We start from the raw sequence: 227877 nt of genomic DNA, 5'->3' as shown, positions 1-227877 counted from the left end.
CGACAACAATGTCTATGCCCAGATCGGCATCGTCGTGCTGATCGCGCTCGCCGCCAAAAATGCGATTCTCATCGTCGAATTCGCCATGGAGCAGCGCCGCAAGGGCGTCGGCATCGCCGACGCCGCGATCGAAGGCGCCAATTTGCGCTTCCGCGCCGTGATGATGACGTCCTTCGCCTTCATCTTGGGGCTGGTGCCGCTGGTGATCGCCTCGGGCGCGGGGGCGGCGACCCAGCGCGCCGTCGGCACCGCCGTCTTCGGCGGCATGCTGGCCGCGAGCCTGCTCGGCATCTTCGTCATTCCGGGGCTTTACGTCCTCGCCCAGAGCGGGCGCGAATTCACCCATCGCCTCGTCGGGCGCGGGGCCAAAACCCCCGTGGCACCCGCGGCCGAGGAGGCTCCGCCAGCCCCCAAACCTGAGGCATGACGGCGAAAACCGCCGTCTTGCGGCGACCGGACCGATCCTGTAGGGGCTCGGTTTCCCGCCCATTTTTCCCATAGGAAATCATGACCAAGCCGACTTTCGATGTCCTGACCATTGGCAATGCCATTGTCGATGTCTTCTCGCGTGTGGAGGAGAATTTCCTCAGCCGCCACAATGTCACCAAGGGCATGATGCGGCTCGTCAACGAGACGGAATCCTCCGAGCTTTTCGAGGACATGGGGCCCTCGACCCGGATCTCCGGCGGCTCGGGCGCCAATACGGCGGTCGGCGTCGCTTCTTTCGGAGGCTCGGTGGCTTTCATCGGCAAGGTCAAGGCCGACGAGCTGGGCCGGGTCTTCACCCATGACACCCGCTCGGCCGGCGTCCATTTCGATACCGTGCATGCCACCGCAGGTCCAGGGACGGCGAGCTCGCTCATCCTCATCACGCCCGATGGCGAGCGCACCATGAACACCTTCCTCGGCGCCTGCGTGCATCTGTCGCCCGGCGACATCGACGAGGCCGTCGTCGCCGCCGCCAAGGTCACCTATCTCGAAGGCTATCTGTGGGACCCGCCGCTCGCCAAGCAGGCCTTCAAGAAAGCGGCGCAGATCGCCCGCGCGGCGGGGCGCCTCGTCTCCATCACGCTTTCCGATTCCTTCTGCGTCGACCGTCATCGCGACAGCTTCCTCGAGCTGATCCGCAACGACATCGACATCGTCTTCGCCAATGAGAAGGAAATCACCTCGCTCTATCAGGTCGAGCATTTCGACGAGGCGTTGCAGCGCGTGCGCAAGGATTGCGCCATCGCCGCTCTGACGCGTTCGGAAGCCGGCTGCGTCATCGTCAAGGGTGATGAGGTCCATGTCGTCGAGGCGCATCCGGTCGACAAGGTCGTCGATGCGACGGGTGCCGGCGATCTCTTTGCCTCGGGTTTTCTCTATGGCTTCACCCGCGACCTGTCTCTGGTCCAATGCGCCAGGCTCGGCGCGCTGGCGGCAGCCGAAGTGATCTCGCATGTGGGTGCCCGCCCGGAGATCGCGCTCAACGCGCATGCCAAGGCGAATGGACTCTTATAGGGTTTAGAGCATCGGACCGAAAAGTGCGAAGCGGTTTTCGGCTAATCCGATGCGCATAAAATTGAGATAGAGCGCCGGAGCGCTTCTATGCCCGGTGCTCTAGTCCGCGCCGCAGGGCCAGTTGGTCGGCATCGTGAGCCCGGCCGGCAATTTCGTCTGCGCATCGCCGCAGGACATGTTGAGCTGCGTCTGGGTCAGGTCGACGGCCTGGCTGAGATCGGCGCCTTCGAAACGCGTCCAATAGAGATAGGTGCGCTTGAAGGAGGCGCCGGCGAGCGTGGCGTCCTTGAAATTGCCCCGCTGCAGCATGGCGCCGGAGAGATTGGCGCCGGAGAGATTGGCCTTGACGAAACTGTTGCGCGAGAATTCGCCGTCGGACAGGTCGGCGCCGGTGAGATCGGCGCCGTCGAAACTCACCCGCAGGAATTCGGCCTTCACCAGGCGCGCGCCCTTGAGCGTGGCGCCTTGGAAGTCGGCGCGGCTCGACAGGCTCTTTTCGAGATTGGCGCCGGTGAGGTCGGCTTGCTTCAGCGAGGTGCGGACCAGTTCGCTGCGTTGCATATTGGCCTTGGCGAGACGCACCGAGGTGAGACCGGTCCCCGACAGGAAGGCACCCTCGAGATTGGCACCGGTCAGATCGCTGCCGTCGAGCTGCAAAAGCTGCTTGTTGCAATTCGACCAGTCGACCGCCGGCGCCGGTCCTTCCTTGCAGCCAGCATCCGCCGCCTGAACGAAGAGGCCGAGGAACACAAGCGACAGTCCCGTCCTGCCCAGATATCCACGCAACACCCGATCCTCCGCACCATTTGCTCCCGGCCGAATCGACCTCGAGCGATCATGACCTTCAGACATGATTATACGCATGGAGCCTGCAAAGCTCCATGCGTTTCAATCACTACAGAGTCGGTCGCTGGAGGTCAGCGGCCGGCATATTTCAGGTGGAGGCCGGCGATGCCCGCCGCGACATTGAGGCCCTTCTGGCCCTGGATGCTGACCGGCTGCAGCGCGATGGTCTTCTTGAAGCCGCCGACCAGCACATTGGCGCCGAGGCCGACGCCGACGGTCGCTTCGGCCGAGGCGCCGCCATAGGAGCCCGCCAGCGCGCCACGCTTGGTGTTGCCGCCGGCAAAAACCGCCCAGGTGATATAGCTCTTCTTGGTGAAGCCGATATCGATGCCGATCTTGGTGATCGAGCCGGTATAACGCTCGACCTTGCGACCGGTCACCGAGACGAACTTGCACTTCATCTTCTTGGACGAGCCCAGGATGAGGCCGACGCCGCCCGAAACGGTGCAGTTCAGCGAGCCGATCTTGATGCCGCTCTTCGCCGAAGCAGGGCTGGCGGCGAGGAGTGCCATGGCCACGGCGGCGGCGCCCGCGGAAATCATCCATTTTTTCATGAGGTAGTCCCTTATTTTGAGTTTATTCCATCTACCAGAACGGTCTGGCGGCCCGCCGGTTCCCGGCCGGGGTTGAAAAGCCTCCAACACCTTGGCGGAATTGTGGAGGCCCGGATGCCACATTTGTGACGATTTCTATTCAATTTCCGGGGCTTGCCCGGCGCGGCGTTTCGCCGGTCGCACATGAAAATTTCGTCATGTGCAAAAGCTCAGCCGGAGCAAAAAAATATCCGCGTTTGCGGATCAGGCCGTCTTGCCTTCGCGCGCCACCTCCTGTAGGCCGCCACCTATCTTGAGAGGGCGCGTCTTAAGAGGAGCGGAATGCGCGGTGGCCTCCAGCTTATATGCCGGGGCTGGCGTGATCCGAGGATCACATGGCGGGCTTCATCAGGTCTCTCAAGCGGGCCGTTCTGGGCGAGCTTCTGCAAAAGACGGCGGTACCGATCGATGACGGCAATGTCCGCCTGACGATGCGCCTCAAGCGCGACAGGCTCACGCACGAAAGATATGTGGTGCTGGGACTGGTTGCCGCCACGAACTACAAGCACGCCGAATTGAGCCCGGACGAGTTTCAGGATTTCCTCGAAGCGGTCAAGGCGATGCAGAAGGCCTTGCATATTCCCGACGTGCCGCCGCCACTGAAGAGCTGAGCCGCTTCAGGTCTGCAACAATACGACACTTTCCTGTTCATTGGGGTCGGTGCGCGCGATGAGCGCGCGAGCGATCTGCTCGGTCGGATTATAGGGCTGATGCGGAACGCCGGCCGGAATATAGATGAAGTCGCCGGCTTCGACGCGGTCGACAAATTCGAGCTGCTGCCCGTGGCGGAATTCAGCCGCGCCTTCGAGCATGTAGATCGCCGTCTCGTGCGACTCATGGTAATGCGGTTTGGCCTCCGCACCTGGCGGCATGGCGAGAAGATGCAGGCAGATGGCCTTGGCGCCGGCCGTCTCGGCCGAGACGCCGGAGAAATAATCGAGGCCTTGCTTGCCGTGGAAGCCTTCGCTGCGATTGCGGCGGATGATCTTGCATGTGCTCATGCGCGCCATCTTAGCGATGAAAACCATTCGCCTCAATCGTGCCGGCGGCGGTCCTTGCGAAAAAATCCCCTCATCTCGGGCGGAATGGAAATGCCGCACGAACGTATTTTGTTTCTCGACCTCTAGCCTATCGCCGTGTGAGCCGCACGCCGCGCCTGATCGCCAGCGCCATCAGTTGGAAGGTGGTGAGCCGGTTGCCGTTCACCCAATAGAGAGAGGTGCTGGTCGCGTCGCCGAGCACGATATAGCCCCGCTTGCGCAGGCCCGCATAAGCGATGGCGACGGCGGGCCTCTTTCCGAGATGCAGGTCCCTTACGATTCGATCCATGATCCGCATGCTGAGTTTCGCATGCCGTTCCATAAAGCGCCGCTTTGCCAGAAGCTGTCAGGAACCGGGCGGGGACGCACGCAGTCGGTGTTGCCTAAAAGTTCTCATTCAATGAGGTCGATGAAGCACTCTGCGGGTCGGCTTGGCGGAAGATTCCCAACTCCTCGCGCAGGAAGCTGGCGAGATGCCGTGTCTTGTCGGGAACCTTTTCGGATCGCGCATAGAGAAGCCGCAGATTGAAGCCGGGGACGTCGTAGTCCGGGAGAACGCGCTTCAGATGTCCGGCGGCCAGCGCCTCGGCACAGCTCGGCATTTGCAGGACCCCGATCCCGGCACCCGCCAACAGCAGGGAATGCAGCGGCCGCCAATTGCTGACCGTCCATGTCGTGTTTATCGCGACGCGGATCATGTCGTCGCGACGCTGCAGCGGAAGAACATTGTCGTTGAATATGCCGGCGACCCGCAGGAACGGATGCGCTTTGAGATCGTTCGGGGTCTCCAGCGTCCGGCATGTCGTCAGATATTCCGGCGAAGCGACAAGCATGCGCTGCACAAGGCCGATCCGCTCGGAAACGCACCCGCCGGCGGGAGCATCGCCCAGCCGCACGGAGAGGTCGGCGCCTTCGGTGACCGGGTCGGCGATCCGATCGTTCAGGAACAGATCGATATTGAGATGGGGATGTTTCTTCCGGAACCGCATCAGGATCGGCGGCAGGACCATTTCGCCCAGGCCATGCGGCGCCGCCACGCGCAAGGTCCCGCGCAGCGACGGGGCGTCGGTATCGCCGACACTTTCAGCATAGGCGGCGGCATCGAGGGCCTTCCTGCTCCGCTCATAAAAGGTAGCGCCGATATCCGTCGGTACGATCGAGCGGGTGTTGCGATGAAGGAGACGTTGTCCGAGATGGGCTTCGAGGCGCGTGATGCGCTCGCTGACCGCCGGCTGACCCATGCCCAGGTCCCGCGCGGCGGCCGACAGGCTCCTCCGCTCCACGACCCTGACGAACACGCGCATCGCGGCGAACATATCCATGGACAAGCGATGGAACTCCTGATGGCTGAGAGCGCCGGCCCGGCGCGGCGCGGACGCTATATCGAATCTGCCGGTCGGCAGCAACTCGGCATCCGACGATTTCAGATATCGGAGCATCCGATGAATGACGATCGGCATGATTCGGTGCGGATCTGGCGGTACGAGATCTCCAGTCACATGCGCCGTGCATTAGTGCGTGGGCTGATCAATGACTGTGATCGGCATGCACGATGAGTAGATGATAATTCGATGATCTTACCATGCGATATTGTTGCTTATATGATACATAGTCGAGAAAATCGACGTGATGCGCGTGAGAGTGTTTGACTGTCGGGGATGTGGCGCGGTTATTTCGGCTGTCAATTCTTTGGAGTCCGGGGAATGTTGAAGAGAGTTCTTTTGGTGATGGTTGCCGCGATCGCTTTCGGTGGCGCGGTGAAAGCGGCGGATCTGGCCGAGCCCATGGCGTTTGACTGGGCGGGGGCCTCAATCGGGCTTCAGGGCGGTTATGCCTGGGATGGCGGTGACGATACCGAGACGACGTGCAGCACCGGCGGCAGTAGCGGCGGCCTGTTGTCGGTTCCGAGCGACTTCTGCGGCGGTGGCGGCTCAGGCGGATTGCTCCTGGCCGGCAGAAGCGCCGATGTGACGCTGAATTCCGGAAAGGGCTCGATCGGCCTTGAGGGTTTTGTCGGCGGCTTGAATGCCGGCTATGCGTGGCAGATGGACAATGTCGTTCTCGGCATTGAGGGCGACATTGAATTCGCCGGTCTGAAAGGCGACACCGATCTTGTCGACGATACGGGCGCAAAGATCGGCAAGATCGATAAGGAGATCGACTGGCTGGGCTCGCTGAGATTGCGGGCGGGGTATGCCTTCGATCGTGTGTTGCCCTATGTCACCGGCGGTTTGGCCGTCGGCGGGGCGGATCTTTCGCTCCATGATCTGAACGGCAAGGTCGCGGAGAATAACGACACCAGATGGGGGTGGACCATCGGCGCGGGACTCGACTACGCGCTGACCGACAATCTCACGGCGCGCGTCGAATATCGTTACACCTATCTTGGAAGTATCGCGGCCGGTGACGAAGCGACGAGCGGCGAGGTCGAATCCGATCTGTCGTTCCATGCCGTGCGCGCCGGCCTCGGCTGGCACTTCTAGATCTCTCGACAGCGACCACACAGTCTCGCTCCGCCGGGGGGCGGCGGGATGGCGTGTCGCCGGGGAGCCCGGTTGCCGGAACAGGCCGCCGGGCTTTTCCCGTTTTTTGCTCGCTTTGACTCCCGAACAGAGGCCGGTCAATGCGGCCGCGGCTGCTCCAGGGTCAACCGTTTGAGATCTTCGCGATAGGACGCCAGCTGGTCGCGAAACCGCTGCAGCGTCGTTTCCGCGTGTTTCGGCTGATAGCCGATCGCCCGGGCGACGCGCACGAAATCGGTCAGATTCGCCTCGAGCTTCCGGGTCAGCTTGATCTTGTTCACGGTGACGAGAATATCGGTTCGTCTTGTCATGGGAAGATAACGACAGCGTGCCGCCAATGTTCCGGCCCGCATCTCGCTCCGATCGTGTGATCCCTGTGGCGACGACCATATCTTGATTGAGCACTCAAGGAGGTGGCGATAATTCAGTCGCCGCTACGCCTCTCAAGCTCCTCGGCGAAGGCCGTCATGTCGCGCCCGCTCCCGAAGGCGCGCGTGGGGAGGATCAAGACACGGCCACTGACGCAAATGAATACGTGTGTTGGTGTCTTGATGATTGCGTTGATTGTCTCGGGTGCAACGAAAAATGGAACTCCATTCTCACGCCATTCGAGATGGTCGACGTGATCCAGCACCTCCACGGCAATGGGATGCGGCAGGCGCCGCGCCGCTCGCCAATGTGCATAAAGATGCATGACGACCATTGCCAGGCCATATTGGGCGAATCCGCTTGCGGCTATGAAGGCCCAGAACCGCCAGCCGCCTTCCTCCCCGACCCAGCCCTCAGGAAGCATCGCCACGGCCAAGCCCCCAAGACCGACCCAGACGAACAGCAGGATGAGGCGCCAGCCTCCGATCTCCCGCGGGAGTGTCTCGTAAGCTAAGGCGTCGGCGCGTGTCAGCATGAAAGAAAGATGTCGAAACGGCTGCGGACCGTTGGATGTCGCCTCGCTGGCGGTCGTCATTGCGCCGGGCCCGACGGTGGCATGACAGGCTGACTCATCCGGGCGCTGAAATTAGGACGCGAACGGGAGGAAATCCATTTTCCATTACAAATCAATCAAATAGCTTATGAATTTTGGCGGAAGAGGAGGGATTCGAACCCTCGATACGCTTTCACGTATACACACTTTCCAGGCGTGCGCCTTAAGCCACTCGGCCACCCTTCCGCAAACGGCAGGTCATATCCATGTCCTGCCGGACGGGCGTGCCGCCCGAATTCGGGGCGCACTATAGCCAGAGCGCGCCGCGGTTCAAGCCTCTGTTACAGCCCTCACGCCGACGATCGCATCCTGGACCAGGTCTGCAGCGGTTTTATTTTGTCCATGAGCCCTGGCCGCAAGGTCCGGCAAAGAATTGGCCGGACTATCCGAGAACTTTGCGTTGCGGCAAACAGTCCTCTTCACCGGATCGACTGGTGACTGATCTTCCTGGTTACGAGCTTCATTTCAGCGAATATTGAAGTAACTGAAGTATATATTCAGGAAATTGAGAGAGAACAGAATATTTACCAAGTAAATACTAGAATAAATTGAAGAGCTGAAATAGATATTCATATAAATGAATGGTGTATCAAGTAGATTATTCAAATTTTAGATATTCCGGAAACCAGGGGCTAACCATTTATCTTAGAACCTGCACTTGGAAGGCCGCAAAGCCGCCCGATTTACTACCCGTTAAAGGGTGGAGCCTAGGGTTGTCCTCGGTTCACGAAAACAGCCGTGCAAAACGCATCCTGACGTGAGCCGGTGCTGTTTACAGAGAAGCTAACTGGAGAATCAGATGAACACTCTTATGCGTTTTGTGAAAGACGAATCCGGCGCGACCGCCATCGAATACGGCCTCATCGCCGCCGCCATCGGCCTCATGCTCGTCGCCGTGCTGCCGGGCCTTCGTACCGCTCTCAGCGGCGTCTATACCGGCATCACGACCGGCGTGGGCACTGTTTCGCCGTAATCGAGCTCGCTGGCCACACCAGCGGAATCTTACGACTTGAGGCCATTGGCATTGTCCGATGGCCTCAAGTGCTCACGAAGACAGCTGCGGATAACGCAGGCGAGAGTGAGACAGGTAGACGGACAACTAAGCCAAAATGGAGAATCGGGTGAATAAGTTTGTGCGCTTTTTGAAAGACGAATCCGGTGCGACCGCCATTGAATATGGCCTGATCGCCGCCGCCATCGGCCTCATGCTCGTCGCCGTGCTGCCGGGCCTGCGTGACGCCCTCAGCGGCGTCTATACCGGCATCACGACCGGCGTGGGCACCGTTTCGCCGTAACCGGCTTCGCGACCACAGTTGATAAGAGCCGCTTTACAGGGAGGCTCGGAAAACCGCCGGCGACCGCCGGCGGTTTTTTCTTTGTGTTGCAGGCCTGTGCGGTAACGCCGTTTTTACGCCGGCCATGAAACTGTGGGCGAAACCAGAGTTTGACTTCCCCAGCACACAGACACGGGGCAAGGCCGAAAGGACGCAGAGCATGATGAGTTTTCTGGGCCAGATACTTCTTCCTTTCCTGGTGGTGGCCGCGGGCGTCAGCGATCTCCTGACGATGCGCATCCCCAACTGGTTGAATATCCTGATCGCATTGGCCTTCTTCCCTATGGCGCTGGCGACCGGCATGCCGATGGAGGCGCTGTTATGGCACTGTCTCGCGGCCGTTGCCGTCCTAGGGGTCGGGTTCGGTCTCTTCTCAGCTGGTTTCATCGGGGGCGGCGATGCCAAGCTCTTCGCCTCGGCAGCGCTCTGGCTCGGCTGGGCGCAACTTCCACAGTTTCTCATTTACACGGCGATCGCCGGTGGTGTCCTGGCCGTCATCGTGCAGAGCTGGCATTTGTTCCGGGTCGAGGGGGAAGTGCACGAGATCGGATGGGCCAAACGCCTGTTCGGCCGCAAGATCGACCTGCCCTATGGCATCGCGATCGCCGCGGGAACCATTCTTGCCTTTCCCGGCAGCTGGTGGATGCCGCTCGCGTCATAAGTTTCAAAAGACAGCAAAAGCTTAACGGTAATTTGACCATTCACGGCGATTGTCAGGGATAAAGCGCGCCATCGTGATCGATGAGCGGGTGAGTGAGGTGTAAAATGAACAGGACGCGTCTTCTTGTCTTGGCCGTGGCGATCGGTTCCGCCGGCCTGGCCATCTATATGGCGAAAGGCCTCGTCGGCACGAAGACCGAAGTCCAGACCGTCGAAGTCACCAAGGTCGAAACCGTCGACGTCCTGGTCGCCACCAAGAATGTGCAAATGGGCGAGAAGCTGATCGCCGGCTCGATCGGCTGGCAGTCCTGGCCGAAGTCGAGCGTCGCGGCGACCATGATCACCAACGAGGCGCAGCCCGACGCCCAGACAAAATACGAGACGGCGCGTGCCCGCGCCGCGATCTATGAGGGCGAACCGATCAACGATAAGAAGCTCGTGATGCCGACCGAAAACGGTTTCATGTCGGCCATCCTGCCCAAGGGCATGCGGGCGATCTCGGTCCCGGTCTCCGCTGAAACCGGCGCCGGCGGCTTCATTCTTCCCAATGATCGCGTCGACGTGCTGGTGACCCGCAAGATCGACGATGGCACGAATCAGAAATCCGCGATCAGCGAAACCGTGCTCACCAATGTGCGCGTCCTGGCCATCGACCAGACCTTCCGGCCGAAGGGCGACGACGACAAGGAATTTGTCGTCGCCGACAAGACGGCGACGCTCGAGCTCGATCCGCGCCAGACCGAAGTGATCTCTATGGCGCAGGATGTCGGACAGCTTTCCCTGACCCTTCGCTCGATCCGCGAGAATGACGGCGTTCCGCTCGCCGATATCGTTCCCAAGCTTAGCGACAAATACGCGAATGGAACGGAAAGCAACGAGATGACCATCATCAGATATGGCATTCCGCGGCGTGTGACATTGAATTGAATGGTTGGGACATGGCAGGGATGAGGAAGTATCTATCGAATACGAGCTGGCCCGGGGTGGCCATGCTCGCGCGCAGACTGGTCGGTGGCCTTGTCCTGGCGGCTGTTCTCTTGCTCGCACCGTCTTTGGCGACCGTCACACCGGCTAGCGCCGGCGATTATGGCGCATCGGCTGCCGGTGGCGACGGCGGACGCCTGGTGCGCATCGGTCTCAACAAATCCATCGTCATCAAGCTGCCGGGCCAGGCGCGCGACGTGCTGGTAGGCAATCCCGACATCGTCGATGCGGTGGTGCGCACCAAGAACACCGCCTATCTCTTTGCCCGCGCCGTCGGCCAGACCAACATCTTCTTCTTCGACGCCAGTGGACAGCAGATCCTGGCGCTCGATCTCGAAGTCGCGCAGGACATGACGGCGTTGCAGAAGCTGGTGCGCCGCACCATCCCGGGCTCGCGCATCGTGGTCGACACGATCGGCGAAAACGTCGTCTTGAGCGGCTCGGCTAAGAGTCCGGCAGAGGCCAAACTCGCTCTTGATCTTGCGGTCAGATATACCGGCGACGAGAAGAAAGTGATCTCCAGCATCAATGTGCGTGGCAGCGAGCAGGTCATGCTGAAGGTGCGTATTGCGGAAGTTCAGCGCAATGTGCTGAAGCAGTTCGGGATCGATACGACGGCGGTGTTCTCGATCGGCAAATTTGCTTTCAATCTCGCCAATGTCAATCCGTTCCCGACCCTGCCCATCAGTCCGCTTGGTGTCTATCAGGGCGGGTTCTCGAGCGGCGGCGACTCTATCGATGCCTTCGTCCGTGCCATGGAACGTGATGGTCTCTTGCGCACCTTGGCTGAGCCCACATTGACGGCGGTGTCGGGCGAGGCGGCGAATTTCCTCGCCGGCGGCGAGTTCCCGATTCCTGTCGGGCAGGAAGACAATAAGATCACGATCGAGTTCAAGAAATTCGGCGTCGGCCTGGGCTTCACGCCACTCGTCCTGTCGGAGGGGAGGATATCGCTCAAGATCAGCACCGAGGTCAGCGAAATCTCGAAGGACGTTTCGATTGTCTTGCAAGATATCACCATTCCGGGCCTGAGCGTGCGCCGCGCCGAGACAACCGTCGAACTGCCGAGCGGCGGGTCGATCGCGATGGCCGGCCTGATCAAGGATAGCGCGCGCGCCGATATCACCGGCACACCGGGACTCAAGGATCTTCCCATTCTGGGTGTCCTGTTCCGCAGCCGTGACTTCCAGCAGAATCAGACCGAGCTCGTCGTCATCGTGACGCCTTACATCGTCAATCCGGTGAATGAGCAGCAGCTCGCCATGCCGACCGACGGCCTATCCAACGCCACCGACACGCAAGGCATATTCTTCGGCCGTCTCAACCGGGTCTATGGCGCGGCAGGCAAGAAGCCTGACGGCGTCTATCACGGCAATGTCGGATACATCGTCGAGTGACGCAAAGTAGAGAGCTATGAACATGAACATGCTGATCTCGGTTGATGGATTTGTGAAAGCGCTGGCGCTCTCCGGGGTGGCACTGCTGGCCGTCGGATGCAAGAAGGACGGCCCGACCCTCGATGACCTCTATGCGCCGCAGGAGGCATATTACCAGCGCCACCCGATCGTCGTGACGAAGTCGGGCGCTCATGCCAGGGAATGTGGCAATTGGCCGAAGGACCTGACCCGCGACGCGCAAAACAATGAATATCAGAATTTCGGCTGCGCGCAGCAGAACAATATCGCCGCAATGGTCGCTAATCCGGAAGATCTGATCAGGCCGAGGATACCGACTCCGTCGGATCCGATGCGGCGCTCGAAGGTCATCGATAACTATAGGACCGGAGAAGCGACGTCGGCCGCAACTGAACAACAACAAGAGAAATCAAAGATCGCCGACGTCGCCAAGTGACGGGCAAGGATGCATACGATATGAACCAGGCTGTATTGAACACCGAGTATGACCCTCATCTCGCCTCGCCGGTCGTGGCATTGGTGCCCCATATCAATATCCGCGCCTTCTGCGAGGACCAGCGCACGATCCAGGCCGTCCAGGCCGCCGCCGCCGACCGGCGCATGGCACGTGCCCATGTCCAGATGCATATGGGCGGTGTCGGTGCTGCCGTTCAGACTTTCCAGAGCGAGCTGACCCCGAATGTCCTGATCGTCGAGACCGCCGGCAACCGCGACACGGTCCTGGCGGAGCTGGGGCACCTGGCGCAGGTCTGTGGGCCGGAAACCAAGGTCGTCGTCATCGGCCACTTGAACGACGTGCTGCTCTACCGCGAGCTGATGCGCCAAGGGGTGAGCGAATATATGGTGGCGCCGGTTCATCAGCTTCAGCTGATCGAAACGATCGCCGCGCTGTTCCACGACCCCCATGCGAAGCCGCTCGGCCGCATATTCGCCTTCGTCGGCTCGAAAGGGGGGGTGGGATCGAGCACGCTCGCGCACAATGTCGGCTGGTATCTGTCGCGCCATCTCGATACCGACACGGTCATTACCGATTTCGATCTGGCCTTCGGCACTGCCGGGCTCAATTTCAATCAGGAAACCTCTCAGGGCATTGCCGAGGCGCTGGGCCAGCCGGATCGCGTCGACCAGACACTGCTCGACCGTCTTCTGACCAAATGCGGCGACAAGCTGAGCCTGCTCGCCTCGCCCGGCGCTATCGATCGCGACGTTCATATCGACGCCTCCTCCGTCGAGGTTATTCTCAACACGGTCCGCCACAGCGTGCCCTGCGTGATCGTCGACGTGCCGAACATGTGGGCGCCGTGGATCAAATATACGCTGCTGGCGGCCGACGAGGTGGTCATCACCGCGACGCCGGAGCTGGCCAGCCTGCGCAACACTAAGAACATGGTCGACCTGCTCAAGCAGGCGCGCCCGAACGACCGCCCGCCGCGTCTGGTGATGAACCAGGTCGGGATCCCCAAGCGGCCGGAGATACCCGTCGCCGACTTTGCCAAGGCGATCGGCCTGGAGCCGACCTTGATCATTGCCCATGACGCGCAGACTTTCGGCACCGCGGCCAGCAACGGCCAGATGCTGGCCGAGGTCTCGGCCAAGGCCAAGGCCTCGGATGCCGTCGCGAGCCTGGCGCAGACACTCATCGGCCAGGAGAAACCGGTCAAGCCGACGAAGTTCTCGTTGCCCTTTGCCGGCATGCTGTCGAGGAAGAAGTAATGTTCGGCAAACGCGGCGATCAACCCCAAGTCCCGCAAGGCGGGATAAGGCCGCCTCATCCGGCGAACGGGCAGTTCACCCAAGCGGGCGCATCCTATCCGCCCATGCCGGATCTGAAAGTCCAGCCCGGCGCTGTGCCGCAGGCGCCACGCGCCGCGCCAACGCTGTCCCAGGCTCCTCGCGCCGGCCTGCCGCAGACCATCGCGCCGGCGGCACCGAAGCCGCTTGCCGGAGCTCCACCGCGCCGCTCGGACAATTATTACGACATCAAGTCGACGATCTTCAACGCGCTCATCGACGCCATCGATCTGACCCAGCTCAGCCAGCTCGATCGCGAAGGGGCACGCGACGAAATCCGCGACATCGTCAACGAGATCATCACGCTCAAGGACGTGGCGATGTCGATCGCCGAGCAGGAGGACCTGCTCGAGGACATCTGCAACGACGTGCTGGGCTACGGCCCCCTGGAGCCTCTCCTGGCACGTGACGACATCGCCGACGTCATGGTCAACGGCGCCAATACCTGCTTCATCGAAGTCGGCGGCAAAATGGAGAAGACCGGCGTCCGCTTCCGCGACAACGCCCAGTTGCTCAATATCTGCCAGCGCATCGTGAGCCAGGTCGGCCGCCGCGTCGACGAGGCTTCACCGATCTGCGACGCGCGCCTCGCCGACGGTTCGCGCGTCAATGTGATCGTGCCGCCTCTCGCCATCGATGGTCCGACCCTCACCATCCGCAAGTTCAAGAAGGACCGGCTCAAGCTTCCCGACCTGGTGAAATTCGGCACCATCACGCCGGAAGGCGCGACAATCCTGGAGATCATCGGACGGGTGCGCTGCAATATCCTGATCTCTGGTGGCACCGGCTCCGGCAAAACGACATTGCTCAATTGTCTCACCGGTTATATCGACCTGGATGAGCGCGTCATCACCTGCGAAGACGCCGCGGAGCTCCAGCTCCAGCAGCCGCATGTCGTCCGCCTCGAAACCCGGCCGCCCAATCTCGAGGGCGAGGGCGAGGTGACGATGCGCGATCTCGTCAAGAACTGCCTGCGTATGCGGCCCGAGCGGATCATCGTCGGCGAGGTCCGCGGACCCGAGGCCTTCGATCTTCTGCAGGCCATGAACACCGGCCATGACGGCTCGATGGGAACGCTGCACTCCAATAGCCCGCGCGAGGCCATTTCACGTCTCGAATCGATGATCACCATGGGCGGCTACGCTTTGCCGTCCAAGACGATCAAGGAGATGATCGTCGGCTCGATCGACGTCATCATCCAGGCCTCGCGCCTGCGCGACGGCTCGCGCCGCATCACCCACATCACCGAGGTTATCGGCATGGAGGGCGAGGTGATCATCACCCAGGATCTCTTCGTCTATGAGATCGTCGGTGAGGATGCGAACGGGCGCATCATGGGCCGGCATCGTTCGACCGGCATCGCCCGGCCGCATTTCTGGGATCGTGCCCGCTACTACAATGAAGAGAAACGCCTGGCAGACGCGCTTGAGCGCGCCGAGTCGCGCAATGATGGTCAAATCTAGGTTAGGGGCCGGCGTTAGGGAGTGCGTTGATGGAGTTGCCTGACGGTCTGCAGCAAATGGGCTTCCTCGCTCTGGTGGCGCTCGCCGTCGGCGGTCTTCTGCTGGCTGTCCTGTTTCCATATTTCTCCGGCGCCAAGCAGACGGAGAAGCGCGTCAAGTCGATAACGACCGATGCCAAGGCCCCGGCGCGCCAGGGCCTGCGCGCCCGTCTGATGACGGAGGATCCGAAGGATACCCGCCGCAAGCAGCTTCAGGAATCCCTGCAACAGCTCGAAATGCGCGAGCGCCAGCGCCGTCAGAAGCGGACCTTGCGCGTCATGCTCTCGCAGGCGGGAATAGAGAGCTCGCCCCGCGTCTTCTACGTGCTTTCTCTGATCGTTGGCGCACTGATCGGATTCGGCACGCTCGTCGCCGGCGTGCCGTGGTATGTGGCGCTCGTCGCCGGCATCGCCGGCGCCCTTGGGCTTCCGCGCTGGGTATTGAAGTTCCTGGTCAAACGCCGCCAGCAGATCTTCCTCAATGACTTCGCCGACGCCATCGACATCATGGTGCGCGGTCTCAAATCCGGCCTGCCGATCAACGATGCCATGAAGGTCATCGCCGGCGAAACGGCGCCGCCGGTCGGTCCTGAGTTCCTCGAGATCGTCGAGGGCCAGCGGGTCGGCATTGCCATCGATCAGGGCATCGAGCGCATGTATGAACGCATGCCGCTGGCGGAGGTGAACTTCCTCGGCATCGTCATGAACATCCAGTCGAAGACCGGCGGCAACCTTGCCGAAGCCTTGAACAACCTGTCGAAGGTCCTGCGCGACCGTAAGAAGATGAAGGGCAAGATCAAGGCGATGAGCCAGGAGGCCAAGGCCTCGGCGGCGATTATCGGCTCATTGCCGTTTTTCATCATGGGCGCGCTGACGGTGCTCAACCCGGCCTATCTGAATCCGCTCTGGGAAACGACCCTCGGCAATGTCCTGGTCATCGGTTCTGGATTCTGGATGCTGATGGGTGTGCTGATCATGCGCAAAATGATTAATTTCGATTTCTGACGAAGGGCTGTTGTCATGGATCTTGAATATTTCATGAAGCCCGAGGGACTGATCACTCTTCTCGTCGGTCTCTCCGCCTTCGCGACGATATTGACCATCGCCGCGCCCCTGCTGCAGGGCGACCAGATGAAGGCGCGCATGAAAGGCATTGCCACGGAGCGCGAACGGTTGCGTGCCGCGCATCGCGCCACCCTCTCCGAAGGTGCGCGTTTGCGCGATCGCGCCAAGCCAGGACTGATTTCGCAGCTCGTCGAGGGGCTCAACCTCAGGAAGGTCTTCGAGGCCGAGACGTCGCGCGAAAGCTTGCGTCAGGCCGGCTATCGCAGCGACAATCATCTGGTCTATTTCCTCGCCGCGCGGGCCGTCATGCCGATCGCTCTGGCGACGATCTTCTTCGTCTATTCGGTGCAGGTCTTCGGCGACAGCATTCCCTCGAATATGCGTTTCGCCGCGATGGCCATCGGCCTGGTCGCCGGTTTTTATCTGCCGAGCGTCTTTATCAGGAACAAGATCGGCCGGCGTCAGCTGTCGATCAAGCGGGCCTGGTCGGATGCGCTCGATCTGCTGCTGATCTGCGTCGAATCGGGGATGTCCATCGAGGCGGCCCTGCAGCGCGTGTCGCGCGAGATCGGCAGCCAGTCGGTGCCGCTGGCCGAAGAGCTGACTTTGACCTGTGCCGAGCTCTCCTATTTGCCCGATCGCCGCAAGGCCTTCGAAAATCTGGGCAAGCGCACCGGGCTGCCGATCGTCAAGTCGGTCGTGACCAGCCTCATCCAGTCGGAGCGCTATGGCACGCCGTTGGGCCAGGCCCTGCGTGTTCTGGCCCAGGAGAACCGCGACATGCGCATGGCAGAGGCCGAGAAGAAAGCCGCTGGCCTGCCGCCGAAGCTCACCGTGCCGATGATCCTGTTCTTCCTGCCGGTGATCTTTGTCGTGATTCTCGGGCCGTCGATGATCCTGGTGCTCGCGGCCAATAAATAGGTCGCGCGGTCAGCCCGCCGGCTTGTCGGTGAGCTGCTGCCAGGTATTGGGCTGCGCCAGCATCTTCTGCAGATAGGCCATGTTCTCCTCGACCTGATCGGCGGGAAGATCGGCGCTGGCGATCTGGCGCGCCTCCTCGAAGCGTCCCTGCAGTCCGACGACGAGCGCCAGATTTTGCCTAAGACGTGGTTCCTTCTGACCCGCCGGCGAGGCGGAAGCGTCCTTCAGGACCGTCTCGGCCTGTTTGAGATTACCCTCGAGAGCGTAGGACATTCCGAGATTGTTGAGCACCGCGGCATTGCCGGGCGAAAGCTTGAGAGCACGCTGATAATAATCGCGCGCTGGCACATATTTGCCCTGCTGGTCGAGGGTCGATCCCATGGCCGAATAGGCCTTCCAATCGCTGCTGCCGGCCTCAATCGCCTTGCTGAGGACCGTCTGCGCCTGGTCCGCTTGCCCGGCCTGGACGAGCTCGCGGCCATACACCGTCAGCAGTTTCTGATCATTGGGATGATATTGCGTGAGGGTTCCCAGCACCTGCAATTGCTGATCATTCTGGCCGAGCTTCTTCAGCTGATCGGCATAGGCAAGACCAAGCTGCAGATTCTTGGGGTCGGATTGCCAGCGCCCGCCGAGCTTGGCGGTTTCCTTGAGGGAGCCTGGCGATGTGCTGCCCGTGGTCAAGGGATCGACGCCATCGAGCCCGTCCTTCTTCTGGCAGGCGCCGAGCGCCAAAGCGGAGGTGACGAGAAGGGCGGCGAGACTGATGCGCCGCATGTGAGAGGATCGTGAGGGACCCGGCATTCGCCATACTCCGATATTTTATTGCGGCGATCGGGGAAGGTCCGGTATCCGCGCTTACACGCGCATTGTCGGAAACAGACATCAATAAACCATTAACCATGAGCGGGCTTTGCTTTAGCAGAACCCCGCCACACAGCTCGCCAAGGACATTCCATGCCAGAGACCTCGCTTCCGCTTCTGCCCGCCAATCGTGCCCAGGGCGCCATCCCCATTCTTCCGGTGACGCTCAAATCCTGGCCCGGCATCGAGCGCTCGCTCGACAAGGCCGCGCGGACATGGCTCAAGGCGTCGGGCTTCGTCGGCCAGCCAGGCCGGCATGCGCTGGTACCGGACAAGGCCGGCAATCTCCATCAGGTGTTCTACGGCATCGCCGAGACCGCGAAACCGGGCGAGGCCTTCGATTTCGCGCGGCTGGTGCGTGTCCTGCCGGATGCGGCCTATCGCATCGACGGCGAGCTGCCTGATCTGCGCGGCGCCGTCATGGGCTGGCTGCTCGAGACCTATCGTTTCGAGCGCTACCGCAAACCCTCCACACCGGCGCCGCGTCTGGTCTGCCCGTCGGAGCTCGACCGCGCCGCGTTGCTCACTGCCGCGGAAGCGCATTTCATGGTGCGCGATCTCGTCAACACGCCGTCCGCCGATATGGGCCCCGACGAGCTGGAGAAGGCAGCGCGTCAGGTGGCGTCGCGCCACCGCGCCAAGCTCCGCGTCATCGCGGGTGAGAAGCTGCGCCGTGACTTCCCGATGGTGCACACGGTCGGTCAGGCGAGTCCGCGCCGGCCGCGGCTCATCGATTTCACCTGGGGCCCGGCGCGCGCGCCGAAAGTGACGCTGGTCGGCAAGGGAGTGTGTTTCGATACCGGCGGCCTCGACATCAAGCCCGCTTCCGGCATGCTGACCATGAAGAAGGACATGGGGGGCGCCGCGAATGTGCTGGGCCTCGCCCAGATGATCATGGCGGCGCGGTTGAAGCTGCGCTTGCGCGTGCTCATTCCGGCGGTCGAGAACTCGATCGCGGGCAATGCCTTCCGGCCGGGCGATGTACTGACGAGCCGCAAGGGCATCAGGGTCGAGATCGGCAATACCGATGCGGAGGGCCGCCTGGTCCTGGGCGATGCGCTGGCGCTCGCCGATGAGGAAAGCCCCGATCTCCTGATCGACATGGCGACCTTGACCGGCGCCGCCCGCGTGGCGCTCGGACCCGACCTGCCGCCTTTCTACACCGACGACGAGGGACTGGCCGCCGATCTCGCCCGCCATGCCATGGCGGTGAACGATCCCATCTGGCGCATGCCGTTCTGGGCGCCTTATTACGCGCTGATCGAATCGAACATCGCCGAGCTCAACAATGCCGGGGAATCGGGCTTCGCCGGATCGGTCACCGCAGCTCTTTTCCTCAAACGTTTTGTCGAGCGGGCGCGCTCTTATGTCCATTTCGACATCTTCGCCTGGACGCCGGCCGCCAAGCCCGGCCGGCCCAAGGGGGGCGAGGCGCAGGCGATCCATGCGCTTTTCGGGGCGATCGCCGAGCGTTACGGGAAATAGGCCGGCGCCAAACAGGAGCTTGCAGCCTGTGCCGCACTGAGGCAGAATGAAACGGCTCCGTAACGATCCTCGGGCGGAGCAGTAGGTCGGTTTCATGAGCGTCACTCTATCGGCGGCGCAGGCTCTGCAGCTCTGGCATGACGTGCATCTGCATCTGGTTCGCGACGACGAGTCGGATCTTTCGATGCGGCAGATCACCTTGCTGCTCACCGTTTATCTGGAAGCGCCCCCGCATACGGTGCGCGACCTGGCGAAGAAGCTCGGCGTCTCCAAACCGGTGATCACCCGGGCGCTCGATTCGCTGGGCAAGCTCGAACTCCTGCAGCGCCGCCGCGACGAGGCCGACCGCCGCAATGTCCTCGTGCAGCGGACCGTGAAAGGTGTGCTCTATCTCGAGCGCCTGGCCGAAACGGTTGGCAAGCTCGCCAAGCAGGTCTAGATCGTCTTTTTATGAACAAGCTCGATCCGCGTCTCAATGCCATCCGCTCCGATCTCGCCGATGCCCGCCTGGGCGCCGCGGCGGGCTCTGCACGCCTCATCAATGGCGAGGCGCGCGTGGTGGCCGCACCGGTGCTGTCGCTGCACCGCGAGCCGCGCTTCGACGCGCGCATCGACACCCAGGCCTTGCTCGGTGAACGGGTGCGCGTCTTCGAGACGCGTGAAGGCTGGGCGTGGCTGCAGCTCGAGAAGGATGGTTATGTCGGTTATGCGGCGCTGGACGATCTGGCGCAGCCCACGGCGCCACCGACGCATCGGGTCGCCGTGCCGTCGACCTTCATGTTTCCCGCTCCCGACATCAAGGCGCAGCCGGTGGTGACGGTGACGCTCAATGCCGAAGTCGCGGTGCTGCGCGAGGATGAGCGCTTTGCCCATCTCGCCAATGGCCGCTTCATCATCGCCCGCCACCTGAAGCCGCTCGGCGATCACGAAGCGGATTTCGTCGCGGTGGCGGAGGCCTTTCGCCATGTGCCTTATCTGTGGGGCGGCAAGTCGGTGCTGGGCCTCGATTGCTCAGGCCTGGTCCAGCTCTCGCTCCAGGCGGCGGGCCGGATCGCGCCGCGCGATTCCGACATGCAGGAGAACGGGCTCGGTGACGCCTTGCCGATCGATGATTTCGACGGCCTGCGGCGTGGCGATCTCATCTTCTGGGACGGCCATGTCGGGATCATGGCCGATGGGCGCCATCTGCTGCATGCCAATGGCCATTTCATGCAAGTGACGCTCGAGCCTCTGGCCGATGCGGTCGAGCGCATCGCCAAGCGTTACGGCAAGATCACCGCGATCAAACGGCTTTAGGAGGCGGACGCATCGGCTTGTCTGAGAACCGCACGCACTTCTCGGGCCGATGCTCTAATACCCACGCTTGCGATCGACGATGTTTTCGACCGACAGGCCCTGCTGATGCCGGCGGATCTGGCGCAGCACATAGGCGGTGATCATCTCCGGATCTGAATCGGCTGCCGCATGCGGCGTCACCGTCACCTTGGGGTGGAGCCAGAACGGGCTCGACTCCGGAAGGGGCTCGGTGGCGAAGACGTCGAGCGAGGCGGCATGGAGCGCGCCCGAATCGAGCGCCGCCAGGATATCGCCTTCGACCTGCTGCTTGCCGCGCCCGGCATTGATGATGACGGGCGCGCCGAGCGGACCTTTGCGCGACAGCTTGGCGATGAGGTCGCGGTTGATGATCCCCGTCGTCTCCGGCGTATGCGGCAGAAGACACACGAGAATATCAGTTCGTTCCAGGAACGAATCGAATTCTTGCGGGCCGGCGAAACAGTCGATGCCCGGAATGGATTTGCGGCTGCGGCTCCAGCCGGCCACCTTGAAGCCGAGGAGCTTGAGCTTTTGCGCCGCATCGGTGCCCAGCACGCCGAGCCCCATCACGCCCACCGACACCGCCGAGGCGGAGCGTTCCGGGAAGGGCTCCCAGCGCCTGTGGCGCTGGTTCTCGTCATGCCGGCGCTGCTGGCGATGATGCAGCAGCACCTGCAACACGACATATTCGCTCATCCGCATGGTGAGGTCGGGCTCGGCGATGCGCGCCAGCGGCACGTCGTCGGGCAGTGTCGGGTCCTTCAATATGGCATCGACCCCGGCGCCCAGCGAGAAGATCAGTTTGAGATTGGGAAGGCTCTTCAGCACATTGGCGGGCGGCAGCCAGGCCATCGCATAGGTGATGTCCTCGAGCCTCCCGGCATCCGGCCATGTCCTGATGTCGAGATCGGGCGCCTGCCGGCGCATCGCGGTCGTCCATTCCTCGACCGGCCAGGAATTGATGAGATAGATGAGAGCCATGGTTATTGCTTGACGATCCCTGAGGGGGCCGTGCGCAGATGCAGCGCGGCGGCGATGAGGGCCTTGGTATAGTCGGTCTGCGGCTGATCGAAAATCTGCGCCGTCGGCCCATGCTCGACGGCCAGCCCGTTGCGCATCACGATCACTTCATTGGCAAGCGCGCGCACCACTTTGAGGTCGTGGCTGATGAACAGGTAAGCGAGATTATGCGTCTCCTGGATCTGGCGCAGGAGGTCGACGATCTGCGCCTGCACCGACATGTCGAGGGCGCTGGTCGGCTCGTCGAGGACGACGAATCTGGGCTGCAGCGCCAAGGCCCGCGCAATGGCGACGCGCTGGCGCTGGCCGCCTGAAAATTCATGCGGATAGCGCTCCATCGTGGAGGGATCTAGGCCGACCTCGCTGAGCGCCTGGGCGACGCGGTCGCGCCGTTCATCCGCGCTGAACGCCTTACCCTGTACGATGAGGCCCTCTTCGACGATCTGACGGATCGAGAGCCGGGGCGACAGCGACCCGTATGGGTCCTGGAACACGACCTGCATCTCCTTGCGCAGCGGCCGCATGCTGCGCGCATTGAAGCCGTCGATGCGCTGTCCGGCATAGGTGATCGGCCCTTCCGAGGCGATGAGGCGCAGGATCGCCAGGCCGAGCGTGGTTTTGCCGGAGCCCGATTCGCCGACGACGCCGAGCGTCTGGCCGGCTCTCACCGTCACGTCGACACCGTCGACCGCCTTGATATGGCCGACCACCTTGCGGAAGAAGCCGCGTTTGATCGGGAACCAGATTTTGAGCTTGTCGGCGGACACGACGACCGGCGCCGTCGTATCGCTTGTGGGCGGCTTGCCCTTGGGCTCGGCGGCGAGCAGCATCTTTGTGTAGGCATGCTGCGGATCGGTGAAGATCTTCTCCGTCTCGCCCGCTTCGACGATCTTGCCGCGCTGCATCACGCAGACCTTGTTCGCCATATGCCGGACGATGCCGAGATCATGGGTGATCAGAAGAAGCGCCATTTGGGTTTCGGCCTGGAGCTCCTTCAGGAGCTTCAGGATCTGCGCCTGCACCGTGACGTCGAGCGCCGTGGTCGGCTCGTCGGCGATGAGGAGGTCGGGATTGTTGGCGAGCGCCATGGCGATCATCACGCGCTGGCGCTGGCCGCCGGAGAGTTGATGCGGGAAATCCTGGAGCCGCGTCTCGGGATCGCGGATGCCGACCTTGGTGAGCAGGTCGATGATCCGGTTGCGCCGCGCCGCGCCGCCGAGATTCTGGTGCACTTCCAATATCTCACCGATCTGGCGCTCGACCGAGTGGAGCGGGTTGAGCGACGTCATCGGCTCCTGGAAGATCATCGAGATGTCGTTGCCGCGCACCTTGCGCAAGGTGTTCTCGTCGGCATGGAGCAGTTCCTGCCCCTTGAAGCGGATCTCGCCCGACGGATGCGACGCCGGCGGATAGGGCAGGAGCTTGGTCACCGACAGCGCCGAGACCGATTTGCCCGAGCCCGATTCACCGACCAGCGCCAGCGTCTCGCCTTTGTCGACACTGAAAGAGACATGGTCGACCGCGAGCGTCGTCCTGCCGCCCTGGGTGAAGGCGACCGAGAGATCTTTGACCTCGAGAAGGGGCGCGCTCATTGGAAGGTCTTTCTGGGGTCGAGCGCGTCGCGCACCGCCTCGCCGATGAAGACAAGGAGCGATAGCATGATGGCGAGCACCAGGAAGCCGGTGATGCCGAGCCACGGCGCCTGCAGATTCTGCTTGCCCTGGTTGAGAAGCTCGCCCAGCGACGGCGAGCCCGGCGGCAGGCCGAAGCCCAGATAATCGAGCGCCGTCAATGTCGTCACCGAGGAAGCGACGATGAACGGCATGAAGGTGACCGTCGAGACGAGCGCGTTGGGCAAAAGATGCTTGAACATGATCTTGGTGTTCGAGAGGCCGAGAGCGCGTGCCGCCCGCACATATTCGAGATTGCGTCCCCTGAGGAATTCCGCCCTGACGAGGCCCTCGAGCGCCGTCCAGGAGAACAGCACCAGGATGAACAGCAGGATCCAGAAGGTCGGTGCGATGAAGGCGGACAGGATGATGAGCAGGTAGAGGCTGGGGATCGCCGTCCAGATGTCGATGAAGCGCTGGAACAGAAGATCGGTCCAGCCGCCGAAATAGCCCTGCACCGCGCCGGCGGCGATGCCGATGATGGAAGAGATGCCGGCAAGGATCAGACCGAAGAACACCGATATGCGGAAGCCGTAGATGAGCCGGGCGATGACGTCGCGGCCCTGGTCGTCGGTGCCGAGCCAGTTGAGATTGCCGGCGACGCAGTTGGGATCCTGGGCCGCTAGCGGATATTTGGCGCACGCCTCCTCGCGGCTCATCTGGAAGGCGGGCTTCGACGGGGCGGGTGTCGGCAGCTCGTTATTGACCGAGTCATAGGTATAGCGCAGCGGCGGCCAGATCATCCAGCCATTGGCCTTGACCTCGTCCTGGATGAAGGGGTCGCGGAAGTCGGTGCGCGCCAGGAAGCCGCCGAACTTCTCCTCCGGATATTCGGTGAAGGTCGGGAACAGGAGTTCGCCCTTGTAGGAGGCGAGGATCGGGCGGTCATTGGCGAGGAGGGGCGCGAAGACGCTGATCACGAACAGCACGAGGAATATCCAGAACGACCAGTAGCCACGCTTGTTCACCCGAAACAGGTGCAGGCGCCGCTCGTTCAGTCCGGAGAGCTTGATCAATGGCATTGATTAGAGACTTCGGGAGTCGAAATCGATTCGGGGATCGACGAAGGTGTAGGTGAGATCGCTGATGAGCGCTATCAAAAGACCGACCACCGCCACGATGTAGACATTGGCGAAGAACACCGGATAGTCGCGATTGAGCGCGGCGGTATAGGTGAGAAGGCCGATGCCGTCGAGCGAGAAGATCTGCTCGATGAGGAGCGAGCCGGTGAAGAAGGCGCCGAGGAACGCGCCGGGAAAGCCGGCGATGACCAGCAGCATCGCATTGCGGAAGACATGGCCGTACAGCACGCGCCGTTCGGTGAGCCCCTTGGCCCTGGCGGTGACGACATATTGCTTGCGGATCTCGTCGAGGAAGGAGTTCTTGGTGAGCAGCGTCGTGGTGGCGAAGCCGCCGATGCCCATGGCGATGAGCGGCAGCACCAGATGCCAGGCATAGTCGGCGATCTTGCCGAAGAACGACAGGCTGGCGAAGTTGTCCGAGGTCAGGCCGCGCAAGGGGAACCAGGAGAAATAGCTGCCGCCGGCGAAGACGACGATCAGAAGGACGGCGAGAATGAAGCCCGGAATGGCGTAGCCGATGACGATCACGGCCGAAGTCCAGATGTCGAAATTGGTGCCGTCCTTCACCGCCTTGCGGATGCCCAAGGGTATGGACACGAAATTGGTGATGAGGAGCAGCCAGATGCCGAGCGAGATCGACACCGGCATCTTCTCGAGCATGAGATCGACCACCGGCCGGTCGCGGAAGTAGCTGTCGCCGAAATTGAAGGTGAGGTAGTTCTTCATCATCAGCACGAAGCGCTCGATCGGCGGCTTGTCGAAACCGAACTGGACTTCGAGCTTCTTGATGAATTCGGGATCGAGGCCCTGGGCGCCGCGATATTTGACGGCCATCCCGGCATCGCCGAAGGAGCCGGGCTCGGCGCTCCGGACCCCGCTGTCGCCGCCCTGGCCGCCGCCGAAGCGCGCCGTCGCATCGACGGCGGTGCCCTGGATCTGCGCGATGATGCGCTCGATCGGCCCGCCCGGCACGAATTGCACGATGGCGAAGGTCATCACCATGATCCCGAACAAGGTCGGGATCATGAGAAGCAAGCGTTTGATGATATAAGCGCCCATTCCTGCCGTCCTACGGCATCGGCCCGAAAGCCGCGCGCGGCGTTGCGGAGTTCCGATGCATGAAACTAGTTACCACGCCTCAATGTCTTCGCCTTCTCGGCATTGACCCACCAAGTATCGGTGATCCCTCTGTCATATTCGGGTTTGATTTGGGGCTTTTCGAAGATATCCCAGTGCACGATCCAGTGACTGGCCTTGCCCCAGTTCGGCACCCATACATGCTCAGCCCTGAGCACCCGGTCGAGGGCGCGTCCGGCATACATCAGCTCCTCGCGCGATTTCGCGGCAACCATCTTGTCGATGAGCCCGTCGACGGCGGGGAGTGCAATGCCGGAAAGATTGTAGCTGCCGATGGTCTTGGCGGCGTCCGAGCTGAACTGGGCCTTGAGCTCGTCGCCGGGCGTCTGGCCGCCGACCAGGCGCACGATATCGACATCGAAATCGAAATCCTTCATCCGCTGTTCCTGCTGGGCGGGATCGATGCCGCGCAACGTCGTATCGATGCCGAGCAGCCGCAGGTTCTTGGCATAGGGGGCGAGAATCCGCTCGCTGGTCGGGCCATCGATGAGGAATTCGACGGTGAACTTCTCACCCTTGGCATTCACGAGCAAGGTGCCTTCGCGCTTCCAGCCCGCTTCGGCGAGAAGTTGTGAAGCCTGCCTGAGGAGCTTGCGGTCCTGTCCCGAGCCGTCCGAGATGGGTGGGAGATAGGCGTCTTCGAAGACCTCCGGCCGGAGCTCCTTGCGGAACGGCTCCAGGATCTGGAGCTCTTCCGGTGAAGGTTTGCCTTTGGCCATCAGGGCCGAGTTCTCGAAGAAGCTCGTGGTGCGCTTATAAGAGCCGTAGAAGAGATTGGTGTTCATCCATTCAAAGTCGAAGGCAAGATCGAACGCCTTGCGCACGCGCACATCCTGGAATTTCTCGCGCCGCATGTTGAAATAGAGACCTTGCGCGCCGGATGGCGTATTGTCGGGCAGGACCTCCTTGATGAGGCGGCCTTCCTCTACCGATTTCGTGTTGTAGGCGGTGGCCCAGTCGCGCGAGGTGAATTCCTCGTGGAGATCGAGGACGCCGGCCTTCAGCGCTTCGACGACGGCGGTGCGGTCCTTGAAATATTCGTTGCGCACCTCGTCGAAATTGTAGCGGCCCTTGTTGACCGGCAGGTCGGCGCCCCAATAATCCGGACGCCGCACATAGGAAACATACTGACCGGTCTTGAAGCTGCCGATCTTGTAAGGCCCCGAGCCTAGCGGCGGATCGAGCGAGGTCTTGGTGAAGTCATGCGTCGCGTAATAGGCCTTGGAGAGGATCGGCAAGGCGGCGACGCTGAGCGGCAGGTCGCGCGTATTGTCGCCCTTGAACGAATAGCGGACCTCGTAGGGCGCCAGCACATCGCATTTCTCGATGTCGCGAATGGCGATGCGGATGCGTTCGTCGCCATAGTCCTTGATCAGCCGGAAGCTGTCGCACACGTCGTCGCCGGTGAGCTTCGATCCGTCGGAGAACCGGGCCTCTTCGCGCAATTGGAAGGTGACGCTCTTCTTGTCGGGGGCGAGATCGGCGGTCTTGGCGACGAGCCCATACATGGCATCGGGCTCGTCGGTGGCGCGCGCCATCAGCGTGTCGAACAGGAGCCCGATATTCTCGGGCCAGGTGCCCTTGAGGATGAAGCCGTTGAACGAATCGAACGTGTCGCGCGCCAGGATGCCCCGGCTGGCCAGCCTGCCGCCTTTCGGCGCGTCCGGATTCACATAGTCGAAATGCTTGAAATCAGGCGGATATTTGAGGTCGCCGAAGGCCGAAAGCCCGTGCCGGGGCTCGGCCTGCGCAGTGATGGAGAGAAGGCCGAGCGCCACGCAGGCGGTGAGCGCGATTCTCATTTATTGGCCGCCGTCTGCTTGGCTTTCTCTTCATCCCACCACCACAGCGATGGGAAGCCGACACTGTAGGGCGGGGTGGGATCGGGATAGCCGAAGCGGTTCCAATGCGGAAGCCACTGCTCGGCCCGGTAGAAGTCGGGCACCATGTAATAGTTCCACAACAGAACGCGGTCGAGCGCTTTGGTTGCGGCGATGAGCTCGGCGCGGTTATTGGCGAAGATGATGAGATCGATGATCTTGTCGACCACCGGATTCTTGATGCCGATCACATTGCGGCTGCCCTTCTGGTCGGCTGCCGCCGTTCCCCAGAATTCCCGCTGCTCGTTGCCGGGCGAAAGTGACTGGGCGAAGACCGAGGTGATCACGTCGAAATCGAATTCGCGGATCCGGTTCTGATATTGCGCCGAATCGACGGTGCGGATCGTGACCTGGATGCCGAGACGTTCGAGGCCCGGCTTGTAAGCGAGGTTCATGTCCTCGAAGGATGGATCGTCGAGCAGGAACTCCATCGTCATCCGCTCGCCGGTCGTGTCATTGGTGAGCGCGTTGCCCTTGATCGACCAGCCCGCCTCTTTCAGCAGCCCAACCGCCTTGCGCAGATTGTCGCGGATATTCTGCGGCGTGCCGTTGACGGGATTTTTGTACTCCGTCGTGAAGACTTCTTCCGGAATCTGGCCCTTGAATTGAGTGAGGATCTCCAGCTCGCGGCCCTGCGGCAGGCCGGTGGCGGAGAGCTCGGAATTCTGGAAGAAGCTCTGGGTGCGCTTGTTGTAGTCGCCGAAGGACAGCACCCGCATGCGGCCTTCGAAATCATAAGCGAGATTGAAGGCGTGGCGCACTCTGGGGTCGGCGAATTTGGCCCGCCTGGTATTGAAGACGAAGCCTTGCATCTGCTCGGCGTCCTTGGTGAAGAATGTCGCCTTGATGACATTGCCCTTCTTCACCGCCGGGAAATCATACTGGGTTTCCCATTCCTTAGTGCCGGCGCCGGTCCTGACATCGAGCTGGTCGCCCTTGAAGGCCTCGAAGATGACGCCGCGATCGCGGAAATAGATGATTTCGATCTCGTCGAAATTATCCTGGCCGACATTGACCGGCAGATTGACGCCCCAATAATCCTTGACCCGCTCGAACAGGATGGATTGCCCGGCCTTGAAGCTCTTGACGCGATAGGGACCGGAGCCGAGCGGCGGCTCGAGCGTCGTGTTATTGATGTCGCGCTGCTTGCCGGACGCGTCCTTGCCTTCCCAGTAATGCTTCGGCAGGGCATAGGTCTGGCCCATGATGCCGGGCAATTCGCGGTTGCCCTTGCTGTCGAAGACGAAGGTGACCTCGTTGGGCCCGGTCTGCTCGGCCTTCTGAACATTCTTGTAATAAGCCTGATAGAAGGGATGGGCGCCCTTGAGGAAGTCGAAGGCGAAGATGACGTCGGCGACGGTGAGAGGTTGGCCGTCCTGCCAGCGCGCCTCGGGACGCAGCCGGAAGATCACATAGGAATGATCCTCAGGCTGGTACATGCTTTCGGCTATCAGGCCATAGGCCGAGGTCACCTCGTCGAGGGCGGATGAGGTGAGCGTCTCGAAGACGGTGCCGGCATAGGCGGCGGGATCGCCCTTGATGATGAAAACGTTGAAATTATCGAAAGAGCCGGTGGTGCCGAGCCGGAGCCTGCCGCCTTTCGGCGCGTTGGGATTCACATAGTCGAAATGCTTGAAGTCGGCTGGATATTTGAGCTCGCCATAGATATTGTTGCCGTGGCTGAAAACCTTCTCCTGAGCCCTTGCCGGCTCGACCGAGAGTATCTTCAATCCGGAGACAGACCCCAATCCCAAGAGGGATGCCGTTTTAATAAGGCCACGCCGGGTTAGGATCATTGCTGACGGCACTCCGCTGATTTGGTTTCCCCGAAGATACGCATTCCTGGCCGGAAAGCAAAACCTCAGCACCCCGCGATAGCGGTTAAATCTTTGTGAGATTTGCGTTATTTCCGCGGCAAAACGAAAAGGCCGGCGTTTCCGTCGGCCTCTTGGGCAATAAGATCAATAAATTCAGCCGTTTACGGCGCCGGGAACGGCTTCGGGCTGTCCGAGAGCGTGCGCAGATAAGCGAGCAGGTCGGCGCGCGCCTGATCGCGCTTGATGCCGCCGAAAGTCATCTTGGTCTTCGGCGCAAAGCCCTTCGGGTTGGTGATGAACTTGTTCAGGTTCTCGAAGGTCCACTTGTCGCTGGCATGCTCTTTCATCGAATCCGAATAGGCGAAGCCCTCATGCGCGGCGATCGGGCGGTCGACCAGGTCCCAGAGATCCGGACCGGTCTTGTTCGGGCCGCCCTTTTCGAAGACATGGCAGGCGAGGCAGGCCTTGGCCTGCGCCTGGCCCTTCACGGGATCGGCCTTGGCGAGGAGGGTGCCCAGCGATTCGGTCGGCGTGGTTTCACCACCGCCGGTCCCGCCGCCAGTTTCGGCGACCTCGATGGCATAGCCCTGCTTTTCCGGCTTTTCCGCGTGATAGATCATGCTCTTGGCCTGGTTGAGGCCGAACACCACGAGCGCCGTGGCGAGGACCGCGCCGGCAATCTTATTGAATTCAAAACTGTTCATATTGGTAGGCCGGCTCCCCGGTTCCCTCTATTTCGCTATTCGCCGCGGAAACTAATTGGTTCTCGAATGGCTCGCAATACGTTAAAGCTCGCCTGACCAATTTGCCGCGCCCCGCCTTAAGCCCATGATCGAACACCAGAATACTATTGTCATTATCCCCGCCCGGATGGCCTCGACCAGGCTGCCCGGCAAACCTTTGGCCGATATCCATGGCGTCCCCATGATCGTCCATGTGTGGAAACGCGCCATCGAGGCCAATGTCGGCCAGGTCCTGGTGGCCTGCGCCGAGATGGAGATCGCGCGCGCCATCAAGGCGCATGGCGGCGACGCCATCGTGACCGAGCCGAGCCTCGCCTCGGGCTCGGACCGCATCTTGGCGGCGCTCGCCTTGCGCGACCCCGAGCGCCGTTACCGCTTCATCGTCAATCTGCAGGGCGATCTGCCCACCGTCACGCCCCTCGATGTGCAGCGCTGCCTGGGCGGCCTGGTCAACGAGACGATCGATATCTCGACCATCGCCGCCCCCATCACCGAGGAGGCCGATGTCGCCAATCCGAATATCGTCAAGGCGATCGCGCCGCTGACCGATGAGCGCGAGGTCGCCTTCGCGCGCGACTTCCAGCGCCTGCCGGGGCCTGAGTTCGGGCCCCGTTACTGGCATCACATCGGCATCTATGCCTATCGCCGCGAATCGCTCGAGCGTTTCGTCAAGCTGCCGCAGAGCGCGCGCGAGATCGAGCGTCGCCTCGAGCAGATGCGCGCCCTCGATAACGGCATGAGCATCGCGGTGGTGCGCGTGGACTCGGTACCGCTCGGCGTCGATACGCCGGCCGATCTCGAAGCGGCGCGCCAGATGCTGAAGGCAGGCCGTTTTTGAATTTTTAGGGACTGAATCAAGATGACATCCAAGATCGCCTATCAGGGCGAGCCCGGCGCCAATTCGCATATTGCCTGCCGTGAAGCCTATCCCGATCACGAGCCGGTGGCCTGCGGCACTTTCGAAGACGCCTTCGCCGCGGTGAAGGAAGGTGAAGTCGATCTCGCAATGATCCCGATCGACAATTCGGTGGCGGGCCGCGTCGCCGACATCCACCATCTTCTTCCCGCCTCCAATCTCTACATCGTCGGCGAGCACTTCCTGCGCGTCCATCACCAGTTGCTCCTGGTGCCGGGCGCCGATCCGCAAGGATTGACCTCCGTTCACAGCCATGTCCATGCGCTGGGCCAATGCCGCAAGGTGATCCGCGCGATGAAGCTGAAACCCGTTGTCGCCGCCGACACGGCGGGTGCGGCGCGCGAGCTCGCCGAGGCCAAGGACAAGAGCCGCGCGGCCATCGCCACCAAGCTTGCCGCCGAAATCTACGGTCTCGAAATCCTGAAGGAAAATGTCGAGGACGAGGAGCACAATACCACCCGTTTCATCGTGCTGTCGGCCACCCCGCATGACGCCGAGCCCGAAGACGCACCGGTGGTCACGAGCTTCGTGTTTCGTGTGCGCAACGTTCCCGCCGCTCTCTATAAGGCGATGGGCGGCTTCGCCACCAATGGCGTCAACATGACGAAGCTGGAATCATACCAGCTCGAAGGCCAGTTCTCGGCGACGCAGTTCTATGCCGATGTCGAGGGCCATCCGTCCGAGCGCAATGTCAGGCTGGCGCTCGAGGAGCTCGAATTCTTCACCTCGCATCTGCGCGTTCTGGGTGTCTACAAAGCGAGCCCGTACCGCGCCGAAATCGCGCGTCGCATGGCGAATTTCGGGAAGTAGCATCGGCCCGAAAAGTGCGCAGCGGTTTTCGGATAAGCCGATGCGCAAGACAAAACATCGGCCCGAAAAGCATGTGGCCGGGCTTGACCCGGCCATCCACGAAATGCGCGGGTGTTAGCTACTTCAGTGCGTCGATGAGAATTTTGTGGGCGATCGCCATTGGGGGCGGCACGCTTAAGGCATCGGCGTGGCGTTCATCGAGCATCGCCTGCGCTTCTGAACGCGAGAACCAGCGCGCCACTTCGATTTCCTTTTCATCGATCACGATGTCGCGATTGAGCGCTTCGCCGATGAGGCCGATCATCAGGCTCGATGGATAAGGCCAGGGCTGGCTCGCCACATAGCGGATGGCGCCGACGCGGATGCCGGTTTCCTCGAACACTTCGCGCCGCGCCGCTTCCTCGATCGTCTCGCCGGGCTCCATGAAGCCGGCGAGCGCCGAGAAGCGTCCCTCAGGCCATGAGCTTTGCCGGCCGAGCAGGACATCGTCGCCCGAGCGCACGATGATGATCACCACCGGGTCGGTGCGCGGAAAATGGTCGCTGGTGCAATGGGAACAATGGCGGCGATAGCCGCCGTCCTTCATTTCGAGCTCATGCCCGCAATTGGAGCAGTAGCGGCGGCGCTGATGCCAATGCAGCAGCGAGCGCGCCTGGGCCAGCATCGCCAGATCGCTGGCCGGGAGCTTGGCCTCGATGGCGAGGTTTCTGAGATCCTGTGCATTGTCGAGCGGCTCGACCGCTTCACCGGCGAAAACGGCATTGCCATGGGAATCTATGCCGAGGAAAATGGCGTCCCCGTCGACCGTCGTCTCGTAATGAAGGGCCCCCGCTTCGATGCGCACCTTGTCGCCATTGAGGCGGATGAGCCTTGCCGTCGGCTCGGCGCGCTTCCTGGCGACCCAGTCCGGCTCGCCACGAAAAACGGCGGCTCGGTCTAACGAGCCGCCGCAGAATCCTAGAGAACGGGAGCCGGTAGGCGCCCCCGTATCATTCGCCATTGGCGGCGCGCCGCGGGGCGGTCGTCTCGGCGGCTTCGCGCTCCTTCAGCATCCCGTCGACCACCGTGATGGTCTTTTCGAGATCGCTGATGGCATCTTCGAGTTCGAGGCGCTGCTTGCGGAGCGCTTCGAGCCGTTCGCGGAACTTGGTCGAGGATACGCGCAGCTGGGTCAGCTGGCCGTCGCGCAGATTGTAGAGATCGAGCATCTCCTTGATCTCTTCCAGCGAGAAACCGACCTTCTTGCCGCGCAGGATAAGCTGCAGACGGGCACGGTCACGATAGCTGAAGAGGCGGGTCCAACCACGCCGATCGGGGTGCAGGAGGCCTTTTTGCTCGTAAAAGCGCAATGTACGCGGGGTTACGTCGAACTCTCTGCAGAGTTCCGTAATGGAATAGGTTCGATCCCGATTCGACCGGTCAGCAACCGTCGACTGAGCCATTTTTGCTCTCCGTTCGTTTTTAGTGCCCTAAGGGGCGATTGCCGTCGCGTCTGAGTATATAGGCAGCGCGACGCGATTCATAACCCCCAGCGCCTTAAATTATGGATAGACAGCACAAGGCTGCCATAGGGGAACCGCATGGCTAACCATGGGTTGTCCCCTGGGTAGAGATGAAAAAAGGCGAAGGCGTGGCAACAAGCTTAACGGAAATTTTACCTAAAACATTAACTTTTAGGAGGAGTTAGGGGACGCAATCCGCCATGGGGGTCGAGACGCGGACCAATAAGGTAAAAACGGGCATGAAGCCGGGTATTCCGTGGAGCGTGAAGGGCATCGACAGCGAGGCGCGCGAGGCGGCCAAGCATGCCGCGCGCCGCTCCGGCATGACTTTGGGTGAATGGCTGAACACCGTCATTCGCGAGCAGGCCGACGACAACGAGCCGCAGCCTCAGCCGCAACAGCAACCACAGCGCCAGCCCCGCTCGCGCAATGCGATGCAGGACATACAGGACAAGCTCGACCACCTGTCCGACCAGCTGACCCGCATGGTACACCGCGAGCAGGACACCACCGCCGGGCGTTATTACGAGCGCGCCCGCCCGGTCCAGGACAATTCACTCGCCGACATATTGGCGCGCGTCGAGGCGAGCGAGCGCCAGACGGCCGAGAGTTTTGCCGAAGTCGGCGAACGCCTCGAAACGCTGGGCGACAAGCTCGCCAAGGATGCCGGACGTTTCCCGCAGAATCCCGAGGACGTGCCGGGCTACCGCTCGCTCGAGACGGCGGTGCGCAATATCGTCGATCATATCGAGGTCAGCGAACGCAAGACGCGCGAGACGCTGAAGGCGGTGCAGGAGCGTCTGCACGAGGTCGCCTATGCCGCGACCGCGCCCATCGACAGCGACCGTCTCCTGGCCGATGCTCCGGTCATCACCAGGCTCGAAAGCCGCCTTGCCGATCTGACCAGCCGGGTCACCGGCCATCAGGAGGTGGCGGAAGAGGATCTCCGCAAGCTGGTCCAGGGCGAATTCGGCAAGCTCACCCAGCGTCTCGATTCCGTGAAGCAGGCCTCCGAGGCGGCAGCCCAGCGGGCCCAAAGCCAGGCCGTGCAGCAGGTGCAGAAGGAGCAGCGCGATTTCGAAGATCGCATGCTCGACTTCCTGAAGCAGCAGCAGGCGGAGACGCAGCGCCAGGATGGCGACGACATGAGCCGGCTGCGCGCCGAGATGGAGAGTCTCGGCCAGCGCGTCGACGATCTCAAGGCGGAAGCCGCCTCGGAGCATGATCTGCGCTCCTTGCGCGTGGTGATCGAGCAGCTCTCGGCCCGGGTCGCACAGGGGCCCGATCTCAGGCCGCTCGCCGATCTCGACCGGCGCCTCACCGAAATCTCCAAATGGCTGGAGCAGGGCCGCGGCGATCAGGTCGGCAATCAGATCGCCGATCTCGAGCAGCGCGTCTTCGATCTCGACAACCGCATCGCTCAGGCGATGCAGCAGGATCAGTCGGCGCAGGCCTGGGCCAATGTCGAGCGTGAATTCGCCGGCGTCTCCGACCGTCTCGCCCATACCGAGCAGCAGCTCCAGCACATCCAGACGCTCGAGCAGTCGATCAATCAGCTCTATCAGAGCATGGAGCAGAATCAGGGCTGGGCCCGCGACATGGCCGAGGACGCCGCCAATCGCATGGCGAGCCGCCTCATGCAGGAATGGCCGGCGCGCGCCGCTCAGGCCGAGCCGTCGCCCGAATTGCAGGCGCTCGAAAATGCCCTGGTCACGGTCAGGACCAATTACGAAACCGCCGACCAGCGCAACCAGGAAACACTGGGCGCCTTGCATGAAACGCTCGAGCAGATCGTCAACAAGCTGACCGAGCTCGAGGATCTGCGTGGCGAGCCTGCCCCGGTCGCGGCCGAGCAGGTTGCGGCCTTCGTGGCGCCCGAGCCTGAAATATCCGCCGAGCCCGCGCCATCGCAGGCCTGGCCCGAGATCAAGATCGAAGCGGCGCCCGAACTCTATCGGCCGCTCGACCCGCCGCCGGCTACCGGCCAGGCAGAGCCCACGCAAGCCTCCATCCAGGCCGACATGATCGCCGCCGCGCGCCGTGCCGCTCAGGCTGCCTCGTCGCAGCAGACGTCGGATCTCTCGGCCGGGGGTTTCCTCGGCCGTAAGAGAGCGGCCGAAACTTCTGCCGAGAAGAAGCCCTCGCGCTTCTCTTTGCGCTTCCGCCGGAAAGATAAACCGGCCCAGCCGAAAGGCGCGATGCCCGCTATGGCGGCATCGGCCAAGCTCGAGGCGACGCCGGCCGCCAAGCCTGCCGATACCGGCAAACGGCGGCGTCTGATCCTGATCGGCATTCTGCTCCTCGCCGCCGCCTCGGCCTTTGCCTACAACACGCTGAGCAAGCCGTCCGCCACGCCGCCCGCTGCCGAGCAGCCGAAGACCGGTGACGCGACCAACTTCGAGCATCTGAACAAGACGCTCGCCAAGTCTGACGCCATGTTCGGCACCGGCATCTTCGCGAGCTCGTTGCCGGGAACCGCGAAGACGGCGGCTGCCGAGATCGCCATCACCGACGCCGATGCCTTGCCGGCCGGTATCGGCACCGAGGCGCTGCGTCAGGCCGCGCTCGACGGCGATGCGCGCGCCGCTTTCATCGTCGCCACCCGTTTCGCCGACGGCAAGAATGTGCCGCAGGACCGGGCCGCCGCGGCGCGCTGGTTTGCCGTGGCTGCGGCCAAGGGCCTCGCCCCGGCGCAATATCGGATGGGCGCCATTCTCGAACGCGGCACCGGTGTTCCGATCGACATCGAGAAAGCGCGCCAATGGTATGAGCGCGCCGCCGCCGCCGGTAATGTCCGCGCCATGCACAATGCCGCCGTGCTCCTCGCCAATGTGCGCAGCCCCAAGGACAGTTATGAGAAGGCGGCCCGTCTGTTCGTCGAAGCCGCCAGCCACAATCTGAAGGACAGCCAATTCAATATCGCGCTCCTTTATGAGCGGGGCCTCGGCGTCGGCCAGGATCTAGGCGAGGCCCTGTTCTGGTACACGCTGGCGGCCCGTCAGGATGATGCCGATGCGGCCGCCAAGGCCAAGACGCTCGAGAACACCTTGCCGAAGCAGGTGACCCAGCAGGTCAAGGCGCGCCTCGCCGCCTTCGTGCCGAAGCGGGATATCGATGCGGCCAATGTCGTGGCGGTGTCCAACCCCGATTGGCAGGACCGTCCGGTCGCGGCGCCGGCGAAATACGACCTGCCGATCGTGGGCGCGGCGGTTGCCGCCGAGACGAGCGGGGACAATCAGATTCTCGAGGCGCAGCAGCTTCTCAACCGTCTCGGCTTCGATGCCGGCGATGAGAACGGCGCCATGAACACCCGCACCAAGAACTCGATCCGCCTGTTCGAACTGCAATCGGGCATGCGGCTCAGCGGTGAAGTGACGCCGGATCTGCTGGTCAAGCTCAGAGCCAAGCTCGGGTGACGGCCGCGTACCGGGCATTCATGCCCGGTTTCCGCCGGAATGCGGGCTAGAATGTCCCTATGCCGGTGGGTCCTCCCATACCGGGGCCGATGCGCGTGATCGCCGTCCTCGCCCTGTTGCCGTTTCCAGCGCTTCTGGTCCTGGCTTGGCTGTCGCCGGCGGGACTGGCGCCGGCGCTCCTGTCTTACGCCGCCCTTATCGCCGCCATGCTCGGCGGCGCTCATTGGCTGGTGGCGACGGGACCTTATGGAAGGGCGCGGATTGCCGCCGAAGGTCTTTCAGGACTCGCCGTACTGGCGGTCGCCTGGCTGGCGCTGATTGCGCCGGCCTATCTCGGCTTTCTGCTCCTGATCGCCGCTTTTTTCGTCCTGATCCTGCGCGATGCGCTCGCCGAGGAGGCTGCGGCTTGCCCAAGCTGGTTCACGCGCTGGCGCGCTTATATCGCCGCGGGTGCCGCCGCGACCTGCGTCCTGGGTGTGTTCCCGGTCCTCATCTGATCCGGCCGGCCGGGAAGCGGTGGATCGCCTTGCCGCCGATCATCCACACATCGAAACGCCCGTCGGGAAAGATCGCCTGGAAGGGCTCGGCCGAGACGCTCAAGCCCCCGGTAAAGCTGCCATAGGCCGGCATGACGATCCGCCGCTCATGACCGATGAAACATTTACGCCGGAGCGCCCGGCCGCGCTGGGCGAGCGAGGCGGCGGGATGCAGATGGCCGGCGATCTCGAATTCCTCTTCCGCCAGCGCCGCGGGAATATGCCGGAGCGTGATGGGGCCGAGCGCGATCTCCTCGGCAAAATGCCCGCCCAGCGCTTGAGGCGGCGAGGGATCGTGATTGCCGGCGAGCCAGATGACGTCGATGCCGCGGGTCAGGCGGGCGAACTCCGCGATGTCACTCGGGTCGATGCGCAGATGCGCTTCGTCGTCATGGAAGGAGTCGCCGAGCAGGATTAGCCGCTTGGGCCGCGCCGCCGCGAGCGAGAAGGAGAGATGCTCGAGTGTGGCACGCGTGTCGTAAGGCGGCAGATGCACGCCGCGCCGCGCCAGCGAGGAGGCTTTTTCGAGATGGAGATCGGCGACGAGCAGCGCCTCGAAGTCCGGAACATAAAGGGCGCCGGCGAGATCCGGGAGGAGCTCGAGCCCGCTCAAGCTTATGCAGGCCGCTCTAGACAAGGCGCATGGCCTCATCGATGAGTTCATCTTCGGCTTCGGCAAGAAGAGCGTCATCGGCCTCGCCGTAAACGGATTCTTTCCCGATCTCAAGCATGACCGGCACGGCAAGCGGCGACACCGTGTCGAGCGCGCGATGCACGATCTGGCCCCGGATGCGCTTGAGAAGGGCACCCAGCCGGTGCACGTCGATGAGTCCGTCCGCCGCGTCATCCCAGGCGGCACGCAGCAGCAGATGCTGCGGCTCGTGACGCAGGAGCACGTCATAGATGAGATCGGAATTCACCGTCATCTGCCGCGCCGTCTTCTCTTTGCCCGGCCATCGCCTTTCGATCAGCCCGGCGATGATGGCGGCGTTGCGGAAGGTGCGCTTCATCAGATTGGATTCGGCGAGCCAGGCATCGAGATCATCGCCCAGCATATCCTCACCGAACAGATGAGCGAGATCGAGCCGGCCGGTCGAGATCAGCAAGGACAGATCGCGCAGGCACCAGACGACGAGCGCATATTCCGACGCGACGAAGCCCATGGGCTGCGCGCCCATGCGCTCGAGCCGGCGCGTCAGGAGCATACCGAGCGTCTGATGCGCGAGACGGCCCTCGAAGGGATAGCACACCATGTAATGGCGCTGCGCCCGGGGAAAGGTCTCGATCAGCATCTGGCGCGGCGACGGGATGATCGATTTCCAGCGCTGCACCGACAGCCAGTCGCGCACTTGCGCCGGCAGCGCCGGCCAGGCCTTAGGATCGGCCAGCATCTTGCGCACCCGTTCGGCGAGATAGGTGGAGAGCGGAAACTTGCCGCCGGCATAAGAGGGAATGGCGGGATCGCTCGCCTGCGTGCGCGATGCAAGCGCACCGAATTCATCGAGCCCTTCGAAGCGCAGGACCTCGCCGCCGAAGAGGAAAGTGTCGCCGCCCGAGAGCTGGCTCAGGAACCATTCCTCCATCTCACCCAGCACCCGCCCGCCGGTGACGACGCGCCGTCCGAGCCGCTTCTTGATGCTGGCGAGGCGCACTTTGAGCATCTCTTCTTCGACGATGGTGCCCATATTGAGCCGGTATTGCTGGGCGAGCCGCGGATGGGTGAGGCGCAGTTCGCCGTCGCCCCATGGCTTCAGTTTGGCATAACGCTCATAGGCCTTGAGCGCATAGCCGCCATTGGTGACGAACTCGACGGCGCGGTCGAAATCCTCACGCGTGAGGTTGCGATAGGTCCAGGCGGTCTTGACCTCACCATAGAGCTGATCGGGATGGAAGGGGCCGGCGCAGGCGCGGCACATGATGTGCTGGGCCAGCACGTCGAGCTTGAGCACGGAAGGATATTCGGTGTCCTGGGCGCCTTCGGCGGCGGCCTGGCGCGCCGCCTCGCATTCGAGCACCTCGAAGCGGTTGGAGGGCACCAGCATAGCCTGCGAGGGCTCGTCGAGCCGGTGATTGGAGCGGCCGATGCGCTGCAGGAGCCGGCTCGATCCCTTGGGCGCGCCGACATGGATGACGAGATCGACATCGCCCCAGTCGATGCCGAGATCGAGCGTCGAGGTGCAGACCACGGCGCGCAATTTGCCGGCCGCCATTGCCGCCTCCACCTTGCGCCGCTGTCCGACATCGAGCGAGCCGTGATGCAGCGCGATCGGCAGATGGTCCTCATTGGCCGTCCACAAAGACTGGAAAGTCATCTCGGCCTGGGCTCGCGTATTGACGAAGACGAGCGTCATGCGCGCCTGTTTGATCGCTTCGTAGATTTCCGGGATGGCATAACGCGTCATGTGACCGGACCACGGCACGCGCTCGGCCGATTTGAGAATGCTGATCTGCGGCGCCGCACCCGCCTTGCCCATCACCAGCTCGGCGCGCTGGTTTTCACCTTGTTGCGGAGTGAGCCAGGCGCGCAGCGCATCGGGATCGGCGACGGTGGCGGAAAGCCCGATGCGGCGCACTTGCGGCGCGAGGCTTCTCACCCGCGAGAGCGCCAAGGATAGGAGCACGCCGCGCTTCGAGGTGACGATCGAGTGCAATTCGTCCAGCACGATGGCGCGCAGATCCTTCAGCATATGCGCGGCTCCGGGGTCGGCGACGAGGAGCGAGACCTGCTCTGGCGTGGTGATCAATATGTCGGGCGGCTTTTCGCGCTGGCGCTTGCGGCGCGAATGCGGCGTGTCGCCGGTGCGCGTCTCGACGCGGACCGGCAGCTGCATCTCGCTGACCGGCGTTTCGAGATTGCGTGCGATGTCGACGGCGAGCGCCTTGAGCGGCGACACATAAAGCGTGTGGATGCCGCCACGTTGGGGTTCCCGGGTCAGCTCCACCAGGCTCGGCAGGAAGCCCGCCAGCGTCTTGCCGCCGCCGGTGGGCGATATCAGCAGGACATCGTAGCCGGCCTGCGCCTTTTCCAGCACCTCCAGCTGGTGCGGGCGCGGGCTCCAGCCGCGCGTCCGGAACCAGTCGGTGAAGACCTGGGGCAGCCTGGTCGGTCGGTCGTCCATGCCGCAACCATAGCCGGATTTGCCGCGCGGCTGGTGCCAGATTTTGTCAGCAGCAGGCAAGTTCCCGACTGTGCGGCACTCGGAATCGATCTAATAATGACGGCCCATGCACTCCCCGCAATCGACACCCGTCACGCATAGAGGCGTACTCGCCATCGCCGTGCCGATCATGCTGTCCAATGTGACGCAGCCGATCATCGGCATCGTCAATGCGGCGGTGATCGGGCAATTGCCGGGCGCCTATTACATCGGCGCCATCACCGTCGGCGCCTTGATCTTCAATTTCATCTATTGGGGCTTCGGCTTTCTGCGGCTCGGCACCGGCGGGCTCAGCGCCCAGGCGACCGGGCGCGGCGACGCAGCGGAACTGGTGGCGGTGCTGATCCGCGCCCTCATCATCGCCGTGATCGCCGGGGTGGCGATCATCCTGCTGTCGCCACTGATCGGCAAGCTCACCTTCAGCCTCATCAACGGCTCCGAGGAGGTCGAAAGGCACGCCGCGCAATATTTCTATATTCGCGTCTTCTCCGCCCCTTTCGCGCTGATGGACTTCTGCCTCATCGGCTGGTTTGTCGGCCAAGGCCGCGCCCGCGTCGCCTTTCTCCTCCAGATCTACCTCAATCTTACCAATGGCGCCTTGAGCCTGTTCTTCGTCTTAGGGCTAGGCATGACCTCCGACGGCGTGGCGCTCGCCGTCCTCATCGCCGAGGTCACGGCGGCTTTGCTCGGGCTCATCATCGCTTTTGGGCGCCTGAAGGAAATGGGCGCCCGTTTCGAGCGGGCGCGGGTCTTCGATCGCGCCCAGCTCATCCGCACCTTCGTCATCAACCGCGACATCATGATCAGGACCGTCTGCCTGGTCCTGGTCTTCTCCTGGTTCACCGCCAGGGGCGCGCAGGCCGGCGACGTCATCGTCTCGGCCAATGCCGTCCTCATGCATTTCTTCGATTTCGCCGCTTTCCTGATCGATGGCTTCGCGCTCGCCACCGAGGCTTTGGTCGGCCAGGCGGTGGGCGCGCGCGACCGGCAGCGTTTCAACACCGCGATCCAGCTCACCTGGGTGTGGCTGACACTCACCGGCGTCGCCGCTGCGGCACTCATCTGGTTCGGCGGACCGTTCTTCATCGACCTGATGGCGGCGAATGAAGACGTGCGCGCCACAGCCCGGATTTATCTCTTCTGGGTGGCTCTGACGCCCTTGGCCGGCATCGCCTGCTTCCAATATGACGGCATCTTCACCGGCGCCACCCAGACCGCCGACATGCGCAACATGATGCTGCTGTCGATGATCATCACCCTCATCGCCTGGTGGCCGCTCGAGCTATATTACGCCAATCACGGCCTGTGGGCGACGATGATCGTCTTCTTCGTGTCGCGCGGCATATTGTTCGCCCTGCGCATGCCGGCGTTGAGAAGAACTGCGTTTGGGTAACTCTCCCTCCGCCGCCGAAGTCGGGGAGGGTGGCGCGCGGAACGCGCGACGGGTGGGGTTTCTCCGCTAGAGAGATCTATCACGCAAGAATCTGATGGATACCTGGCGGTGGAGAGACCCCACCCGTCCGCCCCTAGATCGCGATCAATTCAGGTCGTTCGACCTGAATTGATAAAAGTGATCGGAATCTTAGTTTGGCGGGTGATCGGGCGGAAAACCGGCATCCACTTTTCCTGATCACGCGCTAAGGGCGGACACCCTCCCCGCGCTTCGCGCGGCGGAGGGAGAATACGCCTATGAAGCTCAACTGAGTTACTCGGTCTGGTATCTCGCGATGGCGCCGCGCTCGATCGCCGCGGTGACGAGCTTGTCGAGGCCGAGATGGTCGCGCAGCATGGCGAGGAAGCGCAATTCCTCCTTGCCGACCGCGAGGTCGGAGGCCGCGATCTCGACCGCCAACGCATAAGCGGTCTCGCGCAATTTCGGCGTCAGCGCCTCGGCGGCGAGGCCGAACACCGCTTCGAGGCCTTCCTTGTCCTGCAGGATCTCACCGCATTCCTGCGCCACATGGGTCAGCTTGTCGGCGTCGAAGGCGCGGAAGATCGGCAATTGCTTGACGATACGGCCGATCGCCTTGAGTTCGCGGTCGCCGATATCGCCCTGGACGCCGGCGGTCGTGACCATGACATAGATCAAGGCATGATGGGTGCTGATGGTTTTGCTCACCGGAAACTCCACTGTTCCGCCGACTGGCTAGCGGGAGAAGGGCATTTTGTCCAGTTCGCTCAGACGGGGTGAAGGTAACGTTCGGAAGGGGAGGATTTTCATCTTTCAGGATGGGTGAAAAACGGAGCCCCCATCTGCCGCCCCGGAAACGACAAGAATCCGCATCAGTTTCGCCTCAGCACCATCATCTGAGGGGATGACGATGACCTTGCGAATTCTGCCCGCCATAGGTCTGGCGGCCTGCCTGTCGCTTTGGCAGCAGCCTGCTTTGGCGGATGAGAAGGTCGAGCTTTGCGACGCCACGCCGTTCAAGGAGAGATTGGCGCAAGCCGCGACGCGCCATCTGGTCGAGCAGGGAGCTGCCTTCAAGAGATTCGGCGTGCATGCGATGCCGGCGGAAGATTTGGGCGACAACTATCCGCCGGGCACCTGGATCGTCTATTTCTCGTCGAGTTTTCGCTGTGGTGAGCTGGGACTCGACGGCGGCGGCTGGGAAGTCGCCATCGACCCTAAGACCCTCAAGGTCCTGAAAAGCTTCCACAGTCCTCTTTGAGGCATCATCGGCCTTACGCCCACCATTCGCCCCGCATGACGACGCCATGCGCCGAGATGCGTTTGGTGCCGGCGAGATGCTCACCGGTAACGTCGACATAATCGAACTGGCCGTCATCGATCCTGATGAGGCTGGCGTCGCCCAGCGCGCCCGGCTTCAGCGTGCCGAGATCGAGCCGCTTGATGGCGCGCGCCGGCGTTTCGGTGGCCGAGCGGATGATGTCGTTGAGCCCCATGCCGAGGCAGAGGAATTTCGACATGGTGGTGACGAGGTCATGGGCCGGCCCGTCGATGCACAGAGCATGCACGTCGGAGGAGATCGTGTCGGGCAGGAAACCATTGGCCAGCATCGCGCGCGCCGTCTTGAAGGCGAAGGAGCCCATGCCGTGGCCGATATCGAACAATACGCCGCGCTTGCGGGCGGCGAGCACGGCGGGCTTGATCGTGCCCTGCGCCGTCACCGGCGCATTGGGGAAGGGGCGGAAGGCGTGGGTCAGCACGTCGCCGGGGCGGAGCCTCGCCAGCACGTCTTCATAGGTGGGCGGCGGCTCGTCGATATGCGCCATCAGCGGCAGGCCTGATTCATTGGCGGCATCGAGCGCCACATCGAGCGGCGCCACGCCCTGATCGCCCGATGCGTGCCGGCCGACCCTGACCTTGATGCCGATGATCTCTTGCCGGTATTTCGCCGCGACCTCGACGGCGCCGCGCGGATCCATGAGCCGCATGTCCTCGCTCTCGCCCACATGCACGAGGGTCGAGAAGCCATAGATGCCGGCATGCGAGACATGCAGATAGGCATAGATGCGCGAACGCGCCGGGGCGATCACATGTTTGGCGAAGCCGGCGAAATTGCCGGGACCGGCCGAGCCCGTATCGACCGAGGTGGTGACGCCGCTTTTGAGCGCATAGAGATCAGGATCGACGCCGAGCGAGGTGCCGCCCCAATAGACATGGGTATGGAGATCGATGAGCCCCGGCGTCACGATGAAGCCGCTCACATCCTTGATTTTTGTCTGGGTGTCGCGCTTGAGGCCGGGGCCGATGCCCGTAACCTTGCCTAGGGCGAAGCCCACTTCAGTGACGGCATCGAGCGCTTGCGACGGGTCGATGACGCGCCCGCCGGTGAGGATGAGGTCGTGAGCCATAGTCTTCGTGCTTTGCTTTAGTGGGTTCTTTTGGGCGGGGCGGCGAGCGGGAGCTCGTCGAAAAGGGAAGGCGCAGTGTCGGTCTTTGCGCGCTCGATGGCAAGCATGCGGAATTTGGTCTGGACTCCACCTGGCGCCGAGAAGCCGCCGGTCTTGCCGCCGGCCGCCAGGATACGGTGGCAGGGCACGATGATCGGATAGGGATTGCGCCCCAAGGCCTGGCCGACCTCGCGGGCGAGATGCAGCCCACCCATTTCCTTGGCGATGTCGCCATAGGTGCGGGTGGCGCCGGGCGGAATGCGCCTTGCGATTTCATAGACCCGCCGGCTGAATTCCGAGAGACCGGTCTCATCGAGCGGTATGTCGGCGAGATCGTCGGCGGCCCCCTGGAGCAATGCCTGGATCCGTCGGATCGCGTCCGCGATCTCAGACGGTGGTGTGCCTTCCCGCGCCTCCGGGTGGCGCGCCGTGAACCGTGCCGTGAGATCGTTGGCGCTGTCTTCCGGCAGGCTGGCGCCGACAATGCCGGCGGGACCCCAGGCGATGCCGCAGCGGCCGATGGCGGTGTCGAAGACTGTGTAGAGGACAGGCTGGCTCATGGAGGACTCTGGATAAAATCGCGGACCATGTCGATCGCATCGACGAGGCCGACACGTTCGATGCGCATGCCGGGCGGGAAGGCGGTGCAGAAACGCGAGGCGAGGCGGGGATCGAGCACCACGAAGGCGCCGCGGTCCCCTTCGCGCCGGATGAGGCGGCCGAAGGCCTGGCGCAATCTGAGGCGCACCGTCATGTCGGTATAGGCCTGGCCGCCAAAGGCCTGCTTGCGGGCGCGCTCCAGAATGGTGGGCGTGCCCCACGGCACCCGGTCGAGCACGATGAGCCTCAAGGAGTCTCCCGGTACGTCGACGCCGTCCCGCACCGCATCGGTGCCGAGGAGGCAGGCGTCCCGCTCGGCGCGGAACATGTCGACCAGCGTGCCGGTGTCGATCGGATCGACATGCTGGGCATATAGCGGCAGGCCCTTTTGCGCCAGCGGCCTGACCAGCCGCTTATAGACGGCGCGCAGGCGCGAGATGGCGGTGAACAGCCCGAGGCTGCCACCGCGCGCGCCCAGGAACAATTCGCGATAGGCGGCGGCCAGCTGGTCCATGTCCTCGCGATTGACGTCGTTCACCACGATGATGCGGCTCGAATTCTTGTAGTCGAAGGGCGAGTCATAGCTCACCCGCCGGACCGGATATGGCAGGTGCACGGCGCCGGTGCGCATCTCGGCATTGGTCCAGTCTTCCGGCGCCTCGGGCGGTCGATCTTTCAGCGTCGCCGAGGTGATGACGACGCCATCGGCGGGTTTGAGCACGACAAGCGCCAGAGGTTCAGTCGGGTCGATCCAGTGGCTGTGAAGGCCGACATCGGCCTCGCGCCCGAACATCTGGTCGACCGAGAACCATTCGACGAAAAGCGGATTGGGCTTGTCGAGCAGCCTTTCGATCATGTCGATCCAGCTGCCGACCATCAGCTCGCCGCGCCGCCTGAGCGAGCGCGCCACGGCTTCGATGCGGCCGCGATCATAGGTCGTGAGCTCGGCGGCTTCATCGTCGAGCTTCTTGGCGAGTGTATTGGCGAGCGACGCCATCGGGCGCTTGAGGTCGATGAGGGCGGCCGCGAGCTCGCCGGCGGCCGTCGAGAGCCCTTCGACCAGCGGCATGCAATCGGTCTCGAGCGTCTGGCCGGAATTCTGCTCGGCGCGGGCCAGCACCTGCTGGCGCACCAGGGTGAGGAAGCTTTCGGCCGCCCCTTCCGGCGTGCCGGCCTGGATGCGCCGCGTCCAGCCGGGACCGGGCAGCGCATAAGCGGCGCTGAGCACGGCATTGAGATGTTTCTCCGCCGTCTCGTCGTCGCTGACCAGATCGCCGACACGCTCTTTCAAGCCGCGGCCGCGCCGGCCGGCGGATTCCGGTCCCCTGAGCCAGCGCCTGAGCTCCGCCGTCTCGAGCGCGGTCAGATGGCCGGAAAAAGCCGAATCCGAGGCATCGAAGAGATGATGGCCTTCATCGAAAACGAGCCGACGCAGATCCTGGGGCGCTGAGGATTCTTCCTTGGTCTGGGTATAGCCGATGGCCTGGTCTACCGCCGCCTTGCGTAAGACCAGCGCGTGATTGGCGATCACGAGATCGGCCTTGCGGCCCTGGATCATGGCGCGTTCGATGAAGCACTTTCGGTAATGCGGGCAGGCGGCATAGATGCATTCGCCGCGCCGGTCGGTGAGGCCGAGTGCGGCGGGCGACAGCGCCCGGTTTTCACCATCGAGCGCCACGTCGTTGAAGAGCGGCAGGAGCCAGGACGGAAAGTCGCCGCCCACCATGTCGCCGTCGCGGCTGGCCCTGACCCAGCGCGCCACGAGTGCCGCGAGCAGCGCCGAGCGCGGATTGGCCGAGCTCATCTTGGCGAAGGCTTCCTGCAGATTGAGCAGGCAGACATAATTCTCGCGGCCCTTGCGGATGACGATGCGATCGCGCCGCTCGGCCGGGTCGGCGACGATGCGCTGTGTTTCCTGGTCGATCTGGCGCTGCAGGTTCTTGGTGTAGGTCGACACCCAGACCGGCGCGTTGTTCTTGCGCGCCCACAACCACGAGGGCGAGAGATAGCCGAGTGTCTTGCCGAGGCCGGTGCCGGCTTCGGCGAGGAGGATGTGGTTGGAGGTCTCCTCGTCACGCGGCTGGAAGGCATGCGTCGTGGTCGCGGCATAGTCCTTCTGCTCGACCCGTGTCTCGGCGTCCGCGCCCAGCACCTGGGCGAGAAAGTCCTTCGCCTCGTCGGGGCTGACGCCAAGATGCGAGCCGGGCGGCCGGCCGCCATCGTCCTCCCATTCATCGATCCGGTCCCACACATTGAGGCCGGTGACGAAGGTGCCGACATCGAGGCGCGGATTGGCCTTCATCAGCGCCGTCATCACGGCGCGCGCCCAGGGCCAGTTGGCGCGGGCGAGGAAGGTGGCGTTTTCCGCCGTCTCGCGCAGCAGCGGGTAATTGGGGCTGGTGAGCCGGGCGATCAGATCATCGGCGATGGCGCGGAGAAGCTCGGTCTCCTCCGTCTCGGGATCGAGGCCCAGAGCGCGGGCGATGCCTTTGGGTGTCGGCGTGGCGAAGCGTGCCGGGCAGACGAAGGCGAACAGCTCGGCGACGTCGACATGCTTCTGCTCGCGCGCCTGGCGGATCACCGCGCGCGGCGCCTCGGCGGCGAAGCCCAGCCGCTCGATGACGAAGGCGGAATGGCAGAGGAGATGCGGCTCACGGATGAGATGGGTGAGCGCTTCCGCCGCCTCGACCCGCTTATCGGGAGCGAGCTTGAGCGCAATGCCGTCGAGCACGGCGACGGGCGCCGTTTCGTTCTGGGGGAAGAGCAGGGAGGAGGACAAAGACATTGGGCGTGAACATACAGTGATCAAATCAGCCGGTACAGCAAAGTCTTTACGCCATGCTCAGCAGAAAGTGATCCGGCCATGCTGGAACATGACGTAAGCGCCCGGCATTGTTCCCTCTTCAGCAGGAGGAAACCCCATGGACCAGAAATATATCGATCTTTTCGACCGTTATACGCATGGCCAGATGAAGCGCCGTGACTTCCTCGAAAGGCTGGCGGCACTGGCCGGAAGTACCGCCGCGGCGGTGGCCCTCTTGCCGGTGCTCGAGAACAATTACGCCAGCGCCGAGATGATCGCCGAGAACGACACCCGCATCCTGCCCGAGACGATCACCTATGAATCGACCGCCGGCAAGGTGTCGGGCTATCTCGTCAAGCAGAAGCAGTTTCCCAAGGCCGGGGGCGTCGTCGTCATCTCCGAAAATCGCGGCCTCAATCCGCATATCAAGGATGTGGCGCGCCGCCTCGCCACTGAAGGTTTCCTGGCGCTGGCGCCCGATTATCTGAGCATCAAGGGCGGCACGCCCGACGATGCCGACAAGGCGCGCGACATGATCGGCACGCTCACCTCCGACGAAACGGTGGCCATCTCCCGCGCCAGCCTCGCGGCTCTGGCGGCGCGCGCCGATTGCACCGGCAAGGTCGCCGCCATCGGCTTCTGCTGGGGCGGCGGCAAGGTGGGCGAGCTCGCGGTGGCGGAGCCGTCGCTGGCGGCGGGTGTCGTTTATTACGGATCGCAGCCCAAGGCCGACCAGGTCGCCCATATCAAGGCGCCTTTGATGCTCCATTATGCCGGGCTCGACGAGCGCATCAATGCCGGCATCCCGGCCTTCGAGAAGGCGCTCAAGGACAATGGCAAGTTCTATGAGCTCTTCATCTATGACGGCGCCAATCACGCCTTCAACAACGACACCAATGAGGCGCGCTACAACAAGGATGCCGCCGAATTGGCCTGGAGCCGCACGGTGGAATTTCTCCGCAAGAATCTCGCCGTTGCCTGAAAATCAGGCAGTGCAGCATCAGACCGAAAGTGCGAAGCGGTTTTCGGATGATCTGATGCCCTTATAAATACGGATAGCTCCCTTCCGCATTTCGCTCTTGCCTCGGGCAAGGCCGCCTGCATCATGGCGCCTCCCAATTGGATCGACAGGAGAGCGAGATGGAGTTCAGGCAGCTAGGCGGCTCGGGATTCAAGGTGCCGGCCCTCAGTTTGGGCACGGCCACATTCGGCGGCGGTACCGAATTCTTCAAGGCCTGGGGGGCCAGCGGCGCCAAGGAGGCGACCAAGCTCATCAGCATCTGCCTCGAGGCGGGCGTCAATATGTTTGACAGCGCCGATGTCTATTCCAAAGGTCTTTCCGAGGAAGTTCTCGGCAAGGCGATCAAGGGTCGCCGCGACAAGGTCCTCATCTCGACCAAAGCGACCTTCCGTTTTTCCGACGAGCCGAATGATGTCGGCTCGTCGCGCTCTCATCTCATCAAGCAGGTCGAAGGCAGCCTGAAGCGTCTCGGCACCGATTACATCGATCTCTTCCAACTGCATGGCTTCGACGCCGTGACGCCAATCGAGGAAACGGTCTCGACGCTCGATGATCTCGTGCGCGCCGGCAAGATCCGTTATCTCGGCTGCTCCAATTTCTCCGGCTGGCATCTGATGAAGTCGCTCGCCGTCTCGGACCGTTACGGCTATTCGCGTTATGTCGCCCATCAGGCCTATTATTCGCTGATCGGGCGCGACTACGAATTGGAGCTGATGCCGCTGGCGCTCGACCAGGGTGTCGGTTGCGTGGTGTGGAGCCCGCTCGGCTGGGGCCGCCTGACTGGCAAATTGCGCCGTGGCGCCAGCCTGCCGAAGCAGAGCCGCCTGCACAAGACCGCCGACAACGGCCCGCAAGTAACGGACGAATATCTCTACAAGGTCGTCGATGCCTTGGACGATGTCGCCAAGGAGACCGGCAAGACCATCCCGCAGATCGCCATCAATTGGCTCCTGCAGCGCCCCAGCGTATCGACCGTGATCATCGGCGCCCGTAATGAGGAGCAGCTGCGCCAGAATCTGGGCGCCGTCGGCTGGAATCTGACGAAAGAGCAAGTGGCGAAACTCGACGCCGCCAGCCTCACCAAGCCGCCATATCCTTATTGGCATCAGCTCGAATTCGTCGAGCGCAATCCCTTCCCGGTCGAGCGAGGTTGACGCAGCCTGATACGGCTTATACAGCAAGGGCCCGGCAAATATGGATTTGCCGGGCTTTTTAACCTTTTCCAAAAAGACAGGACAATGACCGACCAACTCCTTCGCGCCGCCGCTCTCGACAGCAAGGCGTGGCCTTTTGAAGAGGCCCGCAAGCTTTTGGAGCGCGTGAAGGGCAAAAAACAACCGGTCAAGGAAGTCCTGTTCGAGACGGGCTACGGGCCCTCGGGGTTGCCGCATATCGGCACCTTCGGCGAGGTGGCGCGCACCTCCATGGTGCGCCATGCCTTCGAGACCATGTCGGATATTCCGACGCGGCTCCTGTGCTTCTCCGACGACATGGACGGCCTGCGCAAGGTGCCGGACAATATTCCGAACAAGGAGCTGATCGCCCAGCATCTCGGCCGCAAGCTCACCACCATTCCTGATCCGTTCGGCAAATATGAGAGCTTCGGCCATCACAACAACGCCATGCTGCGCCGCTTCCTCGACGCCTATGGCTTCCAATATGAATTCGCCAGCGCCACCGATTATTATACATCGGGCCGCTTCGATAAGGCGTTGCTCAGGGCGCTCGAATGTTACGACGAGATCATGGCGATCATGCTGCCGTCGCTGCGCGAGGAGCGTTCGCAGACCTATTCGCCCTTCCTCCCCGTTCATCCGGAATCGGGCGTCGTCATGCAGGTGCCGATCGAAAGCCGCGACGTGAAGGCGGGCACCATCGTGTGGCGCGATCCGGCGTCCGGCAAGGCCTATGAGACGCCGGTCACCGGCGGCCATTGCAAATTGCAGTGGAAGCCGGACTGGGCGATGCGCTGGTATGCGCTCGATGTCGATTATGAAATGTCGGGCAAGGACCTGATCGATTCCGTCAAGCTCGCCAGCCGCATCTGCAAGGTGCTGGGCGCCCCGCCGCCCGACGGCTTCAATTACGAGCTCTTCCTCGACGAGAAGGGCCAGAAGATCTCGAAGTCGAAGGGCAATGGTCTCACCATCGACGAATGGCTGACCTATGCCGACCCGCAGAGTCTGCAGCTCTTCATGTATTCGAAGCCGCGCGAGGCGAAGAAGCTCTATTTCGACGTGATCCCGCGCGCCGTCGACGACTATCAGGCGTTTCTCGACGCCTATGGCCGCCAGGATCAGGCGCAGAAGCTCACCAACCCGGTGTGGCACATCCATATGGGCTCGCCGCCCGCGCCGGAAGTGCTGGTCTCTGAAGCTGGCGGACGCACCCAAGCCGTCTCCTTCGCGCTTCTCCTCAATCTCGTGGCGGTCGCCAATGCCGAGAGCAAGGACGTTTTGTGGGCCTTCCTCAAGCGTTATGCGCCTTCGGTGTCGGCCGAAACCCATCCGCGTCTCGACGCGCTGGTCGGCTATGCGATCCGCTACTTCCAGGATTTCGTGAAGCCGCAGAAGAAGTATCGCCAGGCCACCGCCGATGAGCGCCAGGCGCTGGAGGATCTGTCGGCCGCGCTCGAACGCCTGCCGAAAGAGGCAACTCCCGAAGAGATCCAGCAGGCCGTCTATGATATCGGCCGCCGTGATCCCTATAAGACCGTACAGAAGGACGGCTCGACCGGTGTGTCGCTCGCCTGGTTCAACACCCTCTATCAGGTGCTGCTCGGCGAAGAGAAAGGCCCGCGCTTCGGGTCCTTCGCGGCCTTGTATGGTCTCGACAACACCCGCGCGCTGATCGGCAAGGCGCTGAAAGGCGAGCTCGGCTGAACTTCGGCACAGGAGAAGTCCGACGCCCACGGTTGAAGAGTTGCAGAAGAAACTGGACGATCAGGCCAAGGCGCTCGAAGCGTTGGCTCTGAGAGTCCAGCAGCTCGAGGACTTCGTGGTCTCCGCCAATGCCGTGAACGTGCTGAAGAACAGCCTGCCGCCGCCGAGGCGGTAACAAGTCGAGATACTGGCGCGTATCAACGCGCCAGTACGTCAATCCGTTTCCGCGGTCATCGCTGTCACGGCGATCACTACCCCGCCCAGCCAGAATCCATAACTTCCGAAGACCCGCAGGAATCCGCTGGCGATCAGGCTCAGATCGTCCTGGACATAGCAGGCTGCCGAGAACAGGCAGTCCATCGTCAGCCCACGACCCGAAGTGGAGCCGAATTCCAACCAGCCCAGGAAGATCGCCAGGCCGGCCAGAATCGCAAACGGCATCATGATCAGCATTGAGCTGGGTGACGACATGAACCGGCTCGGGCGCATCTCCATCGACATCCGGTGCGCGGCCTGTATTTCCTGGCTCGGCATGAAAAGCAGATAGGGCGCGAGAGCGATGAAGCAGATGGCGCCGGCTGCGAGGAAGAGCGTCGTCACCGCCTGCGTTTCGTACAGCGTTTGCACGTCGAGCGGTGGTGTCACCCGCGTCGCGTATTTGCCGATGAGGGGAAAGATCGAGTCTCCCCATTGCACAATCAGAATCGTGCCGTGCCAGAGAAGCGGCCGGTCAGGCGTCGCATAGGTGGCAGCGACGGACAGCAACTCGGCGATCAGAAGAGCGCTCAGGATGACGGCAATGACCACTGGCCGATAGCGGCGGACATGGGGGCCTCTTCGCTGCTGCTCGGCATATTTATGCAGCTCGGGATTTGTCTGCTCCTGCAGGTTGGCCATGAAACCAAGAAAGCCGCCCATGGCCAGGATGCCGATCCAGGCGATCCGCATGCCCCAAGAGGTGGTGTTGACGGCGAGGAGCGGAAAGACGGCCAAGAAGGCGGCCATCGCCCAAAGCACGTGACGTGGGATAGTCTCCGGCTGTGTCTGATCCGATACTGGAGTCAAGCTGATCGCCGCGCCATTTCCTCGTCCGGAGGAAATATGCGAAGAGCGCTCAGCCTTTGAAAGTGCGCCGGCGAGATTTATTTGTCCTTGCCTTTGCTCTTGCCGCCATCGCTGTGCGGCCCACCATGGCCCTTGCCGGGATTGTGCGATTCATTGGGCCCGCTGTCATCGGCTTCGCCGCCATTGCCGAAGCCCTTGTTGGATTTTCCCGAGTTGCCTGGAGGTCCACCCGGTGATCCGGGTGGGCCTGGCGTGTCCGGCGTATCCGGTGTGTCCGGCGCGGCGGCGGCCGCCGCGGCATTGACAGCGGGCGAGATCGATTTGTTGGGGGTGCGTTGTGCCGCGCGGCTGAAACAGTTGCGCGTGCCTTGCCGGAACTGCGAATTGAGCTTGCTCTGATTGACCACGAGCGGGAAGACCTCGCCGATATTGAGGCCTTGATCGATACCGGCGCTCAGCGCCTGTGGATCGCTGATCTTGCCGCCGCCCGCGACGAGATAGTCGCAGCTGCTTCTGAGCGTCTTGCAGTTGCCGCCTCTGCAGAAGCTGACCGCGCCGCGGAACAGGAGGATGTAGACGCGGCCGTTCCTGATGGTGAAATCGAAGGCGGTGCCGCGGATGCCGATCGTGCCATAGGGCGTGTTGATCTTTTTCACCGAGAAGGCGCCGCTGATGAAGCGGAAGGCGCCCTTCGACGCCTGGATGCTCGCCTGCTGGACCGACTTGCCGCCCTTGTAGATTGATTTGTCGATGGTCACCGTGGCGGAGGGCCCGATGGCCAGCCGCCCGCCATCATTGAAGATGAATTGGCCGATGCCGGTGGCGTTCGAGCGCAAGATATCGTTGAAAAAGACGGGCGAGGATTTCTCGAGGACTCGTCCGCTGGCGCTGACCGTCGTCGAGGTCTGCACCGTATTGCCGATGGGACTTGCGGCGATTGCCGGGTCGATGGCCGACAGGGCCGCGCAAGACAGCGCGGTAAAAAACAGGCGCCAGTTACGCATGACACCACTCCGATCTGGGCTTTCCGCCCGCGCCCTCGAATTATTAACCTTAGGTTAACTATAATGAATTGTCAAATTACGGATGTTCGCCGGACTTGCGCGCCTCGATCAATGTGCGCCGAAGGTCGTCGGGATGTCGCGGCTCTCGATGATCTTGAAGATGCGCAACAAATCCGAGACCGCCGTGGCGCTGCGGCGGACCTGCCTGGAGAGTCTTGCGCGAAAGGATAGTCGCCGTTGTCTTACTGGCTGGCCCAGATGATGCGGGCGATCCAGTCGATGTCCTTCATCTCGATGCTGCGGACTTCTTCGGCCGGGTTGAAGGAGGAGAGCTCAACCGTCTTGGCCGACTGGCGGTGCAGGATGCGCGCCATCACCTCGCCATTCGTCATCCTGACGATCACCCGGTCGCCCTTGCGGATCGAGGTCGAGGGCGAGACGATGACGATGTCGCCCTCGCGATAGACGGGCAGCATGCCTTCACCCTGGATCTCGACCGCATAGGCATTCTGGTCGATGACGCCAGGCGCTTCGATCTCGTCCCAGGCCGTGCCAGTCGGAAAACCGGAATCGTCGAAGAAACCTGGCTTGCCCGCTTGCGAATAGGCGATGAGCGGAATCTGCCGCCGTTTCGGCGGCTGGCCCTTGCGGCCGCTCAGGAGATCGCTGAATTCCTCGATCGAGGCGCCTGAGGCCTCGAGCACGCGCGCGATGCTTTCGGTCGTCGGCCAGCGCGGCCGCCCGTCCGGCCCATGCCGTTTCGAGGGATTGAACGATGTCGGGTCGAGCCCGGCCTTCTTGGCAAGGCCCGAGGCCGAGAATCCATAACGCTCGGCGATGACATCGATGGCGGTCCAGACTTGCTTATGCGTGAACATGCCGCGCTCCTCGACAATACCTAGGGCGTCCGGTGTGGTTCTGTGTTTTCGCAACTATAGGAATAATACCTTAAGTAAACACCTTTGTCGAGTCTCGCCAAACTCCCCGTTCCGGCTGCGCTTTTTATGGTTTATGGCTCGCCCCAGCAAGGAGTGCATATGGCGACGATCTATAAGATTCTGGGCCGCGACGAATGGGAAAAGGCCCTGGCGCAAGGCGTTTTCGAAGGCTCGGCGGTCGACCGGCAGGACGGCTTCATCCATTTCTCCGCCGCCCATCAACTGCGCGAGACAGTGCGCCGGCATTTCGCCGGGCGTTCCGATCTCATCCTGGCCGCGGTCGATGCGGAGACGCTCGGCCCCGAGCTCAGATGGGAAGCCTCGCGCGGCGGCGATCTTTTCCCGCATCTTTATGCGCCGCTCGCCATCGCCCGCATCCGCCATGCCGCTCCCTTGCCTTGGCAGGGTGGCACTCACAATTTTCCGGCGGATATTCCCGCATGAGCCTCTCCCGCCGGAGCTTCCCGCTCATCCGTCCGCTGCTGCATGCCTTCGATGCCGAGACGGCGCATCGCCTCACCATCACCGCGCTGAAGCTGGCGCCCGCGGCTCAGGCCCAGGCCTTCGCGCCTGAACTCGCCGCGAGCCTTTTCGGTCTCTCCTTCGCCCATCCCTTGGGACTTGCCGCCGGCTTCGACAAGAATGGCGAAGTGCCCGACGCCATGCTGGCGGAAGGACTGAGCTTCGTCGAAGTGGGCACGGTGACGCCCTTGCCGCAGCAAGGCAATCCGCGCCCGCGTCTCTTCCGGCTCAGCGAGGATCAGGCGGTCATCAACCGCATGGGCTTCAACAATGAAGGCCATGACGCGCTGCGCCGCCGCCTCGAGGCGCGGCGCGCCAGAGGCGGCATCGTCGGCGTCAATATCGGCGCCAACAAGGACGCCGCCGACCGCATCGGCGATTATGTCAAAGGCCTCGAGGCCTTCCGCGATCTCGCCAGCTACCTGACGGTGAATATCTCCTCGCCCAACACACCGGGCCTGCGCAATCTCCAGTCCAAGGCCGAGCTCGAAACGCTGCTGGGAAGATTGAACGAAGCGCGGGCGCGCAAGGCTACGCCGCCGCTCCTCGTCAAGATCGCGCCCGATCTCGCCGAAGCGGATCTCGACGACATCGCGCAAGTCTTCCTGACGGAAAAGGTGGACGGCGTCATCGTCTCGAACACGACGATCACCCGGCCGCATTTGCGCTCGACCCATGCGCGTGAGACCGGCGGGCTGTCCGGCCGCCCGCTCTTCGACCTCGCGACCTATATGCTGGCGCAGCTTTATCTGCGGCTCGAAGGCCGTATCCCGCTCATCGGCGTCGGCGGCATCGACAGCGCGGAAGCCGCCTTCGCCAAGATCGCGGCCGGGGCACATCTTCTGCAGCTCTATTCAGCGCTCGTCTTCGAGGGGCCGGTGCTCGTCACCCGGATCGTCGACGGGCTCACGGCGAAATGCCGGGCCTCGGGCTTCTCGAACATCGGTCAGGCGGTGGGGCGCACCGCCCGCGACTACCAGAAGCGGCCGGGAATATAGCGCCCGAAGATACGGGCATAGCTGCCCGATTCCTGCAGCTGGTCGAGCGCATAGTCGAAGGCCTGACGCAATTCGTCGTCGCCGCGCCGCACCAGGAAGACATAGGGCCGGCTGAACAGCGCGTTGTCGTAATAGGCGCCTTCGATATATTTGCAGCAATTCTGCGAGGCTTCGCCGCGCATCCAATATACGAGTTGCAGCCCGTCGCCGAACAGAAGGTCGACCTTGGCGCCGCGCAGCGCGTCCTCGGCCTCGCCGAGCGTCGGGAAGGGCACGATTTCCGCGTCGGCGAAATTGCGCGTGAGCCAAGTCTCATAGCCGCTGCCGCCAATGACGGCGATACGCTTGCCGTCGAGCTCGTCGGGTGTGATCGCCGTGAGCTCATTGTCCTTGCGCGCCACGAACCGGCCGATGGCGCGATAGATCGGCCGCGTCGGCTGGAACTGGCTGAGGGTCTTGTCGTCAAGGCGCAAGCCCGCCACCACGCCGCCGCTATTGCTGGCGCCGCCTGAGAGCTTCTCCCAGGGCATCAGCACGACATTGCATTTGGTGCGCAATTCGGCGCACACCGCTTCCGCCGTCTCGACCGCGATGCCTTTGGCTTCACCCGCCGCACCCGCATAGCTGAAGGGTGCGAAATCATCGTCGACCAAGACGATCACCGATTCGCGCGTGAAGGAGGTGGGCTTGCCGGCGAGATCGATATGCCGGAAGCGCGGCAAGGGGGGCGTTTCCTCGGTCGTGCTTGCCGTGATGGCGGCCTGGTCCTGCGCCCATAAGGAAGCCGGCCCCGTAGCACTTGCGGCGAGGAGAAAAGCGAGAAGGGCGGATCTGACCGCAAACGAATCCCGGAACATCGCCGCCAGACCTACAACCTCCCTGCGGCAAAAAAAAGCCGGCTCAAATGGTGAGCAGCTGTTCGATGAACCCGCTGAGGGCGCGACGATAGCGGCTGGCATCCTCGTGCCAGGATTGCAGATGGCCCGCTTCGCTCCTGATGAAGGTGGTGGGACCCTGCCTTGCCGCGAAAACGGCATCGCTGATGCTCGACGGTACCAGCCGGTCGCCGGTGCCATGGGCGATGAACAAGGGGCCCGGAAAGGCCGCGACGGCCGCAATGCTGTTGGCGTCGGTCAGCGGTACGGTGAGCTGCAAGGCCAGGAAACTGTGGGCCACCGGCTCGATGGCCGCCGGTAGCGGGAAACCGAACTGGCTGATCAGGTTGCGGATGATGGCCCGGCTGTCGAGGGCGGGTGAATCGAGGATCAGCGCCGCGATGCTCTTCGCCTGCCCGGAATGCATGAGGAATTGTCCGACGATGGCGCCGCCCATCGATTCGCCCACCAGGATGATCCGCGTGACGCCACGCTGGCGCAGGAAGCTCACGGCGGCATCGAGGTCCTTCCATTCGGTCAATCCGAACGCATATTGCCGCTCGAGGGACACCGGCGCATCAGCATCGTTGCGGTAGGTGATGAGCAGGACCGGAATGTCCGCCTTGTGCAGCACCGAGAGGTGGCGATAGCCGTTCTCGCGCAGGCCCGCTATGCCATGGACATAGATGGCCGCCATATTGCCCGCTCCTCCGGCCGGCACCAGCCAGGCGGGCGCCAGGCCGAGCTCGGTCGCGATCTTCACTTCCTCGAAGGGATAGCCGAAGGCCATCTGCGGATCGCCGCGGAACCCGATGGCGAAGGGGTTGAGCACCGGGTGCGCGGGGCGCTCCGTCTGCGCCACCGTGAGCAGATCGCGGGCATTATGCGCGATGATCCACCCGCTGCCGACGATATAGACGAGGAACACCGCAGCGAGGATCGATATGAGGGTGACGAATTTCTTCACGACGGCCGCCGTCGGGTTGCGTCACATACGGGCGAGGAGCAGCACCTCGCCGCCTTGTCCGTCGAGAAGATAGAGCTTGCCGCGCCGGTCGTCGATCCGCCATTTCCGCGCATCGCCCAAGGCGGCGAGGAACTTGGCTTCCTGGTCCATGGCGGCGGGCACGCAGGCCATTCTGGTCGAGGCCACCGGCCCGAAGCTGATGCGGCTGCCGGAGATCTCCGCCTTGCCGCTGATCCGGTTGCAGCCGCCGCTGCCCGACACCCGCCCGTCGCGGCCGATTTCGAGCACCGTCTGCAGATTGTCGATCACGCCGCGCCGGCGGATCGATTCCGCCAGCCATTTGCCGCGCGGATCGCCCGCCTCGTCGCCGCCGCCGGACACGCGCTCGACCTTGATGTCCGTCTCGTCCCGGCCGCCGGTGAGGACTGAATGCCGGGTCGTGGTGACGAACCACAATTTGCCGTCGACCGTGATCTGTGCCTGTAGCGCATAGGTGTGGTTGCGGCGGATGCGGCTGTCGTCATAACGCAGCCGGTAGGGGATGGGCATGCGGTGGCGCGTCTTGACGCGGGTGACGGCGAGGGTCTTCGAAGGGGCATCGGCGAGCGATACGTCGAGGAGGCGCACTTCCAGCACCGCATGGGGTGGCAAGGCGATGCGCTCGCGATAGGAGACGCTGCCGGTGAGCCGCCGCGTCGCGGCGAAGGCCGGCGCAGCCGGCACCAGGGCGGCAAGCGCGGCGAGCCCGATGAGTCGGCGCCGCGAGATGGGGTTAACGCAGTTCCGGTCGCTCATGCCTCTCTCCTTCTTATTCTTCCTATACAACAAAATAAGGTCGGAAGGTGGCTGGCCCGTAAGCCGGGTAAATTCTGTTGCAATTGCCGCCAATTGCTCCAAGCTCCGCGCGAGATCACGGGACGGCAAAAGTGGCGACGGGGCCGAAAGAGACGGCGCGAGGCGAAAGCGGGGACAAGAAGTCCACGCCGCGTTATGTGCTGCCCACAATTCCCACCACCGCGCAGCTGCAGGAAGCCATCCAGCGCCTGACGCCGGTCGAGGCGCAGCAGGCCTGCCGCCATCGTGTGCTGCCGATCGCCTGGGAGCCGGGAGCCACCCGCTATGTGGCGTCGGGCGAGCGCGCCAAGGCCTATGCCACGGCGCAAGGGCTCACCGTCTCGGCGGTGACCAATGAGCGCACCTTGCTTCGTGAGTTGCAGCGCGGCCGCGAGAATGAGCTCCTTCATCACGCCACCTCGGGTCTGAAGGACCGCTTTCCACAGCATTCGGCGGCGCAGGGCTTCACCGCCGACCAGGCGCTCTGGCTGGTTTTCGGTCTGGGCGTCATCGCCTTCGCCGCGATGTGGGACCGCCCGACCGGCGAGGTCGCCGCCTTCGCGACGGTGCTGGCGCTTTTCGCGCTGATGGGCGCGCTCAACATCTGGTGCCTGCTGCCGGCCAAGCTGCCGCAGACCCCGCCCGCCAATGCGGTGCCCGACGATGTGCTGCCCGTCTATACGGTGCTGGTGCCGCTGGCGCGCGAGGCGAAGCTCGCCGAACGGATCGTGCAGGTCTTGAGTGCGCTCGATTATCCCAAGCCCAAGCTCGACATCAAGCTGGTGCTCGAAGAGAGCGACCGCGCCACGGTCAAAGTCTTCGAGGATATGCGCCTGCCGTTTCATTTCGAAGTGATCGTCGTGCCGAAGCGGGCGCCCGAGACGCGCCACAAGGCGTTGAACTACGCTCTGTCCTTCGCGCGCGGTGATCTCCTCGCCGTCTATCATGCCGACGACATGCCGCCCGCCGACCAGCTGCGCCGCATCGCCGGCGCCTTCGCGCTGGCGCCCAAGACGGTGGCCTGCCTGCAGGCGAAACTCGGCTACTACAACCGTGCTGAAAACTGGCTGACGCGCCAGGTCGCGATCGAGCAGGCGTTCCGCTTCGGTCTTCTGTTCCCGCGCCTCGCCCGCTTCGGCGCGCCTTTGCTCTTCGCCGGTGCGGCGAGCCACTACCGCGTCCAGGCGCTGCGCCAGGTCGGCGGCTTCGATGCCCATAATCTGGCGCCCGATTCGGGGTTGTCGATGCGTTTCGCGCGCTTCGGCTTCCGCACCGCGCTCGTTCCCACGCTGACGCGCGGCGAGGCGCCCTGTCGCCTGAGCGATTGGCTGTCGCAACGGGTGCGCAACATAAAGGGGACGCTGCAGACGGCGCTCGTCAACACCCGCACCCCGCTCAGGATGTGGCGTGATCTGGGCTCGCGCAATTTCCTCATCACCCAGGCGCTGACCGGCGGCGCCATCATCAATGCCTTGCTGCAGCCCTTCTTCCTCGTCTGGATCGTGGCCGCTTTCACGCTCGAGGCGGTCGGCCGGCCGATGGCCGGGCGGCTCTGGCTGTTCCTGCTCGCCCTTTACGGCCTCGTCGCGATCTTTGCCGGCCTCGCCGCCCTCGCCTCGTCGATCCGCGCGTCACTCTTCCTGGGGCGCGGTTTCTCCTGGGCGGTGGCGCTTATCACACTGCCGGCCTATTGGCTCATGATCTCCCTCGCTACCTGGATTGCGGTGTTGCAATTCTTCGCCAAGAAGCGGCGCTGGACCAAGACGGCGCATGGCGTGAGCCGCATCAAGCCGCAAATGACGGCATCGACGGCGGTGCCGGAAACGAAGCCGGCACCGGCGCCGAAGCCACCGGCTGCGCCGGTGGCGCTGCCCGAGGCGAAATTGAATCCCGCCAAATAAGGCTGTGCTAGACTGACCGGCGCGATCAACCGTTCACAGACGAGGTCCGCCTATGAAAATCATCCGCCCTGTCCTCTCCGTCATCGGTGCCCTGATGATTCTGCTCGGCCTCGTATGGATCGGGCAGGGCAGCGGCTATTTTCCCTATCCGGCCGCAAGCTTCATGATCAATCAGACGCCCTGGATCTATTGGGGTCTGCTGCTCGCGGTAGCGGGGGTGATCGTTTTCCTGATCGCACGCAAGCTCGGGCGGGCGTGACCTGAAGCGCATCCAAAGGGGGGGGGCGCGCTCCAGGTCCGGCACGGCGCCTGTCGCCGCCGATCGGGTCAGCGCCGGCTCGTCTGGCTGGCGACGAACAGGGTCACGCCGAACGCCAGGAACGCGGCGATCACCAGAGCCAGATAAAATCCTTCGCTTGTCATGGTCGGTCTCTTCGAAACTGAATGATGCTCATAGTTAACCGGCAAGGACAGGAACGGCATTGATCTGGATCAAGCTGATGGGCGCTTCGCGATGTAGGTCCATGGGCCAATAGTCCTTCCCTCTCGGCTGATCTAAGAGAGAGATCTGCGCATGGGAGGAGAGAGTTGTGAAATCTCATCTGAAAATGTGCGTCCTCGCTGCGGGCCTCGTCGCTTCCTGCGGTTTCGCCGCCAAAGCTCTGGCCGATGCCGTGCCGGTGACGGTCGATAATTTCATCCGCGCCGAATCCGATCTCTATTTCGGCAATCTGGTCAAGGAAGGCGGCCTTGGCAAACTTTCGCATCGGCGTGAGCCGGCCGCGATCGATAATCAGTCCGTCATCCGCCTCAACCGTGACACGCTCTATTCTTCCGCCGTCTTCGATCTCGATGCCGGGCCGGTCACCATCACACTGCCTGATGCGGGCAAGCGCTTCATGTCCATGCAAGTGATCAGCCAGGATCACTATGTGCCGGAGGTCATTTATGGCGCCGGCACTTACAAGATCGACAAGGACAAGATCGGCACGCGTTATGTAGTGGTCGGCATCAGGACGCTGGTCGATCCGGCGAATCTGGAAGACGTGAAGAAGGTTCATGCGCTGCAGGATGCGATCAAGGTCGAGCAGGCAGGTGCCGGTAAATTTGAGATTCCAGACTGGGATCAGGTGAGCCAAAAGAAAGTGCGTGACGCGCTGCTGGCGCTGGGCTCCACCATCCCCGATTTCAAGAAGGCCTTCGGCACCAAGGCGGAGGTCGATCCCATCCGCCATCTTCTCGGCACCGCGATGGGCTGGGGCGGCAATCCCGACAAGGACGCCACCTATCTCAACATCGTGCCGGCCGGCAATGACGGCAAGACCGTCTATACGCTCGCCGTGAAGGACGTGCCGGTCGACGGCTTCTGGTCGGTCAGCCTCTATGATGCCGAGGGCTATTATCAAAAGAACGATTACAACGCCTATTCCGTCAACAGCGTGACGGCGAAGCGCCAGGACGATGGCTCCGTCGCGATCCAGTTCGGCGGCTGCGACGGCAAGATTCCCAATTGCCTGCCGATCATGACGGGTTGGAATTACACCGTGCGCCTGTATCGGCCGCAGGCTCAGATCCTTGATGGCAGCTGGATGTTTCCGGAGCCCCAGCCGAAGCAATAGCCGCCGCTCAGCTGTTCTGGGCCTGCGCCTGGGTGATGATGCTGCCCGGCGGCACGCTGTGCGTCAGCCAGACATTGCCGCCGATGACGGAATCTCGTCCCACCGTGACGCGGCCCAGCACCGTGGCGCCGGCATAGATCACGACATTGTCCTCGATGATGGGATGGCGCGGCACGCCTTTGACCAGCGTGCCGTCGGCGCTCGTCGGAAAACGTTTGGCGCCGAGCGTGACCGCCTGATAGATGCGCACCCGCTTGCCGATGATTGCCGTTTCGCCGATCACCACGCCGGTGCCGTGATCGATGAAGAAGCTCTCGCCGATCTCGGCGCCGGGATGGATGTCGATGCCGGTCCCGGCATGGGCGATGTCGGCGATGAGCCGCGCGATCAGGCTGGCGCCCAGCCGGTGCAGCGCATGCGCCAGGCGATGATGGATGATTGCGGTGATGCCGCGATAGCACAGCAGGATCTCGGCGATGCTGGTCGCCGCCGGATCGCCGCTCAGCGCCGCCTTGAGGTCGCTCACCAAAAGCGCCCGCACCGCCGGCAGCTCCTGGGCGAAGGCCCGGGTGATCTCGCGGGCTTTCTCCTTGGGATCGCCGGCCGGCTCATGCGCCTCGGGCGCGAATTGTAAGCCCCGGCGCAGCTGGTCCTGCAGATGGGTCAAAGCGCGCGCCAGGCTGTTGCCGACGAAATAGTCGATGCTGTCGTCGCTGAGCGTGGTCCGTCCGAAATGGGTGGGGAACAAGACCGCGGTGATGTCTTCGAGAAAGCGCGCCATCACATCGCGCGACGGAAGCTCGCGGACGACGCCCCGATGGCGGATATTGTTGGCGATCTCGCGCGACTGCCGCAATTCCTCGACGATCGCCGTCAGATCCCACTCATCGGTCGGGGCCTCCGTCGCTGTCAAAGCCTGCGCCATTGCCGTCATCCTCATCGCCCTGCACGGATGAGGCATATGGGCAAAGGAGGCGGCCGTCAGTCGAGATTAAGTTCTTCCCGGATTTAGTTTTTCTGCGGGTGGAAAAGAAAAGGCGCTCGACCATGAGGCCGAGCGCAAGTCTAGGGAGGAAACAGCCACGACGGCTGTCACATGATCTCTATCACGCCGAGAGAATGCCGGGCTTGAGAAAACCGGAACCCTGGGGTTAGTTTCTCTCTCGCTTTACCGCATCGTCGGCATGACGAATTCCGAGCCGGCGCGGATGCCGGTCGGCCAACGCGTCGTGATCGTCTTGAGCTTGGTGTAGAAGCGGATGCCTTCCGGCCCGTGCATGTGGTGATCGCCGAACAGCGACGACTTCCAGCCGCCGAAGGAATGGAAAGCCATCGGCACCGGGATCGGCACGTTGATGCCGACCATGCCGACCTGGATCTGATGCGCGAATTCGCGCGCCGCATCGCCGTCGCGGGTGAAGATGGCGGTGCCGTTGCCGAATTCATGCTCGTTGATCATGCGGGCGGCGGTGTCGAAGGTGTCGGCGCGGGCGACCGACAACACGGGGCCGAAGATCTCTTCCTTGTAGATCTTCATCTGCGGCGTGACATGGTCGAAGAGCGAGCCGCCGAGGAAGTAGCCGTCTTCATAACCCTGCATCTTGAAGGAGCGGCCGTCGACGACGAGCTTGGCGCCTTCGGCGACACCGGCATCGATATAGCCCTTCACCTTGTCGCGATGCAGCTTGGTGACCAGCGGGCCCATTTCCGCTTCGCGGTCGGTGCCGGGGCCGATCTTGAGGCCGCGCACGCGTGGCTCGAGTTTGGCCATGAGAGCATCCGCCGTCTGGGCGCCGATCGGCACCGCGACCGAGATCGCCATGCAGCGCTCGCCGGCGGCGCCATAGGCCGCCCCCATGAGCGCGTCGACCGCCTGGTCCATATCGGCGTCGGGCATGATGATCATGTGGTTCTTGGCGCCGCCCAAGGCCTGGCAGCGCTTGCCGGTCTTCGCCGCCGTCTCATAGATGTAGCGCGCGATCGGCGTCGAGCCGACGAAGCTGACGGCGCTGATGTCGGGATTGTGGAGCAGCGCGTCGACGGCTTCCTTGTCGCCATGGACGACATTGAAGACGCCGGCGGGCAGGCCCGCTTCCTCGAGCCACTTGGCGAGGAGGAGGGCGGCGGACGGGTCGCGCTCCGACGGCTTCAGGATGAAGCAGTTGCCGGCGGCGAGCGCCACCGGGAACATCCACATCGGCACCATGGCCGGGAAGTTGAACGGTGTGATGCCGGCGACAACGCCGAGCGGCTGGCGCAGCGAATGGCTGTCGACGCGGGTGCCGACATTTTCAGTGATCTCGCCCTTGAGCAGGGTCGGCGCCGCGGTGGCGAATTCGACGACCTCCATGCCGCGCTGGATTTCGCCGACGGCATCCGAGAGCACCTTGCCGTGCTCATGGGTGATGACGGCGGCGAGCTCGTTGGTGCGTTCCTCGAGGAGACGCAGGAACTTGTTGAGGATGCGGGCGCGCCTGAGCGGGGTGGTCGCAGCCCATTCCGGGAAGACCTTGCGGGCGGTGGCGACGGCCTCATTCACTTCGGCCGTCGAGGCGAGCGCCACGGTGCCGGTCTCTTCGCCGGTCGCCGGATTGAAGACCGGGGACTGGCGCCCGGAGCGCCCAGCGACTTCGCGGCCACCGATATAATGAGGAATGTTCTTTGCCATTACTGTTCTCTCCCGAGGGTTGTCAGGAGCGCTTATCGGCTTTAGGCTGGTGCACAACAATGAATGAAACTGCAGTATCGTTGTGCAAATTTAGTTATCGCCATGGATTGGGACCATATAAGGGTATTTCTGGCGGTGGCGCGCTCCGGCCAGATCCTGGAGGCGGCCCGCCAGCTCAAGGTGAACCACACCACCGTGGGACGCCAGCTCAGTGCCCTGGAAGCGAGCCTCAAGACCAGGCTGCTCGAACGGCGCACCAATGGCTGCGTGATCACGCCGGCGGGTGAAGTCCTGCTGCGTGCCGCCGAGCGGGTCGAATCCGAAATCCTTCAGGCGGGTACGCAGATTTCAGGGGCAGGCGAAGGCCTGACCGGCACGGTCAGGGTCGGGGCGCCGGACGGGCTCGGCAATTACTTCCTGTCGCGCGAGCTGGGCGTTCTGGCGATGGAGCATCCGGGGTTGACGATCCAGCTGGTGCCGCTGCCGCGCACCTTCTCACTGCCGCGCCGCGAGGCCGATATCGCCGTCACCCTCGACCGGCCGAAGCAGGGCCGGCTCATGGTCAAGAAGCTCACCGATTACACGCTGAGCGTCTATGCCGCACGGGATTACCTGGCGCGCTCCGGGCCGATCGTGTCGCGCGACGATCTGGCAGGGCATCTCTTCGTCACCCATGTCGAGGACTTCGTCTATAGCCGGGCGCTCGATTACGCCGCCGAGCTCGGGCGCCTGATGCACCGGCATTATGAATGCGGCAGCGTGGTCGCCCAGATGGAGGCGGTGCGCGCCGGCCACGGCATCGGCATCCTGCATGATTACGCGGCGAGCCAGTTCCCCGAATTGCAGCGATTGCTGCCGGATGTTCGCTTCACCCGCACCTACTGGTTGATGTCGCATCCCGACACCCACCACATGCGCCGCGTGTCGGAAGTCTATGGCTTCATCGCCAAGGCGGTCGCGGGCGCCAAGACGACCTTCATTCGGCAGCCTCTGGACTAGGCATCGCCTTTGAGGAATTGTGGGCCGGGATGCGACAGGGAATTGACGATTTCGACGAAGACCGCGTGGCGGCGATCAGCCGGGATGTCGCCGCGGCGATCGATGCCGCGACTTTCGGCTCAGGCTCCTGGGATGAGGTGCCGCTGGCGCTGAGCCGCGCCTTTCCGGGCTCCTTCGGCATTCTGTACAACATGAATTTCCCGGAAAAGCGGCTGAATTTCCTGTCCGTCCAGAATACCGATGCGGCCTTCGCGACGTCGCTCGCCGAGCATTTCGCCTATATCAATCCCTGGGCGCCGTATTGGACATCGGTCAAGAGCACCTTCATTGCCGCGTCCGAGGAAGTGTTTCCCGCCCGCACCTTCGCCAAGTCGGAATTCTACAATGACTGGCTTCTGCCGCAGAACCGGGCTGAAGCGGCCGCCGGCATGAAGATCGTAGGCGAGCGCGACGAGGCGGTGCATCTTCTGCTTCACTTCCCGCTGGCGAGATCCGAGCTCTATGACCGGCTGGGCAAGGACGTTCTCAATCGGGTGCGCGGAAATTTCGAGCGCTCGGTCAATCTGGCACGGCTGTTGCGCGCCGACACCGAAGCGGCGCTGGCCGAAACGGCGCTCCTCGAGCGTGGGCGCTGCGCCGCTTTGGTCGTGGATGGCGGCCGGCTGCTGCGCGATGCGAACGCACAAGGCGAGCGGCTGCTGGCGCGGGGTATCGGTGTCGGCGTGCGCAATGGCCGTTGCCATCTGATGGACAAGGAGGCCGATGCCCGCTTCGGCGCGGCGCTCGAGAAGCTGGCCGGCGAGATTCCGACAGATATGTCGCGCATCGCCTTCCGCACCGCCGCAGGCGCCTGGCAGGTTTCACTCGCCGCCATTCCGCCGCCGCCATCCTCCAGTGCTATCGCCGCTTTGCTGCCGCCACGCCGGATGATCCTGGTTCTGGTCACCGATCTCGGCCAGCAGGTCGGCGAAGCCGGTGACCTCGGCGCCCTCGCCACGTTGTTTGCGCTCACGCCCGCCGAGATCGCTTTCTGCCGGCGGCTGATGATGGGGGATTCGGTGGCCGAGGCCGCGGAACGGCTCAGCCTCACCGAGGGCACCGCGCGCACGCGGCTCAAGGCCATTCTGCACAAGACGGGTACCACGCGGCAGGGCCAGCTCATGCTGCTGCTGGCGCGGCTCGGCTGACTTCCGCCTGCCCACTCCCATTTGGGAGTGGCCGATATCGTCCCGGCCTCTAGAAGCTGGATCGATCAGGAAGGAAACCGATGCTGCCAACCCTCCGTCGAATGCCGTGGGCTGTTCTTTGTACCATCATGCCGGCCAGTCCGGCATTTGCCGCCGCCGATTGCGAGTTCACCGATCCCGGCAAGGCGTTTTCGGTCGAAGGCGCCGTGCTCAATGTCGGCGCCGCCAATGATCTCGTCGTCGAGATGGGCTATCGCAAGGTGGTCGCCATTCAGGACAGGAAGCGCGGCTGCATCGCTTATGTGCAGGCCCGTAAGGCCGCAGGATGCGCCAAGGGCAAGGCTGCGACAGCCAAGGGCAAGACCTTTGTCATCACCTTCACGCCCGTGGTGCTGCCCGGCGCCGACAGCGTCAAATGCCGCTAGCGGACGGATCGACATGATGAAACTTCTCCTCGTTCTTCTGTTCTGCACCGCTGCGAGCGCGGCCCAGGCGAAATGCCCGAGCGACTCCGACGACGGCAAGCGGGTGACGGTCACCGGCAAGATCTCCTATGCCGATCGCCAGGGCGCCAAATATTTCTTCGGACTCGAGGAGTGCGGGATTCTCGTCCACGCGAAGAGCAACGGCAAGGGCGCCTGCAAGCTCGGCCGGACGTTGACGGTAACCGGAACCTTCTATGCCTGTGACTTTCTCGGTGACTGTATGAAAGAGCTCGGCGACGCGGATGTGATCGAGGCGAGCAAGCTGACATGCCGGTGATGACGATGTGGCGAAGCCTTTCTTTTATCGCGGCTCTGCATGCGGGGTTGATGGCTCTGCCCGCACGGGCGGCCGAGGAGATCCGCGTCGGCTTCCAGGAAGTCTCGAGCGAGACCGGGCAGCGCCGGGAACGTTTCGATGCGGCAATCGCGCGGGAACTGTGCCAGTCCATCGGCAAGCCCTGCCGGACGGTCGCGATCAGCACGATGCCCGCCGGGAAGGAGCTGCTCGAGGGGCGGGTGGATGTGCTGGTTTCCTATTTTGACAGTATCACCCGGGACAAAAGACTTGCGGGAACACGCAGCTATGCGCGCATGCCGCTTGCTTTTGTCGTGCGCAAGGATGCTGGACCGAGCGAGATCAGCCCGGCGGCGCTTGCGGGCAAGAAGATCGCTGTCGGCGACATGGTGGGCAAGAGTTTCGTTACCACCAGGCTGCCCGGGTCTCTCCTGAGCCCGAACGGGGATTTTCTCTCGGCGCTCGCCAGCGGCGACGCCGATCTGGCGATAGCGCGGCTCGATCTGGCGGTTTACGAAATCGACAGGGCGTCCGACGTGTCCTGCTGCAAGATTGTCCAAGTCCTCAATGACGCCGCCACGATCCCTCCCGACGACAGAGCCCTGGTCAGAACCTCCGACAAGGCGCTCAGGAAGCTGGTCGACAAGACCATCGACGCGATGGAGCGGAGCGGCAAGATCAAGGCCACCGCCTTGGCCACGTTCGGTTTCGACGTGTCACCCGGGGCAAAATCGGACAATCCATTTTTCCCCACGGCACCGCAGAGTTCATGGGAGATCGAGCCGGCGATCGCCGTGCGGGCGGTCAAGCTGATGGCGGACCGGCGCATGTGCTCCGGTGTCCTGATCAACGGCCGGGCGGTCTTGACCGCGGCGCACTGCTTCACCAACGAGAAACGCATCGTCGCCGTAAAGCCGCGCCAGGTCACGCTCTATCAGAATGACAGGAAGCTCGCCCGCAAGGCCGCGCGCATCGTCATCCACCCCGACTATAGCGCCAAGTCGGCCACGACGGATGCCAGCGACATAGCCCTGCTTCTCCTCGACGAGGATGGGTCGACCTTGCCGCCTGTCAGGTTCCTGACCGGGCGCGAAGCGTTTCTGACCGCCGACATGATGGATCTTCTTTTTATCGATGCCGCTCTCTATGGCTATGGCAACCACGAGAGCAAGGACGAGCGGCTTCTGAAGGTCCGGGCAATATTGAGCCTGATGGTGCTGCCGCCCAACTCCTTTCTCGGCCAATCCGAGAAGGTCTTTTTGAGAGCGCCGGAATTCTGTCGTGGCGACTCGGGTGGCGGCGTGTTCCTGGCGCCTGGCGGTGTCGTCGGCCCGGACGAACCGCCTTTGCTGCTGGGAATAGCGAGCGCCATCGGGGATGGGCCGTGTGATGACTTGGGCGAGATCATGCGCGCCGACTACTTCGCCGAGTGGGTGGCCGCCACCCTCAAGGAGCACGGTTCCGACTGACGGTTGATCCGGCGTTTTCGCCCGAGTATGACGAAAACTGATAGACATCATACTCTCGCCTGTATAGGTTTCCGCTCAGCGTAAACGGGCGAAGCGGGGAACAGGCGATGCGTATGGCGAGGATCCTGGCCGGCCTGGCCATTCTGGCGCTGCTCGTCTCCGGGCCGGCGCGTGCCGAGACGACGCTGACCTATTCCTGGACCGCCAACGTCGGGCCGCTCAACCCGCATGCCTATGCGCCGAACGAGATGTTCGGACAGGCCATGGTCTATGAGCCGCTGGTGAAGTACCAGGCCGATGGCACGGTGGCGCCCTGGCTCGCTACAAACTGGACCGTTTCCGGCGACGGCCATGTCTATACCTTCACCTTGCGCAAGGACGTGAAATTCTCCGACGGCACGGTGTTCGACGCCGACGCGGTCAAAGCCAATTTCGACACCGTCCTGGCGAGCCGCGACCGCCACAACTGGCTTGAGCTCGCCAACCAGATCAGGAAGACGGAAGCTCTCGATGCGTCGACCTTCCGCCTCACCCTGAAGGAAGCCTATTATCCGGTCCTGCAGGAACTGGCGCTGATCCGGCCGTTCCGGTTCATTTCGCCGGCCGCCATCCCCGCCGAAGGCACCGCCGACAAGATCATCGCGCCGATCGGCACCGGGCCGTGGAAGCTCGCCGAGACGCGGCTCGGCGAATATGACCTCTTTGTCCGCAACGAGACCTATTGGGGACCGAAGCCGGCCTTCGACCGGATCCTGGTCAAGGTCATTCCCGATCCCAACAGCCGCGCCGTCGCCTTCGAGACCGGCGACATCGATCTGATCTATGGGGCGGGGCAGATTTCGCCCGATGTCTTCGCGCGCTTCCAGGCCATGTATCCGGGCAAGACAGCGATCTCCCATCCTTTGACGACCGAAATGGTGGCGCTCAACACCAATCGCGCGCCGACCAATGATCTTTTCGTGCGCAAGGCGATCAATCATGCGGTGGACAAGGACGGGATCGTGAAGAGCGTCCTTTATGGCACGCAGAAACGCGCCGATGCTTTGTTCGCGCCCAATTTTCCTTATGCGGATGTCGGGCTCCACCCCTACGCCTATGATCCGGCCAAGGCGGAAGCGCTTCTCGATGAAGCCGGCTGGCGCCGCCTCGACGGCGAAGCGATACGCGCCAAGGACGGCGTGAAGCTCAGCATCGAGCTTTGTTATGTCGGCAACAATGCGCAGCAGAAGGCGATCGCCGAGGTCATCCAGGCCAATCTGCGCCGGATCGGCATCGACGTCGTGCTGGTGGGCGAGGAGGCCAATGCCATCGAGACACGCCAGCGCGAGGGCGAATTCGGCATGATCTTCGGCGAGACCTGGGGTGCTCCCTATGATCCGCATTCCTTCATCAGCTCGATGCGGGTGCCGTCGCATGCCGACTATCAGGCGCAATTGGGCCTGCCGCTGAAGGGCGAGCTCGACGCCAAGATCGGCGAGGTGCTCGTCACCGTCGATGAGACCAAGCGCCAGCGGCTCTACCGCGACATTCTCACGGCGCTCCACGAAGAGGCGGTTTATCTGCCGCTGACCTACAGCACATCCCCGCTGGTGGCGGGACCGAAGCTCGGGGCTGTCGGCTTCGGCCCGTCGGTCTCGGAGATTCCGTTCGAGACCTATCGTCCGGCGAATTGATGCTGCGTTTCATCGCCGGTAGGCTCGCGCTGATCCCCTTGATGCTGCTGGGCGTCTCTGCTGTCGTCTTCGCCATGCTGCGGCTCGGCCGTGGCGATCCGGCGCTCGATTATCTCAGGCTGTCGCAGATCCCGCCGACCGATGCGGCGATCGCCAAGGCGCGCGTGCTTCTGGGTCTCGACCGCCCCTTGGTCGAGCAATATCTGACTTGGTTATGGGATGCGGTGCGTCTCGATTTCGGCGTGTCCTATGCGACGCGGCGGCCGGTGCTCGACGAGTTTCTCTATTATCTGCCCGCTACGCTGCAGCTCGCCGCCGTGGCTCTCGTGGTGACACTCGCGGTGAGCCTGCCGCTCGGCATCTGGGCGGCGCGCCATCCCGACAAGTTGCCCGATCAGATCGTGCGCGGCATCGCCTTCATCGGTGTCTCGATGCCGAATTTCTGGCTGGGATTCCTGCTGGTGATGGTCTTTTCGGTGTGGCTGGGCCTGTTGCCGCCGCTCGGCAAGGGCGGCGTCGAGCATATGCTCATGCCCGTTCTGGCGGTGTCGCTGATGTCGCTGTCGATCAATGCGCGTATGCTGCGCACCAGCATGCTCGAGGCCGGCGGCCAACGGCATGTTCTCTATGCGCGGTTGCGCGGCCTGTCCGACGGGAACGTCACGCGCCATCACATCCTGCGCAACGCGCTTCTGCCCATCGTCACCGCCACCGGCATGCATATCGGTGAATTGATCGGCGGCACGCTGGTGGTGGAGAACATCTTCGGTTGGCCGGGGCTCGGCCGCTATGCGGTGTCGGCCATCTATAATCGCGACTTCCCCGTCCTCCAATGCTTCGTCCTGCTGATGACGCTGATTTTTGTTCTGTGCAATCTCGTCATCGACATCCTCTATGCCTGGCTCGATCCCCGGATCCGTATGTTCGCGGAGAGATCGCGATGAGCATGGAGAATACCTTGCTGGCGCCGGTCCTGGCCGCGCCACGCCGCCGTGGCGTCTGGCAGGTCCGTATCGCTGTGGCGATCGTTGCGCTGCTCGCTCTGTTCATTGTCGCCGCTCCGTTCATCGCGCCGCATGACCCGGACCTCGTGGACCTGGCCGCCAAGCTGCAGGGACCGAGCGCCGCGCATTGGCTCGGCACCGATCATCTCGGCCGCGACATGCTCACCCGGCTGATCTATGCCACGCGAATCTCGCTCGGCTCCGTCGCCATCATCCTGCTGCTGGTCCTGGCGCTAGGCATCATCGTCGGCGGCGCCTCCGGCTTCATCGGCGGCCGGTTCGACCGGATCGTCATGCGTTTCTGCGACGTCTTCCTGACCTTCCCGACTTTTGTGCTGGCGATGTTCATGATCGGTGTGCTCGGCATCGGCATGGTCAATGTCATCGCGGCGGTGGTGTTGTCGCACTGGGCCTGGTATGCGCGCATCGTGCGCGGCCTCGTCCTGTCGATGCGCGAGCGCGATTACATCGCCGCCGCGGAGATCGCCGGCGCCGGGCGTGTGCGGATCTTCACCGAGCACATCATGCCGGGCGTGCTGGCGCAGCTCCTCGTGCTGGCGACGCTCGACATCGGACATATGATGATGCATGTCGCGGGCCTGTCCTTCCTGGGGCTGGGCGTCGCGGCGCCGACACCCGAATGGGGCGTGATGATCAATGATGCGCGCCAGTTCGTGTGGACGCAGCCGCTCCTCGTTCTCTGGCCCGGCATGATGATCCTGATCAGCGTGATGGCCTTCAACCGTTTGGGCGATGCGCTGCGCGACCGGCTCGACCCCGCCTTCAGGATCGAGCACTGCTGATGGGCAGGATGCTCACCATCGAGGGCCTCAGGCTGGCGACGCGGCGCCATGGCGCGCCGGTCGAGCTGGTGCGTGGTCTCGATCTCAGTGTTTCCGCCGGTGCGGTGACCGCTTTGGTCGGCGCCAGCGGCTGCGGCAAATCGCTGACCTGCCTCGGCATCCAGGATTGCCTGCCGTCCGGCGTGACGCGCCTCGCCGGCCGCGTGGCGGTCGACGGGCAAGTGAAAGCGGGCCTCGAGCTACGTGGCCGGCTGGTCGCGACCGTTATGCAGAACCCGCGCAGCGCCTTCAATCCGGTGCTGTCCATGCGGGCGCATGCGCTGGAGACGCTGAAGGCGGCCGGTCGTCAGGGGCCTGACAGTGACAAGCGCATCCTCGCCGCTTTCGCGGAAGCGGGTCTCGACGAGCCGGCGCGGATCCTGGCGCTTTATCCCTTCCAGATGAGCGGCGGCATGCTGCAGCGGGTGATGATCGCGCTGGCGCTGTTGTCCGAAGCGCCGTTCCTCATCGCCGATGAGCCGACCACCGATCTCGACCTCGTGCTGCAGGCGCATGTGCTCGATCTGATCGAGCGGCTGGTGGCGAGGCATGGTCTGGGCGTGCTGCTCATCACCCATGACATGGGCGTAGTGGCGCGCGCCGCCCGCACCGTCGCCGTGATGGAGAGTGGCCAGATCGTCGAGCGTGGTGATGTCCACGACATATTCACAGAGCCCCGGCACGCGGCGACCCAGGCCCTCGTGGCGGCGCATCTGGCGCTCTATCCCGAGGAGCAGGTGGCATGAGCCTGATCGCGGCCGAGGCGGTCGGCAAATCCTATCGCTCCGGCGCCTGGCTCGCGGCGCCTGAGCCCAAGACAGTGCTGCGGGATGTCGATCTCGCCATCGCGCCCGGTGAATGTGTCGGGCTGCTCGGCCGCAGCGGCTGCGGCAAGAGCACTTTGGCGCGGCTGCTGCTCGGCCTCGAAAAGCCCGATGCTGGGCGGATCACCTTTCGCGGCCGTGACATTGCCGGCATTGGCGGTGAGGGGCGGCGCGATTTCCGCCGCGCCGTCCAGCTCGTCTTTCAGGATTCGATCGGCGCCGTCGATCCGCGCCATACGGTCGAGCGGACGGTCGGCGAGCCGTTGCGGCATCTGACCGATCTCGACCACCTGGCCCGCAAGGCGCGCGTGGCGGAATTGCTGATGCTTGTGGGGCTCGACCGCCGCGATGGCGAGAAGCTGCCGGGGCAGATGAGCGGCGGCCAGCTGCAGCGCGTCTGTATCGCCCGCGCCTTGGCGCCAAAACCGGAATTGATCATCCTCGACGAGGCGGTTTCCAATCTCGATCTGGTTCTGCAATTGCAGATTCTCGATCTGCTCTCCCAGCTGCGCCGGCAACTGGGCACGGCTTTCCTGTTCATCACCCATGATCTGCGTCTCGCCCGGCGCCTATGCGACCGGGTGCTGGTCATGGAAGAGGGCCGCATCGTCGATGCCGCGAAGACGGTGGCGGGCCTTCATCATCCTGCGTCGCGGGCGCTCGCGGCGGCAGTCTTGCCGGCACTGCCTACTTCACCTTGATGTGCATGTGCCGGTGTGGCGAGCTCTCGCCATGGCCGTGGCTGTGCGCTTCCATCTCGACCGGGATCAGCACCAGCTGACCATGGCGCACGCCGCGTTCGGCGATGACATGTTCGGCGCTGTGGCGGATTTCCTCCGTCGGCCCTTTCAGCACATTGATCTCCATGCAGTTGTCGTGATCGAGGTGGATATGCAGTGTCGACACCGACAGATGATGGTGATCATGGAAGGTCTGCACCAAGCGCTTCGACAGCTCGCGGGCCGAATGGTCATAGACATAGATCAGCGCGCCGACGCAGTTGCCGGTCTCCGGCACGCTGACGGTCGCCTCGCGAATGCCGGCGCGCGCCAGGTCGCGGATGGCCTCGGAACGGTTCTGATAGCCCTTCATCTCGATCACGCGATCGAGCTCGCTCATGAGATCGTCGTCCAGGGTGACGGTTACGCGCTGCATCGGCCGGCCTCGCCAGGAAATTGCATGGTGGGGCTGTGATCGCAGGTTAGGCAAGGGTTCGTCAATCGACTTCGACTAAGCTGTGAGAAGCGTGTCCACGCCTCTGCTTAGCCCTTTTCCCTTGCCTATTTTCGTTGCTCTGATGTTCATTCTGGGAGGGCGGGGCAGTGGCTGTTTTCCGTCCTGCCTTGAGCCTCATGGTCGAACCAGGTGCTGTAGAACACAAGGGCTTCTGATCAGGGAGTACTGGCCGATTGTCAAAGGTATGGAGGCTGGCATTTGCTCTGGCCGCTCTTCCGGTAAGACCTTCCTCGTTCACTAAAAAGGGGCGGCCAATAAGGATTCGTATTTTATGTCACTTGCGAACAGCGTGCGATTCCCTGTCGCCATCATGTTGGTCTGGTTAGAGTTGCTCAGCGGCAGGCTCTGTCAGATGGCGAACATTGCGCCAAAACTGGGTTTGAGTTTGCGAGTACGGTTGCCGAGAATACGGAGAGAATAATAATTATTGCCATCGATGCACGATTTGTCATGGACTTCTCCCTTTTTCAACGTTTTGTAGCGAGGCAGCACTGCTGCCTGATGGACTAATAAGTTCAGCAATTAAGATTTTCCACTAATAGAACTCTTTGCCGCTGAGAGGATGTCTGCAAAACTCCAAGAGGCAACATCGTCTCCAAGAGGTTCTGGAGTGTAGAGTGCGATTACTTCCTTTACCGTGCCGGGAAGCACACGCATGGATCTGAAGGCATCACTTCGCGCCTGATAAAAGGCCGCGCGGTTTGTGTGATATCTGTAGAGTGACACCAGAAATCTGATTATGAAGAACATCATCACCACGATGGCCGCACGCGAGCCAGTTAACCACCACATGAATTCACCCGTGTTTATCGGGGTGGTGGTGAGAGTTGCTTCGCGGCGCCCTTTCGTATTCTCAAGGTCTTTGTTGAGTTCGCTAATATCTTGGTCAATTCTCTGAAGATCGGCGATCATATTCGATAATATGGATTTTTCATCTGGTGTAGTTGGAATGTTCTCGAAGAACTGTTTGCGCAACGCCACCCCTCTGAATGTTTCCGGATCCAGGTCAGCAAATGCCGCCAGATTACTGGGCTCGCGGCGTAAGATCATATCGCCAACTGCGACTTGTTCTTGCTGATTTCGTGGAGAAATTTGATAAAGCAGGGTGTCCTTAATTGGAGAGGTCTCTCTGGTTATCTTGGAGCGATCGCCCTTGAGACCCAGGGATAGTTGAGCGATGTATCCATCATCGCCTGTTATTGTCACGCGGTCCAGCGCGGTTGCTTGTGCGTATAATAGGCGAGGTCTATCTCCCTCATTTGGTTCCGGCTGCCAATTCGTCCCGGAATCGCGCGATATGAGTATTGCGCCGTTGTCGCCCACGGCGATCATGTTGGGGCTAGCTCCAAAACGTTCGATCCATCGGATCGTGTCTTTGCTCTTCTGGGGGATTGTGCTCTCTCTCCAGGATATGTCGCGCTGTCCTCCGGCACTTTCAGTGATCTCGCCATATATTACGGTTTGATCCGCCCCACCGATCACAATTCTTTTTGATTCTGAAAGCGGCCGCTGTGAGTCAACGTCGAAGGAAGTGAAGCGAAGATCTGTAACATCACGACCGGAGAACAAAGACCGGACTTTGTCGCTCTGATTGGTCCAGTTCTCGCCTCCGTCAAAAGACGTTAGTATTGTTAACCCGCTGCCGAGAATTACGCCGACATTGTCGGTGTAGAAATTCACTTGATACAACATGGCCTCGGTATTGATACCCCGAAGCGTCCATGTATCGCCACCGTCAATCGTTTTGGCTAGCAAACCGCCACCGCCAACTGCCCACCCGGTTTGTGGGTCTTTGAAAAATATGTCCAGAACGCTCTCGGCTTTCTGCTGAATGCTTGTGACTTTCCATATCGAACCTATACCAAGACGGGTATGGGCAATCTGGCCTCGGGTTCCGCCTACCCACGCAACAAGACTGGGGCCAGTGCCTAGCGCAAAGCCAGAACCGGCTGCTTCAAACGTGGCTTGGCGTTGTTCGATGCGTGGGAGTTGCCACGTCTTTCCGCCATCAGTGGTGTACACAAATTGCTTCTCGCCGACTGCCAAGCCGTACGAACCTCTGAGATCCACCCAATAGAGGCGCGAAGTTAGTTCAGGGGGAATCTGAGCTTTTACCCAGTAGTTTTCGCGCCCCACTATGAAGGTGTCTTCAAAGTTCTTTTTGATCTCGCTGGTCTTCTTCAGTCTTTGGTCGAGTTTTGCGCTGATGCCACTTTGTTGAGTATCGAGTTCCTTCAACATGGGCTCAACAAGTCTTGATTTTTCCAGATCGCTACCAAGAATGTTGCCAGAGGTGGCAATCAGAGCGATGGCGCCGATTGTCGACAGCGTAAGGGCCGCCAACATTGTATATGCTGCTCGCTGATGTTGTTTCCCGCGTTGTTCGAGGCGAGCAAGTGCCATGCGGTATCGCGGAAGCTCTTCAGCGTCGAGAATTCCCAGAGGCGGCGTGTCACCGCTATCGGCTTTGCCAGCCGGTTCGTCATCTTTTGCCCTATTGTTGCTCTCAGCCCCAGGATCGTTCATCGCGGTCATCTATGTCAGGCTCAGAAATGCAACTTATCACAAGATATAACCTTAGGGAAATTTTTGATGATAGGTGCAAAATCCTGGGTGATCGTTGGGGGTAATCGAAGGACTGGACGACGTTGGGCGGCGTGGCCAAGGCATTTTACGCAGCACCGTCTGAATGTAGAATTCGGAGCTGCGTTCGATGAATTATGTTTTGTTCAGATGCTCTGAATCCACTTCAGCCGGTGATGACCATGTCCATGGCAATGTCATGCGGCTGGGGATGGATGGTGGCGATCCGGCTTTGCCCATAGCCGATGCCGATGGCGAGCGGCTTGCGTTTCATGGCGGCAAGGGTGCGATCGAAGAATCCGCCACCATAACCTAGTCGGTAGTGCAGGGCATCGAAGCCGACCACCGGCGCGATTACGATGTCGGGTTCGACCGCCGGGCCGAAGACCGGAACCAGGATGTTCCAGACGCCACGCTCGAGGGGATCTCCCGGCCGCCAGACGCGATAGTCGAGCGGTTGTCCCTTGGCGATGACGACCGGCAAAGCGATATGGCCGCCTCGCGCGATGAAGCGGAGGCCCCAGTTGCGCAGATCGGGCTCGCCGCGGAACGGCCAGTAGGTGCCGACGATGCGGCCGCCCGGCTTGCCTAGTCTCTGGTCGAGCAAATTCGCGATCCGTTCGGCGCCGGCCTCGCGATATTCCGGGTTTAGGGCGAGGCGCTCATCGATGAGGCGCCGGCGCTCCGCCTTTCTCCATCTTGAGATATCGCTCCAGTCGTCAGGACGGGGCGGGGTGGCGCTGAGCGCCGGGGCCTGATCGTGCAGGACGTGCGGAGTGGACGCTGTCTCAACGGGGTTGGTTTGCGTCTCGTCCTGCACGATCAAACGTCCGGCTTAGTTGCGACACCAGGCTGCGCGCTCAGAAACAATAAGGCAAACGGAATTAAATGCAGTATAAGTGCAAAATAATTGCATCATTCGGACGAGATTATGGATATCGACCGCGCCCGGACCTTTCTGGAGATCGTCCATACCGGCAGCTTTCTGAAGGCGGCCGAGCGTCTGCATGTCACCCAGACCACGGTGAGCGCCCGCATCCGCACCCTCGAGGAGGAGCTCGGCCGCCAGCTCTTCACCCGCAATCGCAATGGCGCGGTCCTCACCGCGGCGGGGCGTGAGTTCGAGCGTTTCGCCCAGTCCTTCGTGCAGATCTGGGAGCGCGCCCGCCAGCAGCTGCGGCTGCCGCCGGGTCGCGCCGGCGCCATCGCCCTGGGGGGCGAGCTCAGCCTGTGGAGCCCGCTGCTGCTCGACTGGCTGGTCTGGATGAAGCGGCACCAGCCGCTGATCGCGATCCGCGCCCAGATCGGCATGCCGGATCAGCTGCTGGAGCAGCTGCGCACCGGTGTGCTCGATGTCGCGGTTCTCTACGCGCCGATGATCCTGCCCGGCTTCACGGTGGAGCTTATCGAGGAGGAGCAACTGGTGCTGGTGAGAAGCGCCAAGGGTGATGATGAGGCGCGCGACTATGTTCATGTGGACTGGGGCCCGCATTTCGCGGCGCTTGGCGGTCTGGGGCAGGCCGCTTTCGAGGGGCCGGGACTTCTCGTCGGCTATGGGCCATTGGGCCTCGCTTACATCCTGCGCACCGGCGGCATGGGTTATTTCCGCAAAGGCGCGGTGACGCCCCATCTGCAGACAGGCGAGCTGGAGCTGGTCGCGGGCGCGCCGGAATTCACCTATCCGGCCTATGCGGTCTATCCCGAGTCGTCGGAAGATCGTGCCGATATGCGGGAGGCGTTGCGGGGGCTGAAGGCGGTGGCACGTTGATATGCGAACACCACCCGAAAGACCCTGCAGTCGCGTTCAGGCGCGGTCGTGCGGGAAAACATTCCTTATACGGATGAGTGGGAACTGTGATCGAAAGGCCACAGTCTCGCGGAATATCGGAATCTGAACTGCCTGCAATTGACCGCTGGTAATGTTGAATCTATCCTCGGCGACAGCGGTGGAGGGAAGCAACATGTTCAAGCGGATTCTTGTTGCCGGTGCGGTCTCGATCTTGGCTATTTCTACCGCACAGGCCGCTGATATCGAGGTGCCGGCCGCCTTCGACTGGACCGGTCCCTATGTCGGCGTGCATCTGGGCTACGGCGATCCGTCCTTCGATGGAATTTATGATTCCGGCGAACTTCCCGACAGCCCGGAAGACGCGACCTATGTCGACGACATCAACGCGGACGGAATTCTTGGCGGTCTTCAGGCCGGCTACAACGTCCAGATGGACAATATCGTCCTCGGCATCGAAGCCGATATCAGTTTCACCGACTTTTCCGGCGACGCAGAAGATGAGGATGGCTTCGACGTGGTCGAGGCCGATGTCGATTTTCTTGCCTCGCTGCGTGCCCGGCTCGGCTTCGCGATGGATACGCTGCTGATTTATGCGACCGGCGGCCTTGCCTATGCGGACGGAGAGTTCAAGGTTACCGATGCCGATGAAGAAGTCCAGAGGGCCTCGTTTGACATCGACGAGTTCGGTTATGTCGCGGGTGGCGGCCTGGAATGGGCGGCGAACGAGACCTGGAGCGTCCGGGTCGAGGGCCTCTATTACGGCTTCGGTCACGAGGAAGACATTGACGGCGCCACGGATGATGCCGACGAGGACGATTTCGTGGAGCTGAAGGACGTCGTCGTGGTTCGCGGCGGGGTCAACTGGCGCTTCTAGATCTGCGGACATCCTAGCCGGCATTGCCTCGCATTCGCCCTGAGCCGCCCTTCAAAGGCTGATGCGAAAGCGGGCGCCGCGATCGCTGGCTATTATCGCCACCTCGCCGCCGTGACGTTGAACGATCTGTTTCACCAGATTCAATCCCAAGCCAGCGCCGCTGCGCTTTGGCGCCGTCCGATAGAACGGCTCGAACACATCTTCCCGTTGATCGGCGGGTATTCCCGGTCCCTCATCGGTGACCTCGATGATGTTCGGAAAAACGGCTACGACCTGGATGAGGCCTTTTCCGCCACCGTGTTCGATCGCGTTCCTCACCAGGTTGGAAATCGCCCGCTCAAGCGCGCCGGCATCGCCTGACACGGGAATACGATCACGATTGGTCGAGAAGGACAGCTCATATCCTGCAGCGATGGCATTGGGCGCCAGGTCTCCGGCGACAGACTTGCAGAGCTCTACCAGATCGAGTTCCTCCATGCTTTGCATGTTGTTGTCCATCCGGTGCAGATCGAGGAGCTGCTCGGCGGTGTTTGCAAGGCGTCCGACATCGTTCAGGAGTTTGCGCTGTTGCCGGCTGTCCGGCATGGCTTCGAGATTCGTATGAAGGATGGCGATAGGCGTTCGCAATTCATGTGCGGCGTCGGCCAGGAAGCGCTTTTGCTGGGTATAGCCATGGTCCAATCGCTCGAGCGCCGCGTTGATCGCCGTCACGAGCGGCAGCATCTCCTCCGGCACGTCATCGGGAGGAAGCCGTTGGCCGCGGCGGTCGATGTCTATGCTGGTGGCGATTTCCGTCGTGCGGCTCAAACCCGCCAGCGCCCGCTTGACCAGGATGGGCACCGACAGGAATGCGGCGATCAATGTGAAGGCGAGGAAAGGCAGATAGATGATTTTCATTCTGCTGAGCAGTTCGACAGCAAAAGAATCGGCCTGGAGCCGGCCTCCGAACATGATGCGCAATTCGCCGGCAGGCGAGGGCAGTCGCGCGATTTGGGAAGTCAGCGCCGAGGCTCCTTCAGCGCGTAGGTCTCCGTCAAGAATGTTGCCGAGTTGTGCCGCGATTGTCTCCAGTCCAGGCGGAACTTGTCCGTATTGAACTTTGCGATCGCCTTCGGCGCGGGCGATGAACCAGAGATCGGGGCTTTCCTCCTGGAGCCTGGCGAGCTCCGGCGTGGGCAATAGCAGGAGCCGGCCTGCGCTGTCCTGGTATATCGAGCTGGCAATGTGCGGCAGCACCGTTTCATCGGCGGATCGGCTGTTGGTCATCACGGTCATCAAATAAAAATATAGCCCCGCTGCGACGATGATCGTGACCAAGGTGAGGACGAAGATCAGCGGCCAAACGATTCTCCATCGGAGGCTGTGAGTCGTCATTCGGAGGCCTTCAAAAGATAGCCAATGCCCCTGATGGTGTGAATTGCAGCTCCGGCGTTCAGGCCCGCCAGCTTCTTTCTGAGACGTGAGACATGGGCATCCAAGGAGTTTGATTGTATCTCGACGTCGAAACTATAGACGGCGTTAACAAGGGCTTCACGGATAACCGTCCGGCCGCTGCGTTTCATCAGGGCCGCGAGAACCAGGAGCTCACGGCGCGGCAGAAGCAATTGCTTGCCGTCGAGCGACGGCTCCATATGAGCCACGTCGAAGGCGAGGCGGCCGACCCGGATGATGTCCGGCGACAGGAGTGTCGGCCGACGGAGGACCGCCCGCAGCCGCGCGATCAGCTCTTCGACGACGAACGGTTTTCCCATGTAATCGTCGGCGCCGAGATCGAGGCCGCGGATGCGGCCCTCATGGTCGTTGTGAGCCGTCAGTACGATGATCGGGGAATCGATGTTGTCGGCCCGGAGCTCGGGAATGAGGCGCAGGCCTTCGCCATCCGGCAGCTGCCGATCCAGGAGGATTGCGTCATAGGACCGCCCGTGAACGGCCTCGCGTGCATCCGCGATCGATGCCACGTGATCGATGACGATATTATGCTTCGACAAGGCGTCGTTGAGCGCGCTGGCCATGTCCAGTTCGTCTTCGACCAGAAGGATTCGCATAAGGCACCTGTTCGTTCCTGCGCAAGCCTATTCGGCATAAAGATTGCGGTAACATTGCGCAAATAGCCGGCCAGGCAGGGGCGGGCCCCCTAGGCAACTGAACTACCCACAGTTTTTGCGGCTTCGGATGCGCTTATCAACCGCTCACGCGATTCCAACATTGCAGAAACATTGCGCGAATATTCCGTGGTTTCAGGGCGGCCGGCAATGTTGGCGCAATCTGGCGAAGCGAGATTTCATGTCGAGGCGGCAAGCAATCGTATCGAAATGAACTCAAGCGGAATTGAAGGATGCTCCAATTATACCGTCTCAAGTGCTTGTCGATCGTTCCTTGAAACCTCAGGAGACTGAAAGTCGCTCCCTCAGAATTCTCGTCTGCGGCGGGGGGATCGCGGGGCCGGCACTCGCCTATTGGCTGGCCCGAAACGGTAATCGGGTCGTCGTAGTCGAGCGCTTTCCAGCTCTCAGGGCCACGGGGGCGCAGGTGGATCTGCGCGGTCAGGGCATCGCGGCCGCCAAGCGCATGGGGCTCATCGGCGCCATCCAGAGCAAGCTTGTCGATGAAGCCGGCGTCTCGTTCGTCGACTCCCGCGGACGGACCAAGGCGACGATAATGGCCAATCGATCTGGTCGTGGCGCCCAATCCTTAACATCCGAATGTGAGATCATGCGCGGCGATCTCGTGCGCATTCTCTATGACGCGACCAAAGACGACGTGGGATACGTCTTCGGCAAGACCGTGGAGCGGTTCGAGCAGGACGATCATACGGTACTCGCTCACTTCTCCGATGGCACCTCTGACACGTTTGATCTGCTGGTCGGAGCCGATGGTCAGGGATCGCGCATTCGGAAGGATATCCTGCCGTCCGATGCAGGGGATCCTTGCCTGCGAATGGGAATCCACATGGCCTATTGGTTTATCCCACGCACACCGGCCGATGACGGCAACCTTCGCAACACATATCTCGCCCCTGGTGGTCGGATGATCATGCGAAGAAGCCACAACTTGACGGAGACGCAAGTCTATTTCGTGCTCAGGGAAAGCTCCGAAAAGGCGTCAGCCATTCACAGGGCGCCGCTGGATCAGCAAAAGCGATTCTGGATAGAGCGGTTCCAGGATGCCGGCTGGCAGATCGATCGGTTTATCCAGGGCATGATGACGACCCCCAATTTCTATTCTCAGGAAGTGGTGCAGGTCCGCACGGGCACCTGGTACAAGGGGCGTGTGGTTCTCGTCGGCGATGCCGCGCATTGTGCATCCCCGTTCAGCGGCATGGGTGTATCCGGAAGTCTGGTCGGAGCCTATGTCCTGGCGGGTAAGATCAATCGCAACAAGGCGAATCTCGCGCGAGCCTTTGCGCTCTGCGACAAGACGCTGCGGCCCTTCGTCAACGAAATCCAGAACGTAAATACATCTCTCCTGCGCTTGGGAATGCCTAAGTCGAGATTCGGGATAAGCGTTTTTCTTGCCCTGACGGGTTTGGCCGCACGACTTCGCATCCCGGACCTGGTCGCCAGACTTTCGCCGGACGACAGGGATGGCGGTTGGCGGTTACCCGATTATGCGGACCCAAATCCGGCCCATCAGACTATGCAACTCGGATAGGAGAGAACTCAGGATGCTGGCGCGCCCAAAGAGCCGGATCAGGGTTCTGATCGCCGACAGTGATTCCCGTAGTCGCGAAGCACTTGCGCGGTTTCTGTCCGAACACGGCGTGTCTGCCGGTCAGACAGGAAGCGGGGATGAACTCCTGCGTGTCCTTGAACGTGATCGATACGATCTTGTCGTTCTCGACATCATGCTTTCCGGAGAAAGTGGGATTGACCTGTGCCGCAAAGTCAGAGCCGTTTCCGCAATTCCGATAATCCTGCTGTCGGCGACAAGTGAAGAAGCCGATTGCATTGTCGGACTCGAGGTTGGTGCCGATGACTATTTGGCTAAGCCGGTCAATCCGCGAGAAGTTCTTGCGAGGATCCGGGCGATCCTGAGGCGCACCGCTCTAATGGTGGAACCCGTTCCTCACTCGTCATGTTTCGGCTTCGACGGATGGACCATGGATCTGGGGCGCAGGACCTTGTCCGATCCCAGTGGAAGCTGGATTGCGCTCACATCGCACGAGTTCGATCTTCTCGCCGTATTTGTCCAGCGGCCGCAAACCGTCCTGTCCCGCGCCCAGTTGCTGGATTTATTGCACGGTAGGGTTTCGTCGCAGTTCGATCGCAGCATAGATACCCAGGTCAGTCGAGTGCGCGGAAAAATCGAAGCAAATCCGCAGTCTCCTCGGATCATAAGGACGATGCGGAACGAGGGATACATATTCGCCGCTGAGGTGGAGAGGATGAGCCGGTGAGTCGACTTGGCGACAGCTGGCTCAAAGAAATTCCGATCTAGCCAGGAATGGAGCGGGCGAAGGGAATCGAACCCTCGACATACAGCTTGGGAAGCTGTCGTTCTACCACTGAACTACGCCCGCTCAGCCGGCGCGACATTAGAGCAGGCACAGGCAATCTTCAACGCCCGGATTCAGCCTTCAACAGCCTTACGCGCCGGCCTGTGCAACTGCCCGGAATTCATCCGCCATCATGTGGCAGAGGCCAGAGGTCGCCGGGCCGAAGGGCCGGTCGACGCGGCGGATGATATAGAGCGGCATCCGGTCCGGTGCAGATGAGCGGCGCACCGCCAGCGCCATGCGCGCCAGCCGCCCTGCGGCCAGATCCGCCTCGACCATCCAGAGCGGCAGGTTTCCCCAGCCGGCGCCGGCCAGGATGAGGGCGTGTTTGGTGGTGAGATCGCCGACGCAATAGGTCTGTTGCGACAGCACGCCGAAATTGCGGCCCAGCGAACGCTCGGACGGATCGGCGACGACGATCTGCACATGGTCGGAGAGATCGACCGTCGTCCACCGCGCTTTCGGGCGCGGCTGCGCCAGCGCGTGATCGCTACGACAGACCGGGATCATTCCGGCGATATCGCCGATCGCTTCGGAGACGACATGGGCGTCCGGCTCATCGGCGGCCGTGAGGCCGATATCGCAGGTGCCGTCCAAGACCATGGCCAGCGCCGAGGTCAGCGGCGCCGTCTTCAGTTCCAGCCGCACGCTCGAAAATTTCGCCTGGAAGCGGGCAATGACCGCAGCGACGAGCGGCAGCGGCAACAATGGGTCCAGCGCCACGCTGAGCCCCGCCTCGACGCCCTCACCGAAGCTGGCGGCGCGGGCGCGAAAGGAGTCCGCCCTGATCAGCAAGCTGCGGGCTTCCGCCAGGAGCGTCGTGCCGGCCTCGGTAAGAAACGGGCGGTGCTGCGACCGGTCGAAGAGTGGAAGTCCGAGCTCCGCCTCGAGATTGGCGATGGCGCTGCTCAGGCCCGATTGCGCCCGCCCCAGCGACTTGGCCGCCGCCCGGAACGAGCCCTTGTCGGCCACCGCGACGAAGACCCGCAGCTGATCGAGGGTGAGGGCATCCAGCATGATCGTTTTTCCTGATCACTTCGATCATTATTTGAGCAATTACATGGATCGATTTCAAGCCCCAAATCTCCGGAAGACAGTCCAGGAGGATGCCATGAAAAAAGCGATCATCTTCGAGGCGGGCGGCGCCGATCCGGCGCGCGACCGTTTCGAGCGCAAGGACCTGACCATCGTCGTCGTCGACCATTCCGACCTTTTGCCGGAAGTCGCGGCCGGGCTGGCGCGTGACGGAGCCCGTCTGATCGAGCTGTGTGGCGGGGTATCGCCGCGCTGGCGCCCGCTGGTCAGCACCGCCGTCGGCCCCGAGGTGCGGGTGAGCTCGGTGACCTTCGGCATCGAATCGCTGGGGCCGGCCGCCAGCTTCAACCAGGCCTATATTGCCGGCACGCCACCGCGCGCCGCGTTCATCTTCATCGAGGAGGGTGCGGATCCGGCGCGCGACCGCTTCGACAAATCCTTCCCGCCCCAGGACACGACCTTCGTGCCGGTGCCGGATGAGACGGCGGCGGTCGCCGTGGCACGGGCGCTCATCGCCGAGGGCGTTGGCCTGATCGAGCTCTATGGCGGCTTCACCAGTGCGGGCGCCGCCGCCGTCATCGATGCGGTCGATGGCCGGGCGCCGGTCGGTGTCGGCAGCTTCACGCTCGAGGCCACCTTCAAGGCGGAGAAAGCCGCATGAGACAGCGGCCACAGCCAACGATCGCCGATGCGGCTGCTGCACCGCGCTCGCGCGGTGGCGATATCGCGCTGATCGATGATGTCGTCGCCCAGATCGAAGCAATGCAGTGGCGGCGCGACGCCGAAGGCTTCGTCGGCTTGCTGACGCCGCAGGCCGTCTGGGTGACAGCCTTCGGACGCCGGTTGACCGGTTGGCGGGAAATCCGTGATTTCACCAGGTCGGTGCTGACGCCGGCACAAGGCGACGAATATGCCTTCTATGACGTCGAGCACATCACCTTCCTCAGCGACACGATCGCCGCCGTCAATATCCGCCAGCGCCCCGTCGGTCCGACCGGCGAGCCGCTGCACGGGCAAGCGGAAGGCCGGCCGCTTTATGTGATGAGCAAGCAGGAGGCCGGCTGGAAGATCGCCGTCGGCCAGAACACGAAGTTCCACGCGACCGAAATCGCCGCCCAACAGCAGGCGATCGCGGACCGCAACACCAAGACAGAGGAATATTCATGACCCAACACTCAGTCCATCACGCCACTTTCACCGTCGCGCGACACTATGGAGCGAGCCCGGCGCGCGTCTTCGCCGCTTTCGCCGATCCGGTCGTGAAGCGCCGCTGGTTCATCGAAGGCGAAGGCTGGACCATCGATGAATTCACCCCGGCCTTCATGGAAGGCGGCAGTGAGCGGAGCCGTTTCCGCTTCGGCGACGGGCCGCCGATGCGCAACGAGACGGTCTATCACGAGATCGTGCCCGATGAGCGCATCCTGCTCAGCTATGCGATGATCACCGACGGCAAACGTATCTCGGTCTCGCTGGCGACGATCACATTGAGCCCGGCCGGCGCAGGTACGAAGCTTGTCTATACCGAGCAAAGCGCGTTCCTCGACGGCGCCGATCAGGCGGCCGAGCGCGAGGCGGGCATGCGCGATCTCCTCGAAACACTGGCGGCGGAGCTCGATCGCCAATCCGCCGCGGCCGCCTGAGCTTCAACCCATCTGTTCCGCGAAGCACTCCGTCAGGGCTTCGACGATGCCGTCTTATTCGACTGCAAGGGCCGGCGGACCGCGATGGACCTTGGTCCAACTATGTCAGGAAAGCGGGCCGGTGTTAGGGAGAGAAGGGGCCTGAAGGGAAGTCGGCTGCGCATGCGCGGAGCCGAACACAGGTTTTATGGGCGGCAGGTCCCGAGCATTGGCGATCATCGTCTATCTGCGAAGCGGCATGCTGATCGCTGCCGTCTTCATGGCCCTAGGTCTGCTTGCACCGCATACGATGGCGCAGACGGAACCCGCGGTGCCGCCGCAGAAGGTCCAGGATCTGCTTAAGCTGATGGGCGACCCGGAGGTGCAGAAATGGGTCGATGCCCAAAAGGCAGTCCAGCCCCAGCCACCATCGGGCCCTGCCGGCGCGGCGGATGACGGCATGCTCTTCGCTACGGCTTTGGCGCGGATACATCGGCATTTTACCGACCTCGCCGCGGCGATCCCGCGGCTGCCCGACGAATTCGCCACAGCCGGCGCCGCCATCGGCGCCGCGCTGGAGGGTTATGGCCTCTTGGGCTTCGCGCTGATTTTCGCGATCTTCGTCGCCGCCGGATTCGGGGCGCAATGGCTGTTCTGGCGCTGGACCTCGGCGCTTCGCGCCTGGATCGCCGCATCCGAGCTCGCGACGGTGCGCGACCGGCTGACCGCCATGGCGGCGCGTCTCGTTTATGGCGCCGGCTCCGTCGCGATGTTCGCGCTGGGCAGCATCGGCGCTTTCCTCGTCTTCGGCTGGCCGCCGCTGCTGCGCCCGATCCTGCTGGGTTATCTCCTGGCCGTGCTCGGCTTCCGGCTGGCCCGCGTGGTGCTGGAATTCCTGTTCTCGCCGCCGGAGCTCGCAGGCTTCGGCGACGCGGCTCGTTTTCGCGTATTGCCGGTCTCGGATCCGAACGCCTCCTTCTGGGTGAAGCGTCTGTCCTATGCGGTGGGCTGGTTCGCCTTCGGCTGGGTCACCGTTCTCCTCTTGTCGATGCTCGGTTTTGCGGTCCCGTCGCGCCAGCTGATCGCCTATGCGCTCGGCCTCGTGCTGCTGGTCATGGGCATCGAGGCGGTCTGGCACCGGCCCGGCCACACATCAGCGCCGCTCCAGGAGGGTGCCCCCGCGCGGATCGGAGAGCGGGCGATGACCTGGCTGCTGTCGGCCTATTTCCTCCTGCTGTTCCTGCTCTGGGTCGCCGGCGCCATGAAGGCCTTCTGGTTCCTGGCCGTGATGGTGGCGCTGCCGGCCGCCGTGGTCATGGCGCAAAGGGCTGTGAACAACATCTTCAGGCCGCCCGGAACCGCACAAGGCGGCACCGAAGTCCCGAGCGTCCTGGCGGCAATCGTCGAGCGTGGGGTGCGGGCGGCTCTCGTCATCGCCGCCGTTCTCTTCCTGGCCGACCGGCTGGGGGTCGATTTCACCGCGATGACGGCGCAGGACACGTTCCTCACCCGCGTCATGCGCGGGGCATTGAGCGCGATCGTCATCCTTCTGGTGGCGGATTTCATCTGGCATGTGGCCAAGACCCTGATCGACAAGCGCATCGCCGCCGCCGGCGTTCAGGGCGAGCCGGGCACGGAACTGGCGCGGCGCAATTCGCGCATCCGGACCTTGCTGCCGATCACGCGCAATGTGCTGATGATCGTCGTGGCGATCGTGGCGCTGCTGATGGCCTTGTCCTCGCTCGGCGTGCAGATCGCCCCGCTGATTGCGGGCGCCGGCATCGTCGGTGTGGCGATCGGCTTCGGCGCGCAGACGGTGGTCAAGGATGTCATCAGCGGCGTCTTCTATCTGCTCGACGATGCCTTCCGGGTCGGCGAGTATATTCAGAGCGGCTCCTACAAGGGGACGGTCGAATCCTTCAGCCTGAGATCGGTGAAGCTCAGGCATCACCGCGGCTATATCTACACCGTGCCTTTCAGCGATCTGGGGGCGGTGCAGAATATGAGCCGCGACTGGGTCATCGAGAAGATCACTCTCACTTTGACCTACGATTCCGACATCGACAAGGCGCGCAAGATCGTCAAGAAGATCGGCCTCGAACTGGCGCAGGATCCGGAATTCGCCCACAGCATCATCGAGCCCCTGAAGATGCAGGGCGTCGATCAGTTCGGCGACACCGGCATGCTGATGAAGATGAAGCTCAAGACACGGCCCGGCGAGCAGTTCGGCATCAAGCGCCGCGCCCTCATGCTGATCAAGCAGGCCTTCGACGAGAACGGCATCAAGATCGCGGTGCCGACCGTGCAAGTCTCCGGCGATGACGATCCGAAAGCCGCGGCGGCGCATCGGTTGCGCCTGAAACAGCAGGCCGATGCCGCCGCAGCCGCGGGATCAGGGGCCTGATTGGGGTGTTGTTCGCCGCCGTCGTTGCGTCAATTTCGTTGACCTGAGCGCCGTCCGATGCTCAGCTGAAGCCGGCGCCAAAAGCGAGGCATCGCATGAGCGTGCTGTTCGTGAGTCATGCGAGCAAATCGGATGCTGGGGCGAGCACGATCCTGGCATGGCTCAGGGAATGGGGCTACGACGCCGTCTTCGTCGATCATGACGTGGCCGAAGGGCTGATCGGCGGCGAGCCTTGGGAGGAAAGGCTCTATACGGAGCTGCGCCGCTGCCGCGCTCTGATCGCCCTCGTCGATTCCGCCTGGCTCGGCTCCAAATGGTGCATCGCCGAGGCCAACCACGCCCAGGCACTGCGCAAGCCGGTGATCCCGATCTATCTCGAGGATCGCAAGGCGAGCGAATCTTTCGCCAAGCTGCTCGCCGCCAACGCGCCACCGGTTTTCGCGCGCGTCCAGAGCCTGACCACGGTGGCGCTGGAAGACACCAAGGCGCGCCTCAAGCAGGCGCTGTCCAGCCTCGGCCTCGATGCGGCGAATGTCTTCAGCTTCAAGGGAAGCCGCCCGCCCTATCCGGGACTTCCGCCTTTCGAGAAGGATGATGCCCCCGTCTTCTTCGGGCGTGATCAGGAGATCACCGATCTTCTGTCGCTTCTGAATTCCTGCCGCGCCGCCAATCGCCCGCGCTGGATTCAGATCCAGGGCGCCTCGGGATCGGGCAAATCCTCACTCCTGCGGGCCGGCCTGCTGCCCCGGCTCGAGCGCGATAAGGATCATTGGATCATCGTTCCACCTTTTCGGCCGCTGGCCGATCCACTGCGCGAGCTCTCCCAGGTCTTGCTGGCGCCACTGCCGGCGCCCGAAGGGGCGGAAGCCGCGGTCGTGGCCGCCTGGGCGCAATGGATCATCGATGCGGCCGCGACGGTCCGGGCCGGAGCACAACGCCCGGAGGCGACCGTGCTGCTCTCCGTCGACCAGCTCGAGGAGGCGGTCAATCCGAGTCGCGCCGGTGCGTTGCGCGACGAGGGCGGGCTGGATCGCGCCACGATCTTCCTCATCGCGCTCAGGGAAGCATTGGCGCGCAGCGATCATCGGCTCCTGGTGATCTCGACGTTGCGGGCGGACACGATTGGAGATTTCCAACGCCATCGCGCCATGCGCGAGCGGTCCTCGCAGGGCGACGTCATTCGCGTCCAGGCCTGCCAGCTCGACGCGCTTCCGAAAGCGAGCTTCTTCGCGATCATCCAGGGACCGGCGGATCTGGCGGGCCTGCGTTTCGACGACGGCCTCGTCGGGCGTATCGTCGATGAGACGGCCACCGACGATGCCTTGCCGCTCCTCGCTTTCGCGCTGCGCGAATTGTGGGACCGTTATGGCAAGGCGGATCTACGCATCTCGAAGGACGAATATGACCTGTTCGGCGGCATCGAGAAATCGGTGGGGGATCGCGCCGAGGCGGAATACCGCAACTGGATGGACAAGCTCGCCTCGACGGGCATCTCCCCGGCGGAGATCGAAGCGCAGAACGAGCAGTTCCGCCGTCTGATGCTCACGCATTTCGCCGGGATCACCGATGACGGGCGATTGATCCGCTCGCCCGTCGCCTGGGTGGATGTCCCGGCGGGACTGAAAGGCGTCGTCGAGGCCTTCCGCGATGCGCGCCTCATGTCGGCCGATCAGGAGAAGGTCGAAGTCGCGCATGATGCGCTGTTCCGGCGCTGGGACCGGTTGGCCGAATGGCGCAAGCAGATCGGCGGGGCGCTTGCCGATCTGCGGCTCGTCAAGCGGATATATGCCGAGAGAACGGACCAGGCGGATCTGATTCCGGAAGGCCATCAGCTCGAGCAGGCGAAGCGTTTGCTGACGAGCGGCCTGATCCAGAGCGACAGCCCGCTCGCAACCTTCGTGACGAGCAGCATGAAGCTGGCGGAATTCCATGAAGAGCGCCGCCGCTTCTGGAAGAGGCTGGGCCAGGCGGCCAGCGTCGCCGTGGCGCTGGTTGGTGTGATCGCGACGGCTCTGTTCCTCGTCGCCTCTGACCGGCAGCGCGCCGCCTTGGCCGAGCGCGATCGCGCCTTCTCCAGCGAGGCGACGCGGCTTGCAGCGCTGAGCCGGGCCGAGCTGGCGAAGGGCAATATCCGTGGCGCCATCGAGCTTGCGCTGGAAGCGCTGCCGAGCACGCGCGCCGAGAGCGAGGAGAATTCCCTATCGCTGGGCTGGCTTGGCCATGTCTTCGCAAACCGGCCGCCGCCGGTCTCGAAGATGGTTGAGGCGACACTCATGGATGCGCTCATCGCGCGGCCTGTGAATGAGCCGTGGCTGATCGGACATCAGGAGCCGATTTATGATGTCGTGTGGAGTCCGGATGGCGCAAGGATCGCGACGGGATCCACGGACGGCACCGTGCGCATTTGGAACACCGCGACGGGCATGGTGGAGAAGTCGCTGGAGGTGAAGAAAGGGTTCCGCCCGAAATTGCAATGGAGCCTGCGAGGAGACCGCCTGTTCGCTTCGTCCGAGGGAATGAACAGAGGCATCTATATGTGGGATATGTCGTCGGGCGAAGGCGTTTCCATGATGCCGGAGGGGGAGGCCGATTACATACGTATTGCATGGAGCCCCGACGCTACATCGGTTGTGATGGTTACTCTGAGGGGAGAGGCGAAGCTGTGGGATGCGACAACGGGAAAGCTGAAGGCGCGTATTGAAATCCCGAGGGTTGCGATCAAGGAAGTTGCCTGGAGCGTGGAAGGCGGGAGCTTGGCACTGGCGGTTGGCGGCGAGGTCTGGATCTGGGACGCCGATGGAAATCGGTCGCAAGTCGTCCTGCGCCACGAAGATGTGGTGTCCAAAATCGCCTGGGGACCGAATGGAATGCTGGCAACGGTATCCGGGCGCATGATCCGAATCTGGAACACCGACAAGGGTGAGCTTGCGGCATCACTCCCGCTTGCGGGCAAGGCGACCGCCATTTCCTGGAATCAGGACGGGTCGCGACTGGCGATAGGCACGATGGATCGCGGTGGCAGCATTTGGCAGGCTGACACAGGTAAGGTCACTGATCTGGCCGAACGCGTTCCGGTCGAGATGATTGCCTGGAGTCCCGACGGCACGAAACTGGCAACACGATTTTATGGGGCCGCGTGGCTGTGGGATCCGGCGAGTGGCGCGAAAATTGGCCCGCCGCTGGCAGCTCCGGAGAAGGTTGCGTTCAGAACGGTGTTGCGGCCTGCGCGTTCAGATATACCGGCCACGCCGGAAATGAAATGGAGTCCGGACAGCAAGCAGATCGCAATAGCGCTAGGTCCGGTGGGCGCGGTCTGGGATGTGGAGCGCAATGAGCGCTTCCTGCTGATCGGGCACCAGGAGGCAATTTCCGGACTGGCATGGAAGGGCGACAGTGGTTTGCTTGCAACGGCTTCCGTGGACGGCATGGCGCGAATATGGAATTTGGGAAACGGAAGCCAAGGCATGCGGAGGAAACTTAGCGACAACGCCGATGATGTGCATCGGATTGCCTGGGACCGGACTGGCGGGCGGATACTGGCTTTGACAACGGGTTCTCTCGCCATATGGGAGGCGTCCACCGGTGCGACGATCGCAGTGATGGACGCGCAGCCCGCTGGTTATGCCGAGTGGGATCCGGCCGGGTCGCGAATTGTGGCAGCCCTCGACGACCGCACACCCGGCATATGGGACGCCGGCAGTGGCAAACTGCTGATGCGTCTCGAGGGGCACACCGACACCGTGAACGCCGCAGCCTGGAGTCCTGACGGTCTTCGGCTGGTCACGGCTTCCAATGATTTGACGGCCAAGATCTGGGACGCCACCTCCAAACTCACGCGCGAGCTGAAGTTCAGCCGTAAAATTCAAGAAGCCTATTGGAGCCCGGACGGGCGGCGCATTGCGCTGGTCGTGGAGGATGGACTCTTTATATGGACGCCCAAGGCGACGCAGCCGGAAAGCCAACTGGTTCTCACGGGTGGAGTGCAGGCGGTTTCCTGGAGCCCGGATGGATCGCGGCTGGCCACCTCAAAAGGGGGCTGGCCAAGATCTGTCTGGAATGACGAAGACAAATTTCTGACGATTCGATCGGTTACTCGAACATCATGGAGTCCGGATGGGAAACGTATGGCGACCGTTTCTGATGATGGGTTGGGGCGGGTATGGGATATGGAAACGCGCACGGAAGTTCCACTCAGAGTGCCTGACAGTGACGTTCTGGACATCGCGTGGAGCGGCAATGGCCGATGGATTGCAACGGTATCCGATGACTCGACCGTGCGGGTCTGGGATGCCGCGAGCGGTAAGGAGGTATCCCGTTATATGGACCGCAAGCCGAAGATGGCGTGGGACTCGACAGGCCAGCGTCTGGCTTCACTGCGGGCGGATGGAGTCGTCGAAGTCAATGTCATGCCACGGGAGAATCTATCGACCTTGCTGGCTTGCGCATTGGGCCAGCTGCCCTCTGTGAGCCCAGCCGTAATTCGCGGCGATTTCTTTCTATCGCCGGCACCCCAGGAGGGCTCGGCTGCGGCGCATTTGAGCGAGCCATATATCGCGCGTTATGCCGCCGCGCAGGAAGCCTGCACGGCCCTTCTGCAATAGGCGGGCTTACGGCACAAACGGCTTGAAGTGCTTCGACAGCTTGAGGCCCTGGCGCTGATAGTTGGAGCCGATGCCCTGGCCATAGACCTGGTTCGGGATCTGGGTCAGAGGCTCGTAGATGAGCCGGCCGATGATCTGGCCATCTTCCAGAATGAAGGGCACTTCATGCGAGCGCACTTCGAGCACGGCGCGCGAACCTTCGCCGCCGCCCGACTGATGGCCGAAGCCCGGATCGAAGAAGCCGGCATAATGGACGCGGAACTCGCCGACCAGCGGGTTGAACGGCACCATCTCGGCCGCATGGGTCGGCGGCACGCGCACCGCTTCCTTCGAGGCGAGAATGTAGAACTGGTCGGGATCGAGAATGAGCGAGCCCTTCTGCCAGATCGGCTCCCAGTAATCGAGCACCTCGAGGACGCCCACCTTGTCGACATCGACAAGGCCCGAATGGCGTTTGGCGCGGAAGCCCACCGGGTGGCCGGGTGGCTGCGGCGACAGGTCGACCGACAGCGCCAGGCCGTTATCGATATTGGCGTCGGCGGACGAGATCAGCGCCTCGCTTTCATGCAGGAGCGCGATGATCTCGTCGGAGGCGAGCGGCGGGCCGGAGCGGAAGCGGATCTGCGACAGGCGCGAGCCGGTGCGCGCCAGGATGGAAAAGCTCCTGGGCGAGATCTCGGCATAGAGCGGGCCTTCATAGCCCTCCGGGATCTTGTCGAATTCGCGCGCATCATCGGCAATGACGCGGGTGAAGATGTCGAGCCGCCCGGTCGAGCTCTTGGGGTTCGCCGCCGCCGAGATGCGGGATGGCAGCGCCAGGGTTTCGAGCAGCGGCACGATATAGACGCAACCGGCTTCGAAGACGGCCCCTTGCGCCAGCGAGAATTTATGGAGCTGCAGGGTTTCGAGGCGCTCGGCCACCTTTTTGCCGGGACCGGGCAGGAAAGAGGCGCGCACCCGATAGGCCCATTCGCCGAGCCTGAGATCGAGGCTCGCCGGCTGGATCTGTCCCGGGGCCAGCGGCCGGCCGGTCCGGATGAAGCCTTTTTCGCAAAAATCGGCGAGCGTCATCGCGGGGAGTATCCCGCGCGGCATTTCGAGGGCGGAAAGCTTGGTGTTGGGCTGCGGCATGGCGCTATTGAGAGGCTAATCGAGCATTAGGCAAGCGCAATCTGGCGCCAGTGGAAAACCTCCGCTGGGTCATCCTGCCTGCCGGATCTTCGACGGCGTCTTGCCGAACTGACGGCGATAGGCCCGGGTGAAGGCGGAGGCGCCGGCGAAACCGACTTTGGCCGCGATCTCGGCGACCGGCAAAGGACTGTTGCCGAGAAGCCAGTGCGCGCGCTCCAGCCGCAGCCTCGTATAATAGCGGCTCGGCGACGTCCGGAAGTGTCGTTGGAACAAACGATTGGCGGTGGCGGGCGGTATCTCCGCCATGGTGCAGAGGGCGGCGACATCGGCAGGTTGCTCGATATTAGCCTGCATGAGCTCGATCAAACGCGCCAGGCGCCGCTCGACGCGGGCGACCATGCCGTCGGGAGACGTCTCGGCGGACTTCGCGTCGGCGGCGAGCGGCCGGTAGTTCAGCACATGGGCGACGCGGTCGGCCAGGGGGGTGCCGTGGAAGCGTTTGATCAGGCCCAGCATCATGTCCATGGTCGCGATGCCGCCGGCGCTGGAGACGATTCTGTCGTCGCTCGAAAACAGCTGATCCAGAAGCACCGAATCCGCCAGGAGCTCGCGATAGGCGGAGATGCTCTCGCGATGGACCGAAACCTTGTGCGCGCCGAGGATCCTGGCCTTGGCCAGTATGTAGGATGCGGTGTCCACACAGCCGATGACGGCGCCCTGGCGATAGTGTTTGCGCAGCCAGCCGAGAAGCGCCGGCTTGCACGCCTCTTCGGGCTTGTAGGAGGACAGAACGATGATCACCGGCGCGAAGGGCATGTCGGCCAGCGCGATGTCCGGGGCGATGGGAACGCCGCTGGAGGAGGAGACGGGAGCATCGTCGGGGGTCAATATCTTGCGGATGAAACAGGCCTGGCCGTGCTCACGGTCGGCGACACGAAGGCTCTCGAGACATGCGGCCAATGACAGGAGCGGGAAGCGCTGAGCCAGGACGATCGCAACCGTGACGGCAGATACAGGCAAGCTGGAATCCTCGTTTAGTGATCAGGTCGCGCCAGTTCGCGATAATCTCGGCACATCGGAGCATGACTCGTCAATGCATAATGCGCCGCAGGACAGGCCGCATCACAGGAGCGACGGACATGCTGGCAACTCGAGAACAAACAACCCCGACCGCATGCAGCAAGGAGGAGTGGGAAGCCCGTGTCCATCTGGCGGCGCTCTATCGCATCACCGCGAAATACGGCATGACCGATCTGGCGAATGGCGCGATCGGCGCTCGGGTTGCCGGCGAGCCTGATCATTATCTCACCCATCCCTATGGATTGTTCTGGGAGGAGATGAAGGCGAGCGATCTGGTCAAGATCGACAAGAACGGCAAGCCGGTCGATGTTGGCGCGCCCTGGCTGAATGACGGCGCCGTCAATCTGTGCAAATGGATCTTCGGGCACCGCCCGGACATTAATTTTTTCATTCACGGTCATGACGAAGAAGTCATGGCTGTCGGCTCGATCGAAGACGGGCTGCTGCCGCTCAATCAGCCGGCCATCTATCTGGGGAATATCCTCGACTATATCGAATACACCTTTGAGGAAGATGAGGACTATGCCCGGCATTTCGTACAGAAGCTCGCCGACCGGCAGATCCTGATCACCCGCAATCACGGGTACTACGTCATGGGAGACACGGCCGCCGCCGCTTTCTTCCGGGCCTATTTCCTGCGCCAGACATGTTCCGCCCAGATCAAGACGATGTCGATGGGCCGCAAGCTTCATATGATCGACCCGCAGCGGGTTGCCCGCTACCAGGACGAAATGAAGACCTCGCCGGATTACAACTACAATGGCGAAACCGAATGGCCGGGCCTCATCCGCATGCTCGAGCGCACCCAGCCCGACTATCGCAATTGAGGAACATACATGCCTCCGGCTGCCGGAGCTGGGACATGCCCGATGCGAGCGCCGCCCGCCACGATCCGCATCCGGGCGACGCCATCGCACGTTATCTCGCTGCGACGGGTCCGGTCTATGGCGCGCTGACCAGGCTGGTGAGCCAGGTATCCTTACTGCTCCTGTTGTCGGACGATCGCAGGCTCAGTTACACCGGTGCGGCCGCGGCGCGGACGCTGGCGCAAGAGACCGAAACGGCGCTCGCCGCGTTGCCGGTGCCGGCCGCGGTGGGCCGTCACCATTGGATGCTCAGCCAGGCGATGGATCGTCTGAGCCAAGTGTTGAAGCGACTGCGGCGCGGCCGAATGGACGCTGCCGCCTTCGCGCGCCTGATCCGATTGGTGCGCAGCGCCCATGAGCTGCTGCGGCTGGCGGCGCTGCCGGAGGCTGGTCTCTCCCTCGCAGATCTCAGGCGAGCTTGTTGCAGCTGCGTGCGATAGGAGTCCAACGCAATGGCCGATTATTCGATTCATGTGCTCGAATATGCGCGCACGCGCAACTACCCGAAAGCCGCTCTTGTCTATGGCGCCTTCGAGGAAGTCCGTGTGACGCTGCCCTATTCCTATATCCTCTTGCGTGGGCGCGGGCATGTGGCCCTCGTCGATGTCGGCTATTCGCACAAGGATCACGGCAAGTACCTTGCCGAAAAATACGGCATCGAAAACTGGCGCCCGCCGCGCACCGTGCTGTCTGAATGCGGTATTGCGCCCGAAGATGTCGACACGGTCTTCATCACCCATGCGCATTTCGATCATTTTGGCAATGTCGAGGATTTCCCCAATGCCACATTTTATATCCAGCGCGAGGAGATCGAGCGCTGGAGCTGGGTGCTCTCGCTTCCCGACCGCATGCGCTGGATGACGGCTTCGCTCGACCCGGCGAGCATCCTTCACGCCGCCGAGCTGTCGGCGGTTGGCCGGTTGAAATGGGTCGATGGCTGCTGGGAAGACGTCATTCCGGGCGTCGACCTGCATCTCGCCCGCGACAGCCACACCTATGGCTCCATGTGGGTCGCGGTGCGCAATGACGGAGCGAAGGTTTCGCAGGATGTCTGGGTGCTGGCCGGCGATCTGGTGGTTCAGTTCGACAATATCGAAAGGGACGGGAGCCTGATCGATGTCGAGACGATGTACAATCCGGGCGCGCAGACCGTCGGCAGCTATACCAATATCATTATCGCCATGGCGGCGATGATGAAGCTCGTGGGCCACGAGGCCCGGCGCATCATCCCCGTCCACGAGGCGCGGCTCGGGGAGCGATTCCCCTCCCGCATCTCCAGGGAGGATCTGCGCATATCCGAGATCTGCCTGGCCGATGGCGCGGTATCGGCCGTCAAAAGCTGAACCCGAGGCCGTGCAAAACTCTGCCGCTTCGTCTAAAGTGGCGCCATGTATGAACGAATTACACGTAATATAAGAGTTGTCGTCCAGCCGCGGTACTTGCAGAGCCAGTCGCGGCCCGATGATGATCATTTCGTCTGGGCCTATACGATCACCATCGCGAACCAGGGCCTGGAAATCGTCACCTTGCGCAGCCGCCACTGGCAGATCACCGACGACCGCGGCCGGCGCGAGGAGGTGAAAGGCGAGGGTGTCGTCGGCGAGCAGCCCACCCTGGCGCCCGGCGAAAGCTTCGAATATACCTCCGGCGTCCCGCTCGCGACGCCGTCCGGCATCATGCTCGGGACCTACCAGATGGAGACGTCGGGCGGCGAACTCTTCGATGTCGACATTCCCGCCTTTTCACTCGATTCCCCGCAATCCCACCGGCAGATCAACTGATTTCCCATGACTGGAACCCGTTTCACGCCACGCGACATGCTGGCTCGCCTCATCGCTTTCGACACCACGAGCCGTGACGGCAACCTGCCGCTGATCGATTTCGTCGAGGCCTATCTCGCCGACTGGGGCATCAAGAGCCTGCGCGTCGATTTCGAGGCCGGCAAGAAGACCAATCTCTATGCCACGATCGGGCCTGAGGACCAGGGCGGCATCGTGCTGTCGGGCCATACCGATGTGGTGCCGGTCGACGGCCAGCCCTGGGCGACCAATCCCTTCGAGCTGACCGAGAAGGATGGCCTCCTTTATGGCCGCGGCACCTGCGACATGAAGGGTTTCCTCGCCACCGCTCTGGCGCTGGTGCCGGACTTCAAGGCGGCGAAGCTCAAGACGCCGATCCATCTGGCGCTGTCCTGTGACGAGGAAGTGGGCTGCATCGGCGTGCGTCCGCTCGTCGCCTATATCAAAGAGCATCTGCCCAAGCCCAAGGCCGTCATCGTCGGCGAGCCGACTTTGATGAAGGTGGTGAACGCCCATAAGGGCGCCCATACTTTCGCAACTGAAGTGACCGGCCTCGAGGCGCATTCGAGCTGCACGCATCTGGGCGTCAATTCCATCCTGGTGGCGGGTGAGCTCCTTTCCGAGATCGGCCGCATCGCCAGTGACATGCGCGAGCGCGGCGATCCGTCGGGCCGGTTCAACCCACCCTATACGACCGTGCATGTCGGGCTCATCGAGGGCGGCACCGCCAAGAACATCATTCCACGCCGCTGCGCCTTCAAATGGGAGACGCGGCTTCTGCCGGGCTCCGATCCGGACGAAGTGCCGACGCGCTTCAACGCTTTCGCCAGGACGCTCGAGCCCGCGATGCATGAGGTGTCGCCCGAGACCGGCGTGCGCACCGACCGCACCAATGTCGTGCCGGGCCTGCGCCCCGAGCCCGATTCACCCGCCGAAAATCTGGCGCTGCATCTGGCCGAGGCCAATGGTACGGAGGCCGTCTCCTATTGCACCGAAGCGGGCCTCTTCCAGGAGATCGGCATCCCCGCCATCATCTGCGGCCCGGGCTCGATCGAGCAGGCGCACAAGCCGGATGAGTTCATCGCCATCTCCGAGATGGAGAAATGCGAGACCTTCATGCGCAAGCTCATCCAGCATTGTGTGAATTGATTCAATCGCGATCAATTCTCCCATTCCGTTATCCCGACGAAAGTCGGGATCCATTGAATAAGCGTAATCTGGGCATCGGTCCTCGCGTGGAAGGAATTTAATGGGTCCCGGCTTTCGCCGGGATGACGGAGTTTTTTCGGCGGTTGCGTGGGACGCCGGCCATCACCATATTTACGGCTGACTTTTGCAATATGAGGCCGGCATGGCCCTGCTGCTCAACATCCTCTGGTTCATCCTGGGCGGATTTTTCTCCGGCCTCGGCTGGCTGTTGGCCACCGTGCTGATGGCGCTTTCCATCATCGGGATCCCTTTCGTGCGCTCCTGCTTCAATTTGGCGATGTTTTCCTTCTGGCCGTTCGGGCGCGACGTGATCTCCCGCAAGGAGCTCACCGGCCAGGACGATCTCGGCACCGGCGCGCTAGGACTCGTCGGCAACATCATCTGGTTCGTGTTGTGCGGCTGGTGGCTGGCGGTGTGGCACATCACTGCCGCCGTGGCGCTCGGCATCACCATCATCGGCATACCTTTCGCCCTGCAGCATCTGAAGCTCGCGGTCGCTTCGCTGCTGCCGGTCGGCAAGACGGTGGTCGATTACGACACGATCGACCGCGCCCGCGGCAATGCTACTGGGCCTGCGCCCGCGCCTCGGGCGCCGGCTCAACTTCCTCCGGCGCGAACTGGTAATGCGTAGAGCAGAACTCGCAGGTGACATCGATCACGCCATTGCTATTCATATGGGCGCGGTCGTCATCTGAGAAGCTCTTGAGCAGGTCGCCGACCTTGTCGCGCGAGCAGGTGCAGTGGCGCTCCAGCGTCACCGCCGGATAAACCGTAACCCCGTCTTCGTGATAGAGCCGGTAAAGCAGCTCCTCGGGCGTCAGCATCGGGTCGAGCAGCTCATGATCCTCGACCGTGTCGAGGAGCAGGCGCGCTTTCACCCAGTGATCGTCTTCGGTCACTTCTTCTTTCGAGCCCTCCGGCGCATCGCCGGAATCGAAGGGCTGCGGGCTGATGCCGCCATCGCGCGGCAAATGCTGCACCATGATGGCGCCGGCCCGCCAGGCCTCGGGCCTGAGGCCGCGCTGCGCCAGCGCTCCGGCCGCGAGCCGGAGCCTGGTCGGGATCTGCTCGGACTGCTGGAAATAGCCGAGCGCCGCCTCGGTCAGCGACACGCCGCCCAAGGCCACGATGCCCTGATAACGTTCCATGCCCTGGCCCTGGTCGATGGTCATGGCGAGATGGCCCTTGCCGAGCAGCGCCTGCGGCGTCGGCTCCTTGAGCGCCGCCACCATGTCGGCGTCGAAGCGTGCATAGCCGCGGATGCCGCTGGGCGAGGAGAAGTCGGCGACCAGGAGGTCGACCGGCCCGTCGCTGTTGGTCTGCAGGATGAACTTGCCGTCGAATTTGAGCGACGCGCCGAGCATGGCGGTGAGCGCCACGGCTTCGGCGAGAAGTGCCGAGACCGGGGCCGGATAATCATGCTTATGCAGAATATCGTCGACCACGGCGCCTAAGCGCACGATGCGTCCACGCACGCCCAAGGGCTTGATTTCAAAAGGCATCACGATGTTGTCAGGCATATCGGTCATGCTGTTCACGTGTTTCCGCAGGGGCAGGGAAGCTTTGCCCAAGCCAAGTAAAAATGATTTATGGCGTCATTCCGTGCCGAGGCACCGGAGTAGAATGCTTTTCTGGATATGGAGACGGTTCTCGGCTTCGTCAAATACCACCGATTGCGGACCATCCATGACTTGGGCGGTGACCTCCTCGCCGCGATGGGCGGGCAGGCAATGCATGAACAGCGCATCGGGCCGCGCTTGCCGCATCAAGGCGTCGTTCACCTGATAGGGCTTCAGCATATTGTGGCGCGCCGCCGCGTCGGTGTCGTGCATGGAAACCCACACATCGGCGAGCACGCAGGACACATCCTTGACCGCCTCCTCGGCCGAGGTGGTGACCTTGACCTTGCCGCCCTCACGCCTGGCCCAGGCGACCGCGTCGGGATCAGGCGCGAGTTCCGTCGGGCAGCCGAGCCGCAATTCGCCGCCGAGCTTGGTCATCGCATGGATCCAAGAGGTCGCGACATTGTTGCCGTCGCCCACCCAGGCGACCGCATGCCGGTCGATGGAACCGCGATGCTCCTCGAAGGTCATGATATCGGCCATCACCTGGCAGGGATGCGATTTATTGGTGAGGCCGTTGATGACCGGAATGCTCGCATGTTCGGCGAGCTCCAAAAGGTGATCATGCTGCTTGGCGCGGATCATGATGCCGTCGACATAACGCGACAATACGCGTGCCGTGTCCGCGATCGTCTCGCCGCGGCCGAGCTGCATGTCATTGGCGGAGATGACGAGCACCTCGCCGCCCAATTGCCGCATTGCCACTTCGAAGGAGACGCGGGTACGTGTCGAAGGCTGCTGGAAGATCATTGCCAGCACGCGGCCCTTGAGCGGAGCGCCTTGCTCGACGGCGCCTTTCGGCCAGCCCTTGCGGGCGCTTTTCATCGCCTGCGAGCGATCGAGGATCGCCCTGAGCTCAGCGGCGGAAAAATCGGAAATATCGAGAAAATGACGAATATCGCCAGCCATCGGAGATCGCCTCAACCGCGCTTGGAGGTGAGGGACTGGCAGGCCCGGTCGAGCTTCGCCACCGCTTCCGAGAGATCCTCATCGGTGACGATGAGCGGCGGCAGCAGGCGCACTACATTGTCGCCGGCGGCGATGGTGAGGAGCTGCTGGTCGATGGCCGCCGCGATCAGGTCGGTATTGGGCACTTTGGTCTTGAGGCCCATCATCAGGCCGTCGCCACGAATATCCTCGATGATATCGGGATGGCTGTCCTTCAGCGCCGCGAGCTTCTGCTTGAAATTGAGGCCGCGCGTCTGGACATTGGCGAGGAAGCCGTCGGCCAGCACGACATCGAGCACCGCATTGGCGACCGCCATGGCGAGCGGATTGCCGCCGAAAGTCGAGCCATGGGTGCCGGCCGTCATGCCTTGCGCCGCATTTTCGGTGGCGAGGCAGGCGCCGACCGGGAAGCCGCCGCCAATACCCTTGGCGATCGCCATGATATCGGGGGTGACGCCCGCCCATTCATGGGCGAAAAGCTTGCCGGTGCGCCCGACGCCGCATTGCACCTCATCGAGGAGCAGCAGGATACCGTGCTCGTCGCAGATCTCGCGCAGCCTTTTCAGCATCTTAGGCGGAACCGGGCGCAGGCCGCCTTCGCCCTGGATCGGCTCGATCAAGATGCCGGCGGTCGCCGGCGTGATCGCTTCGAGGAGGGCTTTCTCGTCGCCGAAAGGAACCTGGTCGAAACCGGCAACCTTGGGGCCGAAGCCTTCGATATATTTCGCCTGGCCGCCCGCCGCGATGGTGGCGAGGGTGCGGCCATGGAAGGCGCCGTCGAACGTAATGATGTGAAAGCGTTCAGGGTTTCCCTTGGCCGCGTGATATTTGCGCGCCATCTTGATCGAGCATTCGAGCGCCTCCGCACCCGAATTGGTGAAGAAGACGGTGTCGGCGAAAGTGGCGTCGGTCAGCCTTTTGGCGAGCTTTTCCTGGCCCGGGATCACATAGAGATTGGACGTATGCCAGAGCTTGTTGGCCTGCTCGGTCAAGGCCTCGACGAGGCGCGGATGGGCGTGGCCGAGGCTCGTCACCGCGACGCCGGCGCCGAAATCGAGAAACTCCCGCCCATCTTCGGTATAGACGCGCATGCCCTTGCCGCGATCGAAGGCGAGCGGGGCGCGTTTATAGGTCGGCAGGACAGGCGTGATCATCGTGTTGGCCCAAATGAAAATGCCGCCACGAGGCTCTGTGGCGGCGCAGCAAATCCCTGTCTCTGTTTATATGAGTTCCCTCCCTGAGGGTCAATCGCGGCTCTCTCCCGCTTTTTTGGGTCTTGAGTCAAACCGACGCAGGCCGCCTGAGTCAAACCGCCGCATGGACCCCTGATTCCCACGCCTGTTAGGCTTTCCTTAACCACACGGCGTAGGGACAACTTGCAGGGGAAAACTCCGGAAGTTGGGGAAAACCTCTTAAAGTCGGCGCCGGATTCTTGATGGCGAGTCAAGGCATATAGTATGGTTAGGCCATCAAGCTACGAGATGTAGCGTCAATCTTGTCAGTTCAGGGCAAAGCGCGCTGGTCATGCGGGACCAGCGAAAGGTGAAGGATTCGAAGCGGTGAATAGCGAAATTGGGGCGAGCCACGGAGGCGATAAGATGTCCTGGACGGATGAGCGGGTGGATCTCTTGAAGCGGCTATGGACCGAGGGGCTGAGCGCCAGCCAGATCGCGGGGCGCCTCGGCAATGGGGTGACGCGCAATGCCGTCATCGGCAAAGTGCACCGGCTGAACCTGTCGGGCCGGGCGCCACAGCCCCGGAGTTCCGTGCCGCGGCCGCGCCGGGCGCGCGAGCCGAGCCCGCCGGGCCGGGTGACGCCCTCCATCCATCTGCCGACCACCGGCGCCACCGCGCTCAAGCCCACTTTGCGCCACGAAGTGCAGCCGCGGGCTCTGCCGATGCCGGAACCCCAGCCTTTGCGGCTGGTCGACCTGCCGAAGGACGGCCGTGTCACCATCCTCCATCTCTCCGACAAGACCTGCAAATGGCCGATCGGCGACCCGGGAGCCGAGGATTTCTGCTTCTGCGGTCACAAGCCGCGCGATAGCTCACCCTATTGCGAATACCATGCGCGCCTGGCCTACCAGCCGCTGCAGGACCGCCGTCACCGCAAGGTGGTCAACGGCTGATCCATATTCCTCTCTGAGGGGACAGAGGCCAGCCCGCTTGGGCTGGCTTTTTTGTTTCCAGCTCAGCGCCCGCCCGAGACATCCAGAATAGCGCCGGTCGTATAGGAGGCGGCGTCGCTGAGCAGCCAGACGATCGCCTCGGCGACTTCGCGCGCGGTGCCGGGCCGGCCCATCGGCGTCGTGACGCCGAGCCGGTGTGCCCGGCCGGGCTCGCCGCCGCTCGCATGGATATCCGTTTCTATCAAACCCGGCCGGATCGCGTTGACCCGCACACCTTCGGCCGCGAGCTCCTTGGCGAGGCCGACGGTCAGCGTGTCGACGGCACCTTTGGAACCGGCATAATCGACATATTCGAAGGGTGAGCCGAGCCGGGCTGCGGCGGAAGAGAGAAGCACCACCGAGCCGCCCTCGCCACCGCGGTTCTTCGGCAGTCGCCTCGCGCATTCGCGGGCGCACAGATAGGCGCCCAGCACATTGACCCCGAAGATGCGCTGCATCCGCTCGACACTCATATCGGCGAGCGGCGATGCCGGCGCCACGATGCCGGCATTGATGACGACGCCGGTCAGCCGGCCGAAAGCGTGCTCGGTCGCCGCGAACATGGCGACGACGTCCTTCTCCGCCGCGACATCGCCTTGGGCGAGAACTGCCTTGCCGCCGGCCTTGCGCACGTGCTCGGCCGTCTCCTCGGCGGCGGCGCGGTTGCCGACATAATTGATGCCGACCGACCAGCCTCTTTCACCACACAGAATGGCCGCTTCCCGGCCGATGCCGCGGCTTCCGCCGGTGATCAATATGGACTTCATCGGATGTTCTCCTTCTTCGACCGGGCGCGGGCGACCGGCATGATGTGGTCGCGGCTCAGGATCGCCAGCGGCAGGTCGAGTACGAAAGGATCGATCCAGCGGATCTCCTCGATCTCCGCATTCGCGGCGACGGAGCCGGTGAGCGCTACCTCGAAGACATCGGCCTCGACCTCGCGGCCTTGCTCATGCGCCGCCTCGGCGCGGAATTTTCCGAGATAGAGGAATTGGCCGGTTGGGGCCGCCAGAGCGATCTCTTCCTTGAGCTCCCGCGCCAGCGCTTCGGCGGGTGCTTCATGTGCTTCGATCTTGCCGCCGGGCTGCATGAAGACGGAGGAACCGCGCTTGCGCACCACCAGCACATGTCCAGCTTCATTGAAGATGATCGCCGCTGCGATATGGATGGGAGTGTCGCTCATTTTCGTTCGATCAAATCCCAGCGGTTGCCATGAAGATCCTCGAAGACCGCCACCGTGCCATAGGCCTCGTGCCGTGGCGCTTCGAGGAAACGCACGCCGCGCCCGATATAGAGAGCGTGATCGCGCGCGAAGTCGTCGGTTTCCAGGAACAGGAAGACCCGCCCGCCACTCTGATTGCCGATGGCGCCGGTCTGCCGCTCATCGGCGGCCTGCGCCAGCAAGAGGCCGGTTCCCTCCGGCTTAGGGGCCACGACCACCCATCTCTTCGTCGGACCCAAGCGTCGGTCTTCGCGCAGCACGAAATCGAGCTTATCGACATAGAAGCCGATGGCTTCGTCATAGTCGCGCACGACCAGCGTGATGAGGCCGAGTTCGCGGGACATCGTCAATTGAGCTTGCGCTCGACCTGCTCATTCCATTCGCGGCTGAAGACCTGGGTCTCGCCTTCGAAGGCCTCGATGCGGCCCCAGATGATCCAATGCGTCTTGGTCGCCTCATGGCGCGTATAGGTCTCGACACGCGTCTGCCAGTCGCCGCGCCCGACTTCCTCGGTCCAATGGGTTTCCATCCGGGCCGACAAGGGATCATCCTGCTTGATGCGATAGGTCTTCTCGGTGGCCGAGCGGATCGTGAGCCCATGCGGCGCGATCTCGAAGCGGCCATTGTCGTCCTTCTCCTCGATGATCGTCTCACCCGTCGCTTCATCCATGCGCACCGTGCGGCTGGCGTCGGGTTTGGCGAGCTCCTTCAGCTTCGCGGGCTCGGCCGCTTCCGCCGGCTTGAAGCTCGGCGCGATCTCATTGGGGATATCGCGCCTGATCGGCACGAACACACGCGAGGCGCCGGCATAGACCGTGAGCCGCACCGGCTCCGGCGCCGGCCACATCAGCGGCCAGTAGGTGGTCGAGATCGCGACCCGCAATTTATGTCCCTTGGGGATGCGCCAGGCGATGTCGTCGAGCGCGATCTTCATCTTGTAGCGTTTGCCGGGCTCGAGCGCCGAAGGATAGTCGCGGCTCACCCGCTGGCAGAGATTCTGCAGCTGATAGGTGATGCGCGTGACCTCGCCCGTGGGCCACACATCGTTGAGGCGGATCGCCACGAAGGCGACCGGCCTGTCGACCGAGAAGTCGAGCTCGACCGCGGGACGCCCGACAATGTCGATGTCGCCGGCGAGGGTGGGAGAATCGAAGGTCAGCGATCCGGCATCGTCGCGCCTCTGGTCGCCCGGAAAGCCCGAGCCGTTGAACATGATGCAATAGTCGCCGCTGTCGAGGCCGATATCCTGGGGCGACGAGACGGTGAGGGCCGTTTCCGCTTGCGGCAGGCCGCCGATGCCGTCTTCATTCAAGTGCCACTGCTTGATTTCCGTATTGCCGGCATTCCACAGATCATCCTTGATCCAGCGGCCTGGCCATTCATCGGGCCCTTTGGTGGGTTTTATCGACTCCATCACATAGACGCGAAACGCCGGATCGCGCATAACGCCGGTGGGCTCGCCCTTGAGCCAGAAATCCCACCAGCGCAGCGCCTCCTGCAGGAAGCCGATGCGCGGTCCCACCATCGAGAAATGCGGGTATTTGTGGATCCATGGACCGATGATCGCCTTGCAGCTCGAGCGCAGGCCCGCCATCAGCCGCGGTATGGCGTTGGAATAGGCATCGTTCCAGCCGCCGACCACCAGGCAGGCGGCTTCGATGGCGCCGAAATCCTCACAGACGCTCGCATGCTTCCAATAGGAGTCGCGATGGGGATGTGAAAGCCACGGCACGATCAGCATCGGCAGGTTTTCGAGGCGGTCCATCCACATCTGCTTCCAGGCCTCGCCGACGATCGCCGGATCGGGCGGGCGGGAGGAAAAGGCGAACATGGCGGCGGCCCAGGCCATGTGCTCATTGATGACGCAGCCGCCTTTGTAATGGATGTCGTCCTGATAGCGGTCATCCGTCGAGCAAAGGGTCACGATGGCCTTGAGGGCAGGGGGCTTGCGCGCCGCAACCTGCAGGCCGTTGAAGCCACCCCAGGAGATGCCGATCATGCCGACTTGCCCTGAGCACCAGCTCTGCCTGGTGAGCCACTCGATCACTTCCAAGGCGTCGTCCTGCTCCTGCTTGGTGTATTCGTCGAACAGGAGGCCTTCGGAATCGCCATTGCCGCGCATGTCGACGCGGATCGCCGCATAGCCATGGCCGGCGAAGTAAGGATGGGTCAGCGCGTCGCGGATGATCGTGCCGTCGCGCTTGCGATAGGGCAGATATTCGAGGATCGCCGGCACGGGCTTCGCGTCCGCGTCCTCCGGCAACCACAGCCTCGCCGCGAGCCGCGTGCCGTCGGCGAGCGGTATCCAGATATTCTCGATTTCCTTCACCGGACGCGGGAAGGTCGTGACGGTCTGCATGGAGGGAAATCCTTCTGGGCGGGGCTCATACCCGAGATAAAGCCCCGGCGCGCGCCTGTCAAAACCGCTAGCGCGCCGGACGCTCTCGTGGAACTGGTCCGGCGCTCTATCTCTTTGATTTTGCGTATTGGCTTACCCGAGAACCGCGAACACTTCTCGGGCCAATACGCTAAACACCAGATGAATGCCGGTTTCAGAACGGGTTCAGTCCGCCCTCTCTATGTTCCACGTCAACTTGAGAGGAGATTTTCCGTGACCACCCGTTTCGCCACCCTTTCCCGCAACCTCATCGTCGCTTCGGTCCTGATGGCTGCAGCTCTCACCGGCACTGCCGCCAAGGCCGACGCGCCCCAGTTCAAGCGCGGCCAGGTCGTGAATTTCGCGTCGAAGCAGCAGCCCGGCTCGATCGTGATCGTCACCAAGGACCGCGCTCTTTATTATATATTGGGTGACGGCAAGGCGGTGAAATACAAGGTCGCCACCGCCAAACGCGGCTTCGAATGGGCGGGCAGCAATACGGTTTCGGCCAAGGTGAAATGGCCCGACTGGCGCCCCCCGGCGCAGATGCGCAAACGCCGCCCCGATCTGCCGGCCTTCATGGCCGGTGGCCCGGAAAACCCGCTCGGCGCCCGCGCCATCTATCTGGGCAGCACGATCTACCGCATCCACGGCACCAACGAGCCGGCCTCGATCGGCAAGGCGGCATCGTCCGGTTGCATCCGCATGCTCAATGCCGATGTCAGCGAGCTGTTCCAGCATGTGAAGATGGGCGCCAAGGTGACCGTTGTCTAATTCACCAGAAGGGCGGGGTGGGATGACCATCCCGCTTTTGTGTCACTCTATCTCTATCGTCAGGAATTTGTCATAAGCAAAGCCGACTGTGCGGACAACTGATCCGCTTTGCCGAGTATGATGATCTGGCCTTGGAAAAAGACGAATGGGACGGCCGCCGTAGCGGCCGATCTGCGTGAACGGAACTCCGCTCAGGACGCCTTGACGGCCTTGATTGGCGCTCTGCCCGATCCCGTGATGCTGCTCGATGATCACAGCGTGGTCTATTCCGCCAACACGCGGGCGAAGGATCTGCTCAATATGGATCCGGTCGGCCAGCATCTATCCTCGGCGATCCGCGCGCCCGCTATCCTGGAGGCGGTGCAGAACATCCTCGAGCATGGCGGCTCGATGCGCGTCGACTATGAGCTGCATGTGCCGGTGCCGCGCCATTTCGAGGCCTTCATTTCGGCCATGAGCATCATCGGCCCGGAAGTGGCGGCTCTCGTCCTTCTCCGGGATCTGACGCGCGAGCAGCAGACCGAGCGCATGCGCGCCGATTTTGTCGCCCATGCGAGCCATGAATTGCGCACGCCCTTGGCCTCGCTCCTGGGCTTCATCGAGACCTTGCAGGGTGCCGCCAAGAAGGACGAAGTCTCGCGTGAGCGCTTCCTCGCGCTGATGCAGACGCAGGCGCAGCGCATGAAGCGGCTGATCGACGATCTCCTGTCCTTGAGCCGCATCGAGATGAACGCCCATCAGCGCCCGACTGGCACCGCCGATCTGACGCAGATCGCCCTCCATGTGCGCGACACGCTGGCCGGGCTCGCCCGCGATGCCGAGGTCGAGATCAAGATTGAGAGCCCAGGCCCCCTCGCGGTGCAGGGCGACTGGGACGAACTCGTCCAGGTTATCCAGAATCTGGTCGAGAACGCCATCAAATATGCGGCCAGCGGCAAGCTGATCGAAGTCACCGGAATGAGGGTGGGCGAGGATTGCGAATTGGTGGTGCGCGATCATGGGCCGGGCATCGCCGAACAGCATCTGCCGCGCCTAACCGAGCGCTTCTACCGCACCAATGCACAGGAAAGCCGCTCGCGCGGCGGCACCGGCTTGGGTCTCGCCATCGTCAAGCACATCCTCAACCGCCATCGCGGCAAGATGCGCATCCAGTCGCAGCTCGGTGACGGCTCAAGCTTTACGATCAGGATTCCGGCCGCTTCATCAAAGTCAAAATAACTTAATTATTTCATATAGTTGAATTGTCATATTTCTGTATCGTATGTGTCACATAACACTCATGCGCGATGCCTAATGGAAGCCAGGCGTCACACAGAGGAGACACAAATGAAACGCTTTCTTTTGGCCGCGAGCCTTCTGGCCCTGACGGCCGGCATGGCTGAAGCCCGCGACCAGATCCGCATCGTCGGCTCGTCCACCGTTTACCCCTTCACCACGGCCGTTGCCGAGCAGTTCGGCAAGACCTCCGGCATGAAGACCCCGGTGGTCGAATCGACCGGCACCGGCGGCGGCATGAAGCTGTTCTGCGCCGGCATCGGCGCCGACCATCCCGATTTCACCAATGCCTCGCGCCAGATCAAGAAGAGCGAGTTCGAGGATTGCGCCAAGAACGGCGTGACCGACATCGTCGAGATCAAGGTCGGCTTCGACGGCCTGACCGTCGCCAATTCCAAGGCCGGCCCGGACCTCACCTTCACCAAGACCCAGCTGTTCCTGGCGCTCGCCAAGGAAGTGCCGGACAAGGACGGCAAGCTCATCGCCAATCCCTACAAGACCTGGAAGGACGTCGACGCGTCGCTTCCCGATGAGAAGATCGAAGTGCTCGGCCCGCCGCCGACCTCCGGCACGCGCGACTCGTTCGTCGAGCTTGTCATGGACAAGGGTGCTGAAGGTATCGACTCGCTGAAGGCCCTGAAAAAATCCGACGCCAAGGCCTTCGAGAAGGTGTGGAAGTCGATCCGTGAGGACGGCGCCTATATCGACGCCGGCGAAAATGACAATCTGATCGTTCAGAAGCTCGAGGCCAATCCGCAAGCGGTCGGCATCTTCGGCTACTCCTTCCTCGAGGAGAACCAGAACAAGATCAAGGGCGCTGCCATCGACGGCAAGTCGCCGAGCTACGAGACGATCGCCAGCGGCGAGTACAAGGTTTCGCGTCCGCTCTTCGTCTATGCGAAGAAACAGCATGTCGGCACGATCCCCGGCATGGTGGAATTCGTGAAGGAATATGTGTCGGACAAGGCGCTGGGCGAAGACGGTTATCTGGCCAGCAAGGGCCTGGTGCCGCTGCCGGGCGACGACTTCAAGAAGACCAAGGCCGCCGCGGAAGCGATGGAAACACTGAAAGGCGACCAGCTGATGTAAGCTGGAAGTCTGGAGCAAGTATTTGCTCCTCTGCAATAAGCGTGTTTGCCCTGGCGAGGTGTCGTCACTTCGCCGGGGAGCTCGCGGGGGCGGTCCGCGGATGTACCGGCTGCCTCATTCTCTCTTCTCAATGACCAATGCCGGGCAGACCGTAAAACGGCAGGCGAAATAGAACAGGGCGCGTTATGTCGGGGACGTATTTCGCAATCATGGCAGCTCTGGTGCTGGCGGGCTTCTTCCTGGGAGCCCAGCGGGCCCGGGGGGTGCGCGGCGATCAGGCCGGCATGCTCCATTCCTTGCCGGCCTATCATGGTCTTTATATCGCCGCCGCCGTCCTCACCGTCATGATGGTGATTTTTGTCGTCGGCGCCCCTTTGGCCTCGCATTATGTGGTGAGCCAGGGCCTGGGCGCCTTCGATCCCTCTGAGGTTGCCGAGCAGCTTCACCGCGACGCCGCGCTGCGCGACATCCAGAACCTCATCGCCGGCATCTATCAGGGCGAACCAAGCGACAAGCTCAAGGCCGCAGCCGCCGCCTACAGCGCGGCATCGAGCCTCGTTTATTGGGGACTGAATATTTTCGGCGTGCTCGCCGGCGCCGCCGTCATCTTCTGGGGGCTCGGCCGCATCACACCCGAGCTGCGGGCCCGCAACCAGTTCGAGCGCTTCGTCAAATATGTGCTGCTCGCCAGCTCGGGCGTCGCCATCCTCACCACCATCGGTATCGTGCTGTCGGTGGTGTTCGAGGCCATGCATTTCTTCAGCAAGGTCTCGCCGATCGACTTCCTCTTCGGCCTGCAATGGTCGCCGCAGACCGCCATGCGCGCCGATCAGGTCGGCTCCTCCGGCGCCTTCGGCATCGTGCCGCTGATCGCCGGCACATTGCTTATCACCGTCATCGCCATGCTGGTGGCCGGCCCCTTGGGATTGTTCTCGGCGATTTACATGGCCGAATATGCAACGCCCAGGATCCGCTCCGTGGTCAAGCCGATCCTCGAGATCCTGGCCGGCATCCCGACCGTGGTGCTGGGCTTTTTCGCCGCCTTGACGGTGGCGCCGCTTATCCGCGGCTGGGGCCAGTCCTTCGGTCTCGATGTCGCCTCCGAGTCGGCGCTCGCCGCCGGCCTGGTGATGGGCATGATGATCATTCCCTTTGTCTCCTCGCTCTCCGACGACGTCATCAATGCCGTGCCGCAGTCGCTGCGTGACGGCTCCTATGCCATGGGCGCCACCAAATCCGAGACCATCAAGAAAGTGGTGCTGCCCGCTGCCCTGCCGGGCATCGTCTCGGCCTTCATGCTCGCCATCTCGCGCGCCGTCGGCGAGACGATGATCGTCGTGATGGCCGCCGGCCTCGCCGCCAATCTCACTTTCAACCCGCTCGCCGCCGTCACCACCGTCACGGTGCAGATCAAGACGCTTCTGGTGGGCGACCAGGAATTCGACTCGGCCAAGACACTTTCCGCCTTCGCCCTCGGCCTGGTGCTGTTCTTCTTCACCCTCGCTCTGAACTACATCGCGCTCAAGATCGTGCAGAAATACCGGGAACAATATGACTGATACCGCGATCTCCGCCGCTCCCCGCCGCGTCAGCGACAACGCGGCCCTCGTCGCCAAGCGTTATCGCTCCGAGCGCCGCTTCAAGCTCTACGGCATCGCCGCCATCGCGGTGACGGCGGTGTTCCTCGTGCTTCTCTTCGCCGACATCCTGGTGAAGGGCCTGCCGGCCTTCTTCGAGCATCGCATGATGCTGCCGGTCAGCGTGTCACAGGAAGCGATCGATCCGCAGAATTCGAAGGACCCCAAGATCATCCGTACCGGCGACTTCGACGGACCGATCCGTGAATCCTTCCGCGCCATGTTCCCGGATGTCACCTCACGCGGGGACCGCAAGAAGCTTTTGGGGCTCCTGAGCTCGGGCGCCGCCGATGACTTCCGCGCCATGGTGGTGAACAACCCGTCACTCATCGGCACGGATGCCAAGGTCCCGGTGCTGCTCTCCGACGACGCCGATCAGTATCTGAAGGGCCGCCAGACCGGCGTCGCGAAGATCGCCGGCCAGGGCACGATCACCGCCAGCGCCGATGGCGAGAAATTCAAGCTGGTGACCGACAAGACCCCGGTCCTGACCGCCGGCGACATCGTCCGCCTGAATGGCGGCGCCTTCCGGGTGGTCTCGGCCGACAATGGCGCCTATCTCGCTGAACAGGTCACGGCGCCCAAATCGCTCGATCCGGCCAATGCCGGCGCCTGGGATATCGTCCGCTTCACGGTCACGGAGCACAATCGCCGCATCGACGACCAGGAAGCCTTGTGGCTCGAGCAGTTGAAGGAAAAAGGCGTCGCTGAAAACGGCATTGCCTGGCGCTTCTTCTCATCGGGCGACTCGCGTGAGCCCGAGCTCGCCGGCATCAGGGGCGCCTTGACGGGCTCGATCCTCACCCTTCTGGTGACCTTGTTCCTCTGCCTGCCGATCGGCGTCGCGGCGGCCATCTATCTCGAGGAGTTCGCGCCCAAGAACCGCCTGACCCAGCTCATCGAGGTGAACATCAACAACCTCGCGGCGGTGCCGTCGATCGTCTTCGGCCTTCTGGGCCTCGCCATGTTCCTCAATTTCTTCGGCCTGCCGCGCTCGGCCCCGCTGGTCGGCGGCCTGGTCCTGGCGCTTCTGGTGCTGCCCACCATCATCATCGCGTCGCGCGCCGCACTGCGCGCCGTGCCACCCTCGATCAAGGAAGCGGCACTCGGCGTCGGCGCCTCGCATCAGCAGGCGATCTTCCACCATGTTCTGCCTTTGGCGATGCCCGGCATCATGACCGGCACCATCATCGGCATGGCGCATGCTCTGGGCGAGACCGCACCACTTCTGATGATCGGCATGGTCGCCTTCATCGTCGATATACCGGGCGGCTTCACCGACGCCGCCACAGCACTTCCGATCCAGATCTATCTCTGGTCGGACCTGCCGGAAATCGCCTTCCAGTCCAAGACGGCGGGCGCCATCATCGTTCTTCTCGTTTTCCTGTTCGTCATGAACGCCGCCGCAATTCTGTTGCGTAAGCGCTTCGAGCGCCGCTGGTAAGTTATGAAAGGGTCACCGTCCATGGATACCATGATCAAGACGCCGGTCGCCGATAGCGCTCCGCGCATCGCGCGCGAGCGCCCGTTGAAGATCAAGGCGCGCAATGTCGACGTCTATTATGGCGAGAAACATGCCATCAATGATCTGAGCATCGACATTCCCGACAGCGCCGTCTCGGCCTTCATCGGTCCCTCGGGCTGCGGCAAGTCGACTTTCCTGCGCTCGATCAACCGCATGAACGACACCATTCCGTCCTGCAGGGTCACCGGCAATATCGAGATCGACGGCCGCGACATCTACGACAGGACCCTCGATGTGGTGCAATTGCGCGCCCGCATCGGCATGGTGTTCCAGAAGCCCAATCCGTTCCCCAAGTCGATCTACGAGAATGTCGCCTACGGGCCGCGCATCCACGGCTTCGCCAGGAACAAGACCGATCTCGAGGAGATCGTGGTGACCAGCCTCAAAAAGGCCGGCCTCTTCGAGGAGGTCAAGGACCGGCTCGATCATTCGGGCACCAGCCTGTCGGGCGGCCAGCAGCAGCGCCTGTGCATCGCGCGCGCCATCGCCGTCAATCCGGAGGTGATCCTGATGGACGAGCCGTGCTCGGCGCTCGACCCGATCGCCACCGCGCGCATCGAGGAGCTCATCGATGAATTGCGCCAGAATTTCTGCATCGTCATCGTCACCCATTCGATGCAGCAGGCGGCGCGCGTTTCGCAACTCACCGCGTTCTTCCATCTGGGCAATCTGGTGGAGGTCGGCGATACCGACGACATCTTCACCGCGCCCAAGGACAAACGCACCCAGGATTACATTACCGGCCGCTTCGGCTGACCGCGGAGATCACGATTATGTCGGACCATATCGTCAAGGCCTATGACGAGGACCTCGCCAATCTCAAGACGATGCTCGCCCAGATGGGCGGCCTCGCCGAGGATCACCTTGCCAAGGCCATCGAGGCGCTGGCCAGGCGCGACACCAAGCTTGCCGATTACGTGATCGCGCAGGATGAGAAGATCGACGCGCTCGAGCTGCAGCTCGAGGAGCGCGCCATCCTCACCATCGCCAAGCGCCAGCCCATGGCGCGCGACCTGCGCGAGATCATGGTGGCGATCCGCATCGCCTCCGACCTCGAGCGTATCGGCGATCTCGCCAAGAACATCGCCAAGCGCTCGCATGCCATTTCGGAAGCGCTGCCGCGCAAGCTCGCCACCGGGCTCACCCGCATGGGCCGTCTCTCGCTCGAGCAGCTGAAAGACGTGCTCGACGCCTATACGACGACCGACGACGCCAAGGCGCTGGAGGTCTGGCGCAATGACGGCGAGCTCGACGCCCTCTATAATTCGATCTTCCGTGAGCTCCTCACTTACATGATGGAGGATCCGCGCATGATCGGGCCTTGCACCCATCTTCTCTTCGGCGCCAAGAATTTCGAGCGCATCGGCGATCACGCCACCAACATAGCGGAGAACATCCACTATCTGGTGTCGGGTCAAACGATGCGCGAGGAGCGTCCGAAGAAAGATACCACCAGCACGACGACTTTTGATTCACTGAATGAGCGCTGATGACTGCTTCCATCCTCATCGTCGAAGACGAAGAACCGATCCAGATCCTTCTGACCTACAACCTGCAGGCCGAAGGGTTCCGGGTGCGCGCCACCGCCAATGGCGAGGACACGGCCCATCTCGTCAATGAAGAGCGCCCCGACCTCATCCTGCTCGACTGGATGCTGCCGGGCATATCGGGCATCGAGGTCTGCCGGCTCCTGCGCTCGCGCCCCGAGACGCGCGACATACCGGTCATCATGCTGACCGCGCGCGGCGAGGAGAATGAGCGCGTGCGCGGCCTCGCCACCGGCGCCGACGACTATATCGTCAAGCCGTTCTCGGTGCCGGAGCTGCTCGCCCGCATCAAGACGATCCTGCGCCGCGTCAATCCGGACGCCATCGCCGAACGCCTCAAGGCCGGCGATATCGCCCTCGACCGCCGCACCAGACGGGTGACGCGCGCCACCCGCGACATCACTCTGTCGCCGACCGAATTCCGCCTGCTCGAATATCTCATGCAGAGCCCGGGCCGGGTCTATAGCCGCTCGCAGCTTCTCGACGCCGTCTGGGGTCGCGACATCTATGTCGATGAGCGCACCGTCGATGTCCATGTTGGCCGCCTGCGCAAATGCCTGAAACGCGGCCGCGAGATCGACCCGATCCGCACCGTGCGCGGCATGGGTTATTCCTTCGATGAGCGCTTCGGGCGGGGGTGAGCCTCGCCAGCCCGCGCAAGCGTGGAACCCGGCCCGCCGACGCTACTGACGCATACTGACACCGGCATGGTCTCAATAGCGGTGAAAACCTATATTGAGGTTCCCATGCCGACACCCCGTCCGGAAAGCTGGCTCTATCCGACCGAACGCGGCCTTTTTTGCGCGCCGGGCCAGTTCCATATCGATCCGCATCTCCCCGTGGAGCGCGCCGTCATCACCCATGGCCATGGCGATCATGCCCGCTCAGGCCACGGCTCGGTGCTTGCCACCCACGAAACCATCGAGATCATGAAAGTGCGCTATGGCGCCGATTGCGCCGGCGCGTTCCAGCCCGCCAATGGCGCCCAGAGCATCAATGGCGTCACGGTGAAGCTGGTGCCGGCCGGGCACATATTGGGCTCGGCCCAGATCGTGCTCGACTGGCAAGGTTCCCGTGCCGTCGTCTCGGGCGATTACAAGCGCTCGCCCGACCCGACCTGCGCGCCTTTCGAGCTGGTTCCATGCGATCTCTTTATTACCGAGGCGACTTTCGGCCTGCCGGTCTTCCGCCATGAGCCGGCGGACAAGGAGGCCCGCCGCCTGCTGGCCTCGCTGGACGCCAATCCCGAGCGCACCCATCTTCTGGGCGCTTACAATCTCGGCAAATGCCAGCGCATGATCGCGCTGACCCGTGAGGCGGGTTACGACCGCCCGATCTATCTGCATGGCGGCATGCGCAATCTCTGCGATCTCTATGTCCAGCTCGGCGTCGATCTGGGCGATCTGCGCAATGTCATGGACAGCGAGCCCGCCGAGCTGAGAGGCGCCCTGGTCATGTGCCCACCTTCCGCTTTGAGCGACCGCTGGTCCAGGCGCCTCGCCGATCCCTTGACCTGTTATGCCTCGGGCTGGATGCGGGTGAAGGGCCGCGCCCGCCAGCATGGCGTTGAATTGCCGCTCGTGGTGTCCGATCATTGCGACTGGCCGGAGCTTCTCACGACGATCGAGGAGACCGGGGCGGCCGAGATCTGGGTCACCCATGGCCGTGAGGATGCGCTGGTGCATCAGATCGGCCTCATGGGCCGGCGCGGCCGGGCGCTGGCGCTCGTTGGATTCGAAGATGAAGGCGACTGACGTCAGTTCTACCCACCGTCATCCCGGCGCAAGCCGGGATCCCCTAAACTGGTGCAATAACTTCGACGCTGCCGGTATGGAGAGGCTTCAATGGATCCCGGCTTTCGCCGGGATGACGAATAATGAGAGGGCCGTGGACAACTCTTATCCCTCTGATTGCGAGTATGAGTAATGCAGCCCTTCGCCGAGCTTCTCGATCGGCTGGTTTATACGACGGCGCGTAACGCCAAACTCAAGCTGCTCGAGGACTACTTCAGAGAGGTGCCTGATCCTGATCGCGGCTGGGCGCTCGCGGCGTTGACCGACGGCCTGCCTTTGCGCCTGCCCATCCGCAAGACGCTTGCGACCATTCTCGAGCCGCATGTCGACCCGCTGCTCTACCGCCTGTCACGCGATTATGTCGGCGACACCGCCGAAACCGTCTCGCTGCTGTGGCCCGATGTGCGCGCCAATGCGCCGCCGCCCTCGATCGGCGATGTCGTCGCCGAGGTGAGTTCCGCGTCCTCCCGCGAATTTCCCCGCGTGCTCGAGCGCCTCCTCGACCGGCTCGATGTCAAAGGCCGCTTCGCGCTCCTGAAGCTGCTCTCGGGCGCCTTGCGGGTGGGCGTTTCGGCGCGCCTCGCCAAGACCGCCATCGCCCAGAGCTTCGGGCGCGCGGTCGAGGAGATCGAGGAAGTCTGGCATGCGGTGACGCCGCCTTACGGCGACATGTTCGCTTGGCTGGAGGGCAGGGGCGAGCGGCCCGATCCCGGCCGCAAGGCGACGTTCCGGCCGGTGATGCTGGCGCATCCGATCGAAGAGGGTGACTGGCAAGGCTTGGCGCCCGCTGACATCGCCGCCGAGTGGAAATGGGACGGCATAAGGGTGCAGCTGTCGGCGCGGCCTGGTGATGTCAGGCTGTTCTCGCGCGCCGGCGATGACATATCGGGCGCCTTTCCCGATATCGTCCAGGCCTTCGCGCATACGGAAGGCGTGCTCGACGGCGAGCTCCTGGTGCTGCGCGATCGTGCGGTGGCGCCTTTCAACGATCTGCAGCAGCGCCTCAACCGCAAGAGTGTCACGGGCAAGATGCTGCAGGATTATCCCGCTCATATCCGTCTCTATGACATTCTCTTCGATGCCCAGGAGGATGTGCGCGAATTGAGCTTTCTCGAGCGCCGCGTCCGGCTCGAGGCCTGGTATGAGCGTTTTCTCCCGAGCCTTGCCGATGTGAGCGCGCTGGTGCCATTTGCCGCCTTCAGCGAGCTCGAGGAGAAATGGCGTCAGGCGCGCGAGAACGGCATCGAGGGGCTGATGCTGAAGCGCAAGGACAGCCCTTATCTGGCCGGCCGGCCCAAGGGCCATTGGTACAAATGGAAGCGCGCCGCGCTCACTCTCGATTGTGTCCTGATGTATGCCCAGCGCGGCTCGGGCAAGCGCTCCTCGTATTATTCCGACTACACCTTCGGCGTGTGGAAGACGCCCGACGAGCTGGTGCCGGTCGGCAAGGCCTATTCGGGCTTCACCGACGAGGAGCTGTTGCGTCTCGACCGCTGGATCCGGACCAATACGGTGGAGCGCTTCGGCCCGGTGCGCCAGGTTGCCCCCGGCCTGGTGCTCGAAATCGCCTTCGATGCGGTCCAGCCGTCCTCCCGGCACAAATCCGGCGTCGCCTTGCGGTTCCCGCGCGTGCACCGCATTCGCTGGGACAAGCCGGCTCGGGAAGCCGAGACCCTGGCGGCGGTCCAGGCGCTCATCCCATCCTGAGACGGTTTTCGCATTAACATGTCGGAATTGGGCTTCGGCCCAAAACTTGTCGCAGGACAAGCGCCTGAAAGCGTCAGAACCATTGACGAGGTGCTGCCATCATGACAGTTTTGTTCAACCAAAATAATAAAAACGACACAGGGCTTACTGGACGGTATCGGGGAGGAGACGGTTGCTGCGTGCCGGCTAGGCAGTGAGCGCAGGAGCCGTTGTGAGGCGCATGACCTGCGGCCGCTCCTCGATTTGGAAATGCACCTATCGAAGGAGACATTCGCAATGAGCGAACTAGAACAAAAACTCAAGCAGGCCACCAGCCTTGCCGGCAAGGGCAAGGTTTCCCGTCGCGACTTCATCCAGCTCGCCATGCTGGCCGGCTTCACCGCCGCGGCCGGCAATGCGATGTTCGTCAAGGCCGTCCGCGCCGAGCCGAAAAAAGGCGGTTCCGCCCGTTTCGGCCTGGCCCACGGCGCCACGACCGACACGCTCGATCCGGTCGGTTATCCCGACACCTTCACCCAATGCGCCTTCTGGGGCGCGCTGTCGAACAGCCTCACCGAGGTCGACGCCAAGGGCAATGTGGTGCCCGATCTGGCCGAGTCCTATGAGCCCTCGGACGGCGCCAAGAAGTGGGCGTTCAAGCTGCGCAAGGGCGCCACGTTCCATGACGGCAAGACGGTGACCCCTGACGATGTCGTCGCCTCCTTCCGCCATCACATGGGCGCCGATTCCAAATCGGCGGCGAAGTCGCTGCTCGACCCGATCGCCGACATCAAGGCGGATGGGCCAGAGACGGTCATCTTCACGCTGAAAGACGGCAGCGCCGACTTCCCTTATCTGGTCAGCGACTATCATATCCCGATCATGCCGGTGAAGGACGGCAAGTCGGACTGGCAGTCGGGCGTGCGCACCGGCCCCTTCGTGCTCGAGAAATTCGAGCCGGGCGTGTCGGCCAAGTTCAAGCGCAATCCGAACTACTTCAAGTCGAACCAGCCTTATCTCGACGAAGTCGAGTTCATTGCCATCACCGATGTCGCGGCGCGCACCAATGCGCTGACCACCGGCGATGTCGACTGGATCGGCCGCGCCGACCTGAAGACGCTCGAGCTCCTGAAGCGCAATCCCAATGTCGAGATCCTCGAGCTCTCGGGTTATGGCCATTACGTGTTGCCGATGAACACGACGATGGCGCCGTTCGACAACAACGACGTGCGCACCGCCATCAAATATGCGATCAACCGCGAGGAAATCCAGAAGAAGATCTTCCTCGATCACGCGACGGTCGCCAATGACAATCCCATCGCCAAGGCGGTGAAATATTCCATCGATCCGGAGCCCAAATACAAATACGATCCGGACAAGGCGAAATTCCACCTGAAGAAGGCGGGTTACGAGACGCTGAAGGTCGACCTGTCGGTCGCCGATGCGGCCTTTGCCGGCGCCGTCGATGCGGGCGTGCTCATCAAGGAGACGGCGGCCAAATGCGGTATCGACATCAATGTCGTGCGCGAGGCCGAAGACGCCTATTGGGACAATGTCTGGCTCAAGAAGCCATGGTGCGCCTCCTATTGGAGCGGCCGTCCGACTTGCGACTGGGCCTTCTCCATCGCCTATGCGAAGGACGCCGCCTGGAACGAGACCTATTGGAAGAACCCGCGTTTCAACGAACTGCTGATCCAGGCCCGCGCCGAGCTCGACGACGCCAAGCGCGCCGCGATGTATGGCGAGATGCAGCAGCTTGTGCATGATGACGGCGGCACCATCGTGCTCGTCTTCAACAACTTCGTGACCGCGAATTCCAAGAAGCTGGCGCATGGCGACGTCGCTCCCAACTGGGAGAATGATGGCCTGAAGATCGCTGAGCGTTGGTGGCTCGCATAATAATGGCGGTTCCGGGCCGTCCCCTGAGGACGGCCCGGCCTTTTGGATTGTGTCGATGCATCCCCTTCTGAGAACGGTACTGCAGCGTCTGGGTCTGGGCCTCATCACGCTCTTTGTCGTGTCTCTCATCATCTTCTCGGCGATCGAGTTCCTGCCCGGCGACTTCGCCAAGGCCATATTGGGTCAGTCGGCGACGCCGGAAACGGTCGAGGCGTTCCAGAAGGAGATCGGCCTCGATAAGCCGGCGCATGAGCGTTATCTCAACTGGATCGGCGGCGTGCTGCAGGGCGATTTCGGCTCGTCCTTCTCGTCCCGTGTCGGTTTCCGCCGTTCCGTCATGGAGATCATCGGGCCGAGGCTCCTCAATACCCTGTTCCTCGCCGGCATCACCGCGCTTGTGGCGATTCCTCTGGCTTTGGGCCTGGGTCTGCTCGCCGCCCTCTACCGCAACAGCATCTTCGACCGCGCCGTCAATGCGGTGACGCTCACCACCATTTCCTTTCCGGAGTTCTTCGTCGCCTACATATTGATGCTGTTCCTGGCGGTGAAATTCCCGATCTTCCACTCGCTGTCCAACGTGTCGGCGGACATGCCGTTCTTCGAGAAGCTGCAGCGCACCGCTTTGCCCGTCCTCACTTTGACGCTGGTCATCGTCGCTCATATGATGCGCATGACGCGCGCCGCCATCATCAGCCTGCTCGCCAGCCCCTATATCGAGATGGCCAGGCTCAAGGGCGTGTCGCCCGGCCAGATCATCCTGCGCCACGCGCTGCCCAATGCCTGGGCGCCGATCGCCAATGTCATCGCCTTCAACCTGGCCTATCTCGTCGTCGGTGCGGTGGTGGTGGAGGTCGTCTTCGTCTATCCGGGCATCGGCCAGGCCATGGTCGATGCGGTGCGCTCGCGCGACATTCCGGTGGTGCAGGCCTGCGCGCTGATCTTCGCCGTCACCTATATCCTGCTCAATCTCCTGGCCGATGTCATTTCCATCGCCACCAATCCGAGGCTTCTGCATCCGAGATGAGCATGGAACAGACAGCTCCATCTGCCCCGCAGCGCATCGTCAAGGCGCGGCGCACCTTGGCGCAGAATATATGGCGCACGCTGAAGAAGGCGCCCTACAGCGCCTGGTTCGGCATGATCGTCATTGCGCTTTACATCTTCGTGGCGCTCTTCGCGCCGTGGATCGCGCCCTATGGCGAGGCCGAGATCGTGAGCCAGGTGCCCTTCGATGCCTGGAGCTGGGCACATTGGCTCGGCACCGACCAGCTCGGCCGCGACATGTTCACCCGCCTGCTCTATGGTGCCCGTAACACGCTCGGCATCGCGCTCGCCACCACGCTGCTCGCTTTCGCCATCGGCGGCGGGCTCGGCATCATCGCCTCGATCTTCCGCGGCTGGATCGACCAGCTCCTGTCGCGCGCCGTCGACACGCTGATGGCCATTCCGCAGCTCATTTTCGCGCTTATCCTGCTGTCGATCTTCGGCTCCTCGGTCCAGAACCTGATCATCATCATCGCGGTGCTCGATTCGACCCGCGTCTTCCGCCTGGCCCGTTCGGTCGCCATGAATGTGGTGGTCATGGATTATGTCGAGGCGGCTAAGTTGCGCGGCGAGAAATTGGGCTGGATCCTGTTCAGGGAAGTCCTGCCCAATATCATGCCGACCATGATCGCCGAATTCGGTCTGCGCTTCTGCTTCGTCTTCCTTACCATCAGCGCATTGTCTTTCCTCGGCCTCGGCATCCAGCCGCCGACCGCCGACTGGGGCTCGATGGTGCGCGAGAACGCCACCCTCATCACCTACAACGATATAACGCCTTTGATACCGGCGGGCGCCATCGCGCTCCTCACCGTGGCGGTCAATTTCGTCGTCGACTGGTTCCTGCACAAGACAAGCGGATTACGTGATGAAAAGTGAGCGCACCAAGGGCGAGGTCCTGCTCGAGATCAGGGACCTCAAGATCGAAGGCCAGAGCGACGATGTCTGGCACGAGATCGTCAAGGGTGTCGGCCTCACGCTCCGACGCGGCGAAGTGCTGGGCCTCATCGGTGAATCGGGTGCCGGCAAGTCGACCATCGGCCTCGCCGCCATGGGTTTTGCGCGGCCCGGTTGCCGCATCACCGGCGGCAGCATCGTGTTCGACGGCATGGACCTGCGCAAGGCGAGCGAGGAGGAGCGGCGCGCTCTGCGCGGCTCGCGCATCGCCTATGTGGCGCAGAGTGCCGCAGCGTCCTTCAATCCGGCGCATCGCATCATCGACCAGACGGTCGAGACGGCGGTCGGCCATGATGTGCGCCCGCGCAATGAGGCGGAGGCCGACGCCAAGGATCTCTATACAAGGCTCAAGCTGCCCAATCCGGCCACGATCGGTAACCGTTACCCACATCAGGTCTCGGGCGGCCAGCTGCAGCGCGCCATGACCGCCATGGCCATGTCCTGCCGGCCCGACCTCATCATCTTCGACGAACCGACCACCGCGCTCGACGTCACCACCCAGGTCGATGTGCTGGCGGCGATGCGCGACATCGTCGAGCAGTTCAACACCGCGGCGATCTACATCACCCATGATCTCGCCGTCGTCGCCCAGATGGCGCATCGCATCATGGTGCTGCGCCATGGCAAGCTGGTCGAGGAAGCGCCGACGCGCGAGATGCTGACGCAGCCGAAAGAGGCCTATACCAAGACGCTCTGGGCGGTGCGCAGCCTCGCCATGCCGGAGCGTACCGCCAAGGACGTTGTGCTGCGCATCCATGATGTCGATGCGACCTATGGCGGCGTCATCAAGGTTCTGGAGAATGTGACGGTGCAGGTGCCGCGCGGACGCACCGTAGCGGTCGTCGGTGAATCGGGCTCCGGCAAGTCGACACTGGCGCGCGTCATCACCGGGCTCCTGCCGCCGAAGAAGGGCGAGGTCTATTTCAACGGCAAGCCGCTGCCGCGCGCTCTCAAGGATCGCGACAAGGAGACGTTGCGGCGCGTCCAGATGATCTATCAATCGGCCGACACCGCGCTCAATCCGCGCCAGCGGGTGCGCGATGTCATCGGCCGGCCACTCGAATTCTATCTCGGCCTCAAAGGCCAGGAGCGTGACCGCAAGGTGGTCGAGCTCCTGGAGCAGATCGAGCTCAGCGAGGATCTGATCGACCGTTTCCCGGGCGAGCTCTCGGGCGGCCAGAAGCAGCGCATCTGTATCGCGCGCGCGCTTGCCGCCGACCCGGAGCTCATCATTTGTGACGAGGTCACCTCGGCCCTCGACCAGATCGTCCAGGAAGGCATCCTCAAGCTGCTGCTGAAACTGCAGAAGGAGACCAATGTCTCCTATCTCTTCATCACCCACGACATCGCCACGGTGCGCGCCATCGCCGATGAGATCGTGGTGATGTATCAGGGCCGCGTGGTGCAGCAGGGCCTCAAGACGGAAGTACTGTCGCCGCCGCATCCGGCCTATACCGAGCTTCTGCTCTCCTCGGTGCCGCAAATGGACCCCGATTGGCTGACACATCTCCTCGAGAAACGTGCCGCTGCCAAGGCCAAGGTCAAAGCGTAAACTATAGCTGTCGCGATTTGGTCAGCCTTGTAACCGTCGGATCAGTTCCCTCCTTCGGCCATTTCGCTGTCAAGCTGGGCCTTTTCCTGGACTGTAAGATCTGTTCTGACTCTCGGAAGATAGGCGTGTGCGGTTTCGTTGCCTTGCGCGGCACTGAGCAGAAGAAACCGCATTGCGGCGAGCCTGTTCACTTCAACGCCTATGCCCAGATGATAGAATCCGCCAATCATGACTTGTGCACCAGGATGTCCGCGCTGCGCGGCCTGGAGCAACCATACTGCGGCCTGTGCGGGGCTTCGTTCGACGCCTTGCCCTTCATGGTACATCATGCCTAACCGCATTTGCGCAAAGGCATGGCCGTCATTCGCGGCTCTCTCGGTCAGGAAGAGCGCCAGATCGTAATGCGATTCGATTTCCTTCTTGAGGATGAGATCGCACAGCGCTTCCTGTGAATCGAAATTGCCACCACGAGCACCGCGATCAAGGATCTCGAAAGCACCGCTGACATCGTTCATCTCTTCCAGAAGCCTGCCTAGTGGGCACATCGAGTTGAGCCAGTTCCGGGCCGCGGCCTTGCCGAACCATTCGATTGCAAGGTCTTTATTCCCCATTTCATACGCCACGACGCCCAGATTATGCATAGCCCGCAGCAATCCTTGATCGGCGGCGCGCTGGAACCAAGACCATGCGTGAGGAGACCCCGGCAGGTTCTCGGCATACCAGCGGCCGAGGTTGGTCTGCGCCTCCGCATCGCCTGCTTCCGCCGCCGCGAGAAGGTCCCTGGGAGGTGTAGGGGTTTCCAAGCCGGACATCGCATCATGTTCCAAAAGCTGTTTGGAACATAATAGAAACATACCTTGATCGGATGTCAAGTTTTAAGCTTGCAACCGATGATGGATGTTTACAACATCAGCTGATAACTCGCCGGCACGAAGCGATAGCCACCCTCCGTGCTTTTCTCGACGAAGCCTACGGCCGGGAACGGCATATGATAGCTGGTGAAGGGAATGCGGTCGGCGCTCAGCATGTCGAGCAGCCTGAGACGCGTCTCGACCGCCTTGTCCTTGTCGGCATCGAAGCTTGCATGCCATTTCGGATAACGCAGCGACAGCACATAGTGGTTGCAGAAATCGGCGCCGATCAGAAGTCTCTTGTCGCCGTTTTCGACATGCCAGGCCATATGACCCGGCGTGTGGCCGAAGGCTTCCACCGCGCGGATGCCCGCTACCGCCTCGCCGTCTTTCTTGACGAAAGTCATCTTGTCCTTGAGCGGCACGACATTGGTCTGGACGATTTTGGCGGCATTGGCGGTCGGGCCATTGGCCCGATCCGGCGACGACCAGAAGGCATATTCCGCTTCGCCGATCACATAACGCGCCTTGGGAGCAAGGGCAGCACCGTTCTCCATCAGCCCCCCGATGTGGTCAGGGTGGCAATGGGTGATGACGACGACATCGATCTGGTCGGGTGTGAAGCCGGCAGCCGCGATCTGGCTGGCGAGGTGGCCGGTGGCGGGACGGCCATTGGCGCCATTGCCGCTGTCGAACAATACGAGTTCCTTGCCGGTATTGACGAGAACCGGCGTGAAGCTGCTGACCAGTCTGTCCGTCGGCAGGAAATTCGCCTCCGCCGCGGCGGCCACATCTTCCGGTTTCTGGTTGATGCCGAAGGTCTTTTCAGGATTCTGGCCAACGCGGGTGCCGTCATTGAAGGCCGTGATCTCGAACTCGCCGAGCTTGTAGCGCATATAGGGCGCGCCGACGCTGTTGGTCAGGGGCGCGGCGGCCCGCGCCGCGGGCGCCAAAGCGAGGGGCGAAAGGCCAAGAGCGGCGCTGCCGGCGAGCAAAGTGCGACGGTCGAGTTGCATCGGCATGTCGAGGTCCTCCGTAATGATGTGGGTAGGTGTTTTACGCTGTCCTTCAGCTTAAAATCCTGGCGATCCGACCGCTTCACGCTGTTGTGAGCGGAAATGAGAGAGTGAGCAGGCATATGCCGACACCGGCGGTGATGTGGTTTCGCCAGGATCTGCGCTTGGCCGACAATGCAGCGCTGAAGGCCGCGGCGGAAGCCGGGCCGTTGGTCTGTGTCTATGTGCTCGATGACGCCACGCCCGGCGGCTGGGCCTGGGGAGCAGCTTCGCGCTGGTGGCTGCACAACAGCCTGGTACGCCTGGCGGAGGGACTGGCACGTTTCAACGTGCCGCTCGTGCTCAGGCGCGGACCGGCCGACAAGGTCATCGCGGAGATATTGCACGAGACCGGTGCCGCCTCGCTCCACTTCACCCGCGATTATGCGCCCTGGTCGGGAGCACTGGAGCAGCGCGTCAAAACGATCGCCACAGAGGCGGGTGCTGCCTGCCACCGTTATGGCGGCTTCCTGCTGCATGAGCCCGAAGCGATCCGCACCGGCCAGGGTCAGCCCTACAAGGTCTTCACACCTTTCTCGCGCGCCTGCTTCGCGTTAGGAGATCCGCGTCCACCGCGCCCCGCGCATAAAAATCTCAAAGCTTGGGAAGGCAGGATCAAGGGCGACAAATTGGAGGACTGGCGGCTTCTGCCGCGCCGCCCCGATTGGTCGACGGGCTTCGCCATCTGGACGCCGGGCGAGCAGGGCGCTCGGCAACGGATCGAAACCTTCATCGATGATGCCCTGTCGGACTATGCCGAAGGCCGCGACCGGCCGGATCTCGCGCGCACCTCCCGCCTGTCGCCGCATCTGCATTGGGGCGAGATCAGCCCGGTCCAATGCTGGACCGCAATCCGCAGCGCCATGGCTGCCGCCCATGGCCGGCTCGACCGCCAGGGTGAGAAATTCCTGAGCGAGCTCCTGTGGCGCGACTTCTCCTATCATCTTCTGCATCACTGGCCGGATCTGCCGAGTACGGCGTTTCAAGAAAAGTTCGCTGCCTTTCCCTGGCGCCATGACCCAAAGGCCTTACGCGTCTGGCAGCGCGGCGAGACCGGCTATCCGATCGTCGATGCGGGACTGCGCGAATTATGGGCCACGGGCTACATGCACAACCGGGTGCGCATGATCGCGGCCTCCTTCCTGATCAAGGATCTCCTGATCGACTGGCGCCAGGGCGAGACGTGGTTCTGGGACACGCTTGTCGATGCCGACATCGCCAATAATGCCGCGAGCTGGCAATGGGTGGCGGGATCGGGCGCCGATGCAGCGCCTTATTTCCGCATCTTCAATCCGGTGCTTCAGGGCGAGAAATTCGATCCCGAAGGTGATTATGTGCGCAAATGGTGCCCTGAGCTGCGGGATCTCCCTAACGCCGTCATTCATCGGCCGTGGGAACACGAGGCAGGTGTCAAAGGCTACCCGGCGCGCATCGTCGATCACGCCGCGGCGCGCCATCGGGCTTTGCTGGCGTTGAAAAGTCTGAGTTAAAGATTTGCAAGCATCGGTGCGAGCCTGCCGCCATTCGCGGCGAGATCGAGGAAGGTATAGCGGTTGCGGATCTCCCGGCAGCGCAGCAGCGCCTGATCATAGAAGGCGCGCGGCAGATGGATCGCTTCCGGTGTGATCTCTGCGCCAGCGGCCTTGAGCACCTTTTCGAGATGATCGGGCGCGAGCGATATGGCGGCGATCTTGTCGGCGATGTCCGGCCATGACCGGGCGATGTGGTCATTGAGCGCTTCGGCTTTTTCGGCGCTGAGGCGCTTATGAGCGAAATCCGCCCAGCAGGAAGGTCCGAGCGTCTCGCCATAACGGGAGGTGAAGCTCGCCTCGGTTTCGCTGTCGGGGCCAAGGCGGGGAGGGCGCTTGAGCATCTCCTGCTGGAGCCGCGCCATCGACAGGGTCGTCACGCCAATCTGCTCGCCATGATAGACGAGCGGGCGCGCCGGATCGCCCAGCATGTCGATATAATGGCTGATGAGATGCTCGCCCTGGCTCGCCGGCTGGCTGTTGCCATGGATGGCGGTGCCGAAGCCCGACAGCACCAGTGTGCGCACCAGCCGCTCCATGGCGGCGAGGTCACCCGCCATTAGCGCCGCCGACTGGGCGAAGAGCGGCGCCTCGTCGTCCTTGAGAAGCGCATAAGGCAGCCGCCGGTAAGGCTGGTCGAGGAGGAGATGGGCGAGCAGCCAGTCGGCCTGCGAGGTCGCCCGGCACAGGCTATCGCCGAGACCGGAACGGATGAGGCGTTTGGGAGCGGCGGCAAGGATCGCCAGATCGAAGAAGGCGCCGCGCGGGGCCTGCGCCGCCAGCGACTTCTTATGACCGTGCACGGTGATGGCGGCATTGACCGACGTATAGCCGTTCATCGACGGCGCGGTGGCGAAGACGGCATAGGGCTTCTTGTCTTCGGCACTCGCATATTTGCAGAGATCGTTGATGGTGCCCGAGCCGATGGCGATGAGCGCGTCTGCGCTTGTCGTCGCCTTGCGGATCGCGCTCACCGTCTCGTCATCGGGATGCGGCGCTTCGGGCAGAACGAGGCTCTGCACCCTGCACAGGCCGGCAAGTGCCCGCTCCACTCTCTGCCCCAATATCGCATGCGTGGTTTGATCGCTCACCACCGCGACATGGCGGCCGAGATCGAGCGCCTTGACGAGGTCGCGCTCCATGCCGTCGAGCTTGGGCGCGATGATGAGCGAGCGTGTATCGACGCGTTGCTTGCCGAGGCCGTCCGGGTCTTCATAGGTGCCGTCGAGAAGCTGGGTTATCTTGTCTGGCGCGAACATTCAGGTGGACTCGCTGGGTTGGGGAAACATGTCCTTGAGCGCGGTGAAAAGCTGCCGATAGCGCCGATAGGCGTGATCGAGCCTGGCAGCCGCGATTGCGTCGGGCGTCACTATGTCGGAAGGCCGGGCGATGAGCCCGGCCGCCTGCCGGAGATCGCTGAAACGGCCCGTGGCAACGCCCGCCAGCATGAGGGCGCCCATGACCGAGCCATGTCGCGACGGCGAGATCGCCACCGGCAACCGCGCGATGTCGGCGCGAATCTGCGCCCAGACTCGGCTTTGGCTGCCGCCGGCGAGCATCACCAATTGCTTTGGAGCGGCGCCGAGAGCGCTGAGGCGATCGAGCACGTCGCGCATCGCGAAACCGCAGCCCTCGAGGGTAGCGCGCGCGAGATGCGGCGCGCCATGGGCGGGCGTCATGCCATAGAAGCAGCCACGCGCCCCGGCATTCCATTCGGGGGCCATCGCGCCGGTGAGCGCCGGAAGAAAGAGGAGATCTTCCGAGCCGGGCGGCGCCTTGGCCGCTTCCGCGTCGAACGCCGCGAAGTCGGGCAGGCGCAGAAGGTCTTTCAGCCAGGCGACGGCGCCGCCCGAAAGCCAGCCGGGATTCTCGACGAAAAAGCCGCCGGCCGGATAGGCGTGTGTCTCGACCAGGCGCTCGGGATCGATGACGGGATCGGCGAACAAGGCGCCGACCACCTCGCCGGTACCGACCGCGACCGAAACCTGGCCCGGCTCGATGACGCCGGCACCGAGCGCCGCGGAAAAATCATCTCCGGTGCCGACCGCGACGGCTATGCCGGGGGAAAGGCCGGTGAGGGCCGCACCCTTGCTCGTCAGGCCGCCTGCAATTTCATCGGGGCGTGCGATGGCGGGCAGCTCATCCGCCGTCACGCCGAAGGCAGACAGCAGCGCCGGGTCATAGGCCTGTGACGCGAGGCCGTAGAGCATGCTGGTCGAGGCCTGGGCGTGATCGATGACGGCTTCACCGGTCAGCCTTTCGACCAGATAGGAGACGGGCTGGTGATAACGCGCCGCCTTGTATTCGCGATGCCGCTTGAGCCAGCGGATCTTGGCGCCTTGGTGGCTCGCATCGGGAACGACCCCCGTCAGACGGTGCAGGTGATCATGATCGAGACCGACAAGCTCTGCAGAAGCGCGGCGGTCCATCCAGGTGAGGCAATGCCCCAGCGCCTCGCCTCGGTCTGAGATTGGAATGCAGCCGTCGAGCTGGCCGCAGACGGCAAGCGCCGTCACCTGTGACGCCGTCACATTGGCGGCGGTGAGCGCTTCGGCGATGGCAGGCCCGAGCGCTTCCTCCCACAGGCGGGGATCCTGCTCGGCATGGCCCGCCGCCGCGAAATGGGCGCGATAGGAGCGTTGCGCCTGGCCTTTCACGGCGAGCGTCGCATCCGCCACCGCGACCTTCAGGCTCTGCGTGCCGATATCGACGCCGACCAGCATGATCAGCAGCAGGTGGGAACGCGTTTCTCTTTACCCTGGCCATAGCTCTTGAACTTCTCCAGGACGCGCTGGATCTCGTCGTCAGGCAGGATATGCGGCACGCCGATCTGCAGCGCCCGCCAATATTGCGCCGCGAGCGCCTCGATCTCGACCGCGAGCCAGGCGGCCTTCTTGAGATTGGGCCCGACACAGACCATGCCGTGATTGGCGAGAAGACAGGCATGCCGGGTCGCGAGCGCCGCCAATATGTAATCGGCGAGCTCCTGGGTGCCCCAGGTGACATAAGGCACGCACGGAACTGTCGGCCCGCCGGCCGCCGCGATCATGTAATGGACCGCGGGAATCTCGCGCCTGAGCATGGAAAGCGAGGTGCAGAACATCGAATGCAGATGGATGACGGCGCCGACTTCTTTTTTCTTCTTCATGATGTCGCGGTGGAAGCGCCATTCGGTCGAGGGTTTGCGTGGTCCCGTATGCGAGGCATCGAGCTTCATATGGACGATGTCTTCCGGCTGCATGTCGGCATAGGGCACGCCAGAGGGCGTGATCAGGAAACCGCCTTCGACGCGCACGCTGATATTGCCGGACGTGCCTTGATTGATGCCGCGCTCATTCATGAAGATGCAGGTGGCGATCATCTCGCGGCGCAGCTTTTCGTCTTTCATCGGTGTCTCCCATTCAGGTCTTGATTGTTTGGCTATTCGTGGGCCACCAGCACCTCGATGCTGAGCGGCGACAGCGCTTCCGCCATGTCGGCATCGGGCTCGCGGTCGGTGACGAGATAATGCGTGCGCTCGAGGCTCTGCACCTGCACCGGCGCATAACGCCCGAATTTCTGCTGATCGGCGACGACGATCACCGTCTGCGCCGACTGCAGCATGAGATTGTGCAGCTCCGCTTCCTCTCGGCTGAAATCCATGAGCGTGCCGCGCGGCGAGATGGCGCCGGCGCCGATGATGGCGAAATCGGCGAAGTAATTGGCGAGCATCTGCGTGGCGTCGCGGCCGAGGCAGGCCTGGTTCTGCGCCTGGATCTCGCCGCCGATGAGATGCACCCGGTTGCCGTTGCGGCCGGAGAGCTTCATGGCGCTTGCCAGGCAATTGGTGAAGACGGTGAGATTCTGCCGCGTCACCAGATGGTCCGAGGCGCTCTGCACGGTCGTGCCGCCGGCCAGGATGATCGAGGCGCCGTCGGGAATCATGCTGGCGGCGAGGCGACCGATCGCCTGCTTGCCGGCGACATTGGTGGTCTGGCGCACCGCCATGTCCGGCTCGTGCGTTTCGAGTGAGATCGCCCCGCCATGGGTCTTGCGCAATTTACGCTGCTCGGCGAGCACCACCAGATCGCGCCTTATCGTCTCGCGCGAGACATTCAGTCGGCGTTGGATTTCGGTGATCGAGATCGACCGATGGGCCTTCACCAGGGAGAGAATGTGGTTCTGACGCTCCTCTGCAAGCACGGCTATCTCCTAGTCACTTGAAAAGATTGGGCAAAATTGCGACGTTGTGGTTTGTTGTGTGATTTATAGCATTTTCTTGCATTATGTAGCAATAATGTTGTAGTTTGTGGAAAAAATAAACAGCACCAAGGAGGGAAGGAACATGCCGACCGTGAAGGAAGGAACGTTATCGCGCCGTGCCGTGCTGAAGAGGGGCGCCGCCACGGCGGCATTGGGCGCGCTCGTTCTGGGCCGCCCGGGGCCGTATATTGGTAATGCGCAAGCCGCGACGCCGACATTGCGGCTGCTGATGTGGCAGCCCTATGCGATCAAGGAGACGATCGCCGCCTTCGAGGACAAGTTCAAAGCGAAATTCGCGCCGACTTTCTTCGATGGCAATTCCGAAGCCTTCAACAAGCTGAAGGTCGGCGGTACTAGGGACTTCGACATGGTGATGGCCGACGGTTTCTGGCCGCGCCTGTATTTCCGCCAGGGCCTCACCAAGGGGCTCGATTACGGCAAGATCCCCAATATGAGCGGGGTGTTCGCCGACTTCCATCCCGACAAATTCGTTCTTCTCGCCGACGAGGAGGGCAAGAACAAAGTCGCGGCTCCCAATTGCTGGGGCGGCTATGGAATCACCATCAACAGCTCGATGATCGCCAAGGAGGATGTCGGCTCCATCGATCTTCTGCTGAACAGCAAATATGCCGGGCATTTCTCCACCAATTCGCGCTTCGAGGAGAATATCGCCCTGATGGGCATCCTCGCCGCGACGAAGCTCGGCACCAGGGACGGCCCGCGGCCCGATGGCAAGCCGTTCAATCCCTATCAGCTCACCGATGACGAACTCGCCGAAACGAAACGCCTGCTCATCGAGCAGAAGAAACTGCTGCTCACCCGCTATCAGGACTATGACGCGCTCGACCGCCTGATGCGCGCCAAGTCGGTCTGGGCGGCGCCCGAATTCGCCGAGAGCTATCGCAAGCTTACGGTGCTGCGCAAGGAGCGCAAGATCGACTTCGATGTCGAGCACGTGCTGAAACCAAAGGAAGGCGGTCTCGGCTGGGTCGATACCTGGATGGTGAGCGCCGACGCCGACAGCGAACGCACCGAGCTCGCCCATGCCTGGATCAATCTCTTCCTCGAGAAAGAGAACTATGTCCGCGTCGTGCGCTCGACCGGCTATGGCGGCGTGGTCGATGTGCGCTCTTTGATGTCGGAAGACGAGATCGCGCTCTATTTCCAGAATCGCAGCGCCGAGGCGAGCCAGCTCCATATGTTCGATCAGCCTTCGTCGCCGGAGAAATGGGAGCGCATCTGGTCGGATGTTGAAGCGTCTTAAGAACGATCCACCGCAGGCAACGGGAGAAGCGATGACGAAGGCAGACGATCGGCCGGCATCGCTGTCGCTTCAATCCGTCTCGAAGCATTTCGGTCCGGTCAAGGCGGTCGACGGGATCGATCTCGATATCGGCCAGGACGAGTTCTTCTCGCTCCTGGGGCCCTCGGGCTCCGGCAAGACCACGATGCTGCGCATCATCGCCGGGCTCGAGCGCCCGACTGCGGGCCGTGTTCTGGTGCGCGGTCAGGACGTCACCGCCATGCCGCCCTACAAGCGGCGCATCGGCATGGTGTTCCAGAATTTCCTGCTTTTCCCGCACAAGACGGTGGCGGAGAACATCGTCTTTCCCTTGCGCATGCAGAATGTGGGGCGCGCCGAGCGTGGCGAGCGGCTGGTCTGGGCGATGAAGCTCTTGCGGCTCGACGGCCTTGCCGAGCGTTATCCCAACGAGCTCTCGGGCGGCCAGCAGCAGCGTGTATCGCTGGCGCGTGGCCTCATCTCCAGGCCGGCTCTTCTCCTCCTCGACGAGCCGCTCGCCAATCTCGACCGCGAGTTGCGCGCCGAAATGGAAGTCGAGATTCGCCGCTATCAGAAGGAGCTCAACATCCCCTTCGTCTATGTGACGCATAATCAGGAAGAAGCCTTGACCATGAGCGATCGCATCGCCGTCATGCGCAATGGCGTCTTCGAGCAGATCGGTCCGCGCAACGACGTCTACCGCAAGCCGGCCACCGCCTTCGTTGCCGCCTTTGTCGGCCAGTCGAACCAATTGACGGGGCGCGCCGAGATGGTCGGTCCGGACAGTTTGACTATGACCTGGCGCGGACATCGGCTGCATCTGCCGCATCCGGATGGCATCGCGGCCGGGGATGAGGTTCGCTTCTTCATCAAATATGAGGATGTCGAAGTGACGCCCGAGCGCCCGGCGCAGGGCAATCATCTCGGCGGTCGGCTGCGCGACATCATCTTCAAGGGCCAGACCGCCAATTACATTGTGAGCCTCGCCGATGGCAGCGAGATCATCGCCAGCGCCTCCTCGCGCGACCAGAAAGTGGCGATCGGCGCAGCCGTGTCGGTCACCTGGCCGGCGACCGCAGGCATGTGTTTCAAGTCGTGAGGCGCATTCCGCCATTGCTGCTGCTGGCCGGGCCGGGTGTGCTCTTCATCCTGGTGACCTTGCTGCTGCCGCTCCTGGCGATCTTCATGTTCAGCTTCTGGCGCACCGCGAGCTACGAGCTTTATCCCGACTGGAATCTCGACAATTACCACGTGCTGTTCACTGAAGCAGCTTATCGCACCTTCCTGCTGCGCTCAGCTCTCAGCGCCGTGGTGACGTCGCTGCTCTGTCTTCTCTATGCCTGGCCGGTTGCCTATTTCATCGCCCGTCATGGCGGACGTTACCGCCTGCTGCTGGTGTTGTTGCTGGCGGCGCCTTTCTTCACCGGCGTCATCCTGCGCATCGCTGCCCTCCAGGGTATTTTCGGTCCGGGCGGCTTGATCAATATGGCGCTCGGCATCTTCGGCATGCCACCCATCGCCGCCTTGATGTACACGCCACTGGCCGCCACCATCGGCCATGTCTATCTCTTCGTCCCCTTCATGGTGACGGCGATCTATCTATCTCTGGTCAATTTCAACTTCGACCTGCTCGAAACGGCGAAGATCAACGGCGCCGGCCCGTGGCGTGCTTTCGTCGAGGTGACCTGGCCGCTTAACTGGATCGGCACCGCCATCGGCCTGGCGCTGGTCTTCATTCCCTGCCTCGCTTCGGCTGTAACGCCGCGGTTCCTCGGCGGCCCCAGCGCCACGTCCTTCGGCATGAGCCTTGGCCAGCAATTCGGCGAGACCGGCACCTGGGCGCTGGGCTCGGCCATGGGCGTCGTTCTCTTCGCCTTTTCGCTTCTGGTGCTCGCGGTGATGGGCTTCACCGTCAATCTCAAGCGCAGCGGCTTCACCGGCATGGGGGCCAGATGACCTCGGTCGGCGATCGGGCGGAGAGCTGGCGGCGCTTGGCGATGAGCGTCCTGCTCTGCCTCCTCTATGTGTTTCTCTATGCGCCGATCCTGTTCGTCATCTATGCCTCCTTCTCCGAGGACATCGTCTGGCCGTTCCCGCCATCCTTCACCACCGACGCCTATGCCGAGCTCTTCGATAATTCGCTCTATTCCGACGCGCTCAACAACAGCCTCATCATCGGCCTGGGGAGCGGCGTCCTCTCGACCCTGCTCGCCACCGCCGGAGTCATCGGCGTCCTGCGCTTTCCCTCGCGCCGCCGCGCGCTGATCCTGATCACCTTCCTGGCGCCGCTCTTCGTGGCGGAGTTGCTGATCGGCATATCCTCGCTCGCCTTCAACGCCCGCCTGCTCGGACTTCCCGGCAATCTCTTCTCGGCCATCGCCGCCAATGCGGTCGAAGGCACCGCCTTTGCCTTCCTCATCGTGCTCGCCCAGTTGGTGCGCTACGACTGGCAGATGGATGACGCCGCCATGGTGTTCGGAGCGAGTCCGGCCCGCTGCTTCTGGGAAGTGACGTTGCCGACCATCTGGCCGAGCCTCTTCGGCGCCTTTCTCATCAGCTTCATCCTCGCCTTCAACAATCTCGAAATCTCCTTCTACAATCTGGGCGCCATCCCGACCTTGCCCTCGGTCGCCTGGGGGTCGCTGCGCTTCGGCCTAGGCCCCGAGCTGTTTGCGCTCGCCGCCCTCACCAACGGCTTGGTCTTCGCTGTCTTCGCCTTGATGTATGTCCTGATGCGCACTGGTATCGTCAAATTCGGCTATCGCGGCGTGTAGCCGCCATCTTTCTTGGCACCTTGTTCCATCTGTTGACCGTTTTGCGAAGAGCGGTGAAAACTGTCGACTGCGCCGAATAGGAGACCTTACAGATGCGACCTGCCGACCGTCGGAGCAAGATCCTCGAGCTGGTGCAGCAATCCGCCCGCGTGACGGTGGACGAGTTGGCGGAAGGTCTCGACATCTCACGCGAGACGGTGCGGCGTGATCTGGTTCTTCTCTCCGAGCAGGGGCTTTTGCGTAAATTCCATGGCGGGGCGACGACGGCGCCCACCACCCAGTCGGCGCATGAGAGCCCGCTCGATGAGCGTCGTGCCACCGCAAGGCTGGAGAAAATCCGCATCGGAAAAAAGGCGGCGAAGCTGTTCCAGCCCGGCGACAGCATCCTCATCAATTGCGGGACGACGACCATCTTCTTCGCCGAGCAGCTGGCGCAGCACGGACCATTCACCATCATGACCAATGCCACGCCGGTGGCGGCCGAGATGTGGAAGGCGCCGCAGCGCGGCCCCGTCTACCTGATGGGCGGCAGCTATTTTGGCGATGCCTTCGAGACGCTGGGCGCGCAAGTGGTGGAGCAGATTCAGAAGATCCATGCCGACCATGCGGTGCTGGCGGTGGGCAGCGTCAGCTCGGCCGGCAAGATCATGGATTACAGCGTCGACGAGGCCCATGTCGCGCGCGCCATGACGGAGAGCGCCAGAAGCATCACCGTGCTGGCGGATTCGAGCAAGCTCAACCGCAATGCACTCATTCAGATCTGCGGGCCGGAGCGGATCGACCGCCTGATCACCGACAAGCCCGTCGAGGCGGCGCTCGCCAGTGTCCTCAAGCTCGCCGGCGTAGAGATCATCGTGGCGGACGAAGAGGCCTAAATGGTGAGTTCCTCCCCATCCAAGGAAATGATCAGTCCCGGCCAAGGAATAATGTCCGAACGGCCATTGTCGTCAAATATTCATGACTGAATAGTCATTTTGAATTGACAGATTGCCCGTTTGGGCATTTTATCGGTGTGTGCACAACGCACTGCACGCGGTGGCCAGTCCGCCGCACGCTCAAGGGGAAGACTCAATTTTTGCTCGCGGGTGGATTTAAACGTTCGTGATTTTCATTCTCCGTCTGCCCACTTGCCGGAGAATGATCCCAATTGCCTGCCGGGCTTTGTTCAGCGCCCTCCCTCGCCCGGCAGGCCATTGGCGAACGCTCGACTTCTCCCATTTGCGGCCCGCGAGGCCAGCCGTCACCAACCCCACATGCAACTGACATGCGGGTGGCAAATAGGGTTCGCCGTACCGTCAACCGGAGTCATTCAAGATGCTGATCACACGCAGGACCATACTTCTCGGACTTCTCTCGACGACCAGCCTTGCTTTCCTTCCCGCGCCAGCCGGCGCCGAGACGCTCGCCGAACTGGAAGAGGCGGCGCGCAAGGAAGGCGAGATCGTCAGTCTCGGCTGCCCCGACGATTGGGCCAATTGGGGCGCCCAGTGGAAGGGCATCATGGCCAAATATGGTGTCAAGCACACCGACACCGATATGAGCAGCGCCGAGGAGCTGCAGAAATTCGAAGCCGAGAAGGCCAATGCCTCGGCTGATTTCGGTGAGATTGGGATCGAATTCGGACCGATCGCGGCGAAGAAGGGCATCAGCCAGCCCTATAAGCCGACCAACTGGGAGAAGATCCCGGCCTGGGCCAAGGATGAGGAAGGTCACTGGATGCTGGGTTATACCGGCACGATCTCCTTCATCGTCTCCAAGAAAGTCGCCAACCCGCCCAAGACCTGGAGCGATCTCGCTTCGGGCGACTACAAGGTGGCGGTGGGGGACGTCGGCAAGGCGGCGCAGTCCAATGCGCTGGTGCTGGCGGCGGCGATCGCGCTCGGCGGCGGTGAAGACAACCTGCAGCCGGCGCTCGACCTCTTCGCCAAGCTCGCCGAGCAGAAGCGCCTCCTCACCATTGGCGCCAATCCCGGCAATATGGAGAAGGGCGAGATCGAGGTCGGCATCGTGTGGGATTTCAACGCGCTCAATTACCGCAATCTGGTCGGCAAGGACAAATTCGACGTGTGGATCCCGTCGGAAGGCTCGGTGATCAGCGGTTATACGACAACGATCAATGCCTACAGCAAGCGGCCGAACATCGCCAAGATGACACGCGAATTCATCTTCTCGGAAGAGGGACAGATCAATTTCGCCCGGGGTTTCGCGCGGCCGATCCTCATCGATCACATCACGCTGCCGCCCGATGCGGCGGAAAATGTTCTGCCCAAGGAGCAATATGCCAAAGCGCGGCCAGTCAATTCCGCGCTGTGGATGGACGCGGCCAAGAAGCTCGGGCGCGCCTGGCAGGATCAGGTGCTGTCGAAGATGTAGCGCGCCGCGACTCGATGAGCCTCGTGGCACGGACCGGAAAGGGTGAGGGGATGGAGCGGGTGTCGACCGTTCGGCCACCTCACCCGTCAGGCTCCGCCCCTCTCTCGGTCGAGGGGCGGGGATGATCGACATATCGGCAAAGACGCGGATTCTGGCATGGCTCGCCGCCATGCCTTTCCTCCTTGTCGTCCTCATGTTCGAGATCGCCCCGTTGCTCGCAGTTGCGGCCAACAGCATCCAGACCGAGACGAGCTTCTCGCTCTCCAATTATAGCGAGATCCTCACCAGCAAGTTCTATCTGGGCTCCTTCAAGGTGAGCTTTCTCATTTCGATCGCCACCGCCCTGATTGGACTCGGCATCGGTCTCCCTGCCGCCGTGCTTCTCAAGCGCATGCCGGGACGGGTACAGCAATTCGTCGTCATCTGCTCCAATATCGGGGCCAACTTCACCGGTTTCCCACTCGCTTTTTCCTTCGTCATCATGCTGGGGGTGAGCGGCTCCTTCACGCTCCTGCTGCAGCGGATCGGCCTCCTCGAAGACTTCAACATCTATTCGACCTCGGGTCTCGTGATCGCCTATTCCTACTTCCAGATCCAGTTCGCGATCCTCCTGGTGCTGCCGAGCCTCGCCGCCATCACCGCCGAGATCGAGGAGGCGGCCCATCTGGTGGGCGCCAGCCGCTTCGCCTTCTGGTGGCGTATCGGGCTTCCCATTCTGGCGCCGAGCCTCCTCGGGTCCTTCCTCCTGCTCTTCGCCAATGCGATGGGCACCTATGCCACCGCCTGGGCGCTGGTCGGCGGCAGCGCCAATGTCGTCACCATCCGCATCGGCGAGCTCACCGCGGGCGATGTATTCTCCGATCCCTATCTCGCCGATGCGCTGGCGATGCTGCTGGTGGTGAGCCTCATCCTACCGATCGTCGTGGAGCAGATGTTCCTGAGAACCAAAGACAGGGATCGGTGACGCCGGATGCATGAGCGCAGCGCAAGAGATTGGATCTGGGTCGGGCTGCTGGGCTGTCTGCAGCTTCTTCCCATCTTCGCCATCTTCCTCAACTCCGTCGCCGTCGATTGGGCCGGCACGATCCTGCCGGACGGCTACACGCTCGCCCATGTCCAGAACATCCTCAAGGATCCGCGCTTCCTGCAGTCGATCCAGAATTCGCTCATCGTCGGCTTCGGTTCGCTCCTGGTGACGCCGTTCATCGTGGTCCCGGCGATCCTGGTGGCGCATTGTTATTTTCCGACGTTGGACAAGTATCTGGCGGCGCTGGTGATCCTACCCTATGCGGTGCCGGGCATCGTGCTGGCGCTGGGCCTTCTGCGGATCTATTCCGGCAATTACGGCATCGTGCTCAATGGCTCACCTTGGATCCTGATCTTCGGCTACATGCCGCTCGCCGCACCGCTTTATTATGTGCCGATCAAGAACAATTTACGCGCCTTGCGGGTGACCGAGCTCTTCGAAGCGGGACGGCTGCTCGGCGCCTCCGATGCCTTGATCCTGTGGCGGGTCGTTCTGCCTTGCGTGCGACAGGGGCTCATCATCGGGCTGGTGATGAACTTCACGCTGGCGATCAGCGACTTCGTCTATGCCAATCTGCTGGTCGGAGGCCATTTCCCGACACTGCAGATCTTCATGGGTGTCCTCAATGGCGGCAGCGGCCGCAAACTGAGCGTGCTCATCACCACCTATTTCGTCGTCATCTTTGTGGCGACGGCCATCGTCGTGTGGGTGACGTCGCGGAGAAGCGAAGCATGAGTTATGTCGAGATCCGGGAGCTCACCAAAAAATTCGACACGACCACCGTGTTCGAGAACATCAATCTCGACGTCGACGAGGGCAAAATCTGCGTGCTGGTCGGCCCCTCGGGCTGCGGCAAGACCACGCTGCTGCGCGCCGTGGCCGGTCTTACCCATCCCGACAGCGGGGTGATCAGGCTCGACCAGCGCGACGTGACGAAGGTCGAGGCCAAGAATCGCGGCGTGGGCATGGTGTTCCAGCATTATGCGCTCTTCCCGAATATGACGGTGGAGCAGAATCTCGCTTTCGGGCTCGAGCAGAAGAAGCTGCCCAGGCCGGAAATCAGGAAGAAGGTCGACGGCGTCATCGAGCTGATGGGCCTTGGGCCTCGAGCAAAGGCCAGGCCCGCGGCGCTGTCCGGCGGGCAGAAGCAGCGCGTGGCCTTGGCCCGCGCTTTGGTGCTCGAGCCCAAGCTGCTGCTTCTGGACGAGCCGCTCTCGGCGCTTGATGCGCAGATCCGCAAGCGCCTGCGGGACGAGTTGAAGCGGCTGCAGCATGATGTGGGCTTCACGGCGATCTTCGTCACCCATGACCAGGAAGAAGCGCTGATGCTGGGCGATCAGGTGGCGATCATGCAGGCGGGGCGCTTCGTGCAGATCGGCGCGCCGGCCGAGATCTATAACCGCCCGGCCAATCTGGCGGTCGCCAACTTCGTCGGCGACTTCAACATTTTCGATCCCGCGACGGTGGAGCGCCTGTTCGGTGTCGCCGCGCAGACTTCCTCATGGGCGGTGCGGCCGGAGGCGATCGACATTTCACCGGCGGATCGCAAGGCTTCGGCCAATGGCGGGGCCGTGGAGACAGAGGTCACGGTGATGGCCGTGCAGATATTGGGCGCCATGGTGAGGCACTATACCCGGGCGCAGGATGTCATGATCAAGGTCGATCTCCTGAACAAGCCGGACCAGCGCTTGTTCCAGATAGGCGAGAAGGCCCGTATATCCATCGCCAGGAACGCCATAGCCGAGATGAACGAATGACCTCTGCGACTTTCAAGCCCAATGTCCTTCTCATCTGCGCCGACCAATGGCGGAGCGACTGCATTTCAGGGTTAGGGCACCGGAATGTACGCACCCCTCATCTCGATGCGCTGATGAAGGAGGCGATGACCTTCCGCAACCATTTCGGCCAGTGCACGCCTTGCGGTCCCTCGCGCACCAGCCTACTGACCGGGCTCTATCTGATGAACCACCGCTCGGGGCGCAACGGGACGCCGCTCGACGGGCGGCATACGAATCTGGCGCTCGAGGCGCGCAAGCTCGGCTACGAGCCAGCGCTGTTCGGTTATACTGATACGTCGCCCGATCCACGCCGGCACCATCCGAACGATCCGGCGCTCACCGCCTATGATGAAGGCGTGCTGCCGGGCTTCATCACGCCCTTGCATCTGCCGGAAGATATGGGGCACTGGATCTCGGAATTGATCGCGCTGGGTTATGACTTGCCGAACGGGCGCGCCGATGCGTTCCGGCCGCGCCGCGGCTTCGTCAAGCCGCCGGATCGCGGCTTCCGCTTCATTCCCACCCAGCACAAGGCCGAGCACAGCGAGACCGCCTTTCTCACCGACGAATTCATCAAATGGCTGTCGATCCGGCGCACGCGGCCATGGTTCGCGCATCTGGTCTTCTTCCGGCCGCATCCGCCGATCATCGCGCCCGAACCTTATAATGGGAATGTGCACCCGAAGGACGTCGATTTCCCGCATCGTGCGGCAAGCCCGGAAGCGGAAGGGCGGCAGCATCCGCTGTTGGCGCATGAGATTTCAAACGTGGCCCGGCCTGACGCCTATGACGAGCACAATCCGCTCGATCTCGTGCGCGCCGCCGATCTCGAGATCCGCCAGATGCGGGCGACCTATTACGGTCTCATCGAGGAGACCGACCATCATCTCGGCCGCGTCATCGCCCACTTGAAGGAGAGCGGGCAATATGATCGCACGCTCATCATCGTGACGAGCGATCATGCCGAGATGCTGGGCGATCATTATGTGTGGGGCAAGGAGATCTATTTCGACGGCTCCTTCCATCTGCCGCTGGTGATCCGCGATCCACGCCCGGGAGCGAAAACGAGCCGGGGCAGCATGGTCGAGGCCTTCACCGAAGCCATCGACATCATGCCGACCATCCTCGACTGGCTGGGCGCCGATATTCCGCGCAGCTGCGACGGGCGCTCGCTCCTGCCGTTCCTCGAAGGGAAGACACCGGATCACTGGCGCGATGCGGTATTCTTCGAGCATGATTTCCGCAATGTGCGCAGCCAGCGGGTGGAGCAGGCTTTAGGAATCCCGTCGGATGAATGCTCTTACGCCGTGGTCCGCGACAACAAGTACAAATATGTGCATTTCGCCGCCCTGCCGCCGCTCCTCTTCGACGTCGTGAACGATCTGCACGAATTCACCAATTTGGCCGGGCGGCCCGAGCATCTGGGCACAGAGCTCCGCTATGCGCAGAAGCTCCTGTCATGGCGGCTCGTCAACCAGGAGCGGCTGCTCACCAACATGCATGTCGGTGAAGGCGGCGTGTTCGAACGAAAATAGTCCAGAGCTAGAAAGCGACGCCGAACCGCGCCGTGACTCCATTGTCGGCAACGCCGTCGCCGAAACGGCCTTGATAAGCGGCGCCGAAACTCACGCTGTCGGTGAGCGCCAGATCCAGGCCCGCCTCGAGAAGTGCCGTATCACGCGCCATCGGCACACCGCGAATGGTGAAATCGTCGCCGCCGGCAAAGGCAAAGCGGCTTTCGGACGCGATGTCGCCGAAGGCATGCTGCCAGCCGATGAGGCCCGAGAGGCGTGCCGCCATGTCGCCAAGCCCGAAGTGCGCTTCAGGCCGAAACCCCAGTGTCGTGGTGAGAGTGTCGGTGCTCTCCGATCTGGCCGCGAGCGCGGCGCTGCCGCCTGTCTCCTCGAAGCTTTCGGTATGGAGGTTCACATAGGCCGCCTGAAGGAAAGGCGTCAGCGTCAGGCCGGCGAGTTCTGTATCATAGGCGATTTCGCCGAAGACCTGCGCGGCACCGGCGCCATAATCGGCTTCGAGCTCCTGATCGACTGGATTGGTGATGCTGCGCCGGGTCTCGATGTCGTTCCAGCTGTAAGCGGCGCCGGTTTGGAAGGCGATGCCTTGCCACTGGGTGCCGCCATAGAGACCGATATGATAACCGTCGGCACTGCCGGTGGAGTTGCGGCCATCGGCATCGAAGCGCGTCCGGCTGTAGCCGCCCAGGAGACCCAGCCGCCAGTTGCCCACTTCCGTATCGGCGCCGACGAGGCTCCCGCCCACCGAACGATCGAGCGTTGCCGCATTGCCGTCATCGTCCCAATCTCCCCAGGAGCCGAAGCCCGACATCCAGAAGCCGGAAGAGGGCCCGGCGACGCTGAGATCGGCCACGGGCTCGATCCTGCCCTCGGCGGTCAGGGCGGCAACATCCGGGGTGCGATCGCCTTTGAGCGCCTGCAGGCGGCCCATGACAGCCTGGCGCAGAAAGCGGCTGTCTTCGCTGAGCAGGGTCTTGGCTGAGCTATGGATCTCACCCGACAGCTGGTCGAAGGCGTCCGCGGCATCCGCATCGGTAAGCAGCAGGATGGCGTCATAAAGCTCATGGCCGAAGCCCACACTTTCGGCGCCATTGGCCGTGGCGATCTGATTGCGCGACGAGGCCTTGTCGGCGAAGTCGATGTCATTGCGCAGCAGCGTCAGCTGCACGTCATTGCCGACATAAAGGAGATCGGGCGTCAGAAAGGCGAAATCCGAGGTCACGCCGCCGAATGTGCCGGCGAGCCCGCCATCGGCGGTGAGGATCGTATAGGTCGAGAAGGGCTTGTAGGCGCCGTCCGCTCCGATATGGACGACGGAACCACCGGAGAGTGTCGCCGTGCCGGTGACATGGATGAGACTGCTGTCGGTCGAAGCGGGATCAGCCTCGACCTCGTAGCGGGCGCCGCTATTGAAGGTGAGGTTACCGCTGACGGTAAGCGTGGTGGCGGGGCCGCCAGCCCGGATCGCCGCGCCGGAATTGAGCGCGGTGGCGCCGACCGTACCTTTGCCCATGAGGGTCGCGCCGTCCTCGACGGTGACGGCGGAAGCCGCGATCGACCCGTCGACGGCCAGAATGCCGCCGGTCACCGTCGTCGCGCCGGTATAGGTGCTGGTGCCGGTGAGAGTGAGCTTTCCGGCGCCCGCCTTGGTCAGAGCGAGCGTGCCGTCGCCGCCATCCTCGATCACGCCCTTGAACAGTGAATCCCCCAGCTCGGACGTATCGACGGTGAGCGTGGCATCGTCCTCGCCGCCGTTTCTGATCGTGCCGGTGCCCAAGAACATGTTGGAGAGCTTGCCGACTTTGGTGCTGTAGCCGTTGAGGACCAGGGCGCTGCCGGTCGAGCCGAACTGGATCTCGGTCTCGTTGCTGAGGGCATTGGTGGCGCCGATCTGTATATCGGCGCTGCCCGACAGCATCACGACGATGTCGCCGAGCGCGCCGGTCGCCGTGGCGTTGAGCGTGCTTGTGCCTTGGAAGGCCTGCATGCCGCCACTCACGGCATTGGCGACAGATGCGTTGAGTGTGCTGTCGCCACTGAAGATCTGTACGCCGCCGCTCACCGCATTCGCGGCTCTGGCATCAAGCATGCTGTCGTCATTGAAGAACTGCATGCCGCCGCTGACCGCGTTGGCGACCGAGGCATCGAGCTTGCTGCTGTCATTGAAATATTGCTCGCCGCCATTGAGGGCATTGGCGGCCGACGCCTCCAGCGAGCTGCTGTCATAGAAGTATTGGCTGCCGCCGGTGATGGCGTTGCCGACGGATGCCTTGAGGATGCTGCTGTCGTAGAAGTCCGGAAAATTGGCGGCCGTCAGAGCGTCCGCCGCGAGAGCGTTGAAGATGCTGTTGTCGTGGAATTGCTGAATTCCCCCGCTGATCGCGTTGGAGGCGGTCACATTGAGGGTGGCGTCATCGTTGAATATCTGCCGTCCGCCGCTGAGCGCGCCGGCGATAGAGGCGTTGAGCACACTGCTGTCATTGAGATTCTGCTGTCCGCCGCTCGCCGCATTGGCCGCATTGGCGTTGAACTTGCTGCTGTCCCAGAAGTTCTGACTGCCGCTGGTGAAGGGGCCGGAAGTCTCCTGGGTACCGGTGAAGGTCTGTGCCGAGGCGCTGCCGGGCGACAGGAGCAGGAGTGCTGTGACGGCGGTCGAGGCGAACAGGGGCCACCGTGCCTGATCACCTGTTTTTGAAGCGCGACGCTTGCACGTCACGCTGGAATTTCCCGCCGCCATATCGACCCCCAGGTTGAAAGATGTTATGAATCAACAGCTTCGCTGCGGAAAGCGCCATGGCATGGCGTCTCAAAGCGTGGTCAAGACGTCTCAAAGGGGGCTCGCTCAACGTAAACTCATGTCCGCTTCATTTGCTGAATTCACCACTGATGATGTGCCGGCGCGCGAGCGTGGCGATTATTGGGGCCGCCAGGTTCTCCAGCGCATGACGATCGCCAGATCCGTGCGCGATCAGAGTTTTGCCGCGCGGCTGCGCCGCTTGCGGGGACCGGAGGGTGAGTTCTGGGACCATTTTTCGGACGAGCTGCCGGTCGCGCGCGATGGTGCACGCTGCCGTCGCGATGGCGGTGATGAGATTTATGTCGGCATGCTGCTCGACGGGCATTCCGATGTCAGCCAGGCCGGCCGTGATCAGCGGCTCGGTCCGGGGCGTCTTTATGTCGTCGACATGAGCCGACCGGTCCGGGCGCATTGGGCGCGGCATCGCGAGGTCGCGATCGTGCTCAGACGCAAGCAGGTGGCGGCATGCCTCGGCGGACCGCTCGATGACCTGGCCGGTCTCGTGCTGCCGCGCCAGGGCATGACGGAGTTGCTCGCCTCGCATCTGCGCCTTCTGGCGCTGGGGCTTCCGGCGCTGACGGCTCAGGAGCGCAATGTGGCCCTCGCGACGGCGGTCGCCATGACCTGTTCGGCTTTGCGGTCCGGCATCGAGGCGGAAGACACGCCCGAAGGACTCAAGGCCGCGGTACGTCTCGTCATTCAACGCCGTTATGCCGATCCGGGACTTTCTCCCAGCCAGATCGCGGCGACGCTCGGCTACTCACGCGCGCAGCTCTATCGTGCTTTCGCGGATGAGACAATCTCGATCGCCGGCCTGATCCGCGAGACGCGCCTCGCGCAGGCCCGCGAAATGCTGATTCACACAGCGCCCGCGCCCGAGACGGTCACCCGGATCGCCGAGCTTTGCGGCTTCCTCGACCCGTCGAATTTCAGCCGCATGTTCAAGGCGCGTTTCGGCATCAGGCCACAGCAATTGCGCGACGAGATTACGGCCTCAGTCTCTGGAAGCGCTCGGCTAGGAAGTCGATGAAGACCCGGACTTTGGCAGCGAGGAAGCGGGTCGGCGGATAGATGGCATAAAGCGTGATCGGCTTCGGCTCGAATCCGTCGAGCAGCGTCACCAGCGTGCCTTTCTGCACTTCATCGCGCACCAGGAAGGCCGGGATCATCGCGATGCCGAGGCCCGCAACCGCGGCCACCCGCAGCGCGTCGCCATTGTTGGAGCAGAGGCGGTAGCGAATCGCGACCGATTGCTCGGTGCCACCCCGCAAGGACCATTCGGGATTGGCGGCGGGGCGGCCGTAATGCAGCGCCCAATGCGATTTGAGATCCTTGGGCTCACGCGGCCGGCCGTGTTTCTCTAGATAGGAAGGCGCAGCATAGAGGCCCATTTCGACCAGCGCCAGCTTGCGCGCGGCGAGGCTCGAATCCTCCAGCTCGCCGATGCGCAAGGTCACGTCGAAACCCTCCTCATAAGGGTCGACGAAGCGGTCATTGAGGATGAGCGCCACCTGGAGGTCGGGATAGCGGGTCATGAAATCGGCCACCGCCGGGGCGGTATGGCTGACGCCGAAGGACATCGGCGCATTGATCTTGAGCAGGCCCTTGGGCTCGTTCTGCAACGCCGCCACCGCCCGGTCGGCCTCGTCGAGATCGGCGAGGAGGGCCCGGCAGCGCTCAAGATAGGCATAACCCGAGTCGGTCAGCTTCACGCTGCGGGTTGAGCGCTTGAGCAGCTGAGCGCCCAGCGCTTCCTCCAGGGCCGAGATCTGCCGACTGGCCGCTGATTTCGACAGGCCGAGCTCCTGGGCGGCGGCAGAAAAGCCGCCTTCCTCCGCCACCGAGACGAAAACCCTGATTGCTGCAAGCTTGTCCATATTGTTGCGTTTGTATCAACAATTAATTCCAAAGTGAATAGATTGTTCTATTTCGCGCCGTGAATATCTTGGTTTGCATCACTTTACGGAGACCGGACCATGATCATCCATCGCAAAGCCAATGAACGGGGCCATGCCGATTTCGGCTGGCTCGATAGCCACCACAGCTTCTCCTTCGGCCAGTATTACGACCCCAAGCATTTGGGCTTCGGGGCGCTGCGCGTTATCAATGACGACCGCGTCGCCGCGGGCGGTGGCTTCGATACCCATGGCCATAAGGACATGGAGATCGTCTCCTATGTGCTGGAGGGCGCCCTGGCGCACCGGGATTCCCTCGGCAGCGGCTCGGTGATCCGCCCGGGCGATGTGCAGGTCATGTCGGCTGGAACCGGCATCCGCCATTCGGAATTCAATGCGTCCAAGGCCGATCCCGTCCATTTCCTCCAGATCTGGATCATTCCGGAGAAGCAGGGGCTGAAGCCCAACTATGCCGAGAAGCATTTCCCGGAAGCGGAGCGCCTGGGCCAGCTGCGCCTGATCGCTTCGCCCGATGGCCGCGACGGTTCGCTCACCATCCGTCAGGACGCGTCGATCCGTGCCGCGGTGCTCGACGCCGGGACCGAGCTGACCCATCCCCTAGCGGAAGGTCGGCGCTACTGGCTCCAGGTCGCCAAAGGCGCGCTTGACGTGAATGGCAAGACTGTCCTGGAAGGAGACGGGCTCGCCATCGTAAAGGAAACGAGCCTCACCCTCAGGGCCACCTCCCGGTCCGAGATTCTGATTTTCGATCTGCAATAGGAGACCATGGTATGAAGATCCTCGCCATCAGCGGCGCGCTCCGCAAGGACAGCCATAACACTCAGCTCCTCCGCGCGGTGCGCGAGCTGGCGCCCAAGGGCATGGAGATCGAGATCGTCACCTTGCACGGCATCCCGCTCTATGATGGCGATGAGGAAGACAAGCATGGCGTGCCTGAGAGTGTGAAAGCGCTCCAGGCCCGCGTGCGCGCCGCCGACGGCATCATCATCTCGACGCCCGAATACAACTTCTCCATTGCCGGCGTGCTGAAGAACGGTCTCGACTGGCTGTCGCGATCGGGCAATCCGTTCAAATGGAAACGGGTCGGCGTGATGGGTGCGTCGGGCGGCCCGGTCGGCACGGCGCGGGCGCAATATCACCTGCGCCAGAATCTCGTCGGCCTCGAGGCGATCACCATGCCGAAGCCGGAAATCTTCGTCGGCAACGCCGACACGAAGTTCTCCGGAGGCAAGCTCACCGACGAGGAGACGAAGAAGGTGATCCAGACCTGGCTCGCCGCCTTCCAGGAATTTGTAACGAAGGCCTGAAGCACCCTCATCTGATATTTGCGTAAACCTGCGTCAGATTTCGATCTGACGCGAAATTGTTTGCCGGCAAGCGCGATGCTTCAATGCTGCCAGCTATCGCAACAGGCTTACGGAGACATGATGTCCGCCTCTAACAACAAGACCAGGGACCTGGCCTTCGCCGATGATTTCATCCAGGCGGTGCTGGTCGACAACCCGCGCGACTACAAGGTCGAGGACGGCATCGTCGTCAATCTTTCAGCGAAGCCGATGATCACCACGGGTGGCAAGGTGGCGGCGATCGTGCCGGCCTGGAAATCGACCATCCTGCGCGGAGCGACCATCGTCGAGGCCGAGCGCGCTGCGATCCTCAAGATGCGCAAGCTGACCAATCTCGGCGGCGTGGTTTTCCGCGGCTGGGACTGGCTCGGCAACCGCATCAAGAGCTTTCCGCGCGACACGCCGCTCTACATCTCGGCGCAGGACACGGTGGGCGAGGTGACGACCGATCCCCTCGCTTTCACCAATGAGAAGCCCACCGGAACCGCGGCCCAACGCTTCACCTTGAAGCTTAACCTCTGGTGGTCGCCCGGCACGACCGACTGCTTCATCCACAATGAGCATCCCTTCCTCGAAGTGCACACCCAGATTCATGGTCTCGGCCGCATGCAGAAATTCCACGAGCGGCGCGAAGAGACACTCTACGAAGATGTGCTGATGCCGGTCGGCTACACGCATGATCCGTTCTGCCGTGTCGCCGGGCCGAACCAATGGGAATATCCCTGGCATCGTTATTACGCGGATACGGATTCGGTCTGGCTCGCGATCGAGCTGCATCCGGTTGGGTAGTACGCCAGCTCTCTCTGACTTTCCCCTTCTCCCGCGCGGCACGCGTGGGAGAAGGTGGCCGACAGGCCGGATGAGGGCTCTTCTTTGAGGTCGTAAAGGTCTGAAGCAAGAGCCCTCACCCGCCCTTCGGGCACCCTCTCCCATTGCTTCGCAACGGGAGAGGGGGAATGTTGGCGAGAGTGAGTAAGGCGTAGCTCTATTCCGGCACCTTGATCTCGACGCTCTTGCGCGTTTTCACCGCGCGCGCCACGGCCTCAGCACCGGCGAGAGATGCGAGCCCGTCGCGGCCCGTTGCGCGCGGCTCGCCGCGGCCTTCGATCGCCGCGAGGAACTGCTCCACTGTGTCGGCATAGATGTCATTGGCGCGCAGCGGGATCGCTTCATTGCGTCCGCGCAAGCGCCGGACGAGCGTGCCGGTCGATCTCTGCGCCAGCGTGCCGGATGCGATGAGGATGCCTTCCGAGCCATAGGCCATGACCTGGCTTTCGACATCCGGCGTCACGAAACTCTCATTCACCTGCACGAACGCGCCACCGCTCATGCGCAACGCATACATCGTATGGTCATGTGCCGACGCATCGCCGAGTGCCAGCGCATCGCCGATGCCGATCGCGGTCCGGGGCTGCTGCTGCAGCAGGAAGCTCGCGAGATCGATGTCGTGGACGCTGAGATCGAGATAGATGGCGCCTTCATCCGGATCCTTGATGCGCCAGGTCTGCAGCACCGGCCGCAGCAGCCCGGCATGGATGATGATGAGGGAACGCACCTCGCCGATATCGCCGGCGGCGATCATCCGCCGCATCGTCTGATGCACCGGTGACGAACGGAAATGATGATTGACCGCCAGCACCACACCGGCCTTGTCGCAGGCCTTGACCATCTTGAGCGCATCGGCGGCGCGCGTGGCGAGCGGCTTGTCGCAAAGAATATGCTTGCCGGCCTGTGCCGCCTTGATCACTTGCGGCCGGTGCAGCGAATTGATCGAGCTGACATAGACGGCCTTCACCCTCTCATCCGCCAGCATGCCGGCGAGTTCGGCGCTGTGCTGCGGAATGCCAAGCTCATGGGCGAAGCCGGCCCGATGTGTATCGTCGCGGCTCATCAGCCAGAGCGGCTCGCCGCCGGTGCGTCGGATGGCATCGACCATATATTCACGCGCGATCGTGCTGGCCCCGATCACGCCCCAGCCGATTGCAGGGGCGTCTGCCGCCTTCGTCGCGTCCACAACGTCCCCCGTAAATTCGTGCTTCACCGGATCTGTACCCATTGCCGAAGTTTCGAGGATTCGAGGCAGGCATCGACGATCTGCACGATGTGATGACCGTTTTCGAAAGTCGGCCACATCGCTTCGCCCGTCGCGATCGAGCGCACCACCTCGGCCACCTCGATCATCTTCGACTCGTTATAGCCCAAAGCGAAATTTGGGATCGGCAGGAAGGCGGCGTAATTGGCGTTCTCCGGTCCCACATCGATCTCCCGGTAACCCTGGCGGCCGAGCCTGTCGGCGCTGGAGTAGAAGCGCAGCCGGTTCACTTCATCGTAATTGTAAACCAGGCTGCCTTTGGTGCCGTAGATCTCATAGGTCTGCAGGAATTTGCGCCCCGTCGCCACGCGACTGAAATCGATGAGGCCCATGGCGCCATTCTCGAAATGACAGATGAGATTGGCGGCATCGGGATTGGTCACTTCCGCCATCGGCTCGTTGCCGGTGAGCTCGGCGCCTTTGCCATAGTTGAAGCCGCTGACCACCGGGCGCTTCGCCGTCACCACCCTGCAATCGGCGATGAGCTCGGAGACCCGGCCGACGAGACGCTCCATGAAGCTGAAGACATGCGAACCGGTGTCGCCGACGATGCCGGTGGGCGCCAGCTTGCCGTCGGCCCGCCACATGAAGGGTGCGTTCGGATCACCCAGCACATCGACATGCTGCGAGGCCTTGAACATCTTGATCTCACCGATCTCGCCCCCATCGATGATGCTCTTGGCCACATCGTGAATGGGATTGCGCGGAAAGGCGTGGCCGACCCGGGTGATGCGGCCCCGGGCCTTGGCGAGGTCGGCGAGCTCGCGCGCTTCCGGCGCCGTATTGGTCAGCGGCTTTTCGCAATAGACATGTTTGCCGGCCAGAAGCGCGGCCTTCGCCACTTCATAGTGAAGCTGGTCGGGCAGGCAGATATCGACGAGATCGACGGACGGATCTGCGAGTGCGTCGCGCCAGTCGGTCGAGCTTCGGGCAGCTGGAATGATCGCGGCCGCCTTGGCGAGGCCTTTGGGGTCGCCGTCGACCAGCCAGGCGATCTCGGCGGTGCCGTTGTCGGAACCGAAGAGAAACGGGATGTTCTGATAGGCCATGCTGTGGACCTTGCCCATCCAGCCGCAGGCGCCCAGTACCGCCACTCTCGTCTCTTTCATGTCGTGCTCCTGCTGCCGCTGGCGCGGTCGATCTCGCTGCGAAGATGGTCGGCGGCGCGCATGGTGACGGCCGCGATGGTGAGCGCTGGATTGACCGCCGCCGAGGTCGGCAGCACGCTCGCATCCATAATGTGAAGATTGTGAACGTCATGAGCCCGGCACCAGGGATCGACCACCGAGGTTGCCGGGTTCGTTCCCATGCGGGCGGTGCCGCATTGATGTGATGGCGTGCGCCGGTCGAAGGCGCGGGCGAGCACGATCGGGAAGCCCGCCGCACGAAACACTTCGCGGCTGCGCTCGACCAGTGCCGCATGGCCCTTCATGTTGGAGCGCTGCCAGTCGAGGACGATCCGGTCGTCCTTCAGCATCACGCGGCTCTCCGGGTTCGGCAGATCCTCGCTCATGACATACCAGTCGAAACTGTAGCTGGCGAGCAGCCGGGTCGCGAATTCCGGCACCGACGGCAGATTGGCCTTGAAGATCGGGCCGGTGATCTTGCCGAGCGCCTGCACATTGCCGAGCGGGAAGCCGGTCTTCGGGTCCTTCAGATAGAAATCGTTGAAGCCGAAAGTCTTTTGATGGATCGAGCGGTTGCGCAAGCGCGGATCGAGTGTGATCATCGCCGTGCAATTGTGGTTCATGAAATTGCGGCCGAGCTGGTCTGAGCCATTGGCGAGGCCATTCGAGCGCAGAAGCAAGGCGGTCGAATTCACCGCGCCCGCCGCCAGGATGAAGTGCTTGGCTTTGACCTTCGTCACGCGATCGCCCAGCCGGACACTGGCGGCATCGATCGACTTGCCGTCGGGCGCCGCCTCGAAGCGCAGGACCTGTGCGCCGGTGAGAAGCTTCACATTGTCATGCGCCAGCGCCCGGTGCAGCGGTCCGGTCTCGGCGTCGATCTTGCCGGTGAACGTATCGGGGAAGGCGTCCCACGGCGTCTTCGCCCGGGCGAGCCAGGCCTCGATGTCGATGGCGATCGGCAGCGAGCTGGCATTGATGCCCTGGCGTTTGAGCCTGTCGCGTACCACGGCGAGCGACGGCTCATCGGCGACCGCCGGATACGGATAGGGCGACGAATGACGGGGCTCCGTCGGATCATCGCCGATGGCGCCACGCACCTGATAGAGCTGTTCGGCTTTGCTGTACCAGGGCTCGATCTCGTCATAGGAGAAAGGCCAGCCGGGTGTTGAGCCTTCCATATGCTCCATCGCGCTGAAATCTTGTGCGCGATAGCGATAGAGGATAGCGCCGTAATATTTCGAATTGCCGCCGACATTGTAGTAGTTGTTGGGGCTGAAGGCCTCGCCCTTGGCGTCGAGCCATTGCTCCTTGGGACGGAAGAAACCTTTCTGAAAGATGGCGCGGTCGTCGCGCGTCTCGGGGCTGTCCGTGATCCGCTCGCCGCGCTCGAGAATGAGGATCTTGGCGCCCGTCGGCGCCAGCATAAAGGCCGCCGTGGCCCCGCCGATGCCGGAGCCGATGATCACGATATCGGCGGTGATATTCTCCATCACACCGCTTCGACCGCCTGGGCATAGCCGACATTGCGCTGGCCATGGCGCCGGACGCGCACATTGGCCTGCTCGGCATGGCCGGAGAAGCCTTCCATCATGCAGAGTCTGGAGCAATATTCGCCGATCGACGCCGAAGCCGCATCGGTGAGGATCTTCTGATAGGTGCAGGTTTTCAGGAACTTGCCGACCCACAGGCCGCCGGTATAACGCGCCGCCCGTTTGGTCGGCAGCGTGTGATTGGTGCCGATGACCTTATCGCCATAAGCGACGGTGGTGCGGGCGCCTAAGAACAAGGCGCCGTAATTGACGAGATGCTCCAGGAAATAATCGGGATCGGCGGTCATCACCTGCACATGCTCGGAGGCGATGAGATTGGCCTCGGCCAGCATCTCGTCCAGCGTGTCGCACAGGATGATCTCGCCGCAATCTTCCCAGGCTTTGCCGGCGATCTTCGCGGTCGGAAGAATGGCGAGCAGCCGGTCGATCTCGGCAAGGGTTTCACGCGCCAGCTTCTCGGAATTGGTGATGAGCACGGCCGGCGAGTTCACGCCATGCTCGGCCTGGCCGAGAAGATCAGTGGCGCAGAGCTCGGCGTCGCTCGTGTCGTCGGCGATGATCAATGTTTCGGTCGGGCCGGCGAAGAGATCGATGCCGACCTGGCCGAAGAGCAGGCGTTTGGCTTCGGCGACATAGGCATTGCCGGGACCGGCGATCATGTCGACCGGCTGGATGCTCTCGGTGCCATAGGCCATGGCGGCGATCGCTTGCACGCCGCCGAGACAATAGATCTCATCGGCGCCGGCGAGATGCTGGGCGGCGACGATCAGCGATGCCGGCTCACCCTTGAAAGGCGGCGCGGCGGTGATGACGCGGTCGCAGCCCGCGACCTTGGCGGTCAGGACCGACATATGGGCGGAAGCGAGAAGGGGATATTGCCCGCCCGGCACATAGCAGCCGACATTGCTGATCGGGATATTGCGATGGCCGAGGATGACGCCCGGCAGCGTCTCGACTTCGATGTCGAGCAGCGCATTTTTCTGGGCGATGGCGAAATTGCGCACCTGCGTTTGCGCGAATTCCATGTCGTCGCGCTCGCGCACCGTCATGCGGTCGAGACAGGCCTGAATCTCGGCCTTGCTGAGAAGATACGACTTGCGGTCGAGGCCGTCGAATTTAACGGCGAGCTCACGCACTGCCGCATCGCCGCGCGTCTCGACATCGGCGAGCAGCGCCTCGACCGTTTCGGTGAGGCGGCGATCCTTGGAGATCGCCGCCACCGGCTTTGCCGCTTTGACACGTCTGATCATCGGTAAACCTGTAAAAGACTAAGGGTTAGGCGTGCCGTGGCGGCGGCGTGTTTACATATGCTGTTCGAGCGCGCGGCCGGCCGAATATTCGGCCTGTTCCTTGCCGTAGTAAGCGGGCGAGGGGAAATCCCACCAGCCGGTGACGAAGGGGCCCGCCGCATCGCGCGACGTGGTGACTTCGACAAGCGCCGGGCCGCCGCAATCGAGCGCCTTCTTCAGCGTCTTCTCGAGCTGATCGGACTCCTCGACCTTCCAGGCTTCCATGCCGAAGTTCTTCGCGACTTCCGCGATATTGGCCGTATAGGGCTCGCCATTGCCCTTGTGACGGTTGAACTCGCTGGCGATATGGCGGCCCATGAATTTGCGCTGGCCGCCGCGGATCGACATGTAGCCGCGATTATTCTGGACCAGGAACACGGCGGGAATGCCGTTCATCACCGCGGTGCCCATTTCGGGCAGCGACATCATGAAGTCGCCATCGCCCACCACCGCCACGACCTGGCGGTCGGGCTGCGCCAGCTTGGCGCCCAGCGCCGCAGGTACCGCCCAGCCCATCGGCGAAAAGGAGCCCGATGTGATGTGGGTGCGCGGCTCATAGACCGGAAAGGTCTGCTTGACGGCGCCTTGCGTATTGCCGGAGCCGGCGAGGATGATGCCGCTGCGGTCCATCACCTTGCGGAGCGCGCCCAACGGACGCTGCGAGGTGAAAGGCGCCTCATGCGAGTCGCGCCGGGGCGCCAGCATCGCTTCCCATTCGGCTTTGGCGATGCGGATATCGGTGAGGAATTTCTCGCGGCGTGCCAAAGCGCGGGCCGATTGCTGGTCGGAGATCGCGGCGATGAGCGCTTCCAGCGTGGCGCGCGCATCGGCGACGATGCCGACTTCGGTCGGATAGTTCTTGCCGATCTCGTGATGGTCGAGATCGATATGGATGAGCTTGCCGGGCGGGATGGAGAAGCTCGTGCCTTTCCGATAGCTCGACGCCGACCAGTCGGTGAAGCGGCAGCCGACCGACATCACGACATCGGCGCTGGCAGTGATCTGGTTGCCGCAGGAGGTGCCGGTCTGGCCGACGGCGCCGATGGCCAGCGGATGATCTTCGGAAATGGCGCCTTTGCCGTTCCAGGTGGAGGAGACGGCGGCGCCGACTTTCTCGGCGAGCACGGTGAGGGCGGCCGAGGCATTGGCGCTGATGGCGCCGCCACCGGCGACGATCACCGGACGCTCGGCGGAAAGGAGGAGGGCGGCCGCTTTTTCGACGGCGACCGGATCCGGATAGGCGACGCCGACTGCCATGCGATGGGCGAGGGGATGGATATCGACATCGGCCGCTTCGGTCTGGATGTCCATCGGCACTTCGACATGGACGGGACCCGGACGGCCCGACAGCATGGTGTTGAAGGCGCGATGCATGATGAAGGGCAACTCGTCGACACGGCCGGCCTTATAGGCGCGTTTGGTCACCTGCTCGGTGATGCGCGGAAAGGCGTTTTCCTGCTGGCGTTCGAGCTCCTGCATTACGCCATGGCCCTTCATATGGGTGGCGGGGCCGCCCGAGACATAGAAGGCTGGGATCGAGTCGGTGTAGCAGGTGGCGAGACCGATGATGGTGTTGGTGGCGCCCGGCCCGATCGAGGTCGAGCAGGCCATGGGCCGCCCTCCGGCGCGGAAATAGCCGTCGGCCATATGCACCGCGCTCTGCTCATGCATCACCTGGATGAAGGGGATCTCGGAGCCCTTCTCGAGGAAGGCGTCGAACAGCGACCAGATGCCGTGTCCCGGCACGCCTGCCACATAGTCGACGCCATATTCCTTGAGCGCGCGTGCTACGATCTGTCCGCCGGTGAGCTTCATGGGATTTTACCTCTCCTGTCTTGCTGGGGCTTAAGGCTGGTGCCCGCTTCACCATCAAGTTTCGGGAAAAGCCGTGCGCATGACAATTTCGCACGCACTTGATTACTGAAGCGGCTTAGCGCATGTTGTGCGCCACCTCGCGTCAGGATTGCCGCTTTTTATGGAACAGCCTTCGGATCAGATCGTCAATTTTGCCGCGAATCTGCGCCTTCTCTGCGAGCGCCAGGGCTCGATCTCGGCGGTCTGCCGCAAGATCAATCTGAACCGGCAGCAATTCAACAAATATCTGTCCGGGCTGCATATGCCCTCGTCACAGAATTTGCGCCAGATCGCGAATTTCTTCGGGCTCAGCGTGCCGATCCTGTTCACCGATCATGCCGAATTCCGCACGTTGGTCGAGGGTAATTTTTTCCACGCCATGGAGACGGTGCGCTCCTCGCCCGAGCTCAACCGCTTCATCGAGAGCATGATCGTCGAGGCGAGCGCCGATCATAAGGACATATTGGGCGTCTATGACCGCTACCAATATTCCTCGATCTATAAGGGTTTCGTGCTGCGCTCGGCGCTGTGCATCTACAAGAACCGCGAATTCCTGCAGCATTATTACATCGAGCGTTTTCCCAGCCACGACGATCCGACCAAGACCGAATATGTGTTCAAATATTATGGTTTCGTTTTCCCCGTCGCCGGCCGCCTGTTCACTGTCGATTTCGAGGGCATCCAGAACAACGAGATGACCTTCGGCGTTTTCGCGCCGGTCAAGCGCAGCTCCAACAATTTCATGTTCGGCATCGGCAGCGGCATCGCCGCCACCATGTTCCGCCAGCCTTATTCGACCAAGGTGGCGCTGCATTACCGCGGCCCCGGCCTCATCACCCGCGAGCATCTCGACAAGCTGACCGTGCTCGACCGCGGCGATCCCTCCATACCGCGCGAGGCGATGCAGTTTCTGGGCGATGCGTCCGAGATGATTCATCTGGGGTGAATCTGACGCACTGCGACGCAAAATCCGCGTTGAGTCACGCCAGTAAAGCAGCGGTCGCGCAATGGCATTGGTCACGCGCCCGACTTATGGTCGAGGGTCGGAACAGTGAGATATCCCAATGACCATCAGCACCATGATGCCTTTTTCGAATGTGGCGCATCTTGCCTTCGAGGACAAATTGAAGGCAACGCAACTGGCGGATTTTCCCGAATTGTCGCTGATGCCGATCGAGGTTGAGCGTATTCTGGCCGGCGGGCTCTCCTTCGCCGACATGAAGGCTAAGGCGGCCGATCACGGTGTGCGCATCACGAGGCTCGATCCGCTCAACACCTGGCCGCGCCTCTGGCGGCCCGACAATATGGACGAGGCCTATATCCGTACCGTCGACACGACGCCCGATGCTTTCTTCAAGCTCGCAGACGGGCTTGGCATTACCCAGATGAGTCTCAATGCGACCTTCCCGCGCAATGCCATGCCGGTGGCCGAGATCACCGAGCATTACGCCAATATCTGCAAAATGGCGCGCGAGCACGGGCTTGTCTGCGACCTCGAATTCATACCGCTCTGGGGCGTACCGACGCTCGATCTCGCCTGGGAGATCGTGAAGGGCGCCGACGCACCCAATGGCGGTCTCGTCTTCGATGTCTGGCACTTCGTGCGTGGCGGGTCGACAGCCGATCTTTTGCGCGAGATTCCCGGCCATCTCATCCATTGCGTCCAGCTCAATGACGGCCCGCTCGTTTTGTCCCCAGGCGTGTCGATCAAGGACGATTGCTACAACCGCTTTTTCCCCGGTGACGGCGAGTTTCCCAATGTCGAGCTCGTTCGCATCCTCACCGCGACGGGTGGGCTCAATGGAGTCGGCCCCGAAGTCTTCTCGCCGATGCTGGCGAAAATGAGCGTCGAAGAGGTCGCGCGCAAATCGGCGGACTCTGTCGCCCAAGTCCTACGCGCCGCCGGTGTCGACGCCTGAATTGAGCAGGCCTGCGCAGTTACCGCGTCATACCGCGTCAGGAATCACCGTTTTGCGAAATTGTGAGATGCGCCGTTCCGCGTGACTATTCCTGCCAATGAGCAGGGCCGGAGCCCCTGCCGACATTAGGGAGTGGCGAAGGATGACGGTCGACGACGGCGGATTACCGGCATGAGCCTGTCCAAACCAGTGACGGGTTCTCTGCTTTCCGCGCCCACCGTCCTTTACATGGCGGTGTTCTTCATCGTCCCGAGCCTCATCCTTTTTGCGTACAGTTTCTGGTCGGCGGCCTCCTATCAGGTCGTACCGGATTTCGTGCTCAAGAATTACCTGGGCTCGCTCACCTCGCCGCTGTTCTGGAAGGTGACCTTCAACGCCATCTCCATCGGCCTCTGGACCGCGACGATCACCCTCATTTTGGCGATCCCGGTCGCTTATTACCTCGTTTATGTCGCGCGCTCGCAGACCATTCTCTATCTGATCCTGCTGACCTGGTTCTCGAGCTATCTGGTGCGCATCTATGCCTGGCGCACGCTGCTCGGCACCAATGGCGTCCTGAATACGGTGCTCCTGCAGCTCGGCATCATCGATCATCCGGTCGGCGCCTTCCTGTTCAGCTCTTTCGCCGTGACCATCACGCTCGTCCATATCTACCTGCCCTTCTGCATCCTGCTGGTCGTCGCTTCGCTGAGCGAGATCAAGCGCGACCTGATCGATGCGGCGCGTGATCTCGGCACGTCGTCGATCGGCGCCTTCTGCAAGGTGATCGCGCCCAATGCCGCCAATGGCCTTATCGGCGCCTTCATGCTGACCTTCATCCTGGTGGCGGGCGACTATGTGACGCCGCAGATGCTGGGCGGCTCCTCGGGCCAGACCACCGGCCTTCTGATCGCCGATCAGTTCCGCAAGACCGGCAATTGGCCGCTGGGCGCGGCGCAGGCCTTCCTGATGTTCCTGGTGTCGCTCGCCATCTATTTCGCGCTCCTCACGGCGGGTCGAATGTCCGGCCTCGTCGTCCATCGCCCGCGCAAGAAGAAGGAGGCGTGAATGCTGCTCCGTCTCGTCGTCTGGACCATCCTCGCTTTCCTGGTCGCGCCGCTGATCATCATCGTGCTGTTCAGCTTTCACGCCTCTGCCTCGCTCTCCTTTCCCTTCACCGGCTTCAGCCTGCGCTGGTATCAGGAGATCTTCGGCAATACACAGCTTGCCGGCGCGGTGACGAAGAGCCTGGTCATCGCCTTCTTCACCGCCCTGGTGACGCTGGTTCTCGGCGCCTCGGCCTCGCTCGGCTGGCTGCGGCTAGACCGCGTCGGTCGCGCCGTCATCGAGGCCATGTCGGTCACGCCGATCGCTCTGCCGGGACTGTTCGTCGGCGTATCGCTGCTGGTGCTTTTCGCCCAGGCCGGCATCCGGCTGTCGACGCTCACCATCGTGATCTCGCATGTCGTCATCGCCCTTCCGATCCTTATCGTGGCCATGAAGGCGAGGCTCGCTCTGTTCGATCCTTCTCTCGAAGAGGCGGCGCGTGATCTGGGCGCCAGCCAGCGCCAGACTTTCGCGCGGGTGACCTTGCCGCTTATCGCGCCGACGCTCATCTCCTCGGCGATCCTCGCTTTCGCCGTCTCCTTTGATGAGTTTGTGGTGACCTCTTTCGTCGCCGGCACCGAGACGACCTTGCCCATGTATATCTGGTCGATGATGCGCCGTACCGTGACGCCCATGGTCAATGCCATCTCGACGCTCGTCCTCCTTTTCTCTGTCGCCATCCTGCTCGGCGCCTGGCTCATCGGCCGCTTGCGCCGCCAGTCCGCCATTTCCGCCCGCGCCGAACCCTGAAGGAAGCAGCCATGAAAGCTCCTACCCCCATCATCGAGATCCGCGACGGCAAGAAGAGCTTCGGCTCCTTCGTGGCGCTGGAGAATATCAATCTCTCCATTCATGAGGGCGAGATCCTGACGCTGCTCGGGCCGTCGGGCTGCGGCAAGACCACCCTGATGCGCCTCATCGCCGGCTTCGAGGGACTCACCTCCGGCACCTTGCGCGTCAGTGGCGAGGATGTCGCCGCAGTGCCGCCGGAACGCCGCCCGGTGAACATGGTGTTCCAGCGTTATGCGCTGTTTCCCCATCTCGACGTCTTCGAGAATGTCGCCTTCGGGCTCAAGGTGAAGGGGCTGGCGAAATCAGAGATCACCGAGCGGGTGAAACGTATGCTGCATATCGTGCAGCTCGAGAGCCTGGCCAACCGCTATATCGACGAGTTGAGCGGTGGCCAGTGCCAGCGCGTGGCGCTCGCCCGGGCGCTGGTCAACGAACCCAAGGTTCTGCTGCTCGATGAGCCGCTGGCGGCCCTCGATCTCAAGATCCGCCAGCATATGCTGGCCGAGATGAAGCGCATCCATGCCGAGACCGGCGCCACCTTCATCTATGTCACCCATGACCAGGACGAGGCGATGATCCTCTCCGACCGCGTGGTGCTGATGGAGAAGGGGCGCATCGTCCAGATCGACCGGCCGGAAGACATGTATGCGCGTCCCAAGAGCCTGTTCGCCGCGAAATTTTTAGGCGAAACCAATCTCTTCGAGACGGCGGTCGCCGACAGCGGCGCGCAAGGAACGGTGGCGAAGACCGCGTCCGGCATCGGTTTCCTCAGCCGTAACGGGGTGGGCCACAAGACCGGCGATAAAGTCGTCGTGTCGATCCGCCCGGAATCTTTCAGCTTCGCCAATAATGACGAGGGCTCGTCGCAAAAGACGCAGGGCCAGGTCGAGGATGTCGTCTTCATCGGCAGCCGCTCCTTCTACACGGTCCGTCTCGACGATCAGGCCAAAGTCCGCATCCAGGTGCAGCGCAATGGCCGGGTGAAGCCGCCGGAGCCCGGCAGCCGCGCGACGATCTATTGGGACGCCGACAATGTCGTGATGCTGCCGCAGGCCTGAGCCTGTCGCACTCTGAAGCACAAAACGCACAAGCGAGCGCCGACTATCTGGCCTTTGCGAAATTGTCGGGTCCAGGCCGTCGCCACATAATCCGCCTACTGAACGTCAACCAATAATCAATGGGGAGTTGAAATGAAGACCATCTGGTCACCCGAACAAATCATGCAAGCCGCCGCGATGAGCCGCCGGTCCTTCTTGGGCGGCGCCGCCGCGGTAACCGGCGGCCTGGTCGCCGGTCCCTTCCTTCCCAATGCCGCGCGGGCCGCCGCCTCGGGCGATATCCAGATCATGGCCTGGGAAGGCTGGGAACTGGTCGATGAGCTCAAGGACTGGCGCGAGAAGAACAATGTCTCCATCGAAGTGAGCGCCATGGGCAATCAGGACGATGTGACCAATAAGTTCAACATGCCCAATCCGCCGGCTTTCGACGCCGCCGAATACAATCAGGGTTATTCCGATCTCTATATCGACGTGATCAAGATCACCAAGCCCTTGGACAAGGCCAAGCTGCCGAATTACAGCGCCGACAATCTCTTCGACGTCTTCTATGACAAGCCGACCTGGTATCGCGATGGCAAGCTGCATGGCGTGCCTTATGCCTGGGGCCTCAACACCATCGTCTACAATCCGGCGCTGATGGAGAAGCCGACCTCCTATCAGGATCTTCTCAAGCCCGAGCTCAAGGGCAAGATCGTGCTGGTCGACGACACGCTCGTCACCTGGCCGGTGGCGGCGACACTGGCGGGCTTCGGCGCCAAATTCCCCAACCTCACCAAGGAGGAAATGGCGGCCACTTTTGAGCATCTGAAGCAATATCGCGCCCAGGCTCGTCTGATCAGCCTCACCTATGGCGACGTCGTTTCGCTGATGGTGTCGGGCGAGGTCCTCGCCTGCTTCGCCGGCTGGACCGGCATACCGACCGAAACCGCCAAGCAGGGCGTCAAGACCGAATATACGATTCCTAAGGAGGGTGCCGCGACCTGGTGCGATGCCTGGTTCATGCCGCCCTCGGTCGACAATGAAGAGACGGCTTATGAGTTCTGCAATCTGGCGATCTCGCCCGAGGTGCAGGCCAAGATCGCCACCCGCAATGCCGCCGGTGTCGTGTCGTCCAAAGCGGTCGAGCTGCTGCCGCCCGAAACCAAGGCGCTGTTCGACTATTCCGATGTCGACGGCATCTTCAAGTCCTCGCCGCTGCTCGGCATTCCGCCGCTCGAATCGACGGAGCACGCCACCTATGCCGACTGGGTCGCGGCCTGGAACGAGTTCAAGGCCGGCTGATCGCTCTTTCCATGCCCGACTACATTGTCGTGGGCGGCGGCTCCGCCGGATGCGTCGCCGCCGCCCGGCTTTCGGAGGACGCGGCAAGCTCGGTGCAGCTGCTCGAAGAAGGCCCCGAGGACCGCAGCATCGCCATCCATCTGCCGGTGATGGTCTACAAGACCGCCACCGGCAATCTGCTGCAGCGGCTGGAACAGGAGCCGACGGCGGAGAATCCCAAAGCCAAGACACCGACGATGGTGCAGGCGCGGGTTCTGGGCGGCGGCAGCTCGGTCAATGCCATGCTGTATGTGCGTGGCATTCCCTCCGACTATGACCGCTGGGCGGAAGCGGGTGCCGAAGGCTGGGCCTATGACGATGTCCTGCCTTTCTTCAGACGCGCCGAGGACAATGACTCCTTGAGCGGACCTGCACATGCGACCGGCGGTCCGCTCAAAGTGTCGAGCCCCGAATATGTGAGCCCGCTGACGCGCGTCTGGCTGAAAGCCTGCCAGGAACGCGGCATTCCGCCGGTGCCCGACTTCAACGCCGGCAACCAGGCGGGCTCGGGTCTCTATCAGCTCACCTTGCGCAATGGCCGCCGCGCCAGCGCCGCAGTCTGTTATCTGAAGCCGGCGCGTAAACGGCCCAATCTCTCCGTCTCGACCAACAGCCGCGCCGTCAGGCTCATCGTCGAGAACAAACGGGTCACCGGCGTTGAATATATGAAAGGCGGCGAACGCATAATCGCCAGAGCAGAGCGCGAGGTGATCGTGGCGGCAGGCGCCATCAACTCGCCGCGCCTTCTGATGGTGTCGGGCATCGGCCCCGGCAAACATCTGAGCGAAGTCGGCGTTCCGGTCATCCATGACCTGCCGGGCGTGGGCCGCAATCTGCAGGATCATATGGACGTCTATCTCGTCTATGAGCTTTCCGGTGACCACGGCTACGACAAATACAAGAAGCTCCATTGGAAGGCGTGGGCGGGCCTGCAATATGCGCTGTTCCGCCAGGGACCGGTCTGCTCCAACATCATCGAAGGCGGCGCCTTCTGGCGCGTGAATCCGGATGATCCATTCGCCGATGTGCAATATGCCTTCCTGGCCGGCTCGGGCGTCGAGGAGGGCGTACGGCCTGTGAAGGGCGCCAGCGGTTGCACGCTCAATGCCTGCCAGACCCGGCCGCGCTCACGCGGCTTCGTCGAATTACGCTCGCCCGATCCCTTTGCGCCGCCGCGCATCGTGCCCAATTATCTTTCCGATCCTTATGATCTCGAGACCATGGCACGCGCCGTGAAGCTCGGCCGTGAGATCATGTCTCAGCCGGTACTGAAGCCTTATATCCGGCGCGAGATACTGCCCGAGCATCCGCTCGCGACCGCGGAAGATTATCGCCAATATGTGAAGGACCAGGCGCAGGGCGCGTTGCATCCGACCGGCACCTGCCGGATCGGAGCCGATCCGATGGCGGTGGTCGACAGCAAGCTCAGGGTGCATGGGTTGTCGGGCCTTCGTATCGCCGATGCCTCGATCATGCCTTATGTGCCGTCCGGCAATACCAACGCACCGGCGATCATGGTCGGCGAGCGTGCCGCCGATTTCATCCGCACCGGCCGCAACGATATGAGGACCTGATGCGCCTCTCCGCCTGTATCGAGATGTTGTTCGTCAAGGAAGAACCGGACGTCGCGAGTCGTATGCGTCTTGCCGCCGAGGCGGGATTCGACAGGATCGAGTTCTGGCACTGGCGCAACAAGGACATTGAGGCCATCGACAGAGCACGACGTGAGCTCGGTCTCGCCATCACCGGTCTGCTGGCCGAGCCGGTGGCCGACCTGACCGATCCCGCGTGCCACGATGAGTTCCTGGCCGGCCTCGAACTGAGCATCGCCGTGGCTCGGCGTCTCGCGGCGCCGGTGCTGATCGCGCAGGCCGGGAATGAGCTGCCGGGACAGCCGCGCGCTGAGCAGCACCAGGCGATCATCGTCGCGCTCGGCCGCGCCGCCGGCCTCCTAGCCGGTACCGGCGTGGTCCTGGCCCTCGAGCCGCTGAACACGCGCATCGATCATCCGGGTTATTATCTCTCCTCGACCGAGGAAGGGCTCGATATCGTCGATGCCGTCGGCCACCCGGAGATCAAGCTGCTCTACGACATCTATCATTCGATGGTGATGGGCGAAGAACCGTCACACGTGCTGGCGGGCCGGATCGACCGCATCGCGCATCTCCATATCGCCGATCATCCCGGCCGGCATCAGCCGGGCACCGGCGGGCTCGCTTTGGCCGAGGCACTCGCCTGGATCGAAGGTCAGGGTTATGCCGGCGCGGCGGGCCTGGAATTCGTGCCCAAGGGGGCGACGCTACCGGCGGTTGCCGAGACACGCGCTCATCTAGCGACGTGACGCTGGCGCGGCTCTTCCGACTCGGCTAGCGTCAGCCGGCCGGGGAAGGGGTCGATCATGTCCAGCTATGTTTGGATTCTCACGGTCGTGCATACGCTTCTGAGCTTCGTCGCCATCGGCTTCGGTATCAGCGCAACCTCAGGGCTGTTCGGCGGACACCATTCAACCGTCTGGACAAGGTGGTTCTTTTTTACGGCCGTCGCCGTCACCTTGACCGGCTTCATTTTTCCTTTCACCGGCATCACGCCGGCCTTCGCGACTGGCCTCGTCTCGACGGTGATCCTCATCGCCTGGCTCATCGCGCATCGGCAAGGCCGCGTCGGCGCTTGGCGCTGGATCTATGCCGTCGGCATCGTGGCGAGTCTTTACCTGCTGATCTTCGTCACCATCGCCCAGGCTTTCCAGAAGATTCCGTTCCTGCAGGCAATGGCGCCGACCGGGGCCGAGGCGCCTTTCGCGGTGGCGCAGGTCATTGCGCTCATCGTCTTCATCGTCATCGGCGTGCGCGCGGTGAGCCGCTTCAGGCCAGCACGCGCTTAGAAGATGCGCCATATTCCTCGGCAAGGAAGTCATCGATCAGCGTGAGTGCCTCACGCAGCGCCTCGGCTTCGCCGCCGATGCCGAAGCGCAAATGATTCTCCATAGCGAACCAGCTGCCTGCCACCACGAAGACGCTCTTCTTTTCCCTGAGCTTGCGGCAAAGATTCTCTGAACTGTCGGGCAAGGTATAGCGCAGGAAGGCCATGGCGCCGGCCTGGGGCGGCACCCAGCTGAACAGCTCCGGCCGGCCTTCGATCCATTGCCGCATCTGGTCGAGATTGCCGGCGAGCACCTCGCGGTTGCGCGCCAGGATCCTGGCGCGTTTTTCCGGCTGCAGGGCATGGAGCGCCACGCGCTGGCCCGGAATGTTGCTGCCGATCGTCGTATAGTCCTGGTGCCGCATCGCCTTTTCGATGATGGGCTCGGGCGCCACCATCCAGCCGATGCGCAAGCCGGCCAGCGCCATGCCCTTGGCGGTGCCGCCGGTGACGATCGTCTTGGGTGCTGAGCCATGGAGTGTCACGATTTCATCGCCGGCGAGCTCGGTGCCGCGATAGATCTCGTCTGAATGAAGGTGGATATCGCGCTCGGCGCAGAGAGCAATCAGGGCGGCGCGTTCGTCAACGCCCAGGATTGAGCCGGTCGGGTTGTTTGGATTACACAGGCTGATCAGGCGTGTCTTGCCGTTGAGCTTCTTGCCCAACTCATCGAAATCGAGAATCCACCGGTCGTGGTCGAGCCGTAAGGGGCAGAGATGCACCTTCGCACCCAACGCCTTGGCGAGGCCGGGCGCCTGCATGAAGGTCGGCGTGATGATGATGGCTTCATCGCCCGGCTCCAGCGTGCTCATCACCGTCAGCATATTCGCCTCGCTGCTGCCGGTGGTGACGAGGACATTTTCTGCCGTCGCACCCGGATGCAGGGAAGCGATGGCCTCGCGCAGAGCCGGCTCGCCTTCGGTATGGCCATAGCCGAGCGGCAGATCGAGCAGCGCCTCGATCTCGTCGCCGGACAGGATTTCACGCAGCGTGAAGGGATGCAGCCCGCTTTCGGTCAGGTTGTATTTGACCGTGTTCTCCCAGATCGACTGGTTTCTTTCGAGCTCGAACAGGTCAATGCGCATAGGTCACCTTGGATGCCGCTGAGATGATGCAGAGAGGTAGCGAGTGGATGCGAAAGATTTCTCTCGAATTCCGGGAGGGGCCGGAAACATTCTGCCGAAGCCGCGAAGCAAAACAAAATTGCATGCCGGACCCGTCGCGTATCACGGGGCCTGGGAATCTTCTTGCAATCGAGAGCGGGCATGGACAGCAGCACATCCGGGATCAGGCCGAATTACATCAATGGCGAATGGCGCCCCGCGGAAGCTTATAGCGAGCGCCGCAATCCGTCGGATCTCTCGGAGAGCATCGGCCGTTTCGCAATGGCGAGCCCCTCGGATGTTGCCGACGCGGTGACCGCCGCGCATCAGGCGCTGCCGGGCTGGAGCGCCGAAACCCCGCAGAAGCGCCAGGACATTTTGAACAGGGCGGCGGACATCGTCATCCGCCGCAAGGACGAGCTTGCTGTCCTCTTGTCGCGTGAGGAAGGCAAGACCTTGGTGGAAGCGAAGGCCGAGGTCATGAAAGCGGGCGAAACCTTCCGTTACTTCGCCGGAGAAGCCGTGCGTATGGCGGGTGCCAGCCTGCGCTCGGTACGGGCCGGCGTCGATATCGACATGCGCCGCGAGCCGGTCGGCGTCATGGCGCTGATCACGCCGTGGAATTTTCCGTTCTCCATTCCGGTCTGGAAATCGGCGCCGGCGCTGGCCTATGGCAATTGCGCCATCCTGAAGCCCGCCGATCTCACTAATGCCATTGCCTGGGAGCTGGCGAAGATCCTGCATGAGGCAGGCGTGCCGCCGGGCGTCTTCCAGCTGGTGATGGGGGGAGCCGAGACAGGTGCCGCGCTGGTGTCTGACCAGGGCATCGACGGGGTGAGTTTTACCGGTTCCGGCGCCGTTGGCCGGCGTATTGCCAAGGATGTCGTTGATCGCGGCGTCCGTCTTCAGCTCGAGCTCGGCGGCAAGAACCCGCTTTATGTCGCGAGCGATGCCGATATGGCGAAAGCGGTCGATGCCGTGATCAAGGGCGGTTTCTATTCGACCGGACAGCGCTGCACCGCGTCGAGCCGCATCATCGTCGACGCCGCCATCCATGAGCGTTTTGTCGAGGAGCTTCTGGTGCGCACGCGGGCGCTGCGCATCGGCCACGCGCTCGATCCCAAGAGCGATATCGGCCCGCTCGCCAGCGCGCCGCAGTTGCAACGTGTATCGGGCTTCGTAGCGGAGGCTGAGCAGGACGGCGCCGAACGCCGTTACGGCGGAGATCGTCTCGACCGCGAGACGCAAGGTTATTTCTTCTCGCCGGCGATCTTCACGCGCGGCGACATGCGCCAGATCATCAACCGCGAGGAAGTCTTCGGCCCGGTCATTTCGATCTTCAAGGCACAAGACTTCGATGCCGCGGTAAGGATCGCCAATGCCACCGAATATGGCTTGAGCGCCGGCATTTTCACCTCATCCCATGCCAAGGCCCGCGCCTTCATGCGGGCGAGCACCGCCGGCATGGTGATGGTGAATCTCCCGACGGTGGGCTCCGACTATCATGTGCCCTTCGGCGGCCGTGGCGCCTCGGCCTATGGGCCGAAGGAGATGGGTCTCGGCGCCGTCGAATTCTTCACCGAGACGAAGACCGCCTATATCGCCGACTGAGGCGATGCGCCTGCCTGTTTCATTCCCGCCTGGGCCTGAAAACGGCAAGTTCTTTCCGATGCCCTGCTTAGTCTGGGCGCGACAAATTCAAGGAGTTGCGTGATGCGCAAGAAGATCAGTCCGATCGACCCGTCGAGCCTCGAGGCGGACACCAAGTCGACCTATCCCGAAGCCTTTCAGCAGCCGGTGAACGGGCGCCGCAAGCGCCGCATCGGGCCGCTCGCCCAGCTGAAGCATCTCTCCGCTGTTCACGTCGAACTGCCGCCCGGCTGCGCCTCGTCGCTGCGCGTCTGGCACAGTCATGAGGATGAGCTCATCATCGTCACCGAGGGTGAATTGACGCTCGTCACCGATGACGGCGAAGAAATCATGCGCGCCGGCCATATTGCGGGCTTCCCGGCTGGTGCCTCCAACGGCCATCAGATCGTCAATCGCAGCGGGCGGCCGGCTGCCTTCGTCGAGGTGGCGAGTTTCGATGAGCAGAATACCTCGACCTATCCCGACCACGATCTCCTGCAGATCCCGGACGGCCGCGGCCGCCGCTTCGTCCGCAAGGACGGCACACCTTATTGATCCCGTGACCCAGCAGATCTCGCCCCGTCTGTCGGAGCCACTGGCGCCGGAAATTCTCGATCTGGTTTTCCGGCCGCGTATCGAGCGCGAGCTTGGCGGCGGCATCGACGATCTCTGCGCCGTCAACGAGGCGCATCTGATCATGCTGGAACGCATGGGGCTGGTATCGGCACGCGACGCGCTGAAGCTCGCCGAGGCGCTGACGGCCATCCGTGGCGAGGGGATCGCCGCCATTCCGCGTGATCCCTCCCGCGAGGACGGCTATTTCAATTTCGAGGCGGCGCTGATGGTGCGGGCCGGCGCGGAAGCAGGCGGCAGGCTTCATATCGCCCGCAGCCGCAACGACATCAACGCCACGCTCGACCGGCTCGCCATGCGCTCTTTGCTGGCGGAGATGATCGCCGCCGTGATCGACTGGCGGCGTGTCCTAACCGAGCGTGCCCTGTCTTTCGCCGACATGGTGATGCCGGGCTATACGCATCTGCAGCTGGCGCAGCCCATCACCTTCGGCTTCTATCTCGCCGGCATCGCGACGGCGTTGACACGTGACGCGGAGCGCCTGTTCCGCGCCTATGAAGCGGCGAACAGCTGCCCCCTGGGCGCCTGCGCGCTGGCCGGCACGTCCTTCGCGATCGACCGCGATCTGGTCGCCGACCTGCTCGGCTTCGACAATGTGCGCCTCCATACGCAGGACGCCGTCGCGTCGCGCGATTATGCCTGGGACGCGGCGCTCGCCATGCTGAGCCTCGCTTCGACCTGGGGCCGTTTCGCTCAGGATCTCTATGTCTGGGCGACGCCGGAATTCGGACTGGTCTCCTTCCCGGACAACATCGCCGGCATTTCCAGTATCATGCCGCAGAAGAAGAACCCGATCGCCGTCGAGTTCCTGAAAAGCGCCTCGGGCGAGGTTCTGGGCGGCCTCACCGCAACCTTCACCATCTTCAAAGGCGGGCACTTTAGCCATGCCGGCGATACGAGCCGCGGGGCTTTGGCGCCACTCTGGCCGGCGCTGCGCCTGAGCCTGAATGCGGTGAAGATCGCGGCGCTGGTGGCCGACCGCATCGAGCCACGGCCCGGCGTCATGGCCAAGCGCGCCGCGGAAGGTTTTTCGACCGCGACCGATCTTGCCGATGAGCTGGTCCGCCAATGCGGCCTGTCCTTCCGCCAGGCGCATCATGTCGTCGCCGATCTCGTGCGCGACGCGATAGCGCGCGATCTCGGCGCGATGGATATGCGTGAAAGCGATCTGTGTCAGGCCTTCGAGCGCGTGATGGGCCGATCCTTACCGGTCGCCGCTGCCGATCTGCTTGGCGTGCTCGACCCCGCCAAGGCGGTGCGCCGGCGCCAATCGGCCGGATCGGCCTCGCCCTCCGAGACACGCAAGCTCTGCGCCACGCTCGAGGAGGAAGCCGATCGCGATGCCGACGAGCTGCGCGCGCGTCTGTCCGCCGTCACGGCGGCGCGGCAACGTCTCGAATCGCAGATTTGCACCCTCATGAAAACCGCAGAATCCTGAAGCGCTTTTGGAAGATTTTGCCGCGTTTCAGGCTCTCTTCGACACAAAGCGGCATGCCGCAGACGCTTAGATGCTCCCATGAAGGATGAACAAAATATCGGAGGCGGCCAATTCGTGCGACTCGGCGAGCAGGCGCGGCCGGCTGTCGAGATCAAGATCGATGGCAAGCGGTTTTCTTGTCTTGCCGGCGACACGGTGCTCACCGCGGTGCTGCTCGCCGGGCGGCATCTGCGCCAGTCAGAATTCGGAGACGGTCCACGCGCCGGCTTCTGTAATATGGGCGCCTGTCAGGATTGCTGGATGTACCGCGCCGACGGCGAGCGCGTCCGCGCCTGCACGACCTATGTCGAGGGCGGAATGGACATCTACACGGCCGACCCGCAGCACCATGTCGCTTGAGAAGATCGTCATCATCGGCAGTGGCCCGGCCGGCACACGCGCGGCCGAGACCTTGCTCCGCCAAGGCTGTCGGAACATCACCGGCATCAGCGAGGCGCCGGCGAGCGGCGGCCAGATTTACCGACGTCAGCCGGCGGGCTTCGGGCGCCAGGCCGACGAAGTCTATGGCAGCGAGGCGGAGAAAGCGACGGCACTGCATCGGAGCTTCGATGCGCTTGCCGGCAGCATCGACTACCGGCCCAATGCGCTGGTCTGGAACATCTTCGACCGCAAGGTCTTCACCAACGGTCCGAAGGGCGTCGACGAAATTCCCTTCGATCGCCTGGTGCTCACCACCGGCGCCATGGACAGAATCCTGCCAATACCGGGCTGGACCTTGCCGGGTGTGTTCACTTTGGGCGGCGCCCAGATTGCCTTGAAGCATCAAGCTTGCGCCATCGGACGCCAGGTGGTTTTCGCCGGCGCCGGTCCGCTGCTTTATCTCGTCGCCTGGCAATATATGAAGGCGGGCGCCCATGTCGTGGCGGTGCTCGACACGTCCGCTTTCGCCAATAAGATCGCGGCAAGCCTCAAGCTGCTCGCTTTGCCGCGCCTCATGTTCAGGGGGCTAAAATTCCGCCGCGACCTCAAGGCGAAGGGCGTGGCCCTTCATGAAGGCGTCCGTCTCGCCCGTGTCGAGGGGACACAATCGGTGACGGCCATCAGTTTCGAAAAGGGTGGAAAGAAGCAGTGGCTCGCTTGCGATGCAGTCGGCCTGGGCTTCGGCCTCAATCCCGAGATGCAGCTCGCCGAGCTGGCGGGAGCCCGCACGCGTTTCGATCGGACATTCCGGCAATGGGTTCTCGCCCATGACGGCGAGGGCCGGGTGGCCGAGGGTGTCTATGTCGCGGGCGATGGTCATGCGATCGGTGGCGCCGATGTGGCCGAGCTCACGGGCGAACGCGCCGCCTGGGCGGTCCTTGCCGATCTGGGGCTGCCGGTTTCCGCGGAACGGCAAAGTGTCATTCGCCGTGCGCTCAAGCGCCAGGCGATCTTCAGAGAGGGTATCGAGCAAAGCTTCCCGCTGCCGGCCGAATGGCTGGCCGATACGCCGGACGAAACCATCCTCTGCCGCTGCGAGAATGTGACCTTCGGCGAGGTGCGCGCCGCCATCACCGAGCTGGAGCCAAATGACGTCAACCGGCTCAAGGCCTTTGCACGGCCAGGCATGGGCCGTTGCCAGGGCCGCGTCTGCGGTCATGTCCTGGCCGAGCTTCTCGCCGCCGAAACCGGCCGCCCGCTCGAAGAGGTCGGGCGGCTGCGCGGCCAGGCACCGGTGAAGCCGCTTCATTACAAGGCGGCTGCCGGCAAGGCGGAAGGCGCCGTTCAGGTTCAGCAATGGCTGGAGCAGGCCGACAAGGTTCTGGAAGATGGCTGAGACGACCGAAACCGATATCGCGATCATCGGCGGCGGCATTGCCGGTGTGGCTTCGGCCTATCATCTGGCGCTCGCCGGCAAGCGCGTAACCGTGCTCGAGAAAGGTACGGTCGGCGCGCAGGCGAGCGGTGTGAATTTTGGTGGCCTGCGCACCAATGGCCGTGCCATGGCCGAGCTGTCGTTGAGCCTCAGGGCGCGCGAGATCTGGCGGAAGCTCAAGGATCTGATCGGTCATGACTGCGAGACGGAATTCACCGGCCATGTCGAGATCTGCGACCGTGAGGATCATCTGGCCGCGGTGGAGAAATGGGCGCCCGAGGCGAATGCGTTTGGGGTCGGCGCCGAAATGCTGTCGGGCGCCGCTGTCGCCAAACGTTTCCCCTGGATCGGCCGGCGCATGCTGGGCGGCATTTACGTGGCGACCGACGGTGCCGCCAATCCACGCCTCGTGACGCCGGTCTTCGCCCGTGCCGTGCGCAAGCTCGGCGTGACGATCCGCGAGCAAGAGCCGGTGACCTCGCTCGGTTATCACAATGGCCGCTTCGAGATCGCGACCGGCAAGGGCGCGGTCATTCGCAGCCCCATTCTCGTCAATGCCGCGGGCGCCTGGGGCAATCGTATCGCGCAGCACTTCGGCGAGGACTATCCGCTCGACGTGATGGCGCCGCAAATGGTGGTGAGCGAGCCTTTTGCGCGCCAGGTGACGGCGACCGTCGACTATCCGGTCAATGGCCGTTTCTTCTATGCCCGCCAGATCGGCCGCGGCAATCTGCTGTTCGGGCGTGGGCCGGGCCGCGCCGATCTCGATACGTCGCGCGCCTCTTATGTGCCGCAGAATGTCTTCGACGCCTCGCGGATCGCCATCGACATCCTGCCGATGCTGAAGGGCCGAACCTTCCTGCGCACGTGGTCCGGCGTCGAAGGCAAGACGCCGGACTCGCTCCCCATTCTGGGGCCGAGCCCGGTGCGCGACGGCCTCATCCATGCTTTCGGATTTTCCGGCCATGGCTTCCAGCTCGGGCCGGCGACCGGTGCGGTCGTCGCCGATCTCATCCTGAGGGGAAAGACGGCGACCGACATATCGGGCTTCAGCCCGCGCCGCTTCAAGACATCATGAATTCAGGCGACGCGCTTGAGTTCGATCCGGGTCGGGTCCTGCACGGGACCTGGCAGCACCGGTTCGTTCTTGATCTCGCGCAGTACGACGAAGCTGTCATAGCGCGAGAACTGCACTTCGCCGGCGAGCATCTCGCGTGACAATTCCTCGTACGCCGCGAGATCGGCGCAGTCGAAGCGCAGCATATAGTCATAGGGGCCGGCCAAGCCGAAGCAGCTGGTGATCTCGGTGATCCGGCGCACGATACGCTCGAAGGTCTGGAAGTCGTGCGTGCCGTGATTTTTCAGCGACACCGCCGCCAGGACGGTCACATTGGAATAGAGCTTCGTCCAATAGATCTGGGCGCGGTAGCCCTTGACGAGGCCCAGCCTCTCGAGCCGGCGCACCCGCTTGTGGCAGGGGCTGGGCGAGATGCCGACCAAAGTTGAGAGGTCCTGATTGGTGATCCGGCCGCTCTTCTGCAGCTCGACCAGGATCTTGAGGTCGATGCGGTCGACCTTGTTCTGCAGCGGCATTCCTTCGGTTTTCTGGAAATGGGCGTTCATAGTACTATCCTCACCGGATCTCCCTTAAGCATTCTCGCCAAGTCATCACCGGAGCGGCTGGTCAAGCAAACGAAAAGATGGAAGCTCTGAATGAGAAATTTGCACTCTGACGTCCCGATGATGGCCTGGCTGCACACGCTGGTCGCCTTCGAGGCAACGGCGCGCCATGGCAGCGTCAAGCAGGCGGCCGATGAGTTGTCGCTCACCCCCGGCGCCGTCAGCCGCCAGATCAAACATCTGGAGGAATCGATCCGCGCCGTTTTGTTCCAGCGTGGCCACAATTCGATCGAGCTGACCGAGGCGGGCCGGGTGTTCCTGGCCAAGGTCAATGTCGCGCTCGCCGCGGTGCGCACCGGCGTGCAGGAGGTCTATGGGCTGGCGACGCGCCTGACCGTCAAGGTGCCGTTGACCTTGATGCAGCGCTGGCTCATCCCGCGGCTCGGTGAATTCCGCAAGACGCACCCGGCCACCGATCTGAGACTGCGCACCATGCCGCCGCCGGCCGGCGACCAGACCGATATCGAGATCGTTTATCTGCGCGGCGAGCCGCGCCTCGATGGCGAATTCGGCGCCTTGTTCCTGCTCGACCGGACGGTGCCGATCTGCCGCGCCGATCTCATTGCGGCGAAGAACGCCTCGCTCACGCCGGAGCAGCTGATGTCCTATCCGATCCTGCAGGACACGCCCGACGGCTGGTCGTGGCATCAATGGTGCCGCCAGCAGGGCGTCGCCTATCAGCCGCAGAAGAATGTGCTGATCTTCGATACCGACGAGGCTTCGATCGATGCCTGCCTCGCCGGCCTCGGCATCGCCCAGGCGAATATGGCTTTCATCTCACCGATCCTGGCGCGCGACGATCTCGCGATGCCATGCGGCGCCAAAGGCGCTGTTTTGGGCGGTTACTATGCTGTGATCCGCAACGCCAATCCGGCGGCGGAGACTTTCGTCGAATGGCTGAGGACGGCCGGGCTGGAGTAGCTCCGGTGGATCAAGCGGCGATGCTGACGGCGCTGGTGCGGATAGCGGAGATGTTGCGGCCATAGGCCTTGGCGTCGCCCTTGAATACGGCGGAGCCGGCGACCAGCGCATTGGCGCCGGCCTTGACGACGAGCGGCGCCGTTTCGGCGGTGATGCCGCCATCGACCTCGATGTCGATATCGCGGCCCTGGACGAGATCACGCGTCTCGCGGATCTTCTCGATCATCGCAGGGATGAAGCTCTGGCCGCCGAAGCCCGGATTGACCGTCATCACCAGGATGAGATCGAGGCGGTCGAGCACATGTTTGATATGGGCGACCGGTGTCGACGGGTTGAGCGCCACGCCGGCTTTCTTGCCGAGCGCCCTGATCGTCTGCAGGGAGCGGTCGAGATGCGGACCTGCTTCGGCATGGACAGTGATGATATCGGCGCCGGCCTTGGCAAAGGCTTCGAGATAGCGATCGACCGGCGCGATCATCAGATGCACGTCGAAGATTTTCCTGGTCACCGGCCGGATCGCCGCCATCACCGGCGGACCGAATGTGAGGTTGGGCACGAAATGCCCGTCCATCACGTCGATATGGATCCAGTCGGCGCCCGCTTCATCGATCGCGCGCACCTCCTCGCCGAGTCTGGCGAAATCGGCGGAGAGGATGGACGGCGCGATATGAAGCGGACGGGCCATTTGTCGGACTTGCCTGATCAGATGAATTTGCTCACCGCGACGGCCGTGTCGGCCATGCGGTTGGAGAAGCCCCATTCATTGTCGTACCAGGCGAGCACGCGCACCAGCGTGCCGTCCATGACCTTGGTCTGGTCCATATGGAAGGTCGACGAATTCGGATTGTGGTTGAAGTCGATCGAGACATTGGGATCGTTGGTGTAGCCGAGGATGCCCTTGAGCTGCTGCTCGGCGGCACGCTGGATGGCGCCGTTGACTTCCTCGACGCTCGTCGCGCGCTTGGCGACGAATTTGAAGTCGACCACCGACACATTGGGGGTCGGCACGCGGATCGAGACACCGTCGAGACGGCCCTTGAGCTCGGGCAGCACCAGGCCCACGGCCTTGGCGGCACCGGTCGAGGTCGGGATCATCGACAGCGCCGCGGCGCGGGCGCGATAGAGATCCTTGTGCATCGTGTCGAGCGTCGGCTGGTCGCCGGTATAGGCATGGATCGTCGTCATGAAGCCCTTGTCGATGCCGATCGCGTCATTCAGCACCTTGGCGACGGGCGCCAAGCAGTTCGTGGTGCAGGACGCGTTCGAGATGACGACATGGTCCTTGGTGAGCTTGTCGTGATTGACGCCATAGACGACGGTGAGGTCGGCATTGTCGGCAGGCGCCGAGACGATCACCCGCTTGGCGCCGGCGGTGATATGGGCCGAGGCCTTCTCTTTCGAGGTGAAGATGCCGGTGCATTCGAGCGCGATGTCGACGCCGAGCTCTTTCCAGGGCAGCTGCGCCGGGTCCTTGATGGCGGTGACCTTGAACTTTTCCTTGCCGATCGAGATCGTGTCGCCGGAGACCGTCACTTCATGCGGGAAGCGGCCATGCACGCTGTCGTAACGTAAGAGGTGGGCATTGGTCTCGACCGGGCCCAGATCGTTGACGGCCACGACGTCGATATCCTTGCGTCCCGATTCGAAGATGGCCCGTACGATATTGCGGCCAATTCGGCCAAATCCGTTGATCGCGACGCGTACAGCCATGTCTCTCTCTCCTCTTCGGCAGACTTAAATGAGCAGGGCCCGCTTTATAGACGACTGGCCGGCGGGGGGAAGGGAAAATGGCCAGGGCGGGACGAAGGGCCGCCCGTGCCAAAGGTCATGCGTTGGCAACATAGCTGAGCTTACATTAGCCATAGATAATATAAGCTTGCTTATTATATGCCCGAACCTTAGATGTCTGTGGCTATGAAACCCGAACATGCATCCATTGGCCTTCTGCTGATCGATACCGGCCGCCTGTTGCGCAAGCGGTTCGAGCAGAATGTCCGCGGCACCGGCCTGACCCGTGCGCAATGGCAGGTCTTGAAAGAGATCTATCTCAAGGAAGGCCTCAACCAGGGCGCCCTGGCCGAGCTTCTCGAGGTCGAGCCCATCACCGTCGGCCGCCTGGTCGACCGGCTGGAGCAGGCCGGCCTCATCGAGCGCCGCCCACACCCGACCGACCGCCGCGCCTGGTCACTTTATTTATTGCCGGCCGCGCATCCGCTTCTGGAGACTCTCAAGCACATTGCCGGCGAGACCCGCGCCGAGCTCCTTCAGGGCATGAGCGACACCGAAATCGACGAGGCGATGCGCCTCTTCGCCAAGATGAAAGACAATCTCATCGCCATCATGAGTGACACGGCCGATGAGAGGAGAGTTGGAAATGGCCGCCGTTGAAGCAAAGACCGAAAAGCGTGAGACCCTCGAAGCCCGTGAACCCGCCAAGGTCGTAGACCTGCCGGTCGCGCCGAAGCGGCGCAACAAGCGCAAGCTCCTGCGCATCAGCCTCCTCACTTTGGGCCCGCTGGTGGCCCTGGCCGTCGCCGGTGAAATGTATCTGGCGGGCGGTCGTTATGTCGAAACCGACAATGCCTATATCCAGGCGGCGATCATGAATGTGGCGACCGACGTGCCTGGCACCGTCGCCGAGGTCGCCGTGCATGAAAATGAAGCTGTCGAGAAGGGCGCTCTTTTGTTCAAGCTCGACGACGAGCCCTTCCGCATCACGCTGGCCGGCGCCGAAGCGCAACTCGGCATGGTGCGCAACGATCTGATCGCGCTGCAGGCCACCTATCGGCAGAATCTCTCCGCTATCGACCAGGCGAAGTCGTCGCTCGATTATGCCCAGACGACCTATGACCGCCAGCTCAACTTGCAGCAGCGCGGCGTCGCCGCCCAGGCTTCGCTCGATCAGGCGCGTCGCGATCTCGACACCGCCCGGGAACAATTGCGCGGCGCCCAGCGTGCCGCCGATGCCACGCTCTCGCAATTGGGCGGCAATGCTGATGGCCCGGTCGACAATCATCCGCGCATGCTAGAAGCCAAGTCGGCGATCGACAAGGCGCAGCGCGACCTGACCCGTTCGACTATTCTGGCGCCCTGGTCCGGCACCGTCGCCAATGTCGAGAATCTGCGCGTCGGCTCCTATGTCACCGTCGGTCAGCCGGCGCTGAGTCTCGTCGCCAGCAACGATCTCTGGGTCGAGGCCAATCCTAAGGAAACCGATCTCACTTATCTCAAAGTGGGTGATGAAGCCGAAGTCAGCGTTGATGCCTATCCGGGCAAGACGTGGAAGGCGAAGGTCACCAGCCTCAGCCCCGCGACCGGGTCCGAATTCTCCGTGCTGCCGCCGCAGAACGCCACCGGCAACTGGGTGAAGGTCGTCCAGCGCGTGCCGGTGAAGCTTGTCATCGAGAATGAAGCGGACGCACCGCGGCTCACCTCCGGCATGAGCGTCGATGTTTCGATCGACACCGGCCATAGCCGCAGCCTGTGGTCGCTCTTCGGCTCGTCGGCCAAAGCGGCGGAATGATCCAGAGATATCGCCATGAGCGACACCGTTCCTCATAGGGGCATCATCACGGTCTGCGTGATGCTTGCCACCATCATGCAGGCGCTCGACACGACCATCGCCAATGTCGCGCTGCCTTATATGATGGGCTCGCTGTCGGCCACGCTCGACCAGATCAACTGGGTTCTTACGTCCTATATCGTCGCCGCCGCCATCATGATCCCGGTGACCGGCTTCCTGGTGACGCGTTTCGGCCGCAAGCCGGTCTTTGTGATCGCCGTCCTGGGCTTCACCATCGCCTCGGTCCTGTGCGGCCTCGCCGCCTCGCTCGAGCAGATGGTGCTCTATCGCCTGCTGCAGGGCATATTCGGCGCGCCGCTGGTGCCGCTGTCGCAGTCGGTGCTGCTCGATTCCTATCCGCGCGAGAGGCATGGCTCGGCCATGGCCATCTGGGGCGTCGGCGTCATGGTCGGCCCGATCCTCGGTCCCACTCTGGGCGGCTGGCTCACCGAATATTACAACTGGCGCTGGGTGTTCTTCATCAACGTGCCGGTCGGCATCCTCACCATTGCCGGCCTCATGACCTATCTCACCGACTCGCCCCGCACCAAGACGAGCTTCGACTGGACCGGCTTCCTGCTGCTCGCCTTCTCGATCGGCGGCCTGCAGATGATGCTCGACCGTGGCGAAAATCTCGACTGGTTCTCCTCCGTCGAAATCATGATCGAAGGCGGCATCGCCATCACCGCCTTTTATATGTTCATCGTCCATATGATGACAGCGGACAACCCGTTCATTGATCCCAAGATCTTTGCCGACCGCAATTTCTCCATCGGCCTCATCGCCATCTTCATCGTCGGCATCATCCTGCTCGCCACCATGGCGCTGCTTACCCCGTTCCTGCAGCAGATCATGGGCTATCCGGTGCTGACCGCCGGTCTCGTAATGGCGCCGCGCGGCATCGGCACCATGGTCGCCATGATGATCGTCGGCCGGGTGATCTCGCGCATCGACCCGCGCTTCCTCTTCGCCTTCGGTCTGGTGCTGATTGCTTTCACTCTGTGGGAGATGATGTATTACACGACCGACGTATCGCAGGCGACGATCATCCGCACCGGCATCATCCAGGGCGCCGGTCTCGGCTTTGTCTTCGTGCCGCTGTCGACCATCACCTTCGCCACCCTCGATCCGCGCTACCGCACCCAGGCGACGTCGTTGTTCAGCCTGATGCGCAATATCGGCTCGAGCATCGGCATCTCGATCGTCATCTTCATGCTGACCCGCAATACCGTGATCGTGCATGCCGATCTCGCCGCCCAGGTGACGCCGTTCAATCTCGGACTCCATATGCCGGGGCTGAACCAGATCTGGGACATGACGACGCTGTCCGGCAAGGCGGCGCTCAATGCCGAGGTGACCAAGCAATCGGCCGTCGTTGCCTATGCCAATGACTATCTGCTGATGATGTATGTGGCGCTCGCCACGCTGCCTCTGGCTTTCCTGCTGTCGAAGCCGTCCAAGCGGGGCGGCGGTGGCGCTCCCGCCGTCGCCGCCGATTAGTTATCCTTTCTTGACGATGACTGCCTCGAGATATTCGCTCGGAATGACGAGGCTTCCATCGGTGACCGTGTTCAGCTCGGTGAGCAGGGCATAGATGTCCGTCTCGAGATTGCTGCGCGCCTCGGGCTCGATCGCGGCGAAGGTCTTCAGCACCGGGCCATAGTAGCCTCGGAATATCTCCAGCCAGTGCCTCGGCGACTTGTAGCGGAAGACGAAGTTCCGGCTTTGCGCCGTGACCGTGACGCCGGCGCCGAACAGCGTCTTGAGATGCTCCTCCTTGCCCCATAAGGCCGGTGATCTTAGGCCCGGCGCCGGCGGGACATATTTGCCGATGATCCTGAACAGACGGCCGATGAAGCTATCCGGTGTCCAATTGGCCAGGCCGATCTTGCCGCCCGGCCGGCAGACGCGCAGCATTTCCCGCGCCGCCTGCTCCTGATGCGGCGTGAACATCACGCCAAAAGTTGAAAGAATGACATCGAAGCTCGCATCGCCAAAGGGAAGCGCCTCGGCATCAGCCTCCTGGAAGGTGACGGCGAGCCCCTCGGCCTCGGCCCGCACGCGCCCCCGTTCCAGCAGCGCGCCGACATAATCGGTCGAGATGACGTTGGCGAAGCGGCGGGCGGCGGCGAGCGTCGCATTGCCGTTGCCGGCGGCGACATCGAGCACGCGCTCGGTGCTGCGCAGATCGACGGCTTCGCACAGAAGCTCGCCGACGATCTGCAGCGTGGTGCCGACGACGGCATAGTCGCCGGAGCTCCAGGCGCCCTGCTGGCGGCCTTTGATCGCGGTGAAGTCGGTGACGTTGTGATTTTGAATATTCATGATCTCACCCTTCGTCATTCCGCCACGGCCTGGCCGGAGCCGCCGAGCTCGGCGGGAAAATCACTGAGCTTCGGCAGCCCGTCGCGCATGCGCAGCACCGTCTCGGCATAGTTGACATGGACGCCTGGCTTGAAGTCGAGCGTCGGAATGGTCGCGGCGAAGACATCCACGAGGCCGAGCGGCGGATGGTCGGTCATCAGATGCCCGCCGCATTTCTTGCAGTATTTCCGATGGCTCAATGGGGTCTTTGCGAAGCTCGCCACATGCTCGGCGCCCGCGGTGACTTTGACCGCTTCCGGTTTCCACAGGCTGAAGGCGTTGACGGGACCACCCGACCAGGAGCGGCACGAGCTGCAATGGCAATAGCCCATCGCCTCCGGTGATCCGCTGATTTCGAGTGTGACTGCGCCGCAGAAGCAGCTGCCTTTGTAGGTCATGATGTTTCCTCAGGATTTTGGTTGCACTCTATTGTTGGAAGAGCAGGACTCTTCCGGTGGATTCTTCAGTGGTCTGAACGCGGGTGAAATCGGCGGCGCATAGGATCGGGCCGGGCGCGTGATCGCCCGACGCGGCCGCGCCGGACTTCTCTTCAGTTATTGGCGGTCAACGGGTCGACGATCTGGGTAATCTCGGTGATGCGTGTGACCGGGATGCCGCTCAGCTCCGAATGCCTCCGGATCGCGGCTTCATCGCTGGCCAGGTAGACACAGAATGACTTGTCGCCGGCGACATAGCTGTGTTGCCACTGGATGCCGGAGCCGATCTTGTCGATGGCCTGATTAGAGGCGCGCGCCACGCCGCACAGCTCGACGATCGACATTGCGCCGACGCCTGGAATGTCGCGCTCGATCACAAAACGCTTCAAATACGCCATTTTGTTTTCCTCCGCCGGTTATTCATGAAGTCATTTTGCTCGGGATCACCGCCAAAGCAAGCTAAGTGTTCTTTACATGACTAAAGAAAATCTTTATTAATGGAGGAGTGATTATCGCCCATCTCAAATCGCTCCAGGCGCTCGAGCTCGCGGTCCGAACCGGTTCGCTCAAGGCGGCGGGAGAGCATCTGGGTATTACGCCGGCCGCGGCCGGTCAGAGGATCAAAGCGCTCGAAGATTATCTGGGGCTCGATCTCCTGGTGCGGGGGCGCTCCGGAATCCGCCCCACCCGTGAGCTTTCCGCCGCACTTGCCCATCTCAGCGCGGCGTTCCGGGAGATGGAGACGGCGGCCAAGATTCTTGATTTTCAGCGTGTTCACGAAATTCATGTCGTTGCCGATACGGATTGGGCCGATCTCTGGCTGAAGCCCCGGCTTTCCCTCTTCAAAGCGGAGAATCCCAACGTGCTCTTCTGCGTCAACGGCGTCGGTGACGTGCCGATGCGCGTTGGACAAGCCGATTGCGAGATCTGGTTTGGTGAGCCAAGGGGCGGCGCTGAAGAGGACGAATTGTTCAAGGATTACCTGCTTCCGATCAGCTCTCCCGGAATCAAGACGCGGGTTTCCGGCTTGACCTCCGCCGAACGACTGGAAGGTTTTCCCCTCCTTCATCTCGATTGCTACAGAAGTGATCCAACCGCGATCGGCTGGCCGCAATGGGTGAACAGATACGGCTATCGCAAAACCGCAGCCGAACGCGGCATACGTTACGCCCATGTCGTGCAAGCGCTCGAAGCGGTCTATTCGGATGTCGGAATGCTGATTTGCGGGCTGGCATTGGTGCAGGCGCAGTTGGAGAGCGGGAGATTGTCCCTGCCGTTTCCCATTTCGCAAGGCGCGTGGACCGGACATGCCTATCGGGTCGCGTTCAGAGAAAGTGCGGTGCGACGCGCCCAGGTCGGCCAGTTTCGATCCTGGCTCCTGGATATGAGCGGCGAAACCGCGGCCCATCTTCGCCACCAAACAGCGGCGTGAAACCACCGCCTTGCGCGAGCTCGGCGTCAGCGCTCCTCAGGCGGAATGTCTCTGATCCGACAGCTATGAGCCTCGATGTCTGCGTGACTGTAAGATAGGGCCATGCGCTTTTGCGAGGCGGGGCGTTTGGCGAGCGAAAGTCCGAGCCGCCATTCGGTCTTGGGCCGGATCGGCCGCGGGGCGAAGCCGCCGCCGCAATTCGGACAGACATTGGCGAGCACCTTCTCGGCACAGTCGGCGCAGAACGTGCACTCATAGGTACAGATCCGCGCCAGCGTCGAGGCGGGCGGAAGATCCTTGTCGCAATATTCGCAGTTCGGCCGCAACTCCAGAGCCATCGGTATGATCCTCATTCGTGACAGAGGCAGATTATCCTTCTATGTTCTGGCGTGAATGCCAAAGAACCCTCGAATTCCGCCACAGCCCCGGCCGGTTGAGATCGTCGCTTTTCCGGACCTGCAATTGCTCGATGTCGCGGGTCCGTTGCAGGTCTTCGCCTCGGCGAATGATTTCGAGCGCCAGGCCGGACGCCCGCCGCCTTACGCCATTAAGGTCGTAGCACGCGCGTCGCCCGTGAATACCTCCGCCGGTCTCGCCTTTCTGGCCGCGCGTCTCCCGCCACCGGGCAAGCCGGTCGACACTTTGATCATTGCCGGCGGATCCAGCGTTCAGGACGCGTGCCAGGATAAGGCCTTGCTCCGCTGGCTCTCCGCGCGTGCCGGCAAGGCGCGGCGTGTCGCGTCGGTCTGCACCGGCGCATTCCTTCTGGGCGCCGCGGGTTTGCTCGATGGCCGGCGCGCCGTGACCCATTGGTCCGACTGCGAACGGCTTGCCAGGATTTTCCCGAAAGTGCGCGTGGACATGAACGCCATCTTCGTGCGCGACGGGGCATTGTGGACCTCGGCCGGCGTCACCGCTGGCATCGACATGTCGCTTGCGCTGGTCGAGGAAGATATCGGTCATGCGGCCGCCGCCGCGGTGGCGCGCGAGCTCGTGGTGTTTCTCAAGCGTCCGGGTGGCCAGGCGCAATTCTCGACCGTGCTGACCTATCAGGAGCGTGACGACACATTCGACGCGCTGCATGGTTGGATGGCGGGCAATCTCGCCCAGGATCTTTCCGTGCCGGCGCTGGCCAAGCGCGCCGGCATGAGTGAGCGCAGCCTGTTGCGGCATTATCGGACCAATCTGGGCGTCACGCCGGCCCGTGCGGTTGAGAAGATGCGGGTCGAAGCAGCGTGCCAGCTCCTCGCCACGACGCGCGACCCGGTGAAGCGCATCGCCCGGCGCTGCGGCTTCGGATCGGAGGAGACCATGCGGCGCAGCTTTTTCCGCCAGATGGCGATCGCGCCCCAGGATTACCGGGCACGCTTCTCGTCGGCGGGCAGGCCTTAGCGCCCCTGCACCAGTCGCAGCTGGGCTTCGTCGCTGGCGATTTTTGCCGGCTCCTCGACATCGAGCTGCTCGATGCGCAAGCCGCGTTTGGTGATCTTGTCGGCCGACAAGCCGAGCTTTTCGAGATCGCTGTTCGCCTGGCCGAAATGGCGCTGCAGGTCGAGCACCCGGTCCTTGAGCCGGCCGACATCTTCCAGCAGCCGCACTACCTCGATCTTGATGACGCCGGCCTGCTCGCGCATGCGCGCATCCTTGAAGATCGCCTGCATGGTCTGGATCAGCAGCATCAATATATTGGGCGAGGCGATGATGACGCGCTCGCGATGCGCTTTCTGCAGCACATCCTCGAAGCGCTCATGGAGATCGGCATAGATCGATTCCGATGGCACGAACATGATCGCCGTCTCATGTGTTTCGCCGGCGATGAGGTATTTGCCGGCGATGTCCTTCACATGCAGGGTGACGTCGCGCCGCAGCCGCGTCTCAGCGGCGCGGATTTCGGCCTCGCCGGTCGCGGCCTTCAGTGCGTTGAAGGCCTCGAGGGGGAATTTCGCGTCGAGCACCAGGCGCAATTCGGATTCGGGCAGCTTGATCACGCAGTCGGGCCGCGAGCCGTTCGACAAGGTCGCCTGGAACTCATAGGCCTTGGCATGCAGGCCGTCGCGGATGATCGCCTCCATGCGGCCTTGTCCATAAGCTCCACGCGCCTGCTTGTTGGACAGGATATCCTTGAGCGAGACCATCTCGGAGGAGAGCTGGGTGAGATTGGCTTGCGCCGTGTCGATGACCGCCAGCCTCTCATAGAGATGCTTCAGCGACTGGTGGGTGCGCTCGGCCTGCTCATTGAGCCCACGGCCGACCCGGTGGCTCACCTGGTCGAGGCGCTCATCGAGGGTGCGCGCCAGATGCTGCTGGCCGCTCGCCGCCTGGTCGGTGAAGCTCCGGAGCTGGCCCGCCATTTCGGCGAGGCGGAATTCGAGCTCGGACGCCCGGCGCATGGTCTCGAGACCTTCCTCGCGCCGCTGCTTCTGGCCGCGCCAGGCCATCACCGCGGTGACGATGAGGAGGAGGAAGGCCAAGGCGGCGCCGGCGAGCAGGATCTGGCCCAGGTTGAAGGTCTGGCCGCCAATCTGGAGAACGGTCTGGTCGAGGGTCATGGCTCATCCTACGCGATTCGGGCGGTTAAATACAAAACATGAACGGCCTTTATCCGCGAATGTCACAAAGCCGGCAGGATTCGGAGTAACATTGAGGCCGAAGGAGACCTGCCATGCTGCGCCCCTTGTTCCTGTCATTGACCATCGCGCTCGCGGCCTCCGGCGTCGGGGCGGCGGAGATCACCGGCCGCTATGTGCTGGAAAAGGTCGAACAGGGCTTTCTGCGGCTCGATTCCCAGACCGGCGTGATGTCGCTCTGCGCGGTCTCCTCAGGCGTGTGGGAATGCACCGCCGTCAAGGACGAAGGCCTTGATGGGACTAAGGAATTGGGTCGGTTGCGAGATGAAAATGAGAGCCTGAAGAAGCGCCTGGCCGAGCTCGAAAAGGGGGGCGCTACAGCCAAGCTGCCGAGCGATCAGGAAGTCGATCGCATGATGGACATCTTCGGCAAGATGTTCGACCGCTTCCTCGATTTCGCTCGCGAAATGGACGGCAAGGACAAGAGCGGCACCCAGCTCTAATCCTTCATTCACTGCAGATCGGAATGGCAAGCCGCGGGCGGGGCTCGCGGCCCGGTTATGAATCTGCTTTCGGAATGAAGGGTTTAGCGTAAGTGTCGACATATTTTGCGACAATAGCGAATAATCGCTGGCTTAGGCATAAAGAAATCCATATTGTGTCGACATAATTCACTGCAGGGGAGGGGCGGCTTCGTGTCTGTTTCGATCAATAATGAGCGTCCAACGCCGGATGGCGTGCTTGTCGACATTGCCGACTATGTCCTGAATTATCGCATCGACAGCGCTCTGGCCTATGAGACGGCGCGCAACTGCCTGATTGACACGCTGGGCTGCGGTCTCGAGGCACTTGATTATCCGGCCTGCACCAAGCTGCTGGGCCCGGTCGTTCCGGGCACCATCGTTCCCCATGGCGCGCGCGTGCCGGGCACACCCTATCAACTCGATCCCATCCAGGCCGCCCTCAATATCGGCACCATGATCCGCTGGCTCGACTTCAACGATTGCTGGCTCGCGGCGGAATGGGGGCATCCTTCTGACAATCTCGGCGGCATCCTCGCCGTCGCCGACTGGCTGTCGCGCACGGCGATCGCCGCCGGGCGACCGCCTCTGACGATGCGCGACGTCCTCACCGCGATGATCAAGGCGCACGAGATCCAGGGCTGCTTCGCGCTCGAGAACTCGTTCAATAAGGTCGGCATCGACCATGTGATCCTCGTCAAGCTCGCCTCGACCGCCGTCGTTTCGGGTCTGCTTGGCCTCACGCGCGACGAGATCATCAACGCCCTGTCGCTCGTCTTCGTCGATGGCCAGGCGCTGCGCACCTATCGCCACGCGCCCAATGCCGGTTCGCGCAAGAGCTGGGCGGCGGGCGATGCGACCAGCCGCGCCGTGCGTCTGGCGCTCACCGCGAAGACCGGCGAGATGGGCTACCCTTCGGCACTCACCGCCAAGACCTGGGGCTTCTATGACGTCTCCTTCCGCGGCCAGCCCTTCCGCTTCCAGCGCCCCTATGGCTCCTATGTCATGGAGAACGTGCTGTTCAAGATTTCCTACCCGGCCGAATTCCATGCCCAGACCGCCGTCGAGGCGGCGATGTCCTTCCACGAGCAGCTGAAGCGGATGGGCCGCAGCAGCGACGACATCGCCAGGATCCACATCCGCACCCATGAGGCGGCGATCCGCATCATCGACAAGCGCGGGCCGTTGCACAATCCGGCCGATCGCGATCACACGATGCAGTATATGGTCGCCATCCCGTTGCTCTTCGGACGCCTGACTGCAGCCGATTATGAGGATGGCATCGCCGCCGATCCGCGCGTCGATGCGTTGCGCGCCAAGATGGAATGCGTCGAGGACGAGGCCTTCACCCGCGACTATCACGACCCCGACAAGCGCTCGATCTCGAATGCCATGACGCTGACGCTCAACGACGGCACCGTGCTGCCCGAGATCGTGGTCGAATATCCGATCGGCCATAAGCGCCGCCGTACCGACGGCATTCCGCTGCTCGAGGCGAAGTTCCGCACCAATCTGGCGCGCCGGTTCGTCGAGAAACGCCAGCGCCAGATTCTCGATGTCTCGCTCGACCAGAAGCGGCTCGAGAGCATGGCCGTCAATGACTATGTCGATCTTTATGTGAGCTGAGAAAGCCTCATGCCATATCTTCTCGGAACCGATATTCCGGACCAGCCCGCGGGCGAACGCTTCCGCGCGCTCGTCGAAGCGGGCGCCATCGTCCGGATGCCGGGCGCCCATAATGGCATGGCGGCACTTCAGGCGAAGGCCGCCGGCTTCACGGCGCTGTATCTGTCGGGCGCGGCGATGACCGCCTCGATGGGCTTGCCCGATCTCGGCATCATCACGGTCGATGAGGTCGCCTTCTTCATCCGCCAGATCGTGCGGGCTTCGGGCCTGCCGGTTCTGGTCGATGGCGACACCGGCTATGGCGAGGCCCTCAATGTCATGCACATGGTGCGCGTCTTCGAAGAGGCGGGCGCCGGTGCTGTGCAGATCGAGGATCAGCTCCTGCCGAAGAAATGCGGCCATCTCAACGACAAGAAGCTCGCCGAGGCCAATGATATGGCGGCCAAGGTCGCCGCCGCGCGGCGCGCACGCCGCCATCTCTACATCATTGCGCGTACCGACGCGGCGGCGAGCGAGGGCATCGACGGTGCCGTGGCGCGCGCCAGGCTTTATCTCGAGTCCGGCGCCGATGCGATCTTCCCCGAGGCGCTGACCTCGGCCGAGATGTTCCGTGAATTTGCGCGGCGCATGCCGGGTGTGCCGCTGCTCGCCAACATGACCGAGTTCGGCCGCACACCTTTCTTCACGGCATCCGAATTCGAGGAGATGGGCTACCGGATGGTGATCTGGCCGGTCTCCTCGCTGCGCGTGGCCAACAAGGCGCAGGAGAAGCTTTATGCGGCGCTCGCCAAGGACGGCGGCACGCATTCGATGATCGATGAAATGCAGACGCGCGCCGAGCTCTACGAGGCCATCGGTCTCGCTGACTATGAAGCACTCGATGCTTCGATCGTCGCGACCATCACGCCCGAAAGCATGCCGCAGCGCAAGCGCGGTTCGTGAGTACAACCATAACGGCCTCCGCGCCTGGCGCGGCAACAAGATGACCAGCCTAGGACAGTCCAAAGGCGGCATGAAAACAAAAGATGAGGAGACGATGCTCAAAAAATCATTTCTGACCGGCGTTATCGCGCTGGCCTTCAGTGCAGGATTGGCCGCGGCCGAACCGGCGAAAGTCCTGATCCCGGCCAATCCGGGCGGCGGCTGGGATGGCGCCGGCCGTGAGACCATGGCGGCCTTCAACAAATCCGGCGTGTTCACCGACGGCGTGTCCTTCACCAACAAGGGTGGTGCCGCGGGCACCATCGGGCTCGCCGAGTTCGTCCGCACCGCGGAAGGTGACGACAATGCGCTCCTGGTGACGGGCGTCATCATGGTGGGCGGCGTGATCAGCAACAAGACGCCGGTCTCGCTCGACAACACCACGCCTCTGGCGCGCATGACCAACGAATATAATGCGATCGCTGTTCCGGCCGATTCACCCATCAAGACTCCGCAAGACTTCCTCGCGGCGCTCAAGGCGGATCCGGGCGCGTTGTCGGTCGGCGGCGGCTCCGCCGGCGGCGTCGATCACGTGCTGCTGGCACTGCTCGCCAAGCAGGCGGGCGCACCGGTCGACAAGATCAATTTCGTCTCCTTCTCCGGCGGCGAGATCCTGGCGTCCCTGGGCGGCGGCAAGATCAAGGCCGCGATCTCAGGCGCTTCCGAATTCCGCGACTTCGCCAAATCGGGACGTATCCGCCTCATCGCCGTCACCGGCCCGACCCGTGTCGAAGGCCTCGACGTGCCGACCCTCAAGGAATCGGGCATCCCGATCGAGATCGGCAACTGGCGCGGCTTCGTCGGTGCCCCCGGCATGAGCGAGGCCGGCCGCAAGACCTGGCTCGATCGGTTCGAGAAACTACATGCGAGCGATGTCTGGAAAGAGGCGCTCAAGGCGCATGGCTGGGAAGACGCTTATCTCGCCGGTGACGAGTTCAAGGCCTTCATCAAGGCGGAAGAATCGAACTGGACGACCGCGCTCAAGGATGTCGGTATCCTGAAGTGATCTTGGAGCCCCGTTGGTATTTCACCGGCGGGGCCTTCAGCCAGGTGGAATGACAGGAGTCGTCATGTCTTCTCTTGATCAGCGGAAAGCCGCGCGTCCGTGGTGGCTGGGTGTCGCCGTCTTCGCGATGGGGGCGCTCTGGCTCTATGGCGCGGCGGGCATCGCCTCGACGACCAATTATATCGGCCTCGGGCCGGCGGCGATGGTCCAGGTCGCGGGTGGCGGCCTGGCGATCCTCGGCATCCTCCTCGTCATCCAGGCCTTGCGCGGCGAGACTTTCGCAGCCCAGGAGGAAGAGGGCGCCGATGCCGCCGCACCGCCTTCGCGTTCGGCCTTTCTGCTGGCGCTTGCCGGCGTGGCGATGCCTTTGCTCACCATGAAGATGCTGGGCTTTCCGATCACGGCGATGCTCGCTTTCACCCTGGTGACACATGCCTTCGGCTCGCGCCGCACGCTGCTCGATCTCGCCATCGGTGCCCTGATCGGGACATTCTCCTGGTATGGTTTCGAGTTGCTCGGCATCGAGCTCGGGCCCTTCATTCCTCTGCTCCGGTGAGATGATGGACATTCTGCAACAGCTCCTTGCCGGCTTTGCCATCGCCCTTCAGCCGATCAATCTGTTCTGGGCGCTGGTCGGCTGTCTGCTCGGCACCGCGATCGGTGTGTTGCCGGGCATCGGCCCGGCGCTGACCATCGCATTGCTCCTGCCGGTCACCGCGCAGGTGGCGCCCGAATCCGCCTTCATCATGTTTGCCGGCATTCTCTATGGCGCACTTTATGGCGGCTCTACTACGTCGATCCTGCTCAACATGCCGGGCGAGAGCGGCTCGGTGATGACGGCCATCGAAGGCAACCGCATGGCGCGCAATGGCCGCGGCGCCGCAGCCCTGGCGACATCGGCGATCGGCTCCTTCGTGGCGGGCACCCTCGGCACGCTGGCTTTGACCTTTCTGGCGCCCACCATTGCCGAGCTCGCTTTCATCTTCGGGCCTGAGGATTATTTCGCGCTGATGATCCTGTCCTTCACCTCGGTCGCGGTGGTGATGGGAACATCGAGGGTCAGGGGATTTACCGCGCTTTTCTTCGGCCTGGCCCTCGGCACGATCGGCATCGACACGCAGACCGGCCAGTCGCGCATGACCTTCGGCACGCTGGAGCTGCTCGACGGCATTTCTTTCACCGTCGTGCTGGTTTCACTCTTTGCCGTTGGCGAGACGCTTTACGTGGCGAGCCGGCAGACGCGCGCCGCCGGCGTCGTCTATCCGCTTAAGGGCGGCGCCTGGATGACGCGCGAGGATTGGAAACGCTCGTGGAAGCCATGGCTGCGCGGCGCCCTTATCGGCTTCCCGATCGGCTCGCTGCCGGCGGGCGGCACCGAAATTCCGACCTTCCTCTCTTACACGGTGGAGCGCCGCCTCAGCGAGAAGCCCGAGGAATTCGGCAATGGCGCCATCGAAGGCGTGGCCGGGCCCGAGGCCGCCAACAATGCCGCGGCGGCCGGCATATTGGTGCCGCTTCTGACCCTTGGTCTGCCTTCGACCGCGACGGCGGCGGTGCTGCTCGCCGCCTTTCAGAATTACGGCCTGCAGCCGGGGCCATTGCTTTTCGCCACCAATCCCGGCCTGCTCTGGGGCCTGATCGCCTCGCTGTTCGTCGGCAATGTCATCCTGCTCATTCTCAATCTGCCGCTGGTCGGCATGTGGGTGCGCCTGCTGCTCATCCCGAGGCCTTACATCTATGGCGGCATCGTCATCTTTGCGCTGGTCGGTGTGTGGGGCCTGTCCACGTCCTGGATGGATCTCTTGTTGATGTGCGGCATCGGCCTCATCGGTTATGTGGCGCGCGTTTATGATTTTCCCATCGCGCCGGCGCTGATCGGGCTCATTCTGGGGCCGCAGGCCGAAATTCAGCTGCGCCGCGCTTTGGCGGTGAGCCAGGGCGACTGGAGCGTGCTGGTCGGCACGCCGATCGCGGCGACATTGCTGGCGATCGCGGTGCTGGTGATTTTCCTGCCGTTCCTGGTCGCGAGATTCCGTGGGGCAATGCAGGAGTCCAAGGCGTGACGGCATCCGGCCGTCACGTCTTGGCTCATTCTTCGGAAACCTTCGCCAACTGCGCCGAACGCGCCGCTCCGCGCCGCTGCGGGCGCTGACTCTCCGCCGCCGCGGCCAGCGCCGTCTGCAGCGCCACCTTGGCGGACCGGATATGCCGGCGCATGAGGATTTCAGCGAGCTCGCCATCGCGCTGGACGATGGCATCGGTGATGCGCAGATGTTCCTTCCAGGCCTCGCGGCCGCGACCGGGCACGGTGCGATGGAGGCGCCGGCATAGTCTCAGGCGCGGATAAAAGTCATCGCACAGCAGCTTCGACAGGATGAGATTGCCGCTGCCCCTGGCGATGCGGATATGGAAATCCGTATCGGGCTCCTCCTGCAGATAGGCGCCGAGCGGATTGCGTTCGATCTCGCCGCGATGGCCGGCGACCAGTTGCTCGAGCGCCGCGACGTCGGCTTCGGCCATATTGCTGGCGGCAAGCCTTGCGGCCATGCCTTCAAGCGCCTCGCGCACATCGAGAAGGGCGAGGAACTCGGCGCCCGTCGGCTGCGAGACCCGCACCCCTTGATTGGCGACATAGGTCACGAGCCCGCGTTCCTGGAGCCGGCGGATGGCTTCGCGCACCGGCGCGCGACTCGCCCCATGCTGCGCTGCGATAGCGGGCTCGCTCAGTTTTTCGCCGGGTTGGATCTCACCGGCGAGAATAGCCCGGGTGAGTTCGTCATAGAGGCGCACCGTGAGGCCGAGTGAAGCCGCGTTGTCCTGCATAATGTCCTTCAGCCTGCAAACCCAGTCATCGGGATTATATAAAGCATCGGAGCCGAAAGCGCGCAGCGGTTTTGAGTAAATCCCGACGTTTAAACAAAGAAATAGGGTGCCGACGCGAGAACTGGGCGCGCTTCTCTGCCGAAATTGTATGATTAAAGTCACAGGATGAGGCGCGTCATTCACCCGTTTGTGACTTGAAACTGGACGGTGGTCCAGAAAAAGTGAGACCCGTCCATCCTCACGGGACGGACGGGTCCTTGGCACACGCAAGCTCGGGACGGCGACAGGAGCCGCGCGCGCCAACTGGTTCATACGAAGGGATCACGACAGGAAGCTCTGCTTCCCCGGCACATCAAGTTACCTGATGATCCCCCGCTGGATCGAGAGTCAGGTTGATCTCCGTTCGTGGTCACTTCGGGGTGAGACTGTGGCAAACATCGGGCATATTCGCGTCAGGACCAAGGACATTTGGTTGAATATTCAACTAAAAGCATCCGTAACGTTAATAAGCACAGAGGCGAGACCCGGTTCGGTGCCCGTATGTCCGGCTTCGGTGACGAGCTCGAAACGCGCTTTCGGCCAGGCTTTATGCAGCGCCCAGGCACTCGCCATGGGGGTCACCACGTCATAGCGGCCCTGGATGATGGCGCCCGGAATGTCCTTCACGCGCCAAACATCCTTCAGCAACTGACCATCCTCGCGGAAGAAGCCGTTATTGACGAAATAATGGCATTCGATGCGGGCGAAGGCATAGGCGAATCGGTCGTCGGCGGCCTGGGCGATGCGCTCTTTGTTCGGCAGCAGCGAAAGACAGGTGCTCTCCCACACGCTCCAGGCACGCGCGCAGGCCAGCAGGATAGCTTCATCCTTGCCGGTGAGGCGCTTGTGATAGGCGGCGATCATGTCATGCCGCTCGGCCTCGGGGATGGGCGCCTGATAGGCCTCGAAGGCATCGGGAAAAAGCCAGCCGGCGCCATCCTGATAAAACCAGCGCAGCTCCGCCTCGCGCAAGAGGAAGACACTGCGCAGGACGAGCTCGCTCACCCGCTCCGGATAGGTCTCGGCATAAACGAGGCCCAGCGTCGATCCCCAGGAGCCGCCCAGCACTTGCCAGCGCTCGATACCGAGCATCTTGCGCAGAGCCTCCATGTCGGCAACGAGGTCCCAGGTCGTGTTTTCGGCGAGCTCGCCGAAAGGTGTCGATCTCCCGCAGCCGCGCTGATCGAACAGAATGATGCGATAGGCCCGCGGATTGTGGAATCGGCGCAGGAAGGGCACGATGCCGCCGCCCGGCCCGCCATGCAGCACGACCACTGGCTTTCCGGTGGGATTGCCGCATTCTTCATAATAGATTTCGTGGAGGTCCGAGACCTTGAGCCTGCCGGTACGATAGGGCTCGATTTCGGGATAGAGCAGTCTGTGGGCGGTCATGCGGGCGAGCCTTGGCCTTTCGGAAGTGAAGCGATAGATTGCGGAAAAACAGAAAATGCCTGCCGGATTGGCGGGTGATGGGAGGAATGGGCGCAATGCCAATTTATAGGGTCATCATCGTCGATGATCATCCACTGTTTCGCGCCGCCTTGAAACAGGCCCTGAGCGGCGCCTTCAAGGGCATCGAGCTCGACGAGGCAGGAACCCTCGACGCGGTGACGGCGCGCCTCGACCGCGACAGCGACGTCGACCTGGTCCTGCTCGACCTCAAGATGCCGGGGGTTCAGGGGCTTTCCGGCCTCATGTTCCTGCGCGCCCAATATCCGGCCGTCCCGATCGCCATCGTCTCGGCGAGCGACGAGCCCCATATCATCCGCCGCGCCCTCGATCTCGGCGCCTCGGGCTTCATCCCGAAATCGCTCGCCGTCGAGGAGATGCGCCGGGCGGTGGCCGTCATTCTCGAAGGTGGCGTCTGGGCCCCGGAAGGTGTCGACGCCGCGAGCCCTGCCGACCGCGAAGGCGATGCGCTCGCCCAGCGCGTCGCCTCGCTGACGCCGCAGCAGATGCGCGTCCTCATGATGCTGAAGGAGGGACTGCTCAACAAGCAGATCGCCTTCCAGCTCGGTGTTTCGGAAGCCACCGTCAAGGCGCATGTCTCCGCCATTTTGCAGAAGCTCGATGTCGGCAGCCGCACCCAGGCGGTCATCGCCGCCGGCCGCATCGACGGCGAAAATCACGTGACGATGTCATAGCCTACAGGTCGCGACTCATGAGGACCTGCGCGACGCCATGAGACACGAAGCGCTCGGCAATGCGCCATCCGTACTTCAGATAGAGGTCTTCCGCATCGACCGTATATAAATGTAGCTTGCGTATGCCATTGCGACGCGCATGCTCTTCGATGGTTCGGATCAGATCGCGCGCCAAGCCCAGCCCGCGGAATTCAGGAGTGACATAGAGGCTGGCGAGCCATGGCGAGACGTCATGCAGAGGTTCGAGCTCGTGGAGAACCAGCAGGCAGATTCCGGCGATCCGACCGTCGGCGCGGGCGATGAGGGCGGTTTCGCATCCCTCGGGCGCTGTTGTGAGCTGACCAAGCTGCGCTTCGCTGTCCGCGATAGAAAACCCATCGTCCTTCAAGAATGCTTCATATCGCCATAGGGCGGTTATCCGCAGCTCTTCGGAACCGGCTTCGAGGGGTGTGATCGTGACTCGCATCTGGCTCCTATTCCGCCGCCTGTGCCTGCGCGGCGAATTGCGCCAGCGCGGCGCGCAGCGCTGCGGGCTTCACCGGCTTGCGCAGATACTGGACGCCTTGTTCGGCGGCGTTCTCCTGAACCAGGCGTGAGCGGTCGGCAGTGATGAGGATCGCCGGCACCTGCCGGCCGGCACGGCTGCGCAGGCGTTCGATCAGCTTGAGCCCGTCGTCGCTGTGCAGATGATAGTCGGCGAGGATCACGTCGACCCTGTCGGCTTCCGCTGCGAAGCGGTCGAGTGCCTCGGCCGCACTGCGCGCGGTGATCACGCGCGCGTCCCAGCCACCGAGCAGCGCCTGCATGGCCTCGAGGATCTGCGGCTCGTTATCGACGACGAAGATGGTGAGCCCGCCGATGCGGTTGCTGAGCCGGGACGCGGCGCGCGGACTGGTCTCCACCAGCTCGGTGCGCGCCGCGCGGGGCACGGTGATGGCGAAGCAGGAGCCGTGCCCGGGCCGCGAGACGAGGCGGAGCGGATGATTGAGCATCCTGGCGATGCGCTCGACGATCGAAAGGCCCAGACCCAGGCCGGGCTCGACGCCCTTGTCCTGGCCCAGGCGCTCGAATTCCTGGAAGATCACCGCTTGACTGTGCTCGGCGATGCCGGGGCCTGAATCATGCACTTCGATGCGTAAAGCATCGCCCTTACGGCGGCAGCCCATCAGCACTCGGCCGCTACGCGTATATTTGATCGCATTGGAAACGAGATTCTGCAGGACACGGCGCAACATCCGGCGGTCCGTATGCACCACCAGCGAGCACGGGATGACGGTCAGCGTAAGGCCGCGCTCAAGTGCCGCCGGCGCGAATTCGAGTTTGAGCGCCTTGAGCAGGTCATCGATCAGGAACACCGAGGGCTCGGGCTTGAGCGCGCCCGCATCGAGGCGCGATATATCGAGGAGGGCTGAAAGAATGTCTTCGACGGCGCCGAGCGAGGCGTCGACATTGCGTACCAGTTCGCCGCTTTCGCCCCTGACCTTGCGCTCGACGAGACTCGCGGTGAAAAGCCGCGCCGCATTGAGCGGCTGTAATATGTCGTGGCTCGCCGCCGCGATAAAGCGGGTCTTGCCGAGATTGGCGGCTTCCGCTTCCGACTTGGCATGCGCCAGCTCGCTGTTGAGGCGGGTCAGCTCCGCCGTGCGTTCCTCGACCCGCCGCTCCAGCGTCTCATTGGCGCGTTTCAAGGCCTCGGCCGCCTGCACCGACTGGGTGATGTCGGTGAAGGTCACCACATAGCCGCCGTCTTCCGGCATCTTGCTGGCATGGAGATCGAGCACCATACCGCGCCGGTCGAGATGCTCGACGAGCGGACCACGCGTCGCGGTGATCCGGTTCAAGCGGTCAAGACGCATCTGCGGCAGGCGCGCCGGCTCGATCGCCTGGGCGCGAAGCATCACATCGATCACTTCCTCGAGCGGCGTGCCGATGCGGCTCATATCGGCGGGCAGAGCGAGCAAGGTGCAGAAGCGCTCGTTCCAGCAGACGAGCCTGCCTTCGCTGTCGAACACCGCGATCCCCTGGCCGACATTATCGATCGCCGATTGCAGCAGGTCGCGGTTATATTGGATGGCGGCGGAGGCGTCGTCGAGGAGCTTCATGGCGCCGCGTGGGTTCTTGGAATGGCGCTCGAGCAGCAGCGCCATCACGAGGCGCGACGATGCGGTGCCGACCGCGCTCGCCAGCAGATGCTCGGCGAAGCGCAGCATGCGGATATCGGCTTCCGACTTGCGGTCATGCGGTATCTCGCGCTCTGCCGCCGCTTCGGCGAAGGCCCGCGAGGTGCGCTCGGCGCCGAGATAACGCGCCACCGTCGCTTCCACCTCGCCGACCGTTACCGCGGTGCGCCACAGCCGGAAGCCGGGGGCGACGCTGAGAGGCATGTCGCGGGTGAGAAAGACAGCCGCCTGCATGCGTTCGATCGGCGACGGCGCGCGCAGCAGCGACACCGCGACATAGACGGCGCTGTTGACGAGGAGGCTCCAGATGACGCCATGGGTCAAGGGATCGAAGGCGAGGTTGAACAGCATGCGCGGGCGGAACAGGCCGATGCCGAAAGGCCCATCCGTGATGAGGCTCCGGTCGATCCAGCCGGCATCGGCGAAGGAGGGCAGGAACAGCGTATAGGCCCACAGTGCGAAGCCGGCGGTGACGCCGGCCATGGCGCCCCGCGCCGTGCCGCGCTTCCAGACGAGGCCGCCAAAGAAGGCGGGCGCGAACTGCGCCACCGCGGCGAAGGAGATGAGGCCGATCTGGGCAAGCGCCGCGGTCGACCCGATCATGCGGTAATAGCTGTAAGCGAGAAGCAGGATGACGGCGATGGCGATGCGCCTTATGGCGATCAGCACCTGGCCCATGTCGTGATGAATCTGTGCCCGCTCCATGCGCCGGCGCAGCATGATCGGCATCACCAGATTGTTGCAGACCATGATCGAAAGCGCCACCGCCTCGACGATGACCATCGCGGTCGCCGCCGACAATCCACCCAGAAAGGCGATGAGCGCGAAGGTCGGACTGCCGGCGAGCACCGGCAAAGCGAGCACGAAAGTATCGCCATCGGTGGCGCCGGGCTGGAAATGCGCGAGGCCAGCAATCGCGATCGGCACCACGAAGATATTGATGGCGACGAGATAGAGCGGAAACAGCCAGGCGGCGCGTTTGATGTCGCGCGAGCTCGCATTCTCCACCACGGTCACGTGGAACTGGCGCGGCAGCAGCATGATGGCGATCATGGCGAGCAGCGTCTGGGTGAGCCACGAGCCGCCGGCGAAGCCTTTGCTGAACAGAGCGGAGATATCGGCCGTCTGCCGGACATGCTCGATGAGGGCGGAGGGACCGCCCATCATCGCGAAGGTGATGAAGAGGCCTACCGCGATGAAGGCGAAGAGCTTGACCACCGACTCGACCGCGATCGCCATGATCAGCCCGTCCTGATGCTCGGTCGTGTCGATATGGCGGGTGCCGAACAGCATGGCGAAGGCGGCCATGGCGGCGGTGACGAAGAAGGCGATGTCCTCGGTGATCGGCAAGGGCAGGGCGCCCGCCGTCGACCAGCCGGGCGCAGCCATCATGGTCTCGAGCGCGAAGGACACCGCTTTGAGCTGGATCGAGATGTAAGGAATGATGCCGACCGCGGCGATGAGGGCGACGATGGCCCCCAGCATCTCGTTCTTGCCGTAGCGCGCCGAGATGAAGTCGGCGATCGAGGTGATGTTCTGGCGCTTGGAGATGTCGACGATGGTCTGCAGCAGCTTCCAGCCGACCAGGAAGACCAGGATGGGGCCGATATAGATGGGCAGGAAATCGAGCCCGGAGCGCGAGGCGACGCCGACACTGCCGAAATAGGTCCAGGAGGTGCAGTATACTCCAAGCGACAGGGCATAGATGAAGGGCCGCGGTGTCCCGGGCGCGCGCCCGCGCGCCTGGCGGTCCCCGAAGCTCGCCACGGCGAACAGCAGGCCGACATAGGCGAGGCCGGCGAATAATACGGTCCAGCTATGGAACATCGGCCCTCAGGTCAGCTTTTTGTGCATCTTAGCGTGCAATCCGGCGAAGTGGAAACGCTCCGCCAAAGGGGATTCGCGGTCAATCAATGTCTTGGCGCAGTTCCTAATCACCAAAGTCCTTTGGCGGGATTTGCGCGGGGAATGTGCAGCCATGCCTTTCAACCGGAGCGTGACTGAGGTACAAATTCCTGGTTTGGGGGCCGGGCCAACCGGCGCATCATCTGAAAGGCAAACAAGATGAGCATGTGGCAAGAATTCAAGAGTTTCGCTTTCAAGGGCAATGCCTTCGATCTCGCGGTGGGCGTGATCATCGGCGCGGCGTTCGGCAAGATCGTCCAATCGATCGTGGACGATCTGATCATGCCGATCATCGGGTCTTTCGGCAGCCTGGATTTCAACAACTACTTCTTCGGCCTGTCCTCGGCCGTGAACGCGACCACCCTGGCCGCCGCCAAGGATCAGGGGCCGGTCCTCGCTTATGGCAGCTTCATCACCGCTCTGGTCAACTTCCTGATCGTGGCCTTCATCCTGTTCCAGCTGGTGAAGGTCTCCAACCGCATGCGCAAGGCCGAGCCGCCGGCGCCGCCTCCGGCCCCGACGCCGAGCGAGAAGCTCCTGGGCGAAATCCGCGACGCGCTGGTCAAAAAGTAGGCTTCCCGATATACCCTCGACCGGACCCGGGTGCTCGTCACCCGGGTTCTTTTTGGCCGGGACTTTCCAATGACCGCTCTTTCCGCCTCAGCCCTTCTCGCCAGCATCACCAAGGCCAGCCGCGATGAGCCCGATTCGGGCATCTCGGCCGCGGTCAATCACGGCATCGGGAGGCCCGGAATCATCCCGCTGTGGTCGGGCGAGGGCAATCTGCCGACGCCGGAAGCTTTCTGCCGTCCGGCGATCGAAAGCCTGCTCAAGGGCGAGACTTTCTATACCTGGCAGCGCGGCATCCCGCCTTTGCGTGAGGCTTTGGCGCGTTATCATAGCCGCCACTATGGCCGCGCCTTCGAGGCCGAGAATTTCTTCGTCACCGGCGGCGGCATGCAGGCGATCCAGACCATTCTGCAGATGATCGCGGGCGAGGGGGACGAGATCGTCCTGCCAACACCCGCCTGGCCCAATTATGCCGGCCCGATGCGGATGATGGGCGCCAAGCCCGTCGAAGTGGCGCTCGATTTCGCCAATGGCCGCTGGCATCTCGATCTCGACAAGCTCTTCGCGGCGATCACGCCCAAGAGCAAGGCGATCGTGCTCAATTCACCCTCCAATCCGGTGGGCTGGACGGCGAGCCTCGAGGATCTGAAGGCGGTACGTGACGAATGCCGCAAGCGCGGCCTGTGGATCGTCGGCGACGAAGTCTATTCGCGCTTTTATTATGGCGACAAAGGCGAGCCCCGGGCCCCGTCTTTTCTCGATATCTGCGACACCGAGGAGCGGCTTCTCCTCGCCAACACCTTCTCCAAGAATTGGGCGATGACCGGCTGGCGGGTCGGCTGGCTGCAGGCGCCGAAGGCTGTCGGTCCCGCCATCGAGCGCATCATCCAATACAACACGTCGGGCACCGCCGCCTTCCTGCAGCAGGGCTGCGCCGTGGCGCTCGATGAGGGCGAGGATTTCATCGCCGCGCAGGTCGTCAAGGCGCGCGCCAACCGCGATCTCGTCGCCGCCGCCTTGCGTGCGCATCCGCAAATCCGATTCGAATTGCCCCGCGGCGCTTTTTACATGTTCTTTGCGCTCGACGGCATGACCGACTCGCTCGCCACCACCTATCGCATCATCGATGAAGCCGGTGTCGGGCTCGCCCCCGGCGGCACCTTCGGCCCGGGTGGCGAAGGTTTCCTGCGCATGTGTTTCCTGCGCGATCCGGCGAAGCTCGGCGAAGCCATGGACCGCTTCGGCAAATGGCTGAAGACGTCGAAGCCGATTTGATCAAAACTTTTGCAGGCGCGAAGGCGTGCTGCCCGAACGGGCGCTGCATTGCACAATGCGAAGGCATAAGGTGATTTTCGAGTTCTGCTTCTGATTTTTAGGTTTTATATTTTACTGTTTAATATCAGATAGATATGAGAAATATTAGGTGCCTCGACCAGCTTGGCACGCCCGTTGCTATGAATACTGCATCGCAATATGTCGATTGGGGTTCCTCCCATCTCCTCAGGAAACAATTGCGCAAACTCAGGTGCTCGTGGGTTCCCCCCAACTTCGCACCAGGGGGCAGGCAGGTGAATGGTTGCGCCAGTCTGCCCCCGCCCATTTTTTCACGAAATGCTCTGCCGGATGTCTTTGGCGATGGCTTTCTGCGCATCGAACTGGGCGCGCCGTTGCGCGATCTCTCGGGCTGAGAGCCTGTCGATATTGCTGTAATCGAGCTTCCACGCGGCGGACGCGCTCCAGCGCAAGGGCGACTGCACCGTGGTCCTGGCCGCCGGCGCTTTCTCGAGAAGCTCCAGCGCCAGAGCGAGCGTGAAATCCTGGGACGCCTCGTCCTTCGGCCGCCCGGCTGAATTGCCGAGCGGAAAATCCGAGAACAGGAAGCGCGGCACGCCGACATATTCGACAATGTCCTTGGCCGCACCCATGACGACGGTCGCGACGCCTGCCGCTTCGAGCGCCCGCGCAGCGAGGCTCACCGTCTGATGGCAGACCGGGCAGTTCGGCACCAGGATCGCCGCGTCGGCCTTGTCCGCGCGGCAACGCTGGACGATCTCCGGGCAGTCGGTTTCAAGCGTCGTCCGATGGCTGCGATTGGTCGGCGCGCCATGGAAGTGCTGCGTGAGAGCGCCGAACCGGCCGCGCGCTTGCGCCCGCCGCATCGCGGCAAGCGGGAAATAAGCGCCCTGGTCTTCCGCCGTCGTATGGGCGCGGTCGATGGCGATATGCGAGATGCGCAGATCGTGGTCTTGCGCCGTGTCGCCGGAATAGACCCGATAGAATTTCGCCGCCGCATTGTAGGGAGCGCCCGGCCCCTGGTCGCCCTTATCCGGCTGATAAGGGGCGGCGGTGGTGATGAGCGCGATGCGGCAGTCGGTCAAGGGCCGGCTCAAGCGCGCGAAGGGCGCATCCGCATAATGCGCCCAGCGATAGGGCGCGCCATAGCCCAAGGCCGAATAATAATCACGTATCCGGGTGAGATAGGGAATGGGCGCATCGAGCGCATCGGCGAAGCCGAACTCCTCGCGCGCCTCGCCTGTTCGATCCGTGCTGGTCATGTTAGGAGCTTGCCACTGTGACGGACGGGGCGCAAATGGCGGCGGCGATGATACGGAGCATCGATCAGGGCATGGATGAGGCGGTGGTCGCGCGCATCGAGGCGCGCCTTGCCGATATAAGCCGCGACCATCGCGTGGCGATCCCGCTCGCCATCGAAAGCGGGAGCCGGGCCTGGGGCTTTCCCTCACCCGACAGCGACTATGATTGCCGTTTCGTCTTCGTCCGGCCAGTCGAGCATTATCTGTCCCTGTGGCAGCGCCGCGATGTCATCGAGACGCCGATGGATGGGATTCTCGACGTCAATGGCTGGGATCTCGGCAAGGCTCTCAAGCTGTTGCTCAAGGGCAATGCGGTGATCATCGAATGGTTGAATTCATCGATCGCCTATGGCGTCGATCCGGACTTCCGCAAGGAGTTTCTGGATCTCGCCCATCAGGTCGTCGATCGCCGCCTGGTGGCGCGCCATTATCTGCATCTGGGCGAGCGTCAGCGGCGGGTCTATTTCGGAGATGATAATATCGTCGCGCTGAAGAAAGTATTCTATGCGCTCCGCCCGGCCGCCGCCTTGCGCTGGCTCCGCCATCACTCTGACGCATCTGTGGCGCCCATGCATTTCCCCACCTTGCTCAAGGGCTGCGAGGCGCCCGCCGCAATCGTCGCGATCATAGAGGAACTGATGGCGCGCAAGGCGGTCACGCGCGAGCTGGGTTCCGGCCCGCTGCCCGAGCCGGTACTGGCCTTCATCGACACGGAGTTCGAGGAAAGCCGGAAAGCGTTTCCCCAGAAGCCGCAGGTCATCAACCCGGACTTCCGTGCCCGCGCCGAGGCCTTCTTCCAGGCGATGATCCGGCGACTCTCGTTCTAATTCACGCTGTTCGGCAATTCCCGCTCACGCCTCGCGATGAAGTCGCGCAAAGCCTCGTCGATCGCTTCGTCGAGCTTCGGCTCTTCATATTGGGTGAGCATGGCACTCGCTTTTTCGCGCCCGCGCTGATCGTGATCCTTGGCGCCCTCCGCCGACCATTGCTCGAAGGAATTGAAGTCCATGAGGCTCGGCATGAAAAAGGCGCTTTCGAAATGCTCGAGCGTGTGCTGGGTGCCGAGGAAATGGCCGGCGGGCCCCACTTCACGCACCGCCTGCATGGCGTCCTTGAAATCGGCGAAGGAAAGGCCCTGGCCATATTTGTACCAGGAGGCGAGCTGCTCGGTGTCGGTGACGAATTTGGAATAACCGGCGCACAGGCCCGCTTCGAGCCAGCCTGCGGCGTGCCAGATGTAATGCGCGCCCGACAGAATGGCGGCATGCATCAGCATATTCGCTTCATAGCCGGCCTGCGCGTCATTCACCTTGGAGCCGATATGGAAGCCCGAGGTGCGCCAGGGCAGATTATATTTCCGCGCCAGCGCCCCCATCAGATACATCATCTGCGCGGCTTCCGGCGTGCCACCCATGGGGGCACCCGACTTCATGTCGACCGTCACCATGAACTGGCCATAGAGCTGCGGGCTGCCCGGCCGCACCAGCTGGGTGAAGGCGAGGCCGGCGAGGGCCTCGGCATTGACCTGCGCCACGGCGCCGACCGACGAGGCCGAGGTCGAGGCGCCGCACAACGCGAAGGGCGCCAGGATGCAGGGCTGGTTATGCGCCGCATAGACCTTCAGCGCGTCGAGCATGGTCGCGTCCCAGACCAGCGGCGAGTTGCAATTGGCGATCGAGACGACAACGGTGTTGTCGCGCACAAAGTCGTCGCCGAAGACGATGCCCGCCATCTTCATCACATCCTGCGCGCGCTCCTTGGCGGTGACGATGCCCATGAAGGGCTTGTCGGAATATTTGAGCGCCGAATGGATGATGTGGAGATGCCGCTTCGGCACCGGGACTTCCATCGGCTCGCAGATGATCGAACTCGAGGAATGGAGCGTCGGCGACATGTAGCTGAGCTTGTGGAAATTATTGAGATCGGCGAGCGAGCCATAACGGCGCTGATTGTCGAGATCGCGCACATAGGGGGCGCCATACATGGGCACGAAGACCGAATTCTTGCCGCCGATGGTCACCGAGCGGTCCGGATTGCGCGCATGCTGGGTGAATTCCGACGGGATCTGGCGGACCAGCTCCATGAGCAAGGCGCGGTCGATGCGCACCCGCGTTTCGCGCACATCGGCGCCCGCCTTTTTCCACATGTCGATCGCTTCGCTGTCGCGGAACTCGCAGCCCACCTCTTCGAGGATCTTCAGTGATTCCTCGTGGATGAGCTCGATCGCCTCTTGCGGCACGATCTCATAGACCGGGATATTGCGGGTGAGGGCCGGAAAGGACGGCACCGCCTTGGCGCGCAAGGATCGCCGGCCTTCGCGCCCGCCGCTGCGCCGCCCATGGGCCGAAACCTGCTTGGACATTTCGTTCGTGTCGATGGCGGGGCGGGTGTTTTCCATGGGGGGAGCCTAACCTTGCCGCGCGCCGCCTGTCTTCCGTAAAACGACGCTACTCCTCACTTCCCGCCCTCGGGGTCGGTGTCGAGGCCGCGCGAAATGGAGGCGACAAAGCGCGAGAACAATTCACCCTGCGAGCCGATATCGAGTTTCGTGTAGATGTTCTTGCGGTGGATGCGCACGGTTCCGGTGGCGATGCCGAGAATCTTGCCGATCGCTTCCGAGGAATTGCCCTTGAGCACGAGCTCGGCGATCTCGCTCTCCCGCGGGGTGAGCCGTCCCTCGCCGAAACGGTGGAAAGCCGAGACGAGCAGGCGCTCGGTCGCCTCGACCTTCGGATCGGAGCCGCCCAGGCCTGAGAACCGGCTCTCAATGTCCTTCCAGTGATGGGCCGCGGCGGCGACAACCAGCGGCGCTATGCTCTGCAGCCTTTTCCGCTCCCTGGTGGCGAAGGCCTGCAGCCGTCCGGCGTCCCGCATCAGCGAGATGACGATGCGCGTTCCAACCTTGATCGGCACGAAGAAGGCGATCTCTTCCGAAAGTCCGGTCTGCACATAATAGGAGCGGAAATATTCGCTTTGCGGAAAGCGGTCCGGCGCCAGGTCGGCGACCCGGTGCGGACCCGGTCCCCAGCTTTCGGGCTTGGCGATGAAAAGGGGATCGAGCAGATAAGGGCCGGCCTGATAGTCATCGACGAAGACGCGCCGCTTCACCGCCGGGAAAGTATCGAACAGGTCGATCGGCCGGGCGCTGTGGCAATAGGCGAAGATCACGCAATAATTGAAGGGCGCCACATGCTTGAGCGCGTCGATCAACGTCGGGGCGAAATCGGTCGTGCCGATGGCGGCGACGGTCGCCGCCAGGCTGTCATTCCAGGCCTTTTCGCCGATATCGGCTACATTGGCCATCGTCCTATCCCATTTAGGATATATACAGTTCAGGCCTCGACTGCGATCATTTTACCACTTGTGGGATATATCGCTAGAGCCTCGTCGCGGACTCATATTGTTCATGACCCAGACAATTGTCCCGGACATCTCCTTCCGCGCCGTGTCGAAACGCTATGGCGAGGTGCGCGCCGTCGACCGGGTCGATCTCGATCTGCCCAAAGGCTCTTTCGTCTCGCTGCTGGGCCCCTCTGGCTGCGGCAAGACCACCTGCCTGCGCATGATGGCGGGTTTCGAGCAGCCGAGCGAAGGCGAGGTCTTCATCCGCGGCGACAATGTCACCGGCGTCCCGGCCTATAAGCGCCCGGTCAATATGGTGTTCCAGCATTATGCGTTGTTCCCGCATCTGAATGTCGCCGACAATGTCTCTTATGGCCTGCGTCAGCGCTCGCCCAAGCCGCCGCGCGAGGCGGTCGCCAAGGCGGTCGATGAGGCGCTGGCGATGGTCCGCTTGCAGGGCTACGGCCAGCGCCGGACCTGGGAATTGTCGGGCGGCCAGCAACAGCGCGTGGCGCTTGCCCGCGCTTTGATCAACCGTCCCGCCGTCTTGCTGCTCGATGAGCCGCTGGCGGCCCTCGATCGCAAGCTGCGTCACGACATGCAGATCGAGCTACAAAATTTGCAGCGCAATGTCGGCATCACCTTTCTCCTCGTCACGCATGATCAGGAGGAGGCGCTGTCGATGTCGGACCGCGTCTGCATCATGAAGGACGGCCGGCTCGTCCAGACCGGCACACCGCGCGAGCTTTATGACGAGCCGGTCAACGGCTATGTCGCCGATTTCGTCGGCAAGTCGAATTTCTTCGCCGGCATCGCCGGGAATGCAAGAAGCGGTCTCATCGATGTGGCGCTGGCCGACGGCATGAAGGCGACCGGGCGCGCCTCGCGGTCGACGGTGTCGCCTGAGGCGGGCGAGGCCGTGCTGGTCAGCGTGCGGCCCGAACAGATCCGGCTCGCCGCCGCCGAGACAGATCTGCCCAATCAAGTGGCCTTCCGCACGCAAGCGAAGGTGCTCAACCGCATCTTCCTTGGCGAGCAGACGGAATATCTCGTGGCGCATGAGAAGCTCGGCGAATTCATGGTCAGGAGCCCGCGCCAGGGCAACCAGGCTTTGGCCTTCGAGATCGGCGACAGGGTGGCGGTCGGCTGGCCACCCGATGCCGCTTTGATTCTCGCCAAGGATTGAGTGCGTAGAAAAACAAACACGGAGGAAACAATGGCAGACGATAAGATCATCACGCCGCAGAAATTCATCGAAGAGCTGCGCCGCTTTCAGAAGGGCTCGGTCACCCGCCGCCATTTTCTCGGCGTCACCGGCTTAGGCGTGGCGACGGCGGTATTGGGCGGCGCCATGCCGGGTCTCAAGCCCCGCAAGGCCTATGCTGCGTTGTCGGGCACGGTCAACCTCACCACCTGGCCCAACTACCATAATCAGGAAAATCTCGACGCCTTCACCAAGAAGACCGGCGTCACCATCAATATGAATGTCTTCGGCTCGAATGAGGAGATGCTGGCCAAGCTCCAGGCGGGCTCGACCGGCTGGGATGTCTTTGTGCCGACCAACTATACGATCAGCACCTATAAGGGGCTCGATCTCATCGAGCCGCTCGATCTCAAGCTCTTGCCCAATTACGATGTCGCGAGCCAGGACCAGCGCTTCACCTCGGAAGGCACGATCGACGGCACCGTCTATGCGGTGCCGAAGAATTGGGGCACCACCGGCTTCGTCATCAACACCAAGAATGTCACCCAGAATCCGACGAGCTGGAAGGAATTCTGGGACCTGACCAAGGGCCCGCTCTCCGGCCGCGTGATGGTGCATGACTATCAGCTCACCACCATCGGCAATGCGCTCAAATATTTCGGCTATTCCTTCAATTCGAATGACGAGAAGCAATTGGCCGAAGCTGAGAAGCTGATGCTCGAGGCGAAGCCGCATCTCTTCGCCATCAATTCCGACTACCAGCCCTCGATGCGCAATGGCGATGCCTGGGTGTCGGTCGCCTGGACCGGCGATGCGACGCAGCTGCATCGCGATCTGCCCGAGATCCAGTATGTGCTGGGCAAGGAAGGCGGCGAGATCTGGACGGACTATTTCGCCATTCCGAAGGGGGCCGCCAACAAGGACGCCGCTTATGCGCTGATCGACTGGCTGCTGACGCCCGAGATCAACGCTAAGGAAGTCCAGGCGCATGGCTATCCCTCGACCGACGCGCGCACCAACAAGCTGGTGTCGAAGGAGATGCTGGAGAACCCGATCCTTTACCCGGCCAAGGATCTGCTCACCAATCTCGAATTCGGTGCGGCGGCGACACTGACCAATCCGTTGCGCGCCGAGATCATGGCGCGCTTCAAGTCGGCTTGACGACTAAATTTCCCCCTCTCCCGCAGGCGGGCGAGGGGGAAATCTGCCAAGGTTTGCATGCCTCAGCTCGCGCCCATTTCCCGATCGAAGACCGTCACCGCTCTCCTGGTGGCGCCGGCAGGGCTGTTCTTTTTCTTCCTGCTTGTCCTGCCGCTCATTGTCGTCGTCATCTATTCCTTCGGCGCGCGCGCCGATGCCGGGGGTTATGCGCCCGCTTTCACCCTCGACAATTACGCCAACCTGCCGGCGCGCGGTCAGGCCTTCTTCAACACCCTGACGCTGGCGCCCCTGGGCACGCTGCTCACCGCGCTCTTCGCCTATCCCCTTGCGTATTTCCTGGCCGTCAAGGCGAGTCCCAAATCACGCACCTTGCTGCTTGTGCTCGTCATCGTGCCGTTCTGGACGAGCCAGCTTTTACGGTATTACGCCTGGATCATGATCTTGGGCTCCAAGGGCATTCCGAGCTGGCTTGCCTATCTGGGAATTTCGGATCTGCGCATCATCAACACACCCTGGGCCGTATTGATCGGCGCCGTCTATGGTTTCCTGCCGCTGATGGTGCTGCCGATCTATGTGAGCCTTGAAAAGCTCGACAAGCGCCTCCTCGAGGCCTCCGCTGATCTCGGCGCCAATTCCTGGCGCAGCTTCCTGCAGGTGACGCTGCCTCTGTCGCTGCCGGGTGTCGCCACCGGCTCGATGCTCGTCTTTATCTTGCTGATGGGTGAATATATCCTGCCGCAGCTTCTCGGCGGCGGCAAAGTCTTCTTCATCGGCAATGCGTTGGTCGACCTCTTCCTGCAATCGCGCAACTGGCCCTTCGGCGCCGCCGTCTCGACCGCGCTCGTCGCCATCATGTTCGTGACCATCGTGATCTATATGCGCTTCGTTCTGAGCCGTGGCGATGTGCGCCGCGCCGCCTTGGTGTAGCCCATGTCCATGCGCCTCTACGCCGTCTTCATCTACATCTTTCTCTACGCGCCCATCGCGCTGATCGCCTTCTTCTCCTTCAATGCCGGGCGTTATGCGATGGACTGGCAGGGTTTCTCGCTCGACTGGTACGGCAAGGCCTTCACCAATCCGATCATCACCAAGGCGCTGGTGACAAGCCTCATCATCGCCGGCTGCACGTCCGTCATCGCCACCACGGTGGGCACGCTTTGCGCGCTGGGTCTCGAGCGGATGAGGGGCTCGCTTCGGCAGCTCTTCGACGCACTGATCTACATCGCCATCATGGTGCCGGGCGTGGTCATCGGCATATCGACGCTGATCGCTTTCGTGACCGTCTTCGACGCCGTCAATCCGGCGCTCGAGGCCATCGGCATGGCGCGCCTGCAGATGGGCCTGTGGACGGTGATCGCCGCCCATGTCCTGTTCAACCTCGCGGTGGTCGTCCTCATCATCAGGGCCAGGCTCGCCGGTATGGACCGAAGCCTGGTCGAGGCTTCAGAGGATCTCTATGCGACGCCATTCGCCACCTTCCGGCAAGTGGTGCTGCCGGCGCTGATGCCGTCTATCCTCGCCGGCCTGCTGCTGTCCTTCACCTTCTCATTTGAAGACTTCATCATCGCCTTCTTCGTCGCCGGTCCCAACACGACCTTGCCGATCTATGTCTTCTCCTCGATCAGGCGCGGCGTCACACCCGAGATCAATGCCATCGGCACGACCGTTCTCCTGACTTCCCTGGCGCTTCTGGTATTGGCGCAGTTCCTGCTGCGCCCGAGCGCCAAGGCACGATAGGTCCCGAAACAGACCAGGCGGCCTGGCGGAAATATTTCCAGACCGCCTGACTCCCCGTGCCGCGCGCGCACATATTCCGCGGCGAGAAGCGCCTTACATCTTGATGAGCGACAGAGCGTCCTTCGCCGTGGCGACGGATTGCGCATGTTTGCCGGCGTCATGCTCGGCCTTCGCCTGGGTGATATGGTCGGTGATCTTCTGTTTGGCCGCGTCGTCTTGCTTCGACATCTTCAAATTCTCCTCGGCCTGCTGGATCAGGCTGGGGCATTCGGCGGCGAAAGCGGGCACTGAAAGTGCCGACAGAATGGCGGCGGCGGCGAGTAGTGATTTCATCTCTGTATCCTCTATGTTGCGTTGGTCGTAAGTTTCCGGCCTTGTCAGTTGCGAGTGTGAGGCAGATGCCGTCAGGCCGGGACCAGCAGTGCCGAATGTCATTCCCTTTCGCTATCGCCCACACTCTCCCGCCGTCAGCGTGGCGTCTGCGATTTGCTGCTGGTCGGGATCGAGTGCGCCGTAGAAGGCCTCATAGCGCGTCTTGAGAGCAGCCTTGGCGAGGAGCCGGGCTGTCTGCCGATCCTTGAGAACCGCATCGTCGGAGCCCTCGATCGCATGGGCGCCGCCCATCAGCTCGATCTCGGCCTCGCGCACGTCACGCACCGCTTGGCGATAGGTTTCTAGCGCCGCGACATAGTCGGACCAGGGGCCGGCCTGCGTGTCCTTGACGCCGAGCTCCGCCTTCACCTGCCGGATGCGCTCGGGTGAGCCGAGCTCGGATTGTGCCAGCACAATTGTCGGAAGGACGGTGAGCGAAAGGAAACCCGCCGCGACTTGCAGGAGATATCGGCGTCTGATTGCTGAGGTCATCGATCGCGCCCCCGCTGGCTGCGGCCGAATTGCGGGCCCTCCTGGGCGGCCACCCGCCGCGCCGAAGGCAGGACGACAACCTTAGTGCCGACCGGAACCCGCTCGAACAGGTCGGCGACATCGGCATTCAGCAATCTGATGCAGCCGGAGGAGACCGCTTTGCCGATGCTTTGCGGCTGTGAGGTGCCATGGATACGATAGAGCGTGTCGACCTCGCCCTGATAGAGGTAGAGCGCCCGGGCACCCAGGGGATTATCCGGGCCGCCCGGCATGCCGTTCGCCCATTGCGCCGCGAGATGGTCGCGCGCCACCATTTCCTTGGGCGGCACCCAGCGCGGCCATTTGGCCTTGCGCCGGATGACCGCCGCGCCCGACCATTCGAATCCCTGTTTGCCGACGCCGATGCCATAGCGCTGCGCCCGTCCGCCGGGCAGCGTGAAAAAGAGCTGGCGCGCATCGACATCGACGATGATCGTGCCCGGCACCTCGCTGGTCTCATAGGCGACTTCCTTGCGCCGGAATCGGCGCGACACCTTGCGGACATCGTCATGGGCGATCGGGAACAGCTCCGCCTCGCCGTCAACCGGGAGGTTGGGCCGAGCCGTGTCCGGATGGTTCGCCGGTGCGGCGACATCGGCCGCCGCGAACGCGGCGCGGCCGCCAGCGGTGAATGTCGCGAGGCCTACGAGGTAAGGAAACGAACTGCGCAGCAAAGCGCGCCGGCTCGTTTGCGGTGTCCTTTGTAGTCCTGGTGAATTGGGCATCGGGAACCTCATATTGAGATCAAGAGGTGATATCTAGCGGGCTTCGAACTGGGCTTGCAGTGTCTCGCCGCTCGCCAGCTCGACGAACACCGAGATCGACGCGCCGAGGAGCAGCGGCGCGGGCAGATTGGCCGACAGCCAGTTTTCGCCGTCGGGCGCGAGCGGGATGCGCAATTGCTGCTGCTGCTGGATGATGGTGGCGTAAGCGGCGCTGCCGGCCGCCCGGACCGGCTTCTGGCGCGCATCCGACAAAGCGAAGATGATCGATTCATAAGCCGGTCCGCCGATGAACTCGATATGCCGGTTCGCCACTTGGCTGAGCTGGCCGCCATTGACGCCTATGCCCGAATGGGCGAGCGCGGGCGAAGCTAGAGCCGTGCAAAGCCCAAGACCAAGGGACCGGATGGTGGATAACATGGCAGGATCCTCGTTGAGACGGCGTCGCCCGAAGGCACGCCGGTCCCTTCGGGATCAAGCGTGCCGGTCGTTGATGAGGCTCGGTCTCGGAGGGCGCTCGAGCCCGTTGCCCGCCAATGTGTCCGGCGATTGCTCAGACAGGGGCAACGTCTCGTGCCGATGGAGGACAGCCATGTCGCCGGTGCTGCTCGTAACGATGAAACCCGGCGCGCAGGTGAAGCTGCAGCAGGCGATCTTGCCATGGGAAGATGGAGCCTGCTTGTGCAGGTCATCCGCGGCGCTGACCGTGGGCGTATCCGGACCGGCGAACCCAGCCGTGATCACGTTGGCCGCCGACAGGCAGGATGAAGAGCCGGCCTGCGCCGCGCCGGCGAACAGCAGGGCGAACAGAATCATGACCGACAGGGATAAGGCCATCCCTCTGTGCCATGTTTCGGTGAGCCCTGGTGACATCGTTTCCTTGAGTGCCCGGCGCCTGTGGCGGAATTCTGACAAGCCAGAGCGGTCGGATATGACGGCAATCGCCTTCCGGCGTCAAGGTTCGATCGGCCAACTGTCGATCACGCCTGGATGATCGCCTGCGTCACCGAGAAAGCCGCGGAAGGTGCGCACTTCGCTTTGGCTTCGACAAACGAGGACGAGCAAACCCTCCAGCAACAAGCGGCCGGTTTCCGGACCATCGGGAAGATGTGACTCAAATAGTACAGGGGGCGCACCAGTATCCGCAAACAAAAAGACAAATTGTAGTTTTATCCCACGCGGTAATTTTGTTTCCGCACAGTACTTTTGTTCGCGCCTAGTATTAAAGTCGTAGGCTGTGAAGTAATCGCGTTTCACTACTGCTGGAAAAAGGGATAAATACATATATTATTAAGTGCGGTTATCTAGAGTTCTTCATGTAAATCGCATTCGGGCTTTGGGGGCAGGCCAGGAGATTGGTTCGGGAGGAACCATGAACCGACATGACCCTGAAGTAGCTGCTGCCTACGCGGCGGAGCATCTCTCTGACGTTGCATCCGCGCCGGGACGAGACCATGGCGGCATTCAATCCGTAGATATCGGCATGAGCGTGCTCAAGGCCCTGGCTGTGGCCAAGGGTCCGATGTCGCTGAAGGAAATCGGCGCGGCCTGCGGCATGGCGCCCAGCAAGGCGCATCGCTATCTGCACAGTCTGGTCGCCGGCGGTCTCGTGGCGCAACAGAAGCGGTCAGGAAAATATGATCTGGGCCTCTTCGCCCTGCGTCTCGGCGTGTCCGCCATTCGCCGCATCGATGTCGTCAACCGGGCCAGCGATCATCTCGAGGATCTGGTCGACCAATTGGGCATGCCCGCCCATGTCGCGATCTGGAGCCATGAGGGACCGATCGCCGTGCGCTGGCAGCGCACCGCCGATTCGCTGATCTCTCCTGATGTGCTGGGCTCGACCTTCCCGCTACTGCGTTCCGCCACCGGAAACGTCTTCCTGAGCTACATGCCGGAACGCATCACCCAGCCCTTCGTCGACGCCGAGGTCCAGAAGGAAAGTGAGCTTGAGGACGCCATAACATTCGATGTCGAGGGCATCATCCGCACGGTGCGCGAGCAGGGCTATGCCATGGCACTGGGTACATTCGTGCCGAACTATATCGGCATCTGCGCGCCGATCGTGAATTGGGACGAGGAGATCTGCGCGGCGGTGACGGTCGTCGGCCGGCTGACCCGCGATCCCGAGCAGCGCCGCGCCGCTGCCATGCGGCTGACATCCTTCTGCAAGACCTTGTCGGCCGCTACCCGCTAGAGTCCTTCCGGTTTTGATCGAATCGTTCCGATTCGATCAAAACCGGAAAAAGGGCTCGAAAACATATAATCTGGAGCGCTTCCTTATCGCCAAAGTCGAGCAACTTTGGCGGGAAGCGCTCTGCGCATCACCTTTCCGCATTGCGTGCCGGATCGTCATTGGACGACGACCGCATTGTTGCAACGCACGCCATGCACCGTGACATCGGCTTCGCCGAGTTTGATGCCGAGCGTGGTGAGCGCCGTATAGACGATCTTGTCCAGTGCCGGTGTCACCGGCGCGACCAGCGCACGGACCAGGTCCTTGAGCTGTCGGGTCAGGATGCCGAGCAGATCGGGCAGGCCCAGTATATCGACGCCGAGATCGAGCTCGCCCACCAGAGAGGAGACGAGCGTCTCGGTATAATTCTGGGTAACCGCCGATTTGAAGCGTTGCTCGGCGATGTCCGTCGCGTTGAAGACGAGATTTTGCGCCGAGTTGTTGCCGACATTGACGTGAGCGCTGGCGGTGATGCGCGCCAGATTGAGCGCATTGACGATGACCGCCGTCCTGACCGTTGGCGTGTCGTTGACGGCGGTGAAGTTGCTGACGTCGCCGATCCAGGCATTGAGGATGCCGGGTTGCGTCGCGACGGTGACCTGATTGCTGGCGGGCGTCACGCCGCAGGTGACGTTGGTCAGCCGGCCTTCCGCATAGGCGACATCGATGAAGATGGGGAGCCTGATCGCGGTGCCGGCAAGGAGGCCGGTGCCGCCGATCTCCACGCTGAGCTTCAACCGCGTCTGCGCGGTGCGCACGAAGGCGCCCTTTTCACCGACCGTGATCCACGAGGAATGCTGCGGCGGCTCGCCGATCACCAGGCTGAGCTGGGTATTGGTCAGCCCCGGAATGGTGGCGCCGAGATTGACGTCGACTTGATGGTTGCCATTGGCGACCAAGGCCAGTGCGTTGACCAATTGCAGGGCGTTGACGGCGGCGGCGAGTCCATATTGCGTGGAGGTGCTGACCTGCGCGGTGGCTGCCTTGCCGAGATCGAGCATGCGGGAGAGATTGATGGATGTCGTGCTGTCGATGGAGCGGGCGAGATCCTCGAGGGTGCGCGCGACGTCGAGCTTGCTGTCGGCGCGGGCCGTCTTCGCCATGGCGTTGAGGATCTGACCGGCCTTCACATTGGCGTCGAGCACATCGCGATAGGAACCGGCATGGATGTCCGCATCGATCGCCAGCTGATCGAGGAATTTGAGCAGGTCGATATTGGCATCAGCGAGGCCGCGATAGTCCATGACCCGCAGATTGACGTTGCCGCCCAGCATCTGGCCCAGTAGCGCATTGATGATGCCGCCTTCGAGCGACAGGAGGCGCGAGCCGATGGAGAAGGCGGCTTGTGACGGACGGGTGGCGATCGCCGCGGCGGCAATCTCTACATTGGCCGCATTGGTGAAGACGCGTCCAAAATAGACGGGCGACGGCGCCCGGGCGACCACGCGCGCGGCATTGATCGGCTGCTGGTTGGCAACGAAACGCAGCGCCTGCGCCTTGGCCGGATCGGGGTCGTAATTGCCGGTCTCGACGACGAGCGAGTTGAGCGTCCAGCGGCCATTGTCGGTGAAGGTCGAGCGCGCCGCCAGCGTGGCGTTGGCAGTGTTGCTGGCTGCGGCGATCGCGGCGAGATCCGCCGCCCCCTGCAGCCTGCGGCTGTCATAGTGGAAAGAGGCGACATCCACCGCGATGGCGGCGAATCCGAGCAAGACCGTCAGGATGACCGCGGTAATGACCGCGACCGCGCCTTGCTCCGACCGTAGGAACGGTCGAAGCCTATGCCGAAATGTCATCAATATCCTCCGATGCGGACGACCGCCGTCCTTTGGATGACGGCCGACGGCATCGGGAAAAAGCCGGTCGTCATCTGAAGGGGTAGATTGGATATATCGGTGCGCAGCGTGACGCTGTAGCGGGTCGGATCGCCCGGGAAAGGAGCGGTCGTGACCGTGATGGTGCTGCGACTGAGCAGCCGATAGTTCGGGCTCGATTGGGCGACATAATTGGTGACGATGGTCTGCCGCTCAGTGGCCGAAACGCCGGCGACCGAAGCCCGCGCCGCGTCGGCCGTCAGCTCTTGCAGGCTGCTGACCGCACTGAAATAAATGCCATAGGCAGAGATGCCGAACAAAATCATGATCAGGACCGGCGCAATCATTGCGAACTCGATCGCCGCCACGCCGCGGCAGTCCTTCCCCATTTGTTTATTCCAGGCCATGCAAGACAAACCCATCCACCAATGATGTAACGTAAGCTAGGAAGTATACTCTAACGAACGCCAAGTGAAACGCAGCCAAGCTGCCTTAAATACTGTGAAAACTTGAAATGTTCTGGACGTGCCCGAAGTAGAACATGCTCAGAGATTGCAGTCTGACCGCAGTTTGTTCCGGTAGTATTTGGAATTTCACCGACAAGTCGAAGTATTGATGAAAATGGCGAGATCGTTTCTGCAAAGGTGAATATCTGAGGGGTCATTCGGGCCGCCAATATTGAGCGATTATTAACCATGGGAGCGGGTTTTACCGCTGCGCTGGCGGCTTGTAAGCGCCGCTAGGCCGTGCAAACTGGCGTCATGCAGCCTTTGCGCTTCCTGATCGTCGATGATCATCCGCTTTTCCTGGAGGCCCTGGAGATGGCCCTCCACGTTGCCTTCCCGGCCGCCCGGGTGGAAACGGCCGATTCGATCACGGCGGCGCATCTGGTATTGGCCAGGGGAGCCAGGCCGGATCTCATCCTCCTCGATCTCAAAATGCCGGACATTGCCGGCTTCGAGGGCGTCGTCAGCCTGAAGGCCGCGAGCCCGCGCACGCCGCTCTGCGTCATATCCTCGATGTCGGGCCAGGAGATCGTGCATCAGCTCCGTGATCTCGGCGCCGCGGGGTTCATCAACAAGAGCGAGAAGCGCGAGAAGATCATCGCCGCCGTGCGGCAGTTGATCGACGGCAAGGATCATTTCGGCGCTGCCGCAGAACATCCGGTGGCAGCCGGCGTGCCGGCGCATCAGCGCGAACTCGAGATCCTGGCGCGCCTGCGCGAGCTCACGCCCCAGCAATACAAGGTCCTGACCCTCATTTGCGAAGGCAAGCTCAACAAGCAGATCGCCTTCGAGCTCGACATCGTCGAGACGACGGTGAAGGCGCATATCACCTCGATTTTCAAGAAGCTCGCCATTCATAACCGTACCCAGGCGGTGCTGATCATGCAGAAGCTCAAATTGCAGGGCCTCATCGTCGATCAGCCGGAATCCGTTTTGGAGCAAGAGCGCCGCCATGCCGGCTAGGAAGGGCTTCTCCGCCGAGGCCGATCCCGCCGCCGCGGTGGCTGAGCTTTTGAGCCGCATCGAGCAACCGGACATGACGCTGGTGATCCTGTTCGCATCGCCGAGCTATGATCGTGACGCGCTGGCGGAAGCGGTCCGCCGCCGGTTGCCGGATACCCCCGTCATCGGCTGCACCACGGCGGGCGAGATCACGTCGGAAGGCTATCGCGAGAATACGCTGACCGGGGTCAGTTTCGGCGGCGCCGATTACCGCGCCAGCATCCGCCTCATCGAGGACCTCGACCGCTTCCGCATGGAAGCGGGCAATATCGTCGTGCAGGATCTTTTCACCGATCTGGGACTGGCACCCTTGTCGGCGCGCGCCATTCCGCATCAGGTTTTCGCCATGCTGCTCATCGACGGCATGAGCCGGCAGGAGGAAGTGGTCGTCTCCTCGATCAGCCGCTTCCTCGATCCGGTACCGCTTTTCGGCGGCTCGGCCGGCGACGGGCTGGATTTCGGCACGACCTGGGTGTTCGCCGACGGTGCCTTTCGCACCAACGCCGCCGTCCTGGCGCTGATCGAGACGGATTGCCCGTTCAGCGTGTTCAAGCTCGATCACTTTCGCCCTACCGACAAAAAGATGGTGGTGACCGAGGCCGATCCGGTGCGCCGGCTGGTGACCGAGATCAATGCCGAGCCCGCGGCGCCGGCCTATGCGAAGATGGTCGGTCTCGACGAGCATCAGCTCAATCCGATGACTTTCGCCGCCTATCCCGTCGTTGTGAGGGTCGGCGGCGAATATCACGTGCGCTCGATCCAGAAGGTCGAGGAGGACGGCTCGCTGCGATTCTATTGCGGCATCGACGAAGGCCTCGTGCTGACCGTGGCCGACGGCGACGACATCGCGCGTAATCTCGATTCCGCGTTGACGAAACTCGCCGCCGAGCTGGGCTCGCTCGATCTCATCTTGGGCTTCGATTGCATCCTGCGCCGGCTCGAGGCCGAGCAGAAGCAGCGGAAGCTCGATGTGTCGCAGGTGCTCAAGCGTCACGGCGTCGTCGGCTTCAGCACCTATGGCGAGCAATACCGCTCGATGCATGTCAACCAGACCTTCACCGGCGTCGCCATCGGCCGGGCCAGGCGCAAAGTGGATGAGCGCCGGGTTCCATGACGCGAGAGCCGGAAGGATTGGAAGACCGCCTGCGCAAGCTCGAGAAGATCAACCGCGCCTTGATGAGCCGCGTCGAGCGCTCGACCGATTTTTCCGGCAACGGCTTCTCATTGTTTCAGACGGCGATCGTGCTCGAAGGCCAGGTCAGCGCCCGGACCAGCGATCTCAAGCGCACTTTGGAGGATCTGTCGGATGCCTATGCGCGGCTCGAAGACGCGCGTGACGAGGCCGAGACCGCCAAGCAGAATCTGACATCGGCGATCGAGGCGGTGAGCGAGGGCTTTGCGCTGTTCGATGACGCCGAAGATCTGGTGATGTGTAATGCGCCGTTCCGGGCACTCTTGCCCGATATCGCCGCCAGGCTGGTGCCCGGCACGCCCTTTGCACGGATCGCCGACTATTTTTCGCAGAGCCGGTATCTCGTCCTTGATCAGCAGCGCAATGCCGAGGCGTGGCGGGCGGCCCGCACCGAGCTCTTCCGCAAGCCGCATGCCGCCTTCATCCAGCAGCTGTCCGGCGACCGCTGGATCCAGGTCTCCAACAAGAAGACGGAGACGGGCGCCACCGTCGTCTTCCAGACCGACATCACCGATATCGTGCGCGGCGAACGCTTACGGCGCGAGCGTGAGCTCGACGAGCAGGCGCAGCTCCTGCAGGCGACCCTCGATCATCTGCCGCAGGGCATCTGCATGTTCTCGCGCGATTTGCGCCTCAAAGCGTGGAATCATCGTTTCGTGGATCTTTTGAGCTTGCCGGTGCGCCTGGTCGTGCCTTTGGCCGGCTTCGATCGTCTGTGGGACTGGCTCGGCAAGTCGGTCTTTGCCTTCGATCCCGTGGGCGCGGGCAGGGTTGCCGGTTGGATGCGCACTCCATCCGCCGATCTCGATCCCATCGAGCTGACCAAGAGCGACGGCACGATCCTCAGCGTCAGCGGCAATGTCATGCCCGACGGCGGCATCGTGGTGAGCTTCGCGGATGTCACCGCCGCACGGCACGCCAGCGACGCATTGCGTGAGGCGAAGGAGACGCTGGAGGAGCGGGTCGAGGAGCGTACTGCCGCCTTGACTCGCGAGGTGCTGGAGCGGCGCGCCATCGAAGTCGAATTGATCAACGCGCGGGATAAGGCTCAAGATCTCACCAAGAGCAAGACGCGTTTTCTCGCGGCGGCGAGCCATGACGTGCTGCAGCCGCTCAATGCGGCGCGGATCTTTCTGTCGCTCCTGAGCGGAACCGGTCTCGATACGCGCCAGCTTCATTTCGCCGGCAAGGTGGACATGGCGTTCGGCTCCGTCGAAGAGGTGCTGGGCACGCTGCTCGACATTTCCCGTTTCGACAGTGGCAGCGTCGAAGCCAATATCGTGCCGCTCTCGGTGGCCGAGATCCTGACCACGCTGACCGCCGAATTCCAGCCCTTGGCCGACCAGAAGCAGCTCAAGCTGCGCTGCGTGCCGACGGGGTTGTTCGGCCTGAGCGATGCCAGGCTTTTGCGCCAGATCGTGCAGAATCTGATCTCCAATGCCATTCGCTATACGGCGACGGGCGGTGTGCTGATCGGGGCGCGGCGGCGCGGCGCCATGATCTCGCTCCAGGTCTGGGACACCGGCCTCGGTATTCCGGAGGACAAGCGCGATTTCATCTTCGAGGAGTTCCGCCGTCTCGGCCGGGATCTGCCCGACGCGCCCAAGGGGGCGGGACTCGGTCTCGCCATCGTACGACGCGTCGCCAGGCTTCTGGACCACCGCATCGAAGTCGTCTCCGAGCTCGGCAGAGGCTCCTGCTTTGCGATCGAGTTTCCGGCCTGTCCGGCGCCGCAGCGCGAGGCCAGGCCACCGACGGCGATGGAACGGCTGCCGGTGGATCTGGCGAGCTTCACCGCCATCGTCATCGAGAATGATCTCGTCATCCTCGAAGGCATGATGGAGCTGCTGCAGGAGCGTGGCATGCGCGCCATTCCGGCGGTATCGGCGGGCGAGGCGCTGGAGACCCTGCAGAGCCTCGACAAGACGCCGGATCTCATCATCGCGGATTATCATCTCGATCAGGGAACCGGCAGCGACGCGATCGCGGCCTTGCGCCATGCGGTCGGCCACCAGATCCCGGCCATCGTAGTCACGGCGGACCATACGGCCAAGGTGCAGGCCGAAATCCGCGACAGCGGCATCGCCTATTTGCGCAAGCCGATCAAGACGGCCGAGTTCTTCGCCCTCATCCACAAGGTGATCGCGGAGTAGCGAGGGGTCAGGCGGCAGCTTTCGCTGTCGGGATTTTCTTTATTTCGTCAGCCAGCTTCTGCTGCGCTTCCCAGAGATCGCGGGCTTGCTGCATGCGCAGCCAGATTTCCGGCCCATTGCCGCAGAATTTTCCAAGCCGTACCGCCATTTCCGGGGTGATTGGGGCGGTCTCGTTGAGTATTTTGTGCAGCATCTGGCGTGAAATGCGCAATGCTTCGGCAGCAGCAGAAATGCTGATGCCGAGTTCTGGAATAACATCTTCTCTGAGAATGGCGCCCGGATGCGTGGGCTTGCGGGTGCTCATCTGACGCTCCATTGTCGGCATTCAGTGATATTGTTCAAAATCCACATTATATGCATCGCCCTCTTCGAACTCGAAGGTAATGCACCATGGTCCGTTGACATGAACCGTGTAGCGCCTGGGATCGAAGCCCTTCAAAAGCGTGGAAATTGAAACTTGGAATATTCATGTCCTCCGGCTTTGCCGCCATTGTCAGAGTATCAAGCCTTCGGATTATGCGGGAATGAAAGCTCGGTTGAATGTGACGGGTGTTCCCCGTCGCATCAAGTTCTCGAAGTCCTTTGTGCTTCCAGCTTCTGATCATGATGTAAATCATCAATTTACAAATGTCAAGTAACGTTTTACAGCTCTTGTTGAAATTCAACCTTTATCCATTGCTTGTTCTCCATTGGCAGTGAAGTGACGGCAGACATTCCGCAGCGGGCAGTCACTGCATAGCGGTACACGGTGGCGGCAGACTTTCTGCCCATGCGATTTCATCAGCCAGTGGAGCTGATAGTGGTCGCGTTCGGTCCAGTCATTGGGAATGAGGCCGTTGAGCAGGCGATGGGCGTGAGCGAAACCGGCTTTGGCGGGAAGAAGTCCCAGGCGCTTGGCGAGCCTGAGAATATGCGTGTCGACGACGAAGATCGGCTTGCGCAGGCTGCTGAAATTGAGGGTCGCGGCAGCGATCTTGGGGCCGACGCCGGGGAGGTTCTGCAGCCATCGCCACGCAATGCCGACCGGCCAGTCCGCCAGGAAGCCGAGATCGAGCGTGCCGCGTTGTCCGTGAAGCCTGTGCAGAGTGGCGAGGAGATGTTCGGCCTTGATGGGGGCATACTGCACATCGCCAAGGAGAGTGGTGATGGCGGCGGGTTTGGCCGACAGCATCATCTCCCAGCGCGGAAATCGGGCACAAAGCCGGGCGAAGGCGTCAGCCGCAACCTCATCCCGGGTGCGTGAGCCGATGAAGGAAATGACGAACTGCTCGGTCGGCTGGTAACGCTCCTCGCCTTCGAGGAGGCCATGAAGCGGGGTGAGACCTTGGCGGATCAAGAGCAGGATCGGGTCTGGAAAAAGCTGGAGCTGCATGCTGTCTCCGCAAAGGACTAATGGAAATCCCGGCTCTTGATGAGGGCGGGTGGTACGGTGTCGAACAGATCGCCTTGCCGCAGCGTGCGCAGATCCACGGTGAGGTCGATGAAACGTTCGGCGACGACATGGATGACGAGGCCCTCGCGCTGCAGCCGCCCGCTGATGGCGAGGAACTCACCCGTCATCACCACGCGCCGGTTCTCCGCCAGCACCTGTGGCCAGACGATGATATTGGCGATGCCGGTTTCGTCTTCGAGGGTGATGAAGACGACACCTTTGGCGGTACTGGGCATCTGCCGCATGAGGACGAGGCCTGCGACGGTGACCTTGCGGTTCTGCTTCAGGGTCGGGTCACGATGCGCCGCGCTGGTGATGGCGCCGAGCTTCGTGAGATCGCTGCGGAAGAAGCTGCAGGGATGAGCCTTGAGCGACAGGCCGGTGGTTCCGTAATCATCCATCACCTCCTCGCTGAGTTGCATCTCGGGCAAGGTGATGGAAGGCTCGTGAAAGAGACCGTCTTCCATATGCGGCGCGAAGAGCGGCAGATTGCTCTCCTGAGCCGAGCCTGGCGCCTTTTCCAGATCGATATCGAGCCGGCTCAGGCGCCGCATGGCCCAGAGCGCCTTGCGGCGGTCGAGCCCTAAGGAAGTGAGCGCATCGGCTTCCGCGAGCCTTTCCAGCGTGAAGCGCGAGACGCCGCTGCGCCGCGCCACTTGCTCGAGACCCGAATAGCTGTTGCCGCGTTTGGCGATGAGTTTCTCCTCGATCTCCTCCTGCTTGAGACCGGAAACCTGGCGGAAGCCGAGCCGCACCGCCGATCGTATGTCCGAGGTGCCTTCGAGCGTGCAGTCCCAGTCACTTTCATTGATATCGACCGGCAGCACTTCGACACCATGCTCGCGCGCATCACGCACCAGTTGCGCCGGCTGATAGAAACCCATGGGCTGGCTGTTGAGGATGGCGGCGCAGAACACATCCGGATGGTGGCACTTGATATAGGCCGAGGCATAGACGAGCAAAGCGAAGCTCGCCGCGTGGCTTTCCGGGAAGCCATATTCGCCGAAGCCCTCGATCTGGCTGAAGCAGCGTTCGGCAAAGTCCGGATCATAGCCGCGTGCGGTCATGCCGGCTACGAATTTGCCACGGAAAGTGCTGACCGTGCCATTGTTGCGGAAAGTTGCCATCGAGCGCCGCAACTCATCAGCCTCGTTATGCGAAAAGCCTGCTGCCGTGATGGCGATCTGCATCGCCTGCTCTTGGAAAAGAGGCACGCCGAGTGTCCGTTTAAGGACTTCTTTCAACTCATTTGCAGGGAAGCCTGAACCTGGTGATGGATAAATGACGTCTTCTCTGCCGTCGCGCCGCTTGAGATAGGGATGAACCATATTGCCCTGGATGGGGCCCGGCCTGACGATCGCCACTTCGATGACGAGATCGTAGAACTCTTTCGGCTTGAGCCGCGGCAGCATCGACATCTGCGCCCGGCTTTCGACCTGGAACACACCGACGGAATCGGCCTTCGACAACATGTCATAGGTCGCCTTGTCCTCATATGGCAGGTCGTCCAGCGTGTAATAAGGCTTGCGATAGCGGATACGCAGCATTTCGAGCGCTTTTCTCAGGCAGCTCAGCATGCCGAGCGCCAGCACATCCACCTTCATGAGGCCGAGCGCGTCGATATCGTCCTTGTCCCATTCGATGAAGGTGCGGTCATCCATCGCGGCATTGCCGATGGGCACGGTTTCGCACAGCGGCTTCTGGGTGAGCACGAAGCCGCCGACATGCTGGGACAGATGGCGCGGAAAGCCGATGAGCTCATTGGCGAGACCGACGGCCTGGCGGATCTTCTCATTGTCGGGATCGAAGCCGGCTTCCCGCACATATTGATCGGGCATATGGCTGCCATAACCCCAGATCGTCTTGGCGAGTGCCGAGGTGACGTCCGGCGTCAGGCCCAGCGCCTGGCCCACTTCACGGATGGCGCGGCGCGAGCGGTAATGAATGACGGTGGCGCAGATGGCGGCGCGCTCGCGTGTATAGCGGTCATATATATGCTGGATGACTTCCTCGCGCCGTTCATGCTCGAAATCGACATCGATATCGGGCGGCTCCTTGCGCGCCTGTGAGATGAAGCGCGAGAACAGGAGCTTGGTCGAGCGCGGATTGACCTCGGTGACACCGAGGCAATAACACACGGTGCTGTTCGCCGCCGAGCCGCGTCCCTGACAGAGAATATATTTGCTGCGGGCGAAGGCGACGACATCATGCACGGTGAGGAAATAACGGGCATATTCGAGCTCCTCGATGATGCGTAATTCCTCACGGATATTCTGGGCGACATCTTCGGGTACATTTCCCTTGTAACGCTTGGCCGCGCCTTTCCAGGTGAGGTCGGTGAGATGCTCCTGCGGCGTCTTGCCGGGCGGCACCGGCTCGTCGGGATATTCATATTTGAGATGTCCCAGGGAAAACCGGCATCGCGCGGCAATCTCAGCGCTGCGTTGGACGGCGTCCTCATAGCCGGTGAAGAGATGCAGCATCTCCGCTTCCGATTTGAGATGACGCTCGGCATTGGCGTAAAGCCGGAAGCCCGCTTCGGCGATAGTGCATTTCTCGCGGATGCAGGTCAGCACATCGCAGAGCGGGCGCCGTTCCGGTCGATGATAGTGAACGTCATTGAGAGCGACGAGTGGTGTGCCGTGCCGCGTCGCGCAATCGGCGAGGCGGGCGAAGCGCTGCTTCTCGTCGCCTCTATGGTGATGAATGGCGCCGAGAAAGACGCGCCCCGATGCCGCTTCAGCAAGCTTGGCGAGCTGTGCCGGGAGGGCGTCATCGAGCTTGTCCGGTGGCAGCACGATCAGCATCTGGCCGTCGCTCGCGGCGCAGATCTCATCGAGAGTGATATGACATTCGGCTTTCTTGGCGCGCCGATTTCCCGCCGTCAGCAACCGGCAGAGACGGCCATAGGCATCGCGGTCGGTCGGATAGGTGAGCACTTCGAAACTGTCGACCGTGACGAGACGCACGCCGGGAAGATATTGGATCTTGCGTTTCTTGGCCTCGGAATAAGCCCGTACCACGCCGGCGAAGCTGTTGCGGTCGGCGAGGCCGATGGCGGCGAGGCCGAGTTCAGCGGCACGCTCGACCATTTCATGCGGATGCGAGGCGCCGCGCAGGAAGGAATAATTGCTGGTGACGGCGAGCTCGGCATAGGCCATGACGGCACCTCACGCGAAGAAGCCATGGACGAACCAGCGCGGCGTAGTGCTCTCGCGCGCATAGAGACCGTCGCGATAGAGCCAGAAACGCTGCCCCGCCGTGTTCTCGACGCAATAATAATCGCGCGTCAACGCGAAAGCACTGCTGCGCCACCATTCGGGAGCGATGCGCTCGGGGCCAAGGGCTGCGGCGACATCATGCAGCTTGCCGCGCCAGCGGAAGCGTCGCGGTGGTCCGTCGGGGATGAGCGCAGTGACGTCCGCCGGCTCCGCCTGAGACAGAAGCAGAGGGGGGCGGGCGCGTTCCATGTCATGGGCCCAGCTCGTTGCCGCGCGGTCCGCTTTGATTTCAGCGCGCTCCGGAATATGGCTTTCGACCGGCTTGATGTGCCGCACGCTGTCGGCGCCGAGACGCTGGCGCAACGCATCGAGAAGGCGCGTTTGAGCCTTTGTGTCTTCCTGATTGTCAGAAGGTGAGGCGAGGTCGCCTTGCTCGCTCTGCAAGATCTCGGCGGACGTGATGGAGAGGCTGACGCAGTCGAAGCCGAAGCCGGCTTCGAGCCCGCGCGTCAGACCGTCGAGCTTGAGGGTGATGAGACGCATGACATGGGCGGGATCGCGCGTCGGCGCCGCGAGCCCCAGATCGAGCTGCCGCATGTCGCCATCGACGCGATATAGGCCGAGCCGCAAGGACCGGATGCCGACGCCGTCCCGTTCGAGGGCGGGAATAAGACTTTCCATCAATTTGTGCGCCGCCGCGACGACGATCTCCTGGGTGAAGATCGGGTCGAGAAAGGAGCGCCGCGCATCATAGACAGGGGGCGGCGTTATATAATGCAGAGCCTCCGGCCTTGCGCCGAGTGCCTGGTCGAGGCGGGTGAGCAATTCCTTCTCGAAGCGTGCCGCAAAGGGCGCGCGCGGCGCGTCGATCAGCATGCCGATACGCTTGAAGCCGAGGCGGTGCAGAGCTTCATGGGTTTCGGAGCCGAGCCGCAAGGCCTTGATCGGCAGTGGTTTCAGCGCGTTTTTCTCGTGTCCATCCGGCAAAATGAAAAGCGAAGCCGAAGCCTGGTGCGACAACGCCCAGGCGGCACCTGGTGTACCGGCAATGGCGCAGCGCGCGGTGAGACCGAATTTGCGCAGGCGTTTGACGATGTCCTTGAGCAGGGCTTCTTCGCCACCGAAGAGATGTGAAGCTCCGGTGATGTCGAGGAAGAAACCGTCGCTGCCATTCTCTAGCCCCCAAGGCGCGACGGACGGCGTATAACGCGTGGCCCACAAGGCCAGGTGGCGCAAGGCGCGGGCATCCTTGTCGGCCTCGAGAGGGCGCGCCTGCAAAAGGCCGCCGGCTTTGGCGCGCGCATCGCTCAAGCCCTGGCCGGCGAAGAGACCGATCTTCTCGGCGGACGGATTCGTGGCGGCGATGCGCGGGCCGCCCGACGCATCGAGGGTCAGGACGAAAGGCCGGTCAGGCGCTATATCGCCCGATGGTGTCTGCGCCGCCAGAAAGCGCAGGATCGGCCATCGCGGCAGCCAGACTGAAACGATGCGACGCATGTAACCACTCCAACACCCACTCACCACTCGAACCATTGCGGCAGCGCTCCAGCGCTAGCCGCCAGCTTGTCGCCAGAAGACCGCCCGTCGCATCGCGCCGGGCCGGTGCCGCGGCGACGCGCCAGCGCGTTTCGGCGGCACTGGCCGCCATCGATCCGGGCGGCCGCAGCACTAGAAGCGGCCGCTTCGCCTCGCGCGCCGCGAGGCTCAAGCGCTGGCTCGTCTTGAGATCGAAATTCTGCGCGATGAGCCCGAGCGTGACGGGAACGGCGCCCGAGCGCAAAGTTTCCTCGATCGCCCAGAAGGCTTCCGTGTCATGGCGCGCCTCGACCAGCGTGAGGCGGCCGGGATCGAGGCCAAGTCCGTTCAAGCCATGACCATATAATTGGCCGGTCGCCGCAAGGCTCTGCGCCGAGCTGATGACGAAGACGGGGCCTGAGGGACTGGCTGAAACCGTGAGGGCTGCGAGAAAACCGAAGGCCGCCGGCAGGTCTTCCGGTGTGGCGGCATGGACCTCATGCAGGCTTTCGAGCGACAGACCTTGCCGGGGCAGATTTTTGTCGA

General features: G+C 62.6%; 213 protein-coding genes, 2 tRNA genes and 2 pseudogenes (2 of these 217 cut by a window edge). 126 read left to right on the top strand and 91 right to left on the bottom strand.

What is annotated here, in order from left to right; translation table 11 throughout:
* Positions 1 to 427, top strand: partial view of an efflux RND transporter permease subunit gene (locus JHL16_RS31475; protein ID WP_200188807.1) — the 3' portion only. 2753 nt of this gene lie to the left of the window's left edge; the window shows 427 of its 3180 coding nt (coding positions 2754-3180); the start codon falls outside the window, past its left edge; its stop codon occupies positions 425 to 427.
* Between the two features lie 80 nt (positions 428 to 507).
* Positions 508 to 1503 carry an adenosine kinase gene (locus tag JHL16_RS31470; protein ID WP_200188806.1) on the top strand — a complete coding sequence of 332 codons (996 nt, stop codon included), beginning with the start codon at positions 508 to 510 and terminating at the stop codon, positions 1501 to 1503.
* A gap of 99 nt (positions 1504 to 1602) precedes the next feature.
* Here the strand turns inward: JHL16_RS31470 and JHL16_RS31465 are convergent, their stop codons facing one another.
* Positions 1603 to 2289, bottom strand: a complete 687-nt coding sequence (locus tag JHL16_RS31465; protein WP_200188805.1) for a pentapeptide repeat-containing protein — start codon at positions 2287 to 2289, stop codon at positions 1603 to 1605.
* A 131-nt stretch (positions 2290 to 2420) separates the two neighbouring features.
* Positions 2421 to 2903 carry a DUF992 domain-containing protein gene (locus tag JHL16_RS31460; RefSeq protein ID WP_200188804.1) on the bottom strand — a complete coding sequence of 161 codons (483 nt, stop codon included), beginning with the start codon at positions 2901 to 2903 and terminating at the stop codon, positions 2421 to 2423.
* A gap of 374 nt (positions 2904 to 3277) precedes the next feature.
* Here JHL16_RS31460 and JHL16_RS31455 point away from each other — a divergent pair, with 374 nt between their 5' ends.
* Positions 3278 to 3553, top strand: a complete 276-nt coding sequence (locus tag JHL16_RS31455) for a hypothetical protein (protein ID WP_200188803.1) — start codon at positions 3278 to 3280, stop codon at positions 3551 to 3553.
* 6 nt (positions 3554 to 3559) lie between these two features.
* On the opposite strand, the gene JHL16_RS31450 is transcribed toward JHL16_RS31455, so the two are convergent.
* From JHL16_RS31450 to JHL16_RS31440, 3 genes are all read right to left on the bottom strand, one after another.
* A complete protein-coding gene (locus tag JHL16_RS31450; RefSeq protein ID WP_200189664.1) occupies positions 3560 to 3952 on the bottom strand; it encodes a cupin domain-containing protein in 393 nt (130 codons plus the stop codon).
* Positions 3953 to 4070: 118 nt separating this feature from the next.
* Positions 4071 to 4271: a hypothetical protein gene (locus JHL16_RS31445; RefSeq protein WP_200188802.1), complete on the bottom strand. Its 201-nt coding sequence runs from the start codon at positions 4269 to 4271 to the stop codon at positions 4071 to 4073.
* A 94-nt stretch (positions 4272 to 4365) separates the two neighbouring features.
* Entirely contained in the window at positions 4366 to 5442 is a 1077-nt protein-coding gene (locus tag JHL16_RS31440; RefSeq protein WP_200188801.1) for a LysR family transcriptional regulator, read from the bottom strand.
* Positions 5443 to 5685: 243 nt separating this feature from the next.
* Between JHL16_RS31440 and JHL16_RS31435 the strand changes: the two genes are divergently transcribed.
* Complete coding sequence (locus tag JHL16_RS31435) at positions 5686 to 6465, top strand: outer membrane protein (RefSeq protein ID WP_200188800.1); 780 nt, start codon at positions 5686 to 5688, stop codon at positions 6463 to 6465.
* Between the two features lie 137 nt (positions 6466 to 6602).
* On the opposite strand, the gene JHL16_RS31430 is transcribed toward JHL16_RS31435, so the two are convergent.
* The 3 genes from JHL16_RS31430 to JHL16_RS31420 all read right to left on the bottom strand — a co-directional run bounded on the left by JHL16_RS31430 (position 6603) and on the right by JHL16_RS31420 (position 7672).
* Positions 6603 to 6815: a hypothetical protein gene (locus JHL16_RS31430; protein WP_200188799.1), complete on the bottom strand. Its 213-nt coding sequence runs from the start codon at positions 6813 to 6815 to the stop codon at positions 6603 to 6605.
* A gap of 113 nt (positions 6816 to 6928) precedes the next feature.
* Positions 6929 to 7468 (bottom strand): hypothetical protein, encoded by a 540-nt coding sequence (locus JHL16_RS31425; RefSeq protein WP_200188798.1) that lies wholly within the window; start codon positions 7466 to 7468, stop codon positions 6929 to 6931.
* A 114-nt stretch (positions 7469 to 7582) separates the two neighbouring features.
* A tRNA-Ser gene (locus tag JHL16_RS31420) sits at positions 7583 to 7672 on the bottom strand.
* Between the two features lie 613 nt (positions 7673 to 8285).
* Between JHL16_RS31420 and JHL16_RS31415 the strand changes: the two genes are divergently transcribed.
* From JHL16_RS31415 to JHL16_RS31370, 10 genes are all read left to right on the top strand, one after another.
* The gene (locus tag JHL16_RS31415) at positions 8286 to 8459 is read left to right on the top strand and encodes a Flp family type IVb pilin (protein ID WP_200188797.1); all 174 of its coding nucleotides are present in this window, start codon (positions 8286 to 8288) and stop codon (positions 8457 to 8459) included.
* A gap of 148 nt (positions 8460 to 8607) precedes the next feature.
* Positions 8608 to 8781: a Flp family type IVb pilin gene (locus tag JHL16_RS31410; protein ID WP_420884577.1), complete on the top strand. Its 174-nt coding sequence runs from the start codon at positions 8608 to 8610 to the stop codon at positions 8779 to 8781.
* A gap of 199 nt (positions 8782 to 8980) precedes the next feature.
* Positions 8981 to 9481 carry an A24 family peptidase gene (locus JHL16_RS31405; RefSeq protein ID WP_200188795.1) on the top strand — a complete coding sequence of 167 codons (501 nt, stop codon included), beginning with the start codon at positions 8981 to 8983 and terminating at the stop codon, positions 9479 to 9481.
* 104 nt (positions 9482 to 9585) lie between these two features.
* Positions 9586 to 10407, top strand: a complete 822-nt coding sequence (cpaB, locus tag JHL16_RS31400; protein WP_200188794.1) for a Flp pilus assembly protein CpaB — start codon at positions 9586 to 9588, stop codon at positions 10405 to 10407.
* Between the two features lie 62 nt (positions 10408 to 10469).
* A complete protein-coding gene (locus JHL16_RS31395; protein WP_246771225.1) occupies positions 10470 to 11861 on the top strand; it encodes a type II and III secretion system protein family protein in 1392 nt (463 codons plus the stop codon).
* Positions 11862 to 11883: 22 nt separating this feature from the next.
* Positions 11884 to 12315, top strand: coding sequence for a CpaD family pilus assembly lipoprotein (locus tag JHL16_RS31390; RefSeq protein ID WP_246771224.1), 432 nt, complete (start codon positions 11884 to 11886; stop codon positions 12313 to 12315).
* A 20-nt stretch (positions 12316 to 12335) separates the two neighbouring features.
* The gene (locus JHL16_RS31385) at positions 12336 to 13592 is read left to right on the top strand and encodes a CpaE/TadZ family protein (protein WP_200188791.1); all 1257 of its coding nucleotides are present in this window, start codon (positions 12336 to 12338) and stop codon (positions 13590 to 13592) included.
* Positions 13592 to 15133 carry a TadA family conjugal transfer-associated ATPase gene (locus tag JHL16_RS31380; protein ID WP_420884576.1) on the top strand — a complete coding sequence of 514 codons (1542 nt, stop codon included), beginning with the start codon at positions 13592 to 13594 and terminating at the stop codon, positions 15131 to 15133. Before JHL16_RS31385 ends, JHL16_RS31380 begins: the two co-directional genes overlap by 1 nt.
* A 29-nt stretch (positions 15134 to 15162) precedes the next feature.
* Positions 15163 to 16176: a type II secretion system F family protein gene (locus JHL16_RS31375; RefSeq protein ID WP_246771223.1), complete on the top strand. Its 1014-nt coding sequence runs from the start codon at positions 15163 to 15165 to the stop codon at positions 16174 to 16176.
* A gap of 15 nt (positions 16177 to 16191) precedes the next feature.
* Positions 16192 to 17157 carry a type II secretion system F family protein gene (locus JHL16_RS31370; protein ID WP_200188790.1) on the top strand — a complete coding sequence of 322 codons (966 nt, stop codon included), beginning with the start codon at positions 16192 to 16194 and terminating at the stop codon, positions 17155 to 17157.
* A gap of 9 nt (positions 17158 to 17166) precedes the next feature.
* Here JHL16_RS31370 and JHL16_RS31365 read toward each other — a convergent pair whose 3' ends face one another.
* Positions 17167 to 17934 (bottom strand): tetratricopeptide repeat protein, encoded by a 768-nt coding sequence (locus JHL16_RS31365; protein ID WP_200188789.1) that lies wholly within the window; start codon positions 17932 to 17934, stop codon positions 17167 to 17169.
* A 180-nt stretch (positions 17935 to 18114) separates the two neighbouring features.
* Here JHL16_RS31365 and JHL16_RS31360 point away from each other — a divergent pair, with 180 nt between their 5' ends.
* The 3 genes from JHL16_RS31360 to JHL16_RS31350 all read left to right on the top strand — a co-directional run bounded on the left by JHL16_RS31360 (position 18115) and on the right by JHL16_RS31350 (position 20802).
* Positions 18115 to 19506: a leucyl aminopeptidase family protein gene (locus tag JHL16_RS31360; RefSeq protein WP_200188788.1), complete on the top strand. Its 1392-nt coding sequence runs from the start codon at positions 18115 to 18117 to the stop codon at positions 19504 to 19506.
* Between the two features lie 94 nt (positions 19507 to 19600).
* Entirely contained in the window at positions 19601 to 19945 is a 345-nt protein-coding gene (locus JHL16_RS31355) for a MarR family transcriptional regulator (protein ID WP_200188787.1), read from the top strand.
* 11 nt (positions 19946 to 19956) lie between these two features.
* Positions 19957 to 20802, top strand: coding sequence for a C40 family peptidase (locus JHL16_RS31350; protein WP_200188786.1), 846 nt, complete (start codon positions 19957 to 19959; stop codon positions 20800 to 20802).
* Positions 20803 to 20856: 54 nt separating this feature from the next.
* Here the strand turns inward: JHL16_RS31350 and JHL16_RS31345 are convergent, their stop codons facing one another.
* The 7 genes from JHL16_RS31345 to JHL16_RS31315 all read right to left on the bottom strand — a co-directional run bounded on the left by JHL16_RS31345 (position 20857) and on the right by JHL16_RS31315 (position 30130).
* Complete coding sequence (locus JHL16_RS31345) at positions 20857 to 21801, bottom strand: 2-hydroxyacid dehydrogenase (RefSeq protein ID WP_200188785.1); 945 nt, start codon at positions 21799 to 21801, stop codon at positions 20857 to 20859.
* A 2-nt stretch (positions 21802 to 21803) separates the two neighbouring features.
* Positions 21804 to 23432, bottom strand: a complete 1629-nt coding sequence (locus tag JHL16_RS31340; protein WP_200188784.1) for an ABC transporter ATP-binding protein — start codon at positions 23430 to 23432, stop codon at positions 21804 to 21806.
* Positions 23429 to 24532: an ABC transporter permease gene (locus JHL16_RS31335; RefSeq protein WP_200188783.1), complete on the bottom strand. Its 1104-nt coding sequence runs from the start codon at positions 24530 to 24532 to the stop codon at positions 23429 to 23431. The genes JHL16_RS31340 and JHL16_RS31335 overlap by 4 nt, the downstream gene beginning before the upstream one ends.
* Positions 24533 to 24535: 3 nt before the next feature.
* Entirely contained in the window at positions 24536 to 25651 is a 1116-nt protein-coding gene (locus JHL16_RS31330) for a microcin C ABC transporter permease YejB (protein ID WP_200188782.1), read from the bottom strand.
* Positions 25652 to 25716: 65 nt separating this feature from the next.
* Positions 25717 to 27531, bottom strand: coding sequence for an extracellular solute-binding protein (locus JHL16_RS31325; protein ID WP_200188781.1), 1815 nt, complete (start codon positions 27529 to 27531; stop codon positions 25717 to 25719).
* Positions 27528 to 29405: an extracellular solute-binding protein gene (locus JHL16_RS31320; RefSeq protein WP_200188780.1), complete on the bottom strand. Its 1878-nt coding sequence runs from the start codon at positions 29403 to 29405 to the stop codon at positions 27528 to 27530. The genes JHL16_RS31325 and JHL16_RS31320 overlap by 4 nt, the downstream gene beginning before the upstream one ends.
* Before the next feature lie 182 nt (positions 29406 to 29587).
* On the bottom strand, positions 29588 to 30130 hold the full coding sequence (locus JHL16_RS31315) for a c-type cytochrome (protein WP_200188779.1): 543 nt from the start codon (positions 30128 to 30130) through the stop codon (positions 29588 to 29590).
* A gap of 124 nt (positions 30131 to 30254) precedes the next feature.
* On the opposite strand from JHL16_RS31315, the gene JHL16_RS31310 reads away from it, so the two are divergent.
* Entirely contained in the window at positions 30255 to 31007 is a 753-nt protein-coding gene (locus JHL16_RS31310) for a 3-deoxy-manno-octulosonate cytidylyltransferase (RefSeq protein WP_200188778.1), read from the top strand.
* 21 nt (positions 31008 to 31028) lie between these two features.
* Positions 31029 to 31895 carry a prephenate dehydratase gene (locus tag JHL16_RS31305; RefSeq protein WP_200188777.1) on the top strand — a complete coding sequence of 289 codons (867 nt, stop codon included), beginning with the start codon at positions 31029 to 31031 and terminating at the stop codon, positions 31893 to 31895.
* 118 nt (positions 31896 to 32013) lie between these two features.
* On the opposite strand, the gene nudC is transcribed toward JHL16_RS31305, so the two are convergent.
* Positions 32014 to 32895, bottom strand: a complete 882-nt coding sequence (gene nudC, locus JHL16_RS31300) for an NAD(+) diphosphatase (protein ID WP_200188776.1) — start codon at positions 32893 to 32895, stop codon at positions 32014 to 32016.
* On the bottom strand, positions 32885 to 33337 hold the full coding sequence (locus JHL16_RS31295; RefSeq protein WP_137854483.1) for a MerR family transcriptional regulator: 453 nt from the start codon (positions 33335 to 33337) through the stop codon (positions 32885 to 32887). Before JHL16_RS31295 ends, nudC begins: the two co-directional genes overlap by 11 nt.
* A 299-nt stretch (positions 33338 to 33636) precedes the next feature.
* Here JHL16_RS31295 and JHL16_RS31290 point away from each other — a divergent pair, with 299 nt between their 5' ends.
* On the top strand, positions 33637 to 36813 hold the full coding sequence (locus tag JHL16_RS31290; protein WP_200188775.1) for an SEL1-like repeat protein: 3177 nt from the start codon (positions 33637 to 33639) through the stop codon (positions 36811 to 36813).
* A gap of 59 nt (positions 36814 to 36872) precedes the next feature.
* Complete coding sequence (locus JHL16_RS31285) at positions 36873 to 37310, top strand: DUF3429 domain-containing protein (protein WP_200188774.1); 438 nt, start codon at positions 36873 to 36875, stop codon at positions 37308 to 37310.
* Here the strand turns inward: JHL16_RS31285 and pdeM are convergent.
* Both pdeM and JHL16_RS31275 read right to left on the bottom strand, forming a co-directional pair.
* Positions 37303 to 37962: a ligase-associated DNA damage response endonuclease PdeM gene (pdeM, locus tag JHL16_RS31280; protein WP_246771222.1), complete on the bottom strand. Its 660-nt coding sequence runs from the start codon at positions 37960 to 37962 to the stop codon at positions 37303 to 37305. The two genes, JHL16_RS31285 and pdeM, sit on opposite strands and share 8 nt — an antisense overlap.
* 16 nt (positions 37963 to 37978) lie before the next feature.
* Positions 37979 to 40468, bottom strand: coding sequence for a ligase-associated DNA damage response DEXH box helicase (locus JHL16_RS31275; RefSeq protein WP_200188773.1), 2490 nt, complete (start codon positions 40466 to 40468; stop codon positions 37979 to 37981).
* 106 nt (positions 40469 to 40574) lie between these two features.
* On the opposite strand from JHL16_RS31275, the gene JHL16_RS31270 reads away from it, so the two are divergent.
* A complete protein-coding gene (locus JHL16_RS31270; RefSeq protein WP_200188772.1) occupies positions 40575 to 41900 on the top strand; it encodes an MATE family efflux transporter in 1326 nt (441 codons plus the stop codon).
* Between the two features lie 312 nt (positions 41901 to 42212).
* On the opposite strand, the gene JHL16_RS31265 is transcribed toward JHL16_RS31270, so the two are convergent.
* Positions 42213 to 42626 carry a TerB family tellurite resistance protein gene (locus JHL16_RS31265; RefSeq protein WP_200188771.1) on the bottom strand — a complete coding sequence of 138 codons (414 nt, stop codon included), beginning with the start codon at positions 42624 to 42626 and terminating at the stop codon, positions 42213 to 42215.
* Between the two features lie 202 nt (positions 42627 to 42828).
* Between JHL16_RS31265 and JHL16_RS31260 the strand changes: the two genes are divergently transcribed.
* Positions 42829 to 43179: a hypothetical protein gene (locus tag JHL16_RS31260; protein WP_200188770.1), complete on the top strand. Its 351-nt coding sequence runs from the start codon at positions 42829 to 42831 to the stop codon at positions 43177 to 43179.
* A gap of 13 nt (positions 43180 to 43192) precedes the next feature.
* Here the strand turns inward: JHL16_RS31260 and JHL16_RS31255 are convergent, their stop codons facing one another.
* Genes JHL16_RS31255 through JHL16_RS31245 form a run of 3 tightly spaced genes read right to left on the bottom strand, consistent with a single transcriptional unit; the run spans position 43193 to position 47750 of the window.
* Complete coding sequence (locus tag JHL16_RS31255) at positions 43193 to 44326, bottom strand: amidohydrolase/deacetylase family metallohydrolase (RefSeq protein WP_200188769.1); 1134 nt, start codon at positions 44324 to 44326, stop codon at positions 43193 to 43195.
* A 17-nt stretch (positions 44327 to 44343) separates the two neighbouring features.
* On the bottom strand, positions 44344 to 44925 hold the full coding sequence (locus JHL16_RS31250; RefSeq protein WP_200188768.1) for a methylated-DNA--[protein]-cysteine S-methyltransferase: 582 nt from the start codon (positions 44923 to 44925) through the stop codon (positions 44344 to 44346).
* Complete coding sequence (locus tag JHL16_RS31245; RefSeq protein ID WP_200188767.1) at positions 44922 to 47750, bottom strand: ATP-dependent DNA helicase; 2829 nt, start codon at positions 47748 to 47750, stop codon at positions 44922 to 44924. Before JHL16_RS31245 ends, JHL16_RS31250 begins: the two co-directional genes overlap by 4 nt.
* A gap of 136 nt (positions 47751 to 47886) precedes the next feature.
* Between JHL16_RS31245 and JHL16_RS31240 the strand changes: the two genes are divergently transcribed.
* The 4 genes from JHL16_RS31240 (at position 47887) to JHL16_RS35365 (ending at position 51846) form a co-directional block, all read left to right on the top strand.
* Entirely contained in the window at positions 47887 to 48750 is an 864-nt protein-coding gene (locus JHL16_RS31240; RefSeq protein WP_200188766.1) for a dienelactone hydrolase family protein, read from the top strand.
* A gap of 158 nt (positions 48751 to 48908) precedes the next feature.
* Complete coding sequence (locus JHL16_RS31235; RefSeq protein WP_200188765.1) at positions 48909 to 49943, top strand: aldo/keto reductase; 1035 nt, start codon at positions 48909 to 48911, stop codon at positions 49941 to 49943.
* Between the two features lie 84 nt (positions 49944 to 50027).
* The gene (locus JHL16_RS31230) at positions 50028 to 51671 is read left to right on the top strand and encodes a lysine--tRNA ligase (RefSeq protein ID WP_200188764.1); all 1644 of its coding nucleotides are present in this window, start codon (positions 50028 to 50030) and stop codon (positions 51669 to 51671) included.
* A 40-nt stretch (positions 51672 to 51711) separates the two neighbouring features.
* A complete protein-coding gene (locus tag JHL16_RS35365) occupies positions 51712 to 51846 on the top strand; it encodes a hypothetical protein (RefSeq protein ID WP_281436062.1) in 135 nt (44 codons plus the stop codon).
* Positions 51847 to 51884: 38 nt separating this feature from the next.
* Here the strand turns inward: JHL16_RS35365 and JHL16_RS31225 are convergent, their stop codons facing one another.
* The 3 genes from JHL16_RS31225 to JHL16_RS31215 form a co-directional block, all read right to left on the bottom strand.
* Complete coding sequence (locus tag JHL16_RS31225) at positions 51885 to 52664, bottom strand: hypothetical protein (protein ID WP_200188763.1); 780 nt, start codon at positions 52662 to 52664, stop codon at positions 51885 to 51887.
* Between the two features lie 149 nt (positions 52665 to 52813).
* Entirely contained in the window at positions 52814 to 53740 is a 927-nt protein-coding gene (locus tag JHL16_RS31220; RefSeq protein ID WP_200188762.1) for a FecR family protein, read from the bottom strand.
* Positions 53741 to 53982: 242 nt separating this feature from the next.
* Positions 53983 to 54618, bottom strand: coding sequence for a S24 family peptidase (locus JHL16_RS31215; protein WP_200188761.1), 636 nt, complete (start codon positions 54616 to 54618; stop codon positions 53983 to 53985).
* Positions 54619 to 54777: 159 nt separating this feature from the next.
* On the opposite strand from JHL16_RS31215, the gene JHL16_RS31210 reads away from it, so the two are divergent.
* A complete protein-coding gene (locus JHL16_RS31210) occupies positions 54778 to 55122 on the top strand; it encodes a DUF952 domain-containing protein (protein WP_200188760.1) in 345 nt (114 codons plus the stop codon).
* Positions 55119 to 56198, top strand: a complete 1080-nt coding sequence (locus tag JHL16_RS31205; protein ID WP_200188759.1) for a quinone-dependent dihydroorotate dehydrogenase — start codon at positions 55119 to 55121, stop codon at positions 56196 to 56198. The genes JHL16_RS31210 and JHL16_RS31205 overlap by 4 nt, the downstream gene beginning before the upstream one ends.
* Here JHL16_RS31205 and JHL16_RS31200 read toward each other — a convergent pair.
* Genes JHL16_RS31200 through JHL16_RS31190 form a run of 3 tightly spaced genes read right to left on the bottom strand, consistent with a single transcriptional unit; the run spans position 56174 to position 58835 of the window.
* On the bottom strand, positions 56174 to 57055 hold the full coding sequence (locus tag JHL16_RS31200) for a transporter substrate-binding domain-containing protein (protein WP_200188758.1): 882 nt from the start codon (positions 57053 to 57055) through the stop codon (positions 56174 to 56176). The genes JHL16_RS31205 and JHL16_RS31200 overlap by 25 nt on opposite strands.
* A 43-nt stretch (positions 57056 to 57098) precedes the next feature.
* Positions 57099 to 58040 (bottom strand): alpha/beta fold hydrolase, encoded by a 942-nt coding sequence (locus tag JHL16_RS31195; protein WP_200188757.1) that lies wholly within the window; start codon positions 58038 to 58040, stop codon positions 57099 to 57101.
* A gap of 21 nt (positions 58041 to 58061) precedes the next feature.
* Positions 58062 to 58835: a YbaY family lipoprotein gene (locus JHL16_RS31190; protein ID WP_200188756.1), complete on the bottom strand. Its 774-nt coding sequence runs from the start codon at positions 58833 to 58835 to the stop codon at positions 58062 to 58064.
* A gap of 131 nt (positions 58836 to 58966) precedes the next feature.
* Here JHL16_RS31190 and JHL16_RS31185 point away from each other — a divergent pair, with 131 nt between their 5' ends.
* The 3 genes from JHL16_RS31185 (at position 58967) to JHL16_RS31175 (ending at position 62394) form a co-directional block, all read left to right on the top strand.
* A complete protein-coding gene (locus JHL16_RS31185; protein ID WP_200188755.1) occupies positions 58967 to 60775 on the top strand; it encodes a glycosyltransferase in 1809 nt (602 codons plus the stop codon).
* Between the two features lie 52 nt (positions 60776 to 60827).
* Positions 60828 to 61034: a hypothetical protein gene (locus JHL16_RS31180; protein ID WP_200188754.1), complete on the top strand. Its 207-nt coding sequence runs from the start codon at positions 60828 to 60830 to the stop codon at positions 61032 to 61034.
* A 349-nt stretch (positions 61035 to 61383) separates the two neighbouring features.
* Positions 61384 to 62394: a DUF1254 domain-containing protein gene (locus JHL16_RS31175; protein WP_200189656.1), complete on the top strand. Its 1011-nt coding sequence runs from the start codon at positions 61384 to 61386 to the stop codon at positions 62392 to 62394.
* 7 nt (positions 62395 to 62401) lie between these two features.
* Here JHL16_RS31175 and epsC read toward each other — a convergent pair whose 3' ends face one another.
* Both epsC and JHL16_RS31165 read right to left on the bottom strand, forming a co-directional pair.
* Positions 62402 to 63319 (bottom strand): serine O-acetyltransferase EpsC, encoded by a 918-nt coding sequence (gene epsC, locus JHL16_RS31170; RefSeq protein ID WP_246771221.1) that lies wholly within the window; start codon positions 63317 to 63319, stop codon positions 62402 to 62404.
* Between the two features lie 243 nt (positions 63320 to 63562).
* On the bottom strand, positions 63563 to 65062 hold the full coding sequence (locus JHL16_RS31165) for a CoA-acylating methylmalonate-semialdehyde dehydrogenase (protein WP_137854462.1): 1500 nt from the start codon (positions 65060 to 65062) through the stop codon (positions 63563 to 63565).
* A gap of 102 nt (positions 65063 to 65164) precedes the next feature.
* Here JHL16_RS31165 and JHL16_RS31160 point away from each other — a divergent pair, with 102 nt between their 5' ends.
* From JHL16_RS31160 to nikE, 10 genes are all read left to right on the top strand, one after another.
* Entirely contained in the window at positions 65165 to 66061 is an 897-nt protein-coding gene (locus JHL16_RS31160) for a LysR family transcriptional regulator (protein ID WP_200188752.1), read from the top strand.
* Between the two features lie 29 nt (positions 66062 to 66090).
* Positions 66091 to 67248: a helix-turn-helix transcriptional regulator gene (locus tag JHL16_RS31155; RefSeq protein ID WP_200188751.1), complete on the top strand. Its 1158-nt coding sequence runs from the start codon at positions 66091 to 66093 to the stop codon at positions 67246 to 67248.
* A 128-nt stretch (positions 67249 to 67376) separates the two neighbouring features.
* Complete coding sequence (locus JHL16_RS31150; protein WP_200188750.1) at positions 67377 to 67673, top strand: hypothetical protein; 297 nt, start codon at positions 67377 to 67379, stop codon at positions 67671 to 67673.
* Between the two features lie 13 nt (positions 67674 to 67686).
* The gene (locus tag JHL16_RS31145) at positions 67687 to 68010 is read left to right on the top strand and encodes a hypothetical protein (protein WP_200188749.1); all 324 of its coding nucleotides are present in this window, start codon (positions 67687 to 67689) and stop codon (positions 68008 to 68010) included.
* Positions 68011 to 68060: 50 nt separating this feature from the next.
* A complete protein-coding gene (locus tag JHL16_RS31140; protein WP_200188748.1) occupies positions 68061 to 69497 on the top strand; it encodes a trypsin-like serine protease in 1437 nt (478 codons plus the stop codon).
* Between the two features lie 107 nt (positions 69498 to 69604).
* The gene (gene nikA / locus JHL16_RS31135) at positions 69605 to 71170 is read left to right on the top strand and encodes a nickel ABC transporter substrate-binding protein (protein ID WP_200188747.1); all 1566 of its coding nucleotides are present in this window, start codon (positions 69605 to 69607) and stop codon (positions 71168 to 71170) included.
* Positions 71170 to 72114 carry a nickel ABC transporter permease subunit NikB gene (gene nikB / locus JHL16_RS31130; protein WP_200188746.1) on the top strand — a complete coding sequence of 315 codons (945 nt, stop codon included), beginning with the start codon at positions 71170 to 71172 and terminating at the stop codon, positions 72112 to 72114. The genes nikA and nikB overlap by 1 nt, the downstream gene beginning before the upstream one ends.
* Complete coding sequence (gene nikC / locus JHL16_RS31125) at positions 72111 to 72977, top strand: nickel ABC transporter permease subunit NikC (RefSeq protein ID WP_200188745.1); 867 nt, start codon at positions 72111 to 72113, stop codon at positions 72975 to 72977. Before nikB ends, nikC begins: the two co-directional genes overlap by 4 nt.
* On the top strand, positions 72974 to 73762 hold the full coding sequence (locus JHL16_RS31120) for an ATP-binding cassette domain-containing protein (RefSeq protein WP_420884592.1): 789 nt from the start codon (positions 72974 to 72976) through the stop codon (positions 73760 to 73762). Before nikC ends, JHL16_RS31120 begins: the two co-directional genes overlap by 4 nt.
* Positions 73759 to 74541 (top strand): nickel import ATP-binding protein NikE, encoded by a 783-nt coding sequence (nikE, locus tag JHL16_RS31115; protein ID WP_200188743.1) that lies wholly within the window; start codon positions 73759 to 73761, stop codon positions 74539 to 74541. Before JHL16_RS31120 ends, nikE begins: the two co-directional genes overlap by 4 nt.
* On the opposite strand, the gene nikR is transcribed toward nikE, so the two are convergent.
* The 3 genes from nikR to JHL16_RS31100 all read right to left on the bottom strand — a co-directional run bounded on the left by nikR (position 74528) and on the right by JHL16_RS31100 (position 78482).
* On the bottom strand, positions 74528 to 74995 hold the full coding sequence (gene nikR / locus JHL16_RS31110; RefSeq protein WP_137854451.1) for a nickel-responsive transcriptional regulator NikR: 468 nt from the start codon (positions 74993 to 74995) through the stop codon (positions 74528 to 74530). The two genes, nikE and nikR, sit on opposite strands and share 14 nt — an antisense overlap.
* A 603-nt stretch (positions 74996 to 75598) precedes the next feature.
* Positions 75599 to 77611 (bottom strand): WD40/YVTN/BNR-like repeat-containing protein, encoded by a 2013-nt coding sequence (locus JHL16_RS31105; RefSeq protein WP_200188742.1) that lies wholly within the window; start codon positions 77609 to 77611, stop codon positions 75599 to 75601.
* 214 nt (positions 77612 to 77825) lie between these two features.
* Positions 77826 to 78482 (bottom strand): 5-formyltetrahydrofolate cyclo-ligase, encoded by a 657-nt coding sequence (locus JHL16_RS31100; protein ID WP_420884591.1) that lies wholly within the window; start codon positions 78480 to 78482, stop codon positions 77826 to 77828.
* Between the two features lie 108 nt (positions 78483 to 78590).
* Here JHL16_RS31100 and JHL16_RS31095 point away from each other — a divergent pair, with 108 nt between their 5' ends.
* Both JHL16_RS31095 and JHL16_RS31090 read left to right on the top strand, forming a co-directional pair.
* Positions 78591 to 79427 (top strand): LysR family transcriptional regulator, encoded by an 837-nt coding sequence (locus JHL16_RS31095; protein ID WP_200188741.1) that lies wholly within the window; start codon positions 78591 to 78593, stop codon positions 79425 to 79427.
* 193 nt (positions 79428 to 79620) lie between these two features.
* Positions 79621 to 80322, top strand: a complete 702-nt coding sequence (locus tag JHL16_RS31090; RefSeq protein WP_200188740.1) for an outer membrane protein — start codon at positions 79621 to 79623, stop codon at positions 80320 to 80322.
* A 51-nt stretch (positions 80323 to 80373) separates the two neighbouring features.
* On the opposite strand, the gene JHL16_RS31085 is transcribed toward JHL16_RS31090, so the two are convergent.
* Together JHL16_RS31085 and JHL16_RS31080 are read right to left on the bottom strand one after the other, a co-directional pair.
* Positions 80374 to 81696 carry a sensor histidine kinase gene (locus tag JHL16_RS31085; protein ID WP_200188739.1) on the bottom strand — a complete coding sequence of 441 codons (1323 nt, stop codon included), beginning with the start codon at positions 81694 to 81696 and terminating at the stop codon, positions 80374 to 80376.
* Positions 81693 to 82367 carry a response regulator transcription factor gene (locus tag JHL16_RS31080; protein WP_200188738.1) on the bottom strand — a complete coding sequence of 225 codons (675 nt, stop codon included), beginning with the start codon at positions 82365 to 82367 and terminating at the stop codon, positions 81693 to 81695. Before JHL16_RS31080 ends, JHL16_RS31085 begins: the two co-directional genes overlap by 4 nt.
* 313 nt (positions 82368 to 82680) lie before the next feature.
* Between JHL16_RS31080 and JHL16_RS31075 the strand changes: the two genes are divergently transcribed.
* Entirely contained in the window at positions 82681 to 83973 is a 1293-nt protein-coding gene (locus JHL16_RS31075; protein WP_348647304.1) for an FAD-dependent oxidoreductase, read from the top strand.
* A gap of 13 nt (positions 83974 to 83986) precedes the next feature.
* Positions 83987 to 84718, top strand: coding sequence for a response regulator (locus tag JHL16_RS31070; protein ID WP_200188736.1), 732 nt, complete (start codon positions 83987 to 83989; stop codon positions 84716 to 84718).
* 48 nt (positions 84719 to 84766) lie between these two features.
* Here the strand turns inward: JHL16_RS31070 and JHL16_RS31065 are convergent.
* Positions 84767 to 84841, bottom strand: a tRNA-Gly gene (locus JHL16_RS31065).
* A gap of 66 nt (positions 84842 to 84907) precedes the next feature.
* On the bottom strand, positions 84908 to 85834 hold the full coding sequence (locus JHL16_RS31060) for a LysR family transcriptional regulator (RefSeq protein WP_200188735.1): 927 nt from the start codon (positions 85832 to 85834) through the stop codon (positions 84908 to 84910).
* Between the two features lie 94 nt (positions 85835 to 85928).
* Between JHL16_RS31060 and JHL16_RS31055 the strand changes: the two genes are divergently transcribed.
* From JHL16_RS31055 to JHL16_RS31035, 5 genes are all read left to right on the top strand, one after another.
* Positions 85929 to 86513, top strand: coding sequence for a DUF6506 family protein (locus tag JHL16_RS31055; protein ID WP_200188734.1), 585 nt, complete (start codon positions 85929 to 85931; stop codon positions 86511 to 86513).
* Positions 86510 to 87019, top strand: coding sequence for an SgcJ/EcaC family oxidoreductase (locus JHL16_RS31050; protein ID WP_200188733.1), 510 nt, complete (start codon positions 86510 to 86512; stop codon positions 87017 to 87019). The genes JHL16_RS31055 and JHL16_RS31050 overlap by 4 nt, the downstream gene beginning before the upstream one ends.
* Positions 87016 to 87492 carry an SRPBCC family protein gene (locus JHL16_RS31045; protein WP_200188732.1) on the top strand — a complete coding sequence of 159 codons (477 nt, stop codon included), beginning with the start codon at positions 87016 to 87018 and terminating at the stop codon, positions 87490 to 87492. The genes JHL16_RS31050 and JHL16_RS31045 overlap by 4 nt, the downstream gene beginning before the upstream one ends.
* 238 nt (positions 87493 to 87730) lie before the next feature.
* Positions 87731 to 89875 (top strand): mechanosensitive ion channel domain-containing protein, encoded by a 2145-nt coding sequence (locus tag JHL16_RS31040; protein WP_420884590.1) that lies wholly within the window; start codon positions 87731 to 87733, stop codon positions 89873 to 89875.
* A 95-nt stretch (positions 89876 to 89970) separates the two neighbouring features.
* Entirely contained in the window at positions 89971 to 94476 is a 4506-nt protein-coding gene (locus JHL16_RS31035; RefSeq protein WP_200188730.1) for an nSTAND1 domain-containing NTPase, read from the top strand.
* Between the two features lie 6 nt (positions 94477 to 94482).
* Here JHL16_RS31035 and JHL16_RS31030 read toward each other — a convergent pair whose 3' ends face one another.
* Together JHL16_RS31030 and JHL16_RS31025 are read right to left on the bottom strand one after the other, a co-directional pair.
* A complete protein-coding gene (locus JHL16_RS31030; protein WP_200188729.1) occupies positions 94483 to 95607 on the bottom strand; it encodes a 2'-deoxycytidine 5'-triphosphate deaminase in 1125 nt (374 codons plus the stop codon).
* Positions 95608 to 95676: 69 nt separating this feature from the next.
* A complete protein-coding gene (locus JHL16_RS31025; protein WP_200188728.1) occupies positions 95677 to 96627 on the bottom strand; it encodes a GlxA family transcriptional regulator in 951 nt (316 codons plus the stop codon).
* Between the two features lie 119 nt (positions 96628 to 96746).
* Between JHL16_RS31025 and JHL16_RS31020 the strand changes: the two genes are divergently transcribed.
* The 6 genes and pseudogenes from JHL16_RS31020 to JHL16_RS30995 form a co-directional block, all read left to right on the top strand.
* A complete protein-coding gene (locus JHL16_RS31020) occupies positions 96747 to 97514 on the top strand; it encodes a class II aldolase/adducin family protein (RefSeq protein WP_200188727.1) in 768 nt (255 codons plus the stop codon).
* Positions 97511 to 97993, top strand: a complete 483-nt coding sequence (locus JHL16_RS31015; RefSeq protein ID WP_200188726.1) for a hypothetical protein — start codon at positions 97511 to 97513, stop codon at positions 97991 to 97993. The genes JHL16_RS31020 and JHL16_RS31015 overlap by 4 nt, the downstream gene beginning before the upstream one ends.
* A gap of 12 nt (positions 97994 to 98005) precedes the next feature.
* A complete protein-coding gene (locus JHL16_RS31010) occupies positions 98006 to 98896 on the top strand; it encodes an N-acyl homoserine lactonase family protein (protein WP_200188725.1) in 891 nt (296 codons plus the stop codon).
* Between the two features lie 45 nt (positions 98897 to 98941).
* On the top strand, positions 98942 to 99334 hold the full coding sequence (apaG, locus tag JHL16_RS31005; protein ID WP_137854431.1) for a Co2+/Mg2+ efflux protein ApaG: 393 nt from the start codon (positions 98942 to 98944) through the stop codon (positions 99332 to 99334).
* A 6-nt stretch (positions 99335 to 99340) separates the two neighbouring features.
* A complete protein-coding gene (gene argE / locus JHL16_RS31000) occupies positions 99341 to 100501 on the top strand; it encodes an acetylornithine deacetylase (protein WP_200188724.1) in 1161 nt (386 codons plus the stop codon).
* A gap of 202 nt (positions 100502 to 100703) precedes the next feature.
* Positions 100704 to 101117, top strand: a pseudogene (locus JHL16_RS30995) (YccF domain-containing protein); the annotation flags it as partial.
* A gap of 7 nt (positions 101118 to 101124) precedes the next feature.
* Here JHL16_RS30995 and JHL16_RS30990 read toward each other — a convergent pair.
* The 3 genes from JHL16_RS30990 to JHL16_RS30980 form a co-directional block, all read right to left on the bottom strand.
* A complete protein-coding gene (locus JHL16_RS30990) occupies positions 101125 to 102090 on the bottom strand; it encodes an Hsp33 family molecular chaperone (protein WP_200188722.1) in 966 nt (321 codons plus the stop codon).
* A 66-nt stretch (positions 102091 to 102156) separates the two neighbouring features.
* On the bottom strand, positions 102157 to 103092 hold the full coding sequence (gene argF, locus JHL16_RS30985; protein ID WP_200188721.1) for an ornithine carbamoyltransferase: 936 nt from the start codon (positions 103090 to 103092) through the stop codon (positions 102157 to 102159).
* 11 nt (positions 103093 to 103103) lie between these two features.
* Positions 103104 to 104285 (bottom strand): aspartate aminotransferase family protein, encoded by a 1182-nt coding sequence (locus tag JHL16_RS30980; protein ID WP_200188720.1) that lies wholly within the window; start codon positions 104283 to 104285, stop codon positions 103104 to 103106.
* A 444-nt stretch (positions 104286 to 104729) separates the two neighbouring features.
* Between JHL16_RS30980 and JHL16_RS30975 the strand changes: the two genes are divergently transcribed.
* Entirely contained in the window at positions 104730 to 105260 is a 531-nt protein-coding gene (locus JHL16_RS30975; protein WP_137854425.1) for a GcrA family cell cycle regulator, read from the top strand.
* Between the two features lie 62 nt (positions 105261 to 105322).
* Here JHL16_RS30975 and JHL16_RS30970 read toward each other — a convergent pair whose 3' ends face one another.
* From JHL16_RS30970 to JHL16_RS30955, 4 genes are read right to left on the bottom strand one after another with little or no spacing between them, the layout of a single operon-like run.
* A complete protein-coding gene (locus JHL16_RS30970; protein WP_200188719.1) occupies positions 105323 to 106066 on the bottom strand; it encodes an SDR family oxidoreductase in 744 nt (247 codons plus the stop codon).
* Positions 106063 to 106482: an NUDIX hydrolase gene (locus JHL16_RS30965; protein ID WP_200188718.1), complete on the bottom strand. Its 420-nt coding sequence runs from the start codon at positions 106480 to 106482 to the stop codon at positions 106063 to 106065. The genes JHL16_RS30970 and JHL16_RS30965 overlap by 4 nt, the downstream gene beginning before the upstream one ends.
* Positions 106479 to 106865 carry a VOC family protein gene (locus JHL16_RS30960; protein ID WP_200188717.1) on the bottom strand — a complete coding sequence of 129 codons (387 nt, stop codon included), beginning with the start codon at positions 106863 to 106865 and terminating at the stop codon, positions 106479 to 106481. Before JHL16_RS30960 ends, JHL16_RS30965 begins: the two co-directional genes overlap by 4 nt.
* A gap of 2 nt (positions 106866 to 106867) precedes the next feature.
* A complete protein-coding gene (locus tag JHL16_RS30955) occupies positions 106868 to 108880 on the bottom strand; it encodes a CocE/NonD family hydrolase (protein WP_200188716.1) in 2013 nt (670 codons plus the stop codon).
* Positions 108881 to 109132: 252 nt separating this feature from the next.
* On the opposite strand from JHL16_RS30955, the gene JHL16_RS30950 reads away from it, so the two are divergent.
* The 14 genes from JHL16_RS30950 (at position 109133) to JHL16_RS30885 (ending at position 125673) form a co-directional block, all read left to right on the top strand.
* Complete coding sequence (locus JHL16_RS30950) at positions 109133 to 109672, top strand: L,D-transpeptidase (protein ID WP_348647303.1); 540 nt, start codon at positions 109133 to 109135, stop codon at positions 109670 to 109672.
* 201 nt (positions 109673 to 109873) lie between these two features.
* Entirely contained in the window at positions 109874 to 110890 is a 1017-nt protein-coding gene (locus tag JHL16_RS30945) for an ATP-binding protein (RefSeq protein ID WP_246771219.1), read from the top strand.
* A gap of 108 nt (positions 110891 to 110998) precedes the next feature.
* Positions 110999 to 112036 carry a PstS family phosphate ABC transporter substrate-binding protein gene (locus tag JHL16_RS30940; protein ID WP_200188715.1) on the top strand — a complete coding sequence of 346 codons (1038 nt, stop codon included), beginning with the start codon at positions 110999 to 111001 and terminating at the stop codon, positions 112034 to 112036.
* A gap of 209 nt (positions 112037 to 112245) precedes the next feature.
* A complete protein-coding gene (pstC, locus tag JHL16_RS30935; RefSeq protein ID WP_246771218.1) occupies positions 112246 to 113595 on the top strand; it encodes a phosphate ABC transporter permease subunit PstC in 1350 nt (449 codons plus the stop codon).
* The gene (gene pstA, locus JHL16_RS30930; RefSeq protein ID WP_200188713.1) at positions 113588 to 115117 is read left to right on the top strand and encodes a phosphate ABC transporter permease PstA; all 1530 of its coding nucleotides are present in this window, start codon (positions 113588 to 113590) and stop codon (positions 115115 to 115117) included. Before pstC ends, pstA begins: the two co-directional genes overlap by 8 nt.
* A 30-nt stretch (positions 115118 to 115147) precedes the next feature.
* Complete coding sequence (gene pstB / locus JHL16_RS30925; protein ID WP_246771340.1) at positions 115148 to 115954, top strand: phosphate ABC transporter ATP-binding protein PstB; 807 nt, start codon at positions 115148 to 115150, stop codon at positions 115952 to 115954.
* A gap of 17 nt (positions 115955 to 115971) precedes the next feature.
* Entirely contained in the window at positions 115972 to 116688 is a 717-nt protein-coding gene (gene phoU, locus JHL16_RS30920; RefSeq protein WP_200188711.1) for a phosphate signaling complex protein PhoU, read from the top strand.
* A complete protein-coding gene (gene phoB, locus JHL16_RS30915) occupies positions 116688 to 117386 on the top strand; it encodes a phosphate regulon transcriptional regulator PhoB (RefSeq protein ID WP_137854415.1) in 699 nt (232 codons plus the stop codon). The genes phoU and phoB overlap by 1 nt, the downstream gene beginning before the upstream one ends.
* 105 nt (positions 117387 to 117491) lie before the next feature.
* Positions 117492 to 118499 (top strand): ligase-associated DNA damage response exonuclease, encoded by a 1008-nt coding sequence (locus JHL16_RS30910; protein ID WP_200188710.1) that lies wholly within the window; start codon positions 117492 to 117494, stop codon positions 118497 to 118499.
* A 171-nt stretch (positions 118500 to 118670) separates the two neighbouring features.
* Positions 118671 to 120245 (top strand): cisplatin damage response ATP-dependent DNA ligase, encoded by a 1575-nt coding sequence (locus JHL16_RS30905; RefSeq protein WP_200188709.1) that lies wholly within the window; start codon positions 118671 to 118673, stop codon positions 120243 to 120245.
* A gap of 276 nt (positions 120246 to 120521) precedes the next feature.
* A complete protein-coding gene (locus JHL16_RS30900; RefSeq protein ID WP_200188708.1) occupies positions 120522 to 122123 on the top strand; it encodes an ABC transporter substrate-binding protein in 1602 nt (533 codons plus the stop codon).
* Between the two features lie 55 nt (positions 122124 to 122178).
* Positions 122179 to 123147, top strand: coding sequence for an ABC transporter permease (locus JHL16_RS30895; RefSeq protein ID WP_200188707.1), 969 nt, complete (start codon positions 122179 to 122181; stop codon positions 123145 to 123147).
* A 2-nt stretch (positions 123148 to 123149) separates the two neighbouring features.
* Positions 123150 to 124043, top strand: coding sequence for an ABC transporter permease (locus JHL16_RS30890; protein WP_200188706.1), 894 nt, complete (start codon positions 123150 to 123152; stop codon positions 124041 to 124043).
* Positions 124033 to 125673 carry an ABC transporter ATP-binding protein gene (locus JHL16_RS30885; protein ID WP_137854409.1) on the top strand — a complete coding sequence of 547 codons (1641 nt, stop codon included), beginning with the start codon at positions 124033 to 124035 and terminating at the stop codon, positions 125671 to 125673. Before JHL16_RS30890 ends, JHL16_RS30885 begins: the two co-directional genes overlap by 11 nt.
* A 41-nt stretch (positions 125674 to 125714) precedes the next feature.
* Here the strand turns inward: JHL16_RS30885 and JHL16_RS30880 are convergent, their stop codons facing one another.
* Positions 125715 to 126485, bottom strand: a complete 771-nt coding sequence (locus JHL16_RS30880) for a tetratricopeptide repeat protein (RefSeq protein ID WP_200188705.1) — start codon at positions 126483 to 126485, stop codon at positions 125715 to 125717.
* Positions 126486 to 126574: 89 nt separating this feature from the next.
* Positions 126575 to 127546, bottom strand: a complete 972-nt coding sequence (locus JHL16_RS30875; RefSeq protein WP_200188704.1) for an MBL fold metallo-hydrolase — start codon at positions 127544 to 127546, stop codon at positions 126575 to 126577.
* Between the two features lie 104 nt (positions 127547 to 127650).
* Between JHL16_RS30875 and JHL16_RS30870 the strand changes: the two genes are divergently transcribed.
* The gene (locus JHL16_RS30870) at positions 127651 to 129069 is read left to right on the top strand and encodes a cryptochrome/photolyase family protein (protein WP_348647302.1); all 1419 of its coding nucleotides are present in this window, start codon (positions 127651 to 127653) and stop codon (positions 129067 to 129069) included.
* Here the strand turns inward: JHL16_RS30870 and JHL16_RS30865 are convergent.
* The 4 genes from JHL16_RS30865 to JHL16_RS30850 are packed head-to-tail and all read right to left on the bottom strand — an operon-like array spanning position 129066 to position 133290.
* On the bottom strand, positions 129066 to 130367 hold the full coding sequence (locus JHL16_RS30865; RefSeq protein ID WP_200188703.1) for a sn-glycerol-1-phosphate dehydrogenase: 1302 nt from the start codon (positions 130365 to 130367) through the stop codon (positions 129066 to 129068). The two genes, JHL16_RS30870 and JHL16_RS30865, sit on opposite strands and share 4 nt — an antisense overlap.
* The gene (locus tag JHL16_RS30860) at positions 130368 to 131831 is read right to left on the bottom strand and encodes a xylulokinase (RefSeq protein WP_200188702.1); all 1464 of its coding nucleotides are present in this window, start codon (positions 131829 to 131831) and stop codon (positions 130368 to 130370) included.
* A gap of 2 nt (positions 131832 to 131833) precedes the next feature.
* Positions 131834 to 132496, bottom strand: a complete 663-nt coding sequence (locus JHL16_RS30855) for a class II aldolase/adducin family protein (protein WP_200188701.1) — start codon at positions 132494 to 132496, stop codon at positions 131834 to 131836.
* A 32-nt stretch (positions 132497 to 132528) separates the two neighbouring features.
* On the bottom strand, positions 132529 to 133290 hold the full coding sequence (locus tag JHL16_RS30850) for a DeoR family transcriptional regulator (RefSeq protein ID WP_200188700.1): 762 nt from the start codon (positions 133288 to 133290) through the stop codon (positions 132529 to 132531).
* A gap of 142 nt (positions 133291 to 133432) precedes the next feature.
* Between JHL16_RS30850 and JHL16_RS30845 the strand changes: the two genes are divergently transcribed.
* The 10 genes from JHL16_RS30845 to JHL16_RS30800 all read left to right on the top strand — a co-directional run bounded on the left by JHL16_RS30845 (position 133433) and on the right by JHL16_RS30800 (position 144119).
* Positions 133433 to 134614 carry an ABC transporter substrate-binding protein gene (locus tag JHL16_RS30845; RefSeq protein ID WP_200188699.1) on the top strand — a complete coding sequence of 394 codons (1182 nt, stop codon included), beginning with the start codon at positions 133433 to 133435 and terminating at the stop codon, positions 134612 to 134614.
* Positions 134615 to 134645: 31 nt separating this feature from the next.
* On the top strand, positions 134646 to 135731 hold the full coding sequence (locus tag JHL16_RS30840) for an ABC transporter ATP-binding protein (RefSeq protein WP_200188698.1): 1086 nt from the start codon (positions 134646 to 134648) through the stop codon (positions 135729 to 135731).
* Positions 135728 to 136588 (top strand): ABC transporter permease, encoded by an 861-nt coding sequence (locus JHL16_RS30835; protein ID WP_200188697.1) that lies wholly within the window; start codon positions 135728 to 135730, stop codon positions 136586 to 136588. The genes JHL16_RS30840 and JHL16_RS30835 overlap by 4 nt, the downstream gene beginning before the upstream one ends.
* Complete coding sequence (locus JHL16_RS30830; protein WP_200188696.1) at positions 136585 to 137406, top strand: ABC transporter permease; 822 nt, start codon at positions 136585 to 136587, stop codon at positions 137404 to 137406. Before JHL16_RS30835 ends, JHL16_RS30830 begins: the two co-directional genes overlap by 4 nt.
* Positions 137407 to 137498: 92 nt before the next feature.
* The gene (locus tag JHL16_RS30825; RefSeq protein WP_200188695.1) at positions 137499 to 138281 is read left to right on the top strand and encodes a DeoR/GlpR family DNA-binding transcription regulator; all 783 of its coding nucleotides are present in this window, start codon (positions 137499 to 137501) and stop codon (positions 138279 to 138281) included.
* A 439-nt stretch (positions 138282 to 138720) separates the two neighbouring features.
* Positions 138721 to 139779 carry an ABC transporter substrate-binding protein gene (locus tag JHL16_RS30820; protein WP_200188694.1) on the top strand — a complete coding sequence of 353 codons (1059 nt, stop codon included), beginning with the start codon at positions 138721 to 138723 and terminating at the stop codon, positions 139777 to 139779.
* Between the two features lie 121 nt (positions 139780 to 139900).
* A complete protein-coding gene (locus JHL16_RS30815; protein WP_200188693.1) occupies positions 139901 to 140743 on the top strand; it encodes an ABC transporter permease in 843 nt (280 codons plus the stop codon).
* Between the two features lie 6 nt (positions 140744 to 140749).
* Complete coding sequence (locus tag JHL16_RS30810; protein WP_200188692.1) at positions 140750 to 141541, top strand: ABC transporter permease; 792 nt, start codon at positions 140750 to 140752, stop codon at positions 141539 to 141541.
* Positions 141538 to 142563, top strand: coding sequence for an ABC transporter ATP-binding protein (locus JHL16_RS30805; protein WP_200188691.1), 1026 nt, complete (start codon positions 141538 to 141540; stop codon positions 142561 to 142563). The genes JHL16_RS30810 and JHL16_RS30805 overlap by 4 nt, the downstream gene beginning before the upstream one ends.
* Positions 142560 to 144119, top strand: a complete 1560-nt coding sequence (locus JHL16_RS30800) for an alkaline phosphatase family protein (RefSeq protein ID WP_200188690.1) — start codon at positions 142560 to 142562, stop codon at positions 144117 to 144119. Before JHL16_RS30805 ends, JHL16_RS30800 begins: the two co-directional genes overlap by 4 nt.
* A 7-nt stretch (positions 144120 to 144126) precedes the next feature.
* Here JHL16_RS30800 and JHL16_RS30795 read toward each other — a convergent pair whose 3' ends face one another.
* Positions 144127 to 146832, bottom strand: a complete 2706-nt coding sequence (locus tag JHL16_RS30795; protein WP_348647301.1) for an autotransporter family protein — start codon at positions 146830 to 146832, stop codon at positions 144127 to 144129.
* A gap of 139 nt (positions 146833 to 146971) precedes the next feature.
* On the opposite strand from JHL16_RS30795, the gene JHL16_RS30790 reads away from it, so the two are divergent.
* Entirely contained in the window at positions 146972 to 147943 is a 972-nt protein-coding gene (locus JHL16_RS30790) for a helix-turn-helix domain-containing protein (protein ID WP_200188689.1), read from the top strand.
* Here the strand turns inward: JHL16_RS30790 and JHL16_RS30785 are convergent.
* A complete protein-coding gene (locus JHL16_RS30785) occupies positions 147900 to 148790 on the bottom strand; it encodes a LysR family transcriptional regulator (RefSeq protein ID WP_200188688.1) in 891 nt (296 codons plus the stop codon). The genes JHL16_RS30790 and JHL16_RS30785 overlap by 44 nt on opposite strands.
* Positions 148791 to 148889: 99 nt before the next feature.
* Here JHL16_RS30785 and JHL16_RS30780 point away from each other — a divergent pair, with 99 nt between their 5' ends.
* The 3 genes from JHL16_RS30780 to JHL16_RS30770 all read left to right on the top strand — a co-directional run bounded on the left by JHL16_RS30780 (position 148890) and on the right by JHL16_RS30770 (position 150964).
* A complete protein-coding gene (locus tag JHL16_RS30780; protein ID WP_200188687.1) occupies positions 148890 to 149588 on the top strand; it encodes a pirin family protein in 699 nt (232 codons plus the stop codon).
* Positions 149589 to 149599: 11 nt separating this feature from the next.
* Positions 149600 to 150136 carry an NADPH-dependent FMN reductase gene (locus tag JHL16_RS30775; protein ID WP_200188686.1) on the top strand — a complete coding sequence of 179 codons (537 nt, stop codon included), beginning with the start codon at positions 149600 to 149602 and terminating at the stop codon, positions 150134 to 150136.
* 117 nt (positions 150137 to 150253) lie between these two features.
* Positions 150254 to 150964, top strand: a complete 711-nt coding sequence (locus JHL16_RS30770; RefSeq protein WP_246771217.1) for a hypothetical protein — start codon at positions 150254 to 150256, stop codon at positions 150962 to 150964.
* Between the two features lie 196 nt (positions 150965 to 151160).
* Here the strand turns inward: JHL16_RS30770 and JHL16_RS30765 are convergent, their stop codons facing one another.
* Genes JHL16_RS30765 through JHL16_RS30745 form a run of 5 tightly spaced genes read right to left on the bottom strand, consistent with a single transcriptional unit; the run spans position 151161 to position 158051 of the window.
* Entirely contained in the window at positions 151161 to 152189 is a 1029-nt protein-coding gene (locus tag JHL16_RS30765; RefSeq protein WP_200188685.1) for a Gfo/Idh/MocA family oxidoreductase, read from the bottom strand.
* 23 nt (positions 152190 to 152212) lie between these two features.
* Positions 152213 to 153376 carry a Gfo/Idh/MocA family protein gene (locus tag JHL16_RS30760; protein WP_200188684.1) on the bottom strand — a complete coding sequence of 388 codons (1164 nt, stop codon included), beginning with the start codon at positions 153374 to 153376 and terminating at the stop codon, positions 152213 to 152215.
* On the bottom strand, positions 153373 to 154887 hold the full coding sequence (locus tag JHL16_RS30755) for a GMC oxidoreductase (RefSeq protein ID WP_200188683.1): 1515 nt from the start codon (positions 154885 to 154887) through the stop codon (positions 153373 to 153375). The genes JHL16_RS30760 and JHL16_RS30755 overlap by 4 nt, the downstream gene beginning before the upstream one ends.
* Complete coding sequence (hisD, locus tag JHL16_RS30750) at positions 154887 to 156197, bottom strand: histidinol dehydrogenase (RefSeq protein ID WP_200188682.1); 1311 nt, start codon at positions 156195 to 156197, stop codon at positions 154887 to 154889. The genes JHL16_RS30755 and hisD overlap by 1 nt, the downstream gene beginning before the upstream one ends.
* Before the next feature lie 51 nt (positions 156198 to 156248).
* Positions 156249 to 158051 carry a thiamine pyrophosphate-binding protein gene (locus tag JHL16_RS30745; RefSeq protein ID WP_200188681.1) on the bottom strand — a complete coding sequence of 601 codons (1803 nt, stop codon included), beginning with the start codon at positions 158049 to 158051 and terminating at the stop codon, positions 156249 to 156251.
* A gap of 160 nt (positions 158052 to 158211) precedes the next feature.
* Here JHL16_RS30745 and JHL16_RS30740 point away from each other — a divergent pair, with 160 nt between their 5' ends.
* The 9 genes from JHL16_RS30740 to JHL16_RS30700 all read left to right on the top strand — a co-directional run bounded on the left by JHL16_RS30740 (position 158212) and on the right by JHL16_RS30700 (position 167146).
* Positions 158212 to 159036 carry a helix-turn-helix domain-containing protein gene (locus tag JHL16_RS30740; RefSeq protein ID WP_137854384.1) on the top strand — a complete coding sequence of 275 codons (825 nt, stop codon included), beginning with the start codon at positions 158212 to 158214 and terminating at the stop codon, positions 159034 to 159036.
* Between the two features lie 118 nt (positions 159037 to 159154).
* On the top strand, positions 159155 to 160009 hold the full coding sequence (locus tag JHL16_RS30735; RefSeq protein ID WP_200188680.1) for a sugar phosphate isomerase/epimerase family protein: 855 nt from the start codon (positions 159155 to 159157) through the stop codon (positions 160007 to 160009).
* Between the two features lie 171 nt (positions 160010 to 160180).
* On the top strand, positions 160181 to 161056 hold the full coding sequence (locus JHL16_RS30730) for an ABC transporter permease (protein WP_200188679.1): 876 nt from the start codon (positions 160181 to 160183) through the stop codon (positions 161054 to 161056).
* Entirely contained in the window at positions 161057 to 161845 is a 789-nt protein-coding gene (locus JHL16_RS30725) for an ABC transporter permease (RefSeq protein WP_200188678.1), read from the top strand.
* A gap of 11 nt (positions 161846 to 161856) precedes the next feature.
* On the top strand, positions 161857 to 162945 hold the full coding sequence (locus JHL16_RS30720) for an ABC transporter ATP-binding protein (protein WP_200188677.1): 1089 nt from the start codon (positions 161857 to 161859) through the stop codon (positions 162943 to 162945).
* Positions 162946 to 163077: 132 nt separating this feature from the next.
* Positions 163078 to 164226 carry an ABC transporter substrate-binding protein gene (locus JHL16_RS30715; protein WP_200188676.1) on the top strand — a complete coding sequence of 383 codons (1149 nt, stop codon included), beginning with the start codon at positions 163078 to 163080 and terminating at the stop codon, positions 164224 to 164226.
* An 11-nt stretch (positions 164227 to 164237) separates the two neighbouring features.
* The gene (locus tag JHL16_RS30710; RefSeq protein WP_200188675.1) at positions 164238 to 165839 is read left to right on the top strand and encodes a GMC family oxidoreductase; all 1602 of its coding nucleotides are present in this window, start codon (positions 164238 to 164240) and stop codon (positions 165837 to 165839) included.
* Positions 165836 to 166606, top strand: a complete 771-nt coding sequence (locus JHL16_RS30705; protein WP_200189636.1) for a TIM barrel protein — start codon at positions 165836 to 165838, stop codon at positions 166604 to 166606. The genes JHL16_RS30710 and JHL16_RS30705 overlap by 4 nt, the downstream gene beginning before the upstream one ends.
* Before the next feature lie 57 nt (positions 166607 to 166663).
* Positions 166664 to 167146 (top strand): hypothetical protein, encoded by a 483-nt coding sequence (locus JHL16_RS30700; RefSeq protein WP_200188674.1) that lies wholly within the window; start codon positions 166664 to 166666, stop codon positions 167144 to 167146.
* On the opposite strand, the gene JHL16_RS30695 is transcribed toward JHL16_RS30700, so the two are convergent.
* A complete protein-coding gene (locus JHL16_RS30695; RefSeq protein WP_200188673.1) occupies positions 167127 to 168269 on the bottom strand; it encodes an aminotransferase class I/II-fold pyridoxal phosphate-dependent enzyme in 1143 nt (380 codons plus the stop codon). The two genes, JHL16_RS30700 and JHL16_RS30695, sit on opposite strands and share 20 nt — an antisense overlap.
* Positions 168270 to 168449: 180 nt before the next feature.
* Here JHL16_RS30695 and JHL16_RS30690 point away from each other — a divergent pair, with 180 nt between their 5' ends.
* From JHL16_RS30690 to JHL16_RS30665, 6 genes are all read left to right on the top strand, one after another.
* Complete coding sequence (locus tag JHL16_RS30690) at positions 168450 to 169898, top strand: aldehyde dehydrogenase family protein (protein WP_200188672.1); 1449 nt, start codon at positions 168450 to 168452, stop codon at positions 169896 to 169898.
* A gap of 102 nt (positions 169899 to 170000) precedes the next feature.
* A complete protein-coding gene (locus tag JHL16_RS30685; protein WP_200188671.1) occupies positions 170001 to 170471 on the top strand; it encodes a cupin domain-containing protein in 471 nt (156 codons plus the stop codon).
* Positions 170472 to 170475: 4 nt separating this feature from the next.
* Positions 170476 to 171987, top strand: a complete 1512-nt coding sequence (argH, locus tag JHL16_RS30680; protein ID WP_200188670.1) for an argininosuccinate lyase — start codon at positions 170476 to 170478, stop codon at positions 171985 to 171987.
* 78 nt (positions 171988 to 172065) lie between these two features.
* The gene (locus JHL16_RS30675) at positions 172066 to 172386 is read left to right on the top strand and encodes a (2Fe-2S)-binding protein (RefSeq protein ID WP_200188669.1); all 321 of its coding nucleotides are present in this window, start codon (positions 172066 to 172068) and stop codon (positions 172384 to 172386) included.
* Positions 172376 to 173803: an FAD/NAD(P)-dependent oxidoreductase gene (locus JHL16_RS30670; RefSeq protein ID WP_200188668.1), complete on the top strand. Its 1428-nt coding sequence runs from the start codon at positions 172376 to 172378 to the stop codon at positions 173801 to 173803. The genes JHL16_RS30675 and JHL16_RS30670 overlap by 11 nt, the downstream gene beginning before the upstream one ends.
* On the top strand, positions 173796 to 174920 hold the full coding sequence (locus JHL16_RS30665) for an NAD(P)/FAD-dependent oxidoreductase (RefSeq protein WP_200188667.1): 1125 nt from the start codon (positions 173796 to 173798) through the stop codon (positions 174918 to 174920). The genes JHL16_RS30670 and JHL16_RS30665 overlap by 8 nt, the downstream gene beginning before the upstream one ends.
* 2 nt (positions 174921 to 174922) lie before the next feature.
* On the opposite strand, the gene JHL16_RS30660 is transcribed toward JHL16_RS30665, so the two are convergent.
* Positions 174923 to 175465, bottom strand: coding sequence for an Lrp/AsnC family transcriptional regulator (locus JHL16_RS30660; protein WP_200188666.1), 543 nt, complete (start codon positions 175463 to 175465; stop codon positions 174923 to 174925).
* A gap of 90 nt (positions 175466 to 175555) precedes the next feature.
* Here JHL16_RS30660 and JHL16_RS30655 point away from each other — a divergent pair, with 90 nt between their 5' ends.
* Complete coding sequence (locus tag JHL16_RS30655) at positions 175556 to 176443, top strand: LysR substrate-binding domain-containing protein (RefSeq protein WP_200188665.1); 888 nt, start codon at positions 175556 to 175558, stop codon at positions 176441 to 176443.
* Positions 176444 to 176453: 10 nt separating this feature from the next.
* Here JHL16_RS30655 and rpe read toward each other — a convergent pair whose 3' ends face one another.
* Together rpe and gap are read right to left on the bottom strand one after the other, a co-directional pair.
* Complete coding sequence (gene rpe / locus JHL16_RS30650) at positions 176454 to 177128, bottom strand: ribulose-phosphate 3-epimerase (protein WP_200188664.1); 675 nt, start codon at positions 177126 to 177128, stop codon at positions 176454 to 176456.
* Positions 177129 to 177145: 17 nt separating this feature from the next.
* Positions 177146 to 178153, bottom strand: coding sequence for a type I glyceraldehyde-3-phosphate dehydrogenase (gap, locus tag JHL16_RS30645; RefSeq protein ID WP_200188663.1), 1008 nt, complete (start codon positions 178151 to 178153; stop codon positions 177146 to 177148).
* 204 nt (positions 178154 to 178357) lie between these two features.
* On the opposite strand from gap, the gene JHL16_RS30640 reads away from it, so the two are divergent.
* Genes JHL16_RS30640 through JHL16_RS30630 form a run of 3 tightly spaced genes read left to right on the top strand, consistent with a single transcriptional unit; the run spans position 178358 to position 181505 of the window.
* Complete coding sequence (locus tag JHL16_RS30640) at positions 178358 to 178831, top strand: MarR family winged helix-turn-helix transcriptional regulator (RefSeq protein ID WP_200188662.1); 474 nt, start codon at positions 178358 to 178360, stop codon at positions 178829 to 178831.
* The gene (locus tag JHL16_RS30635) at positions 178818 to 179966 is read left to right on the top strand and encodes an HlyD family secretion protein (protein ID WP_200188661.1); all 1149 of its coding nucleotides are present in this window, start codon (positions 178818 to 178820) and stop codon (positions 179964 to 179966) included. Before JHL16_RS30640 ends, JHL16_RS30635 begins: the two co-directional genes overlap by 14 nt.
* Before the next feature lie 15 nt (positions 179967 to 179981).
* The gene (locus JHL16_RS30630) at positions 179982 to 181505 is read left to right on the top strand and encodes a DHA2 family efflux MFS transporter permease subunit (RefSeq protein ID WP_200188660.1); all 1524 of its coding nucleotides are present in this window, start codon (positions 179982 to 179984) and stop codon (positions 181503 to 181505) included.
* Here the strand turns inward: JHL16_RS30630 and JHL16_RS30625 are convergent, their stop codons facing one another.
* From JHL16_RS30625 to JHL16_RS30615, 3 genes are all read right to left on the bottom strand, one after another.
* The gene (locus tag JHL16_RS30625; RefSeq protein WP_200188659.1) at positions 181506 to 182330 is read right to left on the bottom strand and encodes a class I SAM-dependent methyltransferase; all 825 of its coding nucleotides are present in this window, start codon (positions 182328 to 182330) and stop codon (positions 181506 to 181508) included. It lies immediately after the preceding gene.
* Between the two features lie 14 nt (positions 182331 to 182344).
* Positions 182345 to 182767: a GFA family protein gene (locus JHL16_RS30620; RefSeq protein WP_200188658.1), complete on the bottom strand. Its 423-nt coding sequence runs from the start codon at positions 182765 to 182767 to the stop codon at positions 182345 to 182347.
* A 152-nt stretch (positions 182768 to 182919) separates the two neighbouring features.
* Positions 182920 to 183204: a DUF4242 domain-containing protein gene (locus JHL16_RS30615; RefSeq protein WP_200188657.1), complete on the bottom strand. Its 285-nt coding sequence runs from the start codon at positions 183202 to 183204 to the stop codon at positions 182920 to 182922.
* A gap of 107 nt (positions 183205 to 183311) precedes the next feature.
* Between JHL16_RS30615 and JHL16_RS30610 the strand changes: the two genes are divergently transcribed.
* Positions 183312 to 184238, top strand: coding sequence for a LysR family transcriptional regulator (locus JHL16_RS30610; RefSeq protein WP_200188656.1), 927 nt, complete (start codon positions 183312 to 183314; stop codon positions 184236 to 184238).
* A 26-nt stretch (positions 184239 to 184264) separates the two neighbouring features.
* On the opposite strand, the gene JHL16_RS30605 is transcribed toward JHL16_RS30610, so the two are convergent.
* Positions 184265 to 184576: a DUF1272 domain-containing protein gene (locus JHL16_RS30605; protein WP_200188655.1), complete on the bottom strand. Its 312-nt coding sequence runs from the start codon at positions 184574 to 184576 to the stop codon at positions 184265 to 184267.
* Positions 184577 to 184631: 55 nt separating this feature from the next.
* Between JHL16_RS30605 and JHL16_RS30600 the strand changes: the two genes are divergently transcribed.
* A complete protein-coding gene (locus JHL16_RS30600) occupies positions 184632 to 185630 on the top strand; it encodes a GlxA family transcriptional regulator (protein WP_200188654.1) in 999 nt (332 codons plus the stop codon).
* Here JHL16_RS30600 and JHL16_RS30595 read toward each other — a convergent pair.
* The gene (locus JHL16_RS30595) at positions 185627 to 186787 is read right to left on the bottom strand and encodes a DNA recombination protein RmuC (RefSeq protein ID WP_200188653.1); all 1161 of its coding nucleotides are present in this window, start codon (positions 186785 to 186787) and stop codon (positions 185627 to 185629) included. The two genes, JHL16_RS30600 and JHL16_RS30595, sit on opposite strands and share 4 nt — an antisense overlap.
* Before the next feature lie 113 nt (positions 186788 to 186900).
* Between JHL16_RS30595 and JHL16_RS30590 the strand changes: the two genes are divergently transcribed.
* The 6 genes from JHL16_RS30590 to JHL16_RS30565 all read left to right on the top strand — a co-directional run bounded on the left by JHL16_RS30590 (position 186901) and on the right by JHL16_RS30565 (position 193002).
* Positions 186901 to 187308 carry a hypothetical protein gene (locus tag JHL16_RS30590; protein WP_200188652.1) on the top strand — a complete coding sequence of 136 codons (408 nt, stop codon included), beginning with the start codon at positions 186901 to 186903 and terminating at the stop codon, positions 187306 to 187308.
* A gap of 192 nt (positions 187309 to 187500) precedes the next feature.
* Entirely contained in the window at positions 187501 to 188952 is a 1452-nt protein-coding gene (locus JHL16_RS30585; RefSeq protein WP_200188651.1) for a bifunctional 2-methylcitrate dehydratase/aconitate hydratase, read from the top strand.
* 9 nt (positions 188953 to 188961) lie between these two features.
* On the top strand, positions 188962 to 189894 hold the full coding sequence (gene prpB, locus JHL16_RS30580; protein WP_200188650.1) for a methylisocitrate lyase: 933 nt from the start codon (positions 188962 to 188964) through the stop codon (positions 189892 to 189894).
* A gap of 94 nt (positions 189895 to 189988) precedes the next feature.
* Entirely contained in the window at positions 189989 to 190939 is a 951-nt protein-coding gene (locus tag JHL16_RS30575; protein WP_200188649.1) for a Bug family tripartite tricarboxylate transporter substrate binding protein, read from the top strand.
* 64 nt (positions 190940 to 191003) lie between these two features.
* Positions 191004 to 191495 carry a tripartite tricarboxylate transporter TctB family protein gene (locus tag JHL16_RS30570; RefSeq protein ID WP_200188648.1) on the top strand — a complete coding sequence of 164 codons (492 nt, stop codon included), beginning with the start codon at positions 191004 to 191006 and terminating at the stop codon, positions 191493 to 191495.
* A gap of 4 nt (positions 191496 to 191499) precedes the next feature.
* Positions 191500 to 193002, top strand: coding sequence for a tripartite tricarboxylate transporter permease (locus JHL16_RS30565; protein WP_200189634.1), 1503 nt, complete (start codon positions 191500 to 191502; stop codon positions 193000 to 193002).
* Positions 193003 to 193027: 25 nt separating this feature from the next.
* On the opposite strand, the gene JHL16_RS30560 is transcribed toward JHL16_RS30565, so the two are convergent.
* Together JHL16_RS30560 and pip are read right to left on the bottom strand one after the other, a co-directional pair.
* A complete protein-coding gene (locus tag JHL16_RS30560; RefSeq protein WP_200188647.1) occupies positions 193028 to 193762 on the bottom strand; it encodes a GntR family transcriptional regulator in 735 nt (244 codons plus the stop codon).
* Between the two features lie 480 nt (positions 193763 to 194242).
* Positions 194243 to 195193: a prolyl aminopeptidase gene (pip, locus tag JHL16_RS30555; protein ID WP_200188646.1), complete on the bottom strand. Its 951-nt coding sequence runs from the start codon at positions 195191 to 195193 to the stop codon at positions 194243 to 194245.
* An 86-nt stretch (positions 195194 to 195279) separates the two neighbouring features.
* On the opposite strand from pip, the gene JHL16_RS30550 reads away from it, so the two are divergent.
* Positions 195280 to 195945: a response regulator transcription factor gene (locus JHL16_RS30550; protein ID WP_200188645.1), complete on the top strand. Its 666-nt coding sequence runs from the start codon at positions 195280 to 195282 to the stop codon at positions 195943 to 195945.
* Between the two features lies 1 nt (position 195946).
* Here the strand turns inward: JHL16_RS30550 and JHL16_RS30545 are convergent, their stop codons facing one another.
* A complete protein-coding gene (locus JHL16_RS30545) occupies positions 195947 to 196411 on the bottom strand; it encodes a GNAT family N-acetyltransferase (RefSeq protein ID WP_246771216.1) in 465 nt (154 codons plus the stop codon).
* 7 nt (positions 196412 to 196418) lie between these two features.
* Positions 196419 to 199952, bottom strand: a complete 3534-nt coding sequence (locus JHL16_RS30540; RefSeq protein WP_200188644.1) for a hybrid sensor histidine kinase/response regulator — start codon at positions 199950 to 199952, stop codon at positions 196419 to 196421.
* Between the two features lie 243 nt (positions 199953 to 200195).
* Between JHL16_RS30540 and mscL the strand changes: the two genes are divergently transcribed.
* Positions 200196 to 200603: a large conductance mechanosensitive channel protein MscL gene (gene mscL / locus JHL16_RS30535; RefSeq protein ID WP_200189632.1), complete on the top strand. Its 408-nt coding sequence runs from the start codon at positions 200196 to 200198 to the stop codon at positions 200601 to 200603.
* Positions 200604 to 200672: 69 nt separating this feature from the next.
* Positions 200673 to 201875: a pyridoxal phosphate-dependent aminotransferase gene (locus tag JHL16_RS30530; RefSeq protein WP_200188643.1), complete on the top strand. Its 1203-nt coding sequence runs from the start codon at positions 200673 to 200675 to the stop codon at positions 201873 to 201875.
* Between the two features lie 329 nt (positions 201876 to 202204).
* Here the strand turns inward: JHL16_RS30530 and JHL16_RS30525 are convergent, their stop codons facing one another.
* The gene (locus JHL16_RS30525; RefSeq protein WP_200188642.1) at positions 202205 to 203155 is read right to left on the bottom strand and encodes a glycine reductase; all 951 of its coding nucleotides are present in this window, start codon (positions 203153 to 203155) and stop codon (positions 202205 to 202207) included.
* Between the two features lie 47 nt (positions 203156 to 203202).
* Between JHL16_RS30525 and JHL16_RS30520 the strand changes: the two genes are divergently transcribed.
* Positions 203203 to 204021: a nucleotidyltransferase domain-containing protein gene (locus tag JHL16_RS30520; RefSeq protein WP_246771215.1), complete on the top strand. Its 819-nt coding sequence runs from the start codon at positions 203203 to 203205 to the stop codon at positions 204019 to 204021.
* On the opposite strand, the gene JHL16_RS30515 is transcribed toward JHL16_RS30520, so the two are convergent.
* Together JHL16_RS30515 and JHL16_RS30510 are read right to left on the bottom strand one after the other, a co-directional pair.
* On the bottom strand, positions 204018 to 205556 hold the full coding sequence (locus JHL16_RS30515; protein WP_200189628.1) for a trimethylamine methyltransferase family protein: 1539 nt from the start codon (positions 205554 to 205556) through the stop codon (positions 204018 to 204020). The two genes, JHL16_RS30520 and JHL16_RS30515, sit on opposite strands and share 4 nt — an antisense overlap.
* A gap of 92 nt (positions 205557 to 205648) precedes the next feature.
* On the bottom strand, positions 205649 to 206497 hold the full coding sequence (locus JHL16_RS30510; RefSeq protein WP_200188641.1) for a helix-turn-helix transcriptional regulator: 849 nt from the start codon (positions 206495 to 206497) through the stop codon (positions 205649 to 205651).
* A gap of 103 nt (positions 206498 to 206600) precedes the next feature.
* Between JHL16_RS30510 and JHL16_RS30505 the strand changes: the two genes are divergently transcribed.
* Genes JHL16_RS30505 through JHL16_RS30490 form a run of 4 tightly spaced genes read left to right on the top strand, consistent with a single transcriptional unit; the run spans position 206601 to position 210638 of the window.
* The gene (locus JHL16_RS30505) at positions 206601 to 207722 is read left to right on the top strand and encodes an ABC transporter ATP-binding protein (protein WP_200188640.1); all 1122 of its coding nucleotides are present in this window, start codon (positions 206601 to 206603) and stop codon (positions 207720 to 207722) included.
* A 30-nt stretch (positions 207723 to 207752) separates the two neighbouring features.
* Positions 207753 to 208901 (top strand): ABC transporter substrate-binding protein, encoded by a 1149-nt coding sequence (locus tag JHL16_RS30500; RefSeq protein ID WP_200188639.1) that lies wholly within the window; start codon positions 207753 to 207755, stop codon positions 208899 to 208901.
* Positions 208902 to 208958: 57 nt separating this feature from the next.
* Positions 208959 to 209828 carry an ABC transporter permease gene (locus JHL16_RS30495; protein ID WP_200188638.1) on the top strand — a complete coding sequence of 290 codons (870 nt, stop codon included), beginning with the start codon at positions 208959 to 208961 and terminating at the stop codon, positions 209826 to 209828.
* Between the two features lie 9 nt (positions 209829 to 209837).
* Positions 209838 to 210638, top strand: a complete 801-nt coding sequence (locus JHL16_RS30490; RefSeq protein WP_200189627.1) for an ABC transporter permease — start codon at positions 209838 to 209840, stop codon at positions 210636 to 210638.
* A 93-nt stretch (positions 210639 to 210731) separates the two neighbouring features.
* Here JHL16_RS30490 and JHL16_RS30485 read toward each other — a convergent pair whose 3' ends face one another.
* The 6 genes from JHL16_RS30485 to JHL16_RS30460 form a co-directional block, all read right to left on the bottom strand.
* Positions 210732 to 210971: a hypothetical protein gene (locus tag JHL16_RS30485; RefSeq protein ID WP_200188637.1), complete on the bottom strand. Its 240-nt coding sequence runs from the start codon at positions 210969 to 210971 to the stop codon at positions 210732 to 210734.
* A 111-nt stretch (positions 210972 to 211082) separates the two neighbouring features.
* Positions 211083 to 211502 (bottom strand): Spy/CpxP family protein refolding chaperone, encoded by a 420-nt coding sequence (locus JHL16_RS30480; RefSeq protein WP_200188636.1) that lies wholly within the window; start codon positions 211500 to 211502, stop codon positions 211083 to 211085.
* On the bottom strand, positions 211499 to 212266 hold the full coding sequence (locus tag JHL16_RS30475) for a L,D-transpeptidase (protein WP_200188635.1): 768 nt from the start codon (positions 212264 to 212266) through the stop codon (positions 211499 to 211501). The genes JHL16_RS30480 and JHL16_RS30475 overlap by 4 nt, the downstream gene beginning before the upstream one ends.
* Before the next feature lie 33 nt (positions 212267 to 212299).
* Complete coding sequence (locus JHL16_RS30470; protein WP_200188634.1) at positions 212300 to 212683, bottom strand: hypothetical protein; 384 nt, start codon at positions 212681 to 212683, stop codon at positions 212300 to 212302.
* Positions 212684 to 212737: 54 nt separating this feature from the next.
* Positions 212738 to 213100 (bottom strand): hypothetical protein, encoded by a 363-nt coding sequence (locus JHL16_RS30465; protein ID WP_200188633.1) that lies wholly within the window; start codon positions 213098 to 213100, stop codon positions 212738 to 212740.
* A gap of 117 nt (positions 213101 to 213217) precedes the next feature.
* Positions 213218 to 213547 carry a hypothetical protein gene (locus JHL16_RS30460; RefSeq protein ID WP_200188632.1) on the bottom strand — a complete coding sequence of 110 codons (330 nt, stop codon included), beginning with the start codon at positions 213545 to 213547 and terminating at the stop codon, positions 213218 to 213220.
* Positions 213548 to 213635: 88 nt separating this feature from the next.
* On the opposite strand from JHL16_RS30460, the gene JHL16_RS30455 reads away from it, so the two are divergent.
* Positions 213636 to 214460, top strand: a complete 825-nt coding sequence (locus JHL16_RS30455; RefSeq protein ID WP_281436059.1) for an IclR family transcriptional regulator — start codon at positions 213636 to 213638, stop codon at positions 214458 to 214460.
* 155 nt (positions 214461 to 214615) lie between these two features.
* On the opposite strand, the gene JHL16_RS30450 is transcribed toward JHL16_RS30455, so the two are convergent.
* Together JHL16_RS30450 and JHL16_RS30445 are read right to left on the bottom strand one after the other, a co-directional pair.
* Positions 214616 to 216292 (bottom strand): TadG family pilus assembly protein, encoded by a 1677-nt coding sequence (locus tag JHL16_RS30450; protein ID WP_200188630.1) that lies wholly within the window; start codon positions 216290 to 216292, stop codon positions 214616 to 214618.
* Entirely contained in the window at positions 216292 to 216717 is a 426-nt protein-coding gene (locus JHL16_RS30445; protein ID WP_200188629.1) for a TadE/TadG family type IV pilus assembly protein, read from the bottom strand. Before JHL16_RS30445 ends, JHL16_RS30450 begins: the two co-directional genes overlap by 1 nt.
* Positions 216718 to 217071: 354 nt before the next feature.
* On the opposite strand from JHL16_RS30445, the gene JHL16_RS30440 reads away from it, so the two are divergent.
* Genes JHL16_RS30440 through JHL16_RS30430 form a run of 3 tightly spaced genes read left to right on the top strand, consistent with a single transcriptional unit; the run spans position 217072 to position 221163 of the window.
* Positions 217072 to 217779, top strand: a complete 708-nt coding sequence (locus JHL16_RS30440; RefSeq protein ID WP_200188628.1) for a response regulator — start codon at positions 217072 to 217074, stop codon at positions 217777 to 217779.
* On the top strand, positions 217769 to 218932 hold the full coding sequence (gene nosP, locus JHL16_RS30435) for a nitric oxide-sensing protein NosP (RefSeq protein ID WP_200188627.1): 1164 nt from the start codon (positions 217769 to 217771) through the stop codon (positions 218930 to 218932). The genes JHL16_RS30440 and nosP overlap by 11 nt, the downstream gene beginning before the upstream one ends.
* On the top strand, positions 218929 to 221163 hold the full coding sequence (locus JHL16_RS30430; protein WP_200188626.1) for a hybrid sensor histidine kinase/response regulator: 2235 nt from the start codon (positions 218929 to 218931) through the stop codon (positions 221161 to 221163). The genes nosP and JHL16_RS30430 overlap by 4 nt, the downstream gene beginning before the upstream one ends.
* A gap of 7 nt (positions 221164 to 221170) precedes the next feature.
* Here JHL16_RS30430 and JHL16_RS30425 read toward each other — a convergent pair whose 3' ends face one another.
* The 6 genes and pseudogenes from JHL16_RS30425 to JHL16_RS30405 form a co-directional block, all read right to left on the bottom strand.
* On the bottom strand, positions 221171 to 221467 hold the full coding sequence (locus JHL16_RS30425; protein ID WP_246771214.1) for a HigA family addiction module antitoxin: 297 nt from the start codon (positions 221465 to 221467) through the stop codon (positions 221171 to 221173).
* Positions 221468 to 221488: 21 nt separating this feature from the next.
* Positions 221489 to 221768: pseudogene (locus JHL16_RS35140) on the bottom strand (type II toxin-antitoxin system RelE/ParE family toxin).
* 56 nt (positions 221769 to 221824) lie between these two features.
* Entirely contained in the window at positions 221825 to 222535 is a 711-nt protein-coding gene (locus JHL16_RS30420; protein ID WP_200188624.1) for an endonuclease III domain-containing protein, read from the bottom strand.
* A gap of 17 nt (positions 222536 to 222552) precedes the next feature.
* Positions 222553 to 225756 carry an error-prone DNA polymerase gene (locus JHL16_RS30415; RefSeq protein WP_200188623.1) on the bottom strand — a complete coding sequence of 1068 codons (3204 nt, stop codon included), beginning with the start codon at positions 225754 to 225756 and terminating at the stop codon, positions 222553 to 222555.
* Between the two features lie 9 nt (positions 225757 to 225765).
* Positions 225766 to 227313 (bottom strand): DUF6504 family protein, encoded by a 1548-nt coding sequence (locus JHL16_RS30410; protein WP_200188622.1) that lies wholly within the window; start codon positions 227311 to 227313, stop codon positions 225766 to 225768.
* Positions 227225 to 227877: the 3' portion of an ImuA family protein gene (locus tag JHL16_RS30405; protein ID WP_200188621.1), read on the bottom strand. The gene runs 70 nt beyond the window's last position; 653 of the gene's 723 nt are visible here — the last part of the coding sequence; the start codon falls outside the window, past its right edge — the gene reads right to left on this strand; it ends in the stop codon at positions 227225 to 227227. Before JHL16_RS30405 ends, JHL16_RS30410 begins: the two co-directional genes overlap by 89 nt.

The organism is Taklimakanibacter albus, from assembly GCF_016595235.1.
Lineage (GTDB): Bacteria > Pseudomonadota > Alphaproteobacteria > Rhizobiales > Aestuariivirgaceae > Taklimakanibacter > Taklimakanibacter albus.
This window is presented reverse-complemented; position numbering and strand designations above follow the sequence as displayed.

Coding starts and splice junctions, on each gene's coding strand:
- JHL16_RS31470 (WP_200188806.1), top strand. CDS start 508: ATGACCAAGCCGACTTTCGATGTCCTGACCATTGGCAATGCCATTGTC.
- JHL16_RS31460 (WP_200188804.1), bottom strand. CDS start 2,903: ATGAAAAAATGGATGATTTCCGCGGGCGCCGCCGCCGTGGCCATGGCA.
- JHL16_RS31455 (WP_200188803.1), top strand. CDS start 3,278: ATGGCGGGCTTCATCAGGTCTCTCAAGCGGGCCGTTCTGGGCGAGCTT.
- JHL16_RS31450 (WP_200189664.1), bottom strand. CDS start 3,952: ATGGCGCGCATGAGCACATGCAAGATCATCCGCCGCAATCGCAGCGAA.
- JHL16_RS31445 (WP_200188802.1), bottom strand. CDS start 4,271: ATGGATCGAATCGTAAGGGACCTGCATCTCGGAAAGAGGCCCGCCGTC.
- JHL16_RS31440 (WP_200188801.1), bottom strand. CDS start 5,442: ATGCCGATCGTCATTCATCGGATGCTCCGATATCTGAAATCGTCGGAT.
- JHL16_RS31435 (WP_200188800.1), top strand. CDS start 5,686: ATGTTGAAGAGAGTTCTTTTGGTGATGGTTGCCGCGATCGCTTTCGGT.
- JHL16_RS31430 (WP_200188799.1), bottom strand. CDS start 6,815: ATGACAAGACGAACCGATATTCTCGTCACCGTGAACAAGATCAAGCTG.
- JHL16_RS31425 (WP_200188798.1), bottom strand. CDS start 7,468: ATGACGACCGCCAGCGAGGCGACATCCAACGGTCCGCAGCCGTTTCGA.
- JHL16_RS31415 (WP_200188797.1), top strand. CDS start 8,286: ATGAACACTCTTATGCGTTTTGTGAAAGACGAATCCGGCGCGACCGCC.
- JHL16_RS31405 (WP_200188795.1), top strand. CDS start 8,981: ATGATGAGTTTTCTGGGCCAGATACTTCTTCCTTTCCTGGTGGTGGCC.
- cpaB (WP_200188794.1), top strand. CDS start 9,586: ATGAACAGGACGCGTCTTCTTGTCTTGGCCGTGGCGATCGGTTCCGCC.
- JHL16_RS31395 (WP_246771225.1), top strand. CDS start 10,470: ATGCTCGCGCGCAGACTGGTCGGTGGCCTTGTCCTGGCGGCTGTTCTC.
- JHL16_RS31390 (WP_246771224.1), top strand. CDS start 11,884: ATGAACATGCTGATCTCGGTTGATGGATTTGTGAAAGCGCTGGCGCTC.
- JHL16_RS31385 (WP_200188791.1), top strand. CDS start 12,336: ATGAACCAGGCTGTATTGAACACCGAGTATGACCCTCATCTCGCCTCG.
- JHL16_RS31380 (WP_420884576.1), top strand. CDS start 13,592: ATGTTCGGCAAACGCGGCGATCAACCCCAAGTCCCGCAAGGCGGGATA.
- JHL16_RS31375 (WP_246771223.1), top strand. CDS start 15,163: ATGGAGTTGCCTGACGGTCTGCAGCAAATGGGCTTCCTCGCTCTGGTG.
- JHL16_RS31370 (WP_200188790.1), top strand. CDS start 16,192: ATGGATCTTGAATATTTCATGAAGCCCGAGGGACTGATCACTCTTCTC.
- JHL16_RS31365 (WP_200188789.1), bottom strand. CDS start 17,934: ATGCGGCGCATCAGTCTCGCCGCCCTTCTCGTCACCTCCGCTTTGGCG.
- JHL16_RS31360 (WP_200188788.1), top strand. CDS start 18,115: ATGCCAGAGACCTCGCTTCCGCTTCTGCCCGCCAATCGTGCCCAGGGC.
- JHL16_RS31355 (WP_200188787.1), top strand. CDS start 19,601: ATGAGCGTCACTCTATCGGCGGCGCAGGCTCTGCAGCTCTGGCATGAC.
- JHL16_RS31350 (WP_200188786.1), top strand. CDS start 19,957: ATGAACAAGCTCGATCCGCGTCTCAATGCCATCCGCTCCGATCTCGCC.
- JHL16_RS31345 (WP_200188785.1), bottom strand. CDS start 21,801: ATGGCTCTCATCTATCTCATCAATTCCTGGCCGGTCGAGGAATGGACG.
- JHL16_RS31340 (WP_200188784.1), bottom strand. CDS start 23,432: ATGAGCGCGCCCCTTCTCGAGGTCAAAGATCTCTCGGTCGCCTTCACC.
- JHL16_RS31335 (WP_200188783.1), bottom strand. CDS start 24,532: ATGCCATTGATCAAGCTCTCCGGACTGAACGAGCGGCGCCTGCACCTG.
- JHL16_RS31330 (WP_200188782.1), bottom strand. CDS start 25,651: ATGGGCGCTTATATCATCAAACGCTTGCTTCTCATGATCCCGACCTTG.
- JHL16_RS31325 (WP_200188781.1), bottom strand. CDS start 27,531: ATGAGAATCGCGCTCACCGCCTGCGTGGCGCTCGGCCTTCTCTCCATC.
- JHL16_RS31320 (WP_200188780.1), bottom strand. CDS start 29,405: ATGATCCTAACCCGGCGTGGCCTTATTAAAACGGCATCCCTCTTGGGA.
- JHL16_RS31315 (WP_200188779.1), bottom strand. CDS start 30,130: ATGAACAGTTTTGAATTCAATAAGATTGCCGGCGCGGTCCTCGCCACG.
- JHL16_RS31310 (WP_200188778.1), top strand. CDS start 30,255: ATGATCGAACACCAGAATACTATTGTCATTATCCCCGCCCGGATGGCC.
- JHL16_RS31305 (WP_200188777.1), top strand. CDS start 31,029: ATGACATCCAAGATCGCCTATCAGGGCGAGCCCGGCGCCAATTCGCAT.
- nudC (WP_200188776.1), bottom strand. CDS start 32,895: ATGGCGAATGATACGGGGGCGCCTACCGGCTCCCGTTCTCTAGGATTC.
- JHL16_RS31295 (WP_137854483.1), bottom strand. CDS start 33,337: ATGGCTCAGTCGACGGTTGCTGACCGGTCGAATCGGGATCGAACCTAT.
- JHL16_RS31290 (WP_200188775.1), top strand. CDS start 33,637: ATGAAGCCGGGTATTCCGTGGAGCGTGAAGGGCATCGACAGCGAGGCG.
- JHL16_RS31285 (WP_200188774.1), top strand. CDS start 36,873: ATGCCGGTGGGTCCTCCCATACCGGGGCCGATGCGCGTGATCGCCGTC.
- JHL16_RS31275 (WP_200188773.1), bottom strand. CDS start 40,468: ATGGACGACCGACCGACCAGGCTGCCCCAGGTCTTCACCGACTGGTTC.
- JHL16_RS31270 (WP_200188772.1), top strand. CDS start 40,575: ATGCACTCCCCGCAATCGACACCCGTCACGCATAGAGGCGTACTCGCC.
- JHL16_RS31260 (WP_200188770.1), top strand. CDS start 42,829: ATGACCTTGCGAATTCTGCCCGCCATAGGTCTGGCGGCCTGCCTGTCG.
- JHL16_RS31255 (WP_200188769.1), bottom strand. CDS start 44,326: ATGGCTCACGACCTCATCCTCACCGGCGGGCGCGTCATCGACCCGTCG.
- JHL16_RS31250 (WP_200188768.1), bottom strand. CDS start 44,925: ATGAGCCAGCCTGTCCTCTACACAGTCTTCGACACCGCCATCGGCCGC.
- JHL16_RS31245 (WP_200188767.1), bottom strand. CDS start 47,750: ATGTCTTTGTCCTCCTCCCTGCTCTTCCCCCAGAACGAAACGGCGCCC.
- JHL16_RS31240 (WP_200188766.1), top strand. CDS start 47,887: ATGGACCAGAAATATATCGATCTTTTCGACCGTTATACGCATGGCCAG.
- JHL16_RS31235 (WP_200188765.1), top strand. CDS start 48,909: ATGGAGTTCAGGCAGCTAGGCGGCTCGGGATTCAAGGTGCCGGCCCTC.
- JHL16_RS31230 (WP_200188764.1), top strand. CDS start 50,028: ATGACCGACCAACTCCTTCGCGCCGCCGCTCTCGACAGCAAGGCGTGG.
- JHL16_RS31220 (WP_200188762.1), bottom strand. CDS start 53,740: ATGCGTAACTGGCGCCTGTTTTTTACCGCGCTGTCTTGCGCGGCCCTG.
- JHL16_RS31215 (WP_200188761.1), bottom strand. CDS start 54,618: ATGTTCACGCATAAGCAAGTCTGGACCGCCATCGATGTCATCGCCGAG.
- JHL16_RS31210 (WP_200188760.1), top strand. CDS start 54,778: ATGGCGACGATCTATAAGATTCTGGGCCGCGACGAATGGGAAAAGGCC.
- JHL16_RS31205 (WP_200188759.1), top strand. CDS start 55,119: ATGAGCCTCTCCCGCCGGAGCTTCCCGCTCATCCGTCCGCTGCTGCAT.
- JHL16_RS31200 (WP_200188758.1), bottom strand. CDS start 57,055: ATGTTCCGGGATTCGTTTGCGGTCAGATCCGCCCTTCTCGCTTTTCTC.
- JHL16_RS31190 (WP_200188756.1), bottom strand. CDS start 58,835: ATGAGCGACCGGAACTGCGTTAACCCCATCTCGCGGCGCCGACTCATC.
- JHL16_RS31180 (WP_200188754.1), top strand. CDS start 60,828: ATGAAAATCATCCGCCCTGTCCTCTCCGTCATCGGTGCCCTGATGATT.
- JHL16_RS31175 (WP_200189656.1), top strand. CDS start 61,384: ATGTGCGTCCTCGCTGCGGGCCTCGTCGCTTCCTGCGGTTTCGCCGCC.
- epsC (WP_246771221.1), bottom strand. CDS start 63,319: ATGGCGCAGGCTTTGACAGCGACGGAGGCCCCGACCGATGAGTGGGAT.
- JHL16_RS31165 (WP_137854462.1), bottom strand. CDS start 65,062: ATGGCAAAGAACATTCCTCATTATATCGGTGGCCGCGAAGTCGCTGGG.
- JHL16_RS31160 (WP_200188752.1), top strand. CDS start 65,165: ATGGATTGGGACCATATAAGGGTATTTCTGGCGGTGGCGCGCTCCGGC.
- JHL16_RS31155 (WP_200188751.1), top strand. CDS start 66,091: ATGCGACAGGGAATTGACGATTTCGACGAAGACCGCGTGGCGGCGATC.
- JHL16_RS31150 (WP_200188750.1), top strand. CDS start 67,377: ATGCCGGCCAGTCCGGCATTTGCCGCCGCCGATTGCGAGTTCACCGAT.
- JHL16_RS31145 (WP_200188749.1), top strand. CDS start 67,687: ATGATGAAACTTCTCCTCGTTCTTCTGTTCTGCACCGCTGCGAGCGCG.
- JHL16_RS31140 (WP_200188748.1), top strand. CDS start 68,061: ATGGCTCTGCCCGCACGGGCGGCCGAGGAGATCCGCGTCGGCTTCCAG.
- nikA (WP_200188747.1), top strand. CDS start 69,605: ATGCGTATGGCGAGGATCCTGGCCGGCCTGGCCATTCTGGCGCTGCTC.
- nikB (WP_200188746.1), top strand. CDS start 71,170: ATGCTGCGTTTCATCGCCGGTAGGCTCGCGCTGATCCCCTTGATGCTG.
- nikC (WP_200188745.1), top strand. CDS start 72,111: ATGAGCATGGAGAATACCTTGCTGGCGCCGGTCCTGGCCGCGCCACGC.
- nikE (WP_200188743.1), top strand. CDS start 73,759: ATGAGCCTGATCGCGGCCGAGGCGGTCGGCAAATCCTATCGCTCCGGC.
- nikR (WP_137854451.1), bottom strand. CDS start 74,995: ATGCAGCGCGTAACCGTCACCCTGGACGACGATCTCATGAGCGAGCTC.
- JHL16_RS31105 (WP_200188742.1), bottom strand. CDS start 77,611: ATGACCGCGATGAACGATCCTGGGGCTGAGAGCAACAATAGGGCAAAA.
- JHL16_RS31095 (WP_200188741.1), top strand. CDS start 78,591: ATGGATATCGACCGCGCCCGGACCTTTCTGGAGATCGTCCATACCGGC.
- JHL16_RS31090 (WP_200188740.1), top strand. CDS start 79,621: ATGTTCAAGCGGATTCTTGTTGCCGGTGCGGTCTCGATCTTGGCTATT.
- JHL16_RS31085 (WP_200188739.1), bottom strand. CDS start 81,696: ATGACGACTCACAGCCTCCGATGGAGAATCGTTTGGCCGCTGATCTTC.
- JHL16_RS31080 (WP_200188738.1), bottom strand. CDS start 82,367: ATGCGAATCCTTCTGGTCGAAGACGAACTGGACATGGCCAGCGCGCTC.
- JHL16_RS31070 (WP_200188736.1), top strand. CDS start 83,987: ATGCTGGCGCGCCCAAAGAGCCGGATCAGGGTTCTGATCGCCGACAGT.
- JHL16_RS31060 (WP_200188735.1), bottom strand. CDS start 85,834: ATGCTGGATGCCCTCACCCTCGATCAGCTGCGGGTCTTCGTCGCGGTG.
- JHL16_RS31055 (WP_200188734.1), top strand. CDS start 85,929: ATGAAAAAAGCGATCATCTTCGAGGCGGGCGGCGCCGATCCGGCGCGC.
- JHL16_RS31050 (WP_200188733.1), top strand. CDS start 86,510: ATGAGACAGCGGCCACAGCCAACGATCGCCGATGCGGCTGCTGCACCG.
- JHL16_RS31045 (WP_200188732.1), top strand. CDS start 87,016: ATGACCCAACACTCAGTCCATCACGCCACTTTCACCGTCGCGCGACAC.
- JHL16_RS31040 (WP_420884590.1), top strand. CDS start 87,731: ATGCTGATCGCTGCCGTCTTCATGGCCCTAGGTCTGCTTGCACCGCAT.
- JHL16_RS31035 (WP_200188730.1), top strand. CDS start 89,971: ATGAGCGTGCTGTTCGTGAGTCATGCGAGCAAATCGGATGCTGGGGCG.
- JHL16_RS31030 (WP_200188729.1), bottom strand. CDS start 95,607: ATGCCGCAGCCCAACACCAAGCTTTCCGCCCTCGAAATGCCGCGCGGG.
- JHL16_RS31020 (WP_200188727.1), top strand. CDS start 96,747: ATGCTGGCAACTCGAGAACAAACAACCCCGACCGCATGCAGCAAGGAG.
- JHL16_RS31010 (WP_200188725.1), top strand. CDS start 98,006: ATGGCCGATTATTCGATTCATGTGCTCGAATATGCGCGCACGCGCAAC.
- apaG (WP_137854431.1), top strand. CDS start 98,942: ATGTATGAACGAATTACACGTAATATAAGAGTTGTCGTCCAGCCGCGG.
- argE (WP_200188724.1), top strand. CDS start 99,341: ATGACTGGAACCCGTTTCACGCCACGCGACATGCTGGCTCGCCTCATC.
- JHL16_RS30990 (WP_200188722.1), bottom strand. CDS start 102,090: ATGACCGATATGCCTGACAACATCGTGATGCCTTTTGAAATCAAGCCC.
- argF (WP_200188721.1), bottom strand. CDS start 103,092: ATGGCTGGCGATATTCGTCATTTTCTCGATATTTCCGATTTTTCCGCC.
- JHL16_RS30980 (WP_200188720.1), bottom strand. CDS start 104,285: ATGATCACGCCTGTCCTGCCGACCTATAAACGCGCCCCGCTCGCCTTC.
- JHL16_RS30975 (WP_137854425.1), top strand. CDS start 104,730: ATGTCCTGGACGGATGAGCGGGTGGATCTCTTGAAGCGGCTATGGACC.
- JHL16_RS30970 (WP_200188719.1), bottom strand. CDS start 106,066: ATGAAGTCCATATTGATCACCGGCGGAAGCCGCGGCATCGGCCGGGAA.
- JHL16_RS30965 (WP_200188718.1), bottom strand. CDS start 106,482: ATGAGCGACACTCCCATCCATATCGCAGCGGCGATCATCTTCAATGAA.
- JHL16_RS30960 (WP_200188717.1), bottom strand. CDS start 106,865: ATGTCCCGCGAACTCGGCCTCATCACGCTGGTCGTGCGCGACTATGAC.
- JHL16_RS30955 (WP_200188716.1), bottom strand. CDS start 108,880: ATGCAGACCGTCACGACCTTCCCGCGTCCGGTGAAGGAAATCGAGAAT.
- JHL16_RS30940 (WP_200188715.1), top strand. CDS start 110,999: ATGAAACGCTTTCTTTTGGCCGCGAGCCTTCTGGCCCTGACGGCCGGC.
- pstC (WP_246771218.1), top strand. CDS start 112,246: ATGGCAGCTCTGGTGCTGGCGGGCTTCTTCCTGGGAGCCCAGCGGGCC.
- pstA (WP_200188713.1), top strand. CDS start 113,588: ATGACTGATACCGCGATCTCCGCCGCTCCCCGCCGCGTCAGCGACAAC.
- pstB (WP_246771340.1), top strand. CDS start 115,148: ATGATCAAGACGCCGGTCGCCGATAGCGCTCCGCGCATCGCGCGCGAG.
- phoU (WP_200188711.1), top strand. CDS start 115,972: ATGTCGGACCATATCGTCAAGGCCTATGACGAGGACCTCGCCAATCTC.
- phoB (WP_137854415.1), top strand. CDS start 116,688: ATGACTGCTTCCATCCTCATCGTCGAAGACGAAGAACCGATCCAGATC.
- JHL16_RS30910 (WP_200188710.1), top strand. CDS start 117,492: ATGCCGACACCCCGTCCGGAAAGCTGGCTCTATCCGACCGAACGCGGC.
- JHL16_RS30905 (WP_200188709.1), top strand. CDS start 118,671: ATGCAGCCCTTCGCCGAGCTTCTCGATCGGCTGGTTTATACGACGGCG.
- JHL16_RS30900 (WP_200188708.1), top strand. CDS start 120,522: ATGAGCGAACTAGAACAAAAACTCAAGCAGGCCACCAGCCTTGCCGGC.
- JHL16_RS30895 (WP_200188707.1), top strand. CDS start 122,179: ATGCATCCCCTTCTGAGAACGGTACTGCAGCGTCTGGGTCTGGGCCTC.
- JHL16_RS30890 (WP_200188706.1), top strand. CDS start 123,150: ATGGAACAGACAGCTCCATCTGCCCCGCAGCGCATCGTCAAGGCGCGG.
- JHL16_RS30885 (WP_137854409.1), top strand. CDS start 124,033: ATGAAAAGTGAGCGCACCAAGGGCGAGGTCCTGCTCGAGATCAGGGAC.
- JHL16_RS30880 (WP_200188705.1), bottom strand. CDS start 126,485: ATGTCCGGCTTGGAAACCCCTACACCTCCCAGGGACCTTCTCGCGGCG.
- JHL16_RS30875 (WP_200188704.1), bottom strand. CDS start 127,546: ATGCCGATGCAACTCGACCGTCGCACTTTGCTCGCCGGCAGCGCCGCT.
- JHL16_RS30865 (WP_200188703.1), bottom strand. CDS start 130,367: ATGTTCGCGCCAGACAAGATAACCCAGCTTCTCGACGGCACCTATGAA.
- JHL16_RS30860 (WP_200188702.1), bottom strand. CDS start 131,831: ATGCTGGTCGGCGTCGATATCGGCACGCAGAGCCTGAAGGTCGCGGTG.
- JHL16_RS30855 (WP_200188701.1), bottom strand. CDS start 132,496: ATGAAAGACGAAAAGCTGCGCCGCGAGATGATCGCCACCTGCATCTTC.
- JHL16_RS30845 (WP_200188699.1), top strand. CDS start 133,433: ATGCCGACCGTGAAGGAAGGAACGTTATCGCGCCGTGCCGTGCTGAAG.
- JHL16_RS30840 (WP_200188698.1), top strand. CDS start 134,646: ATGACGAAGGCAGACGATCGGCCGGCATCGCTGTCGCTTCAATCCGTC.
- JHL16_RS30830 (WP_200188696.1), top strand. CDS start 136,585: ATGACCTCGGTCGGCGATCGGGCGGAGAGCTGGCGGCGCTTGGCGATG.
- JHL16_RS30825 (WP_200188695.1), top strand. CDS start 137,499: ATGCGACCTGCCGACCGTCGGAGCAAGATCCTCGAGCTGGTGCAGCAA.
- JHL16_RS30820 (WP_200188694.1), top strand. CDS start 138,721: ATGCTGATCACACGCAGGACCATACTTCTCGGACTTCTCTCGACGACC.
- JHL16_RS30815 (WP_200188693.1), top strand. CDS start 139,901: ATGATCGACATATCGGCAAAGACGCGGATTCTGGCATGGCTCGCCGCC.
- JHL16_RS30810 (WP_200188692.1), top strand. CDS start 140,750: ATGCATGAGCGCAGCGCAAGAGATTGGATCTGGGTCGGGCTGCTGGGC.
- JHL16_RS30805 (WP_200188691.1), top strand. CDS start 141,538: ATGAGTTATGTCGAGATCCGGGAGCTCACCAAAAAATTCGACACGACC.
- JHL16_RS30800 (WP_200188690.1), top strand. CDS start 142,560: ATGACCTCTGCGACTTTCAAGCCCAATGTCCTTCTCATCTGCGCCGAC.
- JHL16_RS30790 (WP_200188689.1), top strand. CDS start 146,972: ATGTCCGCTTCATTTGCTGAATTCACCACTGATGATGTGCCGGCGCGC.
- JHL16_RS30785 (WP_200188688.1), bottom strand. CDS start 148,790: ATGGACAAGCTTGCAGCAATCAGGGTTTTCGTCTCGGTGGCGGAGGAA.
- JHL16_RS30780 (WP_200188687.1), top strand. CDS start 148,890: ATGATCATCCATCGCAAAGCCAATGAACGGGGCCATGCCGATTTCGGC.
- JHL16_RS30775 (WP_200188686.1), top strand. CDS start 149,600: ATGAAGATCCTCGCCATCAGCGGCGCGCTCCGCAAGGACAGCCATAAC.
- JHL16_RS30770 (WP_246771217.1), top strand. CDS start 150,254: ATGATGTCCGCCTCTAACAACAAGACCAGGGACCTGGCCTTCGCCGAT.
- JHL16_RS30760 (WP_200188684.1), bottom strand. CDS start 153,376: ATGAAAGAGACGAGAGTGGCGGTACTGGGCGCCTGCGGCTGGATGGGC.
- JHL16_RS30755 (WP_200188683.1), bottom strand. CDS start 154,887: ATGGAGAATATCACCGCCGATATCGTGATCATCGGCTCCGGCATCGGC.
- hisD (WP_200188682.1), bottom strand. CDS start 156,197: ATGATCAGACGTGTCAAAGCGGCAAAGCCGGTGGCGGCGATCTCCAAG.
- JHL16_RS30745 (WP_200188681.1), bottom strand. CDS start 158,051: ATGAAGCTCACCGGCGGACAGATCGTAGCACGCGCGCTCAAGGAATAT.
- JHL16_RS30740 (WP_137854384.1), top strand. CDS start 158,212: ATGGAACAGCCTTCGGATCAGATCGTCAATTTTGCCGCGAATCTGCGC.
- JHL16_RS30735 (WP_200188680.1), top strand. CDS start 159,155: ATGACCATCAGCACCATGATGCCTTTTTCGAATGTGGCGCATCTTGCC.
- JHL16_RS30730 (WP_200188679.1), top strand. CDS start 160,181: ATGAGCCTGTCCAAACCAGTGACGGGTTCTCTGCTTTCCGCGCCCACC.
- JHL16_RS30725 (WP_200188678.1), top strand. CDS start 161,057: ATGCTGCTCCGTCTCGTCGTCTGGACCATCCTCGCTTTCCTGGTCGCG.
- JHL16_RS30720 (WP_200188677.1), top strand. CDS start 161,857: ATGAAAGCTCCTACCCCCATCATCGAGATCCGCGACGGCAAGAAGAGC.
- JHL16_RS30715 (WP_200188676.1), top strand. CDS start 163,078: ATGAAGACCATCTGGTCACCCGAACAAATCATGCAAGCCGCCGCGATG.
- JHL16_RS30710 (WP_200188675.1), top strand. CDS start 164,238: ATGCCCGACTACATTGTCGTGGGCGGCGGCTCCGCCGGATGCGTCGCC.
- JHL16_RS30700 (WP_200188674.1), top strand. CDS start 166,664: ATGTCCAGCTATGTTTGGATTCTCACGGTCGTGCATACGCTTCTGAGC.
- JHL16_RS30695 (WP_200188673.1), bottom strand. CDS start 168,269: ATGCGCATTGACCTGTTCGAGCTCGAAAGAAACCAGTCGATCTGGGAG.
- JHL16_RS30690 (WP_200188672.1), top strand. CDS start 168,450: ATGGACAGCAGCACATCCGGGATCAGGCCGAATTACATCAATGGCGAA.
- JHL16_RS30685 (WP_200188671.1), top strand. CDS start 170,001: ATGCGCAAGAAGATCAGTCCGATCGACCCGTCGAGCCTCGAGGCGGAC.
- JHL16_RS30675 (WP_200188669.1), top strand. CDS start 172,066: ATGAAGGATGAACAAAATATCGGAGGCGGCCAATTCGTGCGACTCGGC.
- JHL16_RS30670 (WP_200188668.1), top strand. CDS start 172,376: ATGTCGCTTGAGAAGATCGTCATCATCGGCAGTGGCCCGGCCGGCACA.
- JHL16_RS30665 (WP_200188667.1), top strand. CDS start 173,796: ATGGCTGAGACGACCGAAACCGATATCGCGATCATCGGCGGCGGCATT.
- JHL16_RS30660 (WP_200188666.1), bottom strand. CDS start 175,465: ATGAACGCCCATTTCCAGAAAACCGAAGGAATGCCGCTGCAGAACAAG.
- JHL16_RS30655 (WP_200188665.1), top strand. CDS start 175,556: ATGAGAAATTTGCACTCTGACGTCCCGATGATGGCCTGGCTGCACACG.
- rpe (WP_200188664.1), bottom strand. CDS start 177,128: ATGGCCCGTCCGCTTCATATCGCGCCGTCCATCCTCTCCGCCGATTTC.
- gap (WP_200188663.1), bottom strand. CDS start 178,153: ATGGCTGTACGCGTCGCGATCAACGGATTTGGCCGAATTGGCCGCAAT.
- JHL16_RS30640 (WP_200188662.1), top strand. CDS start 178,358: ATGAAACCCGAACATGCATCCATTGGCCTTCTGCTGATCGATACCGGC.
- JHL16_RS30635 (WP_200188661.1), top strand. CDS start 178,818: ATGGCCGCCGTTGAAGCAAAGACCGAAAAGCGTGAGACCCTCGAAGCC.
- JHL16_RS30630 (WP_200188660.1), top strand. CDS start 179,982: ATGAGCGACACCGTTCCTCATAGGGGCATCATCACGGTCTGCGTGATG.
- JHL16_RS30625 (WP_200188659.1), bottom strand. CDS start 182,330: ATGAATATTCAAAATCACAACGTCACCGACTTCACCGCGATCAAAGGC.
- JHL16_RS30620 (WP_200188658.1), bottom strand. CDS start 182,767: ATGACCTACAAAGGCAGCTGCTTCTGCGGCGCAGTCACACTCGAAATC.
- JHL16_RS30615 (WP_200188657.1), bottom strand. CDS start 183,204: ATGGCGTATTTGAAGCGTTTTGTGATCGAGCGCGACATTCCAGGCGTC.
- JHL16_RS30605 (WP_200188655.1), bottom strand. CDS start 184,576: ATGGCTCTGGAGTTGCGGCCGAACTGCGAATATTGCGACAAGGATCTT.
- JHL16_RS30600 (WP_200188654.1), top strand. CDS start 184,632: ATGCCAAAGAACCCTCGAATTCCGCCACAGCCCCGGCCGGTTGAGATC.
- JHL16_RS30595 (WP_200188653.1), bottom strand. CDS start 186,787: ATGACCCTCGACCAGACCGTTCTCCAGATTGGCGGCCAGACCTTCAAC.
- JHL16_RS30590 (WP_200188652.1), top strand. CDS start 186,901: ATGCTGCGCCCCTTGTTCCTGTCATTGACCATCGCGCTCGCGGCCTCC.
- prpB (WP_200188650.1), top strand. CDS start 188,962: ATGCCATATCTTCTCGGAACCGATATTCCGGACCAGCCCGCGGGCGAA.
- JHL16_RS30575 (WP_200188649.1), top strand. CDS start 189,989: ATGCTCAAAAAATCATTTCTGACCGGCGTTATCGCGCTGGCCTTCAGT.
- JHL16_RS30570 (WP_200188648.1), top strand. CDS start 191,004: ATGTCTTCTCTTGATCAGCGGAAAGCCGCGCGTCCGTGGTGGCTGGGT.
- JHL16_RS30565 (WP_200189634.1), top strand. CDS start 191,500: ATGGACATTCTGCAACAGCTCCTTGCCGGCTTTGCCATCGCCCTTCAG.
- JHL16_RS30560 (WP_200188647.1), bottom strand. CDS start 193,762: ATGCAGGACAACGCGGCTTCACTCGGCCTCACGGTGCGCCTCTATGAC.
- pip (WP_200188646.1), bottom strand. CDS start 195,193: ATGACCGCCCACAGACTGCTCTATCCCGAAATCGAGCCCTATCGTACC.
- JHL16_RS30550 (WP_200188645.1), top strand. CDS start 195,280: ATGGGCGCAATGCCAATTTATAGGGTCATCATCGTCGATGATCATCCA.
- JHL16_RS30545 (WP_246771216.1), bottom strand. CDS start 196,411: ATGCGAGTCACGATCACACCCCTCGAAGCCGGTTCCGAAGAGCTGCGG.
- JHL16_RS30540 (WP_200188644.1), bottom strand. CDS start 199,952: ATGTTCCATAGCTGGACCGTATTATTCGCCGGCCTCGCCTATGTCGGC.
- mscL (WP_200189632.1), top strand. CDS start 200,196: ATGTGGCAAGAATTCAAGAGTTTCGCTTTCAAGGGCAATGCCTTCGAT.
- JHL16_RS30530 (WP_200188643.1), top strand. CDS start 200,673: ATGACCGCTCTTTCCGCCTCAGCCCTTCTCGCCAGCATCACCAAGGCC.
- JHL16_RS30525 (WP_200188642.1), bottom strand. CDS start 203,155: ATGACCAGCACGGATCGAACAGGCGAGGCGCGCGAGGAGTTCGGCTTC.
- JHL16_RS30520 (WP_246771215.1), top strand. CDS start 203,203: ATGATACGGAGCATCGATCAGGGCATGGATGAGGCGGTGGTCGCGCGC.
- JHL16_RS30515 (WP_200189628.1), bottom strand. CDS start 205,556: ATGTCCAAGCAGGTTTCGGCCCATGGGCGGCGCAGCGGCGGGCGCGAA.
- JHL16_RS30510 (WP_200188641.1), bottom strand. CDS start 206,497: ATGGCCAATGTAGCCGATATCGGCGAAAAGGCCTGGAATGACAGCCTG.
- JHL16_RS30505 (WP_200188640.1), top strand. CDS start 206,601: ATGACCCAGACAATTGTCCCGGACATCTCCTTCCGCGCCGTGTCGAAA.
- JHL16_RS30500 (WP_200188639.1), top strand. CDS start 207,753: ATGGCAGACGATAAGATCATCACGCCGCAGAAATTCATCGAAGAGCTG.
- JHL16_RS30495 (WP_200188638.1), top strand. CDS start 208,959: ATGCCTCAGCTCGCGCCCATTTCCCGATCGAAGACCGTCACCGCTCTC.
- JHL16_RS30490 (WP_200189627.1), top strand. CDS start 209,838: ATGCGCCTCTACGCCGTCTTCATCTACATCTTTCTCTACGCGCCCATC.
- JHL16_RS30485 (WP_200188637.1), bottom strand. CDS start 210,971: ATGAAATCACTACTCGCCGCCGCCGCCATTCTGTCGGCACTTTCAGTG.
- JHL16_RS30480 (WP_200188636.1), bottom strand. CDS start 211,502: ATGACCTCAGCAATCAGACGCCGATATCTCCTGCAAGTCGCGGCGGGT.
- JHL16_RS30475 (WP_200188635.1), bottom strand. CDS start 212,266: ATGCCCAATTCACCAGGACTACAAAGGACACCGCAAACGAGCCGGCGC.
- JHL16_RS30470 (WP_200188634.1), bottom strand. CDS start 212,683: ATGTTATCCACCATCCGGTCCCTTGGTCTTGGGCTTTGCACGGCTCTA.
- JHL16_RS30465 (WP_200188633.1), bottom strand. CDS start 213,100: ATGGCCTTATCCCTGTCGGTCATGATTCTGTTCGCCCTGCTGTTCGCC.
- JHL16_RS30460 (WP_200188632.1), bottom strand. CDS start 213,547: ATGTATTTATCCCTTTTTCCAGCAGTAGTGAAACGCGATTACTTCACA.
- JHL16_RS30455 (WP_281436059.1), top strand. CDS start 213,636: ATGAACCGACATGACCCTGAAGTAGCTGCTGCCTACGCGGCGGAGCAT.
- JHL16_RS30450 (WP_200188630.1), bottom strand. CDS start 216,292: ATGACATTTCGGCATAGGCTTCGACCGTTCCTACGGTCGGAGCAAGGC.
- JHL16_RS30445 (WP_200188629.1), bottom strand. CDS start 216,717: ATGGCCTGGAATAAACAAATGGGGAAGGACTGCCGCGGCGTGGCGGCG.
- JHL16_RS30440 (WP_200188628.1), top strand. CDS start 217,072: ATGCAGCCTTTGCGCTTCCTGATCGTCGATGATCATCCGCTTTTCCTG.
- nosP (WP_200188627.1), top strand. CDS start 217,769: ATGCCGGCTAGGAAGGGCTTCTCCGCCGAGGCCGATCCCGCCGCCGCG.
- JHL16_RS30430 (WP_200188626.1), top strand. CDS start 218,929: ATGACGCGAGAGCCGGAAGGATTGGAAGACCGCCTGCGCAAGCTCGAG.
- JHL16_RS30425 (WP_246771214.1), bottom strand. CDS start 221,467: ATGAGCACCCGCAAGCCCACGCATCCGGGCGCCATTCTCAGAGAAGAT.
- JHL16_RS30420 (WP_200188624.1), bottom strand. CDS start 222,535: ATGCAGCTCCAGCTTTTTCCAGACCCGATCCTGCTCTTGATCCGCCAA.
- JHL16_RS30415 (WP_200188623.1), bottom strand. CDS start 225,756: ATGGCCTATGCCGAGCTCGCCGTCACCAGCAATTATTCCTTCCTGCGC.
- JHL16_RS30410 (WP_200188622.1), bottom strand. CDS start 227,313: ATGCGTCGCATCGTTTCAGTCTGGCTGCCGCGATGGCCGATCCTGCGC.